Annotated in this window: 185 protein-coding genes, 1 tRNA gene and 1 pseudogene; 165 read left to right on the top strand and 22 right to left on the bottom strand. The window is 39.9% G+C overall.

Translation table 11 applies throughout. The annotated features are described in order from the left end of the window. Positions 1-255 precede the first annotated feature (255 nt). Together CTY48_RS03425 and CTY48_RS03420 are read left to right on the top strand one after the other, a co-directional pair. Positions 256-2,001: a methyl-accepting chemotaxis protein gene (locus CTY48_RS03425; protein ID WP_099467114.1), complete on the top strand. Its 1,746-nt coding sequence runs from the start codon at positions 256-258 to the stop codon at positions 1,999-2,001. A 26-nt stretch (positions 2,002-2,027) separates the two neighbouring features. Next, on the top strand, positions 2,028-4,445 hold the full coding sequence (locus tag CTY48_RS03420; protein WP_099467113.1) for a glycoside hydrolase family 3 C-terminal domain-containing protein: 2,418 nt from the start codon (positions 2,028-2,030) through the stop codon (positions 4,443-4,445). 31 nt (positions 4,446-4,476) lie between these two features. Here the strand turns inward: CTY48_RS03420 and CTY48_RS03415 are convergent, their stop codons facing one another. Beyond that, the gene (locus tag CTY48_RS03415) at positions 4,477-5,286 is read right to left on the bottom strand and encodes an EcsC family protein (protein ID WP_099467112.1); all 810 of its coding nucleotides are present in this window, start codon (positions 5,284-5,286) and stop codon (positions 4,477-4,479) included. Positions 5,287-5,442: 156 nt separating this feature from the next. Between CTY48_RS03415 and CTY48_RS03410 the strand changes: the two genes are divergently transcribed. The 19 genes from CTY48_RS03410 to CTY48_RS19810 all read left to right on the top strand — a co-directional run bounded on the left by CTY48_RS03410 (position 5,443) and on the right by CTY48_RS19810 (position 30,523). Beyond that, on the top strand, positions 5,443-6,039 hold the full coding sequence (locus CTY48_RS03410; RefSeq protein ID WP_180272625.1) for a TetR/AcrR family transcriptional regulator: 597 nt from the start codon (positions 5,443-5,445) through the stop codon (positions 6,037-6,039). Continuing rightward, entirely contained in the window at positions 6,023-6,763 is a 741-nt protein-coding gene (locus CTY48_RS03405; RefSeq protein ID WP_099467110.1) for a CPBP family intramembrane glutamic endopeptidase, read from the top strand. Before CTY48_RS03410 ends, CTY48_RS03405 begins: the two co-directional genes overlap by 17 nt. 290 nt (positions 6,764-7,053) lie before the next feature. Beyond that, positions 7,054-7,893, top strand: a complete 840-nt coding sequence (locus CTY48_RS03400; protein WP_099467109.1) for a PRD domain-containing protein — start codon at positions 7,054-7,056, stop codon at positions 7,891-7,893. Positions 7,894-8,046: 153 nt separating this feature from the next. Then, positions 8,047-9,453 (top strand): PTS transporter subunit EIIC, encoded by a 1,407-nt coding sequence (locus CTY48_RS03395; protein ID WP_099467108.1) that lies wholly within the window; start codon positions 8,047-8,049, stop codon positions 9,451-9,453. Positions 9,454-9,561: 108 nt separating this feature from the next. After that, positions 9,562-10,083, top strand: a complete 522-nt coding sequence (locus CTY48_RS03390; protein WP_099467107.1) for a PTS sugar transporter subunit IIA — start codon at positions 9,562-9,564, stop codon at positions 10,081-10,083. Between the two features lie 21 nt (positions 10,084-10,104). Further along, the gene (locus CTY48_RS03385) at positions 10,105-10,854 is read left to right on the top strand and encodes a ChbG/HpnK family deacetylase (protein WP_099467106.1); all 750 of its coding nucleotides are present in this window, start codon (positions 10,105-10,107) and stop codon (positions 10,852-10,854) included. 624 nt (positions 10,855-11,478) lie between these two features. Continuing rightward, positions 11,479-12,867, top strand: coding sequence for an ABC transporter substrate-binding protein (locus CTY48_RS03380; RefSeq protein ID WP_099467105.1), 1,389 nt, complete (start codon positions 11,479-11,481; stop codon positions 12,865-12,867). A gap of 75 nt (positions 12,868-12,942) precedes the next feature. Next, the gene (locus CTY48_RS03375) at positions 12,943-13,821 is read left to right on the top strand and encodes a carbohydrate ABC transporter permease (RefSeq protein ID WP_099467503.1); all 879 of its coding nucleotides are present in this window, start codon (positions 12,943-12,945) and stop codon (positions 13,819-13,821) included. Next, the gene (locus CTY48_RS03370) at positions 13,821-14,684 is read left to right on the top strand and encodes a carbohydrate ABC transporter permease (RefSeq protein ID WP_099467104.1); all 864 of its coding nucleotides are present in this window, start codon (positions 13,821-13,823) and stop codon (positions 14,682-14,684) included. Before CTY48_RS03375 ends, CTY48_RS03370 begins: the two co-directional genes overlap by 1 nt. A 51-nt stretch (positions 14,685-14,735) precedes the next feature. Further along, positions 14,736-16,184 carry a sucrose phosphorylase gene (gene gtfA, locus CTY48_RS03365; RefSeq protein ID WP_099467103.1) on the top strand — a complete coding sequence of 483 codons (1,449 nt, stop codon included), beginning with the start codon at positions 14,736-14,738 and terminating at the stop codon, positions 16,182-16,184. Positions 16,185-16,243: 59 nt separating this feature from the next. Further along, complete coding sequence (locus tag CTY48_RS03360) at positions 16,244-17,863, top strand: glycoside hydrolase family 13 protein (RefSeq protein ID WP_099467102.1); 1,620 nt, start codon at positions 16,244-16,246, stop codon at positions 17,861-17,863. A gap of 25 nt (positions 17,864-17,888) precedes the next feature. Continuing rightward, on the top strand, positions 17,889-19,442 hold the full coding sequence (locus CTY48_RS03355) for a glycoside hydrolase family 32 protein (RefSeq protein ID WP_099467101.1): 1,554 nt from the start codon (positions 17,889-17,891) through the stop codon (positions 19,440-19,442). A 19-nt stretch (positions 19,443-19,461) separates the two neighbouring features. Next, positions 19,462-20,436, top strand: a complete 975-nt coding sequence (locus CTY48_RS03350) for a LacI family DNA-binding transcriptional regulator (RefSeq protein WP_099467502.1) — start codon at positions 19,462-19,464, stop codon at positions 20,434-20,436. Between the two features lie 142 nt (positions 20,437-20,578). Continuing rightward, positions 20,579-23,392 carry an AAA family ATPase gene (locus CTY48_RS03345; protein WP_099467100.1) on the top strand — a complete coding sequence of 938 codons (2,814 nt, stop codon included), beginning with the start codon at positions 20,579-20,581 and terminating at the stop codon, positions 23,390-23,392. A 97-nt stretch (positions 23,393-23,489) separates the two neighbouring features. Further along, positions 23,490-24,332 (top strand): AraC family transcriptional regulator, encoded by an 843-nt coding sequence (locus CTY48_RS03340; protein WP_236354748.1) that lies wholly within the window; start codon positions 23,490-23,492, stop codon positions 24,330-24,332. 125 nt (positions 24,333-24,457) lie between these two features. Next, the gene (locus tag CTY48_RS03335) at positions 24,458-25,630 is read left to right on the top strand and encodes a DUF4422 domain-containing protein (RefSeq protein WP_099467098.1); all 1,173 of its coding nucleotides are present in this window, start codon (positions 24,458-24,460) and stop codon (positions 25,628-25,630) included. Positions 25,631-25,702: 72 nt separating this feature from the next. Continuing rightward, complete coding sequence (locus CTY48_RS03330; protein WP_099467097.1) at positions 25,703-27,736, top strand: substrate-binding domain-containing protein; 2,034 nt, start codon at positions 25,703-25,705, stop codon at positions 27,734-27,736. An 18-nt stretch (positions 27,737-27,754) separates the two neighbouring features. Beyond that, positions 27,755-29,449 (top strand): S8 family peptidase, encoded by a 1,695-nt coding sequence (locus CTY48_RS03325; RefSeq protein ID WP_099467096.1) that lies wholly within the window; start codon positions 27,755-27,757, stop codon positions 29,447-29,449. A 120-nt stretch (positions 29,450-29,569) separates the two neighbouring features. Continuing rightward, positions 29,570-30,523 carry a CAP domain-containing protein gene (locus CTY48_RS19810; protein WP_236354714.1) on the top strand — a complete coding sequence of 318 codons (954 nt, stop codon included), beginning with the start codon at positions 29,570-29,572 and terminating at the stop codon, positions 30,521-30,523. Between the two features lie 77 nt (positions 30,524-30,600). On the opposite strand, the gene CTY48_RS03315 is transcribed toward CTY48_RS19810, so the two are convergent. From CTY48_RS03315 to CTY48_RS03290, 6 genes are all read right to left on the bottom strand, one after another. After that, positions 30,601-32,637, bottom strand: coding sequence for a methyl-accepting chemotaxis protein (locus CTY48_RS03315; protein WP_099467095.1), 2,037 nt, complete (start codon positions 32,635-32,637; stop codon positions 30,601-30,603). Between the two features lie 210 nt (positions 32,638-32,847). Beyond that, complete coding sequence (locus CTY48_RS03310; RefSeq protein ID WP_099467094.1) at positions 32,848-33,303, bottom strand: hypothetical protein; 456 nt, start codon at positions 33,301-33,303, stop codon at positions 32,848-32,850. A 108-nt stretch (positions 33,304-33,411) separates the two neighbouring features. Further along, the gene (locus tag CTY48_RS03305; RefSeq protein WP_099467093.1) at positions 33,412-33,558 is read right to left on the bottom strand and encodes an AgrD family cyclic lactone autoinducer peptide; all 147 of its coding nucleotides are present in this window, start codon (positions 33,556-33,558) and stop codon (positions 33,412-33,414) included. After that, entirely contained in the window at positions 33,555-34,112 is a 558-nt protein-coding gene (locus CTY48_RS03300) for an accessory gene regulator B family protein (protein WP_099467092.1), read from the bottom strand. The genes CTY48_RS03305 and CTY48_RS03300 overlap by 4 nt, the downstream gene beginning before the upstream one ends. A gap of 192 nt (positions 34,113-34,304) precedes the next feature. Then, on the bottom strand, positions 34,305-35,597 hold the full coding sequence (locus tag CTY48_RS03295) for a sensor histidine kinase (protein WP_236354713.1): 1,293 nt from the start codon (positions 35,595-35,597) through the stop codon (positions 34,305-34,307). Further along, positions 35,598-36,323 (bottom strand): LytR/AlgR family response regulator transcription factor, encoded by a 726-nt coding sequence (locus CTY48_RS03290; RefSeq protein WP_099467091.1) that lies wholly within the window; start codon positions 36,321-36,323, stop codon positions 35,598-35,600. 204 nt (positions 36,324-36,527) lie between these two features. On the opposite strand from CTY48_RS03290, the gene CTY48_RS03285 reads away from it, so the two are divergent. The 5 genes from CTY48_RS03285 to CTY48_RS03265 all read left to right on the top strand — a co-directional run bounded on the left by CTY48_RS03285 (position 36,528) and on the right by CTY48_RS03265 (position 43,419). Then, positions 36,528-37,736 (top strand): SGNH/GDSL hydrolase family protein, encoded by a 1,209-nt coding sequence (locus CTY48_RS03285; protein ID WP_099467090.1) that lies wholly within the window; start codon positions 36,528-36,530, stop codon positions 37,734-37,736. A 176-nt stretch (positions 37,737-37,912) separates the two neighbouring features. Further along, positions 37,913-38,230 (top strand): hypothetical protein, encoded by a 318-nt coding sequence (locus CTY48_RS03280; RefSeq protein WP_099467089.1) that lies wholly within the window; start codon positions 37,913-37,915, stop codon positions 38,228-38,230. A 2-nt stretch (positions 38,231-38,232) separates the two neighbouring features. Continuing rightward, positions 38,233-40,929, top strand: a complete 2,697-nt coding sequence (locus CTY48_RS03275) for a lectin like domain-containing protein (protein ID WP_099467088.1) — start codon at positions 38,233-38,235, stop codon at positions 40,927-40,929. Positions 40,930-41,010: 81 nt separating this feature from the next. After that, positions 41,011-42,027 carry a UDP-glucose 4-epimerase GalE gene (galE, locus tag CTY48_RS03270; protein WP_099467087.1) on the top strand — a complete coding sequence of 339 codons (1,017 nt, stop codon included), beginning with the start codon at positions 41,011-41,013 and terminating at the stop codon, positions 42,025-42,027. A 66-nt stretch (positions 42,028-42,093) separates the two neighbouring features. Next, a complete protein-coding gene (locus CTY48_RS03265) occupies positions 42,094-43,419 on the top strand; it encodes a methyl-accepting chemotaxis protein (protein ID WP_099467086.1) in 1,326 nt (441 codons plus the stop codon). 111 nt (positions 43,420-43,530) lie between these two features. On the opposite strand, the gene CTY48_RS03260 is transcribed toward CTY48_RS03265, so the two are convergent. Then, complete coding sequence (locus CTY48_RS03260; protein WP_099467085.1) at positions 43,531-45,135, bottom strand: CTP synthase; 1,605 nt, start codon at positions 45,133-45,135, stop codon at positions 43,531-43,533. A gap of 310 nt (positions 45,136-45,445) precedes the next feature. Here CTY48_RS03260 and ftsH point away from each other — a divergent pair, with 310 nt between their 5' ends. From ftsH to CTY48_RS03200, 12 genes are all read left to right on the top strand, one after another. Beyond that, a complete protein-coding gene (gene ftsH, locus CTY48_RS03255) occupies positions 45,446-47,602 on the top strand; it encodes an ATP-dependent zinc metalloprotease FtsH (protein WP_099467084.1) in 2,157 nt (718 codons plus the stop codon). A 265-nt stretch (positions 47,603-47,867) separates the two neighbouring features. After that, the gene (uvrC, locus tag CTY48_RS03250; RefSeq protein ID WP_099467083.1) at positions 47,868-49,736 is read left to right on the top strand and encodes an excinuclease ABC subunit UvrC; all 1,869 of its coding nucleotides are present in this window, start codon (positions 47,868-47,870) and stop codon (positions 49,734-49,736) included. A 68-nt stretch (positions 49,737-49,804) separates the two neighbouring features. Beyond that, positions 49,805-50,734, top strand: coding sequence for an HPr(Ser) kinase/phosphatase (gene hprK, locus CTY48_RS03245; protein WP_099467082.1), 930 nt, complete (start codon positions 49,805-49,807; stop codon positions 50,732-50,734). Positions 50,735-50,737: 3 nt separating this feature from the next. After that, positions 50,738-51,670, top strand: a complete 933-nt coding sequence (locus CTY48_RS03240) for an ROK family glucokinase (protein WP_099467081.1) — start codon at positions 50,738-50,740, stop codon at positions 51,668-51,670. Positions 51,671-51,826: 156 nt separating this feature from the next. Continuing rightward, positions 51,827-52,738 (top strand): UDP-N-acetylmuramate dehydrogenase, encoded by a 912-nt coding sequence (gene murB, locus CTY48_RS03235; protein ID WP_099467080.1) that lies wholly within the window; start codon positions 51,827-51,829, stop codon positions 52,736-52,738. 89 nt (positions 52,739-52,827) lie between these two features. Beyond that, entirely contained in the window at positions 52,828-53,706 is an 879-nt protein-coding gene (rapZ, locus tag CTY48_RS03230) for an RNase adapter RapZ (RefSeq protein ID WP_099467079.1), read from the top strand. 14 nt (positions 53,707-53,720) lie between these two features. Next, positions 53,721-54,683: a DNA-binding protein WhiA gene (gene whiA / locus CTY48_RS03225; protein ID WP_099467078.1), complete on the top strand. Its 963-nt coding sequence runs from the start codon at positions 53,721-53,723 to the stop codon at positions 54,681-54,683. Further along, the gene (locus tag CTY48_RS03220) at positions 54,680-54,946 is read left to right on the top strand and encodes an HPr family phosphocarrier protein (protein ID WP_099467077.1); all 267 of its coding nucleotides are present in this window, start codon (positions 54,680-54,682) and stop codon (positions 54,944-54,946) included. The genes whiA and CTY48_RS03220 overlap by 4 nt, the downstream gene beginning before the upstream one ends. 29 nt (positions 54,947-54,975) lie before the next feature. Further along, positions 54,976-55,911 carry a diacylglycerol/lipid kinase family protein gene (locus CTY48_RS03215; RefSeq protein ID WP_099467076.1) on the top strand — a complete coding sequence of 312 codons (936 nt, stop codon included), beginning with the start codon at positions 54,976-54,978 and terminating at the stop codon, positions 55,909-55,911. Positions 55,912-56,061: 150 nt separating this feature from the next. Continuing rightward, the gene (gene fba / locus CTY48_RS03210) at positions 56,062-56,925 is read left to right on the top strand and encodes a class II fructose-1,6-bisphosphate aldolase (RefSeq protein ID WP_099467075.1); all 864 of its coding nucleotides are present in this window, start codon (positions 56,062-56,064) and stop codon (positions 56,923-56,925) included. A 545-nt stretch (positions 56,926-57,470) separates the two neighbouring features. Continuing rightward, entirely contained in the window at positions 57,471-59,195 is a 1,725-nt protein-coding gene (locus CTY48_RS03205; RefSeq protein WP_143452687.1) for a carboxylesterase family protein, read from the top strand. A gap of 62 nt (positions 59,196-59,257) precedes the next feature. After that, positions 59,258-60,793 (top strand): prolyl oligopeptidase family serine peptidase, encoded by a 1,536-nt coding sequence (locus CTY48_RS03200; protein WP_099467073.1) that lies wholly within the window; start codon positions 59,258-59,260, stop codon positions 60,791-60,793. A 54-nt stretch (positions 60,794-60,847) separates the two neighbouring features. Here CTY48_RS03200 and CTY48_RS03195 read toward each other — a convergent pair whose 3' ends face one another. Then, the gene (locus CTY48_RS03195) at positions 60,848-62,248 is read right to left on the bottom strand and encodes an alanine/glycine:cation symporter family protein (RefSeq protein ID WP_236354712.1); all 1,401 of its coding nucleotides are present in this window, start codon (positions 62,246-62,248) and stop codon (positions 60,848-60,850) included. Between the two features lie 503 nt (positions 62,249-62,751). Between CTY48_RS03195 and CTY48_RS03190 the strand changes: the two genes are divergently transcribed. Genes CTY48_RS03190 through CTY48_RS03180 form a run of 3 tightly spaced genes read left to right on the top strand, consistent with a single transcriptional unit; the run spans position 62,752 to position 64,996 of the window. Beyond that, positions 62,752-63,753, top strand: a complete 1,002-nt coding sequence (locus tag CTY48_RS03190) for a zinc ribbon domain-containing protein (RefSeq protein WP_099467072.1) — start codon at positions 62,752-62,754, stop codon at positions 63,751-63,753. A gap of 15 nt (positions 63,754-63,768) precedes the next feature. After that, entirely contained in the window at positions 63,769-64,596 is an 828-nt protein-coding gene (locus CTY48_RS03185) for a TPM domain-containing protein (protein ID WP_099467071.1), read from the top strand. Between the two features lie 34 nt (positions 64,597-64,630). Further along, positions 64,631-64,996, top strand: coding sequence for a VOC family protein (locus CTY48_RS03180; protein WP_099467070.1), 366 nt, complete (start codon positions 64,631-64,633; stop codon positions 64,994-64,996). Positions 64,997-65,131: 135 nt separating this feature from the next. Here CTY48_RS03180 and CTY48_RS03175 read toward each other — a convergent pair whose 3' ends face one another. Next, positions 65,132-65,653: a peptidylprolyl isomerase gene (locus tag CTY48_RS03175; protein ID WP_099467069.1), complete on the bottom strand. Its 522-nt coding sequence runs from the start codon at positions 65,651-65,653 to the stop codon at positions 65,132-65,134. A 114-nt stretch (positions 65,654-65,767) separates the two neighbouring features. On the opposite strand from CTY48_RS03175, the gene CTY48_RS03170 reads away from it, so the two are divergent. From CTY48_RS03170 to CTY48_RS03130, 9 genes are all read left to right on the top strand, one after another. After that, positions 65,768-66,652 carry a GNAT family N-acetyltransferase gene (locus CTY48_RS03170; RefSeq protein WP_099467068.1) on the top strand — a complete coding sequence of 295 codons (885 nt, stop codon included), beginning with the start codon at positions 65,768-65,770 and terminating at the stop codon, positions 66,650-66,652. A gap of 144 nt (positions 66,653-66,796) precedes the next feature. Further along, on the top strand, positions 66,797-67,582 hold the full coding sequence (locus CTY48_RS03165) for a ParA family protein (RefSeq protein ID WP_099467067.1): 786 nt from the start codon (positions 66,797-66,799) through the stop codon (positions 67,580-67,582). After that, complete coding sequence (locus CTY48_RS03160) at positions 67,569-67,901, top strand: hypothetical protein (protein ID WP_099467066.1); 333 nt, start codon at positions 67,569-67,571, stop codon at positions 67,899-67,901. Before CTY48_RS03165 ends, CTY48_RS03160 begins: the two co-directional genes overlap by 14 nt. A gap of 120 nt (positions 67,902-68,021) precedes the next feature. Next, a complete protein-coding gene (locus CTY48_RS03155; protein WP_099467065.1) occupies positions 68,022-69,167 on the top strand; it encodes a 1-propanol dehydrogenase PduQ in 1,146 nt (381 codons plus the stop codon). Positions 69,168-69,386: 219 nt separating this feature from the next. After that, on the top strand, positions 69,387-70,571 hold the full coding sequence (locus tag CTY48_RS03150) for a pyridoxal phosphate-dependent aminotransferase (protein ID WP_099467064.1): 1,185 nt from the start codon (positions 69,387-69,389) through the stop codon (positions 70,569-70,571). A 453-nt stretch (positions 70,572-71,024) separates the two neighbouring features. Next, on the top strand, positions 71,025-71,918 hold the full coding sequence (locus CTY48_RS03145) for an Rpn family recombination-promoting nuclease/putative transposase (RefSeq protein ID WP_099467063.1): 894 nt from the start codon (positions 71,025-71,027) through the stop codon (positions 71,916-71,918). A 155-nt stretch (positions 71,919-72,073) separates the two neighbouring features. After that, positions 72,074-72,145, top strand: a tRNA-Gln gene (locus tag CTY48_RS03140). A 142-nt stretch (positions 72,146-72,287) separates the two neighbouring features. After that, positions 72,288-72,995, top strand: a complete 708-nt coding sequence (locus tag CTY48_RS03135; protein ID WP_099467062.1) for an acyl-[acyl-carrier-protein] thioesterase — start codon at positions 72,288-72,290, stop codon at positions 72,993-72,995. Positions 72,996-73,079: 84 nt separating this feature from the next. After that, positions 73,080-73,913: a CvfB family protein gene (locus tag CTY48_RS03130; protein ID WP_099467061.1), complete on the top strand. Its 834-nt coding sequence runs from the start codon at positions 73,080-73,082 to the stop codon at positions 73,911-73,913. Positions 73,914-73,988: 75 nt separating this feature from the next. On the opposite strand, the gene CTY48_RS03125 is transcribed toward CTY48_RS03130, so the two are convergent. From CTY48_RS03125 to CTY48_RS03110, 4 genes are read right to left on the bottom strand one after another with little or no spacing between them, the layout of a single operon-like run. Beyond that, positions 73,989-74,699 (bottom strand): phosphocholine cytidylyltransferase family protein, encoded by a 711-nt coding sequence (locus CTY48_RS03125; protein ID WP_099467060.1) that lies wholly within the window; start codon positions 74,697-74,699, stop codon positions 73,989-73,991. 12 nt (positions 74,700-74,711) lie between these two features. Continuing rightward, a complete protein-coding gene (locus tag CTY48_RS03120; protein WP_099467059.1) occupies positions 74,712-75,764 on the bottom strand; it encodes a pyridoxal phosphate-dependent aminotransferase in 1,053 nt (350 codons plus the stop codon). Between the two features lie 22 nt (positions 75,765-75,786). Further along, positions 75,787-76,584, bottom strand: coding sequence for a GNAT family N-acetyltransferase (locus CTY48_RS03115; RefSeq protein ID WP_099467058.1), 798 nt, complete (start codon positions 76,582-76,584; stop codon positions 75,787-75,789). Between the two features lies 1 nt (position 76,585). Then, positions 76,586-77,758 carry a CDP-glycerol glycerophosphotransferase family protein gene (locus tag CTY48_RS03110; RefSeq protein WP_099467057.1) on the bottom strand — a complete coding sequence of 391 codons (1,173 nt, stop codon included), beginning with the start codon at positions 77,756-77,758 and terminating at the stop codon, positions 76,586-76,588. A gap of 175 nt (positions 77,759-77,933) precedes the next feature. Here CTY48_RS03110 and CTY48_RS03105 point away from each other — a divergent pair, with 175 nt between their 5' ends. The 6 genes from CTY48_RS03105 (at position 77,934) to CTY48_RS03080 (ending at position 83,196) form a co-directional block, all read left to right on the top strand. After that, positions 77,934-78,914: an acyltransferase family protein gene (locus CTY48_RS03105; RefSeq protein WP_099467056.1), complete on the top strand. Its 981-nt coding sequence runs from the start codon at positions 77,934-77,936 to the stop codon at positions 78,912-78,914. Positions 78,915-79,088: 174 nt separating this feature from the next. Further along, positions 79,089-80,180, top strand: coding sequence for a DegT/DnrJ/EryC1/StrS family aminotransferase (locus CTY48_RS03100; protein ID WP_099467055.1), 1,092 nt, complete (start codon positions 79,089-79,091; stop codon positions 80,178-80,180). A gap of 21 nt (positions 80,181-80,201) precedes the next feature. Beyond that, a complete protein-coding gene (locus CTY48_RS03095; RefSeq protein ID WP_099467054.1) occupies positions 80,202-80,621 on the top strand; it encodes a sugar 3,4-ketoisomerase in 420 nt (139 codons plus the stop codon). Next, positions 80,614-81,558: a glycosyltransferase family 2 protein gene (locus CTY48_RS03090; RefSeq protein ID WP_099467053.1), complete on the top strand. Its 945-nt coding sequence runs from the start codon at positions 80,614-80,616 to the stop codon at positions 81,556-81,558. The genes CTY48_RS03095 and CTY48_RS03090 overlap by 8 nt, the downstream gene beginning before the upstream one ends. Before the next feature lie 67 nt (positions 81,559-81,625). Beyond that, on the top strand, positions 81,626-82,117 hold the full coding sequence (locus CTY48_RS03085; RefSeq protein WP_180272624.1) for a GtrA family protein: 492 nt from the start codon (positions 81,626-81,628) through the stop codon (positions 82,115-82,117). Positions 82,118-82,143: 26 nt separating this feature from the next. Continuing rightward, on the top strand, positions 82,144-83,196 hold the full coding sequence (locus CTY48_RS03080) for an acyltransferase family protein (RefSeq protein WP_099467051.1): 1,053 nt from the start codon (positions 82,144-82,146) through the stop codon (positions 83,194-83,196). Between the two features lie 110 nt (positions 83,197-83,306). Here CTY48_RS03080 and CTY48_RS03075 read toward each other — a convergent pair whose 3' ends face one another. The 3 genes from CTY48_RS03075 to CTY48_RS03065 are packed head-to-tail and all read right to left on the bottom strand — an operon-like array spanning position 83,307 to position 87,088. Beyond that, complete coding sequence (locus CTY48_RS03075; RefSeq protein WP_099467050.1) at positions 83,307-84,833, bottom strand: ArnT family glycosyltransferase; 1,527 nt, start codon at positions 84,831-84,833, stop codon at positions 83,307-83,309. 15 nt (positions 84,834-84,848) lie between these two features. After that, on the bottom strand, positions 84,849-85,766 hold the full coding sequence (locus tag CTY48_RS03070; protein WP_099467049.1) for a beta-1,6-N-acetylglucosaminyltransferase: 918 nt from the start codon (positions 85,764-85,766) through the stop codon (positions 84,849-84,851). Positions 85,767-85,810: 44 nt separating this feature from the next. Further along, positions 85,811-87,088: a hypothetical protein gene (locus tag CTY48_RS03065; protein WP_099467048.1), complete on the bottom strand. Its 1,278-nt coding sequence runs from the start codon at positions 87,086-87,088 to the stop codon at positions 85,811-85,813. Between the two features lie 143 nt (positions 87,089-87,231). On the opposite strand from CTY48_RS03065, the gene CTY48_RS03060 reads away from it, so the two are divergent. The 34 genes from CTY48_RS03060 to CTY48_RS02895 all read left to right on the top strand — a co-directional run bounded on the left by CTY48_RS03060 (position 87,232) and on the right by CTY48_RS02895 (position 124,467). Further along, positions 87,232-88,188 (top strand): glycosyltransferase, encoded by a 957-nt coding sequence (locus CTY48_RS03060; protein ID WP_099467047.1) that lies wholly within the window; start codon positions 87,232-87,234, stop codon positions 88,186-88,188. 72 nt (positions 88,189-88,260) lie between these two features. Next, positions 88,261-89,100: a dTDP-4-dehydrorhamnose reductase gene (rfbD, locus tag CTY48_RS03055; protein ID WP_099467046.1), complete on the top strand. Its 840-nt coding sequence runs from the start codon at positions 88,261-88,263 to the stop codon at positions 89,098-89,100. Position 89,101: 1 nt separating this feature from the next. Then, positions 89,102-90,100, top strand: a complete 999-nt coding sequence (locus tag CTY48_RS03050; protein ID WP_099467045.1) for a DUF6077 domain-containing protein — start codon at positions 89,102-89,104, stop codon at positions 90,098-90,100. Beyond that, positions 90,081-90,857 (top strand): hypothetical protein, encoded by a 777-nt coding sequence (locus CTY48_RS03045; protein ID WP_099467044.1) that lies wholly within the window; start codon positions 90,081-90,083, stop codon positions 90,855-90,857. Before CTY48_RS03050 ends, CTY48_RS03045 begins: the two co-directional genes overlap by 20 nt. Further along, entirely contained in the window at positions 90,854-91,894 is a 1,041-nt protein-coding gene (locus CTY48_RS03040; RefSeq protein ID WP_099467043.1) for a DUF6077 domain-containing protein, read from the top strand. The genes CTY48_RS03045 and CTY48_RS03040 overlap by 4 nt, the downstream gene beginning before the upstream one ends. A gap of 17 nt (positions 91,895-91,911) precedes the next feature. Beyond that, positions 91,912-92,673 (top strand): hypothetical protein, encoded by a 762-nt coding sequence (locus CTY48_RS03035; RefSeq protein ID WP_099467042.1) that lies wholly within the window; start codon positions 91,912-91,914, stop codon positions 92,671-92,673. 67 nt (positions 92,674-92,740) lie between these two features. Next, the gene (locus CTY48_RS03030; protein WP_099467041.1) at positions 92,741-93,658 is read left to right on the top strand and encodes a sugar phosphate nucleotidyltransferase; all 918 of its coding nucleotides are present in this window, start codon (positions 92,741-92,743) and stop codon (positions 93,656-93,658) included. Between the two features lie 41 nt (positions 93,659-93,699). Then, complete coding sequence (locus CTY48_RS03025) at positions 93,700-95,766, top strand: LTA synthase family protein (RefSeq protein ID WP_099467040.1); 2,067 nt, start codon at positions 93,700-93,702, stop codon at positions 95,764-95,766. 112 nt (positions 95,767-95,878) lie between these two features. Continuing rightward, complete coding sequence (locus CTY48_RS03020) at positions 95,879-97,081, top strand: CDP-glycerol glycerophosphotransferase family protein (RefSeq protein ID WP_099467039.1); 1,203 nt, start codon at positions 95,879-95,881, stop codon at positions 97,079-97,081. 14 nt (positions 97,082-97,095) lie between these two features. Continuing rightward, positions 97,096-97,878, top strand: coding sequence for an ABC transporter permease (locus CTY48_RS03015; protein WP_099467038.1), 783 nt, complete (start codon positions 97,096-97,098; stop codon positions 97,876-97,878). Position 97,879: 1 nt separating this feature from the next. Continuing rightward, positions 97,880-98,611 (top strand): ABC transporter ATP-binding protein, encoded by a 732-nt coding sequence (locus CTY48_RS03010; protein ID WP_099467037.1) that lies wholly within the window; start codon positions 97,880-97,882, stop codon positions 98,609-98,611. Positions 98,612-98,643: 32 nt separating this feature from the next. Beyond that, on the top strand, positions 98,644-99,429 hold the full coding sequence (locus tag CTY48_RS03005; protein WP_099467036.1) for a LicD family protein: 786 nt from the start codon (positions 98,644-98,646) through the stop codon (positions 99,427-99,429). A gap of 26 nt (positions 99,430-99,455) precedes the next feature. Beyond that, positions 99,456-100,304 (top strand): LicD family protein, encoded by an 849-nt coding sequence (locus CTY48_RS03000; RefSeq protein ID WP_099467035.1) that lies wholly within the window; start codon positions 99,456-99,458, stop codon positions 100,302-100,304. Between the two features lie 17 nt (positions 100,305-100,321). Then, positions 100,322-101,026, top strand: coding sequence for an IspD/TarI family cytidylyltransferase (locus CTY48_RS02995; RefSeq protein ID WP_099467498.1), 705 nt, complete (start codon positions 100,322-100,324; stop codon positions 101,024-101,026). Between the two features lie 12 nt (positions 101,027-101,038). Beyond that, on the top strand, positions 101,039-101,698 hold the full coding sequence (locus CTY48_RS02990) for a class II aldolase/adducin family protein (protein WP_099467034.1): 660 nt from the start codon (positions 101,039-101,041) through the stop codon (positions 101,696-101,698). Between the two features lie 12 nt (positions 101,699-101,710). After that, positions 101,711-102,772, top strand: coding sequence for an NAD-dependent epimerase/dehydratase family protein (locus CTY48_RS02985; protein ID WP_099467033.1), 1,062 nt, complete (start codon positions 101,711-101,713; stop codon positions 102,770-102,772). A gap of 84 nt (positions 102,773-102,856) precedes the next feature. Next, complete coding sequence (locus CTY48_RS02980; protein ID WP_099467032.1) at positions 102,857-104,887, top strand: O-antigen ligase family protein; 2,031 nt, start codon at positions 102,857-102,859, stop codon at positions 104,885-104,887. A gap of 88 nt (positions 104,888-104,975) precedes the next feature. Continuing rightward, positions 104,976-106,835 carry a polysaccharide biosynthesis protein gene (locus tag CTY48_RS02975; RefSeq protein ID WP_099467031.1) on the top strand — a complete coding sequence of 620 codons (1,860 nt, stop codon included), beginning with the start codon at positions 104,976-104,978 and terminating at the stop codon, positions 106,833-106,835. 51 nt (positions 106,836-106,886) lie between these two features. Next, complete coding sequence (locus tag CTY48_RS02970) at positions 106,887-107,513, top strand: sugar transferase (protein ID WP_099467030.1); 627 nt, start codon at positions 106,887-106,889, stop codon at positions 107,511-107,513. 1 nt (position 107,514) lies between these two features. Continuing rightward, positions 107,515-109,491, top strand: a complete 1,977-nt coding sequence (locus tag CTY48_RS19995; protein WP_099467029.1) for a glycosyltransferase — start codon at positions 107,515-107,517, stop codon at positions 109,489-109,491. A 22-nt stretch (positions 109,492-109,513) separates the two neighbouring features. Then, a complete protein-coding gene (locus tag CTY48_RS02960; protein ID WP_099467028.1) occupies positions 109,514-110,065 on the top strand; it encodes an acyltransferase in 552 nt (183 codons plus the stop codon). A 92-nt stretch (positions 110,066-110,157) separates the two neighbouring features. Beyond that, positions 110,158-111,216 (top strand): glycosyltransferase family 2 protein, encoded by a 1,059-nt coding sequence (locus CTY48_RS02955; RefSeq protein ID WP_180272623.1) that lies wholly within the window; start codon positions 110,158-110,160, stop codon positions 111,214-111,216. A gap of 1 nt (position 111,217) precedes the next feature. After that, complete coding sequence (locus tag CTY48_RS02950) at positions 111,218-112,174, top strand: DUF6625 family protein (protein WP_099467026.1); 957 nt, start codon at positions 111,218-111,220, stop codon at positions 112,172-112,174. A 13-nt stretch (positions 112,175-112,187) separates the two neighbouring features. Next, positions 112,188-113,276, top strand: coding sequence for an EpsG family protein (locus tag CTY48_RS02945; RefSeq protein ID WP_099467025.1), 1,089 nt, complete (start codon positions 112,188-112,190; stop codon positions 113,274-113,276). 28 nt (positions 113,277-113,304) lie between these two features. Continuing rightward, complete coding sequence (locus CTY48_RS02940) at positions 113,305-114,267, top strand: glycosyltransferase (RefSeq protein WP_099467024.1); 963 nt, start codon at positions 113,305-113,307, stop codon at positions 114,265-114,267. Between the two features lie 8 nt (positions 114,268-114,275). Continuing rightward, complete coding sequence (locus CTY48_RS02935; protein WP_143452686.1) at positions 114,276-115,688, top strand: lipopolysaccharide biosynthesis protein; 1,413 nt, start codon at positions 114,276-114,278, stop codon at positions 115,686-115,688. A 3-nt stretch (positions 115,689-115,691) separates the two neighbouring features. Then, positions 115,692-116,270 (top strand): acyltransferase, encoded by a 579-nt coding sequence (locus CTY48_RS02930; RefSeq protein ID WP_099467022.1) that lies wholly within the window; start codon positions 115,692-115,694, stop codon positions 116,268-116,270. Continuing rightward, positions 116,270-117,376 carry a DegT/DnrJ/EryC1/StrS family aminotransferase gene (locus CTY48_RS02925; RefSeq protein ID WP_236354711.1) on the top strand — a complete coding sequence of 369 codons (1,107 nt, stop codon included), beginning with the start codon at positions 116,270-116,272 and terminating at the stop codon, positions 117,374-117,376. Before CTY48_RS02930 ends, CTY48_RS02925 begins: the two co-directional genes overlap by 1 nt. Before the next feature lie 13 nt (positions 117,377-117,389). Further along, positions 117,390-118,472: an acyltransferase family protein gene (locus CTY48_RS02920; protein ID WP_099467020.1), complete on the top strand. Its 1,083-nt coding sequence runs from the start codon at positions 117,390-117,392 to the stop codon at positions 118,470-118,472. Further along, positions 118,469-119,905: a hypothetical protein gene (locus CTY48_RS02915; protein ID WP_143452685.1), complete on the top strand. Its 1,437-nt coding sequence runs from the start codon at positions 118,469-118,471 to the stop codon at positions 119,903-119,905. Before CTY48_RS02920 ends, CTY48_RS02915 begins: the two co-directional genes overlap by 4 nt. Positions 119,906-119,955: 50 nt before the next feature. Continuing rightward, positions 119,956-121,254, top strand: coding sequence for a UDP-glucose dehydrogenase family protein (locus CTY48_RS02910; RefSeq protein ID WP_099467018.1), 1,299 nt, complete (start codon positions 119,956-119,958; stop codon positions 121,252-121,254). A gap of 14 nt (positions 121,255-121,268) precedes the next feature. After that, positions 121,269-122,279 (top strand): NAD-dependent epimerase, encoded by a 1,011-nt coding sequence (locus CTY48_RS02905; RefSeq protein ID WP_099467017.1) that lies wholly within the window; start codon positions 121,269-121,271, stop codon positions 122,277-122,279. Between the two features lie 147 nt (positions 122,280-122,426). Beyond that, on the top strand, positions 122,427-123,377 hold the full coding sequence (locus CTY48_RS02900) for a glycosyltransferase family 2 protein (protein WP_099467016.1): 951 nt from the start codon (positions 122,427-122,429) through the stop codon (positions 123,375-123,377). A 22-nt stretch (positions 123,378-123,399) separates the two neighbouring features. Next, positions 123,400-124,467 (top strand): mannose-1-phosphate guanylyltransferase, encoded by a 1,068-nt coding sequence (locus CTY48_RS02895; RefSeq protein WP_099467497.1) that lies wholly within the window; start codon positions 123,400-123,402, stop codon positions 124,465-124,467. A 59-nt stretch (positions 124,468-124,526) separates the two neighbouring features. Here the strand turns inward: CTY48_RS02895 and CTY48_RS02890 are convergent, their stop codons facing one another. Then, positions 124,527-125,876 carry an ATP-binding protein gene (locus CTY48_RS02890; RefSeq protein ID WP_099467015.1) on the bottom strand — a complete coding sequence of 450 codons (1,350 nt, stop codon included), beginning with the start codon at positions 125,874-125,876 and terminating at the stop codon, positions 124,527-124,529. A gap of 337 nt (positions 125,877-126,213) precedes the next feature. Between CTY48_RS02890 and glf the strand changes: the two genes are divergently transcribed. The 14 genes and pseudogenes from glf (at position 126,214) to CTY48_RS02820 (ending at position 147,127) form a co-directional block, all read left to right on the top strand. Beyond that, positions 126,214-127,314 carry a UDP-galactopyranose mutase gene (gene glf / locus CTY48_RS02885; RefSeq protein WP_099467014.1) on the top strand — a complete coding sequence of 367 codons (1,101 nt, stop codon included), beginning with the start codon at positions 126,214-126,216 and terminating at the stop codon, positions 127,312-127,314. A gap of 19 nt (positions 127,315-127,333) precedes the next feature. Next, complete coding sequence (locus tag CTY48_RS02880) at positions 127,334-129,055, top strand: phospho-sugar mutase (RefSeq protein WP_099467013.1); 1,722 nt, start codon at positions 127,334-127,336, stop codon at positions 129,053-129,055. Next, a pseudogene (locus CTY48_RS19795) lies at positions 129,045-129,254 on the top strand (IS1380-like element ISClba1 family transposase); the annotation flags it as partial. The gene CTY48_RS02880 and the pseudogene CTY48_RS19795, both read left to right, overlap by 11 nt. Before the next feature lie 465 nt (positions 129,255-129,719). Then, a complete protein-coding gene (locus CTY48_RS02870) occupies positions 129,720-131,735 on the top strand; it encodes an Ig-like domain-containing protein (RefSeq protein WP_099467012.1) in 2,016 nt (671 codons plus the stop codon). Between the two features lie 124 nt (positions 131,736-131,859). Further along, positions 131,860-133,374 (top strand): O-antigen ligase family protein, encoded by a 1,515-nt coding sequence (locus CTY48_RS02865; protein WP_099467011.1) that lies wholly within the window; start codon positions 131,860-131,862, stop codon positions 133,372-133,374. Positions 133,375-133,479: 105 nt separating this feature from the next. Next, on the top strand, positions 133,480-136,173 hold the full coding sequence (locus tag CTY48_RS02860) for a GH36-type glycosyl hydrolase domain-containing protein (protein WP_099467010.1): 2,694 nt from the start codon (positions 133,480-133,482) through the stop codon (positions 136,171-136,173). Between the two features lie 10 nt (positions 136,174-136,183). After that, positions 136,184-136,594, top strand: a complete 411-nt coding sequence (locus CTY48_RS02855; protein WP_099467009.1) for a cupin domain-containing protein — start codon at positions 136,184-136,186, stop codon at positions 136,592-136,594. Positions 136,595-136,637: 43 nt separating this feature from the next. Beyond that, positions 136,638-138,422 carry a sensor histidine kinase gene (locus CTY48_RS02850; protein WP_180272622.1) on the top strand — a complete coding sequence of 595 codons (1,785 nt, stop codon included), beginning with the start codon at positions 136,638-136,640 and terminating at the stop codon, positions 138,420-138,422. Continuing rightward, positions 138,412-139,986: a response regulator transcription factor gene (locus CTY48_RS02845; protein WP_180272621.1), complete on the top strand. Its 1,575-nt coding sequence runs from the start codon at positions 138,412-138,414 to the stop codon at positions 139,984-139,986. Before CTY48_RS02850 ends, CTY48_RS02845 begins: the two co-directional genes overlap by 11 nt. A 257-nt stretch (positions 139,987-140,243) precedes the next feature. Further along, the gene (locus tag CTY48_RS02840) at positions 140,244-141,608 is read left to right on the top strand and encodes an ABC transporter substrate-binding protein (protein ID WP_099467006.1); all 1,365 of its coding nucleotides are present in this window, start codon (positions 140,244-140,246) and stop codon (positions 141,606-141,608) included. A gap of 90 nt (positions 141,609-141,698) precedes the next feature. After that, positions 141,699-142,592, top strand: coding sequence for a carbohydrate ABC transporter permease (locus CTY48_RS02835; RefSeq protein ID WP_099467005.1), 894 nt, complete (start codon positions 141,699-141,701; stop codon positions 142,590-142,592). 13 nt (positions 142,593-142,605) lie between these two features. Continuing rightward, complete coding sequence (locus CTY48_RS02830) at positions 142,606-143,436, top strand: carbohydrate ABC transporter permease (protein ID WP_099467004.1); 831 nt, start codon at positions 142,606-142,608, stop codon at positions 143,434-143,436. Between the two features lie 10 nt (positions 143,437-143,446). Further along, on the top strand, positions 143,447-146,563 hold the full coding sequence (locus tag CTY48_RS02825) for a hypothetical protein (protein ID WP_099467003.1): 3,117 nt from the start codon (positions 143,447-143,449) through the stop codon (positions 146,561-146,563). Positions 146,564-146,671: 108 nt separating this feature from the next. Next, positions 146,672-147,127, top strand: a complete 456-nt coding sequence (locus tag CTY48_RS02820; RefSeq protein WP_099467002.1) for a hypothetical protein — start codon at positions 146,672-146,674, stop codon at positions 147,125-147,127. A 245-nt stretch (positions 147,128-147,372) separates the two neighbouring features. On the opposite strand, the gene CTY48_RS02815 is transcribed toward CTY48_RS02820, so the two are convergent. Then, positions 147,373-148,125: a glycosyltransferase family 2 protein gene (locus tag CTY48_RS02815; protein WP_099467001.1), complete on the bottom strand. Its 753-nt coding sequence runs from the start codon at positions 148,123-148,125 to the stop codon at positions 147,373-147,375. Between the two features lie 11 nt (positions 148,126-148,136). Beyond that, positions 148,137-149,522, bottom strand: a complete 1,386-nt coding sequence (locus tag CTY48_RS02810; protein ID WP_236354708.1) for a sugar transferase — start codon at positions 149,520-149,522, stop codon at positions 148,137-148,139. Between the two features lie 386 nt (positions 149,523-149,908). Between CTY48_RS02810 and CTY48_RS02805 the strand changes: the two genes are divergently transcribed. The 38 genes from CTY48_RS02805 to CTY48_RS02620 all read left to right on the top strand — a co-directional run bounded on the left by CTY48_RS02805 (position 149,909) and on the right by CTY48_RS02620 (position 200,685). Further along, a complete protein-coding gene (locus CTY48_RS02805) occupies positions 149,909-154,471 on the top strand; it encodes an Ig-like domain-containing protein (protein ID WP_099467000.1) in 4,563 nt (1,520 codons plus the stop codon). A gap of 41 nt (positions 154,472-154,512) precedes the next feature. Continuing rightward, the gene (locus CTY48_RS02800) at positions 154,513-156,306 is read left to right on the top strand and encodes an O-antigen ligase family protein (RefSeq protein ID WP_099466999.1); all 1,794 of its coding nucleotides are present in this window, start codon (positions 154,513-154,515) and stop codon (positions 156,304-156,306) included. Positions 156,307-156,569: 263 nt separating this feature from the next. Then, positions 156,570-159,773, top strand: a complete 3,204-nt coding sequence (locus tag CTY48_RS02795) for an N-acetylmuramoyl-L-alanine amidase (protein ID WP_099466998.1) — start codon at positions 156,570-156,572, stop codon at positions 159,771-159,773. A gap of 29 nt (positions 159,774-159,802) precedes the next feature. Continuing rightward, positions 159,803-162,019, top strand: a complete 2,217-nt coding sequence (locus tag CTY48_RS02790) for a family 10 glycosylhydrolase (protein ID WP_099466997.1) — start codon at positions 159,803-159,805, stop codon at positions 162,017-162,019. 178 nt (positions 162,020-162,197) lie between these two features. Continuing rightward, entirely contained in the window at positions 162,198-163,289 is a 1,092-nt protein-coding gene (rfbB, locus tag CTY48_RS02785) for a dTDP-glucose 4,6-dehydratase (RefSeq protein ID WP_099466996.1), read from the top strand. Positions 163,290-163,387: 98 nt separating this feature from the next. Beyond that, a complete protein-coding gene (rfbA, locus tag CTY48_RS02780; protein ID WP_099466995.1) occupies positions 163,388-164,257 on the top strand; it encodes a glucose-1-phosphate thymidylyltransferase RfbA in 870 nt (289 codons plus the stop codon). A gap of 18 nt (positions 164,258-164,275) precedes the next feature. Then, positions 164,276-164,833 carry a dTDP-4-dehydrorhamnose 3,5-epimerase gene (gene rfbC / locus CTY48_RS02775; RefSeq protein ID WP_099466994.1) on the top strand — a complete coding sequence of 186 codons (558 nt, stop codon included), beginning with the start codon at positions 164,276-164,278 and terminating at the stop codon, positions 164,831-164,833. Between the two features lie 2 nt (positions 164,834-164,835). Continuing rightward, positions 164,836-165,648 (top strand): ABC transporter permease, encoded by an 813-nt coding sequence (locus tag CTY48_RS02770; RefSeq protein WP_099466993.1) that lies wholly within the window; start codon positions 164,836-164,838, stop codon positions 165,646-165,648. Positions 165,649-165,663: 15 nt separating this feature from the next. After that, the gene (locus CTY48_RS02765) at positions 165,664-166,932 is read left to right on the top strand and encodes an ABC transporter ATP-binding protein (RefSeq protein WP_099466992.1); all 1,269 of its coding nucleotides are present in this window, start codon (positions 165,664-165,666) and stop codon (positions 166,930-166,932) included. Between the two features lie 47 nt (positions 166,933-166,979). Further along, the gene (locus tag CTY48_RS02760; RefSeq protein WP_099466991.1) at positions 166,980-167,873 is read left to right on the top strand and encodes a methyltransferase domain-containing protein; all 894 of its coding nucleotides are present in this window, start codon (positions 166,980-166,982) and stop codon (positions 167,871-167,873) included. Positions 167,874-167,884: 11 nt separating this feature from the next. Continuing rightward, on the top strand, positions 167,885-170,800 hold the full coding sequence (locus CTY48_RS02755; protein ID WP_099466990.1) for a glycosyltransferase: 2,916 nt from the start codon (positions 167,885-167,887) through the stop codon (positions 170,798-170,800). Positions 170,801-170,823: 23 nt separating this feature from the next. Further along, positions 170,824-171,219 (top strand): GtrA family protein, encoded by a 396-nt coding sequence (locus tag CTY48_RS02750; RefSeq protein ID WP_099466989.1) that lies wholly within the window; start codon positions 170,824-170,826, stop codon positions 171,217-171,219. Between the two features lie 14 nt (positions 171,220-171,233). Continuing rightward, entirely contained in the window at positions 171,234-172,172 is a 939-nt protein-coding gene (locus tag CTY48_RS02745; RefSeq protein WP_099466988.1) for a sialate O-acetylesterase, read from the top strand. A 74-nt stretch (positions 172,173-172,246) separates the two neighbouring features. Further along, on the top strand, positions 172,247-173,065 hold the full coding sequence (locus CTY48_RS02740; protein WP_099466987.1) for a glycosyltransferase family 2 protein: 819 nt from the start codon (positions 172,247-172,249) through the stop codon (positions 173,063-173,065). After that, positions 173,052-173,933 (top strand): lysylphosphatidylglycerol synthase domain-containing protein, encoded by an 882-nt coding sequence (locus tag CTY48_RS02735; RefSeq protein ID WP_099466986.1) that lies wholly within the window; start codon positions 173,052-173,054, stop codon positions 173,931-173,933. The genes CTY48_RS02740 and CTY48_RS02735 overlap by 14 nt, the downstream gene beginning before the upstream one ends. Then, positions 173,927-175,396, top strand: coding sequence for a hypothetical protein (locus tag CTY48_RS02730; protein ID WP_099466985.1), 1,470 nt, complete (start codon positions 173,927-173,929; stop codon positions 175,394-175,396). Before CTY48_RS02735 ends, CTY48_RS02730 begins: the two co-directional genes overlap by 7 nt. Further along, entirely contained in the window at positions 175,381-175,788 is a 408-nt protein-coding gene (locus CTY48_RS02725; RefSeq protein ID WP_099466984.1) for an HAD family hydrolase, read from the top strand. Before CTY48_RS02730 ends, CTY48_RS02725 begins: the two co-directional genes overlap by 16 nt. After that, positions 175,778-176,422: a hypothetical protein gene (locus CTY48_RS02720; protein WP_143452684.1), complete on the top strand. Its 645-nt coding sequence runs from the start codon at positions 175,778-175,780 to the stop codon at positions 176,420-176,422. The genes CTY48_RS02725 and CTY48_RS02720 overlap by 11 nt, the downstream gene beginning before the upstream one ends. Positions 176,423-176,442: 20 nt before the next feature. Then, positions 176,443-178,053, top strand: coding sequence for a CotH kinase family protein (locus tag CTY48_RS02715; protein ID WP_180272620.1), 1,611 nt, complete (start codon positions 176,443-176,445; stop codon positions 178,051-178,053). A gap of 3 nt (positions 178,054-178,056) precedes the next feature. Continuing rightward, a complete protein-coding gene (locus CTY48_RS02710) occupies positions 178,057-178,740 on the top strand; it encodes a polyphosphate polymerase domain-containing protein (protein WP_099466981.1) in 684 nt (227 codons plus the stop codon). Between the two features lie 12 nt (positions 178,741-178,752). Then, entirely contained in the window at positions 178,753-179,427 is a 675-nt protein-coding gene (locus tag CTY48_RS02705; RefSeq protein WP_099466980.1) for a DUF4956 domain-containing protein, read from the top strand. A 13-nt stretch (positions 179,428-179,440) separates the two neighbouring features. Continuing rightward, positions 179,441-180,166 carry a glycosyltransferase family 2 protein gene (locus CTY48_RS02700; protein WP_236354707.1) on the top strand — a complete coding sequence of 242 codons (726 nt, stop codon included), beginning with the start codon at positions 179,441-179,443 and terminating at the stop codon, positions 180,164-180,166. A 38-nt stretch (positions 180,167-180,204) separates the two neighbouring features. Next, on the top strand, positions 180,205-181,812 hold the full coding sequence (locus tag CTY48_RS02695) for a hypothetical protein (RefSeq protein WP_099466978.1): 1,608 nt from the start codon (positions 180,205-180,207) through the stop codon (positions 181,810-181,812). A gap of 23 nt (positions 181,813-181,835) precedes the next feature. After that, positions 181,836-183,836: a glycosyltransferase family 2 protein gene (locus CTY48_RS02690; protein WP_099466977.1), complete on the top strand. Its 2,001-nt coding sequence runs from the start codon at positions 181,836-181,838 to the stop codon at positions 183,834-183,836. A 15-nt stretch (positions 183,837-183,851) separates the two neighbouring features. Next, on the top strand, positions 183,852-185,480 hold the full coding sequence (locus CTY48_RS02685) for a glycosyltransferase (protein ID WP_143452683.1): 1,629 nt from the start codon (positions 183,852-183,854) through the stop codon (positions 185,478-185,480). Next, entirely contained in the window at positions 185,481-186,449 is a 969-nt protein-coding gene (locus tag CTY48_RS02680) for a glycosyltransferase family 2 protein (protein ID WP_099466975.1), read from the top strand. 348 nt (positions 186,450-186,797) lie between these two features. Beyond that, the gene (locus CTY48_RS02675; protein WP_099466974.1) at positions 186,798-188,231 is read left to right on the top strand and encodes an undecaprenyl-phosphate glucose phosphotransferase; all 1,434 of its coding nucleotides are present in this window, start codon (positions 186,798-186,800) and stop codon (positions 188,229-188,231) included. 17 nt (positions 188,232-188,248) lie between these two features. Further along, complete coding sequence (locus tag CTY48_RS02670; RefSeq protein WP_099466973.1) at positions 188,249-189,364, top strand: LCP family protein; 1,116 nt, start codon at positions 188,249-188,251, stop codon at positions 189,362-189,364. Between the two features lie 112 nt (positions 189,365-189,476). Beyond that, positions 189,477-190,394: a glycosyltransferase gene (locus CTY48_RS02665; RefSeq protein ID WP_099466972.1), complete on the top strand. Its 918-nt coding sequence runs from the start codon at positions 189,477-189,479 to the stop codon at positions 190,392-190,394. Between the two features lie 117 nt (positions 190,395-190,511). Beyond that, the gene (locus CTY48_RS02660) at positions 190,512-192,014 is read left to right on the top strand and encodes a S1C family serine protease (protein WP_099466971.1); all 1,503 of its coding nucleotides are present in this window, start codon (positions 190,512-190,514) and stop codon (positions 192,012-192,014) included. A gap of 342 nt (positions 192,015-192,356) precedes the next feature. Continuing rightward, positions 192,357-193,163 (top strand): hypothetical protein, encoded by an 807-nt coding sequence (locus CTY48_RS02655; RefSeq protein ID WP_099466970.1) that lies wholly within the window; start codon positions 192,357-192,359, stop codon positions 193,161-193,163. A 446-nt stretch (positions 193,164-193,609) separates the two neighbouring features. After that, positions 193,610-195,040: an ATP-dependent Clp protease ATP-binding subunit ClpX gene (gene clpX, locus CTY48_RS02650; RefSeq protein WP_099466969.1), complete on the top strand. Its 1,431-nt coding sequence runs from the start codon at positions 193,610-193,612 to the stop codon at positions 195,038-195,040. 327 nt (positions 195,041-195,367) lie between these two features. After that, entirely contained in the window at positions 195,368-195,838 is a 471-nt protein-coding gene (locus CTY48_RS02645; RefSeq protein ID WP_236354704.1) for a signal peptidase II, read from the top strand. 79 nt (positions 195,839-195,917) lie between these two features. Further along, a complete protein-coding gene (locus tag CTY48_RS02640; protein WP_099466967.1) occupies positions 195,918-197,078 on the top strand; it encodes a glycosyltransferase family protein in 1,161 nt (386 codons plus the stop codon). 10 nt (positions 197,079-197,088) lie between these two features. Next, positions 197,089-197,772 carry a Crp/Fnr family transcriptional regulator gene (locus CTY48_RS02635; protein WP_099466966.1) on the top strand — a complete coding sequence of 228 codons (684 nt, stop codon included), beginning with the start codon at positions 197,089-197,091 and terminating at the stop codon, positions 197,770-197,772. Between the two features lie 148 nt (positions 197,773-197,920). Beyond that, on the top strand, positions 197,921-199,558 hold the full coding sequence (hcp, locus tag CTY48_RS02630; protein ID WP_099466965.1) for a hydroxylamine reductase: 1,638 nt from the start codon (positions 197,921-197,923) through the stop codon (positions 199,556-199,558). Positions 199,559-199,570: 12 nt separating this feature from the next. Then, the gene (locus CTY48_RS02625; RefSeq protein ID WP_099466964.1) at positions 199,571-200,305 is read left to right on the top strand and encodes a 4Fe-4S binding protein; all 735 of its coding nucleotides are present in this window, start codon (positions 199,571-199,573) and stop codon (positions 200,303-200,305) included. Positions 200,306-200,343: 38 nt separating this feature from the next. Next, positions 200,344-200,685, top strand: coding sequence for a cupin domain-containing protein (locus tag CTY48_RS02620; protein ID WP_099466963.1), 342 nt, complete (start codon positions 200,344-200,346; stop codon positions 200,683-200,685). Between the two features lie 71 nt (positions 200,686-200,756). On the opposite strand, the gene CTY48_RS02615 is transcribed toward CTY48_RS02620, so the two are convergent. Next, positions 200,757-201,467, bottom strand: a complete 711-nt coding sequence (locus CTY48_RS02615; protein ID WP_099466962.1) for a YetF domain-containing protein — start codon at positions 201,465-201,467, stop codon at positions 200,757-200,759. Positions 201,468-201,774: 307 nt separating this feature from the next. Between CTY48_RS02615 and CTY48_RS02610 the strand changes: the two genes are divergently transcribed. The 9 genes from CTY48_RS02610 (at position 201,775) to CTY48_RS02570 (ending at position 214,557) form a co-directional block, all read left to right on the top strand. Next, complete coding sequence (locus CTY48_RS02610; protein ID WP_099466961.1) at positions 201,775-203,154, top strand: MATE family efflux transporter; 1,380 nt, start codon at positions 201,775-201,777, stop codon at positions 203,152-203,154. Positions 203,155-203,549: 395 nt separating this feature from the next. Further along, positions 203,550-204,497, top strand: coding sequence for an ROK family glucokinase (locus CTY48_RS02605; protein ID WP_099466960.1), 948 nt, complete (start codon positions 203,550-203,552; stop codon positions 204,495-204,497). A 27-nt stretch (positions 204,498-204,524) separates the two neighbouring features. Next, the gene (locus CTY48_RS02600) at positions 204,525-206,939 is read left to right on the top strand and encodes a GH39 family glycosyl hydrolase (RefSeq protein WP_099466959.1); all 2,415 of its coding nucleotides are present in this window, start codon (positions 204,525-204,527) and stop codon (positions 206,937-206,939) included. 173 nt (positions 206,940-207,112) lie between these two features. Beyond that, positions 207,113-208,216 (top strand): Gfo/Idh/MocA family protein, encoded by a 1,104-nt coding sequence (locus CTY48_RS02595; protein ID WP_099466958.1) that lies wholly within the window; start codon positions 207,113-207,115, stop codon positions 208,214-208,216. A gap of 9 nt (positions 208,217-208,225) precedes the next feature. Beyond that, positions 208,226-209,140, top strand: coding sequence for a sugar phosphate isomerase/epimerase family protein (locus CTY48_RS02590; protein ID WP_099466957.1), 915 nt, complete (start codon positions 208,226-208,228; stop codon positions 209,138-209,140). Between the two features lie 176 nt (positions 209,141-209,316). Continuing rightward, positions 209,317-210,921, top strand: a complete 1,605-nt coding sequence (locus tag CTY48_RS02585) for a response regulator transcription factor (RefSeq protein WP_099466956.1) — start codon at positions 209,317-209,319, stop codon at positions 210,919-210,921. Between the two features lie 12 nt (positions 210,922-210,933). Then, complete coding sequence (locus CTY48_RS02580) at positions 210,934-211,977, top strand: sensor histidine kinase (protein WP_099466955.1); 1,044 nt, start codon at positions 210,934-210,936, stop codon at positions 211,975-211,977. A gap of 13 nt (positions 211,978-211,990) precedes the next feature. Further along, on the top strand, positions 211,991-213,436 hold the full coding sequence (locus CTY48_RS02575) for an ATP-binding cassette domain-containing protein (protein WP_099466954.1): 1,446 nt from the start codon (positions 211,991-211,993) through the stop codon (positions 213,434-213,436). 98 nt (positions 213,437-213,534) lie between these two features. Beyond that, positions 213,535-214,557, top strand: a complete 1,023-nt coding sequence (locus tag CTY48_RS02570) for a sugar ABC transporter substrate-binding protein (protein WP_180272619.1) — start codon at positions 213,535-213,537, stop codon at positions 214,555-214,557. Positions 214,558-214,660: 103 nt separating this feature from the next. Here CTY48_RS02570 and CTY48_RS02565 read toward each other — a convergent pair whose 3' ends face one another. Next, a complete protein-coding gene (locus tag CTY48_RS02565; protein WP_099466952.1) occupies positions 214,661-215,500 on the bottom strand; it encodes a MurR/RpiR family transcriptional regulator in 840 nt (279 codons plus the stop codon). Positions 215,501-215,694: 194 nt separating this feature from the next. Here CTY48_RS02565 and CTY48_RS02560 point away from each other — a divergent pair, with 194 nt between their 5' ends. From CTY48_RS02560 to nifH, 14 genes are all read left to right on the top strand, one after another. Then, positions 215,695-217,092 (top strand): PTS transporter subunit EIIC, encoded by a 1,398-nt coding sequence (locus CTY48_RS02560; protein WP_099466951.1) that lies wholly within the window; start codon positions 215,695-215,697, stop codon positions 217,090-217,092. 26 nt (positions 217,093-217,118) lie between these two features. Then, positions 217,119-218,588, top strand: coding sequence for a glycoside hydrolase family 1 protein (locus CTY48_RS02555; protein ID WP_099466950.1), 1,470 nt, complete (start codon positions 217,119-217,121; stop codon positions 218,586-218,588). Between the two features lie 19 nt (positions 218,589-218,607). Then, positions 218,608-219,102 (top strand): PTS sugar transporter subunit IIA, encoded by a 495-nt coding sequence (locus CTY48_RS02550; protein ID WP_099466949.1) that lies wholly within the window; start codon positions 218,608-218,610, stop codon positions 219,100-219,102. Between the two features lie 233 nt (positions 219,103-219,335). Next, a complete protein-coding gene (locus tag CTY48_RS02545; protein WP_099466948.1) occupies positions 219,336-220,811 on the top strand; it encodes a sugar ABC transporter ATP-binding protein in 1,476 nt (491 codons plus the stop codon). 10 nt (positions 220,812-220,821) lie between these two features. Continuing rightward, a complete protein-coding gene (locus CTY48_RS02540; RefSeq protein WP_099466947.1) occupies positions 220,822-221,796 on the top strand; it encodes an ABC transporter permease in 975 nt (324 codons plus the stop codon). Between the two features lie 95 nt (positions 221,797-221,891). Next, positions 221,892-222,848: a flavodoxin family protein gene (locus CTY48_RS02535; protein ID WP_099466946.1), complete on the top strand. Its 957-nt coding sequence runs from the start codon at positions 221,892-221,894 to the stop codon at positions 222,846-222,848. A 158-nt stretch (positions 222,849-223,006) separates the two neighbouring features. Further along, positions 223,007-224,014 (top strand): sugar phosphate isomerase/epimerase family protein, encoded by a 1,008-nt coding sequence (locus CTY48_RS02530; protein ID WP_099466945.1) that lies wholly within the window; start codon positions 223,007-223,009, stop codon positions 224,012-224,014. A 19-nt stretch (positions 224,015-224,033) separates the two neighbouring features. Next, positions 224,034-224,423: a C-glycoside deglycosidase beta subunit domain-containing protein gene (locus CTY48_RS02525; RefSeq protein ID WP_099466944.1), complete on the top strand. Its 390-nt coding sequence runs from the start codon at positions 224,034-224,036 to the stop codon at positions 224,421-224,423. A 21-nt stretch (positions 224,424-224,444) separates the two neighbouring features. Further along, positions 224,445-225,503 (top strand): Gfo/Idh/MocA family protein, encoded by a 1,059-nt coding sequence (locus CTY48_RS02520; RefSeq protein WP_099466943.1) that lies wholly within the window; start codon positions 224,445-224,447, stop codon positions 225,501-225,503. A gap of 90 nt (positions 225,504-225,593) precedes the next feature. Then, positions 225,594-226,415 (top strand): polysaccharide deacetylase family protein, encoded by an 822-nt coding sequence (locus CTY48_RS02515; RefSeq protein ID WP_099466942.1) that lies wholly within the window; start codon positions 225,594-225,596, stop codon positions 226,413-226,415. Between the two features lie 292 nt (positions 226,416-226,707). After that, positions 226,708-227,586 (top strand): molybdate ABC transporter substrate-binding protein, encoded by an 879-nt coding sequence (gene modA, locus CTY48_RS02510; RefSeq protein WP_236354701.1) that lies wholly within the window; start codon positions 226,708-226,710, stop codon positions 227,584-227,586. Positions 227,587-227,645: 59 nt separating this feature from the next. Beyond that, positions 227,646-228,317 (top strand): molybdate ABC transporter permease subunit, encoded by a 672-nt coding sequence (gene modB, locus CTY48_RS02505; RefSeq protein WP_099466941.1) that lies wholly within the window; start codon positions 227,646-227,648, stop codon positions 228,315-228,317. After that, on the top strand, positions 228,318-229,394 hold the full coding sequence (locus tag CTY48_RS02500) for a sulfate/molybdate ABC transporter ATP-binding protein (protein WP_099466940.1): 1,077 nt from the start codon (positions 228,318-228,320) through the stop codon (positions 229,392-229,394). A gap of 452 nt (positions 229,395-229,846) precedes the next feature. Then, positions 229,847-230,668, top strand: coding sequence for a nitrogenase iron protein (nifH, locus tag CTY48_RS02495; protein WP_099466939.1), 822 nt, complete (start codon positions 229,847-229,849; stop codon positions 230,666-230,668). The last annotated feature ends 18 nt before the right edge of the window (positions 230,669-230,686 follow it).

The raw sequence follows: 230,686 nt of genomic DNA, 5'->3' as shown, positions 1-230,686 counted from the left end.
TTTCTTGCCTAGATATAGTATAGCATATACCCTAGGCATTTACAAGTATAGCCCCTAGAAAGAATCTTATTCAACGAATAACTCCCCAAATTTCCCTATCACTTTATTTTCTGATTTTCTATCGAATCCCTATCTTTTACTATCCCAACTTCCTATGCAGTTTGTGCTTTAAAACTAACAGTTTATGCCAAGAGAATGTCAAGGAAAGTTTATGTGATATGATAAGCTTATTGATAAAATTTAGGGAGGAATCTTATGTATAAATCAATAAGACATCGTATTTTATTTATTTTAATTGTTCTAACGGGGTTATTCATTATAAACACAGCTTTGAGCGGAGTTACCAATTCTCAGGTTCAGCTGTCCACGGACTTGATTTCCGATTCTTTTCTCAGTCTGGAATACAATCAGGTGCAGCTGGCAAAGGATATGAACGAAATCAATCTGTCGGTTAAATCCTATCTTCTGGGTGACAATGAAGCTGATGCAGAGGAAACGGCAAAAGTGCTTCAGGAGACAATAGCACAAAGTGAGAATGTCGTAAATGACATCGCGGTCATCAGTGATACATTCGCAGAAAAGTCCATGAGTACAGTGCTGGCGGATGCCTACGTGCCATACGAGACAACGATGAAGGAATATCTAAATCAGGCAGCAGTCATTGCGGATTATGTTGCAGCAAAGGACAAGAACTCTGCCAAAACTGCTTATGCAGAGCTGGAAACACTTTTGACAAGCATGACGGCTGCGGAGTCAGAGTTCCAGAATGTTTTGGATACAAGTATCGCACATGAGACCAGTCTGGTACATTCCAGGGTGACACGGGCAACCGTTATTGTATGGGGCATGGCAGTATTGTTTGTGGTATCTGTTGCGGCGGCATTTTTCATCTGCATGAGGACGATTATTACACCGCTTAAAAAGGTGAACACCGATTTAAGCCATATCATTCAAATGCTTGAGAGAGAGGAAGGAGATTTGACCATCCGTATTAACAGCACCTATCAGGATGAGATTGGAGAGATGGTAAAGGGCATCAACCGCTTCTTGGAGACTTTGCAGCAGGCAATGATTTCGATTAAGTCCGGCTCCGGGGCGATTCACCTTTCTACAGAAACGATGAACAATCACATATTGGAGTGTAAGGATTCGACCTCAAGTATTTCCGGTGCCTTAAATGAGATGTCTGCAAGCATGGAGGAGATAAGCGGAACACTGCAAAACATTGACAACGGAGCCCAGACCGTTCTTTCGGCGTCGAATACCATTGAAGAATCCGCAAAGCATAATTCAGCTCAGGTTGCGGGTATTGTGGAGAGAGCTGAAGGTATCAGCACCCAGTCTAATCAGAGTAAGCAGCAGACGGAGACGATTTTACAGCAGATTGGTGAGAAGATAGCAGCATCGATTGAGAAAAGTCGTTCTGTTGAAAAAATAGATGAATTGACAAATACAATTTTGGGAATATCCTCTCAGACTAACCTGTTGGCATTAAATGCTTCCATTGAGGCGGCGCGCGCAGGTAATGCAGGACGCGGTTTTGCTATTGTGGCGGAGGAAATCCGAAAACTGGCAGAAAATACGAAGGATATCGCAAGCAACATTCAGGAAACAAATACTCTTGTGTTGGACTCTGTGGAGGAACTGGTTGAAAACTCCAATGAGATTATCTCATATATTACGGAAAAAATTTTAGGCGACTATGACGAATTTGTAAACATTGCAAGTACCTATAAAGAGGATGCAGTTGCTATCAATGAAATGCTTACCGGTTTTGGGCAAAGCTCCAAGGAACTTAGAAAGATTGCGGCGCATATGGCAGACGGAATAAAGGGCATTTCAATAGCGGTGGAGGAGAGTGTCAACGTAGTGATTCAGTCCAATGAGGACACAAATACGCTGTTTCATTCCATCACAACTATAAGCGATGAAGCTGCGCATAATCTGGAGACGGTAAATGCATTAAATACTGAGGTAAACAGGTTTAAAAAGGTAGAATAATCAAAAAAGAAAGGGATGGAGTCACCATGGTAAATTGTAAAGAATTAATCAGCAAAATGACACTGGAGGAAAAAGCTTCCCTTCTGTCAGGAAAAGATATATGGGAGACGAAAACAGTAGAAAGATTTGAGCTTCCTACGGTAGTGCTCTCGGACGGACCTCACGGAGTGAGAAGACAGGTCGGTGCCGGTGACCATCTGGGCTTAAACGACAGTCTTCCGGCAACCTGTTTTCCGACCGCAGCAACGATAGCAAATAGCTGGGATCCTTCCATAGCAGAAATGATCGGTAAATGTATCGGGGAAGAAGCAATTGCTCAGGGCGTAGGAGTCGTGCTTGGACCGAGTATGAATATGAAGAGAAGCCCTCTCTGCGGACGAAACTTTGAGTATTACAGTGAGGATCCGTACCTTTGCGGAAAAATAGCAGCGGGAGAGGTGAAGGGGATACAGAGCAACGGCATTTCTGCCTGCCCGAAGCACTATGCGGTAAACAGTCAGGAGCTTAGACGTATGTCAAGCGATTCCATCATAGATGAGAGAACATTGCGTGAAATTTATCTCGCTGCTTTTGAGATTGTGGTGAAGGAGGCAAAGCCGAGAAGTCTTATGAGCTCCTACAACCGCGTGAACGGCATTTATGCGAGCGAGAATGAAAAGCTGCTTCAGAATATTTTGAGGGATGAATGGGGCTTTGATGGCTTTGTAGTGACAGATTGGGGCGGCTCTAACAATCATGTGGAATCGGTTCGTACCGGAAATCATCTGGAAATGCCAACGACAGGTGGTGATAGCGACAGAGAACTTGTGGAAGCTGTGCGAAATGGGGCATTGGACGAAGAAATACTTGATAAACGAGTGGAAGAGATGTTAAAAATCATCTATGAAGTACAGCCTGCATTAAAAGGAAACAAGGGACAGGGCATGAAGGAAGAAGAGCATCATAAAGCAGCCCAAAAAGCGGCAGCAGAGAGCATTGTATTGCTGAAAAACGAAGAGAAGCTTCTTCCGCTTGCCAAGGGCTGTAAGGTGGCGGTTATCGGTGATTTTGCAAAAACACCACGCTATCAGGGCGCCGGCTCCTCTATTGTAAATTGTACAAAACTTGACAATACGGTTGATGTAATAAAGGATTTTGATTTAAACATGCTTGGTTTTGAGCAAGGCTATGAGCGAAACGGCAAGGTGGACGCACAAATGCAGCAGGCGGCAATGGAGCTTGCAAAGCAGGCAGAGGTAGTTTTATTTTACATGGGGCTGGATGAAATCAGTGAGACGGAAGGGCTGGACCGTACCCATATGGCGATTCCACATAATCAGATTACACTGCTTTCAAGACTTTCTAAGGCAAATAAAAATGTTGTGGCTGTTATCTCAGCAGGCTCTGCGATTGAGATGCCTTGGATTCAAAACTGCAAGGCAGTCGTACACGGTTATCTTGGCGGTCAGGCACAGGCAGGTGCAATACTTGAGGTGCTTACCGGGCAGGTATGCCCGAGCGGAAAGCTTTCAGAAACTCTTCCGGTTAAGTGCGAGGATAACCCGGCTCATAACTATTTTCCGGGAAAATATTATAATGCAGAATACAGAGAAGGGCTGTTTATCGGCTACCGCTATTATGAAAAAGCGGAGGTTCCGGTTCTGTTTCCGTTTGGTTTTGGACTTAGCTACACCACCTTTGCCTACTCAGATTTGGAAATCAATGGGCAGGAGGTCAGTTTTACCCTGGCAAACACCGGAGAGGTGGATGGAGCAGAGGTTGCACAGCTTTACATCGGTGCAAGAAATTCTAAGGTATACCGAGCGGTAAAGGAACTGAAGGGCTTCACCAAGGTATTTTTGAAATCCGGAGAGATAAAACGTGTGACAATCACGCTTGACGACAAGGCATTCCGCTATTTTAATGCGGGAAATAACGCTTGGGAGATAGAGGAAGGCGATTATGATATTTTAATCGGTGCCTCCAGCGCAGATATCAGGCTAAAAGATAACATTCATGTTGATGGAACAAGTGCAACGGTTTGGTATGACAAGGAAGCAATGGAAGTGTATGAGAGCGGTAAGATCCAAAATGTAAGTGATGAAGCATTTGCTGCATTGCTGGGACATGATATTCCGGACGGACATTGGAACGAAAATGGAATTTTGAATGTCAATGATGCCCTTTGTCAGATGTATTATGCAAAAAGCGGATTGGCACGTTTTGCTTATAAGGTATTGACGGGAATAAAAAATCGCAGCGAGGAAAAAGGAGTTCCCAATCTCAATGTTTTATTTATTTACAATATGCCGTTTAGAGGCATTGCAAAAATGACCAACGGTATTATCACAATGGAGATGGCAAATCAGATGGTCCGCATGGTAAACGGACACTTTTGGTCGGGAATGAAAGGCTTTGTGGGCGGTTATTTTAGGAATCGTAAGGCGCAGAAGAGGACGAAATAAGAAAGTGTGAGCGTTGCTCACACTTTCTTATTTATGATAAGTTTTCTTTCAGTTTCTTCTGTAAGAATCTTTTTTTATAGGTTATCTTTGCATATTTTCCAAGCCGGCTTATGATAGCGGGATTGACAGCTCCGCCGAGAACTCCGACAATTGGGATACCCTGCACTGCCTTTGCGGCGAGAAGAGTGCCGGAGAGCAAGGCTGCGGTTTCCTTCATGACAGTGTCTAGGTCATAGTCAACGGGAGCAGAAGTATCAATTGATTTACCGAGCAAATTAATTTTTTTCGTATACTCTTTTTGCTCTTCCTCCTTAGACAAGGCGCCGCAGATAACAAAGAGCATATAAACCTTTTCTTCCTTGGTATCATACGGATAGCCGTATGACAATGCAATTTCATTCAAGGTCTTTACCATGACGGAGATAAAAATCGGAATATCCGGCAGTCCGATTCCGAAAAATCCGAGAATACCCCCCTCCAAGGCGGCAATCGACTGGTTTACAGCCTTGGACTGACCTGAGGACTTGTCCAGCTTTTTCAAATGCCTTTTGCTGGAATGCTTGTCGATGGCGTAATTGTTCAAATCATATTCAATCTCAAGCTTTTCCCTGTTGTATGTCTTTTCAATATAAGTGTTTCCTTTTTGAAAAACAAGCTGAAATCCCTTATAAAATGCAGTTTCCAGTCCTGATTTCAAAGGAGCAGGAATTTTCTCATGTAATTTTTCAAGAGCAGGCTTCATCCTTGCTTTTACAAATTCATTTTCCTTTTGGCTTAAGAGCTTTGCCTCCTGCTTTTCTACAAGAGCAAGCTGCTTTAAAAGCATCTGTCGTTTGTCCATTTATTCTCCTCCGTTTTAATATAAAGGTATTACAGTTTACGCAAAAAGTAAAGGGATTTTTCTGTTATGGTATTGACATTTTACGATAAAAGAAATAAAATAATAACAAGTGTTAGGTAACTAATGATACTTATTAAAATGACAGGAGTTGTTTTTATGCCGCCAAAAGTAAAAATCACAGAGGAAATACTGTTAAATACTGCGCTTGAATTGGTACGAGAAGAAGGCTTTGAGAGCTTGAATGCTAGAGATTTAGCAAAGCGTATCGGCTGCTCGGTCCACCCTATTTTTCGGGTATTTGGTTCCATGGAGGGATTGAAGCAAGCAGTTTATACCGGGGCAGAGGAGATTTATAACAACCTCATGATGGAAGCCGGGCAACAGGAGGAAAATGGATTTCTTCAGATGGGGATGGCTTATATTGATTTTGCCAAAACGGAGAAAAATTTATTTAAACTTTTATTCATGTCCGATGTTTTTGAGAAGCAAAGTATGCTGGACATTGTAGGTTCCACGGAGGGAGATGATGAAGTCTTGGAAATGCTGTGCCAAATGACAGCGCTAAGTCCGATCAGTGCAAAAGAGCTATATGCAGGAATCTGGTTGACAACGCACGGTATCGCATCTATGTTTGCCACAAACAGCTGCCGATACAGCGATGAAGAAATAAAAAGACTTTTAAGCAATTCCTTTATGGGATTGCTACTGAAATTAAAAAAAGAGGAGAATGAAAAAAATGAAACAAAACTTTAGAAGCAGGCATCCTTATGTTTCTGCTATATTAATTGGGCTTTTATGTACCTTTTTAACGGCACTTGGCATGGCGATATCCCAAATAGCAGAATTTGGTGATGAATTGACCTACGTGACAGCAATCATATTTTTGTGTATATCTATTTTAGTGGGAATTTTTATTATGAAAAAATCAAGTCAAGGGCTTTCCGATTATGGCTTGCGCAAGGCTGAAAAAAGCAGCAGCGTTGCATTGTGGTGGTATATTCCTTTGATTGTAATGGAAATCATTCCGATAATCATATATGGATTTGACAGGAAGATGGCAGTCGCACAATATGTGATTATTTTATTTTTTACAATAGCGGTAGGCATAAATGAAGAACTTTATTTTAGAGGACTTATGTTACGCTTTTTACGCGAAAAGGGGAGAAAGAAGGCAATTGTCGTATCTGCGGTTATCTTTGGTGTATTGCACTTAATAAATGCATTGAATGGAAAAAATATTCTCTATCTCGTATTACAGATGCTGTTCGCCTTTTTGGTCGGCTTTGTTCTGGCAGAGATTGTAAGTATCTCAAAAAGCCTATGGATTGTCATAATCTGGCATGCCAGCCATGATTTTATTTCCATGACGACAGAGGGGGAGTTGGATCAAAAAGCACTTATTTTGCTGGCAATTCAGGTGGTATTATTGCTTATTTATGCCGTGGGACTTTGGAAAAAGTCGGGTTCACAGGAGTAGGCTGGGAAAAAGACAGGGCATGCAAGGGTGCGTATATCACCAGGATATTTTGGAGCTGAGGGAGCAGTTGAGCGTTGCTGGGATTGTGATGGAATAAAAACTATGCACTTTTACCAAAATCACAGTCCCAATTTAATGAAAATTGACGCATTGACTTAAATCTCATTATCACCTATACTCTACACATAAGGTTTGTTACTCTTTGAGGCATTACCCCATTTATTTGTATTGCGATGGTGTACTGTGTTCGAAGGGTTTTTTTGTTTTATAAACAGGATAGGAGGAGGGAAATGCAGGCAATTAAGAAAATAAATAACAACGTAGCAATATGTGTTGACGGTAATAATAAGGAGCTGATTGCTTTTGGAAAGGGACTTGGTTTCCCATCCATGCCTTATGAAATTACAGACTTAAGCTTGATTTCCATGACTTTTTATCGTATTGACAGCCGGTTTTACAGCCTGATTCAGGACGTACCTGAAAATGTGTTTGAAGTTTCGGCGTTGATTGTGGATAAGGCAAGAAGAACCTTAAACTGCAACCTAAATCCAAATCTTATTATCAGTTTGGCAGATCATATTAATTTTGCCATTGTTCGGCTGAAGAAATACAAGAAGCTGCAAATGCTGTTCTCCTATGATGTAGAACAATTGTATCCAAAGGAGACAGAGCTTGGGCGGTTTGCGGTAAAATTAGTACAGGCAAAGCTCTATGTCAAATTACCCGAGAGCGAGATTACAAATATCGCCATGCATTTTGTAAATGCGGAGGAGGAATCGGCATATGAGGAAGAGGTACAGGGCAGTGAGGAACTGATCAATGAAGCTGTAGAGCAGATTGAAAAATTCTTTTCCATTCAGATAGACCGGGACGGTTTCAACTATAACCGTTTTGTCACGCATATGCGTTATTATGTGAAAAGGGTGAAGGAAAAGAAGCAATTCATGGATGACAATGCTTCCGTAATACGGGCGATGAAGGGCGAAAATCCTGAAATCTATGAATGTGCCGCGCAAGTGGCAGACTTTATCGGAAGCAGACTGCAAGAGAGCAGTACGGAAGATGAGATATTGTATTTGATGATACATATCAACCGCATTACTCGCAATACGGAGAAGACAACTGAATAAAAAGCAGGATTGTTACTCGTTATGGAGGCATTACCCAAGGCAATAAGAAGGCGAAAGCGTGTCTTAGTGTTTTGGGTTTTTTTATATCATAGGGAAGTTCTCTGAACTTTCTACGATAATAAAAAAGAGCTTTATTAAGAAGGAGGAAAAAATATGAGTCAAGAAGAAAAGTTCCAAAAAATTGCAGCAGATGTGCTGACGGCTGTTGGGGGAAAGGATAATGTAAGTTTGGTAACCCATTGCATGACAAGGCTTCGTCTTAATTTAAAAGACGAAAGTATACCAAATCAGGAGGAGATAAAGAAAATTCCGGGAGTCATCGGAGTGGTAAACACGGGAGGGCAGCTCCAAATTATTATTGGACAATCCGTACCAAAAGTCTACTCTGCATTTTGTAAGGCAGCAGGAATTGCAGAGCAAAGTGCCCTCAATGAAAATCTGGATGAGAAAAAAGAAAAGCTGACACCGAAAAGAATCGGAAGTAATATATTGAATTATTTATCCGGAAGTATGACCCCTATGATACCAGCCATGATTACAGCAGCGATGTTTAAGACGGTACAGGTGATTATCGGACCGGATATGCTTGGAATTGCAGGAACAGATAGTAATATTTATATGCTGTGCAGCTTTATGTACAGCGCATTTTTCTACTTTTTACCTATATTTCTAGGTTTTACGGCAGCTAAAAAGCTGAATATGAACCCAATCATGGGGCTTTATGCGGCAGCGCTGCTCTTAGTGCCGGATTTTATGGCATTGGCAGATTCAGGAACTGCATTTACGGTATACGGCATACCGGCTCCGGTCAATAATTATTCACAGACTGTTTTACCTGTTATTTTAACTATCTGGGTGATGAGTTACATTGACCGCTTCTTTCGAAAGGTCGTACCAGATGTACTATCCACGATTTTTGCACCATTCCTTACAATGGTAGTTATGGTTCCGCTGGAATTATGTCTGTTTGCACCTTTAGGCTCCATACTTGGCGGATATGTAGGAAATGGTCTTCTCGCATTTGGAAACGTTGGTGGCTTTATTGCGGTGGCAGTCGTTGCGGCACTGTGGGAATTCCTTGTTATGACAGGTATGCATCAGGTATTGATTGTTTTTGGTATTACAGCTATGATGACAAACGGAGTGGACAACTTTGTACTGACTGCGGGCGGATATGCGACATGGGCAGCTTTTGGTATGGCATTGGGTGCATTCCTTCGTCTGAAAAATAAGAGTGAGAAGTCCCTTTCTTTGGGATATTTTATTTCAGGAATTCTCGGCGGTGTTACAGAGCCGGTATTATATGGAATTGGTTTTAAATATAAACGCCCGTTTATTGCAATGGCAATCGGCGGTTTCTGCGGCGGTTTATATGCAGGTATCACAGGCGTCGGAACTTATGTAATGGGTGCAACAAACTTCCTTGCTGTGCTCGGCTATGTAGGCGGAGGTACTGCAAATATGATAAATGGTTGTATCGGAGTTGCTATCTCACTTGTTGTATCAGCGGTACTAACCTATTTATTTGGATTTACAGCGGAGGATTTGAAGGCAGAGTGATGCTTTAATAGTTGGAAAAGTCAAGATTCTCCTGTATAATAATAAGGGGTATTATGAAGAGGGAAAGACAACAAGAAATAACGATATAGAACAAAAAGGAGTAAGTACATGGGAATTTTTGACAGATTTAAAAGTAAACCACAACAAACACAACAGGATAACATTGCAGAAAATACAGAGAAAAACTGCATTTATGCACCAATCGAAGGAGAGATTATCCCTTTGGCAGAAATAGCAGACGGTGTATTTTCCGAGGGAATATTGGGAAATGGATGCGGCATTAAACCGGCAGAAGGAAAGATGTATGCGCCTTTTGACGGGGAAGTTATTCAGGTGGCAGACACCAAGCATGCCATCGGACTGCTGGGAAAAGACGGCATTGAGCTTTTGATTCATGTCGGAATGGATACAGTTTCGATGAACGGCAAAGGCTTCTCCCCTCTTGTAAAGACAGGAGACAAGGTAAAGTGCGGTCAGCTTATGATGGATTTCTCTATCTCGGATATCAAGGATGCAGGCTTTGTGACGACAACTGCTGTTGTTGTGACAAACTCAGATAATTATGAAAAAATTGAGACTGAAAAACTTGGTCAGGTACAGAAACTGGAGAAGATAATAAAAGTCTCATAAGCAAGGGAAGGAGACTTTAACATGAGTAAGATATTAGTGAGGGCAGATGATTTAGGCTACTCCGAGGCAGTGAACTACGGTATTGCCAAAAGTGTCAAGGAAGGTATTATAAGCAGCGTGGGCGTTATGGCAAATATGCCGGCAGTGAACCACGGACTTGAGCTGTTAAAAGGCGTGCCGGTCTGCTTTGGGCAGCATACGAATATATGCGTCGGAAAGCCTATTACAGACCCTGCACTTATACCGAGCATCACAAATGAAAAGGGTGAATTTAAGGCTTCCAAGGAGTACAGGCAGGCAAAGGAAGACTTTGTTGTACTGGACGAGGTAATATTGGAGATTGAGGCGCAGTATGAGAGATTCTTGGAACTAGTCGGGGAAAAGCCGCACTATTTTGAAGGGCACGCAGTGGCAAGCCACAACTTTTTTAGGGGACTTGAAATAGTGGCAGAAAAATACGGCTTGAAATATTCCGGTATGTCCTTTGGCGGCGACCCGATTACAATCGGAAGCACAAAGGTTTATGTCATGATGGAAAGCATGCTGCCGGACTACAATCCATTTGAGTCTTTGAAAAAGATGGTGGAAAATCCTCATGAGGACGGCTGCGATATGCTGATTTGTCATCCGGGATATCTGGACGGCTATATTTTGAACAACTCCTCTCTCACGATTCCAAGGACACAGGAGGTAGATATGCTCTGTGATCCAATGACGAAGAAATTTCTGGAGCAGGCGGGTGTGACACAGATTAATTATGATGATTTGTAACAGTTCAGCCATGCAGAAATGATTATGAATGGCTGAGCTGTTATATAGAAGGTGTTTAAATAATAATAAGTAACAAGGAGCCGGCACTCTATATTTATGATAGAGTGCCGGCTCCGCGTTTTAATTTTGTTTCGCTGAAAACCACTTCTATGCATACCGCGATGCTGCTAACCATATTTAAGCGTTGCAATAGTTGTGTAATTTAGTAAAATAAGATTGGTATATCAACCGCTTTACATAAAATAACCTGAAATTCATTTTAAGAACCTCAAAGATGCTTTGTTTGATTTTAGCACAATGTCCAATTCCTCAATTTTCCATTCAAGCAAATTGCACAAATACCGTCAGTTTTAGTTTTGGCTTCTATCAATGAAATAAGTATGACAATCGATTGACATAAAGAGGGTTTCTAGAATAAAAAATTGTATTTACATAAAAACAATACAACACCAACTCAAAGATAATTTTGTGCAAATATTCTAAATATTGAAAAATTAGACTCACAATTATATACAAACAATATGTCAACCGATTGACATGTTTTGTAAAGCATGATATTATCACATCATAACAAGTTGTTATACGAAACAAAAAGCTACGCAATATGATTATGGAGGGAATTTTATGATGGTAAGAATGAAAAAGTTTATTGCACTGTTATCAGTAGCGGCTCTATCAACGGGTTTGCTGGCGGGCTGTGGAAGCGGCACGGCAAACGAGACAACCAAAGACAGTCAGAGTACGGAGGCTTCTAAGACAGAAGATGCAACAGACACAAATGAAAGCACAGACGCAGCTTCGTCAACGGAGTTATCCGGAGTTGAGATTTCTTTTCTGAACAGCAAGGGTGAAATCCAATCAGCATTGGAGGAAATGGCAGTCAGATTTGAAGCAGAGTCAGGAATTAAGGTAGACGTCATCGCATGCGGAGCAGGCGAGGTTCCATACACAAAGATTACAAGTGCTTACAACTCAGGCACGGCACCTACAATGGCAATGCTTGACACAACAGATATCGTTGCTTTGGCAGAGGAATATGCCCTTGATTTATCAAATGAAAAATGGCTTGCAGAGTGTGAGACACAGGTTACAAAGGTAAATGATGCAGTATACAGCTTCCCGTTCTGTATTGAAGGAAGAGGATTGATCTACAACAAGACGGCAATCAAAGAGACTTTGGGTGAGGACTTTGATGCGGCAACAATCAATTCCTATGACGCTTTAAAGAGCCTGCTTGAGAATCTAAGAGCAAAGGGAATGGAAAATCCGGTTGTTATCTCAAAAGAGGATTGGTCTCTCGGAGCACATCAGTTAGGATTTATCTATGATACTTATGACGGAACAACCGCAGGAAGCACTGAGGTAATCAACAAATTGAAGAGCGGTGAGCTTGCTCCTGCGGATTATGAGAGATTTAACCAGTTTGTGGATACGATGGATCTGTTATTAGAGTACAACATCAACGGAAAAGATCCGTTGGGGGCATTATATGAGCAGGACCCTATTTTCTTGGCAGACGGTGATGCTGCAATCTGGGCAAACGGCTGCTGGGCTTGGCCAAACATCGAGGAGGCAGGAGCTTCCACAACAGATGAATACGGCTTCCTTCCGTTCGTATTAGGAAATGACACAACAGATTTTGCAAATACAGGAATCCAGGCTTCTCCTACGAAGCAGGTTATGATTGACAAGGTTCAGGCAACTGAAGAGCAGCAGGCAGCGGCAAAAGAGTTTTTAAACTGGATTGTATACGCAGAGGCAGGACAGCAGATGCTAGTTGAAACCTGCGCATTGATACCGGCATGTGACAACAATACATACCAGCCGCTTGATCCTCTCGGAAAAGATATCAAGACAAAAATGGCAGAAGGAAACACATTTAACTCTTCCTTTATCGCACCTTCTGACCACTGGAGTGTAATGGGAGCCGCAATGCAGAAATATATTGCAAAGCAGAGCACAAAAGAAGAATTGGCACAAAGCCTGTCAGACTACTGGACAGCACAGAAATAGTAAATGGCATAAGTACCGGGCAGACATCTGTCTGGTACTTATGAACAAAGAAAGGAACGGGATAGTATGGGAACTATGGGAAACAAGCCTGTAGAAAAAATTAAAAATCTTATCATATTTGCGTTACCCGGCGTATTTGTCTTTTTGGCAGTCGTTATTGTACCGTTTTTATATGGATTTTATCTTACCCTGACGGATTGGAACGGCGTTACGGCAACGAAAAATATCATAGGCTTAGCAAACTATGCAGAAGTATTTAAGGATGGGAATTTTTGGTCTTCTATGGGATTGACATTGAAATATGTATTCTTTTCCGTGGTTTTAGTCAACTCGGTTGCCTTTATACTAGCCTATGCTTTAACGAACGGAGTGAAGGGACAGAATTTCTTCAGAACCGGATTTTTTACGCCAAACCTGATTGGCGGTGTTGTACTTGGATTTATATGGCAGTTTATTTTTTCGAGAGTTTTGGTAAATATGGGAGAGAGTACAGGCTGGGGAATATTTAGCAGCTCATGGCTTTCGGATCCGAACAAAGCATTCTGGGCTTTGGTAATCGTAACCGTGTGGCAATTATCCGGTTACATGATGTTGATTTACATTGCGGGCTTTATGGGCTTGTCCACGGACGTATTGGAAGCGGCAAGCATTGACGGGGCTACGGGATTTCAGAGAATGTACCGTATCATCGTGCCTCTGATGGTTCCTTCCTTTGTTGTTTGTCTGTTCTTAACTCTTTCAAGAGCATTCATGGTTTATGATGTGAACCTGACCTTGACGGGCGGAGAGCCTTACGGAACAACGAGATTGGTCGCAATGCATGTATATGAAAAAGCGTTTACTGCAAGAAACTATGGTGTAGGCCAGGCAGAAGCACTGTTCTTATTCCTTGTTGTAGCGGTAATCAGCGGAATACAAATTTACCTTGGAAAAAAGAAGGAGGTTGAGGCGTAATGAATACAAAAAACAAAGTCGGCGGAGCCAGGCGAATTGCCCTTGACGGTATTCAGTTGCTGTCAATTGTGATTATGTTTGCACTGTATATGGTTCCCTTTGTACTGATTATCCTAAACTCCTTTAAACATAAAAGAGATATTATCAAAAATCCGTTTGCCCTTACAGCGGAAAAGGGATTTACACTAGAAAACTATGCAATTGCCTTTGAAAAGATGAGCTTTATTCGAAGCTTCGGAAACTCTTTATTTATCACCGGCTTCAGCACTCTGATTGTCACTATTTTAGCGGCAATGACAGCCTACTATTTTGTCAGGGCAAAAAATAAATTTTCAACTATTTGCTTTTCCTTGATGGCAGCCTCGATGATTATTCCGTTTCAGGCGATTATGATACCTTTGGTTTCCATCTACGGAGCAAAGTTAAACATGCTAAATCACAGAACCTCATTAATCTTTTTCCATGTGGGCTTTGCGATGAGTATGTCGGTTTTCATTTTTCAGGGATTTATCAAGAGCAGCATTCCTCTCTCCTTGGAGGAAGCGGCATGCTTAGATGGATGCAGCAAGACACAGACCTTCTTTAAGGTGGTATTTCCGTTGTTAAGGCCAATTACGTCGACGCTTGTCATATTGAATGTGCTGGCATTTTGGAATGACTACCTGCTGCCGTCGCTTGTGCTTGGAAAGAAGCAGATTATGACACTGCCTCTGTCCACCTATGCATTTTACGGCACCTACTCCGCAGACTATGGCACGATTATGGCAGGGCTGGTTCTTACGGTAGCACCGATTTTAGTTTTGTATCTTGCATTGCAAAAGCAGATTATAAGCGGTGTTGTTGCGGGAGCGGTAAAGTCTTAATGGGTTACAGCTTGGTGATACCCCTAGAAAAGAACGATTAGGAGAAATACGATGAAAAAAATAGAAAATAAAATAATGCTCATTACTTATGCGGACTCAATGGGGCATAACTTAAAGGATTTGAATGAGGTGCTGGATAAGCATTTTGCGAAGGCAATCAGTGGAGTACATATTTTGCCGTTCTTTCCTTCCTCGGGAGACAGAGGCTTTGCGCCGATGGACTACCATAAGGTGGAGGAGGCATTCGGTGATTGGGAAGATGTCAAACGTTTGGCAGAAAAGTATTATCTGATGTTTGACTATATGATTAATCATATTTCTGCGCAGAGTGAATACTACAAGGATTTCCTGCAAAATAAAGACAATTCTAAATACAAGGATTTGTTCCTGCGCTACAAGGATTTTTGGGAAAACGGCGAACCAACTGAGGCGGAGGTAGATGTGATATATAAAAGAAAGCCGAGAGCCCCTTATGCCATGGCAAACTTTGCGGACGGAACCTCGGAAAAGGTATGGTGTACCTTTGATGAAGAGCAGATTGACATCAACTGTAAGACGGATACGGCAAAAGCCTTTATCAAGGATAATCTGACCTTCCTGTGCGAACACGGAGCGGCACTGATCAGACTGGATGCATTTGCTTATGCAACAAAAAAAGCCGGAACAAGCTGTTTTTTCATTGAGCCGGATGTATGGGAGTTTTTAAATGAATGTCAGGATATCATAGCAGATTACAAGGTGGAGCTTCTGCCTGAGATTCACGAGCATTACACAATGCAGCAAAAGATTGCCGGACAGGATTATTATGTATATGATTTTGCACTACCGATGCTTTTAATTCATGCTTTGTATTACGGACAGACAAAGTATCTGAAAAATTGGCTTGAAATCTGCCCGAGAAAGCAGTTTACAACGCTTGATACCCATGACGGCATCGGGGTTGTAGACGTTAAAGATTTACTTCCGAATGAAGAAATTGAGAGAACAAAAGAGGACATTTTCAAATTCGGGGCGAATGTAAAGAAAATTTATAACACAGCGGCTTACAACAATCTGGATATTTATCAGGTAAACTGCTCCTACTATTCCGCACTTGGCGATGATGATGCCGCATATTTGCTTGCAAGAGCCGTGCAGTTTTTTGCTCCGGGCATACCGCAGGTGTACTATGTGGGGCTTCTCGCAGGAAAGAATGACTTAAAGCTGTTGGAGGAGACGAAGGTCGGAAGAAATATAAACCGTCATTATTATACGCTTGATGAGATTGACACAGAGGTAGAGCGGTCTGTGGTACAGTCGCTGCTGAAGCTGATGGAATTTAGAAATACCCACAGCGCATTTGACGGCGAGTTTCATATGCTGTCCTCCGATGAAGGTGAATTGATGATCGAGAGAGTAAATGGCAAACATAAAGCAGTATTACACGCGGATTTTAAGAGCAAACACTTGTCTGTTACTTATACGGACGAGGCATTTGCAGAAAAAAAATTAGAACTGTAAAAGGTGAAGGGAAAGCTAAAAATTTGCTTTCCCATTTACTCATGTAGGAGGTATTTTCAATGGAGAAGAAATGGTGGCATAATCAGGTGGTATATCAGATTTATCCGAGAAGCTTTATGGATAGTGATGGGGACGGAGTAGGAGATTTGCAGGGAATTATTCAAAAACTTCCGTATTTGAAGGAACTTGGCATTGGCGTGATATGGCTAAGCCCTGTCTTTGCCTCCCCGAATGATGATAACGGCTATGATATCAGCGATTATCGAGCTATTATGAAGGAATTCGGAACGATGTCGGATATGGAGGAGTTGATTGACAAAGCGGATAAGAGCGGAATTAAAATTATACTGGATTTGGTGGCAAACCATTCCTCTGATGAGCATAAGTGGTTTGTTGAGGCGAAGAAGTCAAGAGAGAGCGAGTATCGTGACTACTATATCTGGAGAGACCCCGTCGATCAAAAAGAGCCAAACGACCTTGCGTCTGCATTCGGAGGGAGCGCATGGGAGTATGAGGAGGAAACCGGACAGTACTACCTTCATATTTTCAGCAAAAAGCAGCCGGATTTGAATTGGGAGAATCCGAAGGTGCGTGAGGAAATCTATGATTTTATGAATTTTTGGATAGATAAAAAAATTGCGGGCTTTCGCATGGACGTGATTGAACTGATTGGAAAAGTGCCGGATGAAAAGATAACGAGCAATGGACCAAAGCTTCATGAATATATACAGGAGATGGCTGAAAACACCTACGGCAGCAAGGATTTACTTACTGTGGGAGAGTGTTGGGGAGCTGACGAGGAAATCGCAAAGCTCTATAGCGACCCGAAAAGAGGGGAGCTGAGCATGATTTTTCAATTTGACCATATTAATTTGGACCAGGTACCAGAAAAAGAAAAGTGGGACTTAGCACCGCTTGATTTTCTTAAGCTGAAGCAGGTCATGAAAAAGTGGCAGATAACATTTCATGAGGACGGCTGGAACAGTCTGTTTTGGAATAACCATGATTTGCCCCGCATTGTATCACGCTGGGGAAACGACAAGGAATACTGGCTGGAGAGTGCTAAGATGCTTGGTATTTTATTGCATGGCATGAAAGGAACGCCTTATATTTATCAAGGGGAAGAGCTGGGAATGACAAACATAAGACTTGCATGCGCGGAGGATTATCCTGATATTGAGATTCACGGTATGTGTAAGGCAAGAAGAGAGGCAGGATATTCCGAGGAGGAAATTTTGGAGTCCATTTATGCCAAGGCAAGAGACAATGCCAGAACGCCGATGCAGTGGTCGTCAGAAAAAAATGCAGGATTTACGTCAAAAATACCATGGTTTACGGTAAACGAAAATTACACAAGAATTAACGCAGAAAGTCAGCTTGCTGATAAAAATTCGATTTTTCATACCTACAAAAAATTAGTACAGCTTCGAAAGGAGCATGAGGTGTTTGTATACGGCGATTTTGAACTTTTACTGGAACAGGATGAAGATATTTTTGCCTATACAAGAAAGTATGAGGGAAAAACGCTTCTTGTAATTTGCAACTTCCATAATAGGGAGCGTGTCATACAGAATATCAGCGAGCTTAAGAGTGAGAAAAAGGAGTTAGTGACTGCTAACTATGAGGTGGAGTATGAGGAGGTATTCCACCCGTATGAAGCGAGAATGTATATGCTATAAAGGGCGAAGATAGCTAGGAGGAAAAATGGAAAGTCACATTCGATATATTAAAATAAAAGAAAAGGATAAGTATCTCGCAATTCCCATACAGGCAGAAAAGGAGAAGAAAAAGCTCTTTTTGCGGGAAGGCGGAGACTTTTGTACGGAGCTTAACATTCCGGTTGGAACGGGCGAGGAGGGAATATATGAGCACGATTTTTTTGCATATATTCCGCTTCAGCCGTATCAGGGAAAGGAGCTTGCCCTTGAGGGGGAGGTGACCGAGGCGTTTTTGGAGAGTATCATGGTAACAGATGATAGAATAAAAAATAGAAAACATCGTCCTCTCCTGCATTTTACACCGGATTATGGTTGGATAAATGATCCGAACGGATTGGTATACCAAAATGGCGTATATCATCTGTATTTCCAGTACAACCCGTTTGATACGCAATGGGATAATATGAGCTGGGGACACGCGGTAAGCACGGATTTGACACATTGGGAACAAAAGGATACGGTACTTTTCCCAGATGCGGATGGTACAATTTTTTCCGGTTGCGGTCTGGTGAATGAGTTTGGTCTGTTAGACCTTCCCAAGGAAGCACTGCTTTTCTACTACTCTGCGGCGGGCAGCGCCAATAAGCTGAGTGAGGGGAAGAGCTTTGTACAGAAGCTTGCTTACAGTCTGGATCAAGGGAAGACGCTTATAAAGGGGAAAACGGTGCTTCCGGCTATCTGCAAGGAAAACAGAGACCCAAAGGTATTTTGGCATGAGGAATCCAAAGCGTATATTATGTGTCTCTGGCTCGAAAACAATGAATTTGCCTTGCTTCGCTCTCTGGATTTGAAGCACTTTGAGATAAGCCAACGCTTTGAGCTGGATGGAGGCTTTGAATGCCCTGATTTATTCCGGCTTTCGTTAGAAAGCCATGGACAGTCTGCGGATAAGTGGGTGTTTTGGTGCGCGGATGGATTTTACTATATGGGAGACTTCGATGGGTATGAATTTCATACTGACGGCATAAGGAGAGAGGCATATCAGACTAAAATTCCCTATGCTGCCCAGACAATTTCCAACGTGGGTGAAAGAGTGATATCAATCCCATGGCTTCGAACGAAGACAAAGGACGGATTATATACTGGCTGTATGGGGCTTCCTCGAGAATTTTCCCTCATAGAAAAGGAAGGAGAGCCAGTGCTTCGACAAAGTCTTGCAAGAGAGATAGAGGAGAAGAAAAAACTTGTCTTTTCAGAACATACAAAGTCAGATATCAATCTTTGCTGGGAAAAAGAAACGCTGATTGTCACGATAGAGACTCCGCATACATTTGAGAAGGGCTTTACAGGGAGGATTTTGGGAAGCGAAATAACCTATGACGCGGCAAGCGGTGTCTTGAAGGTGGAGGAGGACGAAATCACAATCAAACAAGAAGTTAGTGATTTTTGTATGATATTTGATCGTGGAGTGATTGAAATCACCGCAAATAATGATATAATATATGCAGTGTTTGAAGTGGAAGACAAGCCTTTAGAGAGAGAAATTCTTCTAAATTGCGGGGAAGACGCAAAGTTTTGTCTGTATGAAATCATTTCATAAAGAGTGCGGAGGAAATAAAGTGGCAACATTAAAGGACGTAGCAAGAGAAACCGGTTTGGCAGTCAGCACCGTATCGCGTGTACTCAATAACAGGGGTTATATCAGTGAAGAAACGAAAAAAAGCGTGTACGACGCGATGAAAAAATTAAATTATCAGCCTAATGAGATGGCAAGGTCCTTGTCGAAGCAGACGACAAATACGATTGGTGTCATTGTTCCCCATATCAGTCACCCATATTTTGCAGAGCTGATTAGTCATATTGAGGCGGCGGCGAACAGCCGTCAGTATAAGATATTGCTGTTTAATTCCAAGTATAGGGATGAGAAGGAAAAGGAAATACTGGACATGTGCAACCGAAATCGCGTGGCAGGTATTATCCTGTGCAGCGGAACGGTGGAGATGGATAAATTTAAGGGAATCGATTATCCGATTATCACGATAGAGAGATGTCTGGAGATGGGAACCGCCGCTGTGGAGTGTGACAACCTAAAGGGCGGGCGCCTTGCGGCAAAGCATTTGATAGAGGCAGGCTGCAAAAATCTGGCTATCATAAGCGGTGTGAGAGGTAACTTTATGCCGGCAGATGAAAGAGAAATCGGGTTTGTGGAGGTGTGCGCGGAATATGGCGTAAAGCATCGAGAATTAAAGACAGATCAGACACAGTATAATTCAACGGAGTATCACGAGCTGTTGGAGAAGCTGCTTTCGGGCAGAGATATCGACGGTATTTTTGCGAGCAGTGACCTGATTGCCGCACAGACCCTTCAAGTGTGCGCCAAGCTAAATATTAAGGTTCCGCAGGAGCTAAAGGTTGTAGGATTTGACGATGTATTCCTCTCTTCTCTGACCACGCCTACCATCACGACCATACACCAGCCGATTAAGGAGATGGCTGGTATGGCAATCTCCCTGCTTATCGACGCAGCAGGAGGAAAAATAGTACCGAGCAGGACGACCCTTCCGGTTAGTCTTGTGAAGCGGGAGAGTACTTGAGAGGTTATAGTTAACATAATATTTTGTTTTATCGGTGGTTCGATGTTGAACCACCGATTTTTATGTGCACCTTACACTTTCTTATATTTTTATGGAGAAAATACCCGACTCAGGTTATAATGAAAACAGGAGGTAAGGGTATATGATTCTATTAAAGGCAAATGATAAGTTAAAAACAGTATTTCATAAAATTATAAAAACAATGGGAGAAAACGTTCAGTGGACGGAAATCTTCCTGATTAATAACAATGACTTGGTGCTTCTTGGGACAGGACGTTCCTTTTTCTTTAATTTTGACAGCAAGAGGGCATACAGCAATATCATTGACGTGACAGTCAATGAGGATTCCACAGTGCAGATGGGAGATAACGAGATGCTTGAAAACGCCCTGAACATGACACTGTACACGTTCGGAAAATGGGGCGGCATCAAGGGACTAAAGGTAGAGAAGGACTATGAACAGTTGAATAAGCTGCTCCAATATATCGTAAAAGAGATTGACGTTGAAGTATCTATGACCAGAGATAATCTGCGGTTTTACAAGTCAGGTATCCAGACCACCTACGAGGAAGTGATCCAGATGATTCTGGATAAGAGTAAGCCGGAGGAGGAACAGCCGGGGAATGAGCCGGAGGAAACGCCTGAAGAGGAGGCTAAGACACGAGAGAAAGAATACAGCATCGGACTTTGGCATAAGATGGTGTGGACAAGCGAGAAGATGTCCTTTACAAAGTCAGAGCTGACCGGTCAGGACAAGGCAAAATCCCGTCTGGGGAACCAGTTTTATATGGTGAATTACAAATGCCCTCTCTGTGGTGAAAAGCTGCATATGCTTGTCTATCCGCGAGGCGAGGAATTTCGTATTGAGACGGATGAAGAGCCGGTTTATTTGTCAAGGGCATACACCTGTAAGGATTGTAACAGCTACTATACACCAAAGCCAAAGCGTCTTTTGGCGGAGGGAGAGGTATTCCGTCTTAACTTTGAGGACGACAAGGCGGCTTACGAGGACTATCAGGAGCTTCTGGGACAAAAAGGGCAGAGAACGTCAAACAGCAATTTCAACGAGTACGAATCGGATTATCTGAAAAAGGATAAAAAAGAGGAAGAAAGCTCAAACCTTGCTGAGCAGTTTGAGGATTATGAAGCCATGACGCAGGAGGAGCTGAATGAGCTTCTGGAGAAGCTGGAAGCCGGATTTTATCCGGAGGAGATTGTAGAAAAGTATAAGAGAGCCATCGAGCAGGAAATCCGGAAAAGAGAAGCTGCACGCAATGAGATGCCTCAATGGGAGCAGGCAAGTAGGGACAGTGACGCAGAAGGCAGAAGCAAGAGAGAAAGAAGCGGAGCCAAAGGAGCCGGTAAAGACGAAAGGCGAGGAAGTCAAAGGGCTGACGACACGGAGGGTAGTAGATTTGGAGGCGGAAGAACCAGAATGTCAGGCAAAGGCGAAAGCCAAGAAAAAGAAAGCGACAGAGACGGCGAAAACAGCAGCGGGTATGCAGGGTATACTGACACGCAAGACAACGAGGAGAACGATGCCGGAGTCACAAAGCTCCTGCCTCTTTCGACGGAAATATTCAAGCGCCTTGCAGGTTTGCTGGAGCGTGGTGACACAGCGAGCTTTGAGCGGGAGCTAGAGAACTTTCCAAGGCACCAACTCAAGGAATTAAAATTTAAAATTCATTCCGACACGACCATTTCCGAGGAAGAGCGAAAAAGAGGAATAGAAGTACTGGAACAAAAAATAGCGCGGGAGACGGAGAAAGAGCTAAAAGGCAAGGCAGAGGCATATAAGACGAAAAGCTACAATGAGATCAAGCGTGCAATAAAGGAAATCAAAGTCGAGGAGGCAGAGGAGAGCGTCAAGTCGTCTGTTTTGGACAGCCTCAGTGAACTGCTTATCAAAAGAGGAAAAAATGAAATTGAGAATCTGATTAAGCAGCTGCCGTTTAATCTGAGCAAAAAACAGTATGAGCAGCTTAAGGAAAAGCTGGCAGATTATAAAGAGATTGATACAGCGCCTTATCAAAAGATGTTGGAGCAGAGACGGGATGAGGCGGAAAAGGAGGAGATATCTGCCTTTATGAAGCGGAGTAATCCAAGAAACCGTTCCTCCTATCTGGAAACCTACAACCGCTTGAAGGAGCAGGATTTTGAAGAGCGGAATGTAACTCCGGTGCTGGAAAAGCTCCGCCAAAAGGTATACGATATGGACCTTGTGTCGATACAGAATATTTGCAGAGAGCCTGCTGATTTGTCCTTCGAGGAAGGGCAGCAGGTATACGAGCAAATTTTGCTCGGTGAATATCTGCCTGAATTAAAGAATGATATGCTTGATCAGATTGACAAACGTTTAACGAAGTTGAAATCCGATGAGTGCGAGCAGCTTGTCAGCAAATTGAGCAAGGAGCTTGGCTCCTATGTCAGAGATGTTTCAAGAATTCATTTTTATCAGGTCAGAAAGATGCTGCGCGGACAAGCGGAGGATGCCGGAACAGTTATCATGAACAATGCGATTCAAAGCTATGCAGCCGGGAAAGAAAAGTATGAATATCCAATTCTGATTTGTGATATATCCTATGCAGCAAACGGGGAGAGCGGCTTTATTTTGACACCGAACCATATTTTTTACCGTTCTCTCATGGAGGGCGGAAAGATAGATGTCATGAATATCGAAGAGGTTTTTGCAAGCAGTGGGCTGCTTGGAAGAGGAATTTATTTGCGGACTAAGAGCGGACAGATAAAAATATCAAATTCCTTGAAGGCAAAAGATTTGAAAAATATTGCAAGAGTTCTCAATCATTTTGTAGGTTATCTAAAGGAAAAGCCGGAATCGAGAAATGTTTCCTATATGGCGAAGGAAGTACATAAAGTGAAGTGCTGCTACCGCTGCGGCTACGTTTATCAGAAGGGAAATGTATGCCCGAAGTGCGGAAGTAAGATGAATGACTAGAATAGTAAGTTGAGACAAATCTAAGCACAAAATGACAGGAAGGGTGCAGGGCACTTTGCTATGATAGAGGAAAGGAGATGAGAAAACTGTGAACTGGATGGAAGCGCTGAACGAATCAATTGAATTTATGGAAAGCCATTTGCTTGAGAATATCACCTCGCTGGAGGTTGCGGACAGTGTGCACATGTCGCATTTTTATTACCAGCATGGATTTAAGATATTGACGGGCTACACGGTGGGAGAATATATCCGAAGCCGCAGACTTACCCTGGCAGGGATGGAGTTGGTGCAAAGCAAGGATAAAGTAATCGATATTGCCTATAAATATGGCTATGAGACGCCGGAGAGTTTTGCAAAAGCATTCAGCCGTTTTCATGGTTTTTCCCCAAGTCAAATCAGGCAAAACAGCTACCGGTTACAGACTTTTAATCGACTTTTTGTAAAAATATCAGTGGAAGGTGGTACAAATATGGATTACAGAATTGAGAAAAAAGAGGCATTTCAGGTACTAGGATTGGGCAAGGAATTTTCAATGGAAAAAGCATATGCGGAGCTTCCGCAGTACTGGACCGATTATTACAAAAAATATGGTTCCCCAAAGGAAGCACCGGTTGCAGGCATGTATGGGATCTGTGATGACATGCAGGGAAATGGAAAATTCCGCTATATTATTGCCGATACGTACGAGGGTGGAGAGGTTCCCGACGGTTTTGAGGTAGTGGAAATTCCTGCCTATTCCTGGGCTATTTTCACCTGCCTAGGACCGATGCCGGGAGCATTGCAGACGGTAAACACAAGAATTTTCTCTGAATGGCTTCCAAACAATAGGGAATATGAGATAGCAGCGGATATAAGCATTGAGATGTATACGGACGGTGACAATTCAGCGGCTGACTATCTCAGTGAAATATGGGTGCCGGTTAAGGCGAAAACAAAATAAGCTTCCCAGCTTAGGTTGGTAGAAAGTAGCCAGCAGCAAGGAATGTGCAAGACATGTTCTTTGCTGCTGGTTTTATATTCTGAAAAATGTTAAAATAACAAAAACGACACCAGAGGAGGAGAGGCATGGCAGTAAAAATGTTTACCATGACGCATAAAAAATTCGAGGAGCCAGAGGATGAGATGTACGTACCGCTTCATGTGGGGCGTGCTTTATCCGAAGATTTGGGCTATATAGGGGACAACACAGGAGAAAATATCTCTCATTTAAATGGCTCATTTAGCGAATTAACAGGGGTTTACTGGGTTTGGAAAAATGAGAAGGAAGCAGATTATGCAGGAATTTGCCATTATCGAAGATATTTGATTAATCAGGCTGGCAGGATTTTCAAGGAGGAGGAGCTGCTTACGATCCTAAAGGAATACGACGTGATTACTTCAAAAAGGCTGCAGTATGACTATACCTACTATGATGGCTATGCCGACGCGCACAACATTAACGACCTGATTGAGACAGGGAAGGTGATTGCAGAAAAATATCCGGATTATTATGAGAACTTTGAACGTCTGGTCCATTCCAAGGAGTCCTATTTCGGAAATATCATGGTGGCGTCAAAGCCTCTTTTTGATGAGTATGCACAATGGCTTTTTGATATTTTGCAGGAGGTTGAAAAGCGGATTGATATATCTGCCTACGATGCCTACCATCGGAGGGTGTTTGGTTTTATCTCGGAATTTTTGCTGCTTGTATGGGTGGAGACGAGAAAATTAAAGGCATATGAATGTATGGTTGGAATGTCCGCGGAAAAATATGAGACAAGGGAGATGAAGGAGAAGCTTGCCGAATATTTTGCAAAAAAGGATGTGGAGGGAGCCAAAGCCTATTTTATGGAATGCTACCAAAAACGTCCTGATGTCCTGCTGGAAGCCTCTGATACGACAGGTGAGCTAAAGCTGTCCATGCAGTTGATTTCTACCTGTGAAAACGAAATGCAGAGCGGCATTTCCTGCGTCCTTGACAGAACGACGGAATACTTGGAACTGATGCGTTACTTTCGCAATTTGAACAGCATCGTCAAGCGGTATATGCTCAGACAGAACTTGGAAACGGATAAGCTGTATTTTCATAGGCAAAAGGTTTCCCATATTGCTATTTCGATTGCAGTCATGCTGTTTTGTGAGGGGCAGGAGGCAGCGGATACCCTTAACCGGATTGCAAGAGATATGGAGGCGCAGGGGGACGAGAGGCTTGCAGATGCGCTGTCAGAACGCAGTCTTGTGTATTCGAAGGAAGATTAGGAGGGCGTTCTTAAGGTATAAGAGGCTTTTTTCTTTCATATACTATTTTGTAATAGGGAAATAGGAGGATATATGAAAGAGAGGAGCCTCGTTATTGTCTTAAGCGACATCCATATCGGGATAAATTCCCCGACTGTCTGGTACAGAAAAGAAATTCATGAAAATTATCTCTTGATGGTTTTAAAGAGTATTGTTGATTTGGCAGACGATGTGAAGGAGGTAATTCTTCTCGGAGATATTTTTGAATTCTGGATGTATCCCCCTTCCCAGATACCACCCTCGTTAGATGAAATTATTGCAGAAAATCCGAACGTTTTAGGCGAGGAGGGAGCACTTCGGCAGGTATTGGAAGCTGTTCAAGGCAGAATGGTCTACATTCCCGGTGACCATGACATCAATATAGTTAAGTCTGATTTATATAAATTAAAAAGCAAAAGCGGTTATGTGATAAAATTTCAATATGGCACTTATTCACCAACCTATGACCGTTCGATTCAATTTATGCACGGGCATGAGTGTACCGTGATTAACGCGCCCTATTTTATAAGCAGGATTGCACCTCTGCCCTTGGGATACTTTGTGTCCAGAGCGATTGCCTACCGAATAGAAAGGCTTCTGGAAAGGGAGCCGGAAAAATCCATTGCTGATTTTAGGGAATATAGTGCCTTCAGCTACGAGGATTTTTTGCCGAAGCTTTCTTTTTTCTATGAAAATTTTAAGTTAGGTGTAGATGTCGTAAACGTACTGATTGATACATTGATTGAGGTGACGGGGATGTCGGAGGATTATTTGATTCGCATCAGTCAGTTTGAGAGCGCTACCCTGCGTGAGGTAAGGCTAATGTATCAAAATAAAGGTATTGCAGGGCATCAGATTTTGCAGAAGGATATTGTATTACAGCACACTGTTATGTATAAGCGAAGCAGCGCACTGCGTGACTGCGGTGAGCATTTGGTACATATTACAGTTATGGGGCATAGCCATTTTCCTGTGATTTATCGCAGTGAACACCACTACATCAATATAGGTTGTATGTGTCCGCCGGTGTCTAGATGGGAAAAGTTTCCTTTAACATTTGGAATGTATCATACTGATACAAAGGAATTTCAGATTTTAAGCGTGGAAAAAGAGAATGGGGAAGCGTTTTTTTCTGTTTTTGCAAGCAGCAATATTAAGTGCCAAAATAACTGTGTCCAGATTAAAGCGGAGGAAGAGCCGCCGCCAAAAAGCAATTTTACTTTTGGCTGGTCTGTATACAACGCTTCCTTAGAATACTGGCAGGAGATGGAGGCGGGGGTCTTCGCGGAGGCGGAAACGCTTGGAATTGCCATATGGGAAAATGACGAGGAGAGCAGCTCCGGCAGAATGGTGCTGGGAAGCCTGGAATTGATTGAAAGAGGAGTCGATGCTCTACTCATTGCACCGTTTAATCCGGAACTTCTACCTATTATTGTGGAGAATGCGAAAAGACGAAATATACCGGTTATTGCGATGGATACAGGAACCGGAGGTGCGGATGTCTCGGCATTTATTGTCTCTGACAACTTTGGCGGCGGTATACTGGCGGGGGAATATATGCTCGATTTACTGGAGAGATATCGTATAACAAATAAAAATATGGTAATTATCAAGGTGCAGGAGACGGCTAAATATGCCCTTTTACGGGGAGTGGGTTTTCAGAGTGTCATGCGGGAAAAAGGCTATAAGCTGGTGGCGGAGCCTACCGCAAATAGCATAGAGGAAGAAGGATATATCGCGATGAAAAGAATACTGGAAACCTATGGAGATGATTTGGCGGCAGTTTTCAGTGAAAACGGTACGATGGCACTCGGCGCAGCAAGGGCAATCATCGAGGCGGGGAAGCGAGGAAAAATCATGCTTGTCGGTTTTGATGCAGACCCATCCGTGCTTGAGGCAATCAAAAGAGGGGATATGCAGGGTACAATTGCGCAGCAGCCATATCGCATGGGACAGATTGCGGTGGAGACTGCAAATGCAATTTTGCTTGGAAATCCGGTTACCTTTGATGACTGGAAGGAAAAAGTTATTTTAATGGAAGTATTTCTCGTCAATGAGAGGGGAGAATTCAGCACAGGAATAATATAGGAAGAGTAGGAGGGAAATATGGATCCAAGTTGTGCAATGCGCATTGTGGATGAGAACTATGCGGATTTGATTTTTGAAATTGATGAGATACCTGACAGTGTTAAGGCACTTCCGGATTTTTGCGTTGAAAATATCAATAATTTATATTCGGTTGCATATTTGCCATTGGAAAGTCTTCCCGATAACCTTATGCAAAGATATTCGTATAGTGTCTATCCAAGCTGCTTTGGGTTGATGGACTTAAACAGCCTGGAGGACACCGGTGTCGCCAGAATACAAAACAGTGCCTACTTAAACCTGACCGGGCTTGGTGTGCTGATTGGCATAATCGATACCGGGATAGACTATCAACATGAGGCATTTAAAAATCAGGATGGGACAACGAAAATCATGTCAATTTGGGACCAGACGATTCAGGATGATGGAGGCCCCGAAGGGTTTTACTATGGAACGGAGTACACGCAGGAGCAGATTAATCTTGCCTTAATCAGTGCCACACCGCTAAGTGTTGTGCCAAGCACAGACGAGAACGGTCACGGAACCGCAGTGGCGGGTATTGCTGCGGGAACAAGAAATGCGGCAAGAGGATTCTCAGGTGTTGCGCAGGAGGCAAAAATTGTCGTGGTAAAGCTGAAACAGGCAAAGGAGTACTTAAAGCGATTTTTTTTCATACCGAACGGTGTGGAATGCTATCAGGAAAATGATATTATGCAGGGAATCCGTTATCTCCTCAACGTGTCAAGAACTCTGGAGAGACCGATTTCTATCTGTATCGGGCTTGGCACCTCGCAGGGGGCACATAATTTGCAGACACCTTTAAGCAACTATATTACTTCTATCTCGGGGCAAAGGGGTGTAGGTGTCAGCATTGCGGGGGGAAATGAAGGAAACCGGGGACATCACTATTCAGCCACGGTGGATCCAAGCATCGGGTATGATACGGTAGAGTTAAATATAGGACCTGACAATACAGGGTTTTCTATGGAACTATGGGGACGAAGCCCGAATATATTTTCTATAGACCTGCTGTCTCCCACAGGGCAGTATGTTCCCCGTATTCCGGCAAGACTGAAGGAGACGAGGGAATTAAACTTTATATTTGAAAACACAAAGGTCTTTGTGGATTACGAGTTGGTTGAATCGCAAACCGGTGGAGAACTTATTCTGATTCGTTTTCAGAATCCGATGGAGGGAATCTGGCGTTTCCGTGTTTATTCAGCAATTAATATTGAGCCTAATTTTAATATCTGGCTCCCGATACACAATTTTTTGAAGGAGGGAACACGTTTTGTAACGCCTGACCCTTATTATACGCTTACCACACCGGGAAATGCGTCTCTTCCGATTGTTGTCGCTGCCTATGATTACCGGAATAACGGACTATACATTTATTCCAGTAGGGGATACACGGTAGAAAATGTAATTAATCCTTCATTTGCCGCACCGGGAGTAAATATGACCGTGCCCGGACTTCAAAATTCCTACACTGAGCAGTCCGGCACAAGTATATCAGCCGGGTTTACAGCAGGTGTTGTTGCCATGCTCTTAGAATGGGGAGTAGTCAAAGGAAACCAGACTCAGATGGATACACTGCAAATCAAAAATTTTCTTATACGGGGGGCAAAACGGGACCCTGCAATGACGTTCCCGAACAGAGACTGGGGCTATGGAATTTTGGACGTGTACAATGCCTTTAGCACTTTGATAGGCTGAATATGTATTCTTGCCGCTATTCCCATTTATTCCCGATGGAATGTTAGAAGGAAGAATGTTATTATATGTTTGTAATAGATATGTAATAAATTCGTAACATTTCTAAAGGAGGAAAGTTCAATGAAGAAAGTAACAACACTGGGAGTAGTGGCACTTACCATGGCAGTGAACCTGATACCAATGAAAACAGAAGCGGCAGGTTTATATTCTTACAGCCAATGCAGCCGCGGACAAAATGCAGTGACAATTAACGGAAATTGCAGTTTAGAGGATTTGCAGAGCCAGCTAAAAAGTGCGGGAGTAAATGCAGACTGCAATAGCTTATCCGATGCGGTAAAAAGTGTTCAGGAACAGCTAAACGGGCAAAACTGTAATCAGTTGGCACAGATTGTAATCAAAAATTCAAATGGAACAACAACGGTAGACACGAGTACGGGACAAACATCCACTCCTTCAACCGGCAGCCAGAATGGGACAAACTGTCCGAATAACAGTGTGACAACACCAACGGAGACAACGACCCCGGAAACCACAACGCCGAGTGATACAACTACAACACCGGAGACAACAGTGCCGGAGACCACAACGCCAAGTGAAACCACAACGCCAGAGACAACGACCCCGGAAACTACAACGCCGGAAACCACAGCACCAACTGAAACAACGGACAGCAGCACAACAGAGAACACAACTTCAAATGCTTCTTATGCACAGCAGGTAGTGGATCTTGTGAATGTAGAGCGTGCAAAGGAGGGACTTAATCCTTTGACGAACAATGCATTGATTGCAAAGGCAGCGACAGTAAGAGCAAGTGAAATTCAGACAAAGTTTGAACATGTCCGTCCGGACGGAAGTGGCTTCGTAACGGCATTGAAGGAACAAGGCATAACATATAGGGGCGCAGGAGAAAATATCGCATGGGGACAGAAAACTCCGCAGGAGGTAGTAACCGCATGGATGAACAGCCCAGGACATAGAGCAAATATCATGAATCCAAACTATGTAAATATTGGAGTCGGCAATTTGCAAAACAGCGCAGGAACTCAGTATTGGGTGCAAATCTTTACATATTAGTACCTGTAACGAATAAAAAGAAAATTAAAAAGCAACAAACCATCAAATTGGTTTGTTGCTTTTGTTATATCAGGAAATTATTTAGCAGTAAGCTTAAAGCTGCTGATTTCCTCGCGCAAGGTGGTAGCTTGTGCGGACATTTCCTCGCTTGTGGCGGAATTTTCTTCTGCGGTGGCAGCATTCGTCTCAATTACAGCGGAGACTTGATTTAAGCCTTCCTTAATCTGTTCGATTGCATAGGTCTGGTCGGAAGAAGCCTGCTCGATTTCTGTGATACTTTCTGTCATAGTATTGGCGCTCTCGCCAACTCTTTGAAGAATTTCTGCTGTATGTCCGGCGATTTCTGCTCCTTTTTCCACGGTGCTGACAGAAACGGCTATCAGTTCGGCGGTTCTGCTTGCAGCCTCCGCTGATTTGGCAGAAAGCTTGCGAACCTCTTCTGCAACGACGGCAAAGCCCTTACCTGCCTCACCGGATCTTGCAGCTTCAATCGCAGCGTTTAATGCGAGGAGATTTGTCTGAGAAGCAATATCCTCAATATCCTTTGTAATATTAGAAATCTGAGCGGAGGCAGCATTGATTTCTTCCATCGCGCTGGTTAAGCGGTGCATCTCAATATTTCCCTCTTCAATATGTTCAACCACCTGTTGAATAGACTGAACGGTAGCCCCAATGTTGGACAGGTTAGCAGCAGCTTGCTCACTTACCTCGTTGACGGAGGCATTTAATTCTTCCACCGATGCAGCTTGGTCGGTGGAACCCATTGCCAATGCCTGTGCCCCTCCGGAAACCTGGTCTGCTCCGGCACTAACCTGCTCAGCCGTTTCATTGATAAGATGAAGCGTATTATTTAGAGAGGTAGAGATATTTTCAAAGGCAGAGCGAATGGAGGCAAATTCTCCTACGTAATCCTGCTTCAAATGAATACGCATGTCTCCCGACGCCATATTCTCCAATACCTGGGTAATCTCCTTTATGTAGTCGATATAGCGATTCAGCTGTACAACAGTACGATTGATGGCAGCCGCCATCTGGCTGATTTCATCCTTGCCTTTTATGTCTGCGGAAACATTAAGATTTCCGTCTGCAATAAGGTTGGCAGTGTTCGTAAGCTCTTTTATAGGCTCGACTATCTGTTTGGACATCTTCAGAATAATTGCTGAAATAAAAGCGACAGCAATCAAAAATGTAATAATCATTACGATATTAATTGTGCGGTATTCGCCATTAAATTCTGTGGTTGGCAGACCGGTTGCAATCAGCCAGCCGGTTTCGCCGACAGGAGCAATGTATCCGTGGCTCGAAGTGCCGTGAGACTTATATTTTAAGGAGCCGATTGTCTGAGATAAAATAGCATCCTTAAAGTTGGTGGACATATCCAAATCGGAGATATTAAGACCGATATCCTCTGCAACGGGATGATAAATAATCTGTCCCCCATCGGTTGCCAAAATATAAAAACCGGTATTTCGCAGCGTATATGTGTCTATCATAGTTTTAAGCTTGTCCAATGTCATATCGATGCCGACCGCACCGATAATTTCCTGACTTTGAGGTGCATAAACAGGTGAAACAATGCTTACAACCTGGCTCTGTGTCACGGAATCCTCATAAGGCTCTGTCATAATTGTTTTATTTTCCTCAAGAAGTTGAACAAACCATGGGCGGCTGTTTATATCCCAACCATCCGGGGTTATCTCGTCGGTTGAGAGCAAAGCCTTGCTGGCGTCAACATCGGCAAGCCAAACGGCAAGCACGGTATCGTTGTTTGCTGCATGTGCATTTTTTAAGGTTTGCCTAAGGCTTTCATAGGCGTCTACCTGTTCCAAATCCATGCCTGGTTTTAAATCGGTAAAGTATTCTACAACCTGATTGTTCATAGAGAATTGATCAGCTATTTCGTAATAGCGGCTGAAATAGGATTCGATTTCATTTGCTGCCGCCTGCGATTGAGCGCTTAGTTCATTGTCTGTGAGACGAACAACGGTATTTCCTACAAGAATTGTAACAATAATGCCCACAATTAAAAAGGCAATCACCATCGGTACACCAATATAGGTAAGAATTTTGGTAAAAAGGGAGCTAAATCCCTCTGCTTTGAATTTTTTAATCATAAAAAATCCTCCTCATATCATTAGTCATGTGTTTTACTGGATAAGTATAGGGGAAATGAGGAAGAATTACAATTGTATATTTATAAATTTATTTATTTTTTACTTAAATTTAATCACTATTTTTACATTCTTTTGCCTTCTATTTTTAATATAATTGATAAGAGTGTATACTTTTTGTATACACTCTTATCAATTATATTAATGATTCAGTTATAACGGTATTTGCTCTAAAGCATAATATTCGTCATATGCAGCGGTATAGCCAGAGCAGTTGTAAGATTTACCGTTCTTTGTCACAGTATAGGTATAGAGATCCTGCGAATACCTTAGAACAACTCTGCCCTTATATTCAGAAGATATTTGGTAGGATATGGTTTGTGTTGTGGTAACTGTAACAGAAGAACCAAGTGTTGAAGCGACATTTGTTTTTAAAATTTCGGCATCCACTGTAACCCCTCCTGTCACAGAAGCACTGATTGTAGTGCTTACACCTTTTGCAACAGAGACTGTTCCGGGAGCAGCAACATATTCAGATACGGGAGTAAATAAATTATATCTTGTAGGTTTACTCACATCTGAAATAACTATACAATTATTGAAACAAAAGAACGTGCGGAAGAAATCAGGTTTGGTGGCTTTTCCATCCGGAAAACAGTTATTATTCATGAGCTTCCCCTCCTAATTTATAATATCATTGTTTTTGCAATATCCTTTTTAAGACAATATATCGGTCCAATGGTATCACCCCTTTATCTGAATTACGCCTAATTTTAATTACTCAACTTTGTCACTTTTTTTGGGTCTTTTAGGCTGATGAAAGATTCCTGAACACGGAGGCGGCCAGGAATAAATACTATTTTCTAATTCAATACCGGCTATGCATTTTATTGTTTTTAAGATTTTACTATTTAATTTTTTCATATACGATTGACCTCCTGATTTAAAAGTTTAGAGATGCAAAGTAAAGCAGCGCATAATATAATTGCACATGAAATGTATACAATATAAATTATATTTACACCGACTTTCCAAGCAAACCATATGAAAGATACTTCTGTTACCACCAACAGCCTTGCCACTTTTTTTGATGCCGTAATTTCTTTTATATTCATGTCCATATTGGGATGATTTATTGTTCCAAAGAAAATAATGACAATAACAGATCCTGTTAATAATATAAACATTATATTTTGATTTGCTATAATTAGGGCATCTGACATAATAAGGGCTAAATAAGTAAAAATTGTTGTGAAGTAACATTGCCAAAAACTTTTTGCATGATAACCACCTGTGTATTTTCTCAACAGAAAAAAGCTTATCAGAAAAATAATGGTAGGGCACAGTCTGCTGCAAATCACACTAATAATTAAAATAGTCAATATGGTTATCCACTTTTCAAGTAATAATGTAATTGCATATACAAACTCTTCTCTATTAGTATTTTTAATAATATTTTCTTCTACCATCTGCTCCACTATATTTACAACTATTTTTTCTATTACGACCCCCTCCTGAATTTAATTTTAAATAAAATAGCTTTAAATGCAATAGCTATAACAGAAAATGGAACTTTTTTGCAGAAAATGAACCTGCAAACAAACTATTTGAGGGAAAATAAGTAATATATAACATATATATCTGACTATTTATTATATGCATGTTTTTGATTATTTAGGTATCATAATTGAAAAGTAGAATTCTTCTTCACTATTTTTAACTACATAGATACCATCATATTTTTCTATTATCTTGATAATATTTTTCATTCCAATGCCATGCTCTTCCTTTGAGTTTTTTGTAGTCTCAAATATTCCGTTCTTATAGTTTAGTGGGTGGCTAAATGTATTTTTAACAGAAAGAATTATTTCATCATCTTCGGCAAGGAATTTTAATTTGATAACTTTATCTTTCACACATTTTTCTGCCGCTTCTATGGCGTTATTTAATAAATTTGACAATATAATAACAATATCCTCGTCACTGATTCTTATATTGGATAAATCATTCACTTTAACGACAAAAACAATATTTTTCTCTAAGCTCTCTTGGTGTTTTGTGTTTATGATAGAATTTATTATTACGTTATTTGTATTGATGGTATCTATTTGTGAATGCAAAGACTTTCTTATATTTCCAATATAATTGTTTAATTCTTCAAATTGATTTCTTTGCAATAATGCTTCAATACACATAATTTGATTCTTGTATTCGTGTGCTTTTTGCTTTTGTTTATTGTAATTTTCTGAGATGGATCGATACATATTCATTTGATTTTTTGCATGAAAAATAAACATTTTTTGCTCAAGAATTTTATATTCTCGTTCCAGAATATCATTAATCAAGTAAAACACTGCAATATTTAAGCCGACAAGTCCAATTGCTATAATAAACAATATATTTGCTTGATTTATAGTTTCTACAAATTTGAATACTGATAACATAGAAGCAATAATACAAATGGTGAAAATAGGGAAAAAAATAAATTTTTTCCATTCCGTTTCAATTAGAGTCACCATTTTCTTTGATTTGATTTTAATTAAAAGCAATAATAAGAATAAGCACAATTTTCCAAATACAACAATTAACATTTCGAATGATAAATATCTTGCTTCAATATTCTTATAGGTGAAAATCCAATAACTAATGATCGAATAGGTGCAATAGTCTATTACTAAAAGAATACTTTGAAATGTTAAAGATAAAACAATTGATTTTTTAATGGTTACATCGGAATAAATACTCATAATAAATGCCGTAAGTAAAATTATTAAAATTTGTTTTATAAGAAAATGTTCTGGTAACAATATAGCTAATAAGTATACTAAAATCATAAGAAGAACGATGAGACAATAGGAAACAAACTTATTAAAACGCATGTTTTTATCAAAAGTCTCATAAAATATTTTACAGCATAAAATTTCTATTATTATGATGAATGCTCCATGAAAATTAATAAACATCTACATTTCCCCTTTATAAGCAACAAATACTTCCTTGACTTGGCGGTAACGAGCTTTAGGTATTACCAATTCTATATTATTACTTAATAATACCTTGAATTTATGCACACATTTAATATATTTCAAATTTACGAGATAACTTTGATGAATTCTTATAAAATCATATTTTGCTAATTTACTTTCAATATTATCTAATCTATCATACATGGAATAAATTTTTAGATCTTGTTCCATGATGTGAAAATCTAACTTATGTAAGCTGCTCTCTACATATAAAATTCTATCTACATTTAAAACTTTTACCCCTTCGTTAAATTCAAATCGTTCTTTTGTGATTTGGTAATTAATTTTTTTGAAAATAGTATTAAGACATTCTTTTATCGAATGTTCAAAATTATCATTGTCTTTCAAAATATAGCGAATAGCCTCTACTTTATAACCTTCCAGTGTATAATCGATATATGCTGTTACAAAAACAATAAATACTTCTTCACTATATTTTCTGATTACCTTTGCTGTAGTAATTCCATCAATCTCACTCATGTTTATATCGAGGAATACTATTTTATATTTAATCATCTCAATTCCGGTAGCTATAAAATCTTTTCCCGAGGAATATGTATCAATTTCACAATCTATGAGCATTTTCTTGGTATATTGTAACACATACTCCTTTATGCTCTCTCTGAATTGTTTTTCGTCGTCACAAATAGCTATTTTTAACATATCTTTACCCTCCTTGTTTTTATACTCCTAACAATATTTACATAAAATAAAATGCAAATATTTTCCCCCAATTTAATACTACAATACCTAAATGTGATTTACAATCATGAAACACTTATTTTTCATTTTAAACAGATTGAAAAAAATAAAATAGTAAGCTATACTGTAATAGCATTTTATAATTAAGGAGTCGTTATTTACGGTATGAAGAAAATAGAGAAACGTATTTTAGAAAGAATTATTTTAGCTATATTAATCGTAGTTTTGATTGGATTATCCACCTATGAGTTTTATAAAATAGGACAGTTAAATAAGTCGCTCGCGGCGATGCAGACGCAGATAAACAGCAATTATGAGGAAACAACCACAAAGATTGCTTCCATTCAGGATGAGGTTGAGATTTATCTTCCGGAGGTTATCTATGTTGCGAACGGTATTACGACAGAGCTGTATAACAGCCAGATTACTTCGTTGGGAGAGCAGATTGACGATTACAACGTGACATGGGTATGTGATATCGGGAGAAATATGGAACGCAAATTTTCCGTTACGGCAACGGAGGAATTGACAGGGGAATATCCCCTGGAGTTTTGCGTCTATGATAATAAGATGGAGCTGGTAGCTTCGAAAAGTACAGTACTGTCCCTTGTGGGCAACAGCCTTTCGGGAAAGATTTCTATTTTGACAATCGGCGACAGTTTATCCTCTGACGCTAACACATATCTGCATTTGGCAGAGCTGGCACAGGGAAATATTGAGTTTGTTGGAACAAAAGACATTGACGGCTATAAAAGTGAGGCAAGATTAGGTTTTTCCGCAGATGATTACCTGAATGAAACCTATTATCAATATGAGAGCGGCAACCCTTTGCAGCCATTTTATAATATCGAGACAGGTGAATTTGACTGGAATTATTATAAGGCAACGACGGGTTGTGATCCTGATGTAATCGAGATTTTTCTCGGAACAAATGAAATTGATGTAGACCCGCAGGAAAACGGCGGCAAAATTATTAAAATCATTGATTTGATAAGGGAGGCGGACCCTGATATTCCCATTTATATGGTCAATACAATTTATGCCTCCAACCAGGACGGTATCGGTTCGTGGCAAAGCAGCCACAGTACTGCGCTTCTTCCCGGCAGATATAAGTACGAGGAGGACAAGAAGGTATATAATTTGATGGTCTATCTGGCGGACAAGCTTGCAGTTTACGATAAGGTATATCTGGTTCCTGCGGCACTCACGGTTGACAGCGCCAATGATTTTAACACAAGCACCGAGACAGAAAGCCCTTATGCTTCCTCTACAGTAGAGGTGCCTGACAACGGAATTCATCCGGGGGCAGCAGGCTATAAACAGATTGCGGATACGATATATAGTACGATTTGCGGAACTGTGAAGGATTGGTAAAAAGAAAATTTGAATATAAAAATGAATGTAAGAAATAGCATCCGAACACTAGGATGCTTTTTTTATACACACCTCGCGGAAACGCAAAAATTTCACAAAGATATTGAAACTAAAAAAGGTATAAGGTATGATTATAGGAGCAGGTAGTTTTATCCAATTAAAAAGAGGAGAAAGATATGAATAAGAGATTGATATTTGTACTGGTATTTCTTATCGTAATAGCCGCGGTGGGCTGTAAAAGCAAAGAAGCGGACGAAAGCACAGTAAATACCACCGATTCGCAAAGCGAATCAAGCAAGGAAAATACCGGTTCGTCGGACAGCGAGGTATCTGAGTCAAACGACACAAAAACAGAGGATGAAACCGATAGCACGGGCGAGAGCGATACAAAAGAGGATTCAGATAAGGATGGCACGGAGGAAGAGCATAAGAATACTTATCGTGATGTTGACATAAAAGTACCAAGTATCAATGAGGATGAGGAAGGGGAATAACATTGAAAAAGAAGATGCTAGCAAAAATAGGGGCGATTGCCTTAGCTGTCAGTGTGACACTAAGTGCATTTCCGGCAGAGGCATTTGCAAATGTAGATATAACTACGGCACAGATTGTAAGCAGCACCACAACAGAAGCAGGTACTGATACGACCGACGGCAGTACAGCAACAGAAGGCGCCACAGACAATTCGGGGAGCACAGATACAAGCGAAGTGACGGACGGCACGCAGGCAGAGGATGCAACCGATGGTGAAAGCACGGATACCGGCACTGAAGATACCGGTGCAACGGATACTGATACGGATACAACAGGCATGGGCGATACCGATACAACCGATACCGAAACAGGAACTGACACAACTGTGACAGATGGTGAGGGAACTGATAATACCATAACAGAAGACGGTGCCGAAGTGACTGATACAGAAGGAACTGACGAGGATAAGGTTTCCGAGAGTGAAGAGACAAAAGAAGAGACTGAAGCAGAAGAAGAGATACAGGATAGAACAATGGGATATCGGGAAGTCACGGAGCTGGATATTCCCTCTATCGATGATGGCACCTATTTCTCAAGAACGATGGCAACTTTGGCATCTAGCTACGATTCCAGAACAAAAGGGTATGTTACTGCGGTGAAGAATCAAGGAAACTGGGGAAATTGCTGGGCTTATTCTGCTATCGGAATGGCGGAGAGCAGTCTGCTGAAAAAGGGAATTGCAAATAGCAGCATTGATTTATCTGAATTGCAGCTATCTTATTTCTTCTATCATACAGTGACAGATCCCCTTGGCAATACCGCAGGGGATAAGACAGAGAATCTGATTGATAATTATCTTGATGTGGGTGGAAACGGTGTGTTTACTACATTTGCACTGGCAAACTGGATTGGTGCAGCAGATGAGGCCAAGGCTCCGACCGCAAGTGCGAGTCTAAGTTATTCTCCGCCCGCTAGTCTGGCATATGACGATGCTTACCATATGCAGAATGCCTACTGGGTAAGTATGACGGATACGACAGCAGTAAAAACACTTATCTCACAATATGGTGCGGTTTCAGCATCTTATTACAGTGATCAAACGACGAATGGTTCATCCACTTATTACAATGCAGCAAATTATGCTTATTATAATAATAAATATACAAGCTCAAATCACGCCATCCTTATTGTAGGGTGGGATGACAGCTTTAGTAAGGAAAAATTTAATTCGGGTGCAAGACCTTCCAGTAATGGTGCATGGCTGATTAAAAACAGCTGGGGAACCAGCTTTGGTGATGCCGGATATTTCTGGATATCTTATGAAGATATATCAATGAAAAGCGGTATTGGTTTTGTATTTGATTTTGAAACGGCAGACAATTACGACCACAACTATCAATATGACGGCTCCAGCGGAGTAGGCTATAACGCTGTATATAATGGCGGAAGCATTGCGAACACCTTTACTGCAAAAGGCAATGCGGCAGGTGGTGCTGAACTTATTAATGCAGTATCCTTTGCTCTCTATGATGTCAATGTGGATTACAGCATTCAGATATATGCCAATGTAAAGGATAGCAGTGACCCGACAAGTGGAACCGCAATGCTTTCTTCTCCAAAGACAGGAAAGACCTCCTATGTGGGGTATTACACGGTGAATCTGGACAAGGCTGTTGAAGTGGCTGAGGGAACGAAATTTTCCGTTGTTATCAGTCTTTCTAAGAGCACTTCAAGCGGAGTATATTTTTTTAGCGACAGCACTTATCAAAACGGAGATTGGATTAATTTTACAAATGCCACAAGTGCGGGACAGAGTTTTACAAAAATAACCTCTAGCTCCAAGTGGACAGACTTAAGCCCTTACGGAGAAACGGCACGAATTAAGGCGTTTACGACTAATACGACATTGACACCGCCGACAAGCGTTTCTCTAAGCAAGACATCACTGACCTTGAAAGCCGGTGAGACAGCAAGTCTTACCGCAACGACGGCGCCGGTAGCAATTTTAAGCTCCAAAATCAGTTGGTCTACTTCCAACCAAAACGTAGCCACTGTCGATGCCAACGGGACCGTTACAGGAACCGGAATTGGAACGGCGGTAATTACGGCAAAGACATCAAACGGAAAGACGGCGACTTGCACGGTGACCGGTAAAATAGGTAAGGTTTCGAATTTGACTGCCACGCAGACAACAACTTCAGTGAAACTCAATTGGACGAAGCAAGGCGGTGTGACCGGCTACGAGATATACCGTTACAATACAAGCACGAAGAAATATGAAAAGATAGCGACAAATAAAAAAGCGTCCAAGAATACTTACACGGATAAGTCCAGAGAAGCAGGAACGAGTTATAAGTATAAGGTTAGGGCATATAAAAAATCAGGCAGCAAATACACCTATGGAACCTACTCCTCGGTTCTGACAACTGCCACAAAGCCAAAGACAACGACGCTGACCGGAACTGCTCAGAGTAAGAAGGCAAAGCTTTCATGGACGAAGGTGGATGGAGCAAGCGGTTATGAAATTTATATGTCAACAAAAAAATCTTCGGGTTACACGCTGAAGAAGACGGTGAAATCAGCAAAAACCGTAACGTACACACAGAAGAGCCTAAAAAAGAACACCAAGTATTACTTCAAAATAAGAGCATATAAGACCGTATCCGGTAAAAAAATATATGGCGGATATAGTAAAATAGTAACAGTAAAAGTGAGGTAGTTCCATTGCATTATGTCGAATTTGGTGTTATTATAAAAAGAATATAAATTATGTGTTTTAATGCACTTGAGAGGAGATTTTATGGCTATTTTAGTGACAGGCGGTGCGGGCTACATTGGAAGTCATACCTGCGTTGAACTGCTGAATGCAGGATATGAGGTGGTAGTAGTAGACAATCTTTGTAACTCCAGTGAAGAGGCAATCAAAAGGGTAGAAAAAATTACTGGGAAAAAGATTAAGTTTTACAAAAATGATTTATTGGACAGGGAGGCAGTTGATAAAATATTTCAACAAGAAAAAATTGAATCAGTTATTCATTTTGCCGGTTTGAAGGCAGTGGGTGAATCGGTGAGCAAGCCGTTGGAATATTACTATAATAACGTAACCGGAACCTTAGTTCTCTGTGATGTTATGAGAAACCACAATGTAAAAAATATTGTATTTAGTTCCTCTGCGACAGTGTATGGTTCACCGAAGACGGTTCCGATTAAAGAAGATTTTCCGTTATCCGTTACCAATCCATACGGAAGAACAAAGCTTATGCTGGAAGAGATATTGCAGGATTTTGTGGTATCAGATCCGGAGTGGAACGTGATACTTCTTCGTTACTTTAATCCAATCGGAGCGCATGAGAGCGGTTTGATCGGGGAAGATCCGGAGGGAATACCGAATAATCTTGTTCCGTATATTGCACAGGTTGCAGTTGGCAAGCTGGAATGTGTCGGAGTATTTGGCAATGACTATGATACACCGGACGGCACAGGAGTGCGTGATTATATCCATGTAGTTGACTTGGCATTGGGGCATGTAAAGGCAATCGAAAAGCTAGAACAGACAAAGGGCGGTGTACTCATTTACAATTTGGGAACCGGAAATGGTTACAGTGTACTGGATGTTATTCAGAATTTTGGAAAAGCGTGCGGTAAGGAGATTAAATACGAAATTAAGCCGAGAAGACCAGGTGATATTGCGACATGTTATGCTGATTCTGGGAAAGCAAAGCGGGAGCTTGGCTGGACGGCAGAGCGTGATATGGCAAAGATGTGTGAAGACTCATGGAGATGGCAGTCAAATAATCCAAATGGTTATGGTAAATAAGAGATAAGGGCTAAGATAAAAGGGATAAGGTAAGAAGGAACAACAGAGGAGATATGGAGGAAGAATATGAACAAGAAGATAAGTCTTAAGGTTGGTGGAATGCTAATTGTTTTAGTACTATTTAGTTTGATCAGTAATGTGTTTTCGCTGAGTATTATATCCTATGTAAAAACGGGACTTGCAGTGGAACAAAGTGCACAATTAGGTGCATTGGAGTGGGGATTTAAACTGATTCTTGCAATGACGATACTCAGCATTATGGTAGCAGCAGCTATTATGGGGATGACGCTGGTTACGATTGTCAGACCTGCAAAGTCAGCAAATAGGCAGCTTGAAGAAGTGATTAATGAAATTAACCAAAACAAGGGCGATTTAACAAAGAGAATACAGGTTAATTCTAAGGATGAGATTGCTCAGATTGCAAACGGAGTAAATAATTTGCTTGAATGTATGCAGGGAGTTTTAAAATCCATTAAAACGGAGGCACATCATCTCAATGATGCCATTCAGGAAATTGAAGGTGAAATTTCTCAGTCTGATAACAACTTAAATGATGTTTCTTCCACTTCGGAAGAATTGTCTGCAAGTATGGAGGAGGTAACCTCAACGGTTATACAGCTTACAGAAAATGCAGCGGATATACTGGAAGCTTGTGAGATGATGAATGAGCGTGCGGTGGAAGGGTTCACAATGGCAAAGGGCATTAAGGAAAGTGCTGAGACCATGAACAACAGCGCAGAGAACAGCAAGGGGCTTACCGACAGGAAAGTAAATGAAATCTATACAGGATTACAGGTTGCGTTGGAAAGCAGTAAAAATGTAGATAAGATTAATGAATTGACAGGACAGATTTTGGATATCTCCAGTCAGACCAACCTTCTCGCATTGAATGCTTCTATTGAAGCGGCAAGAGCCGGCGAAGCAGGAAAAGGCTTTGCGGTTGTAGCGGATGAGATAAGAGTATTGGCAGATAACAGTAGAGATACAGCAAACAACATTAAAGAAATCAGTACAATGGTTATTTCGGCGGTAGAAGAGCTTGTCAGCAATTCAGAATCTATGATAGAGTTTGTAAGTGTAAATGTATTAAACGATTATGAAGATTTCGTGCGTTCCACACAGGAATATAAGCGTGATGCGGAAAATCTTAATTCCATTATCAATGAGTTCGCAATCAGCTCGGGTGAGCTGAAAGAGACGGTACAGGCAGTGAGCAGCGCCCTAAACGGAATTTCGATTACAATAGACGAAAGTACACAGGGAGTAACGAATGTTGCGACAAATGCAAACGGTCTGGTACAGGCAATGAGCACGATTGTAGAACAGGTAAACAACACGAAGGATACTTCTGATAAATTAAACAGAGAGACAAAACGCTTTGTAAATGTATAATAAAACAAAAAGGGAAGCCTGACATCAGTTAGGCTTCCCTTTTTATTCATGACAAGTGAAGCTGTTTACAGCTTCATCTTATTTATGCGCACCTCACGAAGAGGAAATTATTTAGTGCTTATAATTCAGTGCCGCTTCCACAAAACCTTTAAATAACGGATGTGGGCGGTTTGGTCTGGATTTTAATTCAGGATGTGCCTGCGTACCGATGAACCAAGGATGATCTTTAATCTCAACCATCTCCACAATTCTCTCATCCGGTGATAAACCTGAAAGCATCATTCCTTTTTCAATTAAAACATTGCGGTAATCATTGTTTACCTCATAACGATGTCTGTGTCTCTCGTGAATAGTTTTTTCTCCGTATAGAGCATAAGCCTTTGAACTTTCGTCCAAAATACAAGGATAAGAGCCAAGTCTCAAAGTACCCCCGATATCCTCGATACCATTTTGATCCGGCATCAAGTGGATAACAGGGTGGGTAGTATCAGGCTGTAGTTCAACACTGTGTGCATCGTTATAACCTACGACATGTCTTGCAAACTCCACGATAGAAAGCTGCATTCCAAGGCACAGGCCAAGGAAAGGAAGCTTATTTTCACGGGCATACTGAATTGCAGTTATTTTTCCTTCGATACCTCTGTCTCCGAAGCCGCCCGGCACCAAAATGCCGCTTACGTCTGCAAACAATTCAGAAGCATTTTCCGGTGTCACAAGTTCAGAATCAATCCATTTGATTTGAACTGTGGAGCTGTTTGCAACCCCGCCGTGCTTTAATGCCTCGACCACGCTGATGTAAGCATCGTGAAGCTGTATATATTTTCCAACCAAAGCGACGGTAACGTCATGCTTTGGATTCTTCCATGCGGTAATCATATTTTCCCATTCAGTCAAATCCGGTTCAGGACAGTCTAAATGCAGACATTCACAGGCAACCTGTGCAAGCTGCTCGCTTTCCATTGCAAGCGGAGCCTCATATAAAATATCCACATCCAAGTTCTGGAGAACATGATTGCTTGGCACGTTGCAAAATAATGCAATCTTGTCCTTTAACTGTCTGTCAAGCGGTTGCTCAGAGCGGCAGACAATGATATCAGGCTGGATACCCATTCCCTGCAGTTCCTTTACACTAGCCTGTGTCGGCTTTGTTTTCATCTCGCCGGAGGCTTTCAAGTATGGAATGAGGGTAACGTGGATTAAAATGGCATTTTCGCGTCCTACATCGTGCTGGAACTGGCGAATGGACTCAAGGAAAGGCTGGCTTTCAATGTCGCCTACGGTTCCGCCAACCTCAATAATGGCAATTCTTGTATCTTTATCTGTAAAGTTGCGGTAGAAACGGCTCTTGATTTCATTTGTGATATGAGGAATAACCTGAACAGTTCCTCCTCCGAAATCTCCGCGGCGCTCTTTCGACAGTACAGACCAGTAGATTTTACCAGTTGTTACATTTGAGTTTTTATCCAGGCTTTCGTCGATAAATCTCTCATAATGACCTAAATCAAGGTCGGTTTCGGCGCCGTCATCGGTTACGAAAACTTCACCGTGCTGGATTGGATTCATAGTACCTGGATCGATATTGATGTAAGGGTCAAATTTCTGCATGGTTACTTTGTAACCCCGGGCTTTTAGAAGTCTTCCTAAAGAAGCAGCAGTAATTCCCTTACCAAGTCCTGAAACAACACCGCCTGTTACAAAGACATACTTTACTGGCATAATTTAATGTTCCTCCTTTGAATGAATGATGAAATGGGTTTGTTATAGTGAATTGATTACCTTTATAAAGCAATAATTGAACCGATAAATCGATTCAATTGAGTTTGTAAGAAATTTGCTAAAAGACATAATACAACCAATATATTATACAACCAATGATAAAATAAATCCAGCACTAATTTAAAAAATAAATAAAATAACTTGAAACGTTTTATAAACAAGAAATTGTGTAATAAAATTCACAATTCGGGAGTTGATTTATGACGAAACAATCTCTATAATAAGATATATTAAGTCAAGGAGGATGAGAATGGACAATAACAATAATCAGAATAATAATAACAATAATAATAGTAATAATAATCCTAAAAATAGACAGACCATCATGGTTTTTCTTGTTGCTTCGTTAGTTGTACTGCTGGTGATGAGCTTTTTAACAGATAAGGCCAAAGAAGGCACGATGAAAGAGATAACCTATGATGAGTTTATGACTATGCTGGACAATAAAGAGGTAGAAAGTATCTCTTCCGACGGCAATAAAATTGTCATTACTCCCAAAGAACAGCCATCAGAGCTCGTACCGATTAAGTATTATACCGGTGTGTTCCCTGATCCTGATTTACAGGATAAATTAGATGAAGCGGGTGCGGTATACAAGCAGGAGGTAGCGGATTCACGATCTGCAATTCTTGATATTGTGCTCATCTATATTCTTCCGCTCGCTATGATTTGGCTTATGGCAAGCTTTGTGATGCGAAGAATGTCAAAGGGCGGCGGCATGATGGGCGGTGTCGGAAAATCGAATGCCAAGGTATACGTGGAAAAGCAGACAGGTGTAACATTTAAGGATGTTGCCGGACAAAATGAGGCAAAGGAATCCTTGCAGGAAGTCGTGGAGTTTCTTCATAATCCGGGTAAATATACGCAGATCGGAGCGAAGCTTCCAAAGGGTGCTTTGCTGGTTGGACCTCCGGGAACAGGAAAGACCTTGCTCGCCAAAGCGGTAGCAGGTGAAGCAAAGGTGCCGTTTTTCTCCTTATCCGGTTCGGATTTTGTGGAAATGTTCGTAGGTGTCGGTGCTTCCAGAGTAAGAGATTTATTTAAACAGGCACAGCAGAGTGCACCTTGTATTATTTTTATCGATGAGATTGATGCCATCGGTAAGAGTCGTGACAGCAGATACGGCGGCGGAAATGACGAGAGAGAGCAGACGCTCAATCAGTTGTTATCCGAGATGGACGGCTTTGATACGTCCAAGGGCTTGCTGATTCTCGCAGCGACAAACAGACCGGAGGTGCTTGACCAGGCGCTTTTGAGACCGGGTCGTTTTGACAGAAGAATCATTGTAGACAAGCCGGATTTAAAGGGCAGAGTTGATATTTTAAAAGTACATGCAAAGCATGTTTTGATGGATGAAACCGTAGATTTGGATGCAATTGCGTTGGCAACATCAGGTGCGGTAGGCTCCGACTTGGCAAATATGATTAATGAAGCGGCAATCAACGCGGTAAAGAGCGGAAGGACCGTTGTTTCCCAGTCTGATTTATTTGAATCAGTTGAGGTTGTTATAGCCGGTAAAGAGAAAAAGGATAGAATTCTTGGCAAGGAAGAGAAGAAGATTGTCGCATACCATGAGGTAGGACATGCTCTTGTTACAGCACTGCAAAAGGATGCAGAGCCGGTTCAGAAGATTACGATTGTGCCGAGAACTATGGGCTCTCTTGGCTATGTTATGCAGGTACCGGAAGAGGAAAAATATCTGATGACCCAGGATGAGCTTCGCGCCAGAATTGTAACGTTATTCGGCGGACGTGCAGCGGAAGAGCTGATATTTAACTCCGTTACGACAGGTGCTTCCAACGATATTGAAAAAGCGACAAAGATGGCGAGAGCGATGATTACCCAGTATGGTATGTCAGAGAGGTTCGGATTGATGGGCTTAGAGACGATAGAAAACCAGTACTTGGACGGAAGATCTGTATTGAACTGTGCGGATGCGACAGCGGCAGAGATTGATACGGAAGTGATGAAGCTTCTGAAGGAATGTTATGATGAAGCGAAAGGATTACTCTCAGGAAATAAAGAAACGCTTGATAAGATTGCTGATTTCCTCTTTGAGAGAGAGACGATTACCGGAAAAGAATTTATGGAAATCTTCAATAAAGTTCGAGGTATTGAACCTGAGTTAGAGGATAAAAAAGCAGAACAAAAAGTCATTGAGAAATCCGAGGACGAAAAACAGGCGGAGCTTAGTGTGACTGCAGAGACAGATAAAACTGAGGCAGTTGAAATAGAGATCACACCTGTGATAAATCAGGAAAGCCCGAAGGAAGAAAAGGCTGAGACGAGAAGAGTCTACACTTACTCCAGTGAGCCGGAGGAGGAGTCAAGAACCGAGGAAAAGGCAGAGGAAGCAAAGCCTCAGGAGGATACTTTCAAATCTTCCAGACCGGAGCTGTTTGACTAGATTAAAATGTTATAAGTAAGAACGATACAGGAAAACAATAAAAGAATACGTTTTTCACGGAATAACACAAGTGAAAAGGGTATTCTTTTATATCATAGGAAATCCAAAAGGATTTCCTATGATATAAAAGAATAGGATGCGCACCTCACGGAGAGGAAGTAGTTGCTTCGCAACGGCTCAGGCGCAGCGTGTGAGCTTTGCTCACACGTTCCTATATCATAGAAAGTTTTTCCTATTCATGACAATAGAAATCCATGGAGTGTTTATGTTTAACATAGAAGAAGAATTGAAAAAGCTTCCCGCAAAACCGGGAGTTTATATTATGCATGATGAGAAGGATGCCATCATCTATGTCGGAAAAGCTATCAGTCTGAAAAACAGGGTGAGACAGTATTTCCAGAGCAGCCGGAACAAGACGGTTAAGATAGAGCGTATGGTAACCCAAATAAGACGTTTCGAGTATATTGTGACGGATTCCGAGGTGGAAGCGCTGGTGCTGGAATGCAACCTGATTAAGGAGCACAGACCAAAGTACAACACAATGCTGACCGATGATAAGACATATCCGTTTATTCGCGTTACTGTGAATGAAGCTTTTCCGAGGGTTATGCTCTCCCGAACGATGAAGAAGGACAAATCCAAGTATTTTGGACCTTACACAAGTGCGGGTGCCGTGAAGGACACGATAGACCTTATCCAGAAAATATACAAAATCCGTACCTGCAACCGGAATCTGCCAAGAGATATCAAAAAGGCAAGACCATGTTTAAATTACCATATTAAGCAGTGTGATGCACCATGCCAAGGCTATATCTCGCAGGAGGAGTACGGAAAATCCGTCGCCTTGGTGCTTGATTTCCTGAACGGAAATTTGGGCGAGGTGGAGAAAATGCTGGAGACAAAGATGCTGACGGCCTCAGAAAACATGGAATTTGAGACGGCGATTGAGTTTCGTGAGCTTTTAAATGCGGTAAAGCAGATTGCACAAAAGCAAAAGATTACAAACCATGATCTTGAGGACAAGGATGTAATCGCCCTGTCCAGAGATGGAAACGATGGGGTTGTTCAGGTGTTTTTTATTCGAAACGGCAGACTGATCGGACGAGAACATTTTCATATGGACATTTCCATTCATGATACGAAGGGGGAAATTGTCTCAAGCTTTATCAAGCAGTTTTACAGCGGAACTCCATATATTCCAAAAGAACTTATGATTCAGGAAGAGATTGAGGACATGGAGCTGATAGAACAGTGGCTGACCAAGAAACGCGGTCAGAGAGTCTACATACGTGTACCGAAGAAGGGAAGCAAGGAAAAGCTTGTGGAACTTGCCGAGAAGAATGCGGCGATGGTTCTGACCAAGGATAAGGAGAGAATCAAGGTAGAGGAAAAACGGACCATCGGGGCGATGAAGGAGATAGAAGGGCTTCTGGGGCTTTCTGATATTTCAAGGGTTGAGGCGTTTGATATTTCCAACATAAGCGGCTATCAGTCTGTAGGCTCCATGATTGTATATGAAAACGGAAACCCGAAGCGAAGCGACTACCGCAAATTCAAAATAAAATCAGTGTCGGGACCGGACGATTATGCGAGCATGAATGAGGTGCTGACCAGAAGATTTACACATGGAATCGAGGAGAGAAACGACAAGGACACCGAATTCGGAAGTTTCACCAAATTTCCGGACTTGATTATGATGGATGGTGGGCGCGGACAGGTCAACATCGCCTTGAAGGTGCTTGAGGAACTGCGCCTGAATATACCGGTGTGCGGTATGGTTAAGGATGACAACCACCGGACAAGAGGCTTGTACTATCAAAACGAGGAGATTCCGATTGAACGCACCTCAGAAGGGTTCCGCCTAATTACGAGAATTCAGGATGAGGCACACCGTTTTGCGATTGAGTACCACAGGTCGCTTCGAAGTAAGGGACAGGTACATTCTATTCTGGATGATATTGAGGGAATCGGTCCGGCAAGGCGAAAGGCGCTGATGCAGCGTTTTGCTTCCATAGAAGAAATTAAGAATGCCGACGTGGAGACACTGAAAAATGTCCCGAATATGACGGAGGCGGCAGCCCAGAAAGTGTATGAATTTTTTCATACGAAGGAAAAATTAGAGCTGCAACAATAACGACTGGTTGTTTTCAAAATTGAAATATGTTAATATGATAACAATACTAAATCAAAGGAGAAATGGGTATGCAAAGTGTAGAATTAAGCAAGATTGTAAAAAAATTGAATCTGAAAAACTTAACACCGGATATTGCACTGGATTCCATTAAGATTACACAGCCGGATATCAACCGCCCGGCGCTTCAGCTGACCGGATTTTTTGATCATTTTGATGCAGAACGTGTTCAGGTAATCGGGTATGTGGAATACACCTATTTGGAGAGTCTGAGCAAGGAGAGAAAGATTGAAATTTATAATGAGCTTCTTTCCAGTAAAATTCCGTGTATTGTATATAGCAGACAGATGGAGCCGGATCAGGACATACTGGAAATTGCAAATAAAAATGGAGTGCCGATTTTTCAGACAGAGAAGACCACTTCCTCCTTTATGGCTGAAATTATAAGATGGCTGAATGTACAGCTTGCTCCTACAATCTCCATTCATGGCGTATTGGTGGATGTTTACGGTGAAGGCGTACTGATTATGGGCGAGAGCGGTATCGGTAAAAGTGAGGCTGCACTCGAACTTATTAAGAGAGGACATCGTCTTGTAACGGATGACGTAGTAGAAATCCGCAAGGTCAGCGATGACACTTTGATTGGAACCGCTCCTGATATCACAAGGCATTTTATCGAGCTGCGAGGCATCGGAATTGTAGATGTAAAGACGCTGTTCGGTGTGGAAAGTGTAAAAGAAACACAGTCTATCGATCTTGTTATCAAGCTGGAGGACTGGGACAGAGATAAAGAGTATGACCGACTTGGTCTGGAGGAAGAATACACCGAATTTTTGGGAAATAAGGTAGTATGTCATTCCATTCCAATACGTCCGGGCAGAAACCTGGCAATCATATGTGAATCAGCAGCGGTCAACTTCAGACAGAAGAAGATGGGCTATAATGCCGCAAAAGAATTATATAACAGAGTACAGAATAATTTAGCAAAGAAGAGGGTTTAATTCATGGATAAAGTATGCGTTGGTGTAGACGTTGGAGGAACTACGGTAAAAATAGGACTGTTTCATGCGGATGGACAGGTGCTGGACAAATGGGAAATTGTGACGAGAAAAGAAGAAAACGGGAAGTACATCTTGCCTGATATTGCGGATTCCATTGAAGAGAAATTGTCAGAACAGAAAATCAGCAAGGCACAGGTAGCAGGAATCGGTATCGGAGTGCCGGGACCGGTAAAAGCGGACGGAACTATTTTGAAAGCAGTAAACTTAGGCTGGAGTATCTTTAATGTTGAATCAGAGCTGGAGCAGCTCACAGGCTTGAAGGTAAAGGCAGGAAATGATGCGAACGTGGCGGCACTCGGTGAGATGTGGCAGGGCGGCGGACGCGGAAATAACAATCTTATTATGGTTACCCTTGGAACAGGCGTAGGCGGCGGTATCATTGTGAACGGTGAGATTATAACCGGAACAAATGGTGCAGGCGGAGAACTTGGGCATATGCATGTGGAGGACAATGAGATAGATTTCTGCAACTGTGGAAAACAGGGCTGCTTAGAGCAGATGGCTTCCGCAACCGGTGTGGTGAGACTGGCAAAAAAGGCTCTGGAGGCTACGGACAAGCCTTCTGTTTTAAGAACAGGAGAAATTTCCGCAAAGACGATATTTGATGCGGTAAAGGAAAATGATGAGCTAGCCATGGAAGTTGCCGAGAAGTTCGGTAAATATCTGGGAACCGCTCTTGCAAATGCAGCAGCGATGACAGATCCTGAAATCTTTGTAATTGGCGGCGGTGTTTCAAAAGCCGGAGATATTTTGATTGACTATATTAAAAAGCACTATGTAAAGCGAGCATTCCCGGCATGCCAAGATGCTAAATTTTCATTGGCTGAGCTTGGAAACGATGCTGGAATTTATGGGGCGGCAAAGCTTGTGCTATAGTTGAAATATAGAATGAGATATTGTATGATATTGTAGTGAAAATAGATTAAACGGCATAAAATAATAAAAAGGTGTGAGCTTTGCTCGCACCTTGGCATGAAGTGTGAGCTTTGCTTACACTTTCTTGTAGAATAAAAATAGAGCCGAGGAGTTAGCGTGGATAAGGAAATATATAATCAGCTAAAGAGTATCGTAGGAGACAAATATGTCTTGGCGGATGAGCCTATGCGCAATCATACTACCTTTCAAGTAGGAGGAAAAGCGGATTACTATGTAATGCCTCATACGATGGAAGAAATAAAAAATTTAATTTTGTTTTTTAAAAAATCAGAATTGCCCTTTTGTGTAATCGGCAACGGAAGTAATCTGCTGGTGAGCGATTTGGGCTACCACGGAGCAATACTCCATATTTTAGAAAATCTAAATACCATTCAGGTGAATGGTAATCTGATTCAAGTACAGGCTGGAGCTTTGCTTTCTGCGATAGCCGAAGCGGCGTATGATGCAGGCTTAAAAAACTTCGAATTTGCTTCAGGGATACCGGGAACGATAGGAGGCGCCGCGGTTATGAATGCGGGTGCCTACGGCGGTGAGATGAAGCAGGTATTGAAAAGCGTGACGGTAATCGACCGGGAGGGAAATGTATTTGAACTTAGTAAGGACGAACTAAAGTTAGGATATCGAACAAGCATCATTGCGACGAATGATTATGTTGTACTGGAAGTGTGCATTGAGCTGGAGCCGGGAGATCCGGAAGAGATTAAAAAGCTGCTTGACGATTACACAGAGCGCAGGGCGGAGAAGCAGCCTTTGGAATTTCCGAGTGCCGGAAGTACCTTTAAGCGGCCGGAGGGATATTTTGCCGGAAAGCTTATTATGGATGCAGGACTTAGAGGCTTTTCCATAGGAGGTGCGCAGGTGTCAGAGAAGCATTGCGGCTTTGTTATCAACAAGGGTGATGCTACGGCAGCGGATATTATAAAACTAATTCACCATGTTCAAGAGCAGGTGGAAAAACAGTTTGGTGTAAAATTAGAGACGGAAGTAAAAATGCTTGGCGAATTTTAGTAACGGTGAAGATAGGCAACAGTTGCAAATTTTAAGTGTTTTTGGTATAAAATATAATAGAAACTGGATTTACAAAGGTGGAGGAAATTATGAGATTTGTGATTGTAACAGGAATGTCAGGAGCAGGTAAAAGTACGGCATTGAAAATGCTGGAAGATGTTGGCTATTTTTGTGTAGACAATCTCCCTTTTCTTTTAATCCGAAAGTTTGCGGAGCTGACCTTTAAGCAGTCAATTGATGTGAATAATATTGCTCTGGGAGTGGATATCCGTTCAGGACAGGCACTTTCCGAGCTTGAGTATGTGCTGGAGGATTTGGTCGCAAGCGGATTTCAATATGAAATTCTATTTTTAGACGCATCGGATTCAGTGTTGGTAAAACGTTATAAAGAGACGAGACGAAGCCATCCGCTTGCGGGCGAAGGGCGTGTAGATCAGGGAATTATAGCAGAGAGAGAGAAACTTAATTTCCTAAAGAAGCAGGCGGATTATATTATAGATACAAGTCAGCTTTTGACGAGAGAGCTAAAGAGTGAGCTGGATAAGATATTTGTGAATAATGAAGGCTTCAACAACCTGTTTATCACAGTGCTCTCCTTCGGATTTAAATACGGAATTCCAAGTGACGCGGATTTGGTATTTGATGTGAGATTTCTCCCTAACCCTTATTATATTGATGAGTTAAAACCGAAAAGCGGCAATGACAAGGAAATTCAGGATTATGTGATGGGCTTTGAGGTGGCAGGAGAATTTCTGGATAAGCTGGAGGATATGATACGATTCTTGATTCCTAACTATGTCGCTGAGGGCAAAAACCAGCTGGTCATTGCAATCGGCTGTACAGGTGGAAAACATAGATCGGTGACGCTGTCCAATAAATTGTTTGAGCGGTTAAGTGAAAATAAGGAATACGGCTTAAAGGTGGAGCATAGAGACATTCAAAAAGATGCAATCAGAAAAGGCGTCTAGATAGGAGTGGCAAAATGTCCTTTTCAAGTGATGTAAAAGATGAACTTTCAAGACAAATCAGCTCTGCAAGACATTGTCAAATTGCCGAAATCGCTGCTATTATAAGCCTTTGCGGCAAGGTTTTGATTTCTGCTGAGGATAAATACTGCATCAAGGTTCACACCGAAAATGTGGCGGTTGCAAGAAAGTACTTTACTTTAATTAAAAAAACATTTAATATAAATACTGAAATTTCAATTCGTAGGAACGTATATTTAAAGAAAAGCAGAACATACTCAATTTTGATGAAAGGACATGAGGACTCTGTAAGGGTTTTAAATGCCTGTAAGCTTATTGAGAATGGAGAGATAAAGGAAAATCTTTCCGTTGTGAGTAACCTGGTCATACAAAATTCCTGTTGCAGGAGGGCTTTCATAAGAGGTGCATTTTTAGCATCAGGCTCCATCAGTGACCCGGAGAAGTTTTATCATTTTGAAATTGTCTGTCTGCAAAAGGAAAAGGCAGAGCAGCTTCAAGCGATTATTAACAGCTTTGATATGGATGCGAAGATTGTACAACGCAAAAAGTATCAGGTTGTCTACATCAAAGAGGGGGCACAGATTGTCGAAATTCTCAACGTCATGGAAGCACATGTGTCTCTGATGAACTTAGAGAATGTCAGAATATTAAAAGAGATGAGAAATTCTGTTAACCGTCAGGTGAATTGTGAGACGGCTAACATTAACAAAACGGTATCGGCTGCCGTAAAGCAGATTGATGATATAAACTTTATAAAAGAGCATATGGGTCTGGAAGGATTATCTGAGGGCCTGGACGAAGTTGCGCAGCTTCGGTTAGAATATCCCGAAGCAACGCTGAAAGAATTGGGTGAATTACTCAACCCACCCGTGGGAAAGTCAGGGGTTAACCATAGACTGAGGAAATTGAGTAACATAGCGCAAGATCTTAGGGAATTCCACAAGGAGGAGATATTATGACAAAGAAACCAATCACAATCAAAATTCCATCAGGACTGGAGGCAAGACCGGTAGCTTTATTAGTGCAGGTTGCAAGCCAGTATAAAAGTGAAATCTATGTTGAATTTGGAGAGAAAAAGGTAAACGCAAAGAGTATCATGGGTATGATGACTTTGAGCTTGGCAGCAGGCGAATCCGTAGTGGTATCCGCAGAGGGAGCAGACGAAAAAGAGGCAATTTCAGACATAGAGAGATATTTAAGCGCAAGCGATGAAAAGAAATAAGTTTCCTGTATGGTGATAGGGGTGCATGAATGAAGAAGAAAATGATGTTTATCTTTAACCCTCATGCAGGCAAAGCTCTGATTAAAAATAAGCTGGTGGATATATTGGATATATTCACCAAAAAAAATTATGAAGTCACTGTTTATCCAACCCAGAGCGGGAAGGATGCTATGGAGATTACAAGAGATTTGCCGGAGGGTACGTATGACATTGTAGTGTGCAGCGGAGGAGATGGGACACTTGATCAGGTTGTTTCCGGAATGATGCAGAGAAACGAGAGGCTTCCGCTTGGATATATTCCGGCAGGAAGCACCAATGATTTTGCCAACAGCTTAAGGATACCGAAAAATATGCTGCGTGCGGCAGAGGTAGCGGTCGGAGAGGATTATTTCTTAAGCGACATCGGAAGCTTTAATAAAGATAGTTTTGTTTATATTGCTGCGTTTGGTATTTTTACAGAGGTATCCTATCAGACGAGGCAGGAGGTAAAAAATATATTGGGACATGCAGCTTATCTGCTGGAGGGCGTAAAACGTCTCAATTCCATAAGATCCTATGTGATGAAGATTGAGTGCAACGGTGAGGTAATTGAGGACGAATTTATTTTCGGAATGGTTACCAATTCAATTTCAGTAGGAGGCTTTAAGCATATGACCTCAAAAAACATATTACTGGATGACGGTTTGTTTGAGGCAGCTTTTATTAAAAAGCCGAATAATCCCATTGAGCTTCAAGAGATTATTGCCACTCTTCTGATTGAAGAGCTGGATACAAAATATATTTATTCCTATAAGACGGATAAGGTAGTTATAACCTGTGACGAAGCTGTTCCGTGGACATTGGACGGAGAATTCGGCGGTGACCATAAGCAATGTATTATCGTCAATAATAAGCAGGCTCTGCAGATTAAGGTGGACCTTGACAAACCTCTTCTGATTCAGCAAAACAGCGAAGCAGAAGAATAATGTCGAGAAGGTGAAAAATTTAACAATTAAAAGGTTTTCATTTTTATTAAAATGAGGTATAATATTTTTGGTAATAGGGTCACTACAGGTGTAGGAATGCACATCAGCGCATTCGTACCCTATAAATTATAATAAATGGAGGTAAGGATTATGTTAGTATCAGCGAAAGAAATGCTTCAAAAAGCAAAAGCAGGAAAATATGCAGTTGGTCAGTTCAACATTAACAACTTAGAGTGGACAAAAGCAGTTTTAATGGCAGCAGAGGAGAAAAAATCCCCGGTTATCTTAGGTGTATCAGAAGGTGCGGGAAAATATATGACAGGATATAAAACTGTAGTTGCCATGGTAAATGGAATGATGGAAGAATTGAACATTACGGTACCGGTAGCACTTCATTTGGATCACGGCGGTTTTGAAGGTTGTATGAAGTGTATCGAGGCAGGATTTTCATCCATTATGTTTGATGGTTCCCACTATCCAATCGCAGAAAACATTGAGAAGACTACTGAGTTAGTTAAAATCTGTGAAGAAAAAGGAATGTCCATCGAGGCAGAGGTTGGTTCTATCGGCGGAGAAGAAGACGGCGTAATCGGAAACGGTGAAGTGGCAGATCCGAACGAGTGTAAAGCAATTGCTGACCTTGGAGTAACAATGCTTGCAGCAGGAATCGGAAATATCCACGGAAAATACCCTGAAAACTGGACAGGTTTAAACTTCGATGTATTAGCAAAAATTCAGGAATTAACAGGAGAAATGCCATTAGTACTTCACGGCGGTACAGGTATCCCGGAAGATATGATTAAAGAAGCAATCTCTCTTGGAGTTGCAAAAATCAATGTAAATACAGAATGTCAGCTTACTTTTGCAGAAGCAACACGTAAATATATTGAAGCTGGAAAAGACTTATCAGGAAAAGGCTTTGACCCACGTAAGCTTTTAGCTCCTGGTACAGAAGCAATCAAAGCAACAGTAATTGAGAAAATGGAATTATTCGGTTCTGTTGGAAAAGCATAAAAAGAATAAAATGAATGAGGCTATCGTGAGATAGCCTCATTTTTCTTAATAATTTTTAGTACACAGGGGAAAATAGTTAAAGGATTTGACAAATAAAAGCTGGAAAATATATAAAATGACGAATATAAAGTTTGAAATAAAAGAATTTAAGAAATGATGTTGACAAAATGACGGAAAAGAATTAAAATAACAAGTAATAATTTGGTTAAAAATACGAAAATGTATTGGGGTTGTTACTGGTTATGCAGGCAAAACCTAAGTTATCACTAGAGAAATCTGGGGATAACTTAGGTTTTTTTATTTCATAAAATTTCTATGAAATGAAAACTATTATGCGCACTTGTGCGAAAAGAAAATGTCGGCTGTACAGACGGCGCTCGGCGCGAGAATGTGCCAAGTCACATTCTTTTTAGTTTTTGCCAATCGAAAGAAGGGAGGGACAGACTTAGTTTTATAGGTAGAAGGAGAAGAACGATTAAAGGAGGATTTATATCAAAAAGAACTTATTAAAGGGGTTGCTGTGTGTAGCGACAGCGGCGGCAGTTATGTCAGGGTGCACTCAAAACAAGACACAGACAAGTGAAGTGTCTGAAAGCACAGTGGAGCAAAGTACAGAGACAAGTGATAGCATAGCAGAGGAGACAGCAGAGGAGACAGCAGAGGATGCAACGCTTCGCGAGACAAAGTTTGGTCCGGTGCAGGGTTATATAGATGAGGAAAATCAGACATTAGAGTGGATGGGAGTTCCGTATGCAAAGGCACCTGTCGGAGAATTGAGATGGAAGGCGCCACAGGACCCGGACACTTGGGCAGAGCCATTTGATGCATCAACTGGCGGAAATCTTGGTATGCAGGTATCAAATGGGGAAGTAACAGGCAGCGAGGACTGTTTAAATCTTGATATTTATAGACCAAACACAGAGGAGACGGGATTGCCGGTAGTGGTTTATATCCATGGGGGAAATAACCAGTCGGGTACATCGCTGGAGGTATCCGGTGAGACATTGGCAAATGATGCTAACTGCATATTTATATCTTTAAATTATCGCCTGGGTGTATTTGGTTTTAACTGTCTTCCGGCGCTAAAGTCAGACGATACAAGTGAGGCTTCAGGAAACTATACACTGCTTGATATTGCAAAATCTCTCGATTGGGTAAGGGAGAATATTGGAGAATTTGGCGGTGATGCAGAAAACGTTACAGTATCCGGTTTCTCGGCAGGCGGACGAGATGTAATGGCACTTTTGATTTCCCCGTTGTTTGAAGGAAAATTTGACAAAGCGATTTCCTTCAGCGGAGGGATGACATTGGCGGACACGGATGCGAGTGTTAAGACGATTGCAAAGGCTTTGGCACCGCTTGCAGTGGAGGATGGAATGAAGGCGACAGAGGAAGAGGCGAAGGCATGGCTTGAATCTGAGGATACTGAGGTAGCGGATTATCTGTACAGCTTGTCGGCGGAGCGCTTGACCAAGGTTATGACCAATGCAGGAATTCGTATGAGTGTATTTCCGCATCTGTATACAGATGGAACGGTCATACCGAAAGAAGGCTTCGAAATAACGGCATACAACTCTGTGCCGCTGTTAATGCTTACCGGAACATCAGAATTTTCTTTCTTTGCATTGGGGGACAGCTATTTTGCAGAGGCTTATGGGGATGGTTCTTTGTTTACTGACGAGACGAAGTTTGCGGAGTATACCTTTGCCAAAAAGTATGGAAGTCTGCTATATGAGCTGGTAAATGCACAAGATTCAGCACAAATTATGGGAGATAATTACAAGGCAGCCATTTATACCTGTGCGGTTCCATGGGGGGACGATGCTGAGGTAGTCGGGGATATGGCAAATCTAGGTGCATTTCACGGTATTTTTGTTCCGTTTATAGACACAAACAACAAGACCTATCAGGCAATGTTCCCGGATCAATATGCATCAGAAGGTGCGCAGGATTTAGGAAAACAGTTTAGAGCTTGTCTTGCGAACTTCCTCAGAAGTGGTGATCCGAATGGCGAAGGTTTGACAGAATGGGAAGCATGGTCAAAGGAGGAAGCAGGAAAAACACTTGTTTTAGATGCGGATAAGGAGAAGGCAAAGATCGAAATGCAGGACCGCACCATTTCCTATGATGACGTGATAAGCCAGATGGAGCAGAACAATACGATATCAGAAGAAGCAAAAACCACGATTATCCAGCAGGTATTAAACGGACGCTGGTTTAGCGGAAAGCTTGATGAACACTTTGATAATGTAAGCTTATGGGCAGAGTAAAATAATTATATTTAAGAAGGTATGAAACAGTTACAAATAATTAATTTTGAAGGAGAAGGAATATGAAAAAAATAGGTTTAGTATTGGTACTTGCCATGACGGCAGTACTTGCGGGGTGCAGCAGCCAAAATAGTGCGACAGAGACGAGTGGAAGCGATGCGGCTACAGCAGAAGAGACAGGCAAGGAGAATGCAAGCGGAGAAAATGCAGAAGTTTACAACCTATCCGATGTAAAATATACTACTGTGACGGAAGGATTTGATTGGGGACCTGCCATCACGAAGGTAGTGCTTGACATGGGTGAGGTAATGGATACTTCGGGCTTGACGACTGACACTTTTTCGGTGTCCGCAGTGAAAGAATACTATGCGGCTAATATGGAGACAATGACGACGGATACAGAGCTTACAGAAGAGACGGCAAAGCGCGTTGTGACGGCAGCATATGCTTCCGATGCAGAGGGCAATAAGACGGAGGACAGCACCTACCTCACACTTGAGATGCAGGTTGGTGCAAACCTATCGGAAGGCTCTCCTCTTTATTACAATATGTTGACAAATCATAACGTGTATGTCGATACAAGCTATGTTGTGGAGCTTGTAAAAAGCAATGAGCTGAAAACAAACGCAGGAAACACAGTAGAGATGACTGTCACCGATAAAAACGGCTACGCGAGCAATAAAAATTTGATTGCGGATGTGTTTGACCTGACAGGTACCTACACAAAGGATGATATCACACTAAAATATGCTTCCTTTACACCGAAAGCAGCTTCAAGCGAGGAAGGAAGCAATCCACTAATCATCTGGCTTCATGGCTTAGGAGAGGCGGGGGAAAATCCTCTCATTGCCATATATGGAAATAAGGTGGTAAATCTGGCGACAGAAGAAATTCAGACTTGTTTTGGTGAAACGGGAGCCTATGTACTGGTGCCTCAGTGTACGACGATGTGGATGGATTATGACGGAACGGAAACCTGGAATGATAAGGTGGAAAAAAGTGACGGGAAATCTTATTACACAGAAGCGCTGATGGGATTGATTGAAGAATATGTAGAAAGCCATCCTGAAATTGACACAAATAGGATTTACATCGGAGGCTGCTCAAATGGAGGTTATATGACCGTGAATATGATTATTAATTATCCGGACTATTTTGCGGCAGCATATCCAATCTGTGAAGCATACTCAGCAAAATGGCTTACAGCGGAAAAAATTGAGGCAATCAAGGATGTACCGATCTGGTTTACACATGCAAAGACCGATGGAACTGTTCCGGTTTATGCGGGAGAGATGGACTATACAACGATGACCTATAACTTTTCTTTAGATGAAAGCGGTGAGCCGGTTGCACTTGATGATTATACAAATGCAATCTATAAACAGCTTACGCAAGCAGGGGCAGCCGATGCGCATTATACCCTGTGGGATAATGTTGTGGATACAACAGGAAAGTATTTTAAAACGGACTCTACAACAGAGCCATATGAATATATGGGACATTGGTCCTGGATTTACACATTAAACAATGAGTGTAAAGAAACGATTGATGGAAATGAGCTTACTATTTTTGAATGGCTTGCAAGTCACTCTAAATAGAAGGCAGGGACAAAATAAGAAGGGCTGGTGCACACGCTTTGCACCAGCCCTTAATCAATGTTGTTTCTTTAAATAATCCCTTAGCAATTGTACGACTTCCCCGGATAGCAGGACAAGTGCAATCAGGTTCGGAATCGCCATAAAGCCGTTCAGGGTATCGGAAATTTCCCATACAAGACGGATGGAAGCGACAGAACCAATCACAATTACGATAACGTAGCATAACTTATAAGGAAAGACTGCCTTTGTTCCGAAGAGATATTCCACGGCGCGCTCCCCGTAATACGACCAGCCGATTAAGGTTGCAAGTGCAAAACACAGGATGGAGACGGCAACAAATTGTGCACCATAAGGGATAACCGAAGAAAAGCAGTTTGCAGTCAGCGGAGCACCGTCCAAGTTGGGAATATTTGCCGCTGTGTTGGCAAGATAGGTTTCCATATTGTAAACGCCGGAGGTTAGAATAACAAGCGCTGTCAAGGTACATACGACCAAGGTGTCTGCAAAAACCTCAAACATCCCCCACATTCCTTGGATGACAGGCTCTTTTACATCCGATGCGGAATGTACCATAACGGAGGAGCCGAGTCCGGCTTCATTGGAAAAGACGCCGCGAGAGATACCAATTCTCATTGCGGTTGCAACTCCGTAGCCGGCAATGCCGCCTCCCACCGACTTGACTTGAAATGCCTCTTTCATAATCAAGGAAAAAGCAGACGGAATGGCATCTGCATTTGCTGCAAGCACGGCAAATGCTCCAATCATGTACAGGAGAGACATCAGGGGTACTAATTTTTCTGTCACCTTTGCAATTCGTTTGATTCCGCCCATAATGACGAGGGAGACGAGAGATGCGACCACGACTCCGGTCCAAATTGGAGGAATGTCAAAGGAATTATACAGACTGCTTGAAATGGAATTGATTTGAGCCATATTTCCGATACCAAAAGAGGCAAAAGCACAGAATATAGAAAACAAAACAGCAAGCCATTTGAGACCCAGTCCTCTTTCAATGTAGACCATGGCGCCTCCGACCCAAAAACCGTCCTTATTTTTATAGCGGTATTTGATACCTAAGGTTTTTTCTGCAAAGCCGGTCATCATGCCGAGGAAAGCACTCAGCCACATCCAGAATATTGTACCGGGTCCTCCGGCAGCTATGGCAGTCGCAACGCCTGCGATATTTCCGGTACCCATTGTGGAGGCAAGAGCTGTGCAAAGTGCCTGAAACTGGGAAATTGAGTTCTTATCCTTTGTTTTGCGTGCATCCGTTTTTTTAAAGCATGCAAAAAGAGTGTTGCCAAGCCAGAGCCTGATTTTAAAAAGCTGAAAAAACCCCGTGCGAACTGTAAACATAAGCCCAATGCCGAGGAATAGGGCGAGCATAACTGGACCCCAAATAAAGCGGTTTAGCATTTGGTTTATCGTATCAATGCTTAGGATAAGCGTTTCCATTAAAAAACACCTTGCAGTATATTCCATAAAGCTTATGTTTTGGGGCGGGTAAATATTCTTGTGGAACAAAGAATGTGCTGCGTGCATTTAGGCACAAAGTGACTTATTCTATCATAAAAAATTTCTATCGATTTCCAATGAGGGAAATAAAAAAGGGGGATAAAAGGGAGGATGCCAAGCAGATTACTCCGCTTGGCATATAATATGAAAAAGATTATATATTAAAATTTAGTGGTTTTAGTAATAACCTTGAATTAAGTATATAAAACAGAAATTAATAATTCATGAGTGAGAAGTAAAGGTTTTTTGAATGTTATATGAATAAACTATGAATGAAGGCGGTTACGGTTCGAGTCCTATGGTTGGAGCGTAACTGGTTACAGTGAAGCCTTATGGCTGAACTGTAACGGCAAGTACAGAAAAGATAGTGCAAAAGTTGTAAAAATATGATATATTTCATGTAGCGGATTTTGAGGAGCGACTAAGAAAGGATAAGATGAATTATGGTTTTAGTATATAAATGTCCAAATTGCGGCTCAAATATGGTGTTTGACAGCGAAAGCCAGCAGTTGGTATGCCCTCACTGTCAGACAATCAAAAGTGTGGATGAAATGGAGACGAGGGAACAGGAAGATCAGATGGAGGTAAAGTCCTATCACTGCCCTAGCTGCGGCGCAGAGTTGGTTACGGATATGACAACCACAGCTACCTTCTGTAACTATTGCGGAAACTCTACCTTGATGGAAGACAGGATTATACAGGCAAGGCCCTCGATGGTGATTCCTTTTTCTGTAAGCAAAGAGGAAGCGAAGGCTGCCTATTTAAAGTGGTGCAGAAAGGGTCTTCTTACCCCGAAGAGCTTTGTAAGCCGAAATACAATTGAAAAAATAAGCGGAATCTATGTGCCGTTCTGGCTGTATGATTATGATACGGAGGTTTCTCTGAGAGCCGATTGTACGAGAGTTCGTGTGGAGAGAAGGGGAGATACCGAGTACACTCACACAGACCATTACGACGTATATCGCGAGGTCGCTACTACATATAACAGAGTACCCGCCGATGCTTCAGAAAAGATGGAAGATGGTATTATGGATAAATTAGAGCCGTTTAATTACGAGTCTTTAAAGCCTTTTGAGATGCCATATCTTTCTGGATTTTTATCAGAAAAATACTCCTATACAGACAAGGATTTGGGGGAGAGGGTCGAAAAACGTATCAGCGGCTATGCATCCGCAGCGGCGAGAGGTACAATAAGCGGCTATGCCACGACCTCTATTTTATATGAAAATATCAGCATGAACAGGAGAAGTGCAAAATACGTGCTTCTTCCGGTATGGATACTAAACTATCGCTATGCAGGAAAGAATTTTATATTCGCGATGAACGGCCAGACAGGAAAGGTCGTAGGTGACCTACCTGTGAGTGTGGCAAAAACGATAGGCTGGTTTACGGGAATTGCAGCGGTAACCTTTGCGCTCGTTCATGCGTTAAGCATCTTTTTGTAGGAGGTAGGGTGAGAGATGAAACGATATATAATTACGTTTATGACTATTTTTATTTTTCTGTTTGCCTGCGGTTTTCAAAGCCCGGAACAGAAGGTTTATGATGATGCAGATATTTTATCCGAAGAGGAGGAACAAAGCCTGAATGAGCTTTGCCAGAATGTGACGGAGGAAATGCAGGCGGATTTTGTCATTGTGACAGTGGACAGTTTGGACGGCAAGACATCAACAGAGTATGCGGATGACTTTTTTGACTATAATGGCTTTGGCTATGAGGAGGAGATGGGAACCGGAACCATCCTTCTGGTTGCGATGGGAGATAGAGAAATTGCTTTCTCGACAAGCGGAGAATGTATTGATTTATTTTCGCAGAACGCCACGGATAATATAATGGATCAAGTTGCCTCTCACTTAGGTGATGAGGAGTATTATGACGCTATGACGACCTATGTGGATTTGGCAAAGCGCTATATCGATGTGGGAAGAAGAACAGCAGCGGAAAATGCGGTAGAAAATGGAGTGGAAATTGCAGGGGAGGAGACAGCACAGGATAATACTCTGACAGATTGGGCGATAAAGATTGTGGCAGCCCTTGTTGTAGGATTTGTCGTTGTCATTATTATGTACAGCGGAAATAAGAGTAAAATGACGGTGAATGGCTATACTTATGCAAGTGGTCACAAGAGCCAGATTTTAAGACAGCATGATGTATTTCAGCGCACGGTCACGATTAAGAGAAAGATTCAGACGAATCCACCGCCTGGTGCCGGGATGGGAGGTTCAAGACCCTCTACACACATCGGAAGCAGCGGTAACAGGCATGGCGGCGGCAGCCGAAAGTTTTAAAGAAGGATATCAGTTAACGATAGGAGGAAATAACATGGTACAATTTAATCATTTTAATTTTAATGTATTTGATTTGGAAAAAAGTTTGAAATTTTACAAGGATGCACTGGGATTGGAACCGGTAAGGGAGAGTGTAGCGGCAGATAACTCCTTTAAACTCGTATTTTTGGGTGATAAGCAAACAGATTTCAAGTTGGAGCTCACTTGGCTGAGAGACAGGAAAGAGCCGTATAACCTTGGCGATTTGGAATATCATCTGGCATTTCAGGCAGATAACTATGACGAGATTCACGAAAAACATAAGGAAATGGGCATTATCTGCTTTGAGAATGAGGCGATGGGCATCTATTTCATTTCTGATCCGGATGGTTATTGGATAGAAATTATACCGATGTCATAGGAAAGTGTGAGCAAAGCTCACAATTTCTTACATAAAAGAACCCCATAGGCGGGAAGGTAAAGATGTTTATCGAACATCAGCCTTACGTCTATGGGGAATTTTTATGGCATTGTGTGCCGCTTATCTAAACGATTTCTACAGCTTCTCCGGATCGCCGTACTCTTCGCCGAAAAGCTCTACCGTAACTTTTTTCATCATCTGTGGCTCTAATGGTCTGTCGCTGTAATCAACGGAAACCTCTGCGATTTTATCAACAACCTCAAGTCCCTCTGTCACCTTACCGAATGCGGCATAGGCACCGTCTAAGTGCGGGGAGGTCTTGTGCATGATAAAGAACTGGGAGCCTGCGGAATCAGGAGCCATAGATCTCGCCATGGAGAGAACGCCTGGGTCATGCTTTAAGTCATTGGTAAAGCCGTTCTGGGCGAACTCACCCTTGATGGAGTAGCCAGGACCGCCCATTCCGTTTCCGTTTGGACAGCCCCCCTGAATCATAAAGCCGTAAATAACTCTGTGGAAAATCAAGCCGTCATAGTAGCCCTCTTTTATGAGAGAGATAAAGTTTTTTACTGTGTTCGGAGCAACTTCAGGATATAATTCAGCTTTGATGATGTCTCCGCTTTCCATTTCGATTGTAACAATTGGATTATTTGCCATTGAAATACTTCCTTTCAAAATTATTTTTAAAATTGGTTTTATAATCACCGTTCTTATATTTTATATGATAAGATAGAAATAGTAAAGGCGAAACTATAATGAGGGACAATACTTATGCTAAAAACAATATTTGTACAGCTTCATGGGGTGGATTTGAAGGATAAAAAGACATACAAAGGGATTGAAGGCTTTGAGGAACTTATATCGGATTTGCAGGAAAATCAGGTGGAGGTACTTGCTCTGCCTCTGGATTACGGGCAGAAGACCGGAACCGGAAAAGAGGAATGGCTGGTCATCAGCGATTATGAAGCGGTCATAGACGGCTGCCATGACATGCAAATCCCGACACTTGCCTATGACAATAAGGAGCTTGGAGAACAGGATTTATTTAAGGCAGATATGCTTGCGGAGGGCTTTTGGGAGATAGATTACCGGTTTGTCTTAGAGGTTTATCAAAGATACCATCAACTGCCGATTGTGATTGCAGAGACAAAGCGGCTTATTATAAGAGAAATGACACTCGCGGATTTGGACGAGCTGTATGAATTATATGCCCATGAATCGATCATCCGTTTTTTGGAGCCTCTCTATGAAAGAGAGGAGGAGGAAGAATTTACGAGGGCATATATCAAAAATATGTACGGCTTTTACGGCTATGGGCTATGGACTCTGATACAGAAAGAGACGGGCAGGCTGATTGGGCGTGCAGGGCTTAGCAACCGCGAGGTGGACGGAGAAATCCAGATGGAATTGGGCTACGTGATAGGCGGAGACTTCCAGAGACAGGGCTATGCATACGAAGCATGTATGGAAATTCTTCGGCTTGCTGTGAAAAGGTTTGACTGCCATAGCTTGAACTGCTTTATCCAGCAGGATAATAAGGCGTCCGTCGCATTGGTGAAAAAACTTGGCTTTCATTATGAGCAGGAGGCAGAAATAAACGGTGAAAAGATGCTTTGGTATAGATGGACATGCAAAGAAGAAAAAGATATAATATAAACTATCGGAAGAAAACCAAGCACGAACGAAGTGAGTATTTGGTTTTATCTAATAGTTTAGCGGCAAAACGAAGTTTTGGAGCATGATCAGAAGCATTTTTGCTTATGATAACATAGTGACAAAGCGGCAGGAGGAAGAACGGAAATGACGAAGGTGATATGCTTTGCAAACAATAAGGGAGGAAGCGGAAAGTCAACCACATGCTCCAATGTGGGATATGGTTTGACACTGCTTGGAAAAAAGGTGCTGCTCATTGATGGTGATATGCAGCTCAACCTGTCCCTATCCTTTTTTTCAGAGGAGGAAGTGTTGGAATTTGCAAGAAGTGATAAGAATTTATACTATGCGATTAAGGAACAGAAAGAGCTGACAGACTATATTGTTCATACAGAGTTTGAAAATCTGGATTTGATACCGTCCTCCACTCTGATGAGCTCCATCGAGTATGAATTGTTTACGAAATGGCAGCGGGAGCTTATCCTGAAAAAGTGTCTGGGCAAGATAAAGGAGTCCGGCTTATACGACTATATTTTGATTGATGCGCCTCCTACTCTTGGAGGCTGGGTTATGAATATCCTATGTGCCTCGGATGAGGTGATTGTTCCGGTGGAGGCAAGTCCGTGGGGTCTGTTCGGACTAGCGAATATGTTTGAGTTTATCAATGAGGTAAAGCAGATTGCACCGGATTTATCCTTGATGGGAGTGGTAATCACAAAGGTGGATGAGCGAAAGAATTATTTCAAGCAGACAATCCAGACCTTGCAGGAGGTGGATGATGTGCATCTGTTTGATGCCTATGTCCGCGTTGACAGTTCCATCGAGTGGGCACAGGATAACAGTAAAACGGTAATTGCATATAAAAAAAGCAGCAGAAGCGCCAAGGAATACATGGCACTGGCAGAGGAGGTAATGAACTATGGCAATCGGTAAAGAAAGTATCAAAAGAGCAGCAAACGCAACCGTGATAGCGAAGGTTGAGGACGAAGTAGTAGAAAAGATTGTGGAGAAGGCGGAAAAAACAACAGAAACAAAAGAAAAGCAAGAAACAGAGGGAAAAGAGGCGGTGAAGCCGGCTGCAAAAACGACCCCAAAAGCAGTGAAACCGCAGACTTCCAAAAAACCAGCGAAAAAGGCAGCGCCTAAAACGGCATCAAAGCCGGTAGTAAAACAGCCTGTCGATCAGAATAAACCGGCCCATGGAGAGATAGTATCCAATATGATATGTGAATTGCCGACCTATCTTCTTTGATTATTCTGTGGTATTTTGTTGTTTTGTTTGACTTTGTATTGCACAACGAAAGCTGATGTAGTATAATATGATAAATAAATAACAATTATACAATAGGTTCGGAAAGGATGTAGCAGAGATATGAAGTCATTTGATATAAAGACGAAAATATATTTTGGCGAGAACGCGTTGGACCGTCTTGCTGAGCTTCCTTATAAGAAGGTCATGATTATAACAGACCCTTTTGTGGTACAAAGCGGTATGCTGAAGCTGATTACATATCGGTTGGAGGAAGGAAGCTCTGTATTTGAGGTGTTCAGCGATGTAGTGCCTGACCCTCCGGTGGAAAAGATTGTGGCAGGTGTAAAGGCTCTGCTGGAATATAAGCCAGAGGCAGTCATCGCAGTCGGAGGAGGCTCCGCCATTGACTCTGCAAAATCCATTAAAAAATTTGCTCTGGATATTGAGCGATTTGGAGACATTCCGTTAATAGCCATTCCGACGACAAGCGGGACAGGCTCAGAGGTTACCTCTTTTGCAGTTATTTCCGACCCGCAAAATCAGGTGAAATATCCATTGGTATCCGATGAGTTGATTCCATCCGAGGCTATTTTGGATGCCGAGCTGGTGCGAAGTGTTCCTCCGGCAGTGACGGCGGATACGGGAATGGATGTTTTAACCCATGCAATCGAGGCATATGTCAGTATCAACAACAATGAATTTTCTGCGGCACTTGCAGAAAAGGCCATTGAAATCTGTGGTGTATGGTTGTTAAGAGCATATCTGGACGGCAACGACATGCACGCAAGGCAAAAGATTCATGTGGCTTCCTGCCTTGCAGGACTGGCATTTAATTCAGCTTCACTCGGACTGAATCATGGTATGGCACATCCGCTGGGGGCAAATTTCCACATTCCTCACGGCAGGGCAAATGCGATGCTGTTGCCTCATATTATTGAGTTTAACAGTGATATCAACATTCACAGCAAGACCAAAAAGGAATACCTGCCTGCAGTGCGTAAATATTGCAATATAGCAAAGCTGCTGGGTTTAAATAATTTTAATGAAATAACAACAGTAAGAGCACTTGTAAACTGGATCCAGTTTATGCTAAAAGAAATGAACATTCCGATTTGTATTTCCCAGATGGAAAAGATATCGGAGAGTGAATATATGGCTAAAATAGACGTGTTAGCCGAAGCAGCATTGTCGGATGCGTGTACAAAAACAAATCCGAGAGTGCCGACAAAGGCTCAGGTAAAAGAAATCTACCGAAATTTATGGTAGCAGTGAAAAGTGTCAGCGAAAGCTGGCACTTTGTTATATTATAGAAAATTGCAAAGTATTTATGCGCACGAATGCAATAAGAAATTGCTTTGAATTTATAAAGACAAAAAACAGGAAAATGTGGTAAACTCATAGTAGTATATATGTATACGGAAGAGATAAACAAGAATTCTCGCAGCAAGGTTTGATTATTTTAGCTTATAAAAAGGAGAACAGACAATGATTAATCAGGCATATAAGGAAATGTTACAGGGCAAGTCGATTATTCGGGAGCAGTCCGAATTTGCAGCGGAGCTGGGAAGCAGGATAGGCTATGAAAATGTATTTGATTACAGTCTCGGAAATCCGAGTGTTCCGGTGCATAAGGATTATACAAAGGTGATGAAGGAGCTGCTTGAGCAGAAAAGTTCCTCCGAGCTGCATGGCTACAGCCCTTCTCTTGGAAATACCGAGGTGCGCCAAAAGGTTGCAAAGAGTCTGAATGAGCGTTTTGACATGAACTATGATACGAAGCATATTTTCATGACGAGCGGTGCGGCAGGAGCTTTGGCACATGCGCTTCGATGTGTGACGAAGCCGGGTGATGAGGTTATTACCTTTGCTCCGTTTTTTCCAGAATATCATGAGTATGTGGGAAAGACCGGCGCTGTTTTAAAGGTAGTTCCGGCAGATACAACAAGCTTCCAGATTAATTTTGATGCATTTGAGGCGGTTCTGAACGAGAAGGTTCAGGCGGTTTTGATTAACACACCGAATAATCCTTCTGGGGTGGTGTATTCGGAGGAAACTATACAGAGATTGGCAGAAATCATGGAGAAAAAGCAGAAGGAATATGAGCATGATATTTTTCTGATCAGCGATGAGCCTTATCGTGAAATTGTATTCGACCAAAAGAAAGCGCCTTATCCAAGCAAATATTACAGCAACTCTCTTTCCTGCTATTCTTTTTCTAAGAGCCTTAGCCTCCCGGGGGAGCGTATCGGTTATATAGCAGCGAATCCGAAAGGGACAGATGCCGACATTATAGCTGTTATGTGTGGGCAGATAAGCCGCGGAATCGGTCATAATTGTCCCGCATCCAGCGTTCAGCTTGCGGTTGCGGAGGTTCTTGACAAGACGAGTGATTTGGCGGTGTATGAGACAAATATGAAGCTTATTTACGATAAGCTGACAGAGCTTGGCTTTGAGGTGATCAGACCGGGCGGAACCTTTTATATTTTCCCGAAAGCGCTTGAAGAAGATGCAAAGAGCTTCTGCATTAAGGCGAGAAAATACAATCTTATTCTGGTGCCGAGTGACAGCTTTGGTGTGTCGGGGTACTTCCGCATGGCATATTGCATTGATACGGAAAAGGTGCGTCGAAGTTTAAAGGCGCTTGAGGACTTTGTGAAGGCGGAGTATTGACGCAACAGGATTTGACAAAGAGATAAACAAGATGAGGTTGCAAGCGGCTTTACTTGTTATAAAACAAAAGCTATGACCATCCATTTATGGATGGTCATGATTCTAAATATTCATGAGGGTATAACTTAGTACCACTCTTTATATTTATAAAAAAAATTAGGAATTGTATTTTGATAAAAAGAATGATACAGTAAGCTGGTAAGCAATAAAAAATCAGATTTAGCTACTTAGTATCGTTTTGTGTTACTATTAATTCTCTGATACTTTATTGGATTACACAGGGAGTAAAATCCCATCTTAATTCATGGCGAATCAGCCAATTATCTCAAATAGGTAAAAAGATACGGTTGGAATACGGGGGGGATGCTTTTGGAATTTTTGAAGGGATGCTAGTCGAATTGATTCTTTAGTTGTAGAAACACGCAAAGATAGGTATAATAAAGGGGAGAAGATATGAATAATACGGATGATGTCATACTATTAAAAGTAGACTTTGCATTTCAATATGTCATGCGAAACAAAACAATCCTTGGAGCCTTAATTGCAGACGTGCTGGGCTATGACCGTGAAGATATAACCTGCATACAGCCGATGCAGAAGGATTTAGAAAAAGAGCACGTAGATGACAAGCTTGGGATATTGGATGTGTATGTAACAATCAGAGAAAAGACACGAATTAATATTGAGTTGCAAGTGAGAAGCTTTGAATTTTGGGTAAACCGTTCCCTGTTTTACACGTGTAAGATGTATACGGAGCAGGTAAAAGCAGGCACTATCTATGATGAGATTCATCCATGCGTTAGCATCAGTATATTGGATTTTACACTATTTGATGATGTGGAACAGTTTCATTCAAGGTATCGGCTTATGAATGAAGAAACGGGAAAGATATATACAGACAAGATAGAATTTCACACAATAGAACTAACTAAGCTTAAGAATGCAGGCGAGGAAGAGCAAAAGAGTGACCTGTATAAATGGGCGAAGATGTTTCAGGCAAGCACGTGGGAAGAATATAAGCAAATAGGAAAGGAGGACGAAGTGATGGGAGAGGTTGTAAGAGAGCTGGAGAAAATCAATCAGGACGAGGAAGCAAGGCTAGATTATTTGCATAGGCAGATGGCGATTATGGACAAGAAACAAGAGCTGAAGGACGCTAGGAGGCATGGGATAGAGGAAGGAATAAGTCAAGGAATTACTCAGGGAAAAAAAGAAGGAATAGAATTGGGAGTAAAAGCTATGATTGAAGCGCTTAGAGAACTTAATCTTTCCGATGAAACTATTATAGAAAAGTTGAAAGAGAAATTTGCGTTATCCCAGAAAGAAGCAGAGAAATATTTAGAATAGCAGAAGCGCGGCCATCCCTTTGGGGATGGCTGATAAATATATTATAGCGTAATTTTTTTAAAATTTGAAAAAAATGAAAAAAATACTTGAAATAATATTCTATATCGTATATAATACATTTTGTTGACGAAATAACAAGAGACATATTTGAATATTGGGCTATCGCCAAACGGTAAGGCACTGGACTCTGACTCCAGCATCTCAAGGTTCGAATCCTTGTAGCCCAGCTAGACCCTGTAAGAGTTCTTACAGGGATTTTTTACATCATAGGAAATGTCTGCGAATTTCCTATGATGTAAAAGAAATGCACACTTTCTTGTGGCATTGGCTTTTAAACAACAGAGAGACAAAAGAAGTGAGGAAATATCAATGTTCAGCTTTCAGACAAAGGTGAGATACAGTGAAATAGATATGGACGGAAGAACAACCGTCAGTTCAATTGTAAATTATTTTCAAGATTGCAGTACGTTTCAGTCGGAGCATATCGGTCAGGGAATTTCAACGCTGATTGAAAGAGGAAAAGGCTGGCTTTTGACATCTTGGCAGGTTGACATAAAAAGGCAGTTAGAGCTTGGCGAGGAGATTAAGGTCGGAACGTGGGCGCATGACTTTAAGGGGCTGTATGGCGCGAGGAACTTTGTGATATATGATGAGAAGGGGGAGATTGCAGCTTCGGCAAATACGCTTTGGGCGTTGGTGGACCTTCAAACGGGACATCCGACTAAGATAACGGAGGAAGACAGTAAAGGCTATGACTTGGAGCCGCCTTTGGACATGGTTTATCTACCAAGAAAGATAAAGCTTCCGGAGGAATCAGAACGTTTAGAGAGCTTTCGGGTGAGAAGAAGCAATCTGGACACCAATCATCATGTGAACAATGGGCAGTATATTGAGTTGGCGGAGGAATATCTTCCGCAGGGTGCATTTGTAAAGCAGATGCGGGCAGAATATAAGAAAGCGGCGGTCTATCAGGACATTATTGTGCCGAAACAATCAATTGCGGACGGAAAATATATTATAGAGCTGTGCGACGAGAATGATAACACATATGCAGTCGTCGAGTTTGTTATATCGTAGGAAAGTATGATCAGAAGTAAAAACACTTCTTATAAAGGAGAAAGGAGCGTATGATAATTCCCTATCATTATCATACAAATAGAAATGTTTAAATTAGGAAAAAGACAGGAATTAATGGTAGTAAAGGAAGTGGAGTTCGGCGTTTATCTGGCTGAGACACAGGAAGCGGAGGACAGAATCCTTCTGCCGAAAAAACAAGTGCCTGCGAGAACAAAGCTGCACGATGTAATAGAGGTATTTATTTATAAAGATTCCAATGACAGATTTATTGCGACGGTGAGGGAGCCAAAGCTTGAGTTTGGACAGGTAGCGGTTCTTGAGGTGCTGGAGGTTGGAAAAATCGGAGCATTTTTGGACTGGGGTCTGGAAAAGGATTTGTTCTTGCCTTTCAAGGAGCAGACAAGCCGTGTGAAACCGGGAGATCATTGCCTGGTGGCTCTCTATATTGATAAGAGCCAGCGTCTGTGCGCTACTATGAACGTGTATGAATATCTAGAGCTAGAATCTCCTTATCAGAAAGAGGACCGGGTGACGGGAACGATTTATGAGGAGAGCGATGAGTTTGGAATGTTTGTGGCGGTTGACAATAAATATTCCGCTCTTATCAGCAAGAAAGAAGCATATGGAAGTCTGAAAATCGGTGATACAGTACAGGCGAGAGTCATCAATGTAAAAGAGGATGGCAGGCTGGACTTGAGTGTCAGGGAAAAGGCATATCTACAGATGGACGATGATTCCAAGCTGATTATGGAAGCGATTGAGAAACGCGGCGGAGCGTTGCCATTTAATGATAAAGTGTCTCCGGAGATTATCAAGAAAGAGTTTGGTTTGAGTAAAAATGCCTTTAAACGGGCAGTAGGACGTCTGTTAAAAGAAGGAAAAATTGAGATAACGGAAAACAGTATTAGTAAAATATAAGAAGTAAAACAAAAGAGCTGTCAAGTCCCTCATGCATGAGGAGCTTGGCAGCTCTTTATATCCTAGCTTTCACTACTATTCATGTAATTTCTTAACATATTCAACAATTCTCTCATAGTCTTCAATATAATCAATCTCAGACCAAAAATGAGGTGCCACATCCAGCGTGTGAATCGGAAATTCCTCACAGTGGGAGTAGAGAACGGTTTCCCACCAGGTATTGTAATCCTCGCTGTCTACCATCTCCATCATAACGGACTTGAAATGCTCAATATAATTTTTTCCGACCTTGGCGATACCCACATATTCACAGGTGCGCTCGGATACAGGAAGCTCCTTGCCGTACTTGGTGACCAGACCGTTTTCGCAGTGGAAGAAATAATCGCCCTCCTCGATTTTACGGTAGTCGGCAAGCATGGTAATATCCTCTTTTGCATGGAGCAGTTTTTCTAAGATGTCCTCCTCGAAAAACACATCGGCATTGGCAAATAAGTAATCATCGCCTGCAATCAAGGCGTCCTTTGCAAACCAAAGGGAGGCAATGCTGTTTGAGACGCGGTAAAAAGGATTGTCAAAAAAGGTGACGTTCATTCCTTCCAATGCTTCGAAAAAAAGCTTTTTGTTGTAGCCGACAATAATGGAAACCTCGATGCCATATTTTTGCAGCAAAGCCACCGTGTGGCGGATAAGAGGTGTTCCGTCGCCGATATCCAAAAGGCTTTTAGGCTTTGACACCTCACGGCTGATACGGCTTCCGACACCTGCCGCTAATAAAAATGCTTTCATTAAGTACCTCCTTTAATGATCAAGTTCAACCAAAGTATTCATAAACTGCTCCATTACCTTAGGGGAGCCTGTGTTGATACGAATGTAATTTTTTAATAAATCATTCCCGTAGGTTTTTACTAAGATTTTCCGCTCTGCCAATCTCTCGGTGAGAAGAGTCACATCCGTGTGCGGCTTAAAAAAGATAAAATTGCCGCTCTGCGGGTAATATTCATAGCCGTTGTCCTCTAAGGCACGAAGTAGGTAGTCTCTTCCGGAAGCAGAAATCTGCTGCAGCTCTTCAAACACCTCAGGGTGGTCCAGAATTCTTTCAGCAAGCTTTAACGCCAGTGCATTTACCTCAAAGGAAGGACGCGCCTTGCGCAGATAGTGCGTTATCGTCTCATTGCTGATTACCATACCGAGGCGGCAGCCCGCAAGTGAAAAGAGTTTGGAGAAGGTGCGGAAAACCAGTACATTATCATACTCATGAATGAGTTCCAAAAAGGTGTTTTTGCAAAAATAATGGTAAGCCTCGTCAAAAATAACAACGGCACCCACCTCTTTTGCACGCTCAATGACACGTTTCGCCTCATCGAAGTTGAAGTTTGGTCCGATCGGATTGTTTGGATTAAGCAGTGCAACAATATCTGTTGTCTCGTCAATCGCCTCTACAATGGCATCGACTGAGATTGTAAAGTCAGCGTCATAGGACACAGGCTTGTGGACAAGTCCAAGTATATTGCAATTAACACCGTACATTTCGAAGCTTGGTGTCACGGTGACTACACTGCTTCCGGGTGCGGCAAAAACTTCAAAAGCATAGCGAATCGCTGCGTCTGAACCGTTTGTAATACAGATATTTTCCGGCTTTACGTTTATGAAGTCAGCATATTTTTGAATAAATATATCAGGCTCCGGGTAAGTTGCCAAGAATTCCGGTGTGAATTCTTTCAATACCTCGTTTACAAAATCCTGCGGAAGTCCTTCCGGATTCTCGTTCATATCCAATCTTAGATAGCCGTAACGGTTTTGGGGCGGAAAAATCCGGACCACATCCTTTATATTTGGGTTTACATAATACATAATTCTACCTCTTTTCAAAAAATTATACTGTCTCGTGTTTTACCAGTTTCGCCCAGCCACTTGGGGAGCGAAAGCCAATTTTGTTATATAAATATCCGGCGCTCTCTGTGTAATAGAACAGATGAGGCTGTTTGCCTTCCGAAAGCAGGTCTTCACACAGCTTGGATACAAGGGTGAGCGCAAAGCCTTTTCCACGATGTACCGGATGGGTGATAACACCGCTTATAACTGCCAGATTGTCGACCTCGGCATAGGTAGCAGCATGGCACACAATATTTCCTTCCTGACGGATAATATAGTTGCGTCCGAAGTTCTCTTTCATACGGCTGGAAAGCTGCATTGTCAAGTCAGCCACGGTGTAATGTCCGCCCAAGCCCTCATCCATGCAGATGAGATTTGCAATTTCCTCCAAATCCTCGAAGTCTGCAGGTTTTACATGAAAGGATAAGTCGGTGTAAAGGATCTTGGATATCGAGGTGACAAAGCCTTTCTCCAACTCGTATCCCGGGCAAAAATGCGGTGAAAGCAGTCGGATTACGTCAGGTGTCGAGGAGATAATCGAGGGAGCCAGTTCCTGAATGAGAGAGACTGTCTCTTCCACCGGGAAATCCTGCTCCAAGCAATAAAGCTGCAAGCCGTTGTAATATTTTGTCGCAACAGAAGTGAGTCCGTCTTTTTCCCTTTGAAAATAAATTTGTAAATCCTTGTGTTCCACTCCGTATTTTTTTAAGTCAATGTAGCTGTACAGGCAGTTTTTTAAATCCTGCTCAAAATAGGAAAGCAGCTCCGCCACATCGCTTTCTTTTGCAAGCTGATACATTCTATAACCCTCCGTTTCGTTTTTTTATACGTTCTGTAATGACTTCCACAACTGCACGGGAGGCATTGCCCTCGTCAAAATATTGGATCTCATTCACATAACGCTCACAGTCTGATTCATATTGTTTGTACTGAAACTGTTCAATATTCTGAATAAGCTCCTTATTGTTCCGGCTTAGGGAAAAAGGAAGTTCTTCCAGAGAAAAATAATAATCCTTAACCTGTTTCATTTCCTCGTAGTCTTCTGCATATAAAAAGCCCGGTTTTTTTAGTGGAGGAAAATCAAAGGCACAGCCTGAATAATCGGTTATAATCATATCTGATGCGACTAACAGCTCTTGCATATTCGGATAACGGCTGGCATTTAAAATCGTATCGGTATAAGTAAAAATGCCGTCCTGCTCTGCCACGTTCGGATGCAGACGTATTAAAAGAGCAAAAGAGCCGCTAAAGCGCTTCTCAAAAGCCTTTAATACCCCTTCGCAATCCAAGTTATACATATCCGTTTTTCGGTTATCACGGTAGGTAGGCGCGTACATGACAAGCTTTTTGGAGCGGTCGAGTTTATAATGGGAAAAGACCTTCTCTCGAATCGGCTCCGGATTTTTAAAATATAAATCATTTTTCGGAATTCCCTTTTCCAGCAAGGCACCGCTGTACCAGAAGGAGGAATGATATAAATCACTGCACCATCTGCAACAGGAGAGGAACAAATCAATATGCTTCGAATCGATTTTGGCGTATGCTTTATACTCTTCGCTTAAAGCAGCCTCACAGTCGCGCTCTACTTTTTTAAGCCCCGGACCGCCATGCCATGTCTGGATATAATACTGCTCGGGGCGCTTTTTGAAATAGTACAGCTTTCTCGTGTTGTCAATCCAAAAGCCCGCAGTCGCCATATGATAGACAAAGGCAAGCGTGTTAGGTTTTACTAACTTAATTTCTGACGGAAAAATGCTGTTTTTTTCCCCACATACCCAGAACAGCTCGTAAGGAAGCTTTGCATCAAGGATTTCCTGTGCGATAAACTTTGGATTATCGCCATAGCCGCCTCCGTTAAAGTTACTGAACACAATTTTATTTTGATTTAGCCGGCAATGGGTAAAAATGTGCCATGCCAGCTTGATTATGATTTTATGAAAAAATAAATAGATTTGCACAAGCAGTTTTTTCATATAAGTCTCCTAAATTTAAGCTATTTCATATCATAGGAAATGCCTATGATATGAAAACAATTACTTCTAATTAATTTATCTTATCACAAAATAATGCAATAATCTATTCATAAAATAGAAAGTGTGCTAAAATAGGTTCAATTGTAATAATTTGATAAAAAGGAGTTCCGAGTTCATGCGTGAGAGAAATACTTCCCTTGATGCGATGAAGGGCTTTGCCATTCTTCTCGTTATGATAGGGCATATCTTAATATTAAATGAAATAAATGATCCATATATTTATCCGATGATTGAGGCAGTGCAGATGCCCGTTTTTATTATGATAAGCGGATATATTATGGGATTTAAAGCACCGATAGAGAGTGTGACCGAGTGGCGTTCGATACTGGGAAAACGGGCAGTTACTTATATTGTGCCTTTTTTTACATGGCTTGTCCTAAAGCAATGGGACAATCTGGCACTCGGAATCAAGAAGACGCTATTTCAGACGGAGCGCGGACTCTGGTTTTTGATGACTTTGTTTCTCTTAAATGTGATTCTTTATACAGCGCAGCTTTTAAACGGCAAAATTCAAAAAAAATACCCAAGATTTGCCTTTGCCAGCTTTACAATTATATTTGGGATGCTGTCAGGTATATTTGTGCTGCAGCTTTTGCTTGGAAACAGCTTTTTAAGCCCGGAACTGACCATACGGTACATGCCGCCGTTTTTTGCGGGGTATTTCGTGAGCGTATATCGGGAGCAGCTGTCGGCATTGATTAAGGAAAAGCTTCAATTTGTGGGATTTTTGCTATGTCTGGCGCTTTTTGTGTATCTTTGCATATTTGGAGACAGCACGCTGCCTGTTTTGGTGATGCAGATTGTGAAGGGGCTTCTCGGCTCCTATGTTATTTTTTATATTTTTCTAAAAAGTAAGGAAAACGTAATAAAATCTAAGCTTGCATGGCTTGGAATGTATACGCTTGAAGTTTATACTGTTCACTTCCATTTTGCAACGAGGCTGAATCCGCAGGGAGTGACGTATGATTTGTATTCTGCAAGCGGGCTTTTGTTTGTGGTTTTGACTTTTATTCTGATGAGTGCTGCGAGTGCCGGTCTGATTTATATGGCAAGACAGACGAGGATTACAAATCTTCTTTTATTTGGAAGAAGATAGCAGAAATAAAATCTTAAGAAAAGCTTAATTTAGGTAGCGCGAATGAGGAATTTACGATTTTTCAGACATTGACGAATTACATGGGGCATGTTAGAATAAGTAAGGTTATTATGTGATAGGTGTCAGTTCGGTTATGGCTGGACTGTAACATAAGATTGAAAAGAGGTTAACGAGATGAAAATAATGCCTAATCGCCTTGACAGAGGCTTTTATTTATATCAGAAAGAATTCGAGGATAAAGCACTGGAGGTGCTTCGTTCTGGTTGGTATGTTCTGGGGAATGAAGTGAAGAGCTTTGAGGAAGAGTTTGCAGCATACATAGGGACAAAGCATTGTGTAGGTCTGGCGAGCGGGTTAGATGCATTATGGATAGCTTTCCGCATACTTGGAATAGGAAAAGGCGATGAAGTGATTGTTCAGGCAAATACTTATATTGCGAGTGTGATGGGAATTACTATGAACGGCGCAACACCTATATTTGTGGAGCCGGATGAATATTACAATATTGATGCATCAAAAATAGAAGAAAAGATTACAGACAAGACCAAGGCAATCTTAGTTGTTCATTTGTATGGACAATCCTGTAAGATGGACGAGGTTGTTGCACTGGCTAAAAAATATAAGTTAAGACTTGTGGAAGATTGTGCGCAGTCACACGGTGCTGAGTTTGACGGACAGATGACCGGAACGTTTGGAGATATCGGTTGTTTTTCCTTTTATCCGTCCAAGAATCTTGGGGCATTTGGTGAAGCGGGTGCGATTACCACAAATGACGATAAAATAGCGGAAGATTTCCGCATATATAGAAATTATGGCAGCAAGGTACGATACTATAATGAATTAGTGGGTACTAACTCGAGATTAGATGAGTTACAGGCAGGTTTGCTTCGCGTCCGTCTTTCCCATATGCATGAATTGACGGAGGAAAAGATTGCGATTGCAAGACGCTATGATAAGGAGCTTAACAATTCTAAGATTGAGCTTCCGAGGGTGAGAGAGAAGGCGACTTCCATTTATCACCAGTATGTTATCAATTGCAAGGAAAGAGATGCTTTGGTAGACTATCTTAATGAGAAAGAAATCGGTACAATTATTCATTATCCGGTTCCTCCGCATTTATCAGAGGCATACGCTTATCTTGGATATAAAAAAGGTGATTTTCCGATTACAGAAAATTATGCGGATACCGTGTTATCCATTCCGATGTACAATGGAATGACAGAGGAAGAGCAGACTTTTGTGATTGATGCAATAAATAGATTCTAGAATGAAAGGAAATACTTTATAATGAGTATACATGATCAATATAAGATTTTGGAATTTAAGGATTTGGGTGATGATAGAGGTAATCTTGTTGTCGTAGAAGGAGAGATGGATATCCCATTTGCGATCAAGCGCGTTTTTTATATTTACGGCTCTGATTCAGAGGTAGTGAGAGGACAGCATGCGAACAAGAAGACAGAATTTGTCATGATTAATGTGAGCGGCACCTCCAAGGTTAAGGTGGATAACGGTGTAGAGACCGAAGTGATAGAGTTAAACAGACCCCGTATGGGGCTTTATCTTCCAATCAATGTATGGAAGGATATGTATGATTTTTCAGAAGACTCTGTGCTTCTTGTTCTGGCAAGTGAGCATTATGATTCTTCCGAATATATACGAGATTATGATGAGTTTTTGAGGGAAGTAGGAGTTTCAAATGAGTAAATTGTCGATTATCGTTCCGGTATATTATAATGCAGATACGATTATGCTTTTATATGAAGATTTAAAGGCGAAAATATTAGAAAAATTAGGTGATTACGAGATTGTTTTTGTGGATGACGGCTCCGAGGACAATTCATGGGATGTCATGAATCAGATTAAGGCGCTTGATGATAATGTCAAGTTGGTCAAGCTATCCAAAAACTACGGCGAGCACGCGGCGGTTCTTGCTGGACTTATGAATTGCAGTGGGGATTGTGCCGTTGTGAAGCAGGCTGATCTTGTAGAGCCGGCAGAGCTTATACTGGAAATGAAGGAAAGCTGGGAAAAAGGAAATAAGGTTGTTCTTGCCGTGAGAGCGGACAGAGACGACGGCCTTATGGAAAAAATTTTTGCAAACCTGTATTATGCGATTGTAAGAAAGTTTATTATGTCCTCCATGCCAAAGGGAGGATTTGACTGTTATTTGATAGACCGCCAAGTGATTGAGGTGCTTCGTATGCTGGATGAGAAAAATTCAGCGCTTACGCTTCAGGTGCTGTGGGTAGGCTTTAAGCGGGATATGATTTATTTTCACCGCGGGGCAAGAGAAATCGGGGAATCCAAATGGACCCTGTCAAAAAAGGTTAAGTTGGTACTTGATTCGATGATGAGTTTTTCCTATTTTCCGGTGCGGTTTATGTCGGGAGTGGGCGTTCTCTTTTTCGGAGCTTCTGTGATATGGGCACTTGTTATAGTGTTCCAGAGATTTTTCACAGATGTGGATGTAGAGGGATGGACCTCCTTGATGGCAATGCTTTTATGCTCTTCAGGGCTTATTATGTTGATGCTTGGAATTATCGGTGAATATATCTGGAGAGCGCTTGATGCGTCCAGAAACAGACCGCCGTATATTGTGGATGAAATTGTAGAGAAAGACAGCAAGGAGCATGAGTCATAATTGACTCATGTTTTTGTATGAAAGAAAAATATTATGTTCACGCACACTATTTAAAAGGAGTTGCTTTATGTTAAATACAGTTTGGAACTTTGTTGAGAGCCTGGCACGAAAAATTGTTTTTTGGCTGGCAGGATTGTTTGGAATTCAGATTCCGGAAGAAAAATGGCAGAGTCTGATGCAGTTTGTCAAGTTTGGAATGGTGGGTCTTTCCAATACGCTTCTTACTTATGTGGTATATGTGATTTGTGTTGCAATCGGCATTCACTATCAGGTGAGCTATTTTATCGGTTATATGGCAGGCATCATCAATGCTTTTTACTGGAATAATAAGTATGTATTCAAAAAGCAGGACGGCGAAGAGCGTTCCCTTATAAGAGCGTTTATAAAATGTGTAATGTCTTACGCAGGCGGATATGTCTGCTCGTCAGCGCTGTTATTTTTGTGGGTTGCAATTTTACATCTGCCGGAATATATATCACCGCTGATCAGCTTGCTCGTTACAATTCCGCTTAATTTTATTCTGAATAAAAAGTGGGCGTTTAAGGCAAGCACCAACTGAAGGAAAGAAAAGGGGGAGGGGAAGAAATGAAAGAACAAAACGGACGAAACGGCTCTATAGAGCTTATGCGTTTTCTATTGATTGCGGCGATAGCTGTGATGCATTTTAGCAATTCTTATTTTGGACAAACGCCCTATTTTGACGGAGCATATGCGGCTACGGAGTTTTTCTTCCTTGTGTCAGGCTATCTGCTGTTTCGAAGCTTTTATAAAAACAGGGAAGCGAGAAAAGAGATAAGCGCATGGAAATTTACGGTCCATAAAATAAAAAATCTTTATCCATATTATATCATCTCGTTTTTTATGATTTTTTCATTTAGCATGCTAAGCGAAAGAGCGGGCATTGGAAAGTGGCTGGTTAGTCTCGGTAAGTCTGTCTGGGAGCTTTCTTTTTTGCAGATATCCGGATTAAAGGGGTTTGTGCTTTATAACTATCCGGCGTGGTATATCTCGGCTATGCTCTTGGCAGGTTATTTTATCTATACTCTGCTGGAACTGTGGGAGAAAAAGTTTGTGAAATTTGTTATGCCTCTGTCAGTCCTGCTTATCTATTGTTTTTTCTCTAAAAATGCGGAAAGCATCGATGTGTGGGGAGGCGCTAAGATATTCGATATATCAGATGCGCTGATGCGAGCATTTGCGGGAATGTGCTTAGGCGGTATTTCCTATTATGCAAGTATTGCGATAGGGAAGAAAGAGCTGAAGGGCAAAACAAGGCTATTGCTGACAGGCAGTGAAATTGCAGTATTTATTTTGGCAATGATACTGATGGCAGGTGTGGGACATACGCAGACAGACTTCTATGTAATTGCTCTGCTTGCATCTGCGGTGATACTTGCATTTTCAGGTCAAACCCACACAGAGAAGCTGTTTTCCAATGCGGCAGTCAACTTTTTGGGAAAAATAAGTTATCCAATGTTCTTAAATCAAATATTTGTGATTTCACTGTTTGGAACCTTCTGGGAAGGCTTGGGATACAAAGAAGCAGTATTGCTGTTTATGGCGGTGCTGACGGTCATATCGCTGGCAGAAATGCTTGTTTTGTATGGATTAAGAAGAGTGATTTGGAAGAAAAAGTAATTCGTTGAGAGTAAGATTAAAAAAGAGGCTGTAACCATGAATTTGGTTACAGCCTTTGTTTAAATCAAGGGACTAGGGAGTTAATGCGGACTTGTCCGCTTTGTTTTGTCCTATCGGTTACTCAATAAGTAATAATCTCCGGTCTGGGATAAGATCGTGTAGGACGTAAGCTCCTCTTTAAACTGTTCATAATAATCTGCGGAAATGTAGAGTACGCCTTCGTTTTCCTCTGCTAAAAATCCGTCTATTCCGCCGCTCATGCAACGGTAATCGCCACTGATTTCACCGAGGAACAGCTGGTCCTGCGACCACTCACTCAAAGGTTCTTCGCCGCCGTTTAGAAAGAGATAGGCGTTTGAACTTGCATAAGCAGAATCCTGTGATACGCTTTCTGCAATAAAATCTTGGAAGGTATCCCCAGAAACTGATTGAATAGCAGAAACATTCAGGTTTGTATATTTAATTAGGAAAAATGCTGCAACAACAAGCAATGTCCATCTTGCCTTATATAGTACTTCTTTGGAGCCTAGCAGCTTGGCAGTGTAGATGCCCCCTACCATGGCGAGCGGAATAAGTGTTGGGTATACATACCATACTAATTTCGTCTTGGTAAGAGAGAATGCCACAAACGGAATAAAAAACCAAAGTACGTAGCCGAGGAACTTTTTAATATTCTCCTTCTGGAAGGTCCGGTGAAAATAGATTGCACCGACTGCACAAATACCCAGAATAAAACTGTAAATATAATTAACCGACGTCTCGTCCTTTCCGATGAGATTATAGGAGCCGTCCATATTTTGATAATAGCCCTTGAAGATATATTCAAAATAAAAGGCGAGAGGGAATTCATGCCCTTCAGCAGCTTCGCGTGTACGATTCAGTAAATCTGTCTGCAGCATTTCAATAAAAAATGTCGGTCCGTCGGCGATAAAGCGCGCGATTGCCCAGAGCAGAAGCGGTACACTAAAGGAAAGGAAAAAGAAAAGCCATTCCTTTAATTTTAATTTTTTGATTTCTCCGGTAAGAAGCAGATAAAGTCCCCCGATTATAACAATCATGCCGGAATGCCAGCTTTTTGTGAGAAAGGCAAGTGCAAAACACAGACCGCTCACATAGAGCATTTTTTTATTTTCATGAATCAGCATCATCGCAAGCATCGCGAGCGTAAAAAACATGACATACATGGAATCGGCATCTCCCGCACGCGCCATGTGTGCGACAAAGGCAAGGCCGCTTGCGCAGAAAAATCCCATTGTAAAGAGAGAAGCAAGCTTGCTGGAACGCTTTACAAAAAGGCTTGCAGCCACACAGGTAATAAAATAACAAAGGGCACTGTAAAACCGCAGGGAAAATACCTGAAAACCAAAAAGCCTGAAGCCAAGCATAATGCCCCAATAGCTCAGAGGCGGTTTTAAATTCCAATAATCATTTTCATAATTATAGGTATTTACAATAAAATCCTTGTTCTTATACATTTCATAGGCGTTAATGCCGTGCCTTGCCTCATCCCATGCGGCTACCCACTTGACATCAAGGCGGTAGAAGCACAAATAGAAGAGTACGGCGGACAGCAACACAAAAATCGGTATATAAAAACGATTTAAAAAATTAATAATTGTATCATATGCTTTTTTCATATAGTTCCCCTTTTGCTATTCCATGGTGGTTTGCTGCTTTTTCAAAATTTCCTGACAAATACGCTCTATAATTTCACTGTCTGTTGACCAGTCAAATTTTCTGGCAAAGAGATAATCGGAGTTCATAAGCTCGTCGTAATCCTTTGCGGTCCATACATAAGGATTGCCTCTCGTCCAGTCAATATAGCGCTGATTTGCGTGATAGTCATCGTTGTATTCCATAGAGTAAAGCCTGTCCTTAAAATGGGAGGAATACACAAGTGTCTGCAAAACGCATTCATCCGGTGCGAAAGTATAGCGGGTTCTTTTTTTGATCTCCTCAATACGCTCCGCTGCGTAAACCGCCAGCTCATGTGTCACGCTGCTCCAGTTTGACCCATAGCTTAAGATATCCCTGATATCTGCCTGCCTGTCAACTCGAAACAAGGTTTGCAGTGCGACGCTTATCTTTTCTCCGATAACGCCAAGGAGTGCTTTTCTAAAAAATCCGTCTCCTCGCACATAGCGAAGGAAAAAGTGGTAGAGAGAATAGCGTTTGTATAGATGGTCCTCCACAGGAGGTTTTGAGACAAAGTGAACAAATTCCTTGCCGGTATTCTGCTTGAAAAAGTCGTGTATCTCATCCTGCGTTTTCAAGGGAAGACACACACCCGATAAAAGATGATAATATTCATAAGTATCTTTTTTTGTGGCTGTCTTGTAAAATTCGAGCTGTATATCGGCAAGTCCCGGTGTTCCCCAGCTTCCGTCCAGGCGCTCTAAAAAAAAGACATGCGAGCGTTTGGCTAATGCCTGAAAGCGTTCTATATTTGTTAGTTTTATATTTTTATCAATATGAAGGTAAAGGTCATTGCGTTCATCATCAAGAAGTGTAATCAGTCTCTCCAACAGCTCCCAGTTGTTGAATGCAACAATGCCGTATGCATGTTTCATGGATATACCTCACTTATAATTAATCTATAATCTTTCAAAGTATATCATACTTTGGAAGACTTGATAAGTCCTAAGTCTACGTATGGCATGAAAAGGGAACTAAAACCAAAGACAAATACCGCCATACTTTTAAAAGTAAAAAAGCTGTGCTGCATACTGTGATTTGCCGCAATTGTATACCAGATAAAAGGATAAACGGAGATACCTAGGAGCATAAGTGATGTAATCCATTTATTCTTTTGACGATAGCTTTTTGTTATTAAAATGAAAAGAAGGGAAGCAAAAAGTAAAGCGGCAACCAAGTATAAGGTTACACCATTTTCCAAATAGCTCTTCATGTTCTGCATCATTTCAACCCAGGTAAAAGAGGTTTCTCCTATTGTATTGCTGCTTCGCTCTTGGAATTTGCTCAATCCTTTTGAGATTTGGTTGGTTCCGGTGACAAGAGAGGCAAGAATCCATTTAGAAGCCCACATGCCAAGGTAACCAATAAACCAGAGGGAGGAAAAACCGGCAGCTTTCCCGATTGCAGGGATAAGCTTTTCTTCTTCGCTCAATATAAAGTATAAAATCAAGGAAAAGCCTAGCACCATAATTGGGTAGGTAAGAAAGTCAAAATAGCTGGTGCACATACCGATAATCATAAAATACATCCATATATGTAAGCGGAATTTATCGTTGTTATAAAACAGCAGCATAACAATCATCGAGACAGATGCCAGATGAAAAATAGTGGAGTACTGTAGGGACATAAAAATAGTTCCCAAATTTAAAAAGCAAAGGGCTGTTATATAAGGAAGGATATATGCAGTTTTTTTTCGGTGGTGCAACAGCAGGCATATCAGCACAATGCTTGAAATAATAACAAACATATTTAAGTTTCTTATCTCGGTGAGATTAAAAAATAAAAGCAAAGGCTTTAAGACAGTCTGAAATCCTTGCCAGTACCACTCATATGTGTGGACTCGAAGCGAATCTCCCGTTAGGATTCCGCAAACCAAGCAAGATTCCCCTTTTGTTGCTCCTTTTTCGTAAATGCGGTAATTGTACACGGTTTTCTCAAGCAGGCTTCCGTCACCTGTATATCCTGCGGAAAGCAGCATGATGGCATCGGTAAAGTTGTCCAGGGTAGAGGAAATATCACCATGTGTGATAACCCAATAATCAGTTTCGGTCTGAAGGACACTGCCGGATTCTCGAACATGCAGAGCGATTCTCTCAGAAGGAAGCAGATGACTGAAAAAAAGTAACACGAATCCTAAAAAAAAGACGAGAATAAAAGCTAGGGCTCCTTTGCCCAAATGCTTTATAAAGTTTTTCATAAATAACTCCTTACAATATAAATTATATTTTGTTTAAGAATACTAAATTTTATCCCAAAAAGCAATATGTGTATGACTTGCCTATTTCATAAGAATCGTTTATGATAAGAGGGGTGTAAGACGAATTTTACGGAGGAAGAAAAATGGATAAAATAGCAGTATTGATACCTTGCTATAATGAAAGTAAAACCATTGAAAAGGTTGTTGAAGATTTTAAGAAAAATCTGCCGGAAGCAACCATATATGTATATGATAATAATTCGACAGACGGCACGGCAGATATAGCCAAACGTGCGGGTGCCGTGGTTCGGAAGGAATATATGCAGGGGAAGGGCAATGTAATAAGGAGAATGTTTCGGGAAATTAATGCGGAATGCTATATCATGACGGATGGCGATGATACCTATCCGGCGGAATACGCAAGAAGCATGATTGATAAAGTGTTAAGCTATCAGGCAGACATGGTAGTGGGAGACAGGCTGTCCTCGACCTACTTTACTGAAAATAAAAGAAAGTTTCATAATTTCGGAAATTCCTTTGTCTGCCTCTTGATTAATCTGTTATTTCAAAGCGATATTAAGGATATTATGACAGGGTATCGTGCATTTAGTTATCAATTTGTTAAATCGTTCCCTGTTTTGTCAAAGGGCTTTGAGATTGAGACCGAGATGAGTGTTCATGCGATTGATAAAAATATGAAAGTGGAAAATGTAATTATTGATTACAGGGACAGGCCGGTTGGCAGTGAATCAAAATTGAATACTTATTCAGATGGACTAAAGGTGATGAAAACAATTGCCAGACTGTTTCGCATCTATAAACCGATGCAGTTTTTCTCTCTGCTGGCGGCAGTATTGTTTGTGCTAAGTATGGGATTTTTTATTCCGATTTTTATGGAATTTCTAGAAACAGGGCTGGTGAGCAGAATTCCTACACTTATTGTATGTGGGTTTGTGGCGATGGCGGCACTTCTCTCTTTTTTTGCAGGTCTTATACTGGCGAGCATTGAACAGAAAAACAGACAAGACTTTGAAATGGAACTACATAAGCTGGAAGAAAGAAAAAATATGCATTTTTTATTTGCAGTAGATAAAAAATAGTGATAGTATATATGGAAGAAAATAGATAAATCAGGGAATGATATAGAAAAGAAAGATAAACAGGAGATTATAATGAAAAAGTTGTTAGTAACCGGCGGTAACGGTCAATTAGGAAGAGCAATCAATAAGCAGTATGCCAACACAGACTATGAGCTAATAAATACAGATACAGAGCAGCTTGATATAACAAATTTGGATGCGGCTGTAAAAATGATACGCGAGGTAAGGCCTTATGCGATTATTAACTGTGCGGCACACACAAATGTGGATGTTTGCGAGACAGACCAGGATAATGCATACCGAATTAATGCAATCGGACCAAGAAACTTAAGTATTGCAGCAACGGAAGTCGGAGCAAAGATGGTTCATATCTCCACAGATTATGTATTTGAAGGAAATGGGACAAGACCATACATTGAGTTTGACGCCACAAATCCGCAGGGAGTATATGGAGCAAGCAAGCTTGCGGGAGAGAATTTTGTGAAGGATTTTGCAAAGGATTACTTCATTATCAGAACGGCTTGGCTTTATGGAGACGGCAAAAATTTTGCAAAGACAATGCTTCGCCTCTCAGAGACAAATGATAAGGTAAGAGTAGTCGGGGACCAATTCGGCTCACCGACAAGTGCTTCTGAGCTTGCGAAAATGATAGCATATCTAGTTTCGACAGAAAACTATGGATTGTTCCACGGAACATGCGAGGGCTCTTGCAATTGGGCAGAGTTTGCGAAAGAAGTATTCAGACTTGCAGGGAAATCTACCAAGGTGGAGACTATCACAACAGCAGAATATCCGACACCGGCGGTGAGACCGGCATATTCAGTATTAGAAAACTATATGCTAAAGCTTACAACCGATTTTACTTTTATGCCGTGGGAAACGGCTATTAAGGAATACATGGAGAGTTTATAAAATGCTAAAGAGCTTTGAGATGGTAATTCTCTTTTTTGTAGTGGCATTACTGCTGGGAATTGTACCGATAAGGATTGCCAAGGAAAAACAGAGTGGAATGCTGAAAGCGGTATTATACGGCTGTATCATGATGCTTGTCTTATTTGAGCTGCTTGCTGTTCCCGCGACTATGATGGGACAGAGCCTTACAATGCTGACGATGGTTTGGGCGGGAGTGGTTGTGATTATTGTGATAATCTCCGCCGTTACAGCAAAGAGTTACTTAAAGGAGCAGGTAAAGAGCTGGGGAATAAAAAGAAAGAGCCTTACCTATTTAGATGGTATAATTCTTGTACTTATTCTGATACAGATTGTCGTCTGCGTCAGGTATGTATTTTTGCATGCGAATGATGCCTATTACGTGGGAATGACGGCAACAACTTTAAGCAGTGACAAAATACTTGCGTTTTCACCATATACCGGAACAGAAGTCCAGTGGAGTGACTACAAGTATCATGTGTTGTCCTCCCTTCCTGTATTTTGGGCAATGCTTGCGAAGATATCAGGCGTTTCGGCGGCGTTTATGTGTCACACTGTGGTGCCGATGCTTTTTATTCCAATCGGTTATATTTTGTACAGAGAGATTGGACTTTTGTTATTTAAGCAGGATAAGAGAGCGATGGGCATCTTTTTACTTATCATCTGTGTGGGTAATTTCTTTATCGGAAGGAATTATGCTTCTTCCTATGAGATGCTGTCCACTACAATTTGGCAGGGCGGAAGTTTTTTATATAATATTGCTCTTCCGGGAATTTTTTATTTTGGATTTAAATTATTAAGGAAGAATCGGACCAAAATAGATTTGGTTATGCTTTTCATGATGATTATTGTAGGAATTATGACAGTGCCTACAACGGGAATTGTGTTATCGATACTTCTGGTTGCGGTGCTGGGATTTAGTTTTACTATCGAGAAGATGATTACAAGAAGGAAGAGGAAGGATGCAGGAATTCATATCTAATGTGCAAACTTTACTGGAAGTATATAGAGGAATTGGAAAAATAACCCTTTTATTGACAGCGATATTCGGCATGATGCTCGTAAAGTCGAACCAGAGAAGAAGGGTTATTCTTCTTTATGCCATAATAGGGAGTATGATACTGTTAAATCCCTTTTTACTTAAGCAGGAATCAGTGATTTTAGGGGACAATCATATTTATCGGCTTGGAATGGTGCTGTTAATTCCAATACTCAGTTCTTATGCTCTGACCGTAGTCTATAAAGGCCTGACGGATAAGAAGGAGAAGCTTATTGTTATGGCGGGAATTATATGCCTCGTGGCTTTTAGCGGTAAATTTGTCTACACAAGCGAATATTTTCATAAATCCGCCAACGAAGGAAAAGTATATGATCTAGCGGTGGATTTGGCAGACTGTGTAACCGCAGTGAGAGAAAATCCTACTGTGGCGGTTTCCGAGGTGCAGGGAGTGTTTATACGTCAACATAATGCTTCTATCAGACTAGTTTGTGCCCCAGAACAGACGGAAAACTGGGCGGAAAAAGAGGATGAAAATATATGGGATATGCGTGCTATGCTGGCAGATCCGGCACCCGATATGGCAGAACTCACCGAGCTTGCCAAGGTGCTTGGCTGTGATTATTTGATCTTGCTCGATGACCAGTTGAAGGCGGACAGCCCGGAAAATTACGGATTTATTTATGTGAACACCTTTGAGGCATTTCAGGTATTTGAAAATCCGGAAGGAGGCGAAGGATGATTGATTTAGTTGATATACTGGAAGTGATATACTGGAATTTATGTATACCGACTTTGATTGGCTATCTGATTACAAGATTTTTAAAACAGGATAGCAGAGATAACCTTGCGCTTAACTTTGTGATTGGCTTTGCGGCAGTTCTTGGAATTTTTCAGCCGATTGCTCTTATCGCAATTTATTTGAAGACTTCACTTAGCCTGCTTATATTGGTGATGAAGATTCTCTGGCTGGCTTTGAGTGTCGTGTCACTTGCTTTAAATTGGAAGAGGTTGTGGAACTGTTTAAAGAAAATTCCGATAGCTTTGAAAGGATTTAATTTTTTCCTTGTTGCAGCAGTTGTCTTGATTTTGATACAGGCATATGTGTATGTGGAATATGAACATATTGATGATGATGATGCATTTTATGTGGCGATGGCAAGCACCTCAATCGCAAACGACAATTTATATAGGCAGAGTCCGTATTCCGGACTGAATTACTCTGAGTTTCCAAGCAGATATGTGTTGTCACCTTTTTCGATTTATTATGCTGTAATATCGGAGCTTACAGGGGTTCATCCAACTATCTATGCGCACGTATTTTTACCGCTTGTTTTATTGCTCTTTGTCTATGTGGTTTATTACCTATGGGGAAAAGAGTGGTTTGAAGATAATAAATATCTGGGCGTTTTTTTGATTCTGATAAGCTTCTTGAATATATTCGGAGGCTATTCAGAGAATACGACCCAAAGCTTTATGCTGATGAGACTGTGGCAGGGAAAAGCATTTCTTGCGGCGGGATTGATACCATTTGTATTATACTTGTGCTATAAAATTCGAAAAGAAGAAAATGTATGGTGTTTTTGGCTGATATTGTTTTTGGTTGTATCGGCATCCAGCCATGTTTCTTCGATGGGAGTTTTTCTTGCGCCCATCAGTATTGGTTGTTTTGCGCTTGCAGACCTCATTCAGACAAGAAAGATAAAACGATCTGTTGGATATCTGATAAGCTGTTTTCCGTGTATTGTTTGCGGAATTATCTATATCATAATTAGTTAATTACAATGGAGGAAGTTATGTTTACAAGTGGCTGGGAAATTGTGCAAGATACTTATGAGCGATATGCGGCAGATGGAGTGGTTCAGCTATTGCTGATTGCCGCAATAGTTGTTCTGCTGATAAAGGAAAAGAAAAACGAAAACAAACAAATGGCATATTATGCTATTGCTTTGATAGCTGTTGTCGTATTTCCGCCGATTGTACTTGTTTTGACTCATTTTGCAGGTGAGGATGTTTATTGGAGGATATTCTGGCTTGTTCCGAGTGTCATAATAATTGCTTTTGCAGCAACCAGATTGATTGAACAGGCAGGTAAAAGGTCGAAACAGAGAATACTGTTTGTGGGGGTACTGCTTGTTATTGTGCTTGGCGGAAAGAGTGTTTACAATGCAGAAACTTTTAATAAGGCAGAAAACTTATACAAGATTCCGCAGGAAGCAATTGAAATCTGCGAGATGGTAGCACCTGATGGGGGAGCGACAAAGATAATAGTGCCGGAAAGCATTGTGTCCTACATTAGACAGTATAATGCGAATATCAATCTTCTTTATGGAAGAAATATGGGAAAAGATGTCCAAAAAGGATATCGGTATAAAGTGTTGCTGCAATTAAACAGTGCGGAGCCCGATGTGAAATATATAGCAAAAAAAGCAAAAAAGAAAGAATGTGAATATATCGTATTTGAAAATTTTTCAAGTGGAACAGAAACGATAGCGGATTATGGATACGAGCTTTTTGGAAGCACACAAAATTATGTGATATATAAATTAGTTGAGTAAAAAGATAGAAAAAACACGGAGATATGTTATAATTAAGTAAAAAAATTGAAAAGTTTGGAGGAAAAACATGAACAGTACAACATTGGTGATTATGGCGGCGGGAATTGGAAGTCGTTTTGGTGGGGGCATCAAACAGTTGGAGCCGGTTGGACCAAGCGGAGAAATTATAATGGATTATTCTATTTATGATGCCATAGAGGCAGGATTTGATAAAGTGGTATTCATTATCCGAAAGGATTTGGAAAAAGATTTTAAAGAAATAATTGGAAGAAGAATGGAAAAGGTAGTTCATGTGGAATATGCATTTCAGGAGCTTGACGATATTCCAACAGGTTTTGAAGTGCCGGCAGGAAGAACAAAACCGTGGGGGACAGGACAAGCAATTCTTGCGTGCAAAGATATCGTTTCAGAGCCGTTTGCGGTAATAAATGCAGATGATTATTACGGTAAAGAGGCATTTGTAAAAATTCATGATTATCTGGTTAGTGCTGAAGATAAGGGAGATAAGTACAATTACTGTATGGCAGGATTTATCTTAGGCAATACATTGAGCGACAACGGAGCTGTGACAAGGGGTGTGTGCAGTGTTAACAGCGATTTATATCTTGTTGACGTGGAAGAGACGAGTGGCATCGAAAAGGTTGGCGATAAGGCAATTGCACCTTCGACAGATGGAACAATAAGAGAGATAGACAAGAACAGTTATGTGTCTATGAATATGTGGGGATTTTTGCCTAGTATTATGGATGAATTGGAAACAGGATTTTCCGAATTCTTAAAGAATCTGGGGAATGCAGAGGAAAAGAAAGAATATCTTCTTCCTATTATCATTGACAATTTGATTAAATCAGAAAAAGCAAATGTCAAATTACTGGAAAGCAAGGATAGATGGTTTGGTGTAACGTATAAAGAAGACAAAGAAGTCGTTGTGGCTTCATTTAAACAATTGATAGCAGATGGCGTATATCCGGAAAAACTGTTTTAAAACAGCTTTTGCAGAGCAAAAATTAAAGTAAGGACAAAAAAATGCAGGAAAAGAAATTCAATTTAAGAGGGAGCTTAAAGAAAACGGTTACAAGAGAAAATGTAAACAGCATTGCAAAGTATGTTGTATTGATTGCTTCGGCAATCTGGCTATGGTTTTTTCTGGGAGTTAATAAAGGATATATTATTTATGCCCAGGACGGAACGGTGAATAAGAATACGTTGGACACTGCCATTGTGTCAGTTATATTTGCGGTGCTGACCATTATTTTGGCGTTGATTAAAATCAAATGGAGCGATAGGGTGAATCAGCTTGTCTCATGGGCACTATTCTTTCTGTCGCCGGTTTATTGTTATTTTGCTTTTGAATTTTTTCAGAAAAGTATTTATACTATAGTAATTTCAAGCATAAGAAAGCGGTATATCCTGTTGGATTTTATTATATTGTCTGTTATTGTGCTGACATTTCTTATCATTACTAACAGCATAAAGATTGCAGTTATCACAATGACAATTGTAATCAACCTATTTGGTGTAATCAACTACTATATATACAGCTTTAGAGGTGTTGCGCTGGTAGCATCTGATGTATTTTCAATTCAAACGGCTGCGAGTGTTGCGAATGATTACAAGTTGTTTATGGATTATCATATATGTTATATGATTATTATGACATTGTTTATTGTCACAGTCATGTGCAAATTAAAAAGCTTCAAAGCATTTCCAACATGGAAATTAAGAGTTCCGGCTACGGTTGTGTATGTTGCTTACTTGGCTATTTGTCTGCATGTGTTTGTGTTTTCTAATCAGCTTGCAGAATGGAATGTTAAGCCAAAATTGTTCAATCCACATTCAGGATATAGAAAATATGGAACATTTGTTGCATTTGTTCGGTCGATTAATCCACTTATGGTAAAGGAGCCGGAGGGATATAGTGTTAAGCTGGTAGAAGATATTGCAGAGGAATACGGTGATAATACCGGAACAGGAGAAAATCCAAATGTTATTATAATCATGGATGAATCATTTGCAGATTTAAAGACGCTTGGTGACTTTGAAACAAATGAAGATTATATGCCGTTTATCAGAAGTCTTGATGAGAACACGATCAAGGGGTGGGCATACAGCTCGGTGTTTGGTGGAAATACAGCTAATTCGGAATTTGAATTTTTAACGGGCAACTCGATGGGCTTGCTGCCGGCAGGTGCGATTGTATATTCTCTATATATTAAGGACAAGTTTCCGAGCATTGTGTATAATTTTGAGAGTCTAAACTACACAGGAAATCTTGCCATGCATCCATATCTTCCTACAGGATTTAGAAGGGCAACTGTATATCCGATGTTGGGCTTCGAACAATTTATTTCACTTAGCGCTTTCAGTGACAGTGAAAAGCTGAGAGGTCTTGTGTCTGATGAAGCTAATTTTGAAAAAATTATTGAGACATATGAAGCTTCCAAAGTGCAGAGCGATGAGCCGTTCTTTATGTTTAATATAACAATGCAAAATCATGGCGGCTATGGGAATGCAGCCACGGATCCGAATTTTGAGACGAAAATAAAAATTACAGATGAAGATTATTATGATGCAGAAGCAGAAACCTATTTAAGTCTTGTAAAATATACAGATGAAGCAGTGGAACAGTTGATAGAGTATTTTGAGAATGTGGATGACCCTACTGTTATTGTTTTCTTTGGTGACCATCAGCCGGGACTTTCAAAAACATGGTTTGCGAAATTATTCGGCAAAAGCCAGAATGATTTGACCACGGAGGAATTAATGACGAAGTACAAAGTTCCTTTCTTCGCATGGGCAAATTATGATATCCAGGAGGAAACGGTGGATGGAATTAGCTTAAACTATCTGTCAGCTTACATCTTTAATAAAATTGGACTTGAACTAACACCATATCAACAGTATCTTCTTAGTGTTCACGAACAGGTGCCGGTTATGAATTCAGTGGGGTATTATGGTGTTGATGGTAAACTCTATGATTATGAGGATGTGGATTCTCCATATTATGATTTGATAAATGAATACAGAAGCGTTCAGTATAATAACGTTCATGACAGGGGAAACAGAGTGGATGAAATGTTTTACCTTAACTAAAGCTGGCTGGCCTGCGGATGAAGAAAGAGGGATAACGTTTGACGATTATACAGTGATATGGTAATATACTTAAGAACTATATTACTGGAAATAATAGAGGGTGCAAAAGAGCATGAAACAAGGGTTTTGGGTTAAAATCAAAGAGATTAAGATAAAAGATATTCTGCATGTTTTTCTTTTTGTTGCGGCGTTGCCCTTTGGCGCGGTGCTGAGAAGAAGACGTTCCTCCATGTGGTTACTATGCGAAAACGCAAATGAGGCGAGGGACAATGGTTACTGGCTGTTCCGCTATATAAGAGAAAAAGAACCAAAGCAGGATGTGGTATATGCAATAAAAAGAAAGTCACCTGACTATGAAAAGGTAGCGCTGTTGGGGGAAGTGATAGAGTTTGGTTCCTTCCGACACTGGGTTTACTATTTGGCGGCAGAAAAAAATGTCAGTACCCAAAAGGGTGGTAAGCCTAACGCAGCAGTTTGTTACCTGCTTGAAGTTTATGAGATAAGGAAGAATAAAAGGGTCTTTTTACAGCATGGGATTACGAAGGATAATGTGGAATTTCTGCATTATAAAAATTCTAAAATCCAGATGTTTATGTGCGGTGTACAGAGAGAATATGAATTTGTAAAAGAAAAATTCGGCTATCCTGCAGGCGGTGTAAGGTTAACAGGAATGTGCCGCTTTGATAACTTGTATCATGCAGTTACAGATAAGAAACTGATTTTAGTTATGCCTACTTGGCGTGGCTGGCTTTCACCTCCATCTGATTCTAACAAGGTGGATGGGAAACGTCTGGAAGTGTTTCAAGAGACGGAGTATTATAAAGAATGGCAGGGTCTGCTGGACGATGTAAATTTGATACAATATATAGAGAAAAACGGATATCAGTTAATTTTTTACCCTCATCGGGAGATGCAAAAGTTTGGCAGGGCATTTCATGCGAACAGCCACAATATTAAGATTGCCGATGAAAAAAATTATGAAGTACAGGAGCTATTGATGTCGGCAGCGTTGCTTATTACGGACTATTCTAGTATAGCAATGGACTTTGGCTATATGAGAAAGCCGCAGATATATTTTCAGTTTGATGTCTCGCAATTTAGAAAAGAGCATTATGAAGAAGGCTACTTCAGCTATGAGAAAGATGGGTTTGGACCGATTTGTAAGGAGAGACAACAACTGGTGGAACAGATTGTGCATTACGGGAGTCAGGAATTCTCAAATGATATTGAATATAGGCAGCGTCAGGAAGCGTTTTTTACCTTTTATGATTCTGATAATTGTAAGCGGAATTATGAAGCGATAAAAAGTTTCTGATTCGAGGAGGACGAATGAAAGAGTTTATCAAAAAGATACAAAAATATTACAAATACACGATATATTCCGGTAAGGCGGAGTTGAAGTCAGAGACAGCTAACTCACACTTAAGCTGGCTGTGGTGGATACTGGATCCGCTTTTGTTTATGCTGGTGTATTCTTTTATTGCATTGATTGTATTTGGAAAAGGAGAGCAGTATTTTCCGGCATTTGTATTTATTGGCTTAACCTGCTGGCAGTTCTTTGAGAGAACAGTAAAGCAAAGTGTAACGCTGGTGACGAAGAATGCTCAGATTGTAACGAAAGTATATATTCCGAAATATATTCTGATTTTTGTTAAAATGTTTTCTCACGGATTTAAGATGTTTATTTCTTTTTGTTTAGTGCTTATTATGATGGTTATATTACGTGTTCCAATCAGCTTAAATATATTGTTTGTTATCCCGATACTGCTTATACTGGGGGTTGTGACGTTTGGATTTAGCGCCGTATTGCTTCACTTTGGTGTGTTTGTGGAAGATTTGGCAAATGTAATGACCGTCTTATTGAAACTGGTATTTTATATGTCCGGTATTTTTTACTCAATTGCGGGCAGAGTTGATGAGCCTTATGCGACTATTTTGCTGAAGTTCAATCCGGTGGCATTGATTATCAGTAGCATGAGGGATTGCATGATATACTCTACGACACCTGATTTGCCATGGCTGCTGTTATGGCTTGTTGTGGGACTTGTTTTGTCCTGCATTGGTGTAAATGTGATACACAAATACGAAAACAGTTATGTGAAGGTGATATAATATGGGACAGGAATATGCAATAGAGGTTAAAGACCTAAAAATTAGATATCGTTCTTTGACCAAGATGACAATTAAAAAGAGCCTGCTTAAACTTAAAAAAAGTAAAGCTGAAATTTTTGAGGCGGTTAAAGGTGTTTCCTTTAATGTACCTCAGGGTGAAATAATGGGCATAGTCGGGAAAAATGGAAGTGGAAAGTCCACATTGCTAAGAGCAATTGCAGGAATTTTTGCACCGGATGAAGGAAGCATAGACCTGCACAGTCATTCGGTATCTCTCCTTTCTATCGGAGTCGGCTTTCAGAAGAAGTTGACCGGCCGCGAAAACATATATTTGTCAGGATTGTTACTGGGATATACAGAAGAATACATCAACGAAAAAATGGATGAAATTATAGAGTTTTCGGAATTGGGGAAATTTATAGATAAACCCGTAAAGACATATTCCAGTGGTATGCATTCGAAACTTGCATTTTCCATCACTGCGATTTTAGAAGCAGAGATTATGTTAATTGATGAAGTGCTGAGTGTTGGAGATGCAAAATTCAAGAAGAAAAGCTATGCAAAGATGGAAGAGCTTATCAGCAATAACGAACGCACGGTTATTATTGTATCTCACAGTATGGATACATTGAGAAACTTGTGTGACAGTATTTTATGGTTGCATGAGGGAGTAATAAAACAGCAGGGAAATACAGAGGAAGTGCTGCGTGCATACGAAGAGTTTATGTCCTAAAAAATGTTGGTTGACATAATATAAGGTGGTATATGGAAGTTTATAATGAATTGAAAGCAATTCAAAAAGCGGAATTGAATATTTTAACAAAGTTTGCCGGTTTTTGTGATGATAACGGATTGCGTTATTGCCTCGCCGGCGGAACTTTGCTGGGAGCGGTAAGACATAGCGGATTTATTCCGTGGGATGATGATATTGATGTTATGATGCCCAGACCGGATTTTGAACGGTTTATTGAACTGACAAACGGAACAATGGCAGAGAAATATGAAGTATTATGGAAAGACAAGTATGAGAATTTCCCAATTCCTTTTATAAAGGTGGTGGATAAAAGTATAAAGGTATCGTACAAATTAATGCAGGAGCCTCAGTCTTTGTGGATTGATATATTTCCGATTGATGGGCTACCGAAAGAGGAAAAAGAGTTTAAACGGCTTGTTAGAAAAATAGGGCATCTGAAATATTTTTTGTGGCAGGCGACAAGTGACGAGCAGGATATTGAAAAAACGAGTAAAAGAATTGCAAAGAAGATATTATTTTTTCCGTTTCGACTTATCGGTGCAAAGTATTATGCTGATAAGATAACCAAAACAGCAAAGCAATATAAATTTGAAACATGCGATTATGTGGGCTGTATTGTTGCAAAATACGGAAGAAAAGAGAGAATAGAAAAAAAACACGTAGAAGAGAGAATTAAGCTTTTATTTGAAGATAAAGAATTTTATGTCCCAAAGGGATTTCAAGTATATTTAACGAATTTGTATGGAGACTATAATCAAATACCGAAAGAACGGCATACACATTTGAGACAAGAGTAAATTTTATGAAAGAATAGGTGTGATTTATGAGTTGGTCAGTTAATTTGGAGAATATCTCCAATCTGCGCAATTGTGAAGAAGTAGATATAAGAGAAATCAAGAATATTGAATTGCAAATACTGTTGGATTTTGCAGAATTTTGTGATAAAAATAATCTGCGATATGTACTGGCGGGAGGTACCTTATTGGGTGCTATTCGCCACCAGGGCTTTATTCCGTGGGATGATGACATTGATGTGCTGATGCCGCGCCCGGACTATGAAAAGTTTCAGGAGCTTACACAGGGAAAGTATGGAGATTATACAGTTCGCTCCATTGAGACACATCCGAAACTGCACACCAGACCGTTTATCAGAGTTGTAAATGACAATTATATGACAGAGCTGATAACATTGCCGAAGTTTCTTCCGCCTTGGCTTGACGTATTTCCGATGGACGGATTACCGGAAAAGATGTCAGAATGTGTACCGTATTTTAAAGAAGCTCGTAAGATCAAATGGCTGGTCAGAAGAAGTTGGGCACCGTATGAGCCGGGAAATCCAATACGAACGGCAATTAAGAAGGTGGCATTTGCACCATTGCGCCTAAAAGGGCATATTCATTTTTTGAGTAAACTACAAAACTATGGAAAACAGCTCAAGTATGACGAATGTAAATATGTAGGCTGTATTGTAGGAGGCGGGCATGGTATCCGGGAAAGAGTACCGAGAGAGTCGTTTGATAATAGGTTTAAAGTTAAGTTTGAAGGCTACGAATTCTGGGCGCCGGAAGGCTATGACTTATATTTGAGTAACTTGTATGGCAAGAATTATATGGGGCTCCCTTCCGAGGAGGAAAGAGAAATTCATATAATCAAATGTTGGAAGGTAAAATAGACAAAGGAGAATTCATCATGAATATAGTATTGTTGACGGCCGGAGGAACCGGAACAAGAATGCATAATAGTGTTCCGAAGCAGTTCATTAATGTAGAAGACAAGCCTTTAATTATTTATACAATGGAGAAATTCCAAGCGCATCCAAGCATTGATGCAATTGCGGTAGTTTGCCTGGAGGGATGGCTTGAGATTTTAAAGGCATACGCAAAGCAGTATGGGATCACAAAGCTCAAATGGGTTGTTGTGGGAGGCAGAACAGGACAGGAATCGATTTACAACGGACTTACCGCGGTGGCAAACGACTGTGACGGAGACGATATTATTATGATTCATGACGGTAACAGAGCGCTGGTATCCCATGATATTATTTCTGATTCTTTAAGTGTGTGTAAGGAATCGGGTTCCGCAGTGGCTGCAATCCCTTGTGTGGAAGCAGTGTTTGAACTGACTGAGGAAGGTGGAACGGAAGCAACTAAATCTATTTCAAGAGATTTACTGGTGCGTACTCAGACACCGCATACTTATCCGATTAAGAAACTTCTGTGGGCACATGAGGAAGGCAGAAAGCAGAATATAACCAATACGGCTGCATCCTGCGTACTGATGAATTTGTTAGGAGAAACGGTTTATTTTTCGATTGGCTCAGAAAAAAATCTGAAAATAACAACAAACGAAGATTTACAGATTTTTAGAGCGTTGTTGCATGTGCATGAAGGTTGAAGGAGAAAATAGATGTTGGAAGACTTAAAAAAACAAGTGTGTGAAAGCTATTTGGAGATGGAGAACAAAGGCTTTTTGGCATTAAAAAGAGGCTCAATATCAGCAATTGACCGTACGACAGGAAATGTTGTAATTGTTTCGAGAGAGGATAATACAGCACCTGAATATATATCGGTTATCAATAGTGAGGGTGCCTTGCTGGAAGGAAAGAAGCCGGCATTTGATTATGAAACTCATTTAGAGCTTTACAAAATATATGAAGATATTGATAACATATTATTTACACAATCAGGGTATACAATGGTATGGGCGCAGATGAGAGAAAGAATTCGTCCGTTTAGTACCTACCATACACAATATTTCCGAGGCGAGATTCAATATACAGAAGTTTTGCCAGAGGATGTGTCTGATAAAAACTATGATAAATCGGTTGCTAAAGCAATCAAAAGAGCTATGAAAGCTAGAAATACTGTGGATATGCCGGGGATTTTAGTTGCTCAGCACGGAGCCTACACCTGGGGAAAAACGCTAAAGCAGGTGACAGAGGTTGCGGCAGCACTGGAGGAAATTACCAAGAGTGCATGGCACATGGCAAGTATCTCAGGTTTGAATATGAATCAGATTCCATTTTGGGTTCAGGAAGCTAAGTTTGCGGAAGCAAAGCAGGAATAGAGGAGAAAAGGGATGTTATTAGATAGCAGAGTTTATATAGATGACATACAAAAAGCAATGGAAATGGATTTTCCGTGGGATAGGCTAAAGGGGAAAAGTATTTTGATAACCGGAGCAAACGGAATGATTGGTTCTTGTCTTGTCGATATTCTGCTATATAGGAACAGAATATTTCAGGAGGGTATAGAGATTTATGCCCTCGGAAGAAGTAAGGAAAAGCTGGAGCAAAGATTTTTAAGCGGAAAAAATCAAGATGTTGCACACTTACATATTGTTGTGCAGGATATCAGCCAGCCTTTAAATTTAGAGAGTAAGATAGATTTTATTATTCATGCTGCAAGTAATGCGAATCCGTATATGTTTGCAAAATATCCGGTGGATACCTTGATTGGAAATGTAATCGGAATGGAAAATCTTCTTAAATTCGCAGTGTCATCTCAGAGTGAGAGAGTATTATATGTCTCCTCGGGAGAAATGTATGGTCAGGCAGACGATACCGTGACTAACGGATTTACGGAGGATTACTGTGGGTATGTGGATTATTCCAGCCCGCGTGCCTGTTATCCGTCAGGTAAACGGGCAGCAGAGACCTTATGTCAATGCTATGCAGAGCAATATGGTATGGAGGTTGTCATCGCGCGTCCGTGTCATTGTTATGGACCGACTATGACCTTGGAAGATACCAGGGCAATGTCTCAATTTTTTAGAAAAGTATTAAATGGAGAGGACATCGTTTTGAAGAGCGATGGTTCTTTGGAACGCTCTCATTGCTATGTTGTGGATGCTGCTATGGCAATTTTATGGATACTCATATGTGGTGATAATCGAAATGCCTTTAATATAGCAGATCCAGACTCTCAAGCGACTGTCAAAGCACTTGCGGAATGTATTGCAGAGGCAGGAGGACAAAAAATAGTATTTGACTTGCCGGACACACTGGAGAAAAAGGGATTTTCACCAGTTCAGCGTGCGGTGCTGAATGCAGATAAAATACTCAAAACAGGTTGGAAGCCCATTACGCATTTGGCGGATGGGGCGAGAAAAACATTGTGTATATTGAAAGAGGCAAAATAGAATGTAAAGGCAGGCGGAAGGTTAATGTCCGGGCTGCCTTTGTTTGGACTGATTAGCACTGACAGGAAGTGTGGAGGAAAACAAATGAAGAAAAAATCGATTGATTATATAAAACAGCATGGTCTGATATTTGTTATTGTTTTGATGATAGGGATTGTGGCTAGCATGTCAGTGGCGGGTATGTGGATTAGTGGTTCTAGGTCATTTGATAAGCTGTATGATGTGGGTGAGGTTTATGAGGTTGATTGGTGGCAGAGACAGATAAATAATGGGGCTGGATGGGAGTATGACGAGAGTAGCGATATGGTTTCAATAAAAGAAAACAACGCTTCCAAAGTTTTCAATATAAGTAGAAAAGCCTATGTATGGAATTATTTTGTTGTAAAAATCGTAGATATGAATCAAGAAAGCATGAATTGGAATATAGCGTATTATAATGCTGATGGTGTGAAAATAGAATCAAATGATTATCAATTACAAGAAGGCATAAACCAGATACCAATCTTAACTAAAGAAAAAACGGTTAAAGTTTTAGTAACCGTAAATGAGCATCCTGGTTTAGAATTTAAGCTACAAGCAGTACAATTTAGAGAGACATATTTAAATTTTGCGCCTGAAAAATTTGTAAAGGTATTAATTTGCTTTATTCTAGCATATATGGTGATAGTGTTTAGTGCATATCTTATAATAAACAAATTTCATTTGAAAGGGAACCTTTATAAAGGTATAGATATATTGCAGATGTTATATATCCATATAGGAAATTTTATATTAAAGTATCGCCCTAAAATATCGAATAAAAATAGACATAGAGCAATTAGTTTACTTTTTGTATCAATAATATTATATTTGACTGTTATATTTAATATGAATTTATTTACTAAGAAGTATTCAACCAATTTATGTGTGTGTGTGGTTATATTTTGCGGAATTGTAATTTTGAGCATAGAAAAAAAGTTACACAAGGTGGATTGGAAAAATATTAGAATGATTTCTTGGATTATTCTTTTTGTTATGGCATGTATATCAGATTTGGCAGTGAGTAAAATATACTCAGGAGCAGGACTTGTTATGCTTCTTGTAATGGGGATGCTGTTTTTTATTTGGCATAATTCGGATGAACAGTATTTGTGGATAAGAGATTTTAGCAATGCAATACATCTGACTTTTATAGGTACTGTTGTTTTCTGCTTGGTATGCAGGCCAGAGCTTCCTGGAAAAAGATATTTGGGACTATTTTATAACCCTAATACATTTTGTGATTACCTTACCTTGGTTTTTGCGGTTGCATTAGGAACATGGACGAGTATAAGATTATCAGAGAAAAATTGGAAATATGAGATTTTGGTATGGCTAGAGTGGGTAGCAGTTTTGTTTTTTGCATGGAAGACGCAGTCAAGAGGAAATCTATTGGCTATGAGTGTGGTGTTTCTTTTTTACTGCATTTATTGGTGTAAGCTGAGAAAAGAGGTTTTTGGAAAGGTTAATTTTAGGTGGATCACAGTATTGGGAATAGTTATTATAATTCAAAATATTACAATGCAGTGGTCTGTGGAAAATCTTCCCTATATATTAAAAACGCAATTCACAATAGAAAGAGATGTATATAAGGATGAGGAAATATCGTTAAATTTAAATGAATGGTTTGTATTAAAAGTTGAGGCATCAAACAATATAATAAATGAAACGAAAGAATCTAACCGTATAATAAAATCTATAAGTGCAAAGAGTTTAGAGGAATTAACAAATGGAAGAACCACGTATTGGAAGGCCTATGCAAGGCAGATGAATTTATTGGGGCATGAGAAAAAAGGGACTGTGAATGGTAAAAGAACATCTGCTCATAATGCCTTTTTGGATATATCCCACAGATATGGTATTTTTATTATAATCCCATATTTGCTACTCTGGGGAAATCTACTGTTTAGAGGTGTAAAAAGAGTTTTCTTAGCAAAAAAAAGTTCCGATATGATGTTACCATTTGCAGTATGTGTAGGGTATTTTATGGTTGCCATGTCAGAGCCGTTAGAGCAGCCATTTTCATATGCTATTTGGATAGGAGCTTATTTTTTAATGGGAATTATGATGCAATCAGATAGGGAAGTTAAAAAATAATAGGGTTGTATAAGAAATGAAAAAAATGTATAATAAATGTTAGTATTTCATTTGGGGACAAGAAAATCCGAAACAGGAGCATGTAATAATGAGAAATTATAATTTAGAATTATATATAAAAAAGATTTTTTTTGTACTATATGATGTTGTTGCAATTATAGCAGCGTGTCAGATATCATTATTAATACGTTTTGAATTTGTGATTAATAATGGTAATAGAATTTACTTTGAAAGGGCAGTGGAGATATTACCTATTTTGATAGTATTAACACTCATCATATTTTATGTATTTAGGATGTATAATAGCATATGGACGTATGCAGGCGGGCGAGAACTATTTTATATTGCATGTGCCTGTGGGATTGCAAGTGTTTTATACCCTATTATTAGTATGATAGAAATACGTGAAAGAGTTCCGATGCCCCGTTCAAGCTATATTTTGTACCCTATTTTTCTGTTTATATTTGTATGCGTAGTAAGATATATTTATCGCTTGATACGCGGATTGATTGGGATGAGGGTGAATGCTCATTTCCGCCAAAGGGTACTGATTGTGGGTGCCGGAGCAGCAGCAAATGCACTGATTAAAGAAATAAACAGTAGTTCTCATTTGGAAATGGATGTGGTTGGACTGGTGGATGATGATCCTGTTAAAAAAGGGTCTTTTCTTCATGGAATAAAGGTTATGGGTAATAGGGAAGACATTCCCAAACTGGTGCAAAAGCTGGAGGTAGAGAAAATACTGATTGCGATTCCTACACTTCCGGAACGGGAAATGAAAGAAATATTAGATATATGTAAAGAAACTGGATGTGTTCTGGAGAGGCTTCCGGGAATGTATCAGCTGGCAAATGGTGAGATATCGGTTGCAAAGCTGAAGGAAGTAGATGTAAATGATTTACTTGGAAGAGAAGCAATCAGTGTAGATTTGACTTCAATTTTGGAATACGTTTCAGAAAAGGTAGTTATGGTTACTGGCGGAGGAGGTTCGATCGGAAGCGAGTTATGCAGACAGATTGCATTCCACAAGCCGCAAAAGCTTATTATAGTAGACATTTACGAGAATACAACCTATGACATACAAAACGAGTTAAAGAAGAAATTTCCGGAATTAGATTTGTATGCGTTTATTGCTTCTGTAAGAAATACAAAGAGAATAAATAAGATATTCGACGAGTTCAGACCGGATATTGTATACCATGCAGCAGCACATAAGCATGTGCCGCTGATGGAGGATAGCCCAAACGAGGCGGTAAAAAACAATGTGCTTGGTACGTGGAAGGTGGTTCAGGCTGCCGACAAATATCAGACAAAGAGATTTGTTATGATAAGTACAGATAAAGCTGTAAATCCTACGAACATTATGGGGGCGACAAAGCGCATTTGTGAGATGATTATACAGACGTATAATAACCGTTCCCAGACTGAATTCGTGGCAGTGAGATTTGGAAATGTATTGGGAAGTAACGGAAGCGTAATACCGCTGTTTAAAAAGCAGATATTGGCGGGAGGGCCGGTGACGGTAACGCATCCGGATATTGTGAGATATTTTATGACAATTCCTGAAGCGGTATCCTTGGTATTACAGGCAGGAGCCTATGCGAAGGGCGGCGAGATATTTGTATTGGATATGGGTGAGCCTGTAAAAATATTGGATTTAGCTAAAAACTTAATTCTTTTGTCAGGTCATAAGCCAGATGAAGATATAAAGATAGAATTTACTGGATTGCGCCCGGGCGAAAAAATGTATGAAGAAATGCTTATGAAGGAAGAGGGAATGCAGGACACACATAATAAGCTAATTCACATCGGAAAGCCAATTGATATGAATGAAGAAAAGTTTCTGAATCAATTGGAAGAAATAAAGGAGTACGTTGTACAGGAGCCGGATGATATCAGAGAATGGGTGCAGAGGATTGTTCCTACGTATTCAATACAAAATAAATAGATTTTATAGTAATTCAAAAATCATGTAAAAATAAAGTGTGAGAGTGTAAAAATGAAAAAAAGCAAAAAAATTTATGGTGTAGTAAAGAGAGTGACAGATGTTGTACTAAGCGGAGTGGGTTGTATTATTTTGTCTCCCGTTCTGATAATTCTTGCTGTTTTGATAAAGTTTGATAGTAAAGGACCGATATTGTTTAAACAAAAACGAGTCGGAATTAATAAGACACATTTTCAGATACTTAAATTCAGGACTATGTATATTGATACACCAAAGGATATGCCGACACATTTGCTTTCCGATCCAACGCAATATATAACAAAGGTTGGAAAGTTTTTACGAAAGACAAGTTTGGATGAACTACCCCAGATATTTAATATTTTAATAGGTGACATGAGTGTAATCGGTCCCCGACCAGCATTGTGGAATCAATATGATTTGATTGAAGAACGAGATAAATATGGTGCAAATGATATAAGACCGGGTTTAACCGGTTGGGCACAAATTAACGGAAGAGATGAACTGGAAATTCCCGTAAAAGCCGGATTGGACGGAGAATATGTAGAAAAAATGGGATTATTCTTTGATGTAAGATGTTTTGTTGGAACGGTATTTTCTGTTCTTAGATCTGACGGAATAGTGGAAGGCGGAACAGGCACAGCCAGTAAGGAAAAGGAATAAAATGAAAAGAATACTAATTACCGGTGCTAATAGCTACATTGGAATGTCGGTAGAAAATTGGCTTTCTGATTGTATAGAGTTTGAAGTTGATACAGTAGATACAAAAGATGGTGAGTGGAAAGAGACATCGTTTAAAGATTATGATGCGATATTTCATGTGGCTGGAATAGCTCATGCTGATGTCGGAAATGTATCTGATGAAACAAAGAAAAAATATTATGAAATAAATTGTGATTTAGCTGTTTCAGTTGCCCAGAAGGCAAAAGAGGAGAGTGTAGGACAGTTTATTTTTATGAGCAGTATCATTGTGTATGGAGATAGTGCACCATATGGCAAGGATAAGATGTTAAATGCTTCAACCAAGCCAAAACCAGCTAATTTTTATGGAGATAGTAAATTACAGGCAGAAAAAGGGCTTATGACATTGCAGGACGCAAGTTTTAAGGTAGTAATCATCAGACCGCCTATGATATACGGAAAAGGAAGTAAAGGGAATTATCAGATGTTATCTAAAATAGCACATAAAGTGCCGATTTTCCCTAAAATAGCAAATAGAAGAAGTATGCTTCATATAGATAATCTGTGTGAATTTATTAAGTTAATTATAATAAACGGAGATGAAGGAATATTTTTCCCTCAGAACAACGAATATGTATCAACCTCAGACATGGTAAGGCAGATTGCATTGACAAATGCAAAGAAAATATATTTTTTGAGAGGGATGGGATTTGCAGTAAAACTTGCCAGCAAGTTTCCGGGAAAGATAGGTGGATTAACCAATAAAGCGTTTGGAAATCTGACTTATGATATGGAAATGAGTAAATATGAAAAGGGAAATTATATTGTAAATACTTTTGAACAGTCTGTTCAGAAAACAGAAGGAAATGAGAAAAAAAAAGTATTATTTCTTGTAAACCATGACGTAGTAATATATAACTTCAGATTAGAATTGGTTGAAAGATTACTGAAAGAAGGACATGAGGTTATCATATCCTCACCTTATGGTGAGCGGATAGATGACTTATGCAATCTTGGCGCCAGATATGTTGAGACGCAGATTGAAAGGCATGGAACAAATCCATTTAACGATGTAAAGGTGATAAGGCGGTATTGCAAAATAATAAAAGATGAAAAGCCAGGTATAGTTCTTACTTACACAATTAAGCCTAATATATATGGTGGAATAGCCGCAAGGATATGTAAGACCAGATATGTTGCTAACATTACAGGGTTAGGAACTGCAGTTGAGCATGCAGGAGTTTTACAATTAATCACAACAGTTTTGTATAAGATTGCATTTAGAAAAATACAATGCATCTTTTTTCAAAATAATGAAAACAAAGTATTTTTTGAAAATAAAGTATCTACAAAATACTATACCCAGTTATTACCGGGATCGGGTGTTAATTTACAGCGGTTTCCTTTAATAGAGTATCCGAACTCTGATACAATTGAATTTATATTTATATCAAGAATAATGGAAGAAAAGGGAATTGAACAATATCTAGGTATGGCGGAATATATTCACCAAAGATATCCAGATACACGTTTTCATATATGCGGTTTTTGTGAGGAAAATTATGAGGAAAGATTAAAGTTATTGCAAGAAAAAGGAATAGTTTTATATCATGGAATGATTAGGAACGTAAGTGACTTTATAGCTCGGACACACTGTACCGTGCATCCATCTTTTTATCCAGAAGGGATGTCAAATGTTTGCCTAGAGAGTGCAGCATGCGGACGACCTGTTATAACTACTGATCGAAGTGGTTGTAAGGAGACGGTTGAAGATAACGTGACAGGATATATAGTGAAGCAACAAGACACAAAAGACTTGATTGAAAAGATAGAAAAGTTTTTGGCATTAAGCCATGAAGAACGTAAGCAAATGGGCTTGGAGGCTAGAAAAAAGGTAGAAAGCGAATTTGACAGGCAGATAGTTGTTGGGGCATATATGAAGGAGATAGAAAAACATTAAATGATGGAGAATAAATATTTATATGAAACGAATAATAAGAGCTGGAATATGTGAAGTTTTTACAATATGCAAATTTGTCTGGAAGAAAATATTTAATGGAAGTAAGTTTAAATTCGGGATTATCAATATATGCTCCCCTTTTTCGGAGGTAGAAATATCAAAAGGTGGAAGGATTGAAATAGGAGAAAAATTTAGGATGAGAGGCAACTGCCATCTACGTGTAAGAAAAGATGGGAACGTAATAATTGGAAAAAATGTAACGTGGAATTATGGCTGTATGGTGGTTTCTCACAAAAAAATAAAAATCGGTGATAATGTACAGTTTGGTCCGAATGTGCTGATATATGACCATGACCATGATTTTCGTGTGCAGGGTGGTTTGAATAATAAAGACTTTATTGTAGCACCGGTAGAAATAGGGAATAATGTGTGGATAGGAGCGAATAGCGTTATTCTACGTGGGACAAAAATAGGGAATAACTGTATTGTCGGAGCAGGAACTGTCTTAAAGGGAGAATATGCTGATAACAGTGTTATTGTTCAAAAACGTGAGACGGCAGTAACCAACATATAGCAATAAAGATGGATTTTTAAAGGGGTGTTTAGTAGTAAGATAAAAAACAATAATGAAATACGAGATATATGCGGAAAGGTGACCAAGTGATTATGGAATATATGGAAAATATGGAAAATACGGAAGGACTGGTTTCGATAATAGTTCCGGTGTATAATGCAGAAAACTTTGTGGCGAGAACAATAGACTCTGTTGTAAAGCAGAGTTATGCTAAAATAGAATTGATATTGGTCAATGATGGATCAAAGGATGCATCGGGACAAATTTGTGATGAGTGTGCAAAAGGACATTCTAATATTATGGTAATTCATCAGGTGAATTCAGGCCCCGGAAGTGCTAAAAATAAGGGGTTAGAGTTGGCGAAAGGTGAATACATCATATTTTTGGACTGTGATGATATGCTTGAAAAAAATGCAGTATTAAACTTGGTTAATAAAATGCATAAAACGAATGCAGACATGGTTATGCCTGATCGATATTACTGTATAGATGAAAACGATATAGTATTTGCGCAAAAATTTCATTTCAGTAAAGAATTGTGTATTGAAGACCCTGAATTATTTGCGCTAAAAGTTATGATGGGAGCCGGACGAGGATGGAGATCACATTCGTTGTTATTTAAAAAAGAAAGTCTTGATAAAAATAATATAAGATTTATATCAAGATCGACTGTTGACGACTATTTTTTCAATATAGAATGTATGAAGCATTTTGAAAAATTGGCATATATACAGGAATGTACAGTCTATTATAGAATGAGAAAAAATAGCATAACGTCCTCGTTTCATAAAAGTTTTATGAATATGATTTGGAAATTTGATACAGCGGCAGAAGAGTTTATTAGATACAAAAACATTGATGCTATTACCGCAAATAAGTATAAAAATGCGGTTGTTATAAGAACCGTTATTAACTATATTACGGATATTTTTTCATCTAAGGCATCGATGAGTTGGAAAGAGCGAATTAATATGGCTAAGATAATTGTGGATAATAAAAATGTTCAAGATAAGTTTAGGGGGGATTTTAGTGAAATATATTTTACCAAGGGTGTAGTTATATTATATTTTAAACTTATGCATAAGTTAATAAAATACAAAATGCACAATCTAATATATATCACAGCAAAAATTGGGGGGAGCAGAAGATAATATGAGAACTGTGTTAATTATACCATATTTCGGTGAATTTCCAAGCTATTTTCAAATTTTTTTAAATTCATGCAAAAATAATAAAGATTTTAATTGGATTATATATACAGATAATAATAAAATATATGATTATCCAGAAAATGTACTTGTTAAAAAAATATCTTTTAATGAAATGAAAGAAAAAATTTTGAAAAAATTTGATTTTTATTTTGAAATTAAAAGTGTGCATAAATTATGTGATTTAAAACCCGCATATGGTTATATATTTGAAGATGATATACAATGCTACGATTTTTGGGGATTTTGTGATTTGGATGTTGTGTGGGGAAAGTTGAATAATTTTATAACAGAGGAAATATTAAAGAAGTATGATAAGATATATACTGTAGGGCATTTGACCCTGTTTAGAAACAATTATGAAAATAACAGACGATTTATGAGCAAATATAAAGATGAATATTTGTATAAAAAGGCATTCTGTTATTCACGTGAATTAGTGTTTGATGAAGGTTTTCGAGGAAGTATAAATAACATATATGAAGAAAATAATTATCCTATGTATACTAAATTTGATTGTGCCGATATTTATACAAAATCTTCTAATTTTAGGATGGTTGGACTGGAAAACGATAGACATCTAGTTATATATGAGAACAAAAAAGGTATATTTTGGTGGAACAAAGGTCGATTACTATATATTTACAGAGAAAAAAATGAGATTTTAGAAAAAGAGTATGCATATATACACCTTCAAAAAAGAAAAATGAAGGTTAAAGGGAATGTATTATGTTCTGAGTCAATTAAAATTGTACCTAATGTTTTTGAAGAACAATTAGAACCAGTTACTAAAGAGAATTTTGACGAAATAAAAAAGAAGTATTTTAATATGCACTATTTTATTTTAAGAAGTAAAAACCTCAAATATAAAATAATGTTAAGATTAGGATTGCTTGATTGATGGAGAACTTATAATGCAATATTTAATTACAGTAGTTTTAATTATATTTCCGTTAGTATTGAAGGAAAAAAAATGGATTAGATATATTCAAATACTCTGGTTGTGGATATTAATTGGTGGTTGCTATTTAAATGTGGATACACCTGGTTATAAATCTGTATTTGATAATATAGGTACAATTAAACTCACAATAGAGTTTTTTTATAATTTAATATGTATAGTATTTCTAAAATTAGGATTATCATATCAATCCTTGGTGATGTTTTGGGCAGCGTTATTTATTTTTATTTTGGATAGAGGGATTGTAAAATTAACGGATAAGCCTCAAGCAGTATATAGCTTTATGTATATATTTCCATTGATTGATAATATTGTACAATTGAAAAATTTTGCGGCTTTTGCTGTGTTGATTTTTGCTTTGCACTATCTTTTGGAGGATGATGTAAAAAGTATTTTTAAGTACATTTTATGTATTGCTTTTGCAACAGTGCAACATAGTGCCTATATCATATATTTATTATTAGTAATAATTCCATTTGTTCGTAAAAATAAAAGGTATATGGTAATATATGTATTGACGTTACCTGCTATTACAACTATATTACCGCAATTAATAAATACAGTTGGAAGGTTAGTTACAACAGATGCAGTCGTTGATTTATATTTAAGCAGTTTACCCAAGTTTAGTACTTCGTTCATATTACTTATTTGGCAGATGAGCAGTTTAATATTACTTTGTTTTTTTACTAGAGGAAATTGTGCATTGGTGTGGAAGAAACAGTTTTCTTGCCGATATAATATGAAGCGGCACGAGGAAAAAGTTGTGGAATTAATCATATTGGTGAATTTGTGTTTCCTTCTGATTTGTAGTTTGTATTTTGTCGATGCAATTTTTCAGAGACTTTCAAGAAATTTATTAGTTTTAGATGGAATAGCTTATTCTATACTTTGGAAATATCAGCAGAAAACTTTAGAAAAATATCTTCAGATATTAATTTGGATAATATTTTTATTTTTTTCGGCATTAGCGTTTTATGCATTAAGCGGCAATGCATGGAATTCCAATAAAATTGCACTGGAAAATAATATATTTTGGAGATAATAGTTCTGCTTAATTTAGGAGAGAAAACATGAAAACTATGATAAGTGTTTGCTGTATAACTTATAATCATGAGGAATATATCAAAGATACATTAGAAGGAATACTATGCCAGAAGTTTGATAAAACATATGAAATTATTATACATGATGATGCCTCGAATGATGGAACGGTAGAAATACTTAAAAAATATCAAAGAAAATATCCTGATAAAATAAAATTATTATTGGAGGAAGAAAATCAGTACCAATATGGTAAAAAAATGTTTTATGAGGATATAAAAATCGCAGAAGGAAAATATATTGCTCTGTGTGAGGGAGACGATTACTGGTGTGACGAAAACAAGTTACAAAAACAATATGATTTCATGGAAAAAAATACAGAAATATCTTATCTGTGTCATGGAGCATATATGGAGGTATATGGTAATAAGAAACAAGAAGAACTAAGGGCTTTTGATTGTGAGCGGATGATAGAATTAGAGGCTGTGTTAGAAAAGGGGTGGATATTTCCGACGGCTTCCTTGTTTTTAAGACGGTCATGTTTCAGTACTGTATCTAAATTTTATTTAGGGGCTCCTATAGAAGATGAGCCGATAAAGTTATTGTGTTTGTCACGGGGAAAAGGTTTTTATATGAATTCTTTGATGTGCGTGTACAGAAAAAATCATCCTGGAAGCTGGAATAAAGTTGTAAAGCACGATAAGGAAAAACGGTTGGAACATCATAGAGCTAAGGTGAAAATGTATCAAGAATTTAATGATGATACGAATGGAAAATATTATAAGTCCATAGAAGATGCAATAATATTGGAAGAATTTAATATTATTATGACAAATCAGACATATGGAGAATTGCGTAGTGATAAATATAAAAATATTGTTAATGCTTTAAATACTAAAGCAAGAATTAGGTTAAGTATAGCAGCTCGCATTCCGAAAGTATATAAGACTATTTTAAAAATATATAAAGTGTGCATGAGTAAAGGCAATTGAAGGAAAAAATGAATACAAAAAATATTGGATTTAAACGTAATATAATTTATGCATTTAGTGCTCAAAGTATTTCTTTATTACTTAGTTTAACGATGGCTCTTGTAATACCTAAAATTATTGGTGTAGAGCAGTATGGGTACTGGCAGCTATTTTTGTTTTATGTGGGATATGTAGGATATGCACTTCTTGGTGTTAATGATGGAATATATTTAAGAATTGGCGGGCAAGATTATAAAAACTTAAATTTTAAAAAGCTCGGTGCAAATTATTGGATATCTATGTTTGAACAGCTAGTATTTGCCACGATTGCAGCAATTGTATTTTTTGGCTATGCTGATAATTATGAAAGAAAATATGTGCTTATAGCAGTTTGTATTTTTTGGATTATAAATAATGCAACGGGTTTTCTTTCATCAGTTTTGCAGGCAGTTAATAGAACATATCAATTCTCAACCAGTGTTATGATAGAAAAATCAGTTTTTCTGATATTTTTAGTTATTGTCTTTCTGTTTGGTAATATAGATTTTAAAAATATTATTATGGGATATATAGTATCGAGAATAACGGCGATGTTATATAGCGTTTATTGCTGTAGAGATTTGGTTTTTGGAGGAGTTCATTACGATAAGGAAATTTTTCGTGACAGAGCTGAAAACATAAAGGTTGGTGCAGTTTTACTAATATCAGGTGTTGTTAGTGTGCTGATTTTAGGAGTTGGAAGGCAAATAATTGATTGGCATTGGGGGGTTGAGACATTTGCTATTGTTTCTTTTTCGCTTTCTATGACTAACTTTTTTTTGCAATTTATTAATCAAATAGGTATGGTAATGTTTCCTATGCTTAGAATCATCACTGATAGCAAAAAGTTAGAGGTATATCAAATTGCAAGAGTTATTTTATCACATTTATTAACTGGAATATTGATATTGTATATACCGCTTGTAAGTATATTGGAAATTTGGCTTCCGGAATATCAAACAAGTTTTCGGTATTTGATTTTCACTCTTATAATATGTATTTTTGACGGAAAAATGCAAATGTTGTTTTCGACATATATGAAAGTATTGAGAAAAGAAAGGGCATTGTTGATAATTAACATTGCATCACTTGCAGTCAGCATAGCATTATGTTTTATTAGTGCATATGTTTTTAATAATTTTTCAATGGTAGTGCTTTGCATGGCATTGGCAATAGTAATTAGAAGTGTAATTTCAGAGATTTATATAGGAAGTATATTAAATAGAAAATTTTATAAATTATTAATAATGGAAATAGCTTTAGCTGCTATTTTTATAGCGATTACGTGGTTGCATGCTGGAATAAAGAGCTTTATAATATACTTTGTAATATATTCTATTAGTTTGTATATAGATAAGAATAAGCTAAAAGAGGCAGTAAAGTATATAGTAGGTAGGAGATAATAGATGAATAGTTTTTATACAATTGATGAGTTAAATGAATTAGGTTTAAAGTGCATAGGTCGAAATGTAAAGATCAGCAAAAAGGCGAGTATATATGGTGGAGCTGATATTGAGATTGGTAATAATGTACGCATTGATGATTTTTGTATTTTAAGCGGTAACATAATTATTGGAAATTATATACATGTTGCTGCATATACAGGATTATTTGGCGGAGATGAAGAGGCGGGAATAGAGATAAAAGATTTTGCGAATATTTCTTCAAAAGTTGTAATATATGCAATCAGTGACGATTATTCAGGAGAAACTATGACTAGTCCTTTGATTCCGGAAGAATATAAGAAAGTACAGAAAAAGAAAGTTATTATAGGGGAAAATACTATTATTGGAACTGGGACAAGTATTTTACCAGGAGTAATTGTTTCTGATGGCTGTGCAATAGGGGCAATGAGCTTAGTTAATAAAACAACAGATGCGTGGAAGATATATGCAGGGATTCCAGCAAAATGTTTAAAGGAAAGAAAAAGAGATTTATTAGAAAAAAAAGAGGAATTTATAAAATGCAGAAAGGAAACAGAATAATGGAAAAAATACAGGTTACTAGGTCATCCATGCCGGATTATGAAGAGTACATAGAGGAGATTAAGTCTATATGGGATTCGCATTGGCTAACTAATATGGGTGCTTTTCATCAAAAACTTCAAGGACAATTAAAAGAATATTTACAGGTAGAACAAATATCTTTGTTCACAAACGGACACTTAGCGTTAGAGTTGGCGATTCAAGCGATGAATTTATCAGGTGAGGTAATAACGACACCATATACTTTTGCTTCCACAACCCATGCAATAGTGAGAAATAATTTGACTCCTGTTTTTTGTGATATCAAACCAGATACATACACAATAGATGAAGATAAAATTGAAAGTTTAATTACAGATCGAACCACAGCAATAATACCTGTTCATGTATATGGAAATATATGCAACATTGAAAAGATTGAAGAGATAGCAAAAAAGTATGGCTTAAAAGTTATTTATGATGCGGCACATGCATTTGGAATTAAATATAAGGGAAAGGGTATCGGTGCATATGGAGATGCATCTATGTTTAGTTTTCATGCAACAAAGGTATTTAATACAATTGAGGGTGGTGCAATTTGTTTTAATGACAAAGAGCTTGAAAAGCCATTGTCACAATTAAAAAATTTTGGCATCAGAAATGAAGAAGTCATTGATGGTGTAGGCTCAAATGCAAAGATGAATGAATTTCAGGCAGCAATGGGAGTATGTAATTTAAGACATGTCGAAGAAGAGATTATAAAAAGAAAAGCGGTAGTAGAACGATACAGAGATAATTTGAAAAACATTGATGGAATAAAATTACCTTATGTTCAAGAGGGTGTTGAAGCTAATTACGCATATTTTCCTATTGTTGTTAACGAAAAATTGTTTGGAACTACAAGAAATGATATATACGATAGATTGAAGGAATTTGATATATATACAAGAAAATATTTTTATCCACTGACTAATACATTTGATTGTTTTCATGGAAGATATGATGTGGAGGATACACCGGTGGCATTGCATATATCAAAGAGAGTTTTGACGTTACCTCTATATGCGGATTTAACAATGGAGCAAGTTGATTTTATTTGTGATAAAATCAAAAAAATACAGCAGTAAATGGAGGATGATAATGGCTAAGGAGAGAAATTCTAGTATAGAATTATTAAGAATTATTTCATTATTAATGATAATGTGTATGCATGGCTTTGGCAATACATTTGCATTGTTTGGTGGCTTGGATGTATTTAACAGTAGGGTATTTATTTTTATTAATTCCTTATTTAACTGTGGTGTTACCTGCTTTATCTTAATTACCGGTTACTATGGTATAAAAGGCGTTAGCCTTAAGAAAATTGTCCTATTTGAAAGTATGATGATATTTTATATGGTGTTATCGTGGATAATTAAAATTGTAGCTGGTGACTTTACTTCAAAGCTAGATATGATTATCTTCTTAGTGAAAGCCTGTATACCATTTGCATCCCGAATCAATTGGTTTTATTCTTGTTATATGGTTTTATACTTATTGTCTCCGTTTCTTAACTTACTATGCGAAAAATTTGGGAAAACTATATTAATAAAGTTTATTGCTCTATTGTTTATTCTATTTTCTATCTTTCCAACAATGTTTTATTTTGAAATAATGCAGGATTATGGCAAAGGTGTTGTTAATGTAATACTGATATATTTGATTGGAAGAGTAATTGCAATGTATTTTGATAATATTAAGATGCCAGGAAAATGGTTTTTGGGGATAATAACAGGCATTCACTTTGGACTAGATTTGACGATTTATGAAATTACAAATGGTATTCATAATATTTTTTCTAGAGATAATAATGTTTTGGTTATTGTAGCTTCTATATGGTTATTTTACTACTTTAAGTCTAAGAATTTTTATATAAAGAGTGTTAATATTGCAGCAACATATGTTTTCCCAATATTGGTATTCCATAGTATGATAATGAAGTTGGCGATGACAAAATTAATCCCAAAATTGTCAGTTTTAAAATATCAGAATTCAAAACAGTTAAGTTTGATAATTTTGTTATATATATTTATTCTAATAATAATTATCGCTATTGTGGAATGTATACGAAGAAAAGTGTTTTTAAATTTGGAAATAAAGGTTGCTAATCTGATTGAAAGGATATACTTTAAGATTGAAGGTGAATTTAAAAAGCATATTTATAGGAAGAAAGAGGTTAAATGATAATGAATACTACTAATAATGAAATTGACATAGAAGAATTATTATGGGCAATTTTACTAAAGTGGAGAATGGTTATTGCATTTGCAGTTACATTTGCAGTGATGTTTGCTGGAGTAATATATGCTAGAGATATCAAAAACTATGATAGTACACCTAGTGAACAAGTGGATGAGAGTGTTGAGGATATTTTAGGTAATTTAACAAATGATGAACAGCAAGGCTTATATGCATTGTTGAATGCAGAAGAATTACTAAATAGCAGTATGTCTTATAATAATAGTTCAAAACGGATGACTATAGACCCTTATGAGGCCAAAACAGCGATTATAAATTACTATATAGTAGCAGATTTAGGTGAAACCACGGATGAAGAAATTAAAAAGTATGAGAATACTATTGCTAATTCATATGTAAAAAAATTGGATAGCCAAAAGTTAGCAGAAATTGTTTCAGAATATAGCAATGAAAAACTGGATTTAGCATATGCAGATGAACTTATAACAAGTAACGTTAATGCGGGTGATTCAATATTAACGATACAAATATTATATGATGATAGTTCAAAGCTAGAAAGTATGATGAAGAAAATTGAAGCGGAAGTTAATGAGGCTAAAGAAAGTATTGATACAATGGTAGGAAGTCACGAAATACAGCTTTTGGCTGAATATATTACTGAAGGAACAAATGAAGAGCTTGTTACTTACCAAAGTAAGCAATGGGATATACTTAATGGAATGATTGCCAAGGTAGGCACATTGAAAAATAATTTAGATGACAAGCAAAAAGCGGCCTATGAAAAGATTATACAGAACAATGATGAGACCGCGAAAACAACGGAAATCAATACACCTACCAAGCCATTATTGAATAAAAAATATACTTTAATGGGAGGATTTTTAGGCATTATTTTTTCGTGTATTATTGTGGCGATTCAGGTGCTTTTTAATAACAAATTACAACATGCAGAAGATATAAAGAAACTTTATGATGTTAAGCTTTTGGGGAGTATTTCGAAAGACATTAAAACTAAAAAGAGTGTATTTTATCAAATTGATGAACTGTTTTTGAGACTAAAAGATGGCAAAAAGCCAAAATTGGATGCAGGATTACAAATAGAGTTTTTAAAAGACAAGCTACAGCTAATAAGTGATAAAACAGATGTAGATAATATCTATTTGGCAAGCAGTAACATGAAAATGCTAGGCGAAGAGACTATCAAGGAAATAACTGAATTAATAGAAACATGTGATGTTAAAGTAAAAGTCGGTAAAAGTATTCAGACAGACATAGAGGCGTTAAGAGAGATGCTTCAAATAAAAAATGTAATTATTATCGAAAAACTGGGAACTTCATTACAGTCTGAAATAGAAGGAGAAATTAATAAAATTAAGGAATACGATCTTCGGTTACTGGGAGGTATAGTAATTTCGTAAATATAATTCCAATAGTCTAAGGTTTAGTGTTACAGTATAGGAGGTCATAAATGAAAATAGCAGTTGCAGGAACAGGATACGTAGGATTGGTTGCTGGAGTATGTTTTGCAGAGGTGGGACATAATGTACTTTGTGTGGATATAGATGAGAAAAAGGTGGAAACCATGAGGCAGGGGGTTTCACCAATATATGAAGCAGATTTAGAAGAACTTATGGTAAAAAATTACAAAGAAGGCAGACTTGAATATACAACAAACTATAAGCAGGCTTATAAGGATGCAGACGTAATTTTTATTGGAGTAGGAACTCCGGAACAGCCAGATGGTTCTGCTAATATGACATATGTTGCAAATGTAGCGAGGCAGATAGCTGAAACAGTGGAAAAGGATTGTTTGGTAGTAGTAAAATCAACAGTACCGGTTGGGACGAATGATAAGGTGGAGCAATTTATTAAGGATTCTCTTTTAAGAGATGTTCAGGTTCGGGTGGCTAGTAATCCTGAATTTTTGGCACAGGGAACAGCTGTTAGAGATACACTGCATGCCGCTCGTATTATAATTGGAACGGAAGATAAAGAAGCCGAGCAGTTATTGAGAGAAATATATGAACCATTTAAGCTTCCGATTGTATGTGTAAGTAGACGGAGTGCTGAAATGATAAAATATGCAAGCAATGATTTCTTGGCATTAAAAATCTCCTATATGAATGACATAGCCAACTTATGTGAATTGGTTGGTGCTAATATAGAAGATGTTGCCAAGGGAATGTCATATGACAGCAGAATTGGAGAGAAGTTTTTAAATGCAGGTATCGGATACGGAGGAAGCTGTTTTCCAAAAGATACAAAGGCATTAAGCTGGTTGGCAAATCAATATGGATATGAATTAAAGACGATTAAAGCGGCAATTGATGTAAATGAAGCTCAGAAAGTTAGCTTGTATAAAAAAGCTTGTAAAAGACTGATTACTTTTAATGGTTTGAAAGTTGCCATTCTAGGACTTACATTTAAGCCCGGCACAGATGATCTTCGTGAAGCTCCGTCCTTAGATAATATTCCATTATTGATTGAACAGGGGGCAGACATCTATGCATATGACCCGGTAGGAATGGATAATTTTAAGGAAAAACATGGGACAGGAATAACCTATGCTTTTTCTGTAGAAGAGGCGTTGCAGGGAGCACAAGTATGCTTTATATTTACAGAATGGCAGGAATTTAAGGAATTAAAACCGGAGAAATTTAAAGAGTTAATGCGTACTGCGCTTGTGTATGATGGAAGAAATCTTTTTGATTTAGATAAAATGAAGGAAGCAGGAGTAGAATACTATTCTGTTGGACGGAGCATATAATTTGGAGGCTTTATATGAGAAGTAATTATAAGGAATTGGACGAAAATGAAGTGGTTTTGATTACCGGAGCAGCAGGTTTTATCGGGTTTTATTTGGCAAAAAGACTATTGGCAAAGGGGAATGCAGTAATCGGCTTTGATAATCTAAATTCTTATTATGATATTAATCTGAAAAAGAGCAGACTTGAAATACTGGAAAAATATAAAGGATTTCAATTTATAAAAGGTGATTTAGCGGATAAGGAAGCGCTGGAAGCTATATTTAAAGATAATAAAATTGATATAGTAGTCAATTTGGCAGCACAGGCAGGTGTGCGATATAGTATAGAAAACCCAGAAGCTTATATACAGTCTAATATAGTAGGGTTTTTCAATGTATTGGAATGCTGCCGTTACTATCCTGTGAAGCACTTGCTATATGCCTCATCAAGTTCTGTCTATGGCGGGAATGATAAGGTACCGTTTTCGACTGATGATAAGGTTGATATGCCGGTCAGCTTATATGCTGCAACAAAAAAATCAAATGAGCTAATGGCGTATTCTTATTGCAAGTTATATGGTATAAAGGCTACTGGATTAAGGTTTTTTACTGTATATGGTCCGATGGGAAGACCTGACATGGCATATTTCTCCTTCTCAGAGAAGATTATGAGAGAAGAGCCAATTAAAATATTTAACGATGGAAATATGTATCGGGATTTTACCTATATAGATGATATTGTGGAAGGGATTATAAGAATGCTGGCGAATCCTCCAGTAGCGGACATAAATAATACAAATCATAAAATATATAATATTGGAAACAATCATCCTGAGAAATTAATGGACTTTATAGAAATACTAGAAAATGCCTTGGGGAAAGAAGCAAAAAAGGAGTTTTACCCTATGCAGCCTGGGGATGTTTATCAGACATACGCGGATGTATCAGAGCTTGAGAAGGATTTTGAGTTTAAACCAGCTACTTCACTTAGAAGTGGATTAAGCAAGTTTACGGAGTGGTTTTTGGGTGAATATATCAGTAAGTGATAATCGAGTAGGAGGATAATCAATTAATGATTATCTTCCTACTCAATTGTTTATGCAAAATTCGTATTCAGTTGAAAAATAACCATACGAATAGTATAATAAAAAAAGACAAGCCTTGGCTAAAAATAAAAAAATGAGGAAAAGTATATGAAAAGACAGGAAATTTTATATGTAGTAATACCTTGCTATAATGAAAAAGAAGTATTACATGAAACCACAAAAAGACTGTCAGAGAAAATGAATACCTTAATTGACAATGAGATAATTTCGGTAGAAAGTAAGATTCTCTATGTAAATGACGGTTCAAAAGATAATACATGGGAGATTATAGAAAAGCTTTACGAAAGGAATCCCTTGATACAGGGATTGAATCTTGCCAGAAACAGAGGGCACCAAAATGCTTTGCTGGCAGGATTGATGACAGCGAAGGAACATGCTGACATGGTAATTTCGATGGATGCAGATTTACAGGACGACATTAATGTAGTGGATGAGTTCGTAAAAAAATACTATGAGGGTAACGACATTGTTTACGGTGTGCGAAGTGCCAGAAAAACAGATACATTTTTCAAGAAATTTACGGCGCAAGGTTTTTATAAATTAATGCTTATGATGGGGGTTGATTTGGTTTACAATCATGCCGATTACCGCCTGATGAGCAAAAGAAGTTTGGAAAACCTGGAAGAATTTAAAGAAGTAAATCTTTTCTTAAGGGGAATTGTTCCTCAGATTGGCTATAAGAGTGCGATTGTTGAATATGAACGCAATGAGAGATTTGCGGGAGAGTCTAAGTATCCGTTGAAGAAAATGCTTGCGTTTGCAATGGATGGCATTACCTCCTTTAGTATAAAGCCTATCAGACTGATTACGACAGTAGGTGTTTTGATATTTCTGGCAAGTTTTTTGATGGGAGTTTGGTCAATCGTACAGCACTTCAGAGGTGCTACAATAGCAGGATGGACCTCTATGATGGTTTCTATCTGGGCAATCGGGGGTTTACAGATACTCGCAATCGGTATTGTGGGAGAATATATAGGAAAAATCTATATGGAGGCCAAAGGCAGACCGAGATATATAATAGAAAAATACTTGAAATAGCATGGGAAAGGTAATCGGAATTATGAAGGTATATGGAGTTATCATGGCGGGAGGCAGCGGAACCCGTTTCTGGCCTCTCAGTAGAAAGACAACCCCCAAGCAGCTCCTTAATTTAAGCGGAAACGGCTTGATGATTAATGAGACGATTGACCGCATGACAGATTTTATTGAGAAAGAAAATATATTTATCGTGACTAACGCAGAGCAGGCAGATAAGATGAAAGAGCTGGTGGAGGACGGCATTAGAATGGACCATATTTTGTCTGAGCCGGCAGCGAGAAATACTTCTGCCTGTATCGGCTATGCAGCGATAGAAATTATTCAAAAATATGGTGACGGCGTGATGTGTATTTTTCCATCTGACCATTTTATAAAGGATGAGGAAAGCTTTAGCAGAGTGCTAAAGGAGGCAATCAAGGCTGCTGAGACAAGTGAAAAGCTTGTGACAATCGGAATAACACCAACCTTTCCATCTACTGGTTATGGCTATATCAAATTTGATAAGGCGCAGACCGGAACGGTTAAGACGGTCGAAAAGTTTGTGGAGAAGCCAAATTACGAGACCGCAGTGAAATATTTAAGAAGCGGTGAGTTTTTGTGGAACAGCGGAATGTTTGTATGGAAGGCATCCACCATTATGGAAGATTTCAAGAGATTTCTCCCTAAGGTGTATAATGAGCTGGCAAAAATCGGCGCATCCATGAATACGGACAAAGAAAAAGAAACAATTGCTGAAATATATCCGGATATCCCAAGCATATCAATTGATTATGGTGTTATGGAGCGTTCCGACGAGGTCGTTGTCTTGGAAGGTGACTTTGGCTGGAATGATGTGGGAAGCTGGGATACGCTCGGAGCCTTGTATGATACGGATGAAAACGGAAATATTATAAAGGGTGACCAGATTAACATTGAGACTTCAAATTGTATCTCCTATTCCGATAAGAGGCTGATAGCAACGATAGGAATTGACAATACTATTATTGTTGAGACTGATGATGTTGTACTTGTATGTGACAAGGAAAAGGCACAGGATGTGAAGAAAATTGTTGATTTACTGAAAGCGCAGGGGAAAGAGGAATATTTGTAAAAATAGGTTACAAAAGCTGTCTCTAGGCATAAGGAGGCAGCTTTTATAATATCATGTGACTACTTCGTTTTATAATTAATCTGTTCCAGTGCAATTTTAATTAGCCGATCTGCTTCATCGGCCATAAACAGGGGGATGTTGAGCATATCATCGTCCAATTTAAGATTATCCAATGAAAAACGAATGCGGAGTTTAATTTTATCACCAAATTTTTCTTTATATTTTTTAAGGCTCTTGGATGTAGTATTGGTTTCTGCCTTAACTTCCACCGGAATAATATCATTCTCACGCTGGATGATGAAATCCACCTCATGAGGTGGATTACTCTCTGACCAATAACGCGGTGTTGCCTCAAACTGATTTAGCAGTGCCTCGAGAACATAATTTTCAGACAGTGCCCCTTTGAATTCTGTAAACAGGCGGTTTCCTTCGCCAAAGGCGGTAGGGGCGAGGAGTGCGAGACGGCGGAGCAATCCTACATCAACTAAATAAATTTTGAAGGCAGACAAATCATCATATGCCGAAATCGGAAGTCCGGGTGCAGTGCTGCGGTAAATTTTTTTCGCCAAACTTGCGTCTACAAGCCACTGCAATGCATCTTCGTATTCCCGGGCACGAGCCCCCTCTTTGACAACCCTATAAATAAATTTTTTGTTTTCCCGTGCAAGCTGTGAGGGGATAGAGTTCCAAATCATTGAGATTTTTGGGAATTCCTTTACATCGGGATGTTTGGCAAAATCACGTTCATATGCACCAATGATGTTCGAAAGAGCCGTTTGCATTGCTTCGACATCTCGCTCTTGCGTCCACATAAATATGGCTTCGGGCATACCACCTGTCACATAGTACATTTTCAACTTTTCATAAAGCGGATTGAAAAAAGCGGCGGGAATGGGCTCAAGGGTATCTATGCTCTTCAGGTATTGCATCAAATTTTCGTCACCATTTGCAAGCAAGAACTCGGAGAAGGTCATGGGATTGATCTGCATAAAATCGACTTTGCCAACCGGAAATGAAGAAGGTTTTGCAAGTGCAATACCAAGCAAAGAGCCAGCACAGGCAATGTGATACTGTGGTGTATTTTCGCAAAAATATTTCATAGAATTGATGACATTTGGGCAATCCTGTATCTCGTCAAAGATAATCAGTGTCTTTTCAGGAAGAATTTTTTGCCCACCGGCCAGCATTAGATTTTGTAAAATGCGTTCTACATCTTTAGTAGTTTCAAAAAATTGCTTGTATTCCTCGTTTTCATCAAAGTTGAAATAAGCAGTATTTTCATAGTACTCCTTGCCAAATTCCTTTAGAATCCATGTCTTACCAACCTGCCGTACACCTTTTAAAATAAGCGGTTTACGGTACTTCGAGTTTTTCCATTTTAATAAATTGTTTAAAATTAACCGTTCCATGTACAAGACCATCCTTCCTAAGTTTATATTTATTATATCTCTTTTATAAAAAAAAACAAGAAAAATCACATTATTATATAATAAATAGTGTAAAAAATCACATTTTTATTAAAAACCTTATTTGCATTGTATAATAAAATACCCATTTTGCACACTTTTTTAACAAAAAAATTGAGGATTTGGGGAAAGTGTGGTATAATGTTCGCGTTTAGCAAGGTGTTTTCGAGCATGGCAAGACAGCAACGAAGAGTGAACTGGATATTTCTCTGGAACAGGCTAAGGAATATCTAGAAACATTTGGGAAATAAAAGTATATAATAAAAATTTGGAGGCAGCTATGAAATATGATTATTTAATTGTAGGAGCCGGTTTATTTGGCTCCATTTTTGCATATGAGGCAAAGAAGAGAGGCAAAGAATGCTTGGTAATCGACAAGCGTGCCCATGTAGCAGGCAATATATATACGAACAAAACAGAGGATATTCACGTGCATGAATATGGTGCGCATATTTTTCACACGAGCAATGAACAGGTATGGAATTACATGCAGCAGTTTGCAAAGTTTAATCGTTACACGAATTCTCCGGTGGCTGTTTATAAGGATGAGCTTTACAATCTGCCTTTTAACATGAATACTTTTCATGGGCTGTGGGGAGTAAAGACTCCCGCCGAGGCAAAGAAAATGATACAAAAGCAAATTGAGGAAAGCGGTATCACAGAACCTAAAAATCTGGAGGAGCAGGCAATTTCCTTAGTTGGAAAAGATATTTATGAAAAACTGGTAAAGGGCTACACCGAAAAGCAATGGGGACAGAGTGCAAAAGATTTACCAAGCTTTATTATTAAGAGACTGCCGGTGCGCTTTACTTATGATAATAATTATTTTAATGATTTATACCAGGGGATTCCGATAGGTGGATATACACAGATTGCCGAAAAAATGCTGGAAGGTATTGAGGTACGTTTAAATACGGATTACTTTAAAAACAGGGAAGATTTGGATCAATTGGCGGACAAAACAGTGTTTACCGGTATGATTGATGAGTTTTACGGTTATCAGTTCGGAACGCTGGAATACCGCAGTCTGCGTTTTGAGAGCGAGCTGCTTGAGGAAGAGAATTATCAGGGAAATGCCGTGGTAAATTATACGGAATACGAGGTTCCATACACAAGAATTATTGAGCACAAACATTTTGAGGCAGGAACACAGCCAAAGACTATCATAACAAAAGAGTATCCGAAGACATGGGAAAAAGGTGATGAGCCTTATTACCCGGTAAATAATGAGAAAAATAACAGTATTTATGAAGAGTATAAAAATCTTGCAAATCAGGAGAAGAAGGTTATTTTCGGTGGAAGACTCGCAGAATATAAGTATTATGACATGCACCATGTGGTAGAGCAGGCATTAAACTGTGTGGTAAAGGAATTTGCCTAAGAGCGGAAATGAGGAAATAATGGATTATAAGGAAAGCTATAACAGTTGGTTAAATAGTGATTATTTTGATGGGAAAACAAAGAAAGAATTAAGCTCGCTGACAAGCGAGGAAGAGATACAGGACCGTTTTTATAAAAATTTGGAGTTTGGTACAGGAGGACTTCGCGGTGTGATTGGAGTGGGCACGAACCGCATGAATATCTATACGGTAAGAAAGGCAACACAGGGGCTTGCCAATTTTATTCTGAAAGAGGGGAAGGCGGATGCCGGTGTGGCAATCGCCTATGATTCAAGAAGAATGTCTCCGGAGTTTAGCGAGGAGGCAGCATTATGTCTGAATGCGAATGGGATTAAGACGTACCGCTTTGACAGCCTTCGTGCAACGCCTCAGCTCTCCTTTGCTGTGAGGGAGCTTGGCTGTGTCGCAGGTATTGTAGTGACAGCAAGTCATAATCCACCGGAATATAATGGGTATAAGGTATATTGGGAGGATGGCGCACAGGTGACAGCGCCAAAAGATGTACAGATTATTACGGAAGTAAATGCTATTATCGATTATTCCTCCGTAAAGACGATTTCAAGAGAAGAGGCAGAACAGAAGGGACTTTATCATGTAATCGGCGAGGAGATAGACAAAAAGTATTATGACGCGTTAAAGGCTTTGGTAGTCAATCCTGAGGCAATCCATCAGGTTGCGGATGATATTAAAATCGTATACACGCCGCTTCATGGAACAGGAAATGTTCCGGTTAGAACAATTTTGAAAGAACTTGGCTTCCGGAAAGTGTACGTGGTACCGCAGCAGGAGCTGCCGGACGGCAATTTTTCAACGGTAAGCTATCCGAATCCGGAGGATAGGGCAGCATTTACGCTGGCTCTTGAGCTTGCAAAGAAAGTGGATGCTGATATTGTTCTGGCGACCGACCCAGATGCAGACCGTCTTGGGATTTATGCGAAGGATACAAAGAGCGGGGAATATAAGGCATTTACCGGTAATATGTCGGGGGCACTTATTTGCGAGTACTTATTATCTGCGAGAAAAGAAAAAGGTTTGCTTGCGAAGAATGGTGCTATTGTGGATACGATAGTTACGACAAATATGACAGAGGCAATTGCAAAAGAATATTGTTTAGAACATATTGAAACGCTGACAGGCTTTAAATATATCGGTGAGCAGATTAAGTTTTTTGAACAGGAACAGACCTATCACTATGAATTTGGCTTTGAGGAGAGCTACGGCTGCCTTGTGGGAACTCATGCGAGAGACAAGGATGCGGTTGTTGCAGTAATGAGCTTATGTGAGGCAGCGGCATATTATAAGACGAAGGGGTTGACCCTCTGGGATCAGATGCTTCGCATCTATGAAAAATACGGATACTATAAGGAGACACTTCAGTCTGTCACGTTAAAAGGGGCGGATGGCTCCCAAAAAATTGAGGAGATTATCAATCGACTGCGAAACAATACACCAGCACAAATCGGTGAGGCAAAGGTTGTAAGTTTTCGAGACTATGCGGCTGATACGGTGACAAATATGAAAACCGGAGAAAAGACGAGTACAAACCTTCCGAAATCAAATGTATTGTATTTTGAGATGGAGGAAGAGGGCTGGTGCTGCGTGCGGCCTTCCGGCACCGAGCCTAAGATTAAGTTTTATATCGGCGTAAAGGCGGAGACATTAGACAAAGCAGAGCAAAAGCTGGAGGAATTTACAGAGGCACTGATGAAATTGGTGGAGTAATCTTGGAGCAGAGGACGATGAAGTGATTGAACCATAGAATGCTCATGGAGAATGTGAACAGTATCACAGTGAAATCAAGACTGATATGGATGTAGAAGATCTGCCATCCGGAAAGTTCGAAACCAATGGACTTGTGTTGGAGTTTACTATAATTGCTTATAATATTCTGCAAATCTTCGGACACGAAACACTCAAAAGTTTGCAATAGCTTAAATATCAAAGCAGATATAACCGGAATGCGGTTTATTAAGTGTTCCCTAATTTATAATTTCAAGATTCATAGAATAACAAAAGTACTTAGCGAGGGTGTGGCTCCTGTGAAATGTATAAAATATCATTTTTATACGACTTAGTTAAAAAAATCTTGAGTTTCATGGATTTAGATTGTACTAAAAAAAAATATATAAAAAGCATCCAAATATTGACATATAAAAACAAAGTTGGTAAACTAAAGGTGTTAGTTTTGTGACAGGATATATGGTAGGTTTTTAACTGACTTATATTATGAAAGTAATAAATATTTGTGAAAGTTATTAAGGCTAATGGATGTGTGATAGATAACAAGCGACTTTCCTATATAAGCTATAATATTGTCATATTTATGCAAGGGAAAAGAGTGTTGTAACTATAAAAGTTTTATAAAATAAAGGAGGAGCAAAATAGGATGACAGAATTAAAGTTAAAAAAAGTTAGTCTGAAAAGAGTGCTTGCAGTAATGCTTGCGATGTGTTTAAGCATATCTTCGATAGGAATGAATGTTTCAGCAGCGCCAGAAGGTTCGACTACACAGGGGCAGACAAAGGATCAAGGTCAAACAAAGGATCAAGGTCAAACAAAGGATCAAGGTCAAACAAAGGATCAAGGTCAAACAAAGGATCAAGGTCAAACAAAAGATCAAGGTCAAACAAAGGATCAAGGAACAGAAGCAACAAGTGTATCATTAGATCAGAGCGAAAAGAGCTTAGAGGTAGGCTCAAGCTTTGCATTAACAGCAACAGTATTACCAGCAGAAGCAGAACAAGCTGTAATTTGGTCAACTTCTGATGAAACAGTAGCAACTGTAGAAGATGGAAACGTAACGGCAGTAGCTGTTGGAACAGCAACGATTACAGTAGCGGTAAAATCTGATGAAACATTGATAGCAAGCTGTGTAGTAACAGTAACAGCACCTAAGGGTCATACGGATGATCAAGGAACAGAAGCAACAAGTGTATCATTAGATCAGAGCGAAAAGAGCTTAGAGGTAGGCTCAAGCTTTGCATTAACAGCAACAGTATTACCAGCAGAAGCAGAACAAGCTGTAATTTGGTCAACTTCTGATGAGACAGTAGCAACTGTAGAAGATGGAAACGTAACGGCAGTAGCTGTTGGAACAGCAACGATTACAGTAGCGGTAGCATCGAATGAGGAATTGACAGCAACTTGTGAAGTAACAGTAACAGCAACTCCAATACCGGAAGTAGAAGTAACCGGCGTAACAGTAAAGCCGGCAACTCTTGCATTAAAGACAGGTCAGAAGGAAGCTTTAACAGCTACCATAGCCCCTGCTGATGCAACAGATAAGTCTGTAACATGGACTTCATCTGACAATAGCGTAGCTACAGTAGCTAACGGCATTGTAACAGCGAAGGAAAACGGAACAGCAACAATTACAGTAACAACAGTAAATGGAAAAACAGCGACATCTAAGGTAACAGTAACAACAGATGTAACAGGTGTAACACTGTCCTCTACAGCAGTAACAGTAGCAGTAGGAAAGACAGCTACTTTGACAGCAACAGTTGCACCGGCTACAGCAAGTAATAAGACCGTAACCTTTGCAACGTCTGATGCAAAAGTTGCAACTGTAAATGCAAATGGTGTAGTAACAGGAAAAGCATCAGGAACAGCAAAGATTACAGCAACAACAGCAAATGGAAAAACAGCGACTGCTACAGTAACAGTAGCAAGTGTTACATTAAATGCTAAATCTGCAGCTTTACAGGTAGGAAAGAGCACAACAGCATTAAAGGTAGCAACTAAATTCCCTTCAAATGATACAGTGGCAAGCTGGACATCATCCAATACAAAAGTAGCAACAGTAAATAGTAACGGAAAGATAACAGCAACTAAGACAGCAGGTAAGACTACAATCACAGTAACAATGAAGAGCGGTGCAACAGCAAGTGCTACAATCACTGTTCAGAAAAAAGCTGTTACAACAAAGAGTCTTTCTATCAGCGAGAAGAAGGTAACACTTCAGAAGGGTAAGACGACTACATTAAGTGTAGCAAGAAACCCTATTACGGCTACAGAGAAGATTACATGGACATCATCTAATACAAAGGTAGCAACTGTAAATAGCAAGGGTAAAGTAACTGCAAAATCAGCAGGAACAGCAACCATTACAGCTAAGACTTCTAACGGAAAGAAAATTACAGCAAAAATAACAGTTAAGAATCCTTCTGTAAAATTAAAGAAGTCAAGCGCAACTGTAAAAGTTGGAAAGACAACTACAATTGCGATTAAGTCAATGTACCCTGCAACAGATTCTGTAAAGAGTTTCAAGTCTTCTAACTCTAAGGTAGCATCTGTAGATAAGAATGGCGTTGTGACTGGTAAGAAAAAAGGCACAGCTACAATCACAGTAACCATGAAGAGCGGTGCAAAAGCAACCTTTAAAGTAACAGTAAAGAAATAAATAATGTTTTACATAGGGTATTATCTCTATAGGTAACCCTGAATATAGGAAGAAGCACAGATATAGGGGAATTGCATATGCAGTTCCCCTATAATGATATACAGAGAATGGAAAACGAGGAAGAATGGCGAAAAAGGAAAAAAAAGTAAATTTGTATAAGTTAATGATGCAAGGAATTACAATCATTTTTTTGGTTATTATGGTAGGGATATTTCCATTGTATTACCAAAACTATTATATAGATATAGCAATAGTCAAAAAAGCTTTTTTTCAGAGTTTGGCAATGGGATTTCTTGTAATAGGAATTATTTTTGCAGTGCCATCTTTTTTTGAGGAGAGAAAAGAAGGGAATAAAAAATTAAGGATAAGTCTGACAGATGTGTTTGCAATTGTTTTTTTTGTGACAGTCAGTATTTCGTGCTTACTAAGCCCGATAGGAAGCGAAGCATTCTGGGGAAATCAAGGAAGACGGGTAGGTGGACTTTTTCTTTTATTATGTCTTGGTGTCTATTTTATGGTGTCTAGGTTTTATAAATCTAGTCAGTTGGTTTTGTGGGTATTTTTAATTGCAAATTACATCGTATTTTTGCTTATCATTTTGAATTTCTGCGGAATTGACTTGCTCCACATGTATGATAATTTAATAGATTCTGACCATAGAATATTCATTGGTACACTTGGAAACATAAATATATGTGCTGAATATGTGGGAGTTGTAACAACACTATTGATGGGTTTATATTATTTTGCTGAAGAAAAATTGTCAAAAGTATGTTATTTTGTGGCGATAGCAATGGGGATTTATTCTTGTATAGCAACAAGGTCAGAGAGCTGGTTATTGGCAGTAGTTCCTGCTTACCTTGTATTTCTTGCTGTTTCAATGTATGATACCTCAAAACTTCAAAAATGGTGGGAGCTTTGTATTGGATTCGTTTGTGGAAGTTTCCTTGTGAAAATAACAGAGGTATTTAATCAGTTTACTGGAATAAAAAACTTATGGATAAGTGATTTGAGAATACATTTTTTGCAATATACTATGATAAGCTGGAAGATACTTCTCTTAGAGTTAGCGGCATTAGTGATTTTTTGGCTGCTGCTGCACAGCAAATATGTGAAGTACTTGAACCGATATGGAAATAAAGTTTTGCTAGGTGCTGTAATTATTTTTATCGTAGTGATAGCGGCAGTTATTTTTCCATTGGAAGATTCGTTTGGAACTAATCGTGGTTATATATGGAAGCGTACCCTTATAAATTTTAAGGATATGCCTTTTTTACAGCAACTATTTGGATATGGACCAAATAGTTTTCAGCAATCAATGGAAGAGAATTATGGAGCAGAAATTAGAAGTTTATTTACAAGAGTTTTTTGGGATGCACACAATGAACCTTTGCAGTTTTTAGCGACAACCGGAATATTCGGGATGGTATCCTATATGGGAATGCAAATTTCACTCATGGTTTCTTGTATCAAGCAGAAAAACATACAGCCGATAGCGGTAATAGGGTGTGCAGTTATTGTGGGATATATGTTACAAGCTTTGGTAAATAATCCGCAGGTATTTACGACACCATTGCTCTTTATACTATTAGGGGTTATCGAAAATAAGATTAGAATAACAAAAATATCAGCAGAATAAAAAGTATTCCTCCAAAATAGTAAAAATAATAACCCTAATTGTAAAATTATTAAATTTTGCAATTAGGGTTATTTCGTTATACTAAAGAAAAGGGAGGTATGTAAAATGGCAAAGTATCAATATAAAGATAAAAACGGAAAATTTTCCTTGGAAAACCCCGAAACTTACAGCTATCTATATTTTCCGATGGCAAACGAAGCAGGCATGATGAGCAGCATTACACCCGATTTAGGCGGGGACAGTAAAACAGATCAGAACACATTCATTCTTTCTCCAGTAAGCAGTGAAAATCTTCACAATGATAAATCCTCACGGAACATCTGGTGCAAAATCAATCAAAAGGATATCTGGTCGGCAGCCGGAAAATCAAGCAGGCAGCAGGCGGAGCTTTTCAGTGGAGAGAAGGAAAGCACGGTTTTGGAAGCAGAATTTATGTGTCATACGATAGAGCGTGAGTCAAAGAAAGTCGGAATCAGGGCAAAAATAGAAAGCTTTGTGCCTTGTGACAAGGCAAAGGTTGAGCTGATGCGAGTGACGCTCCGAAATATTTCTGAGGAGAGCATGACCATTCAGCCGGTTGCTGCAATCCCGTTATACGGAAGATCAGCGGATAATATAAGAGACCACAGGCATGTGACAGCACTTTTACATAGAATACAGACAAAGCAAAACGGGATTGCCCTAAAGCCAACCTTGACTTTTGACGAGAGAGGACATCAGGAAAACGAGGTTGTTTACGGAGTGTTCGGAAGCTGTCAGGGCAAGGAGCCAATCGGTTATATTCCGACGATAGAGGAGTTTATCGGGGAGGGAGGAAGTTTGGAAAATCCTCGTGCCCTGTATCAGAATCCATTGCCGATGATGGAGGCAGGGGCTTCGGTCTGCGGCTATGAAGCGATGGGCGCACTGGTATTTCAAGAGTATGCAGTAAAGCCGGACGAAGAAATCAGCCTAATTATTGCAATTGGGCTTGATCGGGAGGAAGAGAAGCTTCTTCACACAGCTTCCTACTATCTGCAAAATACACAATTTGAGTCTGCCCTACAAAAGACAAAAAAATATTGGCATGATAAAGTAAATGTAAGCTATGAAACCGGAAATGAAGACTTCAATAACTGGATGAGTTGGGTAAGCTTTCAGCCGATGCTGCGACGAATTTATGGCTGTTCCTTTCTTCCGCATCATGACTATGGAAAAGGCGGAAGGGGCTGGAGAGATTTGTGGCAGGACTGCCTCGCACTTCTTATTATGGAGCCGGAGGCAGTGAGACAGATGCTCATTGACAACTTTGGGGGAGTGCGTATTGATGGAACGAATGCGACGATAATCGGGAGCAGGCAGGGAGAGTTTATTGCAGATCGAAACAACATCACGAGAGTGTGGATGGATCACGGTATGTGGCCGTTCTTGACAACTGATTTATATATTCAACAGACCGGTGATATCAAAATATTGTTAGAGGAAAACTACTATTTCAAGGATATACAGGCGTGTAGAGGTGAAGAAAAAGACTTCAAGTGGGAGGACAGTCAGGGAAATCACGTGAGAGACGAAAAGGGGCAGGATTACAAAGGAACTATTTTAGAGCACCTTTTGATACAGAATTTAACTGCCTTTTATGATGTGGGTGAGCATAATCATATAAAAATACGTGGTGCTGATTGGAACGATGCACTGGATATGGCGAAAGAGAACGGTGAGAGCGTTGCCTTTACCAACATGTATGCGAGCAATCTGGAGAAAATCGGAGATTTGCTGCTGACGCTTGAGGAACGGGGTATCCATGAGATTTCTGTCCACGAAGAGCTGCTACACTTACTGAAGGAGGATTGGCAGCTATATGAGTCAAAGGAGCAGAAGCAGGAGTTGTTGGAGGAGTATTGCAGAGCGTGCCTCCATCAGATAAGCGGGAGAAAGGTTGACATAAGTTGTAAAGCCATGGCAAAGAATTTAAAGGAAAAAGGACGCTTTATTAAGGAGCATATCCGAAGCAAAGAATGGATAGCCCTAGATAACGGTGATGCTTGGTACAATGGTTATTATGACAACCAAAAGAGAAGAGTTGAGGGAGAGAACAATAACGAAGTCAGAATGATGCTGACAAGCCAGGTATTTTCTGTTATGGCAGAGACTGCAACAGCGGAGCAGGTCAAGGAAATTATTAAATCTGCAGATAAATATCTTTATAACAAACAGGTCGGCGGTTACAAGCTAAACACAGATTTTCATGAGGTTAAGACAGACCTTGGAAGAATGTTTGGATTTGCCTATGGGCATAAGGAGAACGGGGCAGTATTTTCTCATATGGCGGTTATGTATGCCAATGCACTTTATAGCAGAGGGGAAGCAAAGGCAGGCTATAAGGTGATTAACACGCTCTTTGAGCATTGCAATAATTTTGAACTCAGCAAAATTTATCCGGGAGTGCCAGAGTATATTGACGCCAGAGGAAGAGGGATGTACCATTACCTGACAGGGGCGGCAAGCTGGCTGTTAGTAACGGTAATCACTAAAATGTACGGTGTGCAGGGAGAGATTGGAAATCTGAAGCTAGAACCGCAGCTTTTGAAAGAACAGTTTGACGGAAAGAAGCAAGCGTCACTTGCAATGCAGTTTGGAGGAAAAAATCTCCGCATTGTATACAGAAACGAAGAAAATCTGGAGACTGGGGAATATAAAATAAAAAATATTACAATAGACGATGTGCCATATAAAACCGATACCCCGTGGATAGCAGAGAGTGACATAAAAGCATTGTCACAGGAGTCCCATCTTGTGATGGTGGAGCTTGGGAGATAAGGAGGAGTCAATGAAGAAGGAACATATTGATGTGGTAGAGATGCCAAAGGAAGGCTATCAGCCTCTTGTGGATTTTGAAACATGGCGGGTTGCCGTGCTCAAGTACTGTGAGGATGTGCGTCTGGAAAATATAAAAACGATGCAGCGGCATATGGAAACGGACGAGGTGTTTGTGCTGTTAAAAGGAAACTGCACGCTGATTACCGGAGAAAGCGGGGACGACATCGGCAAGATTGACCAAATAAAGCTGGAGCCGCACAAGCTGTACAACGTCAAAAAGGGCGTATGGCACAATCATGTAATGGATGAGGAGGGAGAGGTGCTCATTGTGGAAAATCAAAATACATGTGATGATAATTCACCTATTCTTCCTTTATCCGAGCAGAAAATACTTGAAATGAAAGATAGGCTTGCCGACTAAATTATGTTAAAATATGCGTAAAGGAAAAGCAAGGAGGAAGGGAATGAAAGGGATAAGAAAATTTTTCGGGCGATTTAAAATTAAGACAAAGATAATTTTATTGTATCTCACGGTTCTCCTTCTCTCTTTTCTTATGACGTTTACGATTATTTCGAAGGTAAATGAGGCATACACCAAGCGTGAGGTGGGAAACGCAGGTATTCAGACAGTGAATGCCCTGAAGGGAAATCTGACATTGGTATTTGAGAATGTAACGCAGTTTTCCAATCTTATTTATTTTGATGACAACGTGCAGGACTCCCTTAAAAATGTAAAATCTAAAAATATCGACCCGACAATTCAGCGACGAATCACAAAGAGTTTAGTAAATATGCTGTTGTCGGGTGACTATATTTCCAGTGTATTCATCTTTGATAAGTACAACAATTATTATAATACATATAAGGTCGGTCCCATCAGTGTGCATAGTGAAAAGATAGAAAGCACCGATTGGTATGCACAGATGCAGGAGGCGAACGGAAATGGCTTTTTTATCCATAAAAGTGAGGATATCCTGGAATTTCCTACGAGAAAGGATAAAAACTATATCACCTACATAAAGGAGATTGGTGCCGTAAACACATACGAGCCACTTGCTACTTTGCTGGTAACGGTTGATGAGACAACAATCCAGTCTTACTTTGAGGAGGTAAGCTCAGTCTATGATTCACATTTCTTTATCGTGGACGGAGAGGGTAATTATATTATTCCACCGAGCCAATATGAAGAGGAATATGCCGAGTATATTGACACTCATAAAACCTCAAAAGCTGGCTATGAGATGGTAGATATCAAGGATTCTACTGTAATTATGGTCAGTCAGGAGATGGGGATTTCAGATTGGAAGCTTGTGGGCTCTTTTCAGATGGACAATTTAAAAGCACTCACTCCGTACTATACGACAGTTATTATTTTGATTATGTGTCTGAATATCCTGTTCGTTTTTATCTGCTCGATGGCGCTGACGAGGTTTATTTTTACTCCTCTGGCAAAGCTGGAAAAGCACATGAAAATGGTGGAGGAAGGAGAATTCATTCCAATCAGGATAGACGGAGAACAGAATGAAATCAACAACCTGAAAAAGGTGTTCAATCATATGACGAAGTCGATTCAGAACCTGATAGAGAAGGTGAAGGTTGAGGAAAAAATCATTGCAAAGGGAGAGCTTGACTTAATACAGGCACAGATTAACCCGCATTTTCTTTATAATACGCTGGATGCAGTGTCTGCACTGGCACTGATGAAGGATAATGAGAGCTGCTTTAAGATGACGCAGGCACTCGGAAGCTTTTATCGGAACAGCTTAAACAGCGGACTTGATTTTGTCACGATTCAGGATGAAATTCAGTGTATCCGAAGCTATATTACGATTTTGAATATCCGTTATGATGATAAAATCAAAGTGGAATACGATGTGGAGGAGCATTTGCTAAATTGCAAAATTCTAAAGCTGCTTTTGCAGCCGTTGATTGAGAACGCCGTACATCATGGCATTAAGGGAAATGACGGTGCAGGGCATATTTTAGTAAAAATATTTGAGGATGAGGAAGAAATTATCTTGATTGTGTTAGATGACGGTGTCGGAATGAGCGAGGAGCGTGTCCATTCCATTATGGAAGGAAAGAGCGTCACCGGCAAATCAGGCTTTGGAATATATAGTCTAAAGCAGAGAATTACGTTGTATTATGGTATTCAGAACCCGATTATGATACATAGTGAGGTAGGCGGTGGCTGCGAGATAACAGTGCGGGTAAAGAAGATGGAAGAAGGTGAGGCAGTTGAGCATTAAAGTGTTGTTGGTGGACGATGAAAAGCTGGAGAGGGTACTGATTCGAAACGGTTTTGACTGGGAAGGAAACGGCTTTGAAATTGTAGGCGAGGCTGGCTCGGGTGAGGAAGCAATGGAATATATGCTGCATCGTAAACCGCAAATTGTGCTCACGGATATCAGCATGCCGCACATGGACGGACTGGAGCTGTCGGAGAAGATTTTAAAAGAGGACCCGAGCTGTCGCATTATCATTGTAACAGGATATCGGGAATTTGATTATGCAAGGCGCGCTGTGAAAATAGGTGTGGAGGATTTTCTCTTAAAGCCTGTGAATATCGATGAAATTGCCGAGCTTGCCGGCAAAATAAAAGAGGAAATCAGGCAGGAGGAAAATCAGGTAAAGGCAGTCGAGGAGTTGAAGGCAAGTGTGCTTGCAGACCAGGATATTGTGATGGAGAGCTTTTTTCAGAGACTGGTGGAGTGCCGCATTCCTGAGGAGGAGGCAAGACGTAAGCTTATGCTCTATAACTGTGAAAACATCATGAAGGGATGTATCTGTCTGAACCTCAAACTGAAGGAAGATGACGGAGAAAGGCTTTCTAAGGAGCATAAACAGGTTTTTGATCTAATTAAGGAACAGGATTATGACAACGTAATCTGCTTCACCCACTATATGCAAAATATTCTGATTTATTTTACCGATTCCGACTATAAGAGAATAAAGGATATTGCTGTGACCTTACACGAAACGCTGGATAAATCTATGGGGATTCCTGCAACAATCGGAATCAGTGAATGGAATACAGGATTTTTCGGTATTGCCAATGCCTTTGAGCAGTCAAAAAAGGCAATCAGTGCCTCTGTTTTTCTTGGAAGAAACCGTTGTGTTACATACAAGGAATACGAGGAGGTTATGAATCAAAATGAGAATAAGAATGAGATTGACTGGGAGGATTTTCTCTTTGCGGTTCAAAACTGTCTGGTGGATAAGGTGGAGGAATACATTAAGGAATATGTGGATCTGATCCGAGGTGCTAGGATGACGGATATGGAATATCTTCGCCTGATGACAATGAATATTCTGACAAGGGCTGGCACGACGTTGAATAAATACGGGATAGGGCTTTCCCAACTCATAGGTGAGGAGCGTATTTATAAGCAAGTGCGTCACATTAATACGGTAGAGGAAATTACAAGCTATCTGGAAGAGGTCATGCACATCATTATGGAATACCATGAGAGTAAAAAGTTAAAGCAAGGCAATAAGGTGGTAGAGGAAGCAGCGACATATATTTCGGAGAATTTATTTGACCCTGAGCTGTCTCTTCGGCTTGTGGCTTCCAAAATCTATTCGAATGAGAGTTATCTAAGCAGGGTGTTTAAAAAGGAAAAAGGTATCAGCCTGATTGAATATATTTTGAAAAAGCGAATTGAGGAGAGCATACGTCTGCTCAACACAACGGATTTGAAGGTATATGAAATTGCGGAGAAAATCGGTTTCAGAGACTCTCATTACTTTAGCATCTGCTTTAAGAAGCTGACGGGTGTTACGGTGAAGGAGTTTAAGAGGGAGAAGTATTGAGTATAATAAAAACAAGATGAAGCTGTAAACAGCTTCACTTGTCATGAATAAAGAGTGTGAGCGTTGCTCACACTTTGTTTTTTTCTGCAGGGGAGGGGAGGCAAAAGGTAATATAAAGTAAAAATAGTTACCTTTTGGGGCAAAATATTAAATTGAGAATTGGGCGAAGTTTGAGTATACTGATTTTAACATAACGCATGCGATGTGAAAGAAGTTTTTAGGAGTAAGTAATTTATAATCAATTAGGAGGATTAGAAATGAAAAAGAAAACTGGGAAAAAGATATTATCCGCAGTGTTGGCAGCAACTCTGACAGTAAGCTTGGCAGCTTGCGGCAGCAGTGGGAAAACTGAGGAAACCACAGGCAACACTTCAAATGATACAGCAGCAACAACAATAGAGGCGTCCACGGACTCTTCCTCTGATGAAAAAATTACATTGAATGTATGGCACCAATGGTCTAATGATACAAATGAGTTAAAGAAATTATATGATATTGCAGTAGGCAATTATATGTCAGAGAATCCGAATGTAACAATCAACACACAGACATTGGATTCAGAAGCTTATAAGACAAAGATTTCAGCAGAATTTACAGGCGATGCTTCCGGTATTGACGTATTTTATTACTGGGGAGCGGGAACAGCAAAGAAGCTGGTAAATGCAGATAAATTATTACCGCTTGACGATTATCTGACAGATGAGGTGACAGGAAAGTTATTACCGGGCTCCACAAATGCTTTTATTTATGACGGAAAGACTTATTCTCTTCCATCTTTCTCCTGGTACATGACATTATTCTGCAATCAGGAACTGTTTGACCAGGCGGGAGCAACTATTCCTACAACTTATGATGAATTGCTTGATGCAAGCCAGAAATTAAGCCAGTTGGATGGTGTTACCCCAATCGCAGCAGGAGCAAAGGATGGCTGGAATGCAGCGTTCGTTTATCAGGCATTGGCGATGAGAGAAGTAGGAGCGGAAAATGTCAACAAGATGTTAAACGGAGAGGTTCCGTTTGGTGAAGACGCAGGCTATAAGGCAGCGGCAGAAAAGGTATTAGAGCTTTACAATGCAGGAGCTTTTGGAAAGAACCCATTAGAATCAGGAAATGATGATGCTAACTCTGCATTTATCACAGGAAAAGCAGGAATGCGTATCATGGGAAGCTGGTTTGCAAATCAAGTATATACAGATGATACCGCAACCATTAACCCGGATAAGGTAGTTGCAGTGAAAATTCCTATGATTACAGGAACAGGAAATGAAAGTGATTACTGCGGCGGATTTATTGAGTCCTTCTGGGTAAATAAGAGCACAAAATATGCAGACGAAGCAGCAAAATTTGCAATTTATATCAATGAGCAGATGGGAAAAGCAGCTTATGAGACAGGAACAGGTTTCTGTGGCTGGGATGTAGAGACAGACGAGAGCAACATCAATCCGTTGTTCATTCAGATTAAAGATTTGGTTTCAGAAGGACAGACCAGCGTACTTGCTTGGGATACCTCATTGGATGCAAATCCGGCAACAATACATAACGAACAAGTACAGACTTTATTTGCACCTGATGCAGACGTAGATACATTTATTGAGGAGCATGAAGCGGCAATTAACCAGTAAATGTTTTATTAGGGCAATTTTATATGAAAAAAGATTGTCACAAATGTGACAATCTTTTTTCATTATAAAGCAGCTAAAGGAGGATTTTAAATGGATAAAATGTTAGGCAGAAAAAGCTATATCGCTGTATTTGTTTTGCCGGCACTCTTAATATTTGTAAGCTTTGTGCTTATTCCGCTTGTCATAAGCGGAACCTACAGTCTTTTTGAATATGACGGCATCGGTAAGATGAAATTTCTGGGACTGCAAAACTACATCGATATGTTTACAGCGGACCGCTATTTTCCAAAGGCTGTGGCAAACTCTCTTGTATTGGTAGCGGCTTCCCTTCTCATACAGCTTCCGATTTCTTTAATACTGGCACTTGTGCTGGCGCATGGCGTGAAGGGGGAGAAATTTTTCCGCACGGTATACTTTGTTCCGGTTGTTATTTCCAGTATGGTAATCGGTCAATTATGGATGAAAATATTCCACAGTGAATATGGATTGTTAAATATTTTAATCAGTGCAATCTCGGGGGATACCTTTGACTATTCATGGCTTTCCAATTCAAAGACGGCATTTTTGTCCACGGTTGTACCGGCAGTTTGGCAGTATATCGGGTATCATTTGCTTATTTTCTATGCCGGAATTAAGTCGATTTCGACAGAGTATTATGAGGCGGCACAGATTGACGGTGCTACAAAGTGGCAGACCAATACAAAAATTACGATTCCGCTTCTGACGCCGGTTATCAAAACATGTGTTATTTTTTCTATCACGGGTTCCCTGCGTTCCTTTGACCTGATTTATGTTATGACGGGCGGCGGACCAAATCACGCAAGTGAGGTTCCGGCAACCTTGATGTACAACAACCTGTTTCGAAGAGGCTTGTACGGATACGGAAGTGCGCAGGCATTTTTCATTGTAATTGAGTGCTTGTTATTCACATTTATTATCAGCCGCATTTTCAAGAAATCAGAACAAAACGCGTCTGCAATATAGAGGAGGAAGAGAGATGAACAGCAAAAAAGTAACAAAAAGTATAAAAATGATTATTTTGTCTTTGATAGCAGTTACACAGATTTTTCCTTTGTATTGGCTTATTACCTTTTCTTTAAAAAGCAACGCAGAAATATTTGGGGAAAATGTAATCGGATTGCCGAAGGTTTGGCGGTTTGTCAATTATGCTACAGCTTTGACGGATGGAGGAATTTTGAGATACTTCCTGAATTCCGTATTTTACTCGGCAGTTACAGTTGCAGTGGTGGCAGTTATCTCAGCGATGGCAGCTTATGCGATTGCCAGAATGAAATGGAAGCTTAAGGATACCGCATTTGGCATTTTTACTGTGGGTATCATGATACCTTCACAGGCAGCACTTCTCCCGCTCTTTCAGATTATGGATAAACTTGGATTAAAGGGAGGCTATCTCGGACTCTTAATACCTTATATCGCATTTGGAATTCCGATGAGCGTTATGATTTTGACCGGTTTTTATAAGGGAATCCCGAAAGAGATGGAAGAGGCGGCATATATGGACGGCTGCGGCATATTCAGATGCTTTCTTGCAATTATGCTTCCGATGGTGAGACCGGCGGTTGCAACGGCATCTATCTTTACATTTCTCGGAACATGGAATGAATTGATGTTTGCAAACACATTGGTAGACAGTGCGGATTATCGTACGCTTCCGGTAGGAATTATGTCCTTTGCAGGGCAATACTCTACAGATTGGGGATTGATTGGTGCAGGTATGGTAATTGCCACATTGCCGACAATTTTAATCTATTTTCTGTTGAGCAACCAGGTGCAGGAAAGCTTGGTGGCGGGAGCGGTAAAAGGATAGGAGAAAGACTATGTTTGATAAAAAGGGACGTTTTATAATAGAAGATTACAACAGGCAATCCACTTTCTCAAGTTTCCTGCCAGGTATAAGCGGCTTGGAGGGAATTCCGATATGGTGTTTTTATGTAAACCGCGGGCAGGCAATTGCGAGCTTTGGAACGGAGGATAAAAATCATTCCATTATGGAGTTTTATCCGGCACATCAGGCGTATCAGCTTGCCAAGACAATGGGATTTCGGACATTTTTAAAGGTAGACGGGCAGTTTTATGAACCGTTTTGTTCAGATGAGAAAAAGACCAGAATGTACATAGGCATGAATGAGTTGGAAATTGAAGAGTGGCATGAGGAGCTTGGAATACAGGTCAATGTGTTGTATTACACACTTCCGAATGAGAAGCTTGGCGGTCTGGTCCGCAAGGTGACAATAAAAAATAAAAGGGATGCAGAGAGGAAAATTGACGTGCTTGACGGCATGCCCGCAGTTATCCCTTATGGAATTGAGCTTGGTGCCCTAAAGGAAATGGCGCAGACGATGAAGGCGTGGATGCAGGTGGAGGATACGGATGAAAAGCTGCCTTACTACCGTGTCCGCTATAGCACAAAGGACAGTGCCAAGGTATCAAAAATTGAAGAAGGAAACTATTATATTTCTATGACAGGCAAGGGGGAAAGACTTCCGATTCTTGCGGACCCCCAAATTATATTCGACTACGACACCTCCTGTCAGAAGCCGGTAGGTTTCTTAAATAACAGCATAGGAGAGCTGCTTCAAAAGAAGCAGATGGTACAAAATCAGGTTCCTTCCGGTTTTTGTGCCTATGAAGGAGAACTAAAAGAAAAGGAAGAAACCTCGCTTTATTCTGTAATCGGGCAGGCGGCGAGCAAGAAAATTTATCAGGAATTTGCAGAGAGATCTAAGGAGCAGAATTATTTTGTGCGTAAGTACGAGGAGGCAAAAGCTCTTACCATGGACGTGAGCAAAGGTATGGAAGCAAAAACAGGCAACCGGATATTTGATGAATATTGCAGACAGACTTATGTGGATAATGTACTAAGGGGTGGATACCCTGTAACACTTGGAAACAATCATATCTTTTATGTATACGGAAGAAAGCATGGCGATATTGAGCGAGATTACAACTTTTTTCGTATGCTCCCCGAATACTATTCTCAGGGAAACGGAAACTTCCGAGATGTGAATCAAAATAGAAGATGCGACGTATTGTTCTCGCCGCATGTGCGAGATTACAATATTAAGCTGTTTTATAACCTTATTCAGCTAGATGGATATAATCCGCTTGTCGTAAAGCAAGTAAGCTATGAGACGAAGAATTTAGAACAGGTTTTAAGCTGCGTAAAAGAAGATGACAGAAAAAGGGTGACAAAATTTTTGGAAAAAGAATTTTCACCGGGAGAGCTTCTGGGATTCTTGGGAAGAGAGAATATCACAACAACATTGCCGAAGGAGGAATTTTTAGGAAAGGTAATCGACCATGCAGAGCAGAAATTAAATGCAGATTTTGGAGAGGGCTACTGGACGGATCATTGGACCTATAATCTGGACCTGATTGAAGCTTATTTGAAGGTTTTTCCCGAGGAGGAAAGACGTTTACTGCTGGAGGATGCGTCCTACACCTATTATGAGGCAAGGGCGGTTGTTCTTCCAAGGGAGCAGAGATATGTCGTGACGGAGGACGGGGTACGGCAGTATAATTGTGTCGATGAGGAAATAAAAGCGGAAGTAACATATCATGAAGTAAGGGACAGATTTGGAGAAGGTAAGATTTATCACTCCAATCTTTTGACAAAGCTTCTAGTTATGATACAAAATAAATTTGCTACTCTTGACATGTTTGGAATGGGAATTGAGATGGAGGGTGGAAAACCGGGCTGGTATGATGCACTAAACGGCTTGCCGGGAATGTTTGGATCCTCCATGGCAGAGACCTACGAGCTGCACCGTTTGTTAAAGTATGTGCAAAAGACAGTGAATGCCTATCAGGCAAAGGCTGAGGTGTTTAACGAGCTTTATGATTTTATAATTGATACGGATAATGCTCTTAAGACGTATCGCCGGTGTCAAGAGACTAAGTTCTGGGTATGGAACAAGCTGAACGAGGCAAAAGAAACCTACAGACAAAAGACGATATGGGGCATTGAAGGAAGCTGCAAAATATTGGAGTATGATGAGCTTGCAGCTCTTCTGCAAAACTATATGGACTATGTGGAGGAGGGAATTGAGGAGGCTGTAAACGGCATACATGGCATATGCCCTACCTATTTTTCCTATGAACTGATTGACTATGAAATAGTTGAAAATATGGTGGTACCAAAGCGATTTGAGCAAAGAGAAATGCCGCTGTTTCTGGAAGGAGCGGTACGTTACTTTAAATTTTTGCCCTCTGCCAATAAAAAAAGAAAACTGTATGATGAGGTGAAAAAGAGCGGTCTCTATGATAATAAGCTTCAAATGTATAAGGTGAACGCATCCCTTGCAAATGCTTCCTTTGAGATCGGAAGGGCAAAGGCATTCAGTGCAGGCTGGCTTGAGAATGAATCAATCTGGCTGCATATGGAATATAAATATTTGCTGCAACTGTTGAAGAATGGCTTATATAAAGAGTTTTATGAGGATTTCCACAAGGCTTGTATTCCGTTTTTGGATTACAAAATGTACGGAAGAAGTCTTCTGGAAAACTCCTCGTTTTTGGCAAGCAGTGCCAACAGTAATGCGCAGCTTCACGGAAAAGGCTTTGTTGCAAGGCTAAGCGGTTCCACAGCAGAATTTTTAGAAATCTGGCAGCTTATGATGTTTGGGGAAAACCCGTTTCATTTCGAAAAGGAAGAGTTAACCTGCATACTGCAGCCTGCCCTGCCATCCTACTTAATAGCAGAGAATAATACGGTTGAAGCTATATTTCTAGGAAATACGCGGGTTATTTACCAAATAAGCGAGAAGAAAGATTTAATTCCGTCAAATTATACGGTTGCCAAAATAACAGCAGAGCATATGGATGGCAGAATTGAGCAGTTCAAGAATAAGGTAGAAGGGGAAACTGTACATCTGCTTCGAAATGGCAAGATAAAGCAAATAGTATGTGAAATTCAGGTAAAGCAGCCGTTGTAGGGGGAATGCTATTTGAGCAAGATTTCTCATTGTAATTTCTCTTCCTGACCTCTATAATAATATTTGGAGAGAAGGGTTGGAGAGTGTTGTTACTCAAGGAGGAATTACATGGAAAAAGAATTAAAAGATTTCCTAATAGGTATGAAAGATGAGCTGATTGGAGAAATTTCAGGATTAAAGTATGAGGTAAAAGAATTACAAAACCGAATGACAAGCCTTGAAGCAAGAATGACAAGTCTTGAAAATAGGGTATCCAGCCTTGAAGATAAGGTATCGAGCCTAGAATATAAGGTATCGAGCCTTGAAAACAGGGTGTCCAGTCTTGAAGTCGAAGTATCAGAGCTTAAGGCAAAAGTATCAAGTCTTGAAATACAAGTGACCCACTTAAATAATCGAATGGAAATGGTAGAATTTAAGCAGGGTATGACAAACAAGAAGTTGAAAGAACTGAATTATAATTATATCCTGCTTGACTTGAAGGTGGACAGGGGTTTTAGCCGTCTGAATGATTCGATGGACACTGTAATTCAAGTATTGGAGATGAATAAATTAATTCCGGCTTAACTGGAATTAAGAAAATGGATAGGCATCTAAAATAGCATCTATCGATGGGGCGATGATGCATAAGAAATGGGACTGTTGTGGCAGTTTCATTTCTTTTACCTCATAGGAAAGTTCTACAAATTTTCTGTGAAATAAAAAATATTTATGCGCACGAACGCAAGTGGAATATGTCACTATGTGACTATATTCAGTGCAACAAAGCGACCAAGTTCCTCATGAGTAAAGGACTTGGTCGCTTTGTTTTATTAACTAGTTTTTTTATACTTAATTACTCCATGCACCGCATAGGAGGCAAAGCACATAATGGATTTGAAAAGTCCAAAGCCCATATACCGATAAACCTTAAAGGTCATTTTTGCGGAATGAAGCTTGTGTCCTGACTTACCGGAATTGCTCAAACGATATTTAAGCAGCGGCTCATTTACTGCACAAGCCTTTTTGTATTTTTGCAAGATTTTAAGCCACATAATATAGTCTTCATGGCTGTCTTCATGCTCCATCGGAAACTCCAGTGCAACATCACGAAGCATCACGACCGAAGAACAGTTAATCAGGTTTTGCCCAAGCATCATATGATAAGTGATGTTTTCCGGTACGGGAATGATTTTTCCGGTCAATTTACCTTCAGGTGTCATCAGCTCACGTGCTGTACTGCATAGTACGCGTTGCTTGGCATCTAGGGTATCAAGCTGTCTGGATAGCTTGTGAGGCAGCCAATAATCATCTGCATCCAAAAAAGCTACATATTTTCCTTTTGCAAGGGCTACACCCTTATTTCTGGAGGCGGCAGCACCAATATTTTCTTCATTTCTGATACAGATAATATTGGGGCGGGAGCTGTATTGCAATAGCAGCTCCTGCGTGCCGTCATTGGAACAATCATCAATGATAATGAGTTCAAAAGGGACCTCCTGAATCAGTACCGAGTGTATAGCAGTTTCAATAAATTTTTCAGAATTATAGGCCGGCATAATAACCGAGACCAGTGGTTTTTCCATTCTTTCGCTCCTTAATACTTCGAATCCTTAGGCTTGTCTTTTACAGCGGTTTTCTGCCATTGTTCGACGCCTTCTGTATTCTCTTTCTGGAATAATATTTTAAAAGTCATTAACAACAGTTTAAAATCCAGCCATATCGAATAATTCTCTACATACATCAAATCCAGCTTCAGTTTGTCATACGGGGTGGTGTTGTATTTGCCATACACCTGTGCATAACCTGTGAGTCCAGCCTTTACCTTTAGACGGAACGGAAATTCAGGAATTTCCTTTTCATATTGCTTTGCAATAATCGGACGTTCCGGCCGCGGACCGACCAGAGACATATCTCCTTTTATAATATTAAAAATCTGCGGCAATTCATCAAAATGAATATTTCGAATGACTCTTCCTACCGGTGTTACGCGGCTGTCATTTTTCATGGCAAGTCTGGCTCCGTTTTTCTCAGAGTCCATTTTCATGCTTCTGAATTTGTATATCATAAATTTCTTATTGTTAAGAGTAAGACGTTCCTGCTTATAAAGAACAGGTCCTCTGTCATACGCCTTGACTAAAATTGCAATAATAAGCATAAACGGTGATGCGATAACAAGCATAATAAGAGACAACACCAAATCAAGCATACGTTTTGCAATTGCCTGCTCTAGATTTAACCCCCTGTTTCTGGAGAGCAGAAGCGGGGAATCAAATAAATGAATATTATCAGAGCCAAGAATAATGATATCAGACAGCTTCGGTGTAACATATACTCGGATGGAATATTTGAAACAGAACTTCAAAATATTGTTACGAATCTGGGAAGGTACATCGCAGATAATAACTGCCTCATAGCTGAGTATCTTTTCTAATATAACATCTTCGCCCTCACTGATATGAATGCTTTCCTGAATATCATACTTGTCCTTTCGAGAACCGACCTTTCGTATTAAGCTAAGGGGATCCCTGTCACCGTACACCATAATCATGCGGTGCGGTGGGTAAAGCTTCATATATATATATTTGCTCGCGACCGCCCATGCGCATATGATAACCACATCAATGGAAATAACCATCAAAATAGGCTTGATATCCATGATAGAGCGGCCAATCAGACAGATTTGCAGATAAGTAACCACATTTACCAAAAGCATGGACAAAATTTGTGAGAAAATTACATCGGACAATTTAAGATACCCTATCTTAAATCCACCGTAAACCTTCGAAAAAAAATACAGCAATACAATATATAAAATAATTACAACCCAATGTCCACGTCTCCAATAGCGCAGTTCCTTCGGAAGTGCCTGATTATAATAGTTCATCCAGACATTCCAAAATACGAAAGCCTCCAACACAATAATGGAAAGAACTTCCGCAAAAGTAATCAAACGCTTAAACTGTTCTTTATAATTCTCCAATTCTAGTACCTCTAATTCTTCCTTTTTTCAATAAAATCAAACGTATTCATAAAATTCCATATTCAGAGTTAGTGTAACAGAGGTAAAAATACTTGTCAATATTGTTGCCAAAAGTTAAGCATCTAAAATCTTGAGTTTTTCTTTTTTTACAAAAGTTTCACTAAATATTGACAAAATATTCAAAATTCAATAGAATATTTATAGTGCTAGAAAAAAATTAAATATATTTTTTACTAGAAGGATGATACATGAATATTACAAAAAAATGTTTGATGCTTTTTGTATTGAAACTTAATGTTTGAGTGAAATTTATGAATAATACTTTTAGAACAAAAAAAATATCGAATCAAGCAAGATTGCGTTAAAGCAGAGGAGGACATGGACATATGAGTCTAAAACTAATGAAAAAAAGGGTAGCTGTATTACTTACAATATCTATAATATTTGGTAATATATTACCTGTTTCAGCAGAAGTAACCCCCAATCAGTTGGAACAAAGTAATGAAATCGGTCAAGAAAGTAGTGGAACTGTCACGGGAGGTGCGATGACGATAGAATCTGACGAAGAGACGCCTCAGTTAGAACAGGAGATAGAAGAAATAGGATATCTCGAATCGAAATCATTGGAGAAGGATGAAGAGTACTCTTTTTTATTTCAGCCGGAAAAGAGTGCAAAATATTTTATACATGCTAAAGATCAAACTGAAATATCAGTCAAAGAGCAACTTGATAGTGAAACTTTTAAAGATATTGAAATTGTAGGTTTAACGATTGTAGATAATCAGCAAATGTGTGGCAGAGGATTTTATCTCGAAGAAGGGAAAACTTATCACATAGCTATAAAATCAGATAGCAACCAGACAATTAAAATAATCAGAGGATACAGTGTTTTTTTCTTTGATTATAATGAGTATACTACCTTTACAGAAGCAGGCGGAACAATTACTGCAGAAACAAATTTGAATGGATACTCTTCTTTGGTAGCAGAAGGACCTGAGGATATTAATGAAATTAAATTTAAGCGACTGTCATATCAAAGTGATAACTACTGGTATGCGGACTATTATAGGTATTATTCTGTGTACGAAGGAGATACCTTACAAGATATAATTACAACATATGAAGGTACTTGTAGAATACAGAATGGTTATTATGAATTAGAAGGATTATATGATAATAAAGATGAAGTCATAAATGATTCTGCTAGTATAGAGTCTGATATGTTAATACTTGCAAAATATGAAAAGGGTTCAGAAACTATTAATTATGATGAGACAGTACAGTTGAATAAGAACGAAGCAAGAATATTCGAATTTACTCCGGAAGAAACAGCACATTATCATTTGGTGTTTGATAATGCGTATTATTCAGAAGTTTCGGTGGCAGATGGGAATGAAGAACAAAAGTATAATGTTAGCAGTAATTATATAAACGGATCATATGTTCGGGGATATTATCTGGAAGAAGGACAGGTTTATAGCATTTATGTAAAGGCATCAGATGCGCAAGGATTAAAGATTAAAAAAGGGCAACTATTGTCTTATGTTGACTATGATATGTACAATGAATTTGTAAAAGATGGTGGTTCTATTGAGCTTGAAACAAACGATTTGGGGTATGTTCAAATGCTTGCAACGGCACCTAAAACAATGGATATCAGTAAATATAAAAACAAGATAGACTTAAAGGATATTGGGGAACATTATCAAGGATATGTTGGTAATTATTATGTTAGTACAGGTGGGGTGGTGCTTGAAGGGGATACTCTTAGAAGTTCGCTTGAGGATTATAAGTCTCTAAATGGTATAAACAATGAGTATTATGAATTAGAAAATTTTTATAATCCAGATGGTACGATTTTAAATCCGGATGATACAACAGAAGAAAACAAAATGGTTTTGGTAAAATATGAAGACAAGTCAGGTACGGCAGAAGAAATTGGAGTAAAAGAAGAAAAAACATTGTTAAAAAATCAATGGTATACATTTTCTTTTCAACCAAGTGAAACAGCGATATACTCTATGAATATAAATAGTGCCTCAGTTTCAATTGTTGATGAGGCAAAGAATCCAATCAATTCAGGGGCAGGAAACAGTTCTTATAGTTATTTCCTTAAGGGAGGAGAAAACTATACGATTTTTATAAAGCCATATGAGGATCAGCAATTTAGTATTCTAAAAGAGAATAAGCTATTTGTTATGGATTATGATGAATATTTTGGTTTTAAAAATGCGGGGGGAACGATTGATTTTTCAGTAGATGATGCCGGAGAAGTTACTATAAAAGCAGAAGGGTCAAATGATATAGATGACAGTAACTTTAGGTACATTAAAAAGCATACTGATGCAGAGGGCACTTATTGGGTAGTAAGCCCGTTTACAAGTTATGATTTGTTATCAGACAGTCAGCTAAAGAAAGTAGTGAGATCATACAAAAATGATTATGATATTGTAAATGGCTACTATGAACTTATTGATTTATATGATACTGCTGGTAATATAGTAGAGAATTCTCAAAAAATTAATAATAATACAATAATCTTAGCAAAGTATGTAAGTTACGTGGAACAGAGTGAGAATATAACTCTTTCCGAAACCAAGATTTTACAAGAAGATAGCACAAATGCATTTACCTTTACACCTGATAAAAATGGAATGTATTTTGTTCCGGACGAAGACGCTATTATCAGGATTATGGACGCCGATGGAAAGAAATTGAGTGACTCCGATTATTTAAGTACTGGAGAAAAAGGGCTTTCAGGATTCTTTTTAGAAAGTGGAAAAGAATATACGATTTATGTAAAAACTTATGATGAAGTTGAATTTAATATTAATAGAGGTTATAAAATATTTTATTTTGATTTTGATGAATATAATAGGTTTAAGGAACAAGACGGAAATCTGTATATTGAAACCAATCAGGGTGTTTCATTAAAAGCAGAGGCAGGAGATATTGAAGATGATTTCAGATATCTGAGCAAATTTGCTTATGGTTCGACTAATGAGTGGTATGCGAATTATTTTAGCTCTGAGTATATACTGGAAGGAGAGAGTATACAGAAATCAACGGATGATTATAAACAAAATTATAATATTACAGATTCGATTTATGAATTAGAGAATTTATATGATGTGTCAGGAAGTCTATTGGATACAACGCAAATAATTGAGGATAATATAATTGTTTTAGGCGAATATAAGAAAGCTGCTGTAGATGCAATAGAAATCGGATACAAAGAAACAAAAACATTAGAAAAGGATAAGTGGTATCAATTTACCTTTAAGCCAGATCAGAGTGCAACATATTATATGATAGCATCAAATAGTTATGTTCAGGTATTTGATGAGGCAAATGAGAATTTGGAGGATAACACTGATATATACATTCAAGACGAATACTATATCGGATACGATTTAAATGCAGGAGAGGAATATACTATTTATCTAAAAGCGTATGACAACCAAAATTTTGAAATAAGTCGTGCTTATAGTGTTAATTTCTTTGATTATGACGAGTATGAGGCGTTCACAGCCTCTGGTGGAACAATTAAAATTAATGCAGATGGGGCATATTCTTACTTGAATGTAACGGCTCCGTCTTCGGTCAATGATAGTAATTTTAGATATTTGAGCAAAGATGTATACACGGATGAGGGGGTTGAATATTTTAGTTGGTATGCAGACACTTATGACACATCTTATGTTTTAGATGGAGAAGTGCTTCAGCCAGTGATTGTGGATTATCAGGCAGACCATAAATATGCACATAAGTATACACTAAAAAGTCTAATTAAAAGTGATAAAACTGCAATTAATTTAAATGCAAAAGTCACGGATAACCTACTTATTCTTGCGAAATATGAACCAGAGTATGTGTATGTTCAGGGAATTAACATTAGTGGAAACAGTAGTATCAAAGTAGGGGAGAGCAGTCAGCTCTCAGCAGCGATAGATACAAAAGTAAAGTATAGTGCTACAAACGGTAAGCTGGTTTGGAGTTCTTCAAATACTAAGGTTGCTAGTGTTGATGCAAGTGGAAAAGTAAAAGGTATTGCCCAAGGGACGGCAAATATTACTGCAGCGTCCACCGATGGAGGAAATGCTGTTGCCACATTTAAAATCACCGTTAGCAAAGCGGAAGAGATTAAGGTGGAAGCGACGGGCTTGAAGCTTAATGTGTCAAAGATAACCATGAAAAAAGGAACAAAATATAACTGGTTAATGACAACTGTGACACCGTCGAATACTACGAACAAGACGATTACATGGACCTCTTCTAATACGAAGGTTGCTACGGTAAATGCGAATGGAGCTATTACAGCAAAGAAAGCAGGAAACGCAACAATAACTGCATCTACGTCAAATGGCAAAAAAGCAACGGTAAAAGTAACGGTTGGGACAAGTAATATAAAAGTAACAAAGGTTTCTTTAAACCTTAAGAGCAAAACAGTAACGGTTGGTGAAAAAGTAAAACTGACGGCTGCTGTAACTCCGGTAAATGCAACAAACAGCAAAGTTACCTGGAGCTCTTCTGATACAAAGGTTGCAAAAGTGTCCTCTAAAGGCGAAGTAACTGCTATTGGAGGGGGAAAAGCAAAGATAACTTGTACGGCAAAAGATGGAAGCGGTAAAAAAGCGACTTTTACCCTGACTGTTAAAAAGCCAGAGAAAACTAAAATTACAAGCATAAAAAGCGAGACGAAAAAAACTGCTGAATTAACATGGAAAGAGGTAAGCAAAGCAAGCGGATACGAAATTTACGCAGCGACATCAAAAAATGGAACCTATAAAAAGGTTGCAACTGTAAAAAATGGAAGCACAGTAAGCTATACAGTAAAAAAATTAAAATCAAAACAAAAATATTATTTTAAGGTTAAAGCTTATGTGAATGTATCTAAAACAAAAGTTTATAGCAATGACTCTGGTATAAAATCAATAAAAATCAAATAAGAGAAGGATAGCTGCCGCTTTGCGGCAGCTATTATAAAAAAATGGAAAATAATAAAAAGAAAATACATATAAAGATAGATGATATCCTGATTTATTTAACGGTAGGAATACTCCCTTTATTAGTAAGGCTTATCATTGTGAATACAAATTTAACACAGTTTCCTTGGTTCCCTAACATGGAAAAAACAGGAGATTTTTTTCTGTATATAAAAAGTATTGTTTTTATTTTTTTGGTAATAGGTATGAGTATTATAATGTTAGATAGACATTTGATACAAAGGAAAAAGATAAAATTCTCAAGAATTTTTTTTGCACTTATAAGCTATGCTGTTTTAATTATTCTTTCAACAATATTAAGTAAAAACCAATATTTTAGTTTGCATGGATTATTTGAGCAATATGAGTCGATATGGATATTACTAGGTTATTGTATTACAGTCTGCTATTGCTATACTGTGGTATCAACTGAAAAACAGATAAAAAACATATTGAATATTGTATATATAGCGGCAGCCGTTTTAGGAATACTTGGTGTTTTACAATTGTTTCAGCTAGATTTTTTTGGAACGAAGTTCGGAAAGTTTTTAATTATTCCAACTATACTAAAGGAATATAGGGACACAGTTATATTTAATTTTTCATCTACGAGTTTTAACCGTGTATATATGACATTGTACAATCCAAATTATGTAGGTGTTTATTTATGTATGGTATTTCCTTTGGTACTGGTAGGGCTATTTAACAGTAAATCCAAGAGAACTAAGATATTGTTATTTATATTAACAGGTATTTTAACAATTAATCTTATAGGTTGTGGCTCAAAAACCGCCTTAGTTGTGTTACCGATGCTCTTATTTATTTCCCTATGTATTTTTCGAAGGAGGATTATAAAGTATAAAAAATTTCTCAGGCTTGGTTTGGTTGTCTTAATTGCCACATTTGGTATTTTCCAGTACGCGACAGATGGAATATACATATACAGATTGCAGAATTCTTTGAGCATTATTAGGCAGGAATATAAATTAACAAAGATAGAGCCGCGTAAAAATGATGTTAAAATCATTTATGGAGAAGATGAATTGTATATTTTGTCCGAGTATACAGAAAATCAAACGTTAAGTTTACAGATAAAAGATGGAAATCAAAATGAGTTGCTTTTGAACGAAAAAACAGAGGAAGATGGCTATTATAAATTACAGGACAAGAAATACTCTAAATTAAGCTTTCTATCATACGAAAAAGACGGAATAAAGTATATTGCATTTCAATGCAACTCATTAAAATGGCGATTTACGGATGCACTTGAAAATGGTTATCAATATATAACAATTAACGGAAAAACGGATAAAATGGTAAACGCCCCGGCATTATTTGGTGGTTATGAGAAAATGATTACTTTTAGAGGGTATATTTGGGGCAGGACAATACCACTATTAAAAAATTATTTTTTTTATGGTGCCGGACCGGATCAGTTTGCCATTGTTTTTCCTCAAAATGATTATGTGATGCGTTCTAATATGAGTTATGGGTTCTTTACGGAGACATTAACAAAGCCACACAGCTTATATCTTCAGATTGCAGTTCAGACCGGTGTTTTATCTTTAATCTGCTTTCTGGTGTTTGTAGGAAATTATTTAAGTACCAGTTTTAAGTTATTAATTTACAAAAAGGAATATAATAGTCTGGATTTAGTAGGGATTTCTATTTTTCTTGCAATAATTGGATATTTACTATGTGGGATAACCAATGACTCTTGCATTGCTGTAGCACCTATATTTTGGGTGTTACTTGGAGTAGGAATGGCCGTAAATCGAATTCTGAAACCGTCTGCATGATACTCTGAAGTTTCCACCAAAAGTGCCATGATTATTTACTACATGCTTTTCACGCTCAAAAGCGGCATTGATGAAGCTAATCTTTCTAATTGGTTGGTAATTGTGAAAACGACAAATATAAGTTGAGTGGAAGGATAGAATCTATCTAAAATATTAAATAAATTGTAAGTATTTAACTTTTGACTTATGCAGAGTGCTGCTTTATAATTTATTTTAAGTGGATATTCAGAGTATCCAGAATATGACAGGGAAGAGGAGAAAAGATGCGATTAATTAAAAAGGTTTTAGCGATGAGTTTGGTAACTGCTTTAACTTTTACCAGCATTCAGATGCCGGTAAACGCAACTGCAGCTTCTGTTTCCTCTACAGGTACAGAAGTGCAGGTGGAGACAGGGGACAGTGAGGCAGCAGAGCAGAGTACGCAAGAGCAGGAGATTGGCAACGATACAGTCGATCAGACAACTGATGTACAGAGTACAGAAGAACAAAACTCCGCTGCGTCAAATGAAGATGAGCAGTTGACAGAAGAAGGCGGACAAACAACAGATGAGCAGACAGCAAAGGATGACGAAGCTGTAACAGATGAGACTGTTTCAGAAGCACAGGAAATGTTTCAGACAGCCTTGGCAGGAAACGGAACAGTTGCCCTTTCAGAGGACTTGAATGTTGATGAAGTGGTAGAGCTTACTCTTCCAGAGGGTATGGAAGAGGCAGAATTAACACTTGAATTAAACGGCTACACAATGAGTTCCGAACAGGCAGAAGCATTGTTTTATGTAGCGGAAGGCGTTACCCTCTCGATTGCAGGGGAAGGCAGCATCGTAAATAAGGCAGATAACGGAAGTGTAATTTATAATGAAGGAACAGTTAATTTAGACAATGCTGATTTACTTGCAACAGGCAGTAAGAGTATAGGTGTTCTGAACAACAGCACTTTGGGCGAAAAAGGACTTGTGATTAAGAGCGGTACTATTAAGGCTGAGTGGTTTGCAGTAGGAAAGACAGCAAAGGCAGAAGTGTCGAAAAATCGACCAACTGCCTTTTTTGCAGCGGCAGGAATTGTACTTTCTACCACAACAGAAGAGATTGAACAAGGTGACTATAGCATAGATGAAAATGCAACATTGACGGAAGAGACGGCGGACAGCATTGCAGTAGAGGGAGCAGCAAAGGATAGCGATACACAGGAAACAACGCCGGAAACGCCACAGGAGACAACACCGGAAGAGACACCGACAACTCCTTCAACAACTGATGTGCCGGCACAGACGGATACTGTGGATGCAACAACTGTTGTCGCTCCGGCAAGACCTCTCAATGTGACAGCCACAGTGAGCAGCTATAACAACATAAAAATCACATGGAGCAGTGTCACAGACGCGAAGGGATATATTGTTGAGCGTATGCAGAATGGTGTAGAAAGTACCTATGTAGAAAAATACAACGGAACTGCTACGACATTTAGCGATACCGATATCTTAGTCGGTAAAGACTATTCTTACCGGGTGTATGCTTTTGTCAATGATGAAGAAAATAAGGCTGTAAAGAGTGAAGTAAGTGTTGTTGTGACAGCAAAGACAACGATTGCGGCGCCGACATCCTTGACGGCAGTTCAATCTTCTGCAACAAAGATAGCTCTTACCTGGAAAGGTGTAACAGGAGCAGCTAAATATAATGTATATCAATCCAAAAACGGTGGTGCTTATACGTTGCTTGGTTCAACGACGAGTGCGAGCTATACGGCTTCCGGATTGAAAACAAAGACGAAGTACTCCTATAAGATAACAGCGGTAAACGGAACTTATGAGAGTGACGGCAGCAATATCCAGTCATTGTATGCAGCGGCAGCAGGTGTTACAAAGCTGAAGGCATCAAGCAGTGCATATAATAAGATTAATTTATCATGGAAAAAAGCCAGCGGTGCCACCAAATATGTAATCTATCGTTCTACAAATGAGGCAACCGGTTATAAAAAACTAAAAACGGTTACTTCTGTAAAATATACAGATACGGTAAAAGCAGGCGTTACATATTATTATAAGGTTATTTCTTATTCCGATAAGGCAAAGGGTGGAACAAGCGCAGTTGTATCCGCAGTGACAAAGCCGGAAAAACCTACGAATGTAAAAGCAACGTATAAATCATATAACTCGGTTACAATATCCTGGTCAAAAGCAGGTGGAGCCGGAAGCTATGCAATTTATCGTTCCACATCAGAAAAATCAGGTTATACATTAGTAGGTACTGCATCTAAGAGCAAAAAATCCTATACGGACAAAACAGCGGTTGCAGGAAATAAGTATTACTACAAAGTTTGCGCAGTGGCAAATAAAGTAGAGAGCAAGGCAAGCAAGGTGGCATCTGTAAAGGTTAAGCCGGGTGCAATAAGCAAATTAGCGGTTAGCAGTGCAGGGGGAAAGAGTGTTAAATTGACATGGTCTGCAGGAAAGGGTGCAACAGTTTACCGTATTTACCGCTCCACGAGCAGTAACTCGGGTTATAAGAAGATTGCAGAGACAAGTAGCTTAAATTATACGGATACAGGTTTAAAAAACGGAAAAACCTATTATTACAGAGTATATGCAAGAGCAAAGAGTGTCAACAGTGATTATAAACAGACCTCCTATGTGAATCCGAAATCAATTTCTTTGAATACGACTTCATTGAATTTGGAAGGCGGTGCAACCGCTAAATTAACGGTATCCTTTAATCCGAGCAGCGTCTCGAACACCACAATTACGTGGAGCAGTGCGAATACAAAAGTTGCAACGGTTTCGAAAAAGGGTGTTGTATCAGCAGTAGCGACAGGTGTTACAACGATTACAGCGACAGCGATTAACGGAGTGACAGCTACCTGTGAAGTAGGAGTAAATCAGGAAACCAGCGGAGTGGTAATTGTATTAGACCCTGGACATGGCGGTTCTGATCCTGGAGCTGTTTCAGGTTCTCTGCGTGAAAGCGCATTAAACCTTAAGATTTCACAATACACAAAGGCAGAGCTTGAGAAATACAGCGGAGTTGTTGTAAAGATGACAAGAACAGGCGATACCTACGTAGGACTTGAAGAGAGAACGGTAATTGCAAAGAATTACGGAGCAGATATGTTTATCAGCCAGCATTTAAATTCAGCAGCATCTTCTGCAAACGGAGCGGAAGTATATTATTCTAATAACAGCAGCTTTAAGACTACCTCTTCGGCACTTGGTTCTAAAATATTAAGCAGACTGCAAGGTGTGGGTCTGAACAACCGAGGAGTTAAAACAAAGCTTTCCTCTGACGGCGTAAATGACTACTATTCTGTTATTCGTAATAGTGTTAGCAGAGGTTTCCCGGGAATTATTGTGGAGGCTGCATTTATAACAGGCTCTGATGACAGAGATATTTTATCAACTGAGGCGGGATTGAAGTATATTGGAGTTGCAACGGCAACGGCAATTGCAGAATATTACGGACTTAGCAAGAAATAAAATGAGAAATAATAGGAGAACAGGCAGCGGTGAATAAAAGGATTATTGCAATTATTATAACTGCCGTGATGTTATTTCCCAATGTTTCAATGACTGCCTTGGCTTCTGGCGATATGCCGGAGGTACAAGGCAGTTATACTTCTACTTATGATTTGCCTGGTGATATAGAGGCAGGAGATTATACAATAGAAGAGAATTCTACTGTCATAGAGAATACAGAAAGTGAAGTTGCAGTAGAAGGGGAAAATAACGAGGAGAAAAAGGCAGATAGCGAAGAAACAAACGAGGAGAAAAAGGCAGATAGCGAAGAAACAAACGAAGAGATAGTAGAAGAAACACAGCCGGATACTACGGTGACAAGTCAGGGACAAACCGGGGAGAATGCGGGAGACAAACAAACCGAAGATGGGGGTACAGATAGCTCTACCGGAGGCACAGAGGGCACAAAAGATCAAACAGTGCCTGAGCAGCCCCCAATCGTTTACCCGGGAAAAATCAGCAGTCTTACGGCGAAGGTTCAGAACATAACGGTCTCTTTGACATGGAAAAAGGCAGAAAATGCAGAAAGCTATGTGATTTACCGTTCAACAAGCAAGAACTCTGGTTTTGAGGAGATTGGCGGGACGACAAAGTTAAAGTACACAGATAAGACGGCGGTACAGGGAAAGAGCTATTATTACAGGGTCTGTGCCAAAGGAAACGGTGTTTTCGGAGAAGGTGTTACGACCTCCAAGGCGAGCAAAATTCCGCTAGGTCCTAAAGGTGTAAAGTCTTTAAAGTACAAGGCGGAAACCTATAATACGATCAATCTGTCGTGGAAGGCGAGCAAGGGAGCCACCAAGTATGTAATTTATCGTTCAACCAGTAAGGAAGGAACGTATAAAAAGGTAAAAACAACGACGGGTACGACATATCGACAGACAAAGGTAAAGTGCGGTCAGGTTTATTACTATAAGATAGTTCCTTACTCTGATAAGATTCCGGGAACTGCAAAGATAATAAAAGCATATACAAAACCAAATGCAGTGACGAACTTAAAGGCAAGCATCAGTAAGGAAAATGTTAAACTCACATGGAAAAAGAGCAAGGGAGCTGCTAGCTATGTGATTTACCGCTCCACAAAGAAAAACTCTGGCTTTACCCAGATTGGGGAAAGCAAAAGTGCAAAATATACGGATACAGGAATGTCAGATGGGAAGACTTACTATTATCGGGTATATTCGCTTAGCAATGGAACAAAGGGAAAAGCGGTTTTAGTCAAAATAAAGGTTCCGAAGAAAAATACGGCGGATTTGTCTCAGGAGATGAGGGCGGTCTGGATATCCTATCTGGATTACGGAACACTAAAGGATAAAAGCAAGAGTGAATTCACCAAGAATATTAATGCTATGTATGATGCGGCGCTGGCGCAAAACTTAAATACTGTAATTGTGCACGTAAGAGCTTTTAGTGATGCAGTGTATCCGTCAGAATACTATGGTTGGGCAAACTTTATCTCCTCGAGTGATGACGGACCGAGTTATGATCCGCTGGAGATTATGGTGACGGAAGCACATAAAAAGGGTCTCCTTTTTCAGGCATGGATTAATCCATATCGGACTGCGGATGGAGGCAGAGTAAATCCGGCGAGCACTAGTGCAATTAAAAAGATTGTTGGTGGTGTGGAAGAAATTGTAAAGAACTATGACGTTGATGGAATTCACTTTGACGATTATTTCTATCTGTCGACAGACAGCACAAGCCAAAGCAAAAAGATGGAAAATGTAAATTTGATGATACGACAGGTTTATGATAAAATCAAATCCATTGATTCCAACGTGATATTTGGAATAAGTCCGGCAGGAAATGTGGAATACGCAAAATCCATTGGCTGTGATGTGGAGACATGGCTGTCGGAAACAGGGTATATCGATTATATTTGTCCGCAGCTATATTGGTCAGATGACTATGTGACGGCAAGCGGAGTGTCGAGCAAGATGTTTACAAATACAATGAAGCAGTGGGCGGCATTAAACAAAAACGGTACTGCCATGTATGCAGGACTTGCATTGTATAAGGTAGGTGCACCGGTCACATCAGTATGGGGCGATGACCTAGGCTGGGGAAGCAGCGCTTCCAACCTTTATAACCAGTATAAGGCAGCAAAAAATGCAGGATATAAGGGGTACAGTCTGTACCGGTATGAATCCTTTGGCTTACCGGCGGCAAAGACAGAGCTTGCGAATTTAAAAAAGCTTTCAAAGTAAAGCGATAGCCACGAATGCGCATACAAAAATATTTCTTGAAGCATTTGCCTTATAATGGTATAATGTCGCTAGACATTATACCCCCGAATGGGGATATAGCGTGAATTACGGAGTAATTCACATAATTGTTTCAAGTATGCAACAAAATAAATTATAAATTATCAGTGGAGGAATTATCATGAGAACATATCTGGTAACAGGCGGAGCTGGTTTTATCGGTTCAAACTATATACACTATATGTTTAAGAAGTATAACAATGAGATTCGTATTATTAACGTGGACGTATTAACCTATGCCGGCAATCTGGAAAATTTAAAGGGCGTAGAGGAAAGAGAAAACTATACCTTTGTGAAAGCGGACATTTGTGATAAAGAGGCAATTGAGAAAATTTTTGCGGAAAATGATATTGACAGAGTTGTTCATTTTGCGGCAGAAAGTCATGTAGACAGAAGTATTAAAAATCCGGAGGTATTTGTACAGACCAACGTACTAGGTACTCTCGTTATGCTGAATGCAGCGAAAAACGCATGGCTTCTGGAGGACGGAAGCTTTAAGGAAGGCAAGAAATTCCTTCATGTTTCCACAGACGAGGTATATGGCTCTTTGGAAGAGGAAGGAACATTCTTCTATGAGACAACCCCAATTGATCCTCACAGCCCGTATTCAGCAAGTAAAGCATCCTCTGATATGCTTGTAAAGGCATATGTGGATACTTATAAGTTTCCTGCAAATATTACAAACTGCAGCAACAACTATGGACCTTACCAGTTCCCGGAGAAGCTGATTCCGCTTATTATCAACAATGCCTTACAGGGAAAGAAGCTTCCGGTATACGGTACAGGAACAAACGTAAGAGACTGGCTCTATGTGGATGATCATGCAAAGGCAATCGATATGGTTCAGGAAAACGGAAAAATCGGTGAACGCTACAATATCGGCGGACACAATGAAAAGCAGAATATTGAGATTATTAATATTATTCTGGAGACCTTACAGGAAATGCTTCCAGAAAATGACGAGAGAAGAAAGCTTGTGAGCAAGGATTTGATTACCTATGTGGAAGACAGAAAAGGTCATGATATGCGTTATGCAATTGCACCGGATAAGATAAAGGAAGAAATCGGCTGGTATCCGGAGACCATGTTTAAGGATGGCATCAAGCTTACAATCAAATGGTATTTTGAGAATGAGGACTGGCTTAAAAACGTGACAAGCGGTGACTATCAGAAATACTACAAGGATATGTATACACAAGAGGAAGGAAAGTAATATTACTTTTCAAAAATAAAAACAGAAACGGCAGTATCTATGAAATTCTGGGTACTGCCTATCATATGTTTTAAAGCAGAAAGATGGAGGATTGAAAGATGAAGGGAATTATATTAGCAGGTGGTTCCGGAACGCGCCTATATCCACTTACAAAAGCAATTTCAAAGCAGATTATGCCAGTTTATGATAAACCGATGATTTACTATCCGTTGTCAACCTTAATGCTTGCGGGAATCAAAGATATTTTGATTATTTCGACACCGAGAGATTTGCCGGTGTTTGAAGAACTTTTCGGTACAGGAGAGCAGTTGGGACTTAACATGTCTTACGCCGTTCAAGAGACACCGAGAGGACTTGCGGATGCATTTATAGTAGGTGAGAAGTTTATTGGGAAGGATAAAGTTGCGCTTGTACTTGGAGACAATATTTTCTACGGACAGAGCTTTTCAGATGTATTAAAGAAAGCGGCAGAAAGAGAAACAGGTGCTACTATTTTTGGTTACTATGTAAAGGATCCGAGAGAATACGGTGTTGTGGAATTTGATGAAAACGGCAAAGCACTGTCCATCGAGGAAAAACCGGAGAATCCAAAATCCAATTATGCGGTTCCGGGTTTATATTTCTATGACAATGATGTTGTGGATATCGCTAAAAATGTAAAGCCTTCTGCAAGAGGAGAAATTGAAATAACAAGTGTAAACAACGAATATTTAAAGAGACAGACCTTAAGCGTGGAGACACTGGGAAGAGGATTTGCATGGCTTGATACAGGAAGTCATGATCAGCTTCTTGATGCGGCTGACTTTGTGGCGGCATTCCAGAAACGCCAGGGCTTGTATATTTCCTGTATTGAGGAAATTGCCTATAAGCGAGGCTTTATTGATAAAACGCAGCTCATCAACCTTGCCCAGCCGCTGCTTAAGACGGCATACGGACAATATTTGATGGATGTTGCAAACGGATTGTAGAAAAGAGAGGCTTTAGAGATGGGAAAAATTAAAGTTACAACATGTGAGATAGAGGGCTTAAAGGTAATTGAGCCTACTGTATTTGGAGATGAGAGAGGATATTTTGTAGAGACATACAACCGGAATGATTTTGTGGAAGCAGGAATTGATTGCCAGTTTGTTCAGGACAATCAGTCAGGCTCCAAAAAAGGTGTGCTGCGTGGTCTTCATTTCCAAAAGGAGTTTCCTCAGGACAAGCTTGTTCGTGTGGTAAGTGGAGAAGTGTTTGACGTTGCAGTGGATTTAAGAGAGGGGTCAAAGACGTACGGAAAGTGGTTTGGCGTTATCCTGTCTGCTGAGAACAAAAAGCAGTTCTTTATTCCGAAAAACTTTGCACATGGCTTTTTAGTTCTCTCTGAAAGTGCAGAATTTGCATATAAATGTACAGATTTTTATCACCCGAATGACGAAGGGGGAATCCTTTGGAGTGATCCTGAAATCGGTGTTGAATGGCCGATACCGGAGGGAATGGAGCTTATCATTTCCGATAAGGATACAAAGTGGGAAGGTATTTCGGGACTGAAGAAACGAGGTTAAAGATGAGTTTTATTGAAAGCATAAAAGACGTTTTCGGTAAACGAAGACTTATTATGTCCTTGGCAGCTGCAGACTTTCGAAAAAGATTTGTCGGTTCTTATTTTGGGGTTGCATGGATGTTCGTGCAACCCATTGTAACGATTGTCATTTATTTTCTGGTGTTTCAGGTTGCCTTCCGCGGTAATCCGCCGATTGATGTGCCTTATATCATATGGTTTATTCCGGGAATTATTCCGTGGTTCTTTTTTAGCGAGGCGTTGAATCATGCTACCAACTGTCTGTTTGAATACAGTTATCTTGTAAAAAAGGTTGTGTTCAAGGTCAGTATTTTACCGCTGGTAAAGATTGTGTCATGCATTTTTGTACATGGAATATTTTTACTTATTATGATGGCTGTGTTTTTCTTATATGGAAAGACCCCGTCGATTTACTGGCTGCAGGTGTTCTACTATGCCTTTTGCATGGTGATACTGCTGATTGGGCTATCATTTATTACGGCATCGATTACGGTACTGTTTCGGGATATGGCTCAGATAGTAAATATCGGTTTGCAGCTTGCCATGTGGGCGACGCCGATTATGTGGCATCCTCAGATGGAGCAATTTAAAGGAAAGCTGGACCCTTATTTGTGGGTATTTAAAATAAACCCGATGTATTATGTTGTGGAGGGATACAGGGCGAGTCTTATCAGCCATGTCGGCTTTTGGGAGCTGCCGGGTGACACCCTGTATTTTTGGTGCTTCACGCTGGTCACCTTTGTTTTGGGGCTTACGTTATTTAAGAAATTAAAACCCCATTTTGCAGATGTATTGTAAAGAGGAAGAGATGTTATGCTTGCGATTCGTATTGAGAATTTAAGTAAGGTCTATAAGCTTTATGAGAAACCGATAGAACGTTTGAAGGAGACGCTTAGTCCCTTCAAAAAGGTCTATCATAAGAGCTTCTATGCCTTGAATAATATAAGCTTTGATGTAAAGCAGGGAGAGACCGTTGGTATCGTAGGGACAAACGGCTCTGGTAAATCAACTATTTTGAAAATAATTACAGGTGTGTTGACGCCCACAGAGGGAAGGGTGGAAATCAACGGAAAGATTTCCGCACTCCTGGAGCTTGGTGCAGGTTTTAATATGGAGTACACCGGTATTGAGAATATATACTTAAACGGCACTATGATGGGCTTTACGAAAAAAGAGATGACAGAGAAGATCCCCGCTATTTTGGAGTTTGCGGATATCGGTGATTTTGTACATCAGCCCGTAAAAACTTACTCAAGCGGTATGCTTGTGCGCCTTGCCTTTGCAACGGCAATCAACGTAGAGCCGGAAATATTGATTGTAGATGAAGCGTTGTCTGTCGGTGATGTGTTTTTTCAGGCAAAATGCTTTAATAAAATAAATGAGATTAAAGAAAAGGGAACAACCATCCTTTTGGTTACCCATGACATGAGCAGTATTATCAAGTACTGCGATAAAGCAATTTTGTTAAATCGTGGTAACTTCGTGGAGGAAGGAAAGCCGAATGTCATTGTTGATTTGTACAAGAAAATACTGGCAAACCAGTATGATCCGGCTAAGACAGTGGAGGCGGCAGAAGCAGCGGCAATTCAGGTTGACAGCAGCAAAAAGTGGATGAGCCAGCTTTCTATCAATCCTAATCAAGATGTGTATGGAGATAAAAGAGCAGAGATTACCGACGTCGGACTTTTTGATGACCAGGACAGACTTACAAACCTGATTATGAAGGGAAAAGAATTCAGTATTAAGATGAAGGTTACTTTTCACGAAACGATCAGTGAACCGATTTTTGCTTTTACCATTAAGGACACAAAGGGAACCGAGCTTGCAGGTACGAATACGATGGTGGAAAACACCGGTGTAAAAATGTGTGAGAAAGGAAAAACTTACATTATTTCCTTTACACAGAAAATGATGCTGCAAGGAAAGGATTATCTGATTTCTCTTGGTTGTACGGGCTTTGAAAACGGTGAATTTGTAATCTATGACCGCATGTATGATGTGGTTAACATAAGCGTTATTTCAAATAAAAATACAGTGGGTGTCTATGATATGGATACAGCGATTTTGTTTGACGAAGAGTAGGAATGAGGATACTCGCAACCGGCTTAAGGCTGTGATTGGAGGTAACAATGGACAAAGAGGTTTTAAATCTTACTTACTATAAAGGGGAGGACCTTTATAGCGATGGAGATGTGGAAGATAAAATATTAGAAATTTTTAAAAGCGGTGAGGATATACAAAAGCGCTTGATGCAGGATGATGACTGGGCTATTTTGTATCATCTCTCACCTATCCGGCAAAATATTTTAGAGTGGTATGACTTCGAGAAAGATGCCACTGTACTTGAAATCGGCTCGGGCTGTGGTGCCATATCGGGGCTTTTTTGTGAAAAGGTAAAGCGGGTTGTCGGTATTGAATTATCCAAGCGCCGTTCTACAATTAATGCGGAACGCAATAAAAAGTACGACAATTTAGAGATTATGGTAGGAAACTTTGAGGACATTGAACTGACAGAAAAGTTTGATTATGTAACCCTGATTGGCGTGTTGGAATATGCGGACAGCTACATCAATTCTCCAAAGCCTTATGAGGAAATGCTTCGCCGAGTGAAAAAATTCTTGAAGCCGGGCGGAAAGCTGATTATTGCGATTGAGAATAAATTTGGCTTAAAGTATTTTGCAGGCGCGATGGAGGACCATACAGGCAATTTATTTGATGGAATTGAAAATTATAAAAATGTATCCAGCGTGAGAACCTTTTCCAAAAATGAGATAGAGGAGCTGCTTGCACGTGCAGGCTACGAAGATAGTCAGTTCTATTATCCGGTTCCTGATTATAAGCTCCCATCAGCGGTTTATGCAGAGGGGTATCTGCCAAAGGCAGGAGATTTGCGAAATATGTCTGCGGCGTATGACAGAGCTCGTTTTAAGCTGTTTGATGAGGATATTGTATATGACCAGTTTTGCAAGGATGAGAAATTTGAGTATTTTTCCAATTCTTTTTTGATTTTTGCTAAGGCTTAACGGAGGTAAACATGAAAAATGTCTTATTTGTAAAATACAATAGAACAAGAAGACTGAAATATCAGATTAGCACATGTATTTATGAAGAGAACGGCGTGCGGTATGTGGAGAAAAAAGCACTGAATGAAGAGGCGGTTCCTCACATTGAGAGCCTGAAAGAGAAATCCGAAAAGCTGGGCAAGGTGCAAAGGGAAGTCAAGGTGCTTCTGCCGAGGATTGAGGGCAGGTCTGCTTTTTATGAGTTTGTAGACGGGGTAACCTTACAGGATTCCTTGTTTCCAGAGCTTGATAATAAAGAGGCTTTAATTGAAAAATTAAAGATGATTAACGACAGAATTTTTTGCTTTGAGGAGCAGTGCTTAGAGGCGTTTCAGATATCGGAGACATTTCAAGAAATCTTCGGAGAGGCAAAAGGAGTTCACGGTGTTGGCGTAAAGCCTGCCAATATAGATTGCCAGTATGACAACTATATTGAAAAAGACGGCGAAATATATCTGCTGGACTGCGAATGGGTGGCGGACTGCCTTGTTCCGGTTGATTATTTGAAATACAGAAGTGTATTCTACTTTTATCAAAGGTATAGGATGTATCTGGAGAAAACAATGTCGGAGGAGGAATTTTTAGCACAGTTCGGCTTTACAGCGGAATTGGCGGAAATTTACTTTGATATGGAGGACCACTACCAGCACTATGCCCACGGAAAGAACCGTGAGTATATTTATACGGATAATTATAAAAAGCCGATTAAATCCAGAGATAATCTGGAGGAAGAGGGCTTTGACATAAGCAGCTTTAAGCTGCTTCAGGATAAGGACAAGGATATTGAGCACTTAAATGAGCTTTGCTATATCAAGGACAATACCATATCCGACAAGGACAAGTATATTCAGGATTTGGAGGCTATTATTCAAAAAATGCGTTCCAATCCGATGTATAAAATAGGGCGGGCACCTGTAAAAGCAGTGAAAACTGTCAGGGGTCTGTTTCAAAAAAAAAACCAGCACATTGAAACAATAGAATTTTCTATTGTAGAAAAGCCGGTTGTGACGATTGTAATACCTGTCTACAACCAGTTTGACTTTACTTATCAATGTTTAAAGTCAATCAAAGAAAACACAACCCAAATTCCATATGAAATCATTATCGGTGATGACGTATCAACCGATAGAACAAAGGATTTATCCAAGTATGTGAGCAATATTACAGTCATACGAAATGATAAAAATTTAGGCTTTCTTAGAAATTGCAATAAGGCGGCAAGCCATGCAAGAGGTACCTATATCCTGTTTTTAAACAATGACACAACAGTGGAAAAAGACTGGCTGACGCCTTTGGTTTCCCTTATGGAAGCGGATGAAAAAATAGGAATAACAGGCTCCAGGCTTGTGTACCCGAATGGCATTTTGCAGGAGGCAGGCGGGGTTATATGGAGTAACGGCGATGGATGGAACTATGGCAGAAACGATTTGAGTGATAAGCCGGAGTACAACTATGTGAAGGAAGTGGATTACATTTCCGGTGCAGCCATGATGATACGAAAAGAGCTCTGGACGAAAATCGGAGGCTTTGACGAGCGATTTGCTCCTGCCTATTATGAGGATACGGACCTTGCGTTCGCGGTGAGAAAGGAAGGTTACACGGTAGTGTATCAGCCGAAATCAGTGGTCGTTCACTATGAAGGAATATCAAATGGGACAGACACTGAGTCGGGTATCAAGAAGTATCAGGTTGAAAACAAAGAAAAATTTAAGGAAAAATGGACAAAAGAATTAAGAAAACAGTGCGATAATCCAAATGACCTCTTTTTGGCGAGGGACAGAAGCAAGGATAAAAAAATTGCTGTTTTTATTGACCGCTATGTACCGCAATATGACAAGGATGCAGGATCTAAGTCTACGCTGGCATATATAAGGACATTCCAGAAAATGGGCTATTGCGTCAAATTTATTCCGGAGGATTTCAAAGCGGATTCGGTTTATTCTGTCTATTTAGAACAATTAGGAGTAGAGGTCCTTACCGGCAGCTTTTACTTATTAAATATAGAAAAATGGATTGCGGATTATGGAAAACACATTGATATTGTATTTTCCAGCCGTCCATATACAACCTTTAAGTTTCTTGCTGTTATAAAGGAGAATATTAAGGGAAAACTAATTTATTATGGGCATGATTTACATTATGCAAGGGAAATGCAGGAATATAGGCTGACAAGGGAAAAATCTCTGTTAGCCCATGCAAACCAAATGAAGCAGTTGGAATATGCTATCATGGAGGAGGCGGATATGGTTTATTACCCGTCCTACCTTGAGATAGAGGAGATTGCCAAGGAAAATCCTGCTATAAAGGCAGTGGCAATTCCGGTCTATGTATATGATGGTGAAAATAGGAAGAAGCCGAAAGCGGCATCTCTTCGCGGTAACCTTATGTTTGTGGGTGGATTTGCGCATGCGCCGAATGTGGATGCAGTCAGTTGGTTTGTCAAAGAAGTGTTTCCAAAGGTGCTGAGCGTATTTCCAGACATTGTATTTCAGGTGATTGGTTCCAATCCGCCGGAGGAAATCACAAGCCTTGCTTCCAAGAATGTGGTAATCAGAGGCTTTGTGACAGAGGACGAGCTGGAGGAAATTTATGTGCAGTCAAGAATTGCCGTCGTACCGCTTCGTTTTGGAGCAGGTATGAAAGGAAAAGTAATTGAGGCACTTTACAATCATGTTCCGGTTGTGACGACAAGCGTCGGTGCACAGGGCTTACAGGAATACGACAGGGTGATGAAGGTGGAGGATGAAGCAGAACGCTTTGCTCAGGCGGTTATCTCTCTGTATGAAAATACAAAAGAATTAGATGATATGTCAGCTGCCATGCCTGATTATATTAAAACCTATTTCAGCATGGAGGCAGCCGAAAAAATATTAACGACTGTCAGTTAGCGAGAGTCGGAGGAGTTATACGAATGAAAAAATTAATAGAGCAGATTATGAAATTTGGAGTAGTTGGCTTTTTGTGCTTCTTTATCGATTATTTCGTATTATTTGCGGTAACAGAGTTTCTGGGAATTAATTATCTTATTTCAAGCGCGATAGCTTTTTCGGTTTCGGTTATTGTAAATTATATCCTTAGTATCACGTTTGTGTTCAGCACCAAAAAGGATGCAAATAAAGTTAAGGAATTTATTGTATTTGTAGTGTTAAGTCTGATTGGACTTGGCATCAATCAAATCATTATGTGGTTTACGGTTGAGAAGGTCGGAATTTATTATATGCTTGCGAAGATAGTTGCAACGGCCATTGTAATGGTTTATAACTTTATCACGAGAAAAATTTTCTTGGAGGATAAAGGGGAAGAATAATTGGAGATGTTTTAGTGAAGAGAAAAAATATAGTTATTATGGTGCTTACGGCATTGCTTATCATTGTGACCGGTATGCTGGGATTTGTACTTGTGCAGCAGGCAGCCGCAAACAAAGCAGTGATGTTGGAAAAAGGGAGTGAGGTAGATCTCATCATGTTCATGGGGCAGAGTAATATGTCTGGAACAGGAGAGAGTGAGAAAGCACCTGCCGTGATTGAAGGGGCAGGTTATGAATTTCGGGCGATTTCAGATCCGACCAGACTATATCCGATTGAGGAACCATTTGGTGAAAATGAGAACAATGTAGACGGGGTGGACGACGAGGATTTAAAAACCGGTTCTTTAGTATCTGCCTTTGTCAATTCCTATTACAGCGGAGCGGGAGTGCCGGTTGTGGCGATATCCGCGTCTGCCGGAGGAAGTACGATTCATTCATGGCGAAAGGACGGAACGATGCTCCCCGATGCGGTGGATCGCTATAATGCCGCAAAAACTTGGCTTACGGAGAATGGATATGTAATCCGCCACAGCTATATGGTATGGCTTCAGGGTGAAAGTGACGGAAACAAGCAGACTTCGAAGGAGGACTACATTGCCTCCATCAAGGACAGTGTCTCGGTTATGCAGGACAATGGAATTGAGAAATGTTTTATTATCCGAATTGGAATTAGGACCGAAGAACCGGGCATGTACGACACGATTATTGAGGCACAGACCGAGCTTTGTAAGGAAAATGAAGACTTTATACTGATATCCACAAAAGCGGTAGAGTTGGAAACATTGGAGCTGATGAGAGATGAGGTGCATTACACGCAGGGCGGACTTAACCTAATAGGCGAGGAAGCGGGGGCCAACATGGCTTATTATGTAAAGACGGGAATGACCCCGGCGCTGTACGATTCAGTTGTGGATGACGTATACAGCGATACGGATACGAAAAGTGCAGAATAGCATCTAATATTTGCCAAGCAAAATGAAGAATGATATAATCATACAGGAAAACATGTAGGAAGACGGAGGTATTTATGAAGGATAGAATTTTATTGTTTATACCCGGATATAATTGTGAAAAACAGATTGTCAGAGTTCTTGGTCAGTTGGATCAGGATATTTTGCAGTACATCGATAAGGTTATCATGGTGAACAACCGAAGTACCGACGGCACAGAGGAAGCTGTGAAGGCGTTTATCGAAGAGAACCCTGCAATTCCGTTGGCACTTCTTCGAAATGACGACAATTACGGCCTTGGAGGCTCCCATAAAGTGGCGTTTGACTATGCGATGTGGGAAAATTTTGATTATGTGATTGTGCTTCACGGAGATGATCAGGGAGATATACACGATTTAAAAGTAGTCCTGAAGAAAAAGCTGTATCAAAAATATGACTGCTGTCTTGGAGCACGCTTTATGAACGGCTCAAAATTAAAGGGATATTCGGCATTTCGTACCTTCGGAAATATCGTTTATAATATGCTGTTTTCCATCGTTGTACAAAAAAGGATTTTTGACCTTGGCTCAGGACTTAATATGTATAGTGTAGATATGCTGAGAGAAAGATTTTATGAGAAATTTCCGGACAATCTGATGTTTAATTACTGCATGATTATGGCGGCAGATTATTATAAGCAAAATATTGTATTTTTCCCGATTTCATGGCGGGAGGATGATCAGGTATCCAACGTAAAGATGGTGAATCAGGCAATTACAGTTCTAAAAATGCTTGGCAGCTACTTTACCGGCAAAAAGAAGTTTATCACAAGCGATATGAGAGAGAGAAGTATAGAAGAATACAGTGCGAAAGTGATAGCAGAAAGTAGGATAGCAGAATCTGATGAAGAGGAATAAGAGAGCGGTTTACTTTTGGGTAAATATCGTGGTCGTCTTGCTGGCGGTTGCATTTGCTAGTCTGAAGACCGAGACCTTTACCGATGTACAACTGAATATGGGAACACAGCTCTTTTATTTAGTGCCGTTGTTTTTAGTAGGCTTTTTCTTTGTGCACCTTGCCAAAATGATGCGCTTTTACCTGATCTTGATGGAGCAGAAGATTAATTTTTTTCGCTTCATTAAAGTCTATATGAAGATTACACTGGTCAATCTGGCACTGCCCTTTAAAATGGGAGAGATTTTTCGAATTTACTGTTATTCTAAAGAGACAAAGGACGGCAAGATTGGAATTTTAAGTGTTGTGATTGACCGTTTGTTTGATACAACGGCACTTCTTGTCATATTAATTCCTTATGACTTTTTGGTGGACAAGCAAATTTCACCTGTGACGCTTATTTTATCTTTGTTTGCAGCAGTGATTGTGTTTTTATACCGCATATTCCTGCCTACCTATTACTATCTGAACAGGTATTTTATTATGAATACAAATTCAAAGCAGGCGGTCAGATGTTTATATATACTGGAAAGCGGCAAGACTTGGTATGATTACATAAGAAGGTTGCTAAAGGGAAGAAGCTCCCTTATCTTTATTTTTTCCTGTGTCGGCTGGATAGCAGAATTTGGCGTGTTAATGTGCATGCAGACGATTTTTCAAAAAGTATTCGGAATCAGCGGCTTTGTGGAATACATCAACTCTATCTTCGGTTTGGGAGATACATGGCTGCTCAACAGCTATACAACAGTAAGCTGCATTATTTTAGCAGTCATTACGGTAAGTGTGTATGGTATTTCTTATCTGAATAGGAGGGAAACTGTTAAATGTTAAAAAAGGTAATTGTAGTATACGATGACACTGTGGTAGCGGACAAGCTGGTAAAAAATATAACAGGTCCTAAGAGCTTTGGAAATACCATATTTAAACGAAAAACGTTAAAAAGAAGAATGACGGAAATGCTTTTGTCAAATAACTTTATTGTAGATGTACTTGACTACAAGGAAGGAGACAAGACAGAGGAACTGGCTGGGGCTTTGAAGGATGCGCCGGCTAATTGCTGTGTCATGCACCTGTATTCCAACTATGGAATCAAAAATATGGAGAATTTTAATCTTCTTCTGGAAAAAGCTCAGTTTATCAATACGAATATTGTAGTAAAGCAGCAGGAGAAAATAATTCTTGCATTATTTACAAGTGTGGAGGAGTACATCAGCTATATTCGGGAATACCAGAATGCACAAGGTGAAATTTTCTTTGACAAGATAAAGGACTATGATGTGATTTATTCAGATTCCCTTGTTGATCTTGGAGAACTGAATAATTTTATGCAATTTATAACGGGTGGTTTTGATGCCAGATTTTTTAATGCTCTTGAGGGAGACGAATATACGGTAACAAAACGCTCCAGCAATAAGAAGAAGATTAAGAGTGAATATGAATTTTACGGACTGCTTCCGGATGAGATGAAAATGTGGTTTGTTATGCCGTTTGCCTATCGGGAAGAGGAAAAATATTCCTCCTATACGATGAAGCGTTATCATATGACCGATATTGCAATCCGCTGGATTCACAATGCCATTAATTTGGAAGAATTTAACGATATTTTAAAGCAGCTGTTCCACTTTGTGACGACGAGGAAGATAAAAAGTGCTTCTCAGGCTGAATATGAGGAGGTTGAAAAAAATCTTTATATCACAAAGGTAAAGGAGAGAATGGAGGAGCTTAAGAAGAGCTCTTACTATACGAAATTTAATCACTTTATCGCTTCCGGAACAAAGTATAGTACCATAGATGAGATTATAGAAAAATACGAAGCACTGTATACAAAAGTGAGACAGAATGTCAAATTAAAGACAGAGTTTGCCATCGGACACGGAGATTTGTGTTTTTCCAACATCCTGTATAACAGGGAGACATCCATACTTATGCTGATTGACCCGAAAGGGGCTTTGAAGGAAGAGGATTTGTGGACCAACCCTTATTACGATATCGCGAAGCTCTCACATTCTATCTGCGGCCGCTATGATTTTTTCAACAGCGGACTTTATGACATTCGGATAGAGGCTGATATGCAGGTTGGGCTTTCTCTGGATTTTCACAATGAGGAATACGTGGAGCTGTTTAAGGAGTATTTGGAGAGAAGCGGTTTTGACTATACGCTGGTGAGAGTGTATGAGGCATCTTTGTTTTTGTCCATGCTTCCGCTGCATATGGATAACCCGCAGAAGGTGTTTGGATTTTTGCTGAATGCAATTAATATATTAGAAGAGGTAGAGGCATGTATACAGGATTAACGTTTGTTTTTGATATAGACGGAACGATTTGTCCGATTAAGAAAAAAAATGAGGAATACATCGATTTGGTTCCTTACAAGGAAATGGTCGAACGGCTGAGAGAATATAGAGATTGTGGGGCAAGAATTGTCTTGTTCACATCGAGAAACATGAACAGCTATAACGGAAATATCGGGCTGATTAATGCCAACACAGCAAAGGTGATGCTTGAATGGCTGGAAAAATGGGATATTCCATATGATGAGATTATCTATGGAAAGCCTTGGCCGGGACACCGCGGATTCTATGTTGATGACCGAGCTGTCCGTCCGGATGAATTTTTAAAATATTCAGAGGAAGAATTGAATGAGATTTGCAGGAGATCAAAGGAGGAGTATGATCGTGAAGGATAAGAAGACTTTTTTAATCGGTGCACTGTCTGGTGCATTGGTTCTCGCGGCAGTAGAAGGGCTTGTCGTGGGAGGAATGGCAGTTTATAATTATTATAGTGAGGAAGCGTTTGAGGCGTCTTTCGAAGAGTCAGTGGAGGATGAACTGGTGGAGGAATCCGCAGGCGTATTTGCTGACAACGGAAATGCCATTATTAAAAGTACGGATGATGCAATACAGATTGAAGTGATTCCGCCGAGTGGTTTCGTGATGCAGGCGGATTATGAGAGTGCATACGGTGCCGGATATGTAAATGCGGACGAGTCAGTGCGGGTGGAATATTACATAGAAAATTATACACTGGATGAGATGAATTCCTTTTATGAATTTGAAAAGGGAATATTTGCATCGGATCCGGATACCTATACAAATGTTTCAGATGAAGCGGTACAGACAATGGAAGTAAACGGTTATCAGGTAAACTATGTTTCCTTGTCCTACACCTATGATGGGACGGAGAACTATACGGAATACTGTGCTTTTGTCATGATAGACGAGGTGACAGAATATATGTGTAATATCTATACGACGACTGGGGCAGCAGGTGAAGAGCTTATCAAAGAATGCTTTCATTCTCAAATTCCGGTTGCGCAATAAGAAAGAGGGCAGACTTGTCAATGAAAAAAGCAGTTTTTATCATTAATATAATAGTATTTGTGCTTGTCTGCACGTTTTTGGTCTTTGGTGTTGAACGAAATGAAGCACTTGATACGAATGTGGGAACGCAGGAATCCATACAAAAAATTGAGGAAAACACAAGCAGCACCACAGAAAATATTTTGCAGAACCTGATGTTCAACGGCGAGGCTCTGCCCTATGATACGGAAACAGCTACCTTTTATCTGCCCCTGTCCATGAAGAATGAAAGTTGGGAGTTTGGAGAACTGTCCGCAGCAGATAAGGGAGTATCTATCTTGTTTGCAGAGGATTTTAGCGAGACAGATAAGCTGACTGCCATTGCCAACAACCAAAGTTTTTCCTTCTTGGCGTTCACGAATGAGGAGCACCGCTATTATAATTTGGTTTTTACGGGGCTTCCGATTATGGATATCACCGTGAACGAAGGCAGTATGGAGGAAAGCGCACAGATTGATATGAGCCTTTACTCTTCCAACACAAAATCTGACTGGGTAAAGCACTCTATGGCAAATCTAAGAGTCAGGGGAAGCACAACCCGCCTTTATCCGAAAAAGTCCTATAAGATGGAGCTTACGAAGTTTGATAACACCGGAAACACGGTGAACAACGATGTTGCTCTTTTGAATATGCGCAAAGACAATGATTGGATTTTATATGCAATGTACAGTGATGCTGAGAAAGTAAGAGATAAGCTGTCCATTGATATCTGGAATGAATTTGGGGCGAATGACAACCCGTTCAGCAGTAATTTCGGAACAAAGCTTGAATATGTCGAGCTTATTGTAAACGGAGCATATTATGGGATTTATGGGCTTATGGAGCCAGTGGATGCCAAGAAGCTGGACATTACAACAGCAAGCTCTGCCGACAGTCAGGAGTACATTTACAAGCGCACATACCCAATGCTGTTATCCCTTGATGAATTTGCGGAGGATTCCGATGTTATAACTCGAGATGGTTTTGAGTTGAAGGGGATAAGCAAGTATGGTGAGATATCACTCAAAAGCTGGGAGCCTCTTATGAATTTTATACGCGTCAACAATCTGGAGGATAGCGAGCAATATCAGGAAGAGATTGAAGACGTAGTTGATATTAACAGTGTGACAAACGCATGGTTATTTTTACAGATTGTATCCGGCACGGACAATCGGGCAAAAAACATGTATTATGTAGCGAAAATGACAAGCGGCGGTATCCGCCTATACTTTGTCCCATGGGATTTGGATTTGACATGGGGAAATGTGAGCAAGGAGGGGACTGATTTATATATAGCTTTTGAGCCGGAAATATTGACAGAATTGGTAAACTGGGAAACCGGTCAGAATGTGATTGATACAAATGCGGGCAACTCTGTTTCCCTTGCAAAAGAAAAGTGGGAGGAGCTTCGAGGAACGATTTTGACGGACGAGACACTGATTGAGCGAATCGAGGAGCTAGAACATACCGTGCTTGGCTCAGGAGCGATGGCACGCGAGACAAAGCGTTGGCCGGATGGAGGACATACGACGGATTACTCTAGTCTGAAGCAGTACGCCCTTGACAAAATGTCTTATCTGGATACTTTTTTTGAGACGCTTGGGGAGGAATAGAGGATGGCAGAAAAATACAGACATGAACTGAAATATGTGTGCAATGAGATGGAACTTTCTGTCATTGCAGGAAGGCTTGCCCCCCTTATGAGCATCGATAAGAATGCGAGAGAAAAAGGCTCTTACAATATCCGAAGTCTTTACTTCGAAGACTATTACAATACTTGCTTTCAGGAAAATGAGGCAGGAACCGATCCAAGAGAAAAATTTAGAATACGGATATACAACGGAAGTACAAAAAGAATTTCCTTGGAGCTTAAAAAGAAGGAAAGAGGCAAGACTTTAAAGGAAGCCTGTCCGCTGACGCTTGAACAATGCAGAATGCTGATGAAGGGGATACCGCTTCCGGTTTCGAGTCAATATGATAAGACGCTGCAAAAGCTCAACCTTTTAATGAGGACAAGGCTGATGCGACCGAGCATTATTGTGGATTACGACCGCGTGCCTTATGTGTGTAAGGATGGTAATGTCCGGGTAACCTTAGATAGAAATGTATCTTCCTCTGTCTATGTGAGCGAATTTTTGAATCCACAAATTAGAAAACGCCCTATCTTACCGGCGGGAAAACATATACTGGAAGTGAAGTATGACGAGTTTATACCCGATTACATCAAGGATAACATGGAGCTTTCTACATTAAGACAAACAGCATTTTCTAAATTCTATCTTTGCAGAATTTATAAATAACAGGAGGGAACTATGAATTTTCAGGACATATTTAAAAAATCATTTTTAGAAGGCTTTGCAAGCTCCGATATCAGCACATCCAAAATTGCAGCAACCATGCTTGTGACATGTGTATTAGCACTTTATGTTTTTGCGATGTACCGTCTTGTGACGAGAAAGACGTTTTATTCCAAGACATTTAATATTGCGATTGCGACGATTGCGGTTATCACGGCAGGAATTATTTTAGCGATGCAGTCAAGCCTTGTCATTTCACTTGGTATGGTAGGTGCGTTGTCTATCGTAAGATTTCGAACTGCGGTCAAGGACCCGCTTGATTTGATTTTCTTGTTTTGGTCTATCAGTGTGGGAATCATATGCGGAGCAGGATTATTTGAGGTAGCGCTTCTCACAAGCATTTTGGTGACAATTGCACTTCTTGGACTTGATTTAATCCCGGTTGCAAAGGCTTCCATGATTTTGGTTGTAAACTGCGAGGATAAGAAAAAGGAAGAAGAGATTCTTGACACGGTAAAGCAGTACACAAAGATTTGTAAAGTAAAATCCAGAAATATTTCAGGAGACAATCTGGATATGATTATTGAAATCAGAACGAAAGAGGAAGCAAAGCTTGCGGCGGAGATTTCTAATCTTTCCAAGGTTTCCTCAGTATCTCTTTTATCCCATGATGGGGAAGTAACATTTTAAGATGGAGGGTTTTATGACAATTGTAATTACGATGGCAGGACTTGGCTCCAGATTTAAAAAGGCAGGCTATACCGTGCCAAAATACATGATTGAGGCACATGGAAAAACATTGTTTGAGTGGTCGATGGAGAGCCTATCCGGATTTTATCAAAAGGGAAACAGCTATGTTTTTATTGTGAGAAAAGAAGATGGATCAAGAGATTTTATCGAAGCGAAATGCAAGGAAATGAATTTTGAAAATGTGACGATAATTGAGATTGATTATCTGACAGACGGACAGGCTACAACGGCGATGCTTGCAAGTGAGTTTTGGGATAAGCAGTCGGAGCTTATGATTTACAACATAGATACCTATGTGGAGGCGGACGAGATGCATGCCTCCCAGATTGCAGGGGATGGCTTTATCCCTTGTTTTCACGCGCCTGGAGATCATTGGAGCTTTGTGAAGCTGAATGCAGACGGCAGTGCCGAGGAGGTGCGGGAGAAGGTCAGAATTTCAGACAACTGCACACTTGGAGCTTACTACTTTAAGAGCTGCGGACTTTATGAGGAGCTGTATCGCGAATACTATTCCTCCGAGGAGAAACTTGAAAAGGGAGAAAAATATGTGGCGCCCCTCTACAACTACCTGATTTCAAAGGGTGGAGACGTTCGGATTTCCATCGTGGATTATAATAAGGTACATGTGCTCGGAACACCGGAGGAGCTGCAAGTATTTATTGATGAGTATACAGCTTAATATATGGAAAAATTGTAACAAGTATAAGGGATAATACAATGAATGTTTGGAATAACAGGAAAAAACTAAATAAGACAGCCCTTCTCATTGCGGTGCTTCACTGGATGATAAGTTTTGCCACGGACCGTTTTGTATTTACTTATCAGTTGTTTGATTTTTCAAATACGGTAGCGCTTGCAAAAGCTGGACTTGCGTGGGGAGCAAAGTTGGCGTTTCTGGTGTTGCTTTTGGTACTGTGGCAGCTAATCTGGTACCATGCTGCCAAGGTGAGAGCGGGTGACAGAGAACTTCGGGGATACTGGAAATATACAGGGATATATTTTTGTGTGATGCTTCTGTTTTTTGTACTGCTTTTTCCAGGGCTTTGGAGGCTTGATGAGTTCGGAATTCTGCGAAATGCAGCGAACATTCTTCCACATTTCTGGCAGGGATATCTGACCTCCGTATTTTACATTTTTGCCCTGATGCTTGTGCCGAATCCGGCGGGAGTTTTGTTTGTGCAAATAGGTGTGATTTCCCTGATTGTTGGTTATGTGATAAATCGATTAAGCATGAGAATAGAGAAGAAAGGGCTTATTTACATGATGTATGTGCCGTTTCTGCTTTTTCCTGTTATTGATTCAAACTTTTATCCAATCCGCATGTCGATTTATGCGTTTTTGGAGCTGCTATTCGCCTTTGAGCTGCTTGATATGAAGCTTGCGAAGAAGGAAATAACAGGCAGGAAAATATGGCTGTTAGCGGCTCTTGCAGGCATCCTGATATGCTGGAGAACCGAGTCAGTATACTATCTGGTGCTGGCACCTGTGACCTTTGCTATCCTGTTTTACAAGGAGACAAAGAGAAAGGCAAAACTTTGGTTTACACTGGCTACCTTCTTGATTGGCGGAGCGCTGATGAGCGTTCAGCTTGTGGGAAACCAGATTGATTCGGGGCAGGAATATGAGCTGACAAGTGTTGTGCTTCCGCTTACGCCTTTGGTTTATGAGGCATATCAAAACGGCGATATGGAAGCGGTGAATACAGTCGATAAGGTGCTTAATACGGATGTGCTGATAAGCGGCTATGAGGCAGGCGAGACGGGAATTTCCATGTATTGGAAAGACGCAGAGCTTGGCTTAAAACGCGATTACAGTACCGAAGATTTTGCCGAAATGAAAAGCACTTATTACAAACTGATTTTAAAATATCCTGCTGTATTCTTACAGGAGAGGTTTGAGACCTTTTTTGGCTCAACCGGAGTACTAAACGATACAGAAAATATGTTTTCCGCGGATGCCAACGCCGGCTATATCAGCTTTCGGGAAAACTATGGTTATAAGGAACCTCCGCTTCGCGCGAGCTTTGTGAAGCTGCTGGAGTTTACGGACAATGTGGCGGTGCACAATGTCGTATACAGCTTTCTGCCGGGAGGTCTGGCACTGCTTGTGACTTGTATCGTGCTGTTATTTCAGCGAAAATGGGGATACTTCTTTATTTGTGGCAGTATTTGTGCTAAAATACCATTAATATTCCTGACAGCACCGTCTAGACTGTTTATGTACTATTACTCTATTTACCTGATTGGAGCGGTTTGGATTGGAATGTTAGTGTTGTACGTCATTGACAGGAGACTTGCGGCAAAACCGCAGAAACCTGTAAAATAAAAGTGGAATGAAAGGCTTTTGACATGGAAGAAAAAAATATCGATGAAAATTGTACGCATACTGAGGCGGATTATTATAAGGACTTGTATTACAAGGAAAAAAAGCAAAACTATGAGCTGACCGTAAAGCTTGAGAAGGCACAGGAAGAAATTGAGTTTTTGGAAGGAAAGCTGAAAAACATCAAGGGAACCTTTATCTGGAAGCTTTCCAAGCCGGCAAGAGTTGTTGTCCATTTTATCATTCGGACAAGGGATAGAATCAGACGCTGCGGAAGCTTAAAGGGCGTGCTGCGCAAAATGAAGCAGAAAATGGCGGAGAGACAGGTCTATGAGCTGTTCGGAACAGCGAGCTTTCCGACCGAGCAGGAAGCGAAGGAGCAGAGAGAGACAAAGTTTGAAAGAGATATCAAATTCAGTATCCTCGTTCCGCTCTACAATACACCGAAAAAATATCTCCATGAGATGATTGATTCCGTTGTAAACCAGACCTACCAAAATTGGGAGCTTTGTCTGGCGGACGGAAGTGATGACAAACACAAATATGTGGCGGAAATCTGTCATGAGTACAACAAAAAGGACAAGAGAATCCTCTATAAAAAGATTGAAAAGAATCTAGGTATATCAGGAAATACGAATGTCTGCTTTGGCATGGCAAGCGGCGAGTATATTGCATTGTTTGACCATGATGATGTGCTCCATCCAAGCGTTTTATATGAAAATATGAAGGTTATCTGTGAAAAAGGAGCAGACTATGTCTATACGGACGAGGCGACTTTCCACGGAAACTCGATTAATAATATGAGTACCATGCACTTTAAATCTGATTTCGCAATCGACACACTGCGAGCAAACAACTATATCTGCCATTTTTCCACGTTTGATGCAAAGCTACTGGAAAAAACAGGGCTGTTTCGGAGTGAATTTGACGGAAGTCAGGACCACGATATGATTTTAAGACTGACAACGGCGGCAAGCAATGTGTGTCATATTCCCAAAATACTGTATTACTGGCGTTCCCACAAAAACTCTGTGGCATCGGATATCAATGCAAAGGTATATGCTATTGATGCGGCAAAGAGAGCTGTTGAGGAGCATTTGCGAGTATGTGGGCTTAAGGGAAGTGCGGAGAGTACAAAGGCATTTCCGACTATTTTTAAAATCAATTATGATATCAAGGATAAACCACTGGTATCTATTATCATTGCAAATAAGGACCATTTGAGCGACCTTGCAAAATGTATTGAGTCTATCAATTATAAATCCACCTATGACAATTATGAAATTATTATTGTGGAGAACAACAGCACAGATGAAAAACTGTTTGAATATTATGAGACCTTGAATCAGATACGAAACATCAAGGTTGTAACTTACGAGGGAGAATTCAATTATTCTGCGATTAATAATCTGGGAGCCTCCCATGCGCAGGGTGAATATATCATTCTGTTGAACAATGACATTGAGGTTATCACCGATAATTGGATAGAAGAGCTTTTGATGTATGCCCAGCGTGATGACGTAGGTGCCGTAGGGGCGAAGCTCTATTACGGAGACGATACCATACAGCATGCCGGTATTGTAATCGGTCTGGGGGCACACAGAAGTGCCGGACATACCCATTACAGACTTCCGAAAGCAAATTTAGGCTATATGGGAAAATTATACTATGCGCAGGATATGTCTGCTGTGACGGGTGCCTGCCTTATGGTGAAAAAAAGCTTATTTGACCAGCTTAACGGCTTAGATGAAAGCTTTGCGGTAGCGCTTAACGACGTGGATTTCTGTCTGCGCCTTAGAGAGCTTGGACTGCTTAATATATTTACACCTTTTGCGGAGCTTTATCACTATGAATCAAAATCAAGAGGCTTGGATGACAAGGAAGAGAAGGCAAAGCGCTACGAGGAAGAGGTAGCCAGATTCAGAGACAGATGGAAGGTGCTGTTAGATGCAGGAGATCCTTACTATAATATAAATTTCTCATTGGACAGTGCAGAATATAAGGTTTTACCGCCTCAAAGAGGATAAGGGTTGAAGGAAAATATGGAAAAGAAGCCAGAAAACAAAAATGTATTTGAGATACTGGGTCAAAAACTTACGACTGACAACGTAAAAAAGGGTGTCAGCTATCTCTCCCAATACGGAATGAAACAGTTTGGCGCTAAGCTGGTAGGGCAGCTTCAAAGAGAGAGTATTGACTATGAGGCATATAAAGCGCAGCACGAGCCGGATGAGAGAAGACTGGAGGAACAAAGGCGGGTGAGCTTTGCCTACAATCCGGTTGTCAGCATTATTGTGCCGATTTATAAGACGCCGGAGAACTTTTTACGGGAAATGATAGAATCCGTTCTGAAGCAGACTTACAAATATGTGGAGCTTTGCATCGCGGACGGCAGCGGAAGTGATGATACAGAGACGGAGGAAATCGTCTCATTCTATGCAAGGAACGACGGCAGAGTAAAATATAAGAAGCTGGAAGAGAATCTTGGGATTTCAGGAAATACAAATGAGGCGCTTAAGATGGCGATGGGGCATTACATCGGACTTTTGGATCACGATGATTTTCTGGCGCCAAACGCTGTGTTTGAAGTGGTAAAGATGATCAATCGGGAAAAGCCGGATGCGGTTTATACCGATGAGGATAAGACGACTACAAACGGAGAACGCTTTTTTGAGCCTCACTTTAAGCCGGATTTTGACTTGGATCTTCTTCGAAGCAACAACTACATCTGCCACTTTTTCGTGGTAAAAAAAGAGATTGCCGATCGTGTAGGAGGTTTTCGACCAGAATTTGACGGCTCGCAGGATTACGATTTTATATTCCGGTGTCTGGAATTGTCCAATACAATTCGGCATATTCCAAAGATTTTATATCACTGGAGGGTACATTCCAATTCGGTTGCGGACAACCCGTCAAGTAAGATGTACGCCTACGATGCGGGAAAGAGGGCAATTGAGGAGCATTTATTAAGGCTTCACATGGATGCCAAGGTCACCAATGCCACAAATCTCGGCTATTACAGGGTGAAGTACGAAATGCAGGAAGACCCGCTGGTGTCTATCGTGGTGCGTGATATGAACAAACCGGGTAATTATCAAAAAGCCGTGAAAATCATATCAAACAATACAAGCTATACGAATTATGAGATTATAAAGGAAGCACAGCTTTTTCGGGCAAAGGGAGAATACATTCTGTTTTACAATGCAGACTTGGTTCCGCTGGATAAGGACTGGCTTATGGAATTAACCTCCCATTGTGCGAGAAGAGAAGTGGGTATCGTGGGCGGAAAAATATATAAGGGCGGCGAGATTTATCGCGCCTGCACGATGATAAATGAAAAAAATGAGACAAAAAAGCTTTTGTGGGCGGGAAAAAATGCTGTGACAAATGAAGGATTCGCGGATGGTGAGATTGTGCAGGAGACGCAGATGTTTACCAAGCTTGCAAGGTGGAATCAGGGGTATTTTTGCAAAGCAATTATCCAGCAGCAGACCGATGCAGTGTCAAGCCTCTGTCTTATGGTAAAAAAGAGCCTGTATTTTGACAACGGCGGCTTTAACAGGGCTTTGGAAAAGGGCTTTGTCTCCATTGACTTTTGCCTGAGAACAAAAAAGGCGGGCTTTAAAATTGTATTTGACCCATATGCTGAATTTGAGTTGAGGGAAAGCTAAATGAAAACAGAGAAAAAACAGGTATCCATTGTTATACCTAATTTTAATGGGATAAAGTTTATTGCAAACTGCCTGAAATCATTGGATAGACAGACCTTCCAGGATTTTGAAACAATTGTGGTGGACAACGGCTCAACGGACGGAAGTCTTGAGGTGGTCGCAGAGCAATTTGAATCGGTTAGGCTTGTAAAGCTTGATAAAAACTACGGTTTTTGTATGGCAGTTAATGAAGGCATCAAGGCCTCCGATGCAGAATATGTGATACTTTTGAACAATGATACGGTGGCGCAGGCAGGTTTCATAGAGGAATTGGTGAAAGCGGTAGAGAGTTCCGGGCAGATTTTTTCCTGCTCGTCTAAGATGCTTCAGCTATACGATAAAGAGCTGATTGACGATACGGGTGACTATTACTGTGCACTTGGCTGGGCATACACCAGAGGAAAGGGAAAATCAGCAGAACTTTTTGATGCAGATGCTAAGATTTTTGCAGCGTGCGGCGGCGCCTCCATTTATAGAAGAGAGGTATTCGAGAAAATCGGATATTTTGATGAGGCACATTTTGCCTACTTAGAAGATATTGATATCGGCTATCGTGCAAAAATTCACGGCTACCAAAATACTTACGCTTCAAAAGCTATTGTTTATCATGCGGGAAGCGCATCAAGCGGTTCCAGATACAATGAATTTAAGGTAAAACTAGCATCTAGGAACAGCATTTACTTAGTTTATAAAAATATGCCGTGGATTCAGATCGTATTGAATTTACCATTTTTGCTGGCAGGCTTTCTGATAAAAACTATATTTTTTGCAAGAAAAGGCTTTGGAAAAACTTATGTAAACGGGCTGCTTGAGGGCATGAAAAAAGCAAGAGGTCTGAAAAAGGTACCGTTTTGTGCAGCAAACCTTGGAAACTATGTGGTGATACAGTGGGAATTGTGGGTGAATGTATTGAGGCGGTTGGTGAGTTAGTTATGGTTTTGCCATGCCATTCATAATTTGGCTTTGCGCTCTGTGAGCAAGCTACCGGGTGTAAAGTGCATATTGGTTGGTTATGGTTTTGCCATGCCATGAATAATTTGGCTTTGCCAAATTATTCATGCGGGCGTTCCGCCCTATAGAAAGATTTATACACATTGTGCTTTGTGAGCAAGCTCCCCGCACAAAGTGCATAAATCTTTCTGCATGGCAGAATGGTATGCATGTTAAGAAAAGATTAAATAATCGTTAAGAAAATTATATTGCGTAGAATTGACGAATACTGTATGATAGGTTTTATGGTATTACTATATATAAAATGGGTAGAATGGGTGAAAACAGTTGATAAAAGATAATCAGAAATATTTTAACAGACTGCATGTGTTGCTGGATGCATTTATTGTTGCGGGAAGCTATGCATTTTCATGGTATTTTCGTTTTAAAATTATACCGGTGCTTGCTGAGATATTCCCGATACTAAATAGGTTCTTCAGATATACGGTGCCGGCATCGGAGATTTATTTCTCTGCTATGGTTTTTGTGGTGCCGTGCTATATTATACTGTATTTTATATTCAATTTATACACTTCAAAGCGGATGCAGCGAAGAAAAACAGAATTTTACAATATAATAAAGGCGAATCTTGCGGGACTTGTCGGATTTATGGTTATACTATATTATATCCGTGAAGAAGATTTCTCGCGTGGTTTGATTTTTATCTTTTGCGGGTTTAATATTATAGCGGAAACTGTATTTCGAAATGCAGTCAGATACCTTCTGCGAAACATCAGAACAAAGGGCTTTAATCTGCGTCATGTTCTTTTAGTCGGCTACAGCCGTGCTGCGGAGGAATATATAGACAGAGTAAATGCAAATCCGCAGTGGGGTTATGTGATACGTGGTATTTTAGATGATACGGCAGAACGCGGAAACCAGTACAAAGGAGTAAAGGTAATCGGCTGTATTGAGGATTTGGGTATTATCCTGCCGGAAAATAAGCTGGATGAAATTGCCATTACTTTAAGCCTGTTAGAATATGCCAAATTGGAGCAAATTGTAAATCAATGTGAGAAATCGGGTGTTCATACGAAATTTATTCCGGATTACAATCAGGTAATACCAAATCGTCCATATACGGAGGATTTGCTGGGGCTGCCGGTTATTAATATCAGGCATGTTCCGCTTACCAATACCTTCAACATGATTGTAAAGAGAATCATTGATTTAGCCGGTTCCCTATTTTTGATTGTGGTAACTTCACCGATTATGCTTCTTATAGCAATATTGGTAAAAATGACGTCACCGGGACCGCTTATCTACAGTCAGGAGCGTGTGGGGCTTCATAACAAGCCATTTAAAATGTACAAGTTCCGCTCTATGGAGGTTCAGGCTCCAAGCGAAGAAAAAACAAAGTTTACCGTACCAAACGACCCGAGAGTGACGAAGGTAGGTAAATTTATCAGAAAGACAAGCATTGATGAATTTCCGCAATTTTTCAACGTACTGTTCGGGGATATGAGCTTGGTAGGACCGAGACCGGAGCGTCCGTTCTTCGTGGAAAAATTCAGGGAAGAAATTCCGAGATATATGGTAAAGCATCAGGTCAGACCGGGAATCACCGGCTGGGCACAGATAAATGGATATAGAGGAAATACTTCAATCCGTAAGAGAATTGAATATGACCTTTATTATATAGAAAATTGGACCCTTGGTTTTGATTTTAAAATATTGTTTTTGACGATATTTAAAGGGTTCATCAATAAAAATGCATATTAAGAAAGGTATGGGATAAAATGACGAAAAATACTGGAAAAACTTCCGGCAAGACGGTGAATAAGGCTTCGACCGGAAAGAAAATCAGTAAGAAGGCAGCGGCGGCAAAGAAAAAGAAAAGAAGGGTTCTTTTTGCAATAGAAGCGATTGTGCTTTTAGTGCTGATTGTCGCAGTGTATGTAATGGGCAAGTTTGACAAGTTGGATAAGTCCGTTGATGTCAATGAAGAAAATCTGACTGTAAATGAGGGTATTGAGAATATTGAGGGAGTTTCGGAAGGATACACGAATATCGCGTTGTTTGGATTGGATTCCAGAGAAAACGGTGCTTTCGGAAAGGGAAACCGTTCTGATACCATGATTATTGCAAGCATTAACAATAAAACAGGTGATGTTAAGCTGGCTTCCGTTTATCGTGATACCTATTTAAATCTTTCTGACGATTCATATCGAAAGGCAAATGAGGCATATTTTTATGGCGGTCCTGAGCAGGCAATCAAAATGCTCAACATGAATCTGGATTTAAATATCACAAAATATGTAGCAGTTGACTTTAATGCAGTTGTTACAGTTGTTGATCTGCTCGGCGGCATTGAAATTGATGTGCAGGAAGATGAGATTGATCATTTGAACAACTATACAGTTGAAACTTCGGCAGTTACAGGAGTTACAACAACAAAGCTGACCAAGACAGGGCTTCAGACACTTGACGGTGTCCAAGCGGTATCCTATGCAAGAATCCGTTATACAGACGGCGGTGATTATAAGAGAACGGAGAGACAGCGTTTAATTATTGAGAAAATCGCAGAAAAGGCAAAAAAAGTTGACTTGGTAACCTTGAATAATATTGTAGATAAGGTACTTCCTAATATCTCAACAAATTTAACCACAACAGAATTGGCTGGATTTGCAGCAAGTGCAGCAAAATACAATCTTGCAGACCAGACAGGTTTCCCATTTGACAAGACGACAAAGAACTGGAAAAAATCAATCGGTGATGTTGTAGTGCCAATCACGCTCGAAACAAATGTTTCACAGCTTCACACATTCCTTTTTGGAGATGAGAGCTATGCACCTTCTTCTACCGTACAGGCAATTAGTAAGAGGGTTGTTGAAGATACAGGAATTTCTAAGTAAAAGAATAATACACGTGAAAAAAGTAAACGTTATTTCCATAAATGGAATGCGTTTACTTTTTCCATGATGTGGGTTAAAATACAAAGGAAGAAAATGAATAATAGGAGCCTTTATGAATAGAAAGATAGTAGATGTGATAATTCCAACTTATAAGCCTGACGAGACATTCGACAGACTGATGAAAAGATTAAGCCGGCAGACCTACCCCGTCCGCTCTATTTATATTGTCAACACGGAAGAGAAATTTTTCAGACCGGAGTATGTGAAAGACTATCCTAATGTTTTAGTGGAACATATCAGTCAGCAAAAATTTGATCATGGCGGAACAAGGGATATGGCGGCAAGAAAATCCGATGCGGATATCGTTGTATTTATGACGCAGGATGCGATGCCGGAGGATGAGTTTGTCATTGAAAAGCTCACGGAATGTTTTGATGACAGCGATATAGGAGCCGCCTATGCCAGACAGCTTCCCGCAGACGATTGCAACGAAATTGAGCGCTTTACAAGAAGCTTTAATTATCCTGAGAAAAGCAGCGTAAAATCGCTGGCGGACATTGATCGGCTGGGGATTAAAACATATTTTTGCTCCAATGTATGTGCGGCATATGAAAAAGAGCTGTATACAAGCCTTGGAGGCTTTATCCGGCATACCATCTTTAACGAGGATATGATTTTTGCTTCCAAAATTATACGTTCGGGAAAGAAGATTGCTTACTGCGCCGAGGCGAGAGTGGTTCATTCTCACAATTATACAAACAAACAGCAGCTAAAGCGAAATTTTGATCTTGGTGTGTCACAGCAGGACAATGCGGATGCATTTTATGGATTAAAATCAGAAGGAGAGGGCATCAAACTTGTTATGCAGACAGCAAAGCACTGTTTTAAAATCAAAAAGCCTTTCCTTATATTTGATTTATTTTTTAAGAGCGGCTTCAAATATATTGGCTATTGGCTTGGAAAGCATTATGCGAGCCTTCCGCAGTGGTTAATTTACCGATTGACAATGAATCTGGAATATTGGAATTAAGACAAATTTTCTTTTAAATTTTGTCACAATTTAATCACAAATGATTGCTACACTAAAGAAAATAAAACATAAGCAAGCAAAGTGTTTAAATAAAAAAATATAAAAGGAGAAATCAGTATGTTTGAAGATAACAATGAAAACAAGATCGGTAATGAAGAGCTAAACAAGAACGAGAGCCAGAGCAATCGAAAAGTATTTAATTATTACGATGATGACGACAGCAGCTCATCTGATGAGGCAACGAAGGAGAGCAGTGCGACAAGCGAGAGCGATAACGGATACAGCCGCTCCTACTATAGATCATCTTATGACAACTTATATTCCAGTCAGCCGTCAGGAGATGGCAAGAAGCCAAAGAAAAACAAAAGCGGCTTTGGCAAAAAGCTTGCAGTTGTTGCCTCACTTGCGATAGTAGGAGGAGGACTTGCAGGAGCTTCCTTTGAAGGGGTAAGATACCTTACAAGCAGTTTAAACCAGACAGAGGTTGCATCGGTTAGTTTGCAGCAAACGGAGGGTGACAGCACGAATGGTGAAGAGGTACAAAGCACGGTCGGAAATGAGACAACAATTGCGTCAACAGAGACAACACAGTTGGCGACGACTGTAACGGATGTCTCAAGTGTTGTGGAAACAGTTATGCCAAGTGTAGTATCCATTACCAATATGTCAACAACGCAGATTGAAGTTCCAAGCTATTTTGGAGGCTATGGCAGCCAGGGCGGAAATGTGTACGAGCAAGAGCAGGAATCAAGCGGTTCCGGTATTATTATCGCTCAGAACGATACAGAGCTTTTAATTGTAACAAATAATCACGTTGTTGCCGATGCGACTACTTTATCGGTAGGCTTTGCCGATGGAAGTATCGTAGATGCGAAAATAAAGGGTACGGATGCTGACAGCGATTTAGCTGTAATTGCAGTACCATTGGAAAACATTGAGAGCAGTACATTAGAATCTGTTAAAATAGCAGAACTTGGTGATTCGAGCCAGTTAAAGGTTGGAGAAGCAGCAATTGCAATCGGAAATGCATTGGGCTATGGACAGTCTGTAACAACAGGTGTTATCAGTGCCGTAGACAGAGAAGTAACCGTTGACAATGTAACAAACAGTCTGATTCAGACAGATGCAGCAATCAATCCAGGAAACAGTGGCGGCGCTTTACTTAATATGTCAGGACAGGTAATTGGTATTAATTCGGTAAAATATTCCTCCACAGAGGTAGAGGGTATGGGATATGCAATTCCGATTTCCACAGCAATCCCGATTATCAATGAGTTGGTTACAAAGGAGACAAGAGATAAAGTAGATACAGCAGATACCGGATACCTTGGAATTGCAGGTGTAGACGTATCAGAGGAAGCAGCAAGCACCTATAATATGCCAACTGGTGTATATGTAGCGCAGGTAGTAGAAGGTGGAGCCGCTGAGGCAGCAGGTATCCAGAAAGGTGATATTATCACGAAGTTTGATGGAAGCAGCGTATCCTCCATGGAAAGCTTGCAAGACACCCTTCAGTATTATGCAGCAGGAACCACGGTAACAATTACAGTGCAGACTGCACAAAATGGTGAATATCAGGAGAAAGAGCTAAGCGTAACATTAGGACGTAAGGTACAGTAAATTCGTTTTATAATAATATAAAAACTGCATTTTGTTTGAGCTTGCTCGAGCAAAATGCAGTTTTTTGTCCATTCACGCTCTCAGGTTGTCTATTTATGCTTTTTATCTATTAAAAATTTCTAAAATATGTTAATTTTATATTGTGCTTATAGGGGAAAAATAGCAATAAGGGATTATTTAATTAAAAAAATGAAATAATACACAACGAAAGCTGTGTATACAGAAGGGTAATGAATTACTGTCTGGCGGCGATATTATAAAGGGACGATATCGTCGCCAGAAGCGTATTTTGACAGAATCTTTTCGGTATTCGTGTAATGCATTTTACTAGGAGGACATAAGATGGACAATTTGAGAGAAGACAATAGCTGCAGAAAAGAAGAAACGATTGAGTACACAGATAATGTTTTAGAGCAAATGAATGTATTATATGCAAAAATTACAGTGAATTTAGAAGATTATTTTCAAGAGAAGGCTACATCAAGTGATGTAAAAGACAGATTAAAAAAGTATTACCAGTCAATTAAAAACTATTGTATCAACACAGGCATAACGACAGAAAAAAATGAAGCATATAAACGTAAGTTGCTAAAGGATATTTATCGCAGCTATCGCCACAAGGCGGTATTAGTTGCAGTTGATGTCAATGATAAAGAAGGAAAAGAAATTGGGATTAGCTATTTTAACGAAGACAGCGAGACTCCCGTTATATATTACAGTGCCGATTATTATTATAAATGTGAGGACTTAAGAGGAAAGCTTAGCCATATTGCTAAGGAGATTGCTGCTGAAGAAGGGATTATGAGTTTTGAGACAGAATCCGTTGATAAGCGGAAACGCTATGTCTACGACTATGAGTTTAACCATGTATGGCTTTGGAAGCACGATGGTAAAGTAGGAAATGAGATCAAAGGAAACAAAGACTTTATTCCCACAAAAGATATGAAAGTACTTTACTGTGAAGAGGGAGAGCAAGAGGATGGAGGAAAGCTGCTGATTAGCTATGGGGAAGAATGGCTTGACAGCGGCATTAAAAAGTCTGCGCCGAGAGACGAACAACTAAAGGAACTTGAGCTATTCATAAAAGAACATTTTACAGTTGCCAACAATGCCAAATTTCAAGAATTCTGTATTTCTATTATGGGATGATATTGTGTTGCACATTTTTGAATTATGTCATAGGAAATTCCTTCGAATTTCCTATGACATAATTATTATGCGCACAAATACAAATGGAAAATATTACTGCGTGGCTGCATCCGGCACAAAAAGCAGTCAAGTCCCTTATGAGCGAGGGATTTAGGGCGCTAATGCAAGCTTGCCCGCATTTACACATATATTCACCATTTTTTCATAATTCTCTACTTGTACCCCAAGAATATCTACGCTATAATGTAACTTATCGGAAGAAAACCAAGCACGAACGGAGTGAGTATTTGGTTTTACCCGATAAGTTAACGAGAAAACGAAGTTTTCGAGTCGGAAGAAAACCAAGCACGAACGGAGTGAGTATTTGGTTTTACCCGATAAGTTAACGAGAAAACGAAGTTTTCGAGTCGGATTCAATTTGGTAGCAACAGAAAGGATTATAGATTATGTCAGAAATGAATAAGGACGACGATTTTGAGATAGAAGCAGTAGAGGAAGCAAAAGGTAGTGAGAATGACGACAGCGACGAGGATGAGTATGAGGAGATATGTTATTTGTGCCGCAGACCGGAGAGCAAAGCGGGTAAAATGATTTCGCTTCCAAATAACATACATATTTGTTCTGAATGTATGCAAAAGACCTTCGATACAATGAGCAAGGGCGGTTTTCCGTATGATGATATAGCCGGAATGACAAATATGCCGAATATCAATATGATTAACCTTGCAGATTTACAAAACACTGTGCCGAAGAAGCAGAAATTAAAGAAGAAAAAAACGGAAGAGAAAAAAGAGCCTGCATTGGATATTAAAAATATGCCAGCGCCGCATAAAATCAAGGCGAGCCTTGACGAATACATAGTGGGACAGGAACATGCCAAAAAGGTGATATCTGTAGCGGTTTACAACCACTACAAGAGAGTTGCGACAAACACGATGGACGAGATTGAGATAGAGAAATCCAATATGCTTATGATTGGACCGACAGGAAGCGGAAAGACCTATCTGGTTAAAACGCTTGCAAGAATACTTGACGTTCCGCTTGCCATAGCAGATGCAACCTCACTGACCGAGGCAGGCTATATTGGTGATGACATTGAGAGCGTGGTTTCCAAGCTTTTGGCGGCTGCGGACAATGATGTGGAAAAGGCAGAGCGTGGCATCATTTTTATTGATGAGATTGATAAGATTGCCAAGAAGAAGAATACCAACCAAAGAGACGTAAGCGGAGAATCCGTGCAGCAGGGAATGCTAAAGCTTTTAGAGGGAGCCGAGATAGAGGTTCCGGTAGGAGCAAACAGCAAAAATGCGATGGTTCCTTTGACAACGGTAAATACAAAAAATATTTTGTTTATCTGCGGTGGTGCTTTCCCAGACTTGGAAGAGATTATCAAGGAGAGATTGAACAAACAGTCTGCAATAGGTTTTAAAGCTGATTTAAAGGACAAGTATGACAACGAGCCGAACCTTATCAGCAAGGTGACAATTGAGGATATCAAAAACTTTGGTATGATTCCGGAGTTTATTGGAAGATTGCCGATTATATATACCTTAGAAAGTCTGAGCAAAGACATGCTTATCAAGATTCTAAAGGAGCCGAAAAACGCTATTTTAAAGCAGTACCAAAAGCTTCTGGAATTGGATGAGGTTCAGCTTAACTTTGATGATAAGGCACTTGAGGCAATAGCGGAAAAAGCGCTGGAGAAAAAGACCGGTGCGAGAGCGCTGCGTGCTATTATAGAGGAATTCATGCTGGATATTATGTATGAGATTCCGAAGGATGACAACATCGGAAGAGTGACCATTACGAGAGAATATATTGAGAATACAGGAGGACCTGTCATTGATATGCGCGGGGTGATGAAGCTCGAAGGGTAAGAGTATTTGTTACCGTTCAGCTTGCAGTATTCTGAGACGCTTTCTATAAGCAAATGTCACATATTCGGATTTTTTCAAGCAAGGAATACTTTGTAGCATTATCTCTATATATAAAACGTTACAATGAAGTCTAAAACTGAATAGAGATAGATATTTAAGGAAGCGTTTGCTTCCTTTTTGCTTTTATATTCAAGTCGTTTTAAGGTTTTGCATTCACACATTTAATGGTATAATGTAACATATCGGAAGAAAACCAAGCACGAGCAAAGCGAGTATTTGGTTTTACCCGATATGTTAACGAGGAAACCAAGCACAAGGAGGATTACTGTGGTATATTTTCTAATTTCGGCAGGAATATTTGCACTGGATTTTGTGGTAAAAAAGAAGGTTGAAACAAACTTAGAATACAATAAACCGGAGAAAAAATGGAAGGATAGGCTTATTATCCGCAAAATTTACAACCGTGGCGGAGCCTTAAACACGATGGATTCCAACCAGCAGTTTGTAGCAGGGTTTTCTGCGGCACTGACCGTTTCAGCTGTGATGGCACAGCTGTGGTTGTCAGGAAAAAAGGGGCTGCATGTTCTAAAGCTTGCGTTAAGCATGATTATAGGAGGCGCGTGCAGCAATGTATATGACAGAATTGTCAGAAAATACGTGGTAGATTATTTTAGCTTTAATACGAAGTTTAAGAAACTTCAGGATATTGTATTTAATATATCGGATATGTTTATTTTTGTGGGAACTGCGGTTGGCGCACTGTACGCAATGTTTGCAGATGAAGAAAAGGACAGGTAAAGAGCTTAATGGTTACAGCTCAGCCTGCAATGCAGTGAAGCCGTATGGCTGAACTGTAAGACCTAATCAGGAGGCAGCGATGGAAAAGAATATTTTATTTTTTGTATCTAGGGTTTTATGCTATGAGTCCAATTATCTTTTTATAGCGGAGATGGAAAAAGAGCTGGAACGGCTTGGATATCAGGTCGAGCTCTGTGAGGTCGATAAAGAAGAGGATGATGCGGAAGAAAGAATGATGCAGTACGTGGGCAAAAAATTTCGGGCGGTAATCGACTTTAATTCCGGCTTGCAGAGAGCTGAGATGGACAACGGACAGTTCTATCTGGATATGATAGATGCCCCTTTTTACAATTACATTGTGGACCACCCACTCTATCATCATCCCGTTATCCGGCTTGGCATAAAACGCTCCAATATTATATGCATTGACAGAAGTCACGCGAGTTATTTAGAAAAGTATTATCCGAATATACAGAATGTAGTTTTTATGCCGCTTGGCGCGATGCAGGCGCTAAATGTGATACCTTATGAAGAGCGAAAAAATGAGGTGTTATTTTCCGGTACCTATATCAGCACGGAAGAAATCATGGAGAAGATTGAGAAGGCAAGGCTGAAAGAGGAAATACTTCTGCTCATACAGGAATTAAAGGCAGATGTCAGCCAAACACCGGAGGAGGCGCTGCAAAAAGTATTGAAACGCAAGAGTGTTATATTGCAGGATGCAGAGTTTGCGGACTATTTAAATAGCTGCTATCTGGCTGATACATATTTAAGGGTGAATTACAGGGAGCAACTGATACAGACACTTTTGGACCATGACATTGATGTGACGGTGTATGGCTATGATTGGGAAAAATTTGACTGTAGGAAAAAAGAGCATCTAAAAATCAAGGGCCATGTAAGCTTTCCTGTTTCCTTGGAGGTTATTGCAGACTCTAAAATCGTATTAAACATCATGCCGTGGTTTCGGGACGGGATACATGACCGAGTGCTTTCCGCAATGATAAACAAGTCGGTGTGTGTTACGGATACGAGTGTATATATAGAAGAAAATTTTATAGATGAGAAAGAACTGATTCTTTACTCTTTAACGGAGCTAGAGGCGCTTCCGGCAAAAATAAAGGAGCTGCTTGTGGACACAAAAAGGGCAAAAGCGATTGCTGAATGTGGATATCAGGCGGTAAATGAGAAACATATGTGGAAAAACAGGATAGAGGAGAATATCGAAAAAATAAAATAAGGGGGCATTCATGAAAGAAATAATTTCAGCACTTCGAAGCAGTGTGCTATGCAGAAATATGAGTGAAGAACAAATTGTAGATTTTGTTCAAACAAGCAGTATTGTTCAAAAAGAATATCAAAAAGGAAGTGTTATTTTTCAGGAAGATGACAAGCCGACCAAGCTGTACCTTTTGATGAGCGGTAAAGTGTCTATCTGCAAGGACACCATGTCAGGGCGGAAAATTCTCATCACGGAGATTACGAGACCAGGCGATATGTTCGGAGAAATTTATCTTTATATGCAGATGGAACAGTACAATATATATGCAAGCGTGCAGGAAAAGGCACAGATTTTGGAATTTGATTCGGACCTGTTTGCGATGAAAGAGGGAAAACTAGAGCCCTCCCATGTCATCGTATTTCAAAATATTTTGACGCTTTTTGCGCAAAAGGCATATTTTATGAATATGAAATTACAGGTATTAAGCAGCGGAAACCTAAGACAATGTCTGGTGCGGTTTATTTTGAACCAGCAGAGAGGAAGCAATGTTGTGAAGCTTCAAATGACAAGGGAGGCGATGGCGGATTACTTAAATGTAGCAAGGCAGTCCCTTTCCAGAGAGTTGAGCGCTATGCAGGAGGAAGGGCTTATTACAGTCAGCGGCAAGGAAATTGTTATTTTGCAGCAGGAGGTGATGGAGGAGTATTTATAACAAAGAAAGCTACATTCTTTTTTTATATTTTTAAAAATGTAACATATGTGACAGAATTGAAAAACATAACATGTTATGATGCTATCAACAAGTAACTTTGAGCGGGGACAGTCCGCGCTCAACAAATGAAAAGAGATAGGAGAATCATATGGAGAATAAGATGTTTTGTTATCAGTGTCAGGAAACAGCAGGCTGTACAGGCTGTACACAGATGGGTGTCTGTGGAAAGACCCCAGCAGTGGCAGGAATGCAAGACTTGTTAGTATATGTCAGCAAGGGGTTAGCAGAGGTAGTAACAAAGTTAAGAAAAGAGAATGTTGCAATTGACCAGAGCGTAAATCACTTAATCACTTGGAATTTATTCACTACGATCACAAATGCAAACTTTGACGAGGCTGTTTTTGTAGAACGTGTTAAAAATACATTAGATACAAAGAAAGAGCTGTTACAGAAATTATCTGACAAGAGCAGCTTATCCGATGCAGCAACATGGGAAGATTACTCTGTTGATGCAATGATGGAAAAGGCAGCAAAGGTTGGCGTTCTTGCAACCGAGAATGAAGACGTAAGAAGTCTTCGTGAGCTGATTACTTATGGATTAAAGGGATTATCTGCATACATGAAGCATGCAAATGCACTTAAGAAAGAAAATGAAGCAGTTGATATTTTTGTTCAGGAAACTTTGATGAAGCTGTTAGACGATTCATTAAGTGTAAATGACCTCATTGCTTTAACACTTGAGACAGGAAAATACGGTGTTGACGGAATGGCATTGTTAGACGAAGCTAATACATCAAGCTACGGAAATCCTGAAATTACAAGCGTAAACATCGGCGTTGGAAAGAACCCTGGTATTCTTATTTCAGGACATGACCTTCGTGATATGGAAATGCTGCTTGAGCAGACAAAGGGAACAGGAGTAGATGTATATACACACTCTGAGATGCTTCCGGCTCATTACTATCCAGCATTTAAGAAATATGACCACTTTGTAGGTAACTACGGTAATGCATGGTGGAAGCAGAAGGAAGAGTTCGAGACATTTAACGGACCAATCCTGATGACAACAAACTGTATCGTACCTCCAAAGGCTTCTTACAAGGATCGTTTATTTACAACAGGAAGCGCAGGAATGGAAGGCTGTAAGCACATCGCAGGAGAAGAAGGCCAAGAGAAGGATTTCTCAGAAATTATCGCATTGGCAAAGACTTGTCAGGCACCTACAGAGATCGAGACAGGAAACATTGTCGGAGGTTTCGCACACAATCAGGTATTTGCACTTGCAGATAAGGTTGTTGACGCAGTAAAGACCGGAGCAATCAAGAAATTTGTTGTTATGGCAGGTTGTGACGGAAGAGCAAAATCTAGAAACTACTACACAGATTTTGCAAAGGCACTTCCACAGGACGCAGTTATTTTAACAGCAGGTTGTGCAAAATACAAATACAATAAGCTTGAATTAGGAGATATCGGTGGAATTCCTAGAGTATTGGATGCAGGACAGTGTAACGACTCCTACTCCTTGGTTCTCATTGCATTAAAATTGCAGGAAGTATTTGGATTGGAAAGCGTAAATGATTTGCCAATCGCTTACAACATTGCATGGTATGAGCAGAAGGCAGTTATCGTATTACTCTCACTCCTTTACTTAGGTGTAAAGAATATCCACTTAGGACCTACACTTCCGGCTTTCTTATCACCAAACGTTGTAAACGTATTAGTGGAGAACTTTGGAATAGCAGGAATCACCGATGTTGAAAACGATATGAAGATCTTTTTCGAATAGGAGAAAAAATAAATGATAAGACAGATAATTAAAATAGATGAAGAAAAGTGTAATGGCTGCGGCGCTTGTGCCGCTGCCTGCCATGAAGGTGCCATTTTCATGATTGACGGAAAGGCAAAGCTCATGCGCGACGACTACTGTGACGGACTTGGAAACTGTCTTCCGGTATGCCCGACCAATGCAATTTCCTTCGAGGAAAGGGAAGCGTTGGAGTACGATGAGAAGGCGGTAGAAGAGAACCAGAGAAAACAGGCGCAGCAAAATCATGCTGCGGCACCGCAAATGGGCGGCTGTCCGGGAAGCGCTGCAAGAGCGATTGTGCATGAGAGAAGCGAAAGACAGAGTGAAGAACCTGTGTATCAACAGGCAAAAGCACCAAAGAGCCAGCTTATGCAGTGGCCGGTTCAAATCAAGCTCGTTCCGGTGAATGCACCGTATTTCCAGAACGCAAACCTTTTGATTGCAGCAGACTGTACCGCTTACGCCTATGCTAATTTTCATCAGGACTTTATCCGGAATCATGTGACAGTGGTTGGCTGTCCAAAGCTTGATGAGGGAGATTATTCCGAAAAATTAACTGCTATCATTGAAAATAATAACATTAAGAGTGTAAAAATAGTCCGCATGGAGGTGCCATGCTGCGGCGGTTTGGAATATGCTGCAATACAGGCACTGAAAAACAGCGGCAAAATGATACCTTGGCAGGTAGTCACTATTTCCTGCGACGGAGAAATCCTAGAAGACTAGCAGCACTTTGCCAAAACAAGAAGAGAGGAGCAGGCACGATGGGACTTGAAAATATTATTATAAAAAATATTGTGAAATCCGAGGTTGTGGATTTAAAGGAACAGGTTGGATATTTAGATAATCAAGTAGTAAGCAAGACCTTTGTTCAAAACAGTGCAATAAGCATCACATTATTCGCCTTTGATAAGAACGAGGAAATCAGCACGCACGAATCAAAGGGAGATGCTTTTGTTACCTGCTTGGACGGAGAAGGCGAAATTACGATTGACGATGTGAAGTATGTTCTGGCAGAAGGTCAGTCCATTGTAATGCCGGCAAACCATCCTCATGCTGTTTTCGGTAAAGAGAAGTTTAAGATGTTGCTTGTTGTTGTGTTTTAGAAATTAGAATATAGATAAAAAGCAAAGTGCCGTAAGATTTCTTGCGGTACTTTGCTTTTTGAGAAATCTACTTAATCAAATACATCCAACTTCATTTCCTTTGGATGTTTTTTAAATACCTGTAACTGATTATTTAAATCACAGGTGGCAAGGAACACGTCCGAGATGCTCTTTACATTTTTTGCTTTTAACTGTTCATTTAGCCATTTTTCATTTTTTCCAGTATGTCTTAGATTTTCCTCCATAATTTTCCCATCAATAATGACATTGGCAACGAGCGTATCCTGCGGCGGCTTAACGCCTAAGTCCTTTCCGATTACCGGACGCTCATCGGATAAAGGCAGAATACTCAGCTTGCCATTTGGCTCCAATAAAACGGTTTGAGTTTTTGATATATCGAAATATCCGTTAATCCTGCACTGCGACATAAGCTCGTTTACATCCATCTTGGCTTTTTTTAAATTTTTAGAATACAATTCACCGTTATGATATAGAATGGAAGCTCTTCCGTTTAAAGCTCTTCGCAGCACAATAGATTTTTCACTAATCAGAGCAAGAAAAATAATGACGCCTGCATAGACAAGCATTGCGGTAAAAGGCTTAATCGAGTCAGTAAATTCGGAGGTCGCCAGTTCCGCGGCAATGGAGCCAATGGTGATGCCGTTGATGTAGTCAAACATACTAAGCTGTGACATTTCCCGGTTTCCCATGAGCTTTGTCAAAATAAAGAGAGTTATAATGGAAACAAGTGAGGTTAAAACCGCTTGTGGTATTTCTTGCATGATATTTTCCTTTCTCCTATATGGTTACTATAAAGCCAAAGGCTGAACAGTAAATCTTATATTAGTATGTATTTAGTTATGGAAAATATACCTATATAAAGATTTTTACAATTCCACTTTATTAAATCGCCAAAAAATTGTATAATGTAACTTATCGACAAAAAATCAAGCACGAGCGAAGCGAGTATTTGATTTTTTAGATAAGTTAGCGAGAAAACGAAGTTTTGGAGCATAATCAGAAGCGTTTTTAGCTTCTGATTATCCTTATCGACAAAAATCAAGCGGGAGCAATGACACTGGAGGAAGTATGAGTAAGTACATTGGAGACAGAAGTTTTTATAAGAAGATATTGATGGTAGCCATCCCAATCATGATACAAAACGGAATCACTAACTTTGTTGGTGTGTTGGACAATATCATGGTCGGGCAGGTGGGAACGGAGCAGATGTCCGGTGTTGCCATTGTAAATCAGTTAATCTTCGTATATAACATATGCGTATTCGGTATCGTATCAGGTGCAAGTATATTCGGAACGCAGTTTTATGGAAAAGGTGATATAAAGGGAATGAGAGACTCCTTCCGCTTTAAAATTCTCCTCTGTCTTGTCATGAGTGGAGTCGGAATTTTTGTACTATATCACTTTCAGGACACGCTCATTTCTGCCTATTTACATAAAGGAAGCTCAGCGGAAGACATTGAAGCTACCCTATTTTATGCAAAAGACTTTCTAAGAATTATGCTTGTGAGCCTGATTCCATTTGCAATTTCCCAGGCGTACTCAAACACGCTGAGGGAAATGGGAAAGACTGTAGTGCCTATGATTGCCAGCAGTACGGCAGTTTTGACAAACGTGGTGTTAAACTATATCCTTATCTTCGGTAACTTTGGTGCGCCAAAGCTTGGAGTAGAGGGAGCCGCAATCTCAACGATCATAGCAAAGTTTTTGGAGTGTATCATCATTGTTGTATGGGTGCACCGTCATGCAGAGCAGAATCCGTTTATCATTGGTGCATATAAAACACTTCGAATACCAAAGCAGCTAATGAAGCAGATTATCATCAAGGGTTCCCCTCTTATGATTAACGAAGCGCTTTGGGCGAGCGGAATGGCATTTATCATGCAATGTTATTCAGTAAGAGGACTTGATGTTGTAGCGGGAATGAATATTTCCACCACAATTTCCAATATGTTCAATGTAGTATTTATTGCTTTGGGAAGCTCTGTGGCGGTTATCATTGGACAGCTTTTGGGTGCGAACAAAATGGAAGAAGCAAAAGAGAGCGCGACCAAGCTAATCTTTTTCTCGGTTGTGTGCTGCGTTTTTATTGGTGCTCTTATGGCACTGATTGCACCGCTGTTTCCGGCTATCTACAACACAAGCGACGAGGTAAAATATCTGGCAAGCCATTTTATTATTGTGGCAGCGATTTGTATGCCAATTAACGCGTTTAACCACGCAAGCTATTTTACACTTCGTTCCGGCGGTAAAACAATTATCACCTTCTTGTTTGACAGTGTATTTGTGTGGGTATGCAGTATTCCGGCAGCATTTTTGTTAAGCAGATTTACCGGACTTCCGATTATTACGGTGTACCTGATTTGCCAGTTGCTTGACTTTATCAAGAGTATCATTGGTTACATTCTGATTAAAAAGGGTGTTTGGCTGGAAAATATAGTGACAGAGTAAAGAAGTGTGAGCGTAGCTCATACTTCGCGCCCGAGCAAGTTGCGAAGCAACAACTTCTGCTTTGCGAGGTGCGATAAATAGTTTTTATACCATAGAAAGTTCGGAGAACTTTATATAGTATAAAAAGTGTGAGCGTAGCTCATACTTCGCGCCCGAGCAAGTTGCGAAGCAACAACTTCTACTTTGCGAGGTGCGCATAATATATTTTATATCATCGAAAATTCAAAGAAATTTTCGATGATATAAAATAACGGTTAATTTTTGTCCTGCCGGCAAAAAATAAAATATTCAAGAATAAAAAAAGCAAAAAATAATAAGAATGATTGCAAATATAAGAATGCTGTACTGCTTTCCAACGGATAGAATAGAAGAAAAAGGAAAGCAGGTACACAATTATGGAGCAATATGCATTTGGAATTGATATTGGAGGAACAACAATAAAATGCGGGCTGTTTGAGACAACCGGACAGCTTGTGGATAAATGGGAAATCCCGACGCGAAAAGAGAATGACGGCAGTTATATTCTCGAAGATATCGCAGAAACCATCGCTTTTAAGATGGAGCGAAGAAAAATTGACAAGACAAATGTGGCAGGAATTGGTGTCGGAGTGCCAGGCCCGGTGCTTAAGGACGGAACGGTTGTAAAATGTGTCAATCTAGGCTGGGATGTCATCAACGTGGCAAAAGAGCTGGAAAAAAAGACAGGACTTTTGGTAAAGGTTCAAAATGACGCGAATGTGGCGGCACTTGGAGAAATGTGGCAGGGCGGCGGAAAAGGCTATCAGAATCTGGTGATGGTGACGCTTGGAACCGGTGTCGGCGGCGGTATTATCATAGAGGGAAAGGTCCTTGGCGGAGCAGACGGAGCCGGAGGTGAGATTGGTCACATCAATATGAGACAGGACGAGACAGAGTACTGTGGCTGCAAAAGCAAGGGCTGTCTGGAGCAATATGCTTCCGCTACGGGGGTGGTGCATCTGGCAAGAGAAGAGCTTAGCGCAAACCGGCTGGAAACGGTCCTTAAAAATGACGAGAACCTCTCGGCAGAACTTATTTTCAATGTAGCGAAGGCGGGCGATAAGCTGGCACTTTTGATTGCGGACAAGACAGCAAGCTATCTTGGAAGAGGGCTTGCCCAGATTGGCTGTATTGTGAATCCTGAAATATTTGTGATTGGCGGCGGTATGGCAAAGGCGGGTGATATTTTACTGGATGCAGTAAAGAAGCATTATAGCAAGAATGTCTTTCATGCGGCGGCAAATACAGAGTTTGCCTTCGCACAGCTGGGAAATGATGCAGGAATGTATGGTAGTGTGCAGCTATTGTTAGGAGATAGGGTGTAAATAGAAACATATTTATGGAGGGAGCAGATGGAGAAGGATAGCAATGCATTGATGGAATACGATTTTCAGATTGAGAAGCAGCAGGCAAGTCATTTTCACTATGATATTGAGCTGCTCTATGTCTTGGAGGGCGAAATTGCCTTGCAGGTGGAAAAAGAAGTATTTGAGATGAAGGCGGATGACCTTATTATTATCAATTCGAACAAAAGACATTCCTATCAGGCAAACGGGGATGTGCTGCTTGGCTGCTTTCATATCAGCTATCAAAGACTTAGTATACTGCTTAATTCCTCCCAAATTTTTTTCTGGTGCAATTCTATAATTGATAAAAACAGGGCATATGACAGCCTGCGTGATATGATGCGCCAGATTTTTGACCAGTATTTTGAGGAGAGCGACCAAGGAAAGATTTATCTGTCGAGCCTCTACTATCAGCTTTTGCACATCATTGTGAGCAATTTTTTAGTTAAGCATGATGACCGTAGGTTTGAGCAGGATAGAGATATCGAGGAGGAGCGCGTCGCAGAGATTTATAACTATATACACACGAATTATAGTCAGCAGATTAGTTTAAACGATCTTTCTGAGAAAATATATTTGTCTGTGCCGTATCTCTCCAAATATATTAAAAAGAAATTCGGACAGAACTTCATTGATTATGTAAACAGCATTCGCCTGTTTCATGCGATGGATGATTTGCTCTACACGGACAAAACCATTATGTACATCGCGATGGAGAATGGTTTTGCTAATACCGCCTCTTTCAATGCCGCCTTCAAAAAGGTGCATGAGATGGCGCCGTCCGAGTACCGACAGAAAATGAAGCCGCAGAAAATAAAGGAAAAGCAGGAAACAGCTAAGGAAAAGGACGAGAGGGTTGTAAGGAAGCTGAATTCCTTTATGGAAAATAATTATGCCAGTGCACCTAAGCTTACCGATTATGTTGAGTCTGAGCTTATTGTGGATGCGCGGGAAGGGCGCGAGCTTAACAAGCCGTGGAATAAGATGATTAATATCGGAGAGGCAAGCGATTTGCTCCGCTCTGATATTCAAAATCATGTGCTTATTTTAAAGGAAAAACTAGGATTTCGCTATATTCGTTTTTGGAATATATACAGTGAGGAGCTTTATCTAAATGAGGGCAGCAGGCAGGGAAGCTACAACTATGACAAGCTTGACAAAATATTGGATTTCTTGGTTGACAATGAGCTGTTTCCTTATATTGAGCTTGGATATAAGCCGCAGAAATTATACCGGAATATTGAAAATCCGATGGTGAACAAGCAGCCGGAGACGAAGTTTGATGATGATGAGAGCTTGGAGCGTTTTTTAAACAGCTTTGCCGTCCACATTGCCAATCGGTATGGGATTGAGGAGATTGAGCAGTGGTATTTTGAGCAGTGGAACGACGAGAGATGGGCGATTGACAGCGAGCAGGCACGTTTCTTTGAGATTTTTGAATATACCTATCGGGCATTTAAGAAAATTTCACCTAACATAAAGGTTGGAGGACCCGGAATCGGAATTCAGTTTGGAAAAAAGAATTTATCCGATTTGTTGGAATTCTGGGAAGGAAAGTTATGTAAACCTGACTTTATCTCACTTTACTGCTACCCTTACTTAACCGGAACAGAAGATGGACGTGTTTATGCCAAAATTTCAACGGACCGCGATTTTGTAAAAAATCAGCTTGCGATGGCAAGGGAACTGATTGAAAGAACGAAGCTTTGTGACGTGGAAATTCATGTGTCTGAGTGGAACTCGACCATTTCCAACCGAAATTCCTTAAACGACAGTTGCTTTAAAGGAGCATATGCGATGAAGAGCATCATAGACAACATCGACAATGTCCATATATTAGGCTATTGGATTGGCTCTGATATTTTTGCGGAGTATTATGACAGCCATATCCTGTTAAACGGTGCCTGTGGTCTGCTCAGCAAGGATGGGATAAAAAAGCCTGCCTTCTACGCATTTGATTTCTTGAATCATATGGGAAAAAGAGTGCTTGGCGTGGATGAAAACACGATTATTACAGATAAGGGGCATAATAATTATGCGGTTGCCTGCCATAATTACCGACATTTAAATTATCGGTATTATCTGAAAAATGAGGATGAAATCAGCATTGCAAAGCAGTATCAGGTGTTTGAGGACAATAAGGAGCGGAAACTGAATTATCAGATTGCAGGAATTGCAAACGGAAACTATCAGGTGACGATTTACTGTGTCAACCAGTCAAACGGCAGCGTTCAGGATGAATGGGCGAAGATGGAGTACAGCGAGCATTTGACGAAAAACGAAATTGAGTATTTGAATCGGATTTGCACCCCACGCATTTTTATGAAACTGTGTAAGGTGAAGGACGGGCGCCTAAACCTGGAGACAAAGCTGGCACCTCAGGAAATACAGTATATTAAAATACAATATTTATATGATTAACGACAAGGGCAAAAATATATATGTGATTTTTGCCCTTGCTTTTCTTTTTAGAAAAAAACAATGGGAAGAGGATAAAAAGAAAAACGACTTTGGAACAAATAATTGACAGATGGATAAGAAAAAAGGCCCTATAATTGACTTATCAAAACAAGAAATAACAGGAGGTTGGTTAGATGAGTAAAATTAAAGTGGGAATTATCGGCTGTGGAGGTATTGCAAATCAGAAGCATTTACCGGCATTATCCAGACAGAGTGACAGAGTAGAGATGGTAGCATTTTGTGATATTGATTTAGAGAGAGCAAAAAAGGCAGCAGAGCAGTATGGTGCAGAAAATGCAAAGGTTTATGAGGATTACAAGGAATTATTGAAGGATGAGTCAATTGATTTGGTACATGTATTGACACCAAACGTTGCGCACAGTCCGATTACAATTGCAGCATTTGAGGCAGGAAAGCATGTTATGTGTGAAAAGCCGATGGCGCATAACACTGAGGCGGCACAGGCAATGATGGACGCTTGGAAGAAGTCGGGAAAGAAGTTTACAATCGGTTACCAGAACAGATTCCGTCCCGAAATTTTAACGCTGCATGAGGCTTGTGAGGCTGGTGATTTAGGAGAGATTTATTTTGCAAAGGCTCACGCTATCAGAAGAAGAGCGGTGCCGACATGGGGTGTATTCCCGGATAAGTCAAAGCAGGGCGGCGGACCGTTGATTGATATCGGAACACATGCACTTGATATCACATTGTGGATGATGGATAATTACGAGCCGGTATCCGTGATGGGTTCTGTATTTGAAAAGCTTGGACACCTAGAGGAAGCGACAAAGGGAAATATGTTCGGCGCATGGGACCCTAAGACATATGAAGTGGAAGATTCAGCATTTGGTTTTGTTAAAATGGCAAACGGAGCAACTATTTTCTTGGAATCTTCATGGGCAATCAATATGAAGGAATCAAGAGAAGCTTGTACAACCCTCTGCGGAACAAAAGCAGGTGCAGAAGTGATCGGCGGCATGAGTCAGGAAGGACACGAGTTGATTTTTAACAAGACAACGCACGGCAAGCTGACAGAGGAAACCCTTTCACCGGGCGGAACAATTGCCTTTTTTGAAGGAAAGTCTGACAAGGAAGAGGATGTAGAGTGTACCCAGTGGATTGATGCGATTATCAATGATACAGATCCGGTTGTAAAACCAGAGCAGGCATTTGTTGTAACGAAGATTTTGGATGCAATTTACCAGTCAGCGCAGAGCGGAAAAGAAATTAAATTTTAGGAGGTCAATATGAAGCTAGGATTTGTCAGTGCAATTTTGGATAGCTACACCTTTGAGGAAATGATTGATTTTGCCTCCCAACACGGCTTTGAGTGTGTGGAAGTGGCTTGCTGGCCAAAGGGAAAGGCAGAGAGAAGATATGCGGGAGTAAGCCATATTGATGTGGCACAGCTAGATGATGAAAAAGCTGCTTATATCAAGAATTACTGTGCCAAAAAGAAGGTTGAAATTTCCTCCCTGGCATATTACCCAAACACAATGGACCCTGATTTGGAGAAGCGAGCAGTCTATGTAGAGCATTTGCATAATCTCATTGACGCGTCAGCAAAGTTAGGTGTTAACATGGTAACAACCTTTGTGGGACGTGACCCAAAGAAAACCGTATCCGAGAATATGGAGCTTGTGAAGGAGGTTTGGCCTTCTATCGTGAAACATGCAGAGGAAAAGAAGGTAAAAATCGCCATTGAGAATTGTCCGATGCTGTTTACAGAGGATGAGTGGCCGGGCGGTCAAAATATTATGACGACTCCTGCAAACTGGAGACGAGTATTTGAGATAATTGACAGCGACTATTTCGGCATCAATTACGATCCGTCTCACTTTGTGTGGCAGCAGATTGACTACATTAAACCAATTTATGAATTTAGAAATAAGATTTTTCATGTACATTACAAGGATATCAAAGTATATGCGGATAAGCTTGCAGATGTAGGTGTTATGGCAACTCCGCTGCAATATATGTCTCCCAAATTGCCAGGACTTGGAGATGTAAATTGGGGAAAATATGTATCGGCATTGACGGATATAGGGTATAATGGATATACTTGTATTGAGGTGGAGGACAAGGCATTTGAAGGAGAAGAGGAAAGAATTCAAAAATCTCTGATTCTGAGCCGAAAATATTTAGAGCAATATGTGATATAATTATTATATAAAGCAAGCAGTGAAGCGGATTGCGAATATTCGCTCCACTGGCAGAAAGGGGAAGTTATGGGGCTTCTCCTTTCTTTGCATAGAAGAGGTTTTTGACATGTAAAGAAAAATGATAAGCACTCGTTTAATGAGATACTATATAATGATAGGAACAGGAGGAGTGAAACGTGTATAAGGTACTGATAGCTGACGACGAAGTGAATGTATGCATGCTGATAAAGAAGTTGGTTGATTGGGAAGCTTTAGGGCTTGAGGTCATTGGCATGGTTCACAATGGGGTGGATGCCTTTGAGTATCTGGAGAGTGAACAGCCGGATATTATAATAAGCGATATCAGAATGCCCGGATATGACGGACTTGCTTTGGTTCAAAAGTCGCTGGAGCTTCAAAAGAGACCGGAATTTATTATTATCAGCGGATATAAATACTTTGAATATGCACATCGGGCACTTAGCATGGGAGTGGAGCATTATTTGCTAAAGCCGATTGACAAAGAGGAACTGGAGAAATCATTAGGAAAAATTATTGAGAGAATTGAGGAGAGCAGGCAGAAGGATACGGCAGAACAGCAGCTTAAGGAGGAAGTGTACACAAACAGGAGAAGGATGAACAAACATTTTCTCACAAGTGTGATGCAGTATGACGGACAGGCAAAAAAAGAGGAGGAGCTAAAAAGCGAATACGAGTATAAGTTTAACAGTGAAGGATTTCAGGCAATATTCGCAAAGGTGGATTTTCCTGTTCAGGGAATTAATGAGGTAAATGGGTTACTTGCCATCGTAGAAGATGTGTTGGATACTATTTTAAAGGCAAGCGGATATGAATACATTAACAGCACGATGAAGAGCGGTGTCATTTCCGTTATCAATTTCGACCTCTCCCAGAAGAAGCAAGTGGAGGATATGTACAACCGTTTTCTGGAGCAGTTGATGTATGAAATGAATAAATTTCACCAGTTTTCCATCACGCTCGGAGTAGGAGAGATTGTGTCCGGCATCGGAGCGGTCAAGGTGACCGTAAACGGCGCCACGGAGGCAGTGAAGTGCCGTCTGAAAAAGGGTGTGAACCGCATTATTTATAAGGAACAGCTCACCTACAATAAGGTGGATGTAAAGCAGCTCTTAAATGAGGGTGAAAAAATAAAACTTATTAATCTCGTGGAGGTTTTGGATGCACCGGCACTTCATTTGTTTATTGAGGAGAAGGTAAGTGTGTTTCAACAAACACCATTTTATTCTCCGGTATCCGTATTTGATTTTTGCGAGACGCTGGAAAATCAGATTGTGGAGGCATTGATAAAGACAAACGCAGACGAGAGGCTTATTGCAAAACTGCAGGAGGGCTTTGAGATTGCGATGGATATGTGCTGGAAGGAAGAACTTCTGAACAGGGAGTGCCAGAAGATAGTATTCGAGTGTATTGAGCAGTTGATTCAGGAGAAGAAAAACAAAAGCCAGCTTCCGGTCAGGGTAGCAAAGCAATATATTCAGGATAACTATAAGGAGCCGCTTATGCTTGAGGACGTGGCAGCGGCGACGAACTTAAGTCCTGCATACCTAAGTACCATTTTTAAGAAGGAGCTTGGTATCAGCTTTACCGACTATCTCATCTCGTGCAGGATGGAAAAGGCAAAGGAACTTTTGAAATCTTCTGAGGACAGTATTGCTGTCATTGCGGGAGAGGTGGGATATGCGGATTCCAGATATTTCAGCAAGCTGTTTTTAAAGGTAGTCGGTTTGAAACCTTCCGTTTACCGGAAGCTGTACACATAAAAAGAGGGGCATATGAAGAAAAAGAGCAGTGGATTTCAAAACAGGGTATTTAAAGGGGCAAGGCGGGTGTTTGGCGGCTTTATTGCAGTTGGCGCCATTGGTATCGCAATCTCTCTTATTTATGCAAACGGCGGACTTACAAAGGAGCAGTATGTGCTGCTTCTTATACTGGGCTGGATTGCACTCGGTGGGCTTTTGTGGGTATTTCAAACCTATGTAATACGTCCAATCGGCATATTGGAGGATACGATGGAAACCTTGAGTCAGGAAGCGGCAGACTACAAGCTTGAGGAGGAATGGGAGAAGGATTCTTTGACAGACAGTCTCACCTATATTCTGGACAAATACAAAAAGAGCATAGAGCGGGAGCATGCGGAGATTGTTCTTCGGCAGGAATCAGAATACGCGCAGCTTCAAAGCCAGATTAACCCTCACTTTCTCTACAATACGCTGGAGGTGGTGAGGGGGCAGGCGCTCATTGATGACAATTACAAGATTGCAGATATGACGGAAGCTCTCGCAAAATATTTTCGTTATAACATTGGAAAGGATGATGATCAGGTCAGCCTGTCGGAAGAGATTGATAATGTTTATAACTATATTAAAATTCAGCAGTACCGCTTTGCGGACAAGTTTACCTTTCACATTCATGTGCACGATGACACGGAAGAATATAAAAACTGCATTGTGCCGAAGATGACGCTGCAGCCGATTGTGGAAAATGCAATTTTTCATGGCATAGAGGGAAAGATTGGCGAAGGCGCGATTGATATCCATATTGTCACGACGCAGGAGCGGCTTATTATAACCGTTGCCGACGATGGAATTGGTATGAATGAGGAGAGCTTGGAAGCCATACAACAAAAGCTTGAGCAGTCTCCGATTGTTATGAGCTATGACAAGAAAAAGGGAAGCAACGGGATAGCCGTAGGAAACGTCAATAACCGCTTAAAGCTGTTATTCGGAAAGGAATATGGACTTCAGATATCCAGTACATGGCTTGTGGGAACCGAGGTGGAAATCACAATCCCTAAAATAATAAGAGAAGTTAGTTAGGTGCGGTAAACATATGAAAAAAGAGATTTTAAGAATGGAAAAGGTATGCGTGGGGAACGAAAAGCCCTTTCTGCTGAATAACTTTCATCTGTGCATCAATGAAGGAGAAATCGTAAATTTGATGGGCTTATCAGGTGCGGGCAAATCACTCCTCTTAAACTATTTTAACGGAAGTGTGCCACTTTATTCGGGAAGAGTCATATGGGATAAAAAGATATTTGAGGCTGGGAAAAACTTTATTCCCGACCAGCGCCTTATCTGCATCGGAAACAAGAGCACGTTAGTTGAAAAGATGACGGTGGCGGAGAATATTTTTGTCTTGTCGAGAAAGAAGAAAGGCAGCTTTTTTATCAACCATAAAAATCTTTCCTACCGTGCAAAGCTTTTATTAAGTGAATATGCTCCCGATATTAAGCCGAACATGCAGATTAGTTCCTTAACACCCTTTCAGCAGCATGTTGTGGCACTTCTTCGAGCGGTGGAGAACGAAGCAAAGCTGATTATTCTTGATGATATTTTTCAGTTTTATGGAAATTATGAGATTATTCAAATGAGAAATTTGCTTTTGAAGCTAAAGAAAAATCAAATTGCTATCTTACATGCCACCCACCATGAAAATTTCAACTTAAATATCTCGGATAAAATTGTCATTATGCGAAGAGGAAGTAATGTGAGAACCTTTTACCAGGAGGATTACAGCACTGCGCTTGCGACACAGCTTCTATTGGGAAATGAGATTCCCAAGGAGATGCCTCGGACCTCCTATGTAGGGGAGGAATACAGCCTTGAGGTAGAGAATTTATGCTGTGGGGAGAAGATTAAGGAAGCAAGCATGAAGATTTATAAGGGGGAAGTTGTCGGTCTGTATGATGCAGAGAATCTGGGAAATAAGGAGATTGCGCTGTCTTTGGTCGGGGAATGTAAGATACAACGAGGCAGTATACGGTATAATCAAAAGCCCTACACGCCTAAAAACATTGATGATGCGGTCAGTCGAAATATCGGTTATATTCCAAGAAATATGACGAATACGAATTTGGTGGATACGATGAGCTTCATGGATAACCTGTTTTTGCCGGTTATGAAGAAGACGAGCAAATATAATTTTTTAAACGACTATTCCGTGCTGAACTTTTTATGCAAGGAATATATGGAGGAGCTGGGGATTCCGAAGGAAGCAAAAAATGAAAAAGCGAAAGCATTTGATGCCTATATCCGAAACAGTATTTTACTGACCCGTTGGGTGCTGTTTCAGCCAAAGCTTCTTGTATGCATTGAGCCTTGCTCCAATGCGGATATTCTGATGCAGAATATTTTGTTTGGTGCCATAGAAAAGCTGGCGGCACAAGGGTGCAGCGTGATTTTAACCTCACCTTATCTGGCAGATTTAAAGCCGTTTTGTGACAGGATTTTCTTTGTCAATGAAAATGGAGGACTGCAAGAGGAGATGAAAAAGTGAAAAATTTTGCACCTTTTCAAATGATACTCTCGTTGTTTGAGGCAAGGGTAAAACGTATAATGAGTTTAACAAAATTCATTGTAAAAGGAGAGAATGGTATGAAAAACAAGATTTTAAGTGTTATTCTTTGTGTGACAATGGCAGCGACACTGCTTGCAGGGTGCAGCACAAAGTCAGACAGCTCGGAGACGGGCAGTACAGCAACAAGTGAGACAACCGCTTCTACGGGGGTAGAAAAAGAGTTAGTTGGATTTGCAATTTCCTATACGGGAAATGATTTTATGCAGGGGTTGGCAGATGCGATACAAAAGAAGTTTGAATTAGAGGGCTATGAGTGCCAGGTAGCTTCAGCTGACTGCGATGCGACAACACAGATTGAGCAGATTGAGAACTTTGTAACAATGGGAGCAAAGATGGTTGTTGTTATGGCGGTTGACCCGACAGGACTTCAGGATGTCGGAAAAAAGGCAATTGAGCAGGGAACTGCGATTGTATCCTTCACGACAAAAATTGAGGGCGGCGAGACCACATATGTTGGTGCTGCAAGTGAAAAAGAAATCGGTACAGCAATTGCAACATTAGGTTCAAACTGGGTGAATGAGGCATATGCCGATGCGGCAGACGGTTCCGTGGAAACAGTTGTTTTCGGATATTCAGGAACACCGGAGGCAGCAGAGCGCTCAGAAGGTATTAAAGAAGAAATTGAGAAAAACACAAAATGTAAGGTTACTTATATAGAGCCGGAGAGCAATACATTAGATGCAGCGCAGCAGGCAGCAGAAAATTTGTATCAGACAAATCCGGACACAAAATTAATTCTTTGCTATAATTCAGGAATGTCAAACGGTGTAAATGCGTATATTACATCCAGCGGCTTAACGACAAGTGACAAGGCAACCTTTGGTTCAGACGTAAGTGCGGAAGTACTCGCAAACGTTGGTGCATCAAAGACAGATATCAGTATCGTGAGAGGTGTTGTATCCTTAGGCGATTACGATACCATGTGGGCTGATTTGTGGGTACCATGCCAGTTGATTTTAAGCGGACAAGCGGACAAGGTAGAGGCAGAATATTTAGGTGAGACAACATTAATTACGGCAGATGATTTGCAACAGCAATAAATAATAAATAGAGTAGACGGCAGCTGAAATAATCAACTGCCGTCTACTCTATTTATGCGCACGAATACAAGTGGAAGATGTCACTACGTGGCTGCTTTGTTACTTAATTCTTTACATAATAGTTTTGGACATAGATACTAAAAAGTAAATCAAAAAAATAGTTAATTCCATATCGCGTATAGACATTCTGCATTCCATTGGATATATATTCACAGGCTTGAAAATTATTGCTTAAAAAATAAATATCATCATAGTAATCATTGAGCTGTTTTGCGTGATTCAAAGTTATAAGAACTTTGTGGGCTTTCACATCTTTGACATCATCTTTTGTAATTATGGCATAATTACCGGAGGCAGAACAGGTTATAAGCAAATCCTCTTCGGTAAGAGCATTAAGAATACCTGTATTACTAGAGAGATTGGTTACAAGCTTAATGAGTCTGCCAATAGAGACCATCTCAAGTTGAAATTCCTTTGCTGAAGAACTTGAGGTATCTGCGTTGAGAATCACAATGTTCCTGCGTGAAAAAATCTTTTCAACGAGTTCCTCAATATTTTGAGCGGCTATCGTACTATTAATATCTTTTAACATTTCATCCATAGACTTAACAATAGAATCTTTAAAAGTAGGTTGGTTGACAAAGTCTATAAATGCCATGGAATGAATTCGCAAACGTTTGACATTATCTTTCATATGAGTAAAGCTATCGAAGCCTATACTTTTTATGAATCTATGAATTGTACTCCTTGATACAAAACAGTCATCAATAACATCATAAATGCTCATACTATCCAAAGTGTCAATGTGTGCTAAGAGGTAGTTAGCCAACGTATAATTAACGTCATTTTCATCAGAATGGTTAATTATGGAAAGCATTGAAGATACAATATTAAAACCTCTTAAACTAAATGTGTTTTGTTGATTATCATTGTTTATATTCATGCAATCATTATAACTTAATTAATTAAGCGTTACAACAAACAACAACAGTATTTTTAAATTTAAGTGTTTTGATAGTTCGTTATTGGTTTCAAATTTTGAAACACGTAATAAATTTAATTTTGATATACTATGCATACAAGGTTGATCAATGCGCGCAGACCAAAACAAAATTAGGAGAAGGAAGGTATATCATAGTGGCAAAAAAAGATTATGCACAGATTTGCACGGATATAATTAATGTATGTGGTGGTGAAGGTAACATTACTAATGTTACACATTGTATGACACGTTTACGTGTTCAACTTAGAGATGAATCAAAGATTAACAAAGTCGAGGCAAAAGCGATTTCAGGGGTTATGAATCTAATTGTTCAATCAGGAGAGTATCAGTTTATTATTGGACAAGATGTTCCTTCACTTTTTGAAGAGTTCAAAAAACACGACGGTATTAAAATAGGTGGTTCTATTCAGGATGATGCAGCTGTAAAGCAGGATATGAAAGACAAAAAAAGTAACATTTTATCCACAATAATGGGGTTTATTGGCGGAACATTTTCACCGGTTATTCCGGTTCTTATTGCAGGTGGTCTTACAGGAGCAGTACTAACTCTCCTTACAACATTCTTTGGAGTATCAAATACGGATGGAACATATGTTGTATTATATGCAATTAACCAGGCAACTTTTTATTTCCTTCCAATTTTTATAGGCTTTTCAGCGGCTAATAAGCTTGGTTCGAATGGATACCTTGGAGCATTTCTTGCTGCGATAATGTTATTCTCAACAATTAATAATGCAGAAGGACTTAGTTTCCTTGGAATTAAAATTCAGCAAATAGCTTACAACTCAACTGTATTTCCGGTTATTCTAGGTGTTTTATTTATGTCCGTTGTTTATAAGTTTTTACAGAGACATACCCCGGTTTACCTAAGAACTATTTTTGTTCCATTGATTACAATCTTGATTACAGTTCCTGTAACTCTTATCGTATTAGGACCGATTGGAAATACATTTGGTACTTGGCTTGCAGATGGCGTACTTGCAATTTACAGAGCTGTTCCGGCCATTGCAGTTATGATAATTGGTATTGCAACACCACTTATGGTTTTCTTTGGAATGAACAATGCAACTTACCCAGTGCTTTTCCTGCTTATTGCAGAGATAGGTTCAGATCCGCTTATTTGTACAGGAATGGCTCCTGCGAATGTAGCAGTTGGTGGCGCTTGCCTTGCAGCAGCACTTATCGCGAAAAACGCAGAAGACAAGAGTATAGCTACAGGTGCTGGAATTACTGCACTTTGCGGAATTACTGAGCCTGGTGTATATGGTGTTTTATTCGTTAAGAAATACCCACTTATCGGAGCGATGATTGGTGGTGGTATTGGAGGACTTCTTGCAGGTCTTCTTGGAATGACTCAATATGTTGTATCAACACCTGGATTTATATCAATTCCTGCTTATATTAATCCAGACGGAACAGGTCGAAATCTTATTGTTTCTATAATTGTTATGGTATTAGCAGTGGCAGTGTCATTCCTTGTTACATTTTTCTTGGGCAAGAGAGAAGAAAAAAAGCGTGCCATAAAGGCATAAAAATAAAATATTAAGGAGAGATATATATGTATTACAAAGAAAACCCTAAATTTCCAGAAGGTTTTATGTGGGGCGCGTCAAGTGCCGCATGGCAGGTTGAAGGTGGAGTTGCTGAAGGCGGCAGAACACCGGCAATGATAGATTTAAACAGCAAGAAGAAAAAGCCTTATGCAGATAATTCAATAGCAGCAGATCATTATCATAGATATAAAGAAGATGTGGCACTTATGGCTGAATGTGGATTTTCTTCCTATAGATTTTCACTTTCATGGTCAAGAATCATTCCATATTCAGATGGAAAGGTTAATCCGGAAGGCATTGAATTTTATAACAACCTTATTGACGAATTAGTTAAGAATAATATTACTCCGATTGTGACTCTTTATCATTATGATTTACCTGTATGGGTATATGAAGAGCTAGGCGGCTGGAGAAGCAGAAAGACGATTGATGCATTCGAACATTACTGTAAAGTATGTTTTGAGAATTTTGGTGACAGAGTAAAGTATTGGTTATCAATCAACGAGCAGAATATGCAGATTTGTTATGGACACTGGCTTGGAACAAGTGAAGGCTGTACGGATTGGTTCAGAGAGCAGTGGGATATTAACCATATTATGAACATTTGTCATGCAAAAGCAGTTATCAACTGTCACGAAATGGTTGAAGGCGGTAAAATCGGACCGGTACCAGGCTATGTTCCAATCTATCCAAATACTTGTGACCCGGCAGATCAGATAGCTGCAATGAATGCAGAAGAGTTTACAGAGAAGATATGGAATGATACATACGTATATGGTGATTACAGTGGATTTGTCAGAAAGTATTGGAAAGACAATGATATTCATCCAGATATTCGTCCGGAAGATCTTGAACTTATGAAAAAGGCAAAAATTGATTTTATAGCAGTTAACTGCTATAGAAGTAATACAGCAGTGGCGTCAAAGCCAGATAGTGAAAGTCGCGAATACGGACTTAATAAGTATGGTATCAAGGGTCAGATGGTATGGCCAAATGTACCGGGAGCTTACGCTTTATGTACAAACCCATATGTTGAGTATACTGACTGGGATTGGGAAATTGATCCGTCAGCAATCAGATTTTCATTGAGATATCTTTGGGATCATTACAGACTTCCAATGATGATCACTGAAAATGGATTTGGTGCTAATGAAACGAAAGATGAGGATGGACAGGTTCATGATACCGCAAGAATTGATTTCTTAAGAGATCAGATTTACAATGTCGGTTTAGCAATTGAAGATGGCTGTGAAGTTATTGCATATAATCCTTGGTCATTTACAGACTTATTATCAACAGGAAATGGTATCAAGAAGCGTTATGGTATCGTATATATTGATACAACGGATGATGAACTGATTAATTGCAAGGATGTGTCTGAGCTTAGTATGACACGTATTAGGAAGGACTCATTTTATTGGTATTCAAAACTTATCAAGTCTAACGGTAAGGACTGGGGAAAAGATATGAGATAAAATTTGGAGGAAAACTATTATGGGGCTTTTCAAGAAGAAAATAGATTTACCTTATGAACCTGGTAATTTGTATTCCATAACAAACGGAAAACTTATAGGCATTGAAAAAGTTGAAGATGAGATGTTTGCTCAGAAAATTATGGGTGATGGAGTTGCATTTATTTCAAATTCAGGCGAAGTGGTTTCACCGTGCAATGGAACAGTTTTAACAGTATTTGATACATGTCATGCGATTGGGCTTGCAACAGATGACGGAGTGGAAGTGCTTATTCATATAGGAATTGATACTGTAAAAGAGCAAGGAAAAGGGTTCAAATCATTTGTTAAAAACGGTGAAAAAGTGAAACGTGGGCAAAAACTTATTACATTTGATATGAAGTATCTTGAGTCAAAGGGATATGATTTATCAATTCCAATGATTGTGACTAATATGGATGACATTACCGGTTTTAAATCAGAATTAGATAGTAATGTTACAATAGAGAATAAGGCATTTTCATATACTGTGAAATAAACGGTACCCAAATTATATAGTAACAGTCAGACTTTTCGAAGTCTGACTGTTATTTTTGTATAGAAAAGAAACTGCACACTCATTACTGAGTGCGACATTCCTGTTTTTTGATAAATTTAAAAATCGAAAAATTTTACACTTATTTAAAAGGGACACACATTGTTGTGATAATACTTTCTCTGTATAATCGTATTCATAAGAAAGAGATTTTGATAAAAATAGGAGGAAGGAATATGGAAGACATAGTATTATCAATGAAAAATATTACAAAGCGTTATCCCGGTGTTGTAGCATTGGATAATGTGTCTATAGATTTTTCCAGAGGTGAAGTTCATGCCTTACTTGGTGAGAACGGAGCAGGTAAATCAACTTTGATTAAAGTAATATCCGGTGCCATAGAAAATGATGAAGGAACCATCACCGTGGAAAATGAGACCTATCAAAAGATGAGTCCAAAGATTTCAAGGGGGCATGGAATCGAGGTTATTTATCAGGAATACAACCTGATTAATTCTTTAACCGTAGCAGAAAATATTTGCCTTGGTTCAAAGGGAAAAGGTCTGGTAGACTATAAGGCGATGGAAAAGATTACGAATGATATCTTTCAGCCTTATCACATCAATATTAATCCTAAGACTTTGGTCCGTGACTTAACCCCGGCTCACCAGCAATTAGTGGAGATTGCAAAAGCAATTTCAAAGGATGCAAAAATCATTGTGATGGATGAACCGACAGCACAGTTAACAGTTGCAGAAGTAGAACATTTATACGATATTATAAGGACCTTGAAAAAGAAAAATGTTACAATTATATTTATATCACATCGTATGGAAGAGTTATTTACCATTACAGACAGAGTAACGATTATGAGAGATGGGCAATATGTTACTACGGTAAATACAAATGAAACAGATAGAAAAGCTTTGATTGGATTGATGGTAGGAAGAGAACTGACAGAAACGTATCCGAAAAGAGAATGTATAAAAGAGGACATCGTATTGGAAGTAAAAAACCTCTACGGCTTTAAAAATGATAATGTGTCTTTCCAATTACATAAAGGAGAAATCCTTGGCTTTTCAGGATTGGTAGGAGCAGGAAGAACAGAGCTGATGAGAGCTGTTTTTGGGGCAGATAAGAAATTTGGAGGAGAAATATTCATAAATGGTGAAAAAGTAGATATTAAAACTCCAAAAGATGCAATTTCAAGAGGAATCGGATTAATTCCCGAGGACAGAAAATGGCAGGGCTGCTTTCTTAACATGACAATCGAATGGAATATTGCAATTTCCAATATCAGGGCTCTTTCCAAAAAATTTATCGTTAACGACAAAATGGTAAAAGAGCAGGCAGAACAATATTCCGAGAGATTAAATATTAAAACCCCGACTATTTTGCAAAAAGTAGGAAATTTAAGCGGCGGCAATCAGCAAAAGGTTGTTTTAGCAAAGGTGCTTGCCGGCAATTCCGATATTATTATTTTTGATGAGCCGACAAGAGGAATTGATGTCGGGGCAAGACATGAGATTTATACATTGATGTCAGAGTTGGTAGAACAGGGAAAATCTATCATCATGATTAGCTCCGATATGGAGGAATTAATCGGAATGTCAGACAGAATTATTGTTTTATGTGAAGGTAAAGTATCGGGAGAGCTTCAAAAAGATGAGTTTTCTCAAAACCAGATATTAGAATTAGCTTCAATTGATTAGGAGGAAGAATATGAATACCATGAATATTCAAAAAGTATTGAAAAAAAATGTGTTACTGCTTATTTTAGTTGGGCTTTGTCTGTTATTTGCCCTTTTATCCGAGAATTTTTTAACTACATCCAATCTTTTAAACGTTGTAAAACAGAATGCATACTTAATTATCGCGTCAATCGGTGTTTCACTTGTTATGATAAGCGGAGGAACCGATCTTTCCATCGGACAGCTTATGTCAGTGGTTGCGGTTTGTACAGGGGCATTTTTAAAGTGGATGAATTTACCGCTGCCGCTTGTTATCGTGCTTGCTCTTTGTATCGGAGCACTGCTTGGAGCATTTAACGGCTTTGCTGCAAACCTGTTAAAAATCCACCCGATGATTGTTACATTGGCAACCATGACAATGTTTCAGGGAATCTCCTTTTTGATTTCTGGTTCCAAAGCAATCTATGATTTGGATGCCAGCTTTAAATTTATCGGTCAGGGCTATATCGGACCAATTCCGGTTCCTGTTATCATCGTGATCGTAGTTGCAATTATAGTCGATTTTGTTGCAAAGAAGACATATTTTGGCCGCTTCATCTTCGCCTCTGGAGGAAATCCGGAAGCAGCAAGACTTGCGGGTGTAAGTGTAAAAAATATTAAATTGATTGTATTTATTATCTGCGGCGCGCTCGGCGCTCTGGCAAGTATTGTAATGGTATCAAGAGCCGGCTCTGCAAACTCAACAATGGGTCCAGGAACAGAATTTAACGCGATTACCGCTTGCGTGCTTGGAGGCATCAGCTTTATCGGCGGAGAGGGTGAAGTGAAGGGCGTTATTATCGGTGCATTAATTCTGGGAGTGTTATCAAACGGAATGCAGTTGATTGGACTTGGAATCTATGTGCAGTATGTTGTAAAAGGAATTATTCTTCTGCTGGCAATCGGTTATGACACCTATCAAAAGCAGGCAAAGGTAAAAAAAGTAGTTTCCACAAAGGCAGCTTAAATAAAGAATAATATGATAAAAGAATAATTTAGATATGAAAAAGGAGCAACAGCGGTTTATGGTTTGCTCCTTTTCTGAAGGAAGAGAGAATAAGGATGAAGAAAAAAGTATTAGGAATATCATTTGGAAGAAAGATGGGAAATACGGAGGTAATGATTAAGGCTGCACTTATGGAATGTGAAAAGGCAGGAAATGAAGTAAAGTTTATTCGTGCCGATGACCTTGATATAAAGCCATGTACAGGCTGCATTGCCTGTGTGGTAGGGATGATAAGTGGAAGAGGAAAGGGAGGATGTCATTTAAAGGATGAGTTTTATATTATTGATGAAGCATTAATGGAATGCGATGCCATAATTATAGGCTCACCTACCTATGTACTTTCACCAACGGGCAGATTTAAAACGGTATGTGATCGAATAGGACCTTCTCATGATATTACATTTAGGAAATCTGCCTTTGAAGAAGGTTTGAAAGCGGGAAAATCCATAAAAGAGCTCCCGGATGAAAGAAGCTTTAAACCGAGAGTAGGAGCGCTCTTATCTGTCGGAGGAGCAATGACGCAAAACTGGCTGTCTTTTATGTTGCCTACCATGTATGAGTTTACCATGTCTATGGGAATTGATGTAGTTGATATGCATGAGTACTTTGGGGCTATGGCTTATGAACATGTATTGGGAAATGAGAAGGAGATGGAACGAGCAAAGAGAATGGGGCAAAATATTGCAGAAGCTCTTGCAGCACAAGCAAAGGAAGAACGAATTAAATGGAGGGGGGAAGAAGAGGGAGCATGTCCGGTATGCCATTGTGATATGTTAACAGTCTCAAAGGATAAAACCTATATAGAATGTCCGGTATGTGGCATCCGTGGAGAATTGAAAATTGTAGGAAATAGAATTGAGACTAATTTTAGCGAAAAGGAGCGTAATAGGTCCAGATTATATTGGGAAGGAAAGTTAGAGCATTCTACAGAAATTAAAACAAGAGCAGCGGGACCTGGACAGTTACCTAATTTGAAAATATTAAAAGAATACTATCAAGACTATCCTAAATAAATAATAGGGCATGATTTTTGCTTTTACAAGGTCATACCATTTTAAAAAGTCTTTTTTAATTAAAAATAATTGCTATTCAAGTTAAAAATGAAAATGAAAGAAAACGGCTGAAACGCTAAAATAATAGACATAAGAGGTATTTGAAAGGAGCGAATAAGATGAGCAAAATAAAAAGAGCAGTGAGTATGTATAGTTTGCAGGATCAGTATGCAAGAAAGAAAATGAATCTGGAAGAAATATTTCAGTATTTAAATCAGTTGGGAGCAGGACTGGAATTCATCAGTGATCAGATGATGAAGGGAACACCGGAGCCTTCCGAGGAGACGTTAAGGGAATGGGACAGATTGGTGGAAAAGTATAAGCCTGTTTTAGTATGTAATGACGTGTTTATCAATACATGCCTTTACAAAAACAGAGATTTGACCGACAAAGAGGCACTTGATTTGTTAATTAAGGAAATCAAGCTGGCACACCGTCTTGGCTTTAAAATGATTCGCCTCGTATCCAACACAAGAGCGTCCATCATTGAGCCGGCTCTTCCGGTTGCAATGGAATATGATGTTGTTATGACACTGGAGATTCACGCAGGCATGAGCTTTGATGACCCGTTAACGCAAGCCTACATTGAGGTGATGAAGAAATTAAATTCCCCATATGTAGGATTGACAGTAGACACCGGTATCTTCTGCAGAAGACATCCAAGAGTATCCTCCGCATTTTTCAAGGAGCTGGGTGTAAAACAGGAAATCATTGACTATGTAGACAATATTTTTGCATCAGGGACAGACCCGAAGCATTATTTTAAAGAGGCAAACGAGCAGGGAAAACCGTTCCCGGATGATTTAAAGGCACTTATCGAGACAAAGGATGAGTTTGAATATGCACTGTTTTGTACCGGCTATGAGATGAGTGATTTTCATATTTTAGATGAGTTTTTACCATATGTTAAGCATATTCATGGCAAAATATATGAAATGACCGAGGAAGGTGTTGAATATTCCATTCCGTTTGATGAACTAATTGCGTACTTGAACGAGGTCGGATATGAAGGCTACATTGCGACCGAGTATGAGGGCAACCGCTTTGCATTGGCAAACGAACCGATTCGCGACAAGGAAAATGTAACGGCACATCAGGAAATGCTGAAAAGATATATCGGAGAATAGAAGAAAGGAGGACAAAACGATGTTTGATAATTATGTATTTACAGAAGGAACATGTAAAAATGTGAAAGAAGGAAATCAGATAGTGGGCTTTGAGCTGGAAACGTTGATTACTTACTACAGGTCAATCCCATGTTCCATGATTGAAGATATCAAGGTGAGTGTGGACAATCAGGAGGTGCCAAGAGAGGTAATCCGTTTCAGTCCTGACGGAGAGGAATATTTTACGCTTGACGAGTTAGAAACCGTGACAAGCTATAAGTGGGAATACGGCGAGCAGGGACATGTCAGAGTGATGCAGGAGGACGGCTTGTCCGCAGGTGATCACGAGGTATCCCTCACCACAATAATCCGCACCGCATATATTCCGGTACCGTTTGGCGGCACAAAGGTGAGAACTGTGCACATTTAGTTTTGGGAAAGAAGGGATAGAATGAAAATAAAATTTGGAATATTGGGATATGGTTTTATGGGACATATCCATGCCGATATGATAAGAGAACTGGAAGGGGCAGAGGTTACTGCTATCTGTGACAATGACCCTGACAAATTAAAGGATGCACTGACAGGCATCAAGCAGTATGACAATATGGACAGTCTGTTTGCAGATGAAAATGTAAATACAGTGCTTATCTCTGTCTCCAATCATGTACATAAGGAGGCTGTTATCAAGGCTGCAAAAGCCGGAAAACACATTCTCTGCGAAAAGCCGGCCGCTATGTCTGTGAAGGAATACGATGAGATGCTTGCAGTAGTAAAAGAGTGCGGTGTCAAATTTACGGTACATCAGCAGAGAAGATGGGATAAGGATTTTCGGATTTCCAAGGAAGTCTATGACAAAAAAATGGTAGGTGATATGTATACCGTTCAGGCAAAGCTCTATGGTTTTAACGGAAATATGCATGACTGGCATGTTTATCCTGAGTTTGGCGGCGGAATGCTCTATGACTGGGGGGTACATCTGATTGACCAGATGCTCTGGATGGTGGACAGCAAAATCAAAACCGTGTACGCGGATATGAGAAATGTAATCAATCAAAATGTAGATGATTATTTTAAAATAATTTTGAGGTTTGAGAATAATGTTACGGCGGAAATTGAGCTTGGAACCTATTTTCTGACGAACAAGGATAAATGGTTTGAAAAGCACTGGTTTATCGGTGGAAATAAGGGCAGTATGTTCGTGGATGGCTTTGAGCCGGAGGGACAGATTGTAAGAACCTCGAAGCTTCTGGAGAATGTTCCGGGAAAAACAACGATGACAGCAGCAGGACCAACGCGCTCCTTTGGGCCGCCTCCTGAAGGAAGAATCGTTGTGGAGGAGCTTCCAAAGGTTGAAGCAGAGCATAAGATGTTTTTTGACAACTTTATCAAAGCCATGAATGGTGAAGAAGAGTTTATTGTAATGCCTGAGGAGGTAAGACGAGTACTTTGCCTGATGGAGGCAGTAAGAGAATCGGCGAAGACTTGCAGGACTGTGGATTTTGAGTAATAGCACACAGGATGCTTGATTTATCGTTATATATAAAAAAACTCCGACATATAATGTTTTTAAGAGAAGCATGGTGTGTCGGAGTTTTTTATGGAGGAAAAATACAAGAAAATCTTACATATTGTAAAAAATGTGATAAAGGATAAAACAAAGGGAAAAATAACAAAAAAGGGTGTTTTGGCAGGTGCAATGCTGTTTCTTCTTGCAGCAGGGCTTCTCAGTACGCCGCGCCTATTGTCAGTTACGACAAGCGGCACAGCAAGCAAGAAGGAGCTTCCAATTTACTGTGTGCAGACAGATAAGCCACAGGTGGCACTGAGCTTTGATGCAGCTTGGGGAAACGAGGACACCGGGAGGATATTGGAAATTCTGGCAAAGCATAATGTAAAAGTAACATTTTTTATGACTGGCGGCTGGATTGAGACTTATCCGGAGGATGTAAAAAAAATCGCGGAGGCAGGGCATGATCTTGGAAACCACAGCCAGAACCACAAGCAGATGTCTAAGCTTAGCAAAGCAGAATGTATGGAAGAAATCCAAAAACCGCATGATTTGGTGAAGGAGCTTACCGGTATTGATATGTTTTTGTTTCGGCCGCCTTACGGAGACTACAACAATACGCTTGTTGAGGCAGCTTACGAAATCAGCTATTATCCGATACAGTGGGATGTTGACAGTCTGGACTGGAAGGATTACGGTGCTGACGATATCATCAAGCGCGTGGTAAATCACAAAAACCTAGGAAACGGCTCTATTATACTCTGCCATAACGGAGCAAAATACACCGCCGATGCACTTGATTCCCTGATTACCGGCTTGCAGGATAAAGGATACGAGCTTGTTCCGATTTCACAATTAATTATAAAAGACAATTATTATATGAACCATGAGGGACGGCAGTGTGCGAATTAGTGTGAATTGACAGATATGACAAAAATAAATTGAAAAAATTCAAATATTTAATTAATATTACAGTAGAAAAATTGATAAATACAATGTAAAATTACTGATAAAGTAATAGAAACAATCATATAAGCAGATAATGGATTGAAAAATTCTCGCCGTATAAAATATAATATAAATTGGCAAAGGAGTCAAACGTAATGTTTGACTCCTTTTTCTAGTTCTATTGTTTTAAAAGTCCAATTTATTTTATATACAAGAAACTATTTCATGAAAACCAGAACAAATAGGAGGAGAAGCAATGAAAAAAATTATCACAGCAATGCTAGTTACACTAATGTCCGTATCGTTTCTTGCTGGATGTACAAGCAAGGAAACCACAGATACGAATTCAGCGGTCAAGGAAGCAACGGATACAAATCCAGCCGTCGAGGAAACAACGGATACAAATCCAGTGGCAGAGGAAGCCACGGAGGAAGAGGCAGTACCGGTTGAACTGACTGTATTGGCGGCGGCCAGCCTTACTGATGTGACGAAAGAATTGGCGGATTTGTACAAGGAAATAGAACCTAATGTAACACTGACATTTTCCTATGGTGCATCAGGGGCTCTTCAAACGCAGATAGAAGAAGGTGCGCCGGCTGATTTATTTTTGTCAGCAGCAACAAAGCAGATGGATGCACTGGAGGAAGGCAAATTATTACTGGATGGAACAAAAAAAGAATTGCTGATTAACAAGGTAGTGTTAATTGTACCAAAAGACAGCACGCTAGGTTTGACCGGTTTTGAAGATGTAGGCACGGATACAGTGAAAACCATTGCACTTGGAGAACCGGAAAGTGTTCCGGTCGGGCAATATTCAGAGGAGGTATTTACAAGCCTTGGTATATTGGATGCGGTTAAGGCAAAGGCAAACTATGGAAGCGATGTAAAGCAGGTACTTACCTGGGTAGAATCAGGAGAAGTTGATTGTGGAGTGGTTTATTCCACTGATGCGATAATAAGTGATAAGGTTAGTATTGTCTGTGAAGCACCGGAGGGAAGCCATAAGGATATTATCTATCCGGCTGCGGTAATCGGAAATTCCGAACACCCGGATGAAGCAAAGGCATTTCTTGATTTTCTGTCGACAGAGGATGCAGCAGAAGCTTTTGAAAGATATGGATTTACGATGAAATAAAATTATTAGGGTATCATGAACGTTGATGAAACCGGCAAAAAGATAGAAAGGACAAGAAAATGAATATATCACCATTGGTAATTAGCTTTAAAGTGGCATTTACTGCCACAATTATTACAGTTTGTATCGGAATTCCTCTGGCATGGTATGTTGCGAAATTAAAGAGAGGAAAGGGGCTCATTGATGGAATATTAACTATGCCTATGGTCTTGCCCCCTACGATAGTAGGCTTCTTTTTGCTGGTATTAATCGGAAAAAACGGTCCGCTCGGGAAATTATTATTGTATTTTAATATTACACTCACCTTTACTTGGATTGCGGCAGTTCTTGCTTCGGTTATTGTAACCTTACCGTTGATGTATCGAACCGCCAGAGGTTCCTTCGAAGCGATTGATCTAAATCTCATTTATGCAGGACAAACACTTGGAATGAGTAACTTTGAGATATTTCGAAAGGTTGTACTGCCAAATACTATTTCAGGTATGATGGCGGGGGTTGTGTTAACATTTGCGCGAGCGCTTGGTGAATTTGGAGCTACCATTATGGTGGCAGGAAACATACCGGGACGCACACAGACCATGTCAGTTGCCGTCTATTCTGCTGTGCAAGGAGGACATAGAGAAGAAGCATATGCGTGGGTTGCGGTTATTATGCTTATTTCTTTTGCTACAATTATGTCAATGAATTGGTTATCCTCCCGTGGAGGAAATAGCAAAAAGGAGGTAATATAAATGGGATTACAGGTAGATATAAAAAAAAGGATGCAGAATTTCTCATTAGACGTTACCTTTGATATAGAGTGTGAAACATTGTCAATTCTTGGTGCATCAGGTTCGGGAAAAAGCATGACATTAAAATGCATTGCCGGAATTGAAACGCCGGATGAAGGAACGATTGTATTGGATGAACAAATCTTATTTGATTCTAGGAAGAAAATCAATCTATTACCGCAGCAGCGCGGCATTGGATATCTATTTCAAAATTACGCACTATTTCCGAATATGACAGTAGAAGAAAATATTGGAGCAGGGCTTCGTGTCTCCCCAAAAGAGAAAAATAAATTAATAGAAGAAAAAATCACGGCTTTTTATCTAGAAGGACTAGAAAAGAAAAAACCAAATCAGCTTTCAGGAGGGCAGCAGCAAAGGGTGGCATTAGCCAGAATGATAGCGGCAGATCCTAAAATCATTATGTTAGACGAACCATTTTCTGCGCTTGACAGCTATTTAAGATGGGAGCTTGAGCAGGAAATTTTAGATATTATAGAAGTATATCAAAAGCCGACACTGTTTGTTTCCCATAATCGTGATGAAGTATATCGAATCAGTGACCTAATCGGAATAATGGATCAGGGAAAACTTGAATTGGTAGGTGATAAAAAGAGCTTGTTCCAAAATCCGCAGCTTCTCACCGGTGCTATATTGACAGGATGTAAAAACTTCACAAGAATCAAAAAAACAGACGAACATAAGGTTTATGCGCTTGATTGGCAGCTAGAGCTGGAAACAAAATTACCGGTGACCTCTGAAATAAAATACATTGGTATCAGAGCTCACGATATTCGGGTTGTAAATTGGGAGGATGAAACAGCTAATACTGTAATATGTAAAGTTTTAAAAATAATAGATAATACGTTTACAACAATTATTATTCTGGAAAATGTAATGAGAGAAAGTAAAACCAAAGAAGATAATTTTGATAAGTATTCAGAAATTCGATTGGAAATAGAGAAAGGTGATTGGGAGAAAGTAAAGGATAGTCAGGTAAAATTAAAATTTTCACCTGATGCGTTACTCTTATTAAAATAATGAGCAGAGACAAGGCGATGGACCTCAGTAAATATAAAAGGAAGTTTCTGATAATAAAGTGCAAACAAGTTATTATAGTGAAAAAGGTAGAAATATACTAAAAATAACTATTAAATATTGACAAATTGATGCATTGCGTAGAAAGAGTGCAAATGATAAAATTGCAACATAGAAATTGCTAGCACTCTATTTGACAAAGACGTCATGACTTATTTTTGAATAAGTTATGGCGTCTTTGTTATATCGTAGGAAATTCCTTAGAATTTCCTACGATATAACAAATGTTTATGCGCACGAATGCAAGTGGAAGATGTCACTACGTGACTGCATTCGGCGCGACAAAGCAGCCAAGTCCCTCATAAGTGAGAGATTAGGGAGTTGATGCGGACTTGTCCGCTTTGTTATGTAACCGATGGTGACGTTTGAACACAGATTTAAAGGAGGAAACGAAAATGAGACAGGTGGCTATTTACGGAAAAGGTGGTATCGGAAAATCAACAACAACGCAAAACCTGACAGCCGGTTTAGGTGAAATGGGTAAAAAAATTATGATAGTAGGATGTGACCCCAAAGCAGACTCTACAAGATTGGTTCTTGGAGGATTGGCACAAAAGACGGTACTTGATACCCTTCGTGAAGAAGGAGAGGACATTGACCTTGATTACATTATGAAAAACGGTTATGCCGATATTCGCTGTGTTGAGTCTGGCGGACCGGAACCGGGAGTCGGATGCGCCGGACGTGGTATTATTACATCCATTAACCTGCTTGAACAGCTTGGAGCTTACACCGATGATCTTGATTATGTATTCTATGATGTACTTGGAGACGTTGTATGCGGAGGATTTGCAATGCCGATTCGCGAAGGAAAGGCGCAGGAAATCTATATTGTAGCTTCCGGCGAAATGATGGCGCTATATGCTGCCAATAACATTTCCAAAGGTATTCAAAAATATGCCAATACAGGCGGGGTTCGCTTGGGCGGAATCATTTGTAACTCTAGAAAGGTGGACGGAGAATCAGAGCTGGTATCCGCATTTGCAAAAGAACTAGGTTCTCAAATGATTCATTTTGTTCCTAGAGATAATATGGTGCAGAGAGCAGAGATTCACAAAAAGACAGTAATTGATTATGATCCGGCTGCGGATCAGGCTGATGAATACAGAGCATTAGCAAATAAAATTGACGGAAATGATATGTTTGTTATTCCAAAGCCAATGAAGCAGGAACGATTAGAAGAACTATTAATGGAACACGGAATTATGGATATCTAAATCAGATAAACAATTTGG

Origin of the sequence: Konateibacter massiliensis (assembly GCF_900184995.1) — a bacterium.
Classification (GTDB): domain Bacteria; phylum Bacillota; class Clostridia; order Lachnospirales; family Lachnospiraceae; genus Lachnotalea; species Lachnotalea massiliensis.
This window is presented reverse-complemented; position numbering and strand designations above follow the sequence as displayed.

What these genes read in the sequence shown, in the direction of transcription:
- gtfA (WP_099467103.1), top strand. Translation starts at nt 14,736, where the DNA reads ATGAAAAAAATAGAAAATAAAATAATGCTCATTACTTATGCGGACTCA.
- CTY48_RS02900 (WP_099467016.1), top strand. Translation starts at nt 122,427, where the DNA reads ATGAAAAGACAGGAAATTTTATATGTAGTAATACCTTGCTATAATGAA.
- hprK (WP_099467082.1), top strand. Translation starts at nt 49,805, where the DNA reads ATGCAAAGTGTAGAATTAAGCAAGATTGTAAAAAAATTGAATCTGAAA.
- CTY48_RS02830 (WP_099467004.1), top strand. Translation starts at nt 142,606, where the DNA reads ATGAACAGCAAAAAAGTAACAAAAAGTATAAAAATGATTATTTTGTCT.
- CTY48_RS03205 (WP_143452687.1), top strand. Translation starts at nt 57,471, where the DNA reads ATGTCAGGGTGCACTCAAAACAAGACACAGACAAGTGAAGTGTCTGAA.
- CTY48_RS03095 (WP_099467054.1), top strand. Translation starts at nt 80,202, where the DNA reads ATGAGTATACATGATCAATATAAGATTTTGGAATTTAAGGATTTGGGT.
- CTY48_RS03285 (WP_099467090.1), top strand. Translation starts at nt 36,528, where the DNA reads ATGAAGAAAATAGAGAAACGTATTTTAGAAAGAATTATTTTAGCTATA.
- CTY48_RS03130 (WP_099467061.1), top strand. Translation starts at nt 73,080, where the DNA reads ATGTTTAAATTAGGAAAAAGACAGGAATTAATGGTAGTAAAGGAAGTG.
- CTY48_RS02850 (WP_180272622.1), top strand. Translation starts at nt 136,638, where the DNA reads ATGAAAGGGATAAGAAAATTTTTCGGGCGATTTAAAATTAAGACAAAG.
- CTY48_RS03295 (WP_236354713.1), bottom strand. Translation starts at nt 35,597, where the DNA reads ATGTTTATTAATTTTCATGGAGCATTCATCATAATAATAGAAATTTTA.
- CTY48_RS02760 (WP_099466991.1), top strand. Translation starts at nt 166,980, where the DNA reads ATGGACAAAGAGGTTTTAAATCTTACTTACTATAAAGGGGAGGACCTT.
- CTY48_RS02800 (WP_099466999.1), top strand. Translation starts at nt 154,513, where the DNA reads ATGGAAAATAATAAAAAGAAAATACATATAAAGATAGATGATATCCTG.
- CTY48_RS03265 (WP_099467086.1), top strand. Translation starts at nt 42,094, where the DNA reads ATGAACAAGAAGATAAGTCTTAAGGTTGGTGGAATGCTAATTGTTTTA.
- hcp (WP_099466965.1), top strand. Translation starts at nt 197,921, where the DNA reads ATGGAGAATAAGATGTTTTGTTATCAGTGTCAGGAAACAGCAGGCTGT.
- CTY48_RS02710 (WP_099466981.1), top strand. Translation starts at nt 178,057, where the DNA reads ATGGCAGAAAAATACAGACATGAACTGAAATATGTGTGCAATGAGATG.
- clpX (WP_099466969.1), top strand. Translation starts at nt 193,610, where the DNA reads ATGTCAGAAATGAATAAGGACGACGATTTTGAGATAGAAGCAGTAGAG.
- CTY48_RS03185 (WP_099467071.1), top strand. Translation starts at nt 63,769, where the DNA reads ATGAAACGATATATAATTACGTTTATGACTATTTTTATTTTTCTGTTT.
- CTY48_RS03060 (WP_099467047.1), top strand. Translation starts at nt 87,232, where the DNA reads ATGGATAAAATAGCAGTATTGATACCTTGCTATAATGAAAGTAAAACC.
- CTY48_RS02730 (WP_099466985.1), top strand. Translation starts at nt 173,927, where the DNA reads ATGTTAAAAAAGGTAATTGTAGTATACGATGACACTGTGGTAGCGGAC.
- CTY48_RS02920 (WP_099467020.1), top strand. Translation starts at nt 117,390, where the DNA reads ATGGCTAAGGAGAGAAATTCTAGTATAGAATTATTAAGAATTATTTCA.
- CTY48_RS02665 (WP_099466972.1), top strand. Translation starts at nt 189,477, where the DNA reads ATGAATAGAAAGATAGTAGATGTGATAATTCCAACTTATAAGCCTGAC.
- CTY48_RS03070 (WP_099467049.1), bottom strand. Translation starts at nt 85,766, where the DNA reads ATGAAACATGCATACGGCATTGTTGCATTCAACAACTGGGAGCTGTTG.
- CTY48_RS02690 (WP_099466977.1), top strand. Translation starts at nt 181,836, where the DNA reads ATGGAAGAAAAAAATATCGATGAAAATTGTACGCATACTGAGGCGGAT.
- CTY48_RS02795 (WP_099466998.1), top strand. Translation starts at nt 156,570, where the DNA reads ATGCGATTAATTAAAAAGGTTTTAGCGATGAGTTTGGTAACTGCTTTA.
- CTY48_RS19810 (WP_236354714.1), top strand. Translation starts at nt 29,570, where the DNA reads ATGAAGAAAGTAACAACACTGGGAGTAGTGGCACTTACCATGGCAGTG.
- rapZ (WP_099467079.1), top strand. Translation starts at nt 52,828, where the DNA reads ATGAGATTTGTGATTGTAACAGGAATGTCAGGAGCAGGTAAAAGTACG.
- CTY48_RS03100 (WP_099467055.1), top strand. Translation starts at nt 79,089, where the DNA reads ATGAAAATAATGCCTAATCGCCTTGACAGAGGCTTTTATTTATATCAG.
- fba (WP_099467075.1), top strand. Translation starts at nt 56,062, where the DNA reads ATGTTAGTATCAGCGAAAGAAATGCTTCAAAAAGCAAAAGCAGGAAAA.
- CTY48_RS03150 (WP_099467064.1), top strand. Translation starts at nt 69,387, where the DNA reads ATGATTAATCAGGCATATAAGGAAATGTTACAGGGCAAGTCGATTATT.
- CTY48_RS02895 (WP_099467497.1), top strand. Translation starts at nt 123,400, where the DNA reads ATGAAGGTATATGGAGTTATCATGGCGGGAGGCAGCGGAACCCGTTTC.
- CTY48_RS03025 (WP_099467040.1), top strand. Translation starts at nt 93,700, where the DNA reads ATGCAGGAAAAGAAATTCAATTTAAGAGGGAGCTTAAAGAAAACGGTT.
- CTY48_RS02725 (WP_099466984.1), top strand. Translation starts at nt 175,381, where the DNA reads ATGTATACAGGATTAACGTTTGTTTTTGATATAGACGGAACGATTTGT.
- CTY48_RS02525 (WP_099466944.1), top strand. Translation starts at nt 224,034, where the DNA reads ATGTTTGATAATTATGTATTTACAGAAGGAACATGTAAAAATGTGAAA.
- CTY48_RS02715 (WP_180272620.1), top strand. Translation starts at nt 176,443, where the DNA reads ATGAAAAAAGCAGTTTTTATCATTAATATAATAGTATTTGTGCTTGTC.
- CTY48_RS03020 (WP_099467039.1), top strand. Translation starts at nt 95,879, where the DNA reads ATGAAACAAGGGTTTTGGGTTAAAATCAAAGAGATTAAGATAAAAGAT.
- CTY48_RS03175 (WP_099467069.1), bottom strand. Translation starts at nt 65,653, where the DNA reads ATGGCAAATAATCCAATTGTTACAATCGAAATGGAAAGCGGAGACATC.
- CTY48_RS02580 (WP_099466955.1), top strand. Translation starts at nt 210,934, where the DNA reads ATGAAGAAAAAGAGCAGTGGATTTCAAAACAGGGTATTTAAAGGGGCA.
- CTY48_RS19995 (WP_099467029.1), top strand. Translation starts at nt 107,515, where the DNA reads ATGAAAAGAATACTAATTACCGGTGCTAATAGCTACATTGGAATGTCG.
- CTY48_RS02950 (WP_099467026.1), top strand. Translation starts at nt 111,218, where the DNA reads ATGAGAACTGTGTTAATTATACCATATTTCGGTGAATTTCCAAGCTAT.
- CTY48_RS03080 (WP_099467051.1), top strand. Translation starts at nt 82,144, where the DNA reads ATGAAAGAACAAAACGGACGAAACGGCTCTATAGAGCTTATGCGTTTT.
- CTY48_RS03085 (WP_180272624.1), top strand. Translation starts at nt 81,626, where the DNA reads ATGTTAAATACAGTTTGGAACTTTGTTGAGAGCCTGGCACGAAAAATT.
- CTY48_RS03325 (WP_099467096.1), top strand. Translation starts at nt 27,755, where the DNA reads ATGGATCCAAGTTGTGCAATGCGCATTGTGGATGAGAACTATGCGGAT.
- modA (WP_236354701.1), top strand. Translation starts at nt 226,708, where the DNA reads ATGAAAAAAATTATCACAGCAATGCTAGTTACACTAATGTCCGTATCG.
- rfbB (WP_099466996.1), top strand. Translation starts at nt 162,198, where the DNA reads ATGAGAACATATCTGGTAACAGGCGGAGCTGGTTTTATCGGTTCAAAC.
- CTY48_RS03005 (WP_099467036.1), top strand. Translation starts at nt 98,644, where the DNA reads ATGGAAGTTTATAATGAATTGAAAGCAATTCAAAAAGCGGAATTGAAT.
- CTY48_RS02625 (WP_099466964.1), top strand. Translation starts at nt 199,571, where the DNA reads ATGATAAGACAGATAATTAAAATAGATGAAGAAAAGTGTAATGGCTGC.
- CTY48_RS02960 (WP_099467028.1), top strand. Translation starts at nt 109,514, where the DNA reads ATGAAACGAATAATAAGAGCTGGAATATGTGAAGTTTTTACAATATGC.
- CTY48_RS02620 (WP_099466963.1), top strand. Translation starts at nt 200,344, where the DNA reads ATGGGACTTGAAAATATTATTATAAAAAATATTGTGAAATCCGAGGTT.
- ftsH (WP_099467084.1), top strand. Translation starts at nt 45,446, where the DNA reads ATGGACAATAACAATAATCAGAATAATAATAACAATAATAATAGTAAT.
- CTY48_RS02555 (WP_099466950.1), top strand. Translation starts at nt 217,119, where the DNA reads ATGTATTACAAAGAAAACCCTAAATTTCCAGAAGGTTTTATGTGGGGC.
- CTY48_RS02765 (WP_099466992.1), top strand. Translation starts at nt 165,664, where the DNA reads ATGCTTGCGATTCGTATTGAGAATTTAAGTAAGGTCTATAAGCTTTAT.
- CTY48_RS02935 (WP_143452686.1), top strand. Translation starts at nt 114,276, where the DNA reads ATGAATACAAAAAATATTGGATTTAAACGTAATATAATTTATGCATTT.
- CTY48_RS02890 (WP_099467015.1), bottom strand. Translation starts at nt 125,876, where the DNA reads ATGGAACGGTTAATTTTAAACAATTTATTAAAATGGAAAAACTCGAAG.
- CTY48_RS02755 (WP_099466990.1), top strand. Translation starts at nt 167,885, where the DNA reads ATGAAAAATGTCTTATTTGTAAAATACAATAGAACAAGAAGACTGAAA.
- CTY48_RS02680 (WP_099466975.1), top strand. Translation starts at nt 185,481, where the DNA reads ATGAAAACAGAGAAAAAACAGGTATCCATTGTTATACCTAATTTTAAT.
- CTY48_RS02500 (WP_099466940.1), top strand. Translation starts at nt 228,318, where the DNA reads ATGGGATTACAGGTAGATATAAAAAAAAGGATGCAGAATTTCTCATTA.
- CTY48_RS02955 (WP_180272623.1), top strand. Translation starts at nt 110,158, where the DNA reads ATGGAATATATGGAAAATATGGAAAATACGGAAGGACTGGTTTCGATA.
- CTY48_RS02855 (WP_099467009.1), top strand. Translation starts at nt 136,184, where the DNA reads ATGAAGAAGGAACATATTGATGTGGTAGAGATGCCAAAGGAAGGCTAT.
- CTY48_RS02515 (WP_099466942.1), top strand. Translation starts at nt 225,594, where the DNA reads ATGGAGGAAAAATACAAGAAAATCTTACATATTGTAAAAAATGTGATA.
- CTY48_RS02655 (WP_099466970.1), top strand. Translation starts at nt 192,357, where the DNA reads ATGGACAATTTGAGAGAAGACAATAGCTGCAGAAAAGAAGAAACGATT.
- CTY48_RS03415 (WP_099467112.1), bottom strand. Translation starts at nt 5,286, where the DNA reads ATGGACAAACGACAGATGCTTTTAAAGCAGCTTGCTCTTGTAGAAAAG.
- CTY48_RS03030 (WP_099467041.1), top strand. Translation starts at nt 92,741, where the DNA reads ATGAACAGTACAACATTGGTGATTATGGCGGCGGGAATTGGAAGTCGT.
- CTY48_RS03305 (WP_099467093.1), bottom strand. Translation starts at nt 33,558, where the DNA reads ATGAAAAAATTAAATAGTAAAATCTTAAAAACAATAAAATGCATAGCC.
- CTY48_RS03170 (WP_099467068.1), top strand. Translation starts at nt 65,768, where the DNA reads ATGCTAAAAACAATATTTGTACAGCTTCATGGGGTGGATTTGAAGGAT.
- CTY48_RS02545 (WP_099466948.1), top strand. Translation starts at nt 219,336, where the DNA reads ATGGAAGACATAGTATTATCAATGAAAAATATTACAAAGCGTTATCCC.
- CTY48_RS03390 (WP_099467107.1), top strand. Translation starts at nt 9,562, where the DNA reads ATGGGAATTTTTGACAGATTTAAAAGTAAACCACAACAAACACAACAG.
- CTY48_RS02530 (WP_099466945.1), top strand. Translation starts at nt 223,007, where the DNA reads ATGAGCAAAATAAAAAGAGCAGTGAGTATGTATAGTTTGCAGGATCAG.
- CTY48_RS02605 (WP_099466960.1), top strand. Translation starts at nt 203,550, where the DNA reads ATGGAGCAATATGCATTTGGAATTGATATTGGAGGAACAACAATAAAA.
- CTY48_RS02975 (WP_099467031.1), top strand. Translation starts at nt 104,976, where the DNA reads ATGAGAAATTATAATTTAGAATTATATATAAAAAAGATTTTTTTTGTA.
- CTY48_RS02700 (WP_236354707.1), top strand. Translation starts at nt 179,441, where the DNA reads ATGACAATTGTAATTACGATGGCAGGACTTGGCTCCAGATTTAAAAAG.
- CTY48_RS02535 (WP_099466946.1), top strand. Translation starts at nt 221,892, where the DNA reads ATGAAGAAAAAAGTATTAGGAATATCATTTGGAAGAAAGATGGGAAAT.
- CTY48_RS03000 (WP_099467035.1), top strand. Translation starts at nt 99,456, where the DNA reads ATGAGTTGGTCAGTTAATTTGGAGAATATCTCCAATCTGCGCAATTGT.
- CTY48_RS03385 (WP_099467106.1), top strand. Translation starts at nt 10,105, where the DNA reads ATGAGTAAGATATTAGTGAGGGCAGATGATTTAGGCTACTCCGAGGCA.
- CTY48_RS02600 (WP_099466959.1), top strand. Translation starts at nt 204,525, where the DNA reads ATGGAGAAGGATAGCAATGCATTGATGGAATACGATTTTCAGATTGAG.
- CTY48_RS02980 (WP_099467032.1), top strand. Translation starts at nt 102,857, where the DNA reads ATGAAGAAAAAATCGATTGATTATATAAAACAGCATGGTCTGATATTT.
- CTY48_RS03410 (WP_180272625.1), top strand. Translation starts at nt 5,443, where the DNA reads ATGCCGCCAAAAGTAAAAATCACAGAGGAAATACTGTTAAATACTGCG.
- CTY48_RS02550 (WP_099466949.1), top strand. Translation starts at nt 218,608, where the DNA reads ATGGGGCTTTTCAAGAAGAAAATAGATTTACCTTATGAACCTGGTAAT.
- CTY48_RS03195 (WP_236354712.1), bottom strand. Translation starts at nt 62,248, where the DNA reads ATGGAAACGCTTATCCTAAGCATTGATACGATAAACCAAATGCTAAAC.
- CTY48_RS02705 (WP_099466980.1), top strand. Translation starts at nt 178,753, where the DNA reads ATGAATTTTCAGGACATATTTAAAAAATCATTTTTAGAAGGCTTTGCA.
- CTY48_RS02685 (WP_143452683.1), top strand. Translation starts at nt 183,852, where the DNA reads ATGGAAAAGAAGCCAGAAAACAAAAATGTATTTGAGATACTGGGTCAA.
- CTY48_RS03160 (WP_099467066.1), top strand. Translation starts at nt 67,569, where the DNA reads ATGGCAATCGGTAAAGAAAGTATCAAAAGAGCAGCAAACGCAACCGTG.
- CTY48_RS03040 (WP_099467043.1), top strand. Translation starts at nt 90,854, where the DNA reads ATGATTGATTTAGTTGATATACTGGAAGTGATATACTGGAATTTATGT.
- CTY48_RS03120 (WP_099467059.1), bottom strand. Translation starts at nt 75,764, where the DNA reads ATGTATTATGTAAACCCAAATATAAAGGATGTGGTCCGGATTTTTCCG.
- CTY48_RS02520 (WP_099466943.1), top strand. Translation starts at nt 224,445, where the DNA reads ATGAAAATAAAATTTGGAATATTGGGATATGGTTTTATGGGACATATC.
- CTY48_RS02805 (WP_099467000.1), top strand. Translation starts at nt 149,909, where the DNA reads ATGAGTCTAAAACTAATGAAAAAAAGGGTAGCTGTATTACTTACAATA.
- CTY48_RS02615 (WP_099466962.1), bottom strand. Translation starts at nt 201,467, where the DNA reads ATGCAAGAAATACCACAAGCGGTTTTAACCTCACTTGTTTCCATTATA.
- rfbA (WP_099466995.1), top strand. Translation starts at nt 163,388, where the DNA reads ATGAAGGGAATTATATTAGCAGGTGGTTCCGGAACGCGCCTATATCCA.
- CTY48_RS03355 (WP_099467101.1), top strand. Translation starts at nt 17,889, where the DNA reads ATGGAAAGTCACATTCGATATATTAAAATAAAAGAAAAGGATAAGTAT.
- CTY48_RS02840 (WP_099467006.1), top strand. Translation starts at nt 140,244, where the DNA reads ATGAAAAAGAAAACTGGGAAAAAGATATTATCCGCAGTGTTGGCAGCA.
- CTY48_RS03115 (WP_099467058.1), bottom strand. Translation starts at nt 76,584, where the DNA reads ATGTATCAGCTTGCAAAAGAAAGCGATGTGGCGGAGCTGCTTTCCTAT.
- CTY48_RS02610 (WP_099466961.1), top strand. Translation starts at nt 201,775, where the DNA reads ATGAGTAAGTACATTGGAGACAGAAGTTTTTATAAGAAGATATTGATG.
- CTY48_RS03335 (WP_099467098.1), top strand. Translation starts at nt 24,458, where the DNA reads ATGGCAGTAAAAATGTTTACCATGACGCATAAAAAATTCGAGGAGCCA.
- CTY48_RS02740 (WP_099466987.1), top strand. Translation starts at nt 172,247, where the DNA reads ATGAAGGATAGAATTTTATTGTTTATACCCGGATATAATTGTGAAAAA.
- CTY48_RS02635 (WP_099466966.1), top strand. Translation starts at nt 197,089, where the DNA reads ATGAAAGAAATAATTTCAGCACTTCGAAGCAGTGTGCTATGCAGAAAT.
- CTY48_RS02985 (WP_099467033.1), top strand. Translation starts at nt 101,711, where the DNA reads ATGTTATTAGATAGCAGAGTTTATATAGATGACATACAAAAAGCAATG.
- CTY48_RS02820 (WP_099467002.1), top strand. Translation starts at nt 146,672, where the DNA reads ATGGAAAAAGAATTAAAAGATTTCCTAATAGGTATGAAAGATGAGCTG.
- CTY48_RS02940 (WP_099467024.1), top strand. Translation starts at nt 113,305, where the DNA reads ATGAAAACTATGATAAGTGTTTGCTGTATAACTTATAATCATGAGGAA.
- CTY48_RS03315 (WP_099467095.1), bottom strand. Translation starts at nt 32,637, where the DNA reads ATGATTAAAAAATTCAAAGCAGAGGGATTTAGCTCCCTTTTTACCAAA.
- rfbC (WP_099466994.1), top strand. Translation starts at nt 164,276, where the DNA reads ATGGGAAAAATTAAAGTTACAACATGTGAGATAGAGGGCTTAAAGGTA.
- CTY48_RS03050 (WP_099467045.1), top strand. Translation starts at nt 89,102, where the DNA reads ATGCTAAAGAGCTTTGAGATGGTAATTCTCTTTTTTGTAGTGGCATTA.
- CTY48_RS02575 (WP_099466954.1), top strand. Translation starts at nt 211,991, where the DNA reads ATGAAAAAAGAGATTTTAAGAATGGAAAAGGTATGCGTGGGGAACGAA.
- nifH (WP_099466939.1), top strand. Translation starts at nt 229,847, where the DNA reads ATGAGACAGGTGGCTATTTACGGAAAAGGTGGTATCGGAAAATCAACA.
- CTY48_RS02905 (WP_099467017.1), top strand. Translation starts at nt 121,269, where the DNA reads ATGAGAAGTAATTATAAGGAATTGGACGAAAATGAAGTGGTTTTGATT.
- CTY48_RS02815 (WP_099467001.1), bottom strand. Translation starts at nt 148,125, where the DNA reads ATGGAAAAACCACTGGTCTCGGTTATTATGCCGGCCTATAATTCTGAA.
- CTY48_RS03015 (WP_099467038.1), top strand. Translation starts at nt 97,096, where the DNA reads ATGAAAGAGTTTATCAAAAAGATACAAAAATATTACAAATACACGATA.
- CTY48_RS02640 (WP_099466967.1), top strand. Translation starts at nt 195,918, where the DNA reads ATGGAAAAGAATATTTTATTTTTTGTATCTAGGGTTTTATGCTATGAG.
- CTY48_RS02735 (WP_099466986.1), top strand. Translation starts at nt 173,052, where the DNA reads ATGAAGAGGAATAAGAGAGCGGTTTACTTTTGGGTAAATATCGTGGTC.
- CTY48_RS03375 (WP_099467503.1), top strand. Translation starts at nt 12,943, where the DNA reads ATGGGAAACAAGCCTGTAGAAAAAATTAAAAATCTTATCATATTTGCG.
- CTY48_RS02945 (WP_099467025.1), top strand. Translation starts at nt 112,188, where the DNA reads ATGCAATATTTAATTACAGTAGTTTTAATTATATTTCCGTTAGTATTG.
- modB (WP_099466941.1), top strand. Translation starts at nt 227,646, where the DNA reads ATGAATATATCACCATTGGTAATTAGCTTTAAAGTGGCATTTACTGCC.
- CTY48_RS03155 (WP_099467065.1), top strand. Translation starts at nt 68,022, where the DNA reads ATGAAGTCATTTGATATAAAGACGAAAATATATTTTGGCGAGAACGCG.
- CTY48_RS03240 (WP_099467081.1), top strand. Translation starts at nt 50,738, where the DNA reads ATGGATAAAGTATGCGTTGGTGTAGACGTTGGAGGAACTACGGTAAAA.
- CTY48_RS02825 (WP_099467003.1), top strand. Translation starts at nt 143,447, where the DNA reads ATGTTTGATAAAAAGGGACGTTTTATAATAGAAGATTACAACAGGCAA.
- CTY48_RS03400 (WP_099467109.1), top strand. Translation starts at nt 7,054, where the DNA reads ATGCAGGCAATTAAGAAAATAAATAACAACGTAGCAATATGTGTTGAC.
- CTY48_RS02540 (WP_099466947.1), top strand. Translation starts at nt 220,822, where the DNA reads ATGAATACCATGAATATTCAAAAAGTATTGAAAAAAAATGTGTTACTG.
- galE (WP_099467087.1), top strand. Translation starts at nt 41,011, where the DNA reads ATGGCTATTTTAGTGACAGGCGGTGCGGGCTACATTGGAAGTCATACC.
- CTY48_RS03290 (WP_099467091.1), bottom strand. Translation starts at nt 36,323, where the DNA reads ATGTTAAAAATAGCTATTTGTGACGACGAAAAACAATTCAGAGAGAGC.
- CTY48_RS02910 (WP_099467018.1), top strand. Translation starts at nt 119,956, where the DNA reads ATGAAAATAGCAGTTGCAGGAACAGGATACGTAGGATTGGTTGCTGGA.
- CTY48_RS03310 (WP_099467094.1), bottom strand. Translation starts at nt 33,303, where the DNA reads ATGAATAATAACTGTTTTCCGGATGGAAAAGCCACCAAACCTGATTTC.
- CTY48_RS02990 (WP_099467034.1), top strand. Translation starts at nt 101,039, where the DNA reads ATGTTGGAAGACTTAAAAAAACAAGTGTGTGAAAGCTATTTGGAGATG.
- CTY48_RS03340 (WP_236354748.1), top strand. Translation starts at nt 23,490, where the DNA reads ATGGAAGCGCTGAACGAATCAATTGAATTTATGGAAAGCCATTTGCTT.
- CTY48_RS03125 (WP_099467060.1), bottom strand. Translation starts at nt 74,699, where the DNA reads ATGAAAGCATTTTTATTAGCGGCAGGTGTCGGAAGCCGTATCAGCCGT.
- CTY48_RS02835 (WP_099467005.1), top strand. Translation starts at nt 141,699, where the DNA reads ATGGATAAAATGTTAGGCAGAAAAAGCTATATCGCTGTATTTGTTTTG.
- CTY48_RS02860 (WP_099467010.1), top strand. Translation starts at nt 133,480, where the DNA reads ATGGCAAAGTATCAATATAAAGATAAAAACGGAAAATTTTCCTTGGAA.
- CTY48_RS03425 (WP_099467114.1), top strand. Translation starts at nt 256, where the DNA reads ATGTATAAATCAATAAGACATCGTATTTTATTTATTTTAATTGTTCTA.
- CTY48_RS03135 (WP_099467062.1), top strand. Translation starts at nt 72,288, where the DNA reads ATGTTCAGCTTTCAGACAAAGGTGAGATACAGTGAAATAGATATGGAC.
- CTY48_RS03280 (WP_099467089.1), top strand. Translation starts at nt 37,913, where the DNA reads ATGAATAAGAGATTGATATTTGTACTGGTATTTCTTATCGTAATAGCC.
- CTY48_RS02970 (WP_099467030.1), top strand. Translation starts at nt 106,887, where the DNA reads ATGAAAAAAAGCAAAAAAATTTATGGTGTAGTAAAGAGAGTGACAGAT.
- CTY48_RS03090 (WP_099467053.1), top strand. Translation starts at nt 80,614, where the DNA reads ATGAGTAAATTGTCGATTATCGTTCCGGTATATTATAATGCAGATACG.
- CTY48_RS02925 (WP_236354711.1), top strand. Translation starts at nt 116,270, where the DNA reads ATGGAAAAAATACAGGTTACTAGGTCATCCATGCCGGATTATGAAGAG.
- CTY48_RS02930 (WP_099467022.1), top strand. Translation starts at nt 115,692, where the DNA reads ATGAATAGTTTTTATACAATTGATGAGTTAAATGAATTAGGTTTAAAG.
- CTY48_RS03110 (WP_099467057.1), bottom strand. Translation starts at nt 77,758, where the DNA reads ATGAAAAAACTGCTTGTGCAAATCTATTTATTTTTTCATAAAATCATA.
- CTY48_RS02880 (WP_099467013.1), top strand. Translation starts at nt 127,334, where the DNA reads ATGGATTATAAGGAAAGCTATAACAGTTGGTTAAATAGTGATTATTTT.
- CTY48_RS02570 (WP_180272619.1), top strand. Translation starts at nt 213,535, where the DNA reads ATGAAAAACAAGATTTTAAGTGTTATTCTTTGTGTGACAATGGCAGCG.
- CTY48_RS02770 (WP_099466993.1), top strand. Translation starts at nt 164,836, where the DNA reads ATGAGTTTTATTGAAAGCATAAAAGACGTTTTCGGTAAACGAAGACTT.
- CTY48_RS03405 (WP_099467110.1), top strand. Translation starts at nt 6,023, where the DNA reads ATGAAACAAAACTTTAGAAGCAGGCATCCTTATGTTTCTGCTATATTA.
- CTY48_RS03420 (WP_099467113.1), top strand. Translation starts at nt 2,028, where the DNA reads ATGGTAAATTGTAAAGAATTAATCAGCAAAATGACACTGGAGGAAAAA.
- CTY48_RS03145 (WP_099467063.1), top strand. Translation starts at nt 71,025, where the DNA reads ATGAATAATACGGATGATGTCATACTATTAAAAGTAGACTTTGCATTT.
- CTY48_RS03330 (WP_099467097.1), top strand. Translation starts at nt 25,703, where the DNA reads ATGAAAGAGAGGAGCCTCGTTATTGTCTTAAGCGACATCCATATCGGG.
- CTY48_RS02660 (WP_099466971.1), top strand. Translation starts at nt 190,512, where the DNA reads ATGTTTGAAGATAACAATGAAAACAAGATCGGTAATGAAGAGCTAAAC.
- CTY48_RS03345 (WP_099467100.1), top strand. Translation starts at nt 20,579, where the DNA reads ATGATTCTATTAAAGGCAAATGATAAGTTAAAAACAGTATTTCATAAA.
- CTY48_RS02565 (WP_099466952.1), bottom strand. Translation starts at nt 215,500, where the DNA reads ATGAATATAAACAATGATAATCAACAAAACACATTTAGTTTAAGAGGT.
- CTY48_RS02915 (WP_143452685.1), top strand. Translation starts at nt 118,469, where the DNA reads ATGATAATGAATACTACTAATAATGAAATTGACATAGAAGAATTATTA.
- CTY48_RS03220 (WP_099467077.1), top strand. Translation starts at nt 54,680, where the DNA reads ATGACAAAGAAACCAATCACAATCAAAATTCCATCAGGACTGGAGGCA.
- CTY48_RS03065 (WP_099467048.1), bottom strand. Translation starts at nt 87,088, where the DNA reads ATGAAAAACTTTATAAAGCATTTGGGCAAAGGAGCCCTAGCTTTTATT.
- CTY48_RS02995 (WP_099467498.1), top strand. Translation starts at nt 100,322, where the DNA reads ATGAATATAGTATTGTTGACGGCCGGAGGAACCGGAACAAGAATGCAT.
- CTY48_RS03380 (WP_099467105.1), top strand. Translation starts at nt 11,479, where the DNA reads ATGATGGTAAGAATGAAAAAGTTTATTGCACTGTTATCAGTAGCGGCT.
- CTY48_RS03370 (WP_099467104.1), top strand. Translation starts at nt 13,821, where the DNA reads ATGAATACAAAAAACAAAGTCGGCGGAGCCAGGCGAATTGCCCTTGAC.
- CTY48_RS02670 (WP_099466973.1), top strand. Translation starts at nt 188,249, where the DNA reads ATGACGAAAAATACTGGAAAAACTTCCGGCAAGACGGTGAATAAGGCT.
- CTY48_RS03215 (WP_099467076.1), top strand. Translation starts at nt 54,976, where the DNA reads ATGAAGAAGAAAATGATGTTTATCTTTAACCCTCATGCAGGCAAAGCT.
- whiA (WP_099467078.1), top strand. Translation starts at nt 53,721, where the DNA reads ATGTCCTTTTCAAGTGATGTAAAAGATGAACTTTCAAGACAAATCAGC.
- CTY48_RS03200 (WP_099467073.1), top strand. Translation starts at nt 59,258, where the DNA reads ATGAAAAAAATAGGTTTAGTATTGGTACTTGCCATGACGGCAGTACTT.
- CTY48_RS03360 (WP_099467102.1), top strand. Translation starts at nt 16,244, where the DNA reads ATGGAGAAGAAATGGTGGCATAATCAGGTGGTATATCAGATTTATCCG.
- CTY48_RS02590 (WP_099466957.1), top strand. Translation starts at nt 208,226, where the DNA reads ATGAAGCTAGGATTTGTCAGTGCAATTTTGGATAGCTACACCTTTGAG.
- CTY48_RS02750 (WP_099466989.1), top strand. Translation starts at nt 170,824, where the DNA reads ATGAAAAAATTAATAGAGCAGATTATGAAATTTGGAGTAGTTGGCTTT.
- CTY48_RS03165 (WP_099467067.1), top strand. Translation starts at nt 66,797, where the DNA reads ATGACGAAGGTGATATGCTTTGCAAACAATAAGGGAGGAAGCGGAAAG.
- uvrC (WP_099467083.1), top strand. Translation starts at nt 47,868, where the DNA reads ATGTTTAACATAGAAGAAGAATTGAAAAAGCTTCCCGCAAAACCGGGA.
- CTY48_RS02595 (WP_099466958.1), top strand. Translation starts at nt 207,113, where the DNA reads ATGAGTAAAATTAAAGTGGGAATTATCGGCTGTGGAGGTATTGCAAAT.
- CTY48_RS03190 (WP_099467072.1), top strand. Translation starts at nt 62,752, where the DNA reads ATGGTTTTAGTATATAAATGTCCAAATTGCGGCTCAAATATGGTGTTT.
- CTY48_RS03180 (WP_099467070.1), top strand. Translation starts at nt 64,631, where the DNA reads ATGGTACAATTTAATCATTTTAATTTTAATGTATTTGATTTGGAAAAA.
- CTY48_RS02870 (WP_099467012.1), top strand. Translation starts at nt 129,720, where the DNA reads ATGACAGAATTAAAGTTAAAAAAAGTTAGTCTGAAAAGAGTGCTTGCA.
- CTY48_RS03045 (WP_099467044.1), top strand. Translation starts at nt 90,081, where the DNA reads ATGCAGGAATTCATATCTAATGTGCAAACTTTACTGGAAGTATATAGA.
- CTY48_RS02695 (WP_099466978.1), top strand. Translation starts at nt 180,205, where the DNA reads ATGAATGTTTGGAATAACAGGAAAAAACTAAATAAGACAGCCCTTCTC.
- CTY48_RS03075 (WP_099467050.1), bottom strand. Translation starts at nt 84,833, where the DNA reads ATGAAAAAAGCATATGATACAATTATTAATTTTTTAAATCGTTTTTAT.
- CTY48_RS03010 (WP_099467037.1), top strand. Translation starts at nt 97,880, where the DNA reads ATGGGACAGGAATATGCAATAGAGGTTAAAGACCTAAAAATTAGATAT.
- CTY48_RS03260 (WP_099467085.1), bottom strand. Translation starts at nt 45,135, where the DNA reads ATGCCAGTAAAGTATGTCTTTGTAACAGGCGGTGTTGTTTCAGGACTT.
- rfbD (WP_099467046.1), top strand. Translation starts at nt 88,261, where the DNA reads ATGAAAAAGTTGTTAGTAACCGGCGGTAACGGTCAATTAGGAAGAGCA.
- CTY48_RS02865 (WP_099467011.1), top strand. Translation starts at nt 131,860, where the DNA reads ATGGCGAAAAAGGAAAAAAAAGTAAATTTGTATAAGTTAATGATGCAA.
- CTY48_RS03105 (WP_099467056.1), top strand. Translation starts at nt 77,934, where the DNA reads ATGCGTGAGAGAAATACTTCCCTTGATGCGATGAAGGGCTTTGCCATT.
- glf (WP_099467014.1), top strand. Translation starts at nt 126,214, where the DNA reads ATGAAATATGATTATTTAATTGTAGGAGCCGGTTTATTTGGCTCCATT.
- CTY48_RS03395 (WP_099467108.1), top strand. Translation starts at nt 8,047, where the DNA reads ATGAGTCAAGAAGAAAAGTTCCAAAAAATTGCAGCAGATGTGCTGACG.
- CTY48_RS03035 (WP_099467042.1), top strand. Translation starts at nt 91,912, where the DNA reads ATGTTTACAAGTGGCTGGGAAATTGTGCAAGATACTTATGAGCGATAT.